Annotated in this window: 203 protein-coding genes (2 of these 203 running past the window's edge); 98 read left to right on the top strand and 105 right to left on the bottom strand. The window is 74.3% G+C overall.

The window, feature by feature from the left end; all coding sequences use genetic code 11:
* Together AAG589_RS20535 and AAG589_RS20530 are read right to left on the bottom strand one after the other, a co-directional pair.
* A protein-coding gene (locus tag AAG589_RS20535; RefSeq protein ID WP_079573476.1) for an HU family DNA-binding protein crosses the window boundary here: on the bottom strand, positions 1-49 show its 5' end (the start). It extends 233 nt beyond the left edge of the window; the window shows 49 of its 282 coding nt (coding positions 1-49); the start codon lies at positions 47-49; the stop codon falls past the left edge of the window.
* A gap of 239 nt (positions 50-288) precedes the next feature.
* A complete protein-coding gene (locus AAG589_RS20530) occupies positions 289-1,008 on the bottom strand; it encodes a copper resistance CopC family protein (RefSeq protein ID WP_430569151.1) in 720 nt (239 codons plus the stop codon).
* Between the two features lie 167 nt (positions 1,009-1,175).
* Here AAG589_RS20530 and AAG589_RS20525 point away from each other — a divergent pair, with 167 nt between their 5' ends.
* Entirely contained in the window at positions 1,176-3,224 is a 2,049-nt protein-coding gene (locus AAG589_RS20525; protein WP_430569150.1) for an NAD(+) synthase, read from the top strand.
* Positions 3,225-3,226: 2 nt separating this feature from the next.
* Here the strand turns inward: AAG589_RS20525 and AAG589_RS20520 are convergent, their stop codons facing one another.
* Positions 3,227-3,814 carry a histidine phosphatase family protein gene (locus AAG589_RS20520; RefSeq protein WP_430569149.1) on the bottom strand — a complete coding sequence of 196 codons (588 nt, stop codon included), beginning with the start codon at positions 3,812-3,814 and terminating at the stop codon, positions 3,227-3,229.
* Between the two features lie 120 nt (positions 3,815-3,934).
* Between AAG589_RS20520 and AAG589_RS20515 the strand changes: the two genes are divergently transcribed.
* Both AAG589_RS20515 and AAG589_RS20510 read left to right on the top strand, forming a co-directional pair.
* On the top strand, positions 3,935-5,299 hold the full coding sequence (locus tag AAG589_RS20515; protein WP_430569148.1) for an ATP-binding protein: 1,365 nt from the start codon (positions 3,935-3,937) through the stop codon (positions 5,297-5,299).
* 44 nt (positions 5,300-5,343) lie between these two features.
* Entirely contained in the window at positions 5,344-6,597 is a 1,254-nt protein-coding gene (locus AAG589_RS20510) for an amidohydrolase (RefSeq protein WP_430569147.1), read from the top strand.
* A 52-nt stretch (positions 6,598-6,649) separates the two neighbouring features.
* Here AAG589_RS20510 and AAG589_RS20505 read toward each other — a convergent pair whose 3' ends face one another.
* Entirely contained in the window at positions 6,650-8,056 is a 1,407-nt protein-coding gene (locus AAG589_RS20505) for a glutamate decarboxylase (RefSeq protein ID WP_430569146.1), read from the bottom strand.
* A gap of 186 nt (positions 8,057-8,242) precedes the next feature.
* On the opposite strand from AAG589_RS20505, the gene AAG589_RS20500 reads away from it, so the two are divergent.
* Entirely contained in the window at positions 8,243-8,860 is a 618-nt protein-coding gene (locus tag AAG589_RS20500) for a TetR/AcrR family transcriptional regulator (protein WP_430569145.1), read from the top strand.
* An 80-nt stretch (positions 8,861-8,940) separates the two neighbouring features.
* Positions 8,941-9,717, top strand: coding sequence for a glucose 1-dehydrogenase (locus tag AAG589_RS20495; RefSeq protein WP_430569144.1), 777 nt, complete (start codon positions 8,941-8,943; stop codon positions 9,715-9,717).
* A 39-nt stretch (positions 9,718-9,756) separates the two neighbouring features.
* Here the strand turns inward: AAG589_RS20495 and AAG589_RS20490 are convergent, their stop codons facing one another.
* The gene (locus tag AAG589_RS20490) at positions 9,757-11,787 is read right to left on the bottom strand and encodes a penicillin-binding transpeptidase domain-containing protein (protein ID WP_430569143.1); all 2,031 of its coding nucleotides are present in this window, start codon (positions 11,785-11,787) and stop codon (positions 9,757-9,759) included.
* Positions 11,788-11,825: 38 nt separating this feature from the next.
* Here AAG589_RS20490 and AAG589_RS20485 point away from each other — a divergent pair, with 38 nt between their 5' ends.
* Positions 11,826-12,578: a M15 family metallopeptidase gene (locus AAG589_RS20485; RefSeq protein ID WP_430569142.1), complete on the top strand. Its 753-nt coding sequence runs from the start codon at positions 11,826-11,828 to the stop codon at positions 12,576-12,578.
* A 141-nt stretch (positions 12,579-12,719) separates the two neighbouring features.
* On the opposite strand, the gene AAG589_RS20480 is transcribed toward AAG589_RS20485, so the two are convergent.
* Positions 12,720-13,928 carry a MalY/PatB family protein gene (locus AAG589_RS20480; RefSeq protein WP_430569141.1) on the bottom strand — a complete coding sequence of 403 codons (1,209 nt, stop codon included), beginning with the start codon at positions 13,926-13,928 and terminating at the stop codon, positions 12,720-12,722.
* Between the two features lie 72 nt (positions 13,929-14,000).
* The gene (locus tag AAG589_RS20475) at positions 14,001-14,708 is read right to left on the bottom strand and encodes a hypothetical protein (RefSeq protein ID WP_430569140.1); all 708 of its coding nucleotides are present in this window, start codon (positions 14,706-14,708) and stop codon (positions 14,001-14,003) included.
* A 307-nt stretch (positions 14,709-15,015) separates the two neighbouring features.
* Between AAG589_RS20475 and AAG589_RS20470 the strand changes: the two genes are divergently transcribed.
* The 12 genes from AAG589_RS20470 to AAG589_RS20415 all read left to right on the top strand — a co-directional run bounded on the left by AAG589_RS20470 (position 15,016) and on the right by AAG589_RS20415 (position 27,688).
* Complete coding sequence (locus AAG589_RS20470; RefSeq protein ID WP_430569139.1) at positions 15,016-15,348, top strand: hypothetical protein; 333 nt, start codon at positions 15,016-15,018, stop codon at positions 15,346-15,348.
* 119 nt (positions 15,349-15,467) lie between these two features.
* Positions 15,468-18,443, top strand: a complete 2,976-nt coding sequence (locus tag AAG589_RS20465; RefSeq protein ID WP_430569138.1) for a helix-turn-helix transcriptional regulator — start codon at positions 15,468-15,470, stop codon at positions 18,441-18,443.
* Positions 18,444-18,467: 24 nt separating this feature from the next.
* The gene (locus AAG589_RS20460; protein WP_430569137.1) at positions 18,468-20,867 is read left to right on the top strand and encodes a SpoIIE family protein phosphatase; all 2,400 of its coding nucleotides are present in this window, start codon (positions 18,468-18,470) and stop codon (positions 20,865-20,867) included.
* Between the two features lie 75 nt (positions 20,868-20,942).
* The gene (locus AAG589_RS20455; RefSeq protein ID WP_430569136.1) at positions 20,943-22,028 is read left to right on the top strand and encodes a sigma-70 family RNA polymerase sigma factor; all 1,086 of its coding nucleotides are present in this window, start codon (positions 20,943-20,945) and stop codon (positions 22,026-22,028) included.
* Positions 22,029-22,078: 50 nt separating this feature from the next.
* Positions 22,079-23,386 (top strand): AI-2E family transporter, encoded by a 1,308-nt coding sequence (locus tag AAG589_RS20450; protein WP_430569135.1) that lies wholly within the window; start codon positions 22,079-22,081, stop codon positions 23,384-23,386.
* A 3-nt stretch (positions 23,387-23,389) separates the two neighbouring features.
* Complete coding sequence (locus tag AAG589_RS20445) at positions 23,390-24,604, top strand: cation:proton antiporter (protein ID WP_430569134.1); 1,215 nt, start codon at positions 23,390-23,392, stop codon at positions 24,602-24,604.
* A 24-nt stretch (positions 24,605-24,628) separates the two neighbouring features.
* Positions 24,629-25,084: a universal stress protein gene (locus AAG589_RS20440; RefSeq protein WP_430569133.1), complete on the top strand. Its 456-nt coding sequence runs from the start codon at positions 24,629-24,631 to the stop codon at positions 25,082-25,084.
* Positions 25,081-25,521: a fluoride efflux transporter FluC gene (locus AAG589_RS20435; RefSeq protein WP_430569132.1), complete on the top strand. Its 441-nt coding sequence runs from the start codon at positions 25,081-25,083 to the stop codon at positions 25,519-25,521. Before AAG589_RS20440 ends, AAG589_RS20435 begins: the two co-directional genes overlap by 4 nt.
* Positions 25,518-25,922: a fluoride efflux transporter FluC gene (locus tag AAG589_RS20430; RefSeq protein WP_430569131.1), complete on the top strand. Its 405-nt coding sequence runs from the start codon at positions 25,518-25,520 to the stop codon at positions 25,920-25,922. Before AAG589_RS20435 ends, AAG589_RS20430 begins: the two co-directional genes overlap by 4 nt.
* 47 nt (positions 25,923-25,969) lie before the next feature.
* Positions 25,970-26,215, top strand: coding sequence for a hypothetical protein (locus tag AAG589_RS20425; protein WP_430569130.1), 246 nt, complete (start codon positions 25,970-25,972; stop codon positions 26,213-26,215).
* On the top strand, positions 26,208-26,663 hold the full coding sequence (locus AAG589_RS20420; RefSeq protein WP_430569129.1) for a TA system VapC family ribonuclease toxin: 456 nt from the start codon (positions 26,208-26,210) through the stop codon (positions 26,661-26,663). Before AAG589_RS20425 ends, AAG589_RS20420 begins: the two co-directional genes overlap by 8 nt.
* Positions 26,664-26,692: 29 nt before the next feature.
* On the top strand, positions 26,693-27,688 hold the full coding sequence (locus AAG589_RS20415) for a 5'-3' exonuclease (RefSeq protein WP_430569128.1): 996 nt from the start codon (positions 26,693-26,695) through the stop codon (positions 27,686-27,688).
* Between the two features lie 132 nt (positions 27,689-27,820).
* On the opposite strand, the gene AAG589_RS20410 is transcribed toward AAG589_RS20415, so the two are convergent.
* The 3 genes from AAG589_RS20410 to catA all read right to left on the bottom strand — a co-directional run bounded on the left by AAG589_RS20410 (position 27,821) and on the right by catA (position 32,064).
* The gene (locus AAG589_RS20410) at positions 27,821-28,522 is read right to left on the bottom strand and encodes a VOC family protein (RefSeq protein WP_430569127.1); all 702 of its coding nucleotides are present in this window, start codon (positions 28,520-28,522) and stop codon (positions 27,821-27,823) included.
* Between the two features lie 91 nt (positions 28,523-28,613).
* Positions 28,614-31,286, bottom strand: a complete 2,673-nt coding sequence (locus AAG589_RS20405; RefSeq protein WP_430569226.1) for a phosphoenolpyruvate carboxylase — start codon at positions 31,284-31,286, stop codon at positions 28,614-28,616.
* 127 nt (positions 31,287-31,413) lie between these two features.
* Positions 31,414-32,064 carry a type A chloramphenicol O-acetyltransferase gene (gene catA / locus AAG589_RS20400; protein WP_430569126.1) on the bottom strand — a complete coding sequence of 217 codons (651 nt, stop codon included), beginning with the start codon at positions 32,062-32,064 and terminating at the stop codon, positions 31,414-31,416.
* Positions 32,065-32,183: 119 nt separating this feature from the next.
* On the opposite strand from catA, the gene AAG589_RS20395 reads away from it, so the two are divergent.
* Positions 32,184-32,960: a metallophosphoesterase family protein gene (locus AAG589_RS20395; protein WP_430569125.1), complete on the top strand. Its 777-nt coding sequence runs from the start codon at positions 32,184-32,186 to the stop codon at positions 32,958-32,960.
* A gap of 7 nt (positions 32,961-32,967) precedes the next feature.
* On the opposite strand, the gene AAG589_RS20390 is transcribed toward AAG589_RS20395, so the two are convergent.
* From AAG589_RS20390 to AAG589_RS20375, 4 genes are read right to left on the bottom strand one after another with little or no spacing between them, the layout of a single operon-like run.
* Complete coding sequence (locus AAG589_RS20390; protein WP_430569124.1) at positions 32,968-33,975, bottom strand: NADP-dependent oxidoreductase; 1,008 nt, start codon at positions 33,973-33,975, stop codon at positions 32,968-32,970.
* 36 nt (positions 33,976-34,011) lie between these two features.
* On the bottom strand, positions 34,012-34,755 hold the full coding sequence (locus AAG589_RS20385; protein ID WP_430569123.1) for an anti-sigma factor family protein: 744 nt from the start codon (positions 34,753-34,755) through the stop codon (positions 34,012-34,014).
* A complete protein-coding gene (locus AAG589_RS20380) occupies positions 34,752-35,267 on the bottom strand; it encodes a sigma-70 family RNA polymerase sigma factor (RefSeq protein ID WP_430569122.1) in 516 nt (171 codons plus the stop codon). Before AAG589_RS20380 ends, AAG589_RS20385 begins: the two co-directional genes overlap by 4 nt.
* Positions 35,264-35,938, bottom strand: a complete 675-nt coding sequence (locus AAG589_RS20375; RefSeq protein WP_430569121.1) for a YceI family protein — start codon at positions 35,936-35,938, stop codon at positions 35,264-35,266. The genes AAG589_RS20380 and AAG589_RS20375 overlap by 4 nt, the downstream gene beginning before the upstream one ends.
* Positions 35,939-36,122: 184 nt before the next feature.
* Here AAG589_RS20375 and AAG589_RS20370 point away from each other — a divergent pair, with 184 nt between their 5' ends.
* On the top strand, positions 36,123-36,659 hold the full coding sequence (locus AAG589_RS20370; protein WP_430569120.1) for a COG4315 family predicted lipoprotein: 537 nt from the start codon (positions 36,123-36,125) through the stop codon (positions 36,657-36,659).
* A 30-nt stretch (positions 36,660-36,689) separates the two neighbouring features.
* Here AAG589_RS20370 and AAG589_RS20365 read toward each other — a convergent pair whose 3' ends face one another.
* Both AAG589_RS20365 and AAG589_RS20360 read right to left on the bottom strand, forming a co-directional pair.
* Complete coding sequence (locus tag AAG589_RS20365; protein WP_430569119.1) at positions 36,690-38,372, bottom strand: acyl-CoA dehydrogenase family protein; 1,683 nt, start codon at positions 38,370-38,372, stop codon at positions 36,690-36,692.
* A 21-nt stretch (positions 38,373-38,393) separates the two neighbouring features.
* Positions 38,394-39,218, bottom strand: a complete 825-nt coding sequence (locus AAG589_RS20360) for a hydroxymethylpyrimidine/phosphomethylpyrimidine kinase (protein WP_430569118.1) — start codon at positions 39,216-39,218, stop codon at positions 38,394-38,396.
* A gap of 87 nt (positions 39,219-39,305) precedes the next feature.
* Between AAG589_RS20360 and AAG589_RS20355 the strand changes: the two genes are divergently transcribed.
* Genes AAG589_RS20355 through AAG589_RS20345 form a run of 3 tightly spaced genes read left to right on the top strand, consistent with a single transcriptional unit; the run spans position 39,306 to position 41,543 of the window.
* The gene (locus AAG589_RS20355; protein WP_430569117.1) at positions 39,306-40,010 is read left to right on the top strand and encodes a GAF and ANTAR domain-containing protein; all 705 of its coding nucleotides are present in this window, start codon (positions 39,306-39,308) and stop codon (positions 40,008-40,010) included.
* Complete coding sequence (locus AAG589_RS20350) at positions 40,007-40,705, top strand: GAF and ANTAR domain-containing protein (protein WP_430569116.1); 699 nt, start codon at positions 40,007-40,009, stop codon at positions 40,703-40,705. The genes AAG589_RS20355 and AAG589_RS20350 overlap by 4 nt, the downstream gene beginning before the upstream one ends.
* Positions 40,706-40,742: 37 nt before the next feature.
* The gene (locus AAG589_RS20345; RefSeq protein ID WP_430569115.1) at positions 40,743-41,543 is read left to right on the top strand and encodes a deoxyribonuclease IV; all 801 of its coding nucleotides are present in this window, start codon (positions 40,743-40,745) and stop codon (positions 41,541-41,543) included.
* A gap of 96 nt (positions 41,544-41,639) precedes the next feature.
* On the opposite strand, the gene AAG589_RS20340 is transcribed toward AAG589_RS20345, so the two are convergent.
* Together AAG589_RS20340 and AAG589_RS20335 are read right to left on the bottom strand one after the other, a co-directional pair.
* Positions 41,640-42,302, bottom strand: a complete 663-nt coding sequence (locus AAG589_RS20340; RefSeq protein ID WP_430569114.1) for a response regulator transcription factor — start codon at positions 42,300-42,302, stop codon at positions 41,640-41,642.
* 38 nt (positions 42,303-42,340) lie between these two features.
* Entirely contained in the window at positions 42,341-43,561 is a 1,221-nt protein-coding gene (locus tag AAG589_RS20335) for a sensor histidine kinase (RefSeq protein ID WP_430569113.1), read from the bottom strand.
* Between the two features lie 130 nt (positions 43,562-43,691).
* On the opposite strand from AAG589_RS20335, the gene AAG589_RS20330 reads away from it, so the two are divergent.
* Both AAG589_RS20330 and AAG589_RS20325 read left to right on the top strand, forming a co-directional pair.
* On the top strand, positions 43,692-44,615 hold the full coding sequence (locus AAG589_RS20330) for an ABC transporter ATP-binding protein (RefSeq protein ID WP_430569112.1): 924 nt from the start codon (positions 43,692-43,694) through the stop codon (positions 44,613-44,615).
* Positions 44,612-45,424 carry an ABC transporter permease gene (locus tag AAG589_RS20325; RefSeq protein ID WP_430569111.1) on the top strand — a complete coding sequence of 271 codons (813 nt, stop codon included), beginning with the start codon at positions 44,612-44,614 and terminating at the stop codon, positions 45,422-45,424. The genes AAG589_RS20330 and AAG589_RS20325 overlap by 4 nt, the downstream gene beginning before the upstream one ends.
* An 83-nt stretch (positions 45,425-45,507) precedes the next feature.
* Here AAG589_RS20325 and AAG589_RS20320 read toward each other — a convergent pair whose 3' ends face one another.
* Positions 45,508-47,427, bottom strand: a complete 1,920-nt coding sequence (locus tag AAG589_RS20320; protein WP_430569110.1) for a cation:proton antiporter — start codon at positions 47,425-47,427, stop codon at positions 45,508-45,510.
* Between the two features lie 204 nt (positions 47,428-47,631).
* On the opposite strand from AAG589_RS20320, the gene AAG589_RS20315 reads away from it, so the two are divergent.
* Entirely contained in the window at positions 47,632-48,345 is a 714-nt protein-coding gene (locus AAG589_RS20315; protein WP_430569109.1) for a PadR family transcriptional regulator, read from the top strand.
* Here the strand turns inward: AAG589_RS20315 and AAG589_RS20310 are convergent.
* From AAG589_RS20310 to AAG589_RS20275, 8 genes are all read right to left on the bottom strand, one after another.
* A complete protein-coding gene (locus tag AAG589_RS20310; protein ID WP_430569108.1) occupies positions 48,316-50,067 on the bottom strand; it encodes an outer membrane protein assembly factor BamB family protein in 1,752 nt (583 codons plus the stop codon). The genes AAG589_RS20315 and AAG589_RS20310 overlap by 30 nt on opposite strands.
* Positions 50,068-50,122: 55 nt before the next feature.
* Positions 50,123-50,335: a hypothetical protein gene (locus tag AAG589_RS20305; RefSeq protein ID WP_430569107.1), complete on the bottom strand. Its 213-nt coding sequence runs from the start codon at positions 50,333-50,335 to the stop codon at positions 50,123-50,125.
* A gap of 91 nt (positions 50,336-50,426) precedes the next feature.
* A complete protein-coding gene (locus tag AAG589_RS20300; protein WP_430569106.1) occupies positions 50,427-51,413 on the bottom strand; it encodes a cytochrome d ubiquinol oxidase subunit II in 987 nt (328 codons plus the stop codon).
* Entirely contained in the window at positions 51,410-52,735 is a 1,326-nt protein-coding gene (locus tag AAG589_RS20295) for a cytochrome ubiquinol oxidase subunit I (RefSeq protein WP_430569105.1), read from the bottom strand. Before AAG589_RS20295 ends, AAG589_RS20300 begins: the two co-directional genes overlap by 4 nt.
* Before the next feature lie 209 nt (positions 52,736-52,944).
* Entirely contained in the window at positions 52,945-54,213 is a 1,269-nt protein-coding gene (locus tag AAG589_RS20290; RefSeq protein ID WP_430569104.1) for an ABC transporter permease, read from the bottom strand.
* Positions 54,210-55,103: an ABC transporter ATP-binding protein gene (locus AAG589_RS20285; RefSeq protein WP_430569103.1), complete on the bottom strand. Its 894-nt coding sequence runs from the start codon at positions 55,101-55,103 to the stop codon at positions 54,210-54,212. The genes AAG589_RS20290 and AAG589_RS20285 overlap by 4 nt, the downstream gene beginning before the upstream one ends.
* An 81-nt stretch (positions 55,104-55,184) precedes the next feature.
* Positions 55,185-56,201 (bottom strand): aldo/keto reductase, encoded by a 1,017-nt coding sequence (locus AAG589_RS20280; RefSeq protein ID WP_430569102.1) that lies wholly within the window; start codon positions 56,199-56,201, stop codon positions 55,185-55,187.
* Positions 56,198-56,668 carry a MerR family transcriptional regulator gene (locus tag AAG589_RS20275; RefSeq protein ID WP_430569101.1) on the bottom strand — a complete coding sequence of 157 codons (471 nt, stop codon included), beginning with the start codon at positions 56,666-56,668 and terminating at the stop codon, positions 56,198-56,200. Before AAG589_RS20275 ends, AAG589_RS20280 begins: the two co-directional genes overlap by 4 nt.
* Positions 56,669-56,846: 178 nt before the next feature.
* Here AAG589_RS20275 and AAG589_RS20270 point away from each other — a divergent pair, with 178 nt between their 5' ends.
* Positions 56,847-57,305: a nitroreductase/quinone reductase family protein gene (locus tag AAG589_RS20270; protein ID WP_430569100.1), complete on the top strand. Its 459-nt coding sequence runs from the start codon at positions 56,847-56,849 to the stop codon at positions 57,303-57,305.
* A 55-nt stretch (positions 57,306-57,360) separates the two neighbouring features.
* Here the strand turns inward: AAG589_RS20270 and AAG589_RS20265 are convergent, their stop codons facing one another.
* Both AAG589_RS20265 and AAG589_RS20260 read right to left on the bottom strand, forming a co-directional pair.
* The gene (locus AAG589_RS20265) at positions 57,361-57,993 is read right to left on the bottom strand and encodes a response regulator (protein ID WP_446719775.1); all 633 of its coding nucleotides are present in this window, start codon (positions 57,991-57,993) and stop codon (positions 57,361-57,363) included.
* A 68-nt stretch (positions 57,994-58,061) separates the two neighbouring features.
* Entirely contained in the window at positions 58,062-59,456 is a 1,395-nt protein-coding gene (locus tag AAG589_RS20260; RefSeq protein WP_430569098.1) for a sensor histidine kinase, read from the bottom strand.
* Between the two features lie 62 nt (positions 59,457-59,518).
* Here AAG589_RS20260 and AAG589_RS20255 point away from each other — a divergent pair, with 62 nt between their 5' ends.
* Entirely contained in the window at positions 59,519-60,379 is an 861-nt protein-coding gene (locus AAG589_RS20255; protein ID WP_430569097.1) for an MBL fold metallo-hydrolase, read from the top strand.
* Positions 60,380-60,397: 18 nt separating this feature from the next.
* A complete protein-coding gene (locus tag AAG589_RS20250; RefSeq protein WP_430569096.1) occupies positions 60,398-61,408 on the top strand; it encodes a DMT family transporter in 1,011 nt (336 codons plus the stop codon).
* A 91-nt stretch (positions 61,409-61,499) separates the two neighbouring features.
* On the opposite strand, the gene AAG589_RS20245 is transcribed toward AAG589_RS20250, so the two are convergent.
* Positions 61,500-62,900, bottom strand: coding sequence for an LVIVD repeat-containing protein (locus AAG589_RS20245; protein WP_430569095.1), 1,401 nt, complete (start codon positions 62,898-62,900; stop codon positions 61,500-61,502).
* Positions 62,901-63,042: 142 nt separating this feature from the next.
* On the opposite strand from AAG589_RS20245, the gene AAG589_RS20240 reads away from it, so the two are divergent.
* Complete coding sequence (locus tag AAG589_RS20240) at positions 63,043-63,765, top strand: DUF305 domain-containing protein (protein ID WP_430569094.1); 723 nt, start codon at positions 63,043-63,045, stop codon at positions 63,763-63,765.
* Between the two features lie 13 nt (positions 63,766-63,778).
* Here the strand turns inward: AAG589_RS20240 and AAG589_RS20235 are convergent, their stop codons facing one another.
* The gene (locus AAG589_RS20235; RefSeq protein ID WP_430569093.1) at positions 63,779-64,657 is read right to left on the bottom strand and encodes a LysR family transcriptional regulator; all 879 of its coding nucleotides are present in this window, start codon (positions 64,655-64,657) and stop codon (positions 63,779-63,781) included.
* Between the two features lie 172 nt (positions 64,658-64,829).
* On the opposite strand from AAG589_RS20235, the gene AAG589_RS20230 reads away from it, so the two are divergent.
* Complete coding sequence (locus AAG589_RS20230; RefSeq protein WP_430569092.1) at positions 64,830-65,090, top strand: hypothetical protein; 261 nt, start codon at positions 64,830-64,832, stop codon at positions 65,088-65,090.
* On the opposite strand, the gene AAG589_RS20225 is transcribed toward AAG589_RS20230, so the two are convergent.
* On the bottom strand, positions 65,077-65,913 hold the full coding sequence (locus AAG589_RS20225) for a CPBP family intramembrane glutamic endopeptidase (protein ID WP_430569091.1): 837 nt from the start codon (positions 65,911-65,913) through the stop codon (positions 65,077-65,079). The genes AAG589_RS20230 and AAG589_RS20225 overlap by 14 nt on opposite strands.
* Positions 65,914-65,958: 45 nt before the next feature.
* Here AAG589_RS20225 and AAG589_RS20220 point away from each other — a divergent pair, with 45 nt between their 5' ends.
* From AAG589_RS20220 to AAG589_RS20210, 3 genes are all read left to right on the top strand, one after another.
* Entirely contained in the window at positions 65,959-67,785 is a 1,827-nt protein-coding gene (locus AAG589_RS20220) for a SpoIIE family protein phosphatase (RefSeq protein ID WP_430569090.1), read from the top strand.
* Between the two features lie 171 nt (positions 67,786-67,956).
* Positions 67,957-68,580, top strand: a complete 624-nt coding sequence (locus tag AAG589_RS20215) for a DinB family protein (RefSeq protein WP_430569089.1) — start codon at positions 67,957-67,959, stop codon at positions 68,578-68,580.
* Complete coding sequence (locus AAG589_RS20210) at positions 68,577-68,990, top strand: VOC family protein (protein ID WP_430569088.1); 414 nt, start codon at positions 68,577-68,579, stop codon at positions 68,988-68,990. The genes AAG589_RS20215 and AAG589_RS20210 overlap by 4 nt, the downstream gene beginning before the upstream one ends.
* Before the next feature lie 4 nt (positions 68,991-68,994).
* Here AAG589_RS20210 and AAG589_RS20205 read toward each other — a convergent pair whose 3' ends face one another.
* From AAG589_RS20205 to AAG589_RS20190, 4 genes are all read right to left on the bottom strand, one after another.
* The gene (locus tag AAG589_RS20205) at positions 68,995-69,534 is read right to left on the bottom strand and encodes a hypothetical protein (protein ID WP_430569087.1); all 540 of its coding nucleotides are present in this window, start codon (positions 69,532-69,534) and stop codon (positions 68,995-68,997) included.
* Positions 69,535-69,629: 95 nt separating this feature from the next.
* Entirely contained in the window at positions 69,630-71,192 is a 1,563-nt protein-coding gene (locus tag AAG589_RS20200) for an MFS transporter (protein WP_430569086.1), read from the bottom strand.
* A complete protein-coding gene (locus tag AAG589_RS20195; protein WP_430569085.1) occupies positions 71,189-72,802 on the bottom strand; it encodes an amidohydrolase in 1,614 nt (537 codons plus the stop codon). Before AAG589_RS20195 ends, AAG589_RS20200 begins: the two co-directional genes overlap by 4 nt.
* Before the next feature lie 23 nt (positions 72,803-72,825).
* Positions 72,826-74,433 carry an MFS transporter gene (locus tag AAG589_RS20190; protein WP_430569084.1) on the bottom strand — a complete coding sequence of 536 codons (1,608 nt, stop codon included), beginning with the start codon at positions 74,431-74,433 and terminating at the stop codon, positions 72,826-72,828.
* A gap of 107 nt (positions 74,434-74,540) precedes the next feature.
* Between AAG589_RS20190 and rlmC the strand changes: the two genes are divergently transcribed.
* Together rlmC and AAG589_RS20180 are read left to right on the top strand one after the other, a co-directional pair.
* Positions 74,541-75,809 (top strand): 23S rRNA (uracil(747)-C(5))-methyltransferase RlmC, encoded by a 1,269-nt coding sequence (rlmC, locus tag AAG589_RS20185; protein ID WP_430569083.1) that lies wholly within the window; start codon positions 74,541-74,543, stop codon positions 75,807-75,809.
* 157 nt (positions 75,810-75,966) lie between these two features.
* The gene (locus tag AAG589_RS20180) at positions 75,967-77,568 is read left to right on the top strand and encodes a M20/M25/M40 family metallo-hydrolase (protein ID WP_430569082.1); all 1,602 of its coding nucleotides are present in this window, start codon (positions 75,967-75,969) and stop codon (positions 77,566-77,568) included.
* Between the two features lie 21 nt (positions 77,569-77,589).
* Here the strand turns inward: AAG589_RS20180 and AAG589_RS20175 are convergent, their stop codons facing one another.
* From AAG589_RS20175 to ddaH, 4 genes are all read right to left on the bottom strand, one after another.
* A complete protein-coding gene (locus tag AAG589_RS20175) occupies positions 77,590-79,149 on the bottom strand; it encodes a zf-HC2 domain-containing protein (protein ID WP_430569081.1) in 1,560 nt (519 codons plus the stop codon).
* Between the two features lie 167 nt (positions 79,150-79,316).
* On the bottom strand, positions 79,317-80,522 hold the full coding sequence (locus tag AAG589_RS20170; protein WP_430569080.1) for a hypothetical protein: 1,206 nt from the start codon (positions 80,520-80,522) through the stop codon (positions 79,317-79,319).
* Positions 80,523-80,658: 136 nt separating this feature from the next.
* A complete protein-coding gene (locus AAG589_RS20165) occupies positions 80,659-81,861 on the bottom strand; it encodes an ornithine cyclodeaminase (RefSeq protein WP_430569079.1) in 1,203 nt (400 codons plus the stop codon).
* The gene (gene ddaH / locus AAG589_RS20160) at positions 81,858-82,778 is read right to left on the bottom strand and encodes a dimethylargininase (RefSeq protein WP_430569078.1); all 921 of its coding nucleotides are present in this window, start codon (positions 82,776-82,778) and stop codon (positions 81,858-81,860) included. The genes AAG589_RS20165 and ddaH overlap by 4 nt, the downstream gene beginning before the upstream one ends.
* Before the next feature lie 135 nt (positions 82,779-82,913).
* Between ddaH and AAG589_RS20155 the strand changes: the two genes are divergently transcribed.
* Both AAG589_RS20155 and AAG589_RS20150 read left to right on the top strand, forming a co-directional pair.
* A complete protein-coding gene (locus AAG589_RS20155; RefSeq protein ID WP_430569077.1) occupies positions 82,914-83,372 on the top strand; it encodes an Lrp/AsnC family transcriptional regulator in 459 nt (152 codons plus the stop codon).
* Between the two features lies 1 nt (position 83,373).
* On the top strand, positions 83,374-84,324 hold the full coding sequence (locus AAG589_RS20150; protein ID WP_430569076.1) for a hypothetical protein: 951 nt from the start codon (positions 83,374-83,376) through the stop codon (positions 84,322-84,324).
* 3 nt (positions 84,325-84,327) lie between these two features.
* Here AAG589_RS20150 and AAG589_RS20145 read toward each other — a convergent pair whose 3' ends face one another.
* Positions 84,328-84,696, bottom strand: coding sequence for a DoxX family protein (locus tag AAG589_RS20145; protein WP_430569075.1), 369 nt, complete (start codon positions 84,694-84,696; stop codon positions 84,328-84,330).
* A 133-nt stretch (positions 84,697-84,829) separates the two neighbouring features.
* Between AAG589_RS20145 and AAG589_RS20140 the strand changes: the two genes are divergently transcribed.
* Complete coding sequence (locus tag AAG589_RS20140) at positions 84,830-85,201, top strand: winged helix-turn-helix transcriptional regulator (RefSeq protein ID WP_430569074.1); 372 nt, start codon at positions 84,830-84,832, stop codon at positions 85,199-85,201.
* A gap of 319 nt (positions 85,202-85,520) precedes the next feature.
* Here AAG589_RS20140 and AAG589_RS20135 read toward each other — a convergent pair whose 3' ends face one another.
* The 3 genes from AAG589_RS20135 to AAG589_RS20125 form a co-directional block, all read right to left on the bottom strand.
* Positions 85,521-86,738, bottom strand: coding sequence for an ATP-binding protein (locus AAG589_RS20135; protein ID WP_430569073.1), 1,218 nt, complete (start codon positions 86,736-86,738; stop codon positions 85,521-85,523).
* Between the two features lie 94 nt (positions 86,739-86,832).
* Entirely contained in the window at positions 86,833-89,160 is a 2,328-nt protein-coding gene (locus AAG589_RS20130) for a bifunctional metallophosphatase/5'-nucleotidase (protein ID WP_430569072.1), read from the bottom strand.
* Positions 89,161-89,342: 182 nt separating this feature from the next.
* Positions 89,343-89,726: a DUF3817 domain-containing protein gene (locus tag AAG589_RS20125; RefSeq protein ID WP_430569071.1), complete on the bottom strand. Its 384-nt coding sequence runs from the start codon at positions 89,724-89,726 to the stop codon at positions 89,343-89,345.
* Between the two features lie 142 nt (positions 89,727-89,868).
* On the opposite strand from AAG589_RS20125, the gene AAG589_RS20120 reads away from it, so the two are divergent.
* The 3 genes from AAG589_RS20120 to AAG589_RS20110 all read left to right on the top strand — a co-directional run bounded on the left by AAG589_RS20120 (position 89,869) and on the right by AAG589_RS20110 (position 92,398).
* Positions 89,869-90,708 carry an endonuclease/exonuclease/phosphatase family protein gene (locus tag AAG589_RS20120; RefSeq protein WP_430569070.1) on the top strand — a complete coding sequence of 280 codons (840 nt, stop codon included), beginning with the start codon at positions 89,869-89,871 and terminating at the stop codon, positions 90,706-90,708.
* Positions 90,709-90,811: 103 nt separating this feature from the next.
* Positions 90,812-91,714 (top strand): alpha/beta fold hydrolase, encoded by a 903-nt coding sequence (locus AAG589_RS20115; protein ID WP_430569069.1) that lies wholly within the window; start codon positions 90,812-90,814, stop codon positions 91,712-91,714.
* Between the two features lie 18 nt (positions 91,715-91,732).
* On the top strand, positions 91,733-92,398 hold the full coding sequence (locus tag AAG589_RS20110; RefSeq protein WP_430569068.1) for an MBL fold metallo-hydrolase: 666 nt from the start codon (positions 91,733-91,735) through the stop codon (positions 92,396-92,398).
* A 99-nt stretch (positions 92,399-92,497) separates the two neighbouring features.
* On the opposite strand, the gene AAG589_RS20105 is transcribed toward AAG589_RS20110, so the two are convergent.
* Positions 92,498-93,658, bottom strand: a complete 1,161-nt coding sequence (locus tag AAG589_RS20105; RefSeq protein ID WP_430569067.1) for a GNAT family N-acetyltransferase — start codon at positions 93,656-93,658, stop codon at positions 92,498-92,500.
* A gap of 94 nt (positions 93,659-93,752) precedes the next feature.
* On the opposite strand from AAG589_RS20105, the gene AAG589_RS20100 reads away from it, so the two are divergent.
* Together AAG589_RS20100 and AAG589_RS20095 are read left to right on the top strand one after the other, a co-directional pair.
* Positions 93,753-94,304 carry a GNAT family N-acetyltransferase gene (locus tag AAG589_RS20100; protein WP_430569066.1) on the top strand — a complete coding sequence of 184 codons (552 nt, stop codon included), beginning with the start codon at positions 93,753-93,755 and terminating at the stop codon, positions 94,302-94,304.
* 10 nt (positions 94,305-94,314) lie between these two features.
* The gene (locus AAG589_RS20095; protein WP_430569065.1) at positions 94,315-94,881 is read left to right on the top strand and encodes a GNAT family N-acetyltransferase; all 567 of its coding nucleotides are present in this window, start codon (positions 94,315-94,317) and stop codon (positions 94,879-94,881) included.
* A gap of 18 nt (positions 94,882-94,899) precedes the next feature.
* Here the strand turns inward: AAG589_RS20095 and AAG589_RS20090 are convergent, their stop codons facing one another.
* Positions 94,900-95,694, bottom strand: coding sequence for an SDR family oxidoreductase (locus AAG589_RS20090; RefSeq protein ID WP_430569064.1), 795 nt, complete (start codon positions 95,692-95,694; stop codon positions 94,900-94,902).
* A 108-nt stretch (positions 95,695-95,802) separates the two neighbouring features.
* On the opposite strand from AAG589_RS20090, the gene AAG589_RS20085 reads away from it, so the two are divergent.
* Entirely contained in the window at positions 95,803-96,111 is a 309-nt protein-coding gene (locus tag AAG589_RS20085; protein ID WP_430569063.1) for a hypothetical protein, read from the top strand.
* Between the two features lie 4 nt (positions 96,112-96,115).
* Here AAG589_RS20085 and AAG589_RS20080 read toward each other — a convergent pair whose 3' ends face one another.
* From AAG589_RS20080 to AAG589_RS20030, 11 genes are all read right to left on the bottom strand, one after another.
* Positions 96,116-96,883, bottom strand: a complete 768-nt coding sequence (locus AAG589_RS20080) for a YidC/Oxa1 family membrane protein insertase (protein WP_430569062.1) — start codon at positions 96,881-96,883, stop codon at positions 96,116-96,118.
* Positions 96,884-97,018: 135 nt separating this feature from the next.
* On the bottom strand, positions 97,019-97,303 hold the full coding sequence (locus AAG589_RS20075; protein WP_430569061.1) for a DUF6412 domain-containing protein: 285 nt from the start codon (positions 97,301-97,303) through the stop codon (positions 97,019-97,021).
* Between the two features lie 61 nt (positions 97,304-97,364).
* Positions 97,365-99,764, bottom strand: coding sequence for an excinuclease ABC subunit UvrA (locus AAG589_RS20070; protein WP_430569060.1), 2,400 nt, complete (start codon positions 99,762-99,764; stop codon positions 97,365-97,367).
* Between the two features lie 31 nt (positions 99,765-99,795).
* Entirely contained in the window at positions 99,796-100,377 is a 582-nt protein-coding gene (locus AAG589_RS20065) for an MOSC domain-containing protein (protein ID WP_430569059.1), read from the bottom strand.
* Between the two features lie 54 nt (positions 100,378-100,431).
* Positions 100,432-100,875 (bottom strand): YdeI/OmpD-associated family protein, encoded by a 444-nt coding sequence (locus tag AAG589_RS20060; protein ID WP_430569058.1) that lies wholly within the window; start codon positions 100,873-100,875, stop codon positions 100,432-100,434.
* Positions 100,876-100,936: 61 nt separating this feature from the next.
* On the bottom strand, positions 100,937-101,404 hold the full coding sequence (locus AAG589_RS20055; RefSeq protein ID WP_430569057.1) for a nitroreductase/quinone reductase family protein: 468 nt from the start codon (positions 101,402-101,404) through the stop codon (positions 100,937-100,939).
* Positions 101,405-101,409: 5 nt separating this feature from the next.
* A complete protein-coding gene (locus AAG589_RS20050) occupies positions 101,410-101,820 on the bottom strand; it encodes a VOC family protein (RefSeq protein ID WP_430569225.1) in 411 nt (136 codons plus the stop codon).
* Between the two features lie 26 nt (positions 101,821-101,846).
* Positions 101,847-102,293, bottom strand: a complete 447-nt coding sequence (locus tag AAG589_RS20045; RefSeq protein ID WP_430569056.1) for a helix-turn-helix transcriptional regulator — start codon at positions 102,291-102,293, stop codon at positions 101,847-101,849.
* Positions 102,294-102,398: 105 nt separating this feature from the next.
* Positions 102,399-102,974: a GNAT family N-acetyltransferase gene (locus AAG589_RS20040; RefSeq protein ID WP_430569055.1), complete on the bottom strand. Its 576-nt coding sequence runs from the start codon at positions 102,972-102,974 to the stop codon at positions 102,399-102,401.
* Positions 102,975-102,996: 22 nt separating this feature from the next.
* Positions 102,997-104,595, bottom strand: coding sequence for a multicopper oxidase family protein (locus AAG589_RS20035; protein ID WP_430569054.1), 1,599 nt, complete (start codon positions 104,593-104,595; stop codon positions 102,997-102,999).
* Positions 104,592-105,053, bottom strand: a complete 462-nt coding sequence (locus AAG589_RS20030) for a hypothetical protein (RefSeq protein ID WP_430569053.1) — start codon at positions 105,051-105,053, stop codon at positions 104,592-104,594. The genes AAG589_RS20035 and AAG589_RS20030 overlap by 4 nt, the downstream gene beginning before the upstream one ends.
* Before the next feature lie 241 nt (positions 105,054-105,294).
* Here AAG589_RS20030 and AAG589_RS20025 point away from each other — a divergent pair, with 241 nt between their 5' ends.
* The 4 genes from AAG589_RS20025 to AAG589_RS20010 all read left to right on the top strand — a co-directional run bounded on the left by AAG589_RS20025 (position 105,295) and on the right by AAG589_RS20010 (position 109,824).
* Entirely contained in the window at positions 105,295-107,292 is a 1,998-nt protein-coding gene (locus AAG589_RS20025; RefSeq protein WP_430569052.1) for a glycoside hydrolase family 3 protein, read from the top strand.
* Positions 107,293-107,341: 49 nt separating this feature from the next.
* Positions 107,342-108,508, top strand: coding sequence for a sensor histidine kinase (locus tag AAG589_RS20020; protein WP_430569051.1), 1,167 nt, complete (start codon positions 107,342-107,344; stop codon positions 108,506-108,508).
* Positions 108,505-109,161, top strand: coding sequence for a response regulator transcription factor (locus tag AAG589_RS20015; RefSeq protein ID WP_430569050.1), 657 nt, complete (start codon positions 108,505-108,507; stop codon positions 109,159-109,161). The genes AAG589_RS20020 and AAG589_RS20015 overlap by 4 nt, the downstream gene beginning before the upstream one ends.
* A gap of 81 nt (positions 109,162-109,242) precedes the next feature.
* Positions 109,243-109,824: a dihydrofolate reductase family protein gene (locus AAG589_RS20010; RefSeq protein WP_430569049.1), complete on the top strand. Its 582-nt coding sequence runs from the start codon at positions 109,243-109,245 to the stop codon at positions 109,822-109,824.
* A gap of 25 nt (positions 109,825-109,849) precedes the next feature.
* Here AAG589_RS20010 and AAG589_RS20005 read toward each other — a convergent pair whose 3' ends face one another.
* Positions 109,850-110,506: a DNA-binding response regulator gene (locus AAG589_RS20005; RefSeq protein WP_430569048.1), complete on the bottom strand. Its 657-nt coding sequence runs from the start codon at positions 110,504-110,506 to the stop codon at positions 109,850-109,852.
* A 96-nt stretch (positions 110,507-110,602) separates the two neighbouring features.
* On the opposite strand from AAG589_RS20005, the gene AAG589_RS20000 reads away from it, so the two are divergent.
* Positions 110,603-111,553: an oxidoreductase gene (locus AAG589_RS20000; protein ID WP_430569047.1), complete on the top strand. Its 951-nt coding sequence runs from the start codon at positions 110,603-110,605 to the stop codon at positions 111,551-111,553.
* 13 nt (positions 111,554-111,566) lie between these two features.
* Here AAG589_RS20000 and AAG589_RS19995 read toward each other — a convergent pair whose 3' ends face one another.
* The 5 genes from AAG589_RS19995 to AAG589_RS19975 are packed head-to-tail and all read right to left on the bottom strand — an operon-like array spanning position 111,567 to position 117,479.
* A complete protein-coding gene (locus AAG589_RS19995) occupies positions 111,567-112,511 on the bottom strand; it encodes a carbohydrate ABC transporter permease (RefSeq protein ID WP_430569046.1) in 945 nt (314 codons plus the stop codon).
* Complete coding sequence (locus AAG589_RS19990) at positions 112,501-113,397, bottom strand: carbohydrate ABC transporter permease (RefSeq protein WP_430569045.1); 897 nt, start codon at positions 113,395-113,397, stop codon at positions 112,501-112,503. The genes AAG589_RS19995 and AAG589_RS19990 overlap by 11 nt, the downstream gene beginning before the upstream one ends.
* A gap of 1 nt (position 113,398) precedes the next feature.
* Positions 113,399-114,715: an ABC transporter substrate-binding protein gene (locus tag AAG589_RS19985; protein WP_430569044.1), complete on the bottom strand. Its 1,317-nt coding sequence runs from the start codon at positions 114,713-114,715 to the stop codon at positions 113,399-113,401.
* 44 nt (positions 114,716-114,759) lie between these two features.
* Positions 114,760-116,385, bottom strand: coding sequence for an FAD-dependent oxidoreductase (locus AAG589_RS19980; RefSeq protein ID WP_430569043.1), 1,626 nt, complete (start codon positions 116,383-116,385; stop codon positions 114,760-114,762).
* On the bottom strand, positions 116,382-117,479 hold the full coding sequence (locus AAG589_RS19975; RefSeq protein ID WP_430569042.1) for a LacI family DNA-binding transcriptional regulator: 1,098 nt from the start codon (positions 117,477-117,479) through the stop codon (positions 116,382-116,384). The genes AAG589_RS19980 and AAG589_RS19975 overlap by 4 nt, the downstream gene beginning before the upstream one ends.
* Before the next feature lie 306 nt (positions 117,480-117,785).
* Here AAG589_RS19975 and AAG589_RS19970 point away from each other — a divergent pair, with 306 nt between their 5' ends.
* The 9 genes from AAG589_RS19970 (at position 117,786) to AAG589_RS19930 (ending at position 126,280) form a co-directional block, all read left to right on the top strand.
* The gene (locus AAG589_RS19970; RefSeq protein ID WP_430569041.1) at positions 117,786-119,186 is read left to right on the top strand and encodes a hypothetical protein; all 1,401 of its coding nucleotides are present in this window, start codon (positions 117,786-117,788) and stop codon (positions 119,184-119,186) included.
* A gap of 113 nt (positions 119,187-119,299) precedes the next feature.
* Entirely contained in the window at positions 119,300-119,671 is a 372-nt protein-coding gene (locus tag AAG589_RS19965; protein WP_430569040.1) for an ArsR/SmtB family transcription factor, read from the top strand.
* The gene (locus tag AAG589_RS19960; protein ID WP_430569039.1) at positions 119,668-120,585 is read left to right on the top strand and encodes a cation diffusion facilitator family transporter; all 918 of its coding nucleotides are present in this window, start codon (positions 119,668-119,670) and stop codon (positions 120,583-120,585) included. Before AAG589_RS19965 ends, AAG589_RS19960 begins: the two co-directional genes overlap by 4 nt.
* 76 nt (positions 120,586-120,661) lie before the next feature.
* Positions 120,662-121,396 carry a VIT1/CCC1 transporter family protein gene (locus AAG589_RS19955; RefSeq protein ID WP_430569038.1) on the top strand — a complete coding sequence of 245 codons (735 nt, stop codon included), beginning with the start codon at positions 120,662-120,664 and terminating at the stop codon, positions 121,394-121,396.
* A 29-nt stretch (positions 121,397-121,425) separates the two neighbouring features.
* The gene (locus AAG589_RS19950) at positions 121,426-123,042 is read left to right on the top strand and encodes an alpha-amylase family glycosyl hydrolase (protein WP_430569037.1); all 1,617 of its coding nucleotides are present in this window, start codon (positions 121,426-121,428) and stop codon (positions 123,040-123,042) included.
* Positions 123,043-123,089: 47 nt separating this feature from the next.
* Positions 123,090-123,380: a DUF1905 domain-containing protein gene (locus tag AAG589_RS19945; protein WP_430569036.1), complete on the top strand. Its 291-nt coding sequence runs from the start codon at positions 123,090-123,092 to the stop codon at positions 123,378-123,380.
* Positions 123,381-123,506: 126 nt separating this feature from the next.
* Entirely contained in the window at positions 123,507-124,370 is an 864-nt protein-coding gene (locus tag AAG589_RS19940) for a CPBP family intramembrane glutamic endopeptidase (protein WP_430569035.1), read from the top strand.
* A gap of 9 nt (positions 124,371-124,379) precedes the next feature.
* A complete protein-coding gene (locus AAG589_RS19935; protein ID WP_430569034.1) occupies positions 124,380-125,585 on the top strand; it encodes a sensor histidine kinase in 1,206 nt (401 codons plus the stop codon).
* Complete coding sequence (locus AAG589_RS19930) at positions 125,582-126,280, top strand: response regulator transcription factor (protein WP_430569033.1); 699 nt, start codon at positions 125,582-125,584, stop codon at positions 126,278-126,280. Before AAG589_RS19935 ends, AAG589_RS19930 begins: the two co-directional genes overlap by 4 nt.
* Positions 126,281-126,286: 6 nt before the next feature.
* Here the strand turns inward: AAG589_RS19930 and AAG589_RS19925 are convergent, their stop codons facing one another.
* Positions 126,287-127,246 carry an alpha/beta hydrolase gene (locus AAG589_RS19925; protein ID WP_430569032.1) on the bottom strand — a complete coding sequence of 320 codons (960 nt, stop codon included), beginning with the start codon at positions 127,244-127,246 and terminating at the stop codon, positions 126,287-126,289.
* A 75-nt stretch (positions 127,247-127,321) separates the two neighbouring features.
* Here AAG589_RS19925 and AAG589_RS19920 point away from each other — a divergent pair, with 75 nt between their 5' ends.
* The 4 genes from AAG589_RS19920 (at position 127,322) to AAG589_RS19905 (ending at position 133,364) form a co-directional block, all read left to right on the top strand.
* The gene (locus tag AAG589_RS19920; RefSeq protein WP_430569031.1) at positions 127,322-128,872 is read left to right on the top strand and encodes an alpha-N-arabinofuranosidase; all 1,551 of its coding nucleotides are present in this window, start codon (positions 127,322-127,324) and stop codon (positions 128,870-128,872) included.
* Between the two features lie 55 nt (positions 128,873-128,927).
* Complete coding sequence (locus AAG589_RS19915; protein WP_430569030.1) at positions 128,928-130,211, top strand: MFS transporter; 1,284 nt, start codon at positions 128,928-128,930, stop codon at positions 130,209-130,211.
* On the top strand, positions 130,208-130,618 hold the full coding sequence (locus tag AAG589_RS19910; RefSeq protein WP_430569029.1) for a RidA family protein: 411 nt from the start codon (positions 130,208-130,210) through the stop codon (positions 130,616-130,618). The genes AAG589_RS19915 and AAG589_RS19910 overlap by 4 nt, the downstream gene beginning before the upstream one ends.
* 127 nt (positions 130,619-130,745) lie before the next feature.
* Positions 130,746-133,364, top strand: a complete 2,619-nt coding sequence (locus tag AAG589_RS19905; RefSeq protein WP_430569028.1) for a polysaccharide lyase family protein — start codon at positions 130,746-130,748, stop codon at positions 133,362-133,364.
* A 67-nt stretch (positions 133,365-133,431) separates the two neighbouring features.
* Here AAG589_RS19905 and AAG589_RS19900 read toward each other — a convergent pair whose 3' ends face one another.
* Positions 133,432-135,633 carry a heavy metal translocating P-type ATPase gene (locus AAG589_RS19900; RefSeq protein WP_446719771.1) on the bottom strand — a complete coding sequence of 734 codons (2,202 nt, stop codon included), beginning with the start codon at positions 135,631-135,633 and terminating at the stop codon, positions 133,432-133,434.
* A gap of 197 nt (positions 135,634-135,830) precedes the next feature.
* Between AAG589_RS19900 and AAG589_RS19895 the strand changes: the two genes are divergently transcribed.
* The 3 genes from AAG589_RS19895 (at position 135,831) to galE (ending at position 140,360) form a co-directional block, all read left to right on the top strand.
* Positions 135,831-136,826 (top strand): arabinan endo-1,5-alpha-L-arabinosidase, encoded by a 996-nt coding sequence (locus AAG589_RS19895; RefSeq protein ID WP_430569027.1) that lies wholly within the window; start codon positions 135,831-135,833, stop codon positions 136,824-136,826.
* A gap of 173 nt (positions 136,827-136,999) precedes the next feature.
* Positions 137,000-139,165 (top strand): HelD family protein, encoded by a 2,166-nt coding sequence (locus tag AAG589_RS19890; RefSeq protein ID WP_430569026.1) that lies wholly within the window; start codon positions 137,000-137,002, stop codon positions 139,163-139,165.
* Positions 139,166-139,256: 91 nt separating this feature from the next.
* Entirely contained in the window at positions 139,257-140,360 is a 1,104-nt protein-coding gene (gene galE / locus AAG589_RS19885; RefSeq protein ID WP_430569025.1) for a UDP-glucose 4-epimerase GalE, read from the top strand.
* A gap of 15 nt (positions 140,361-140,375) precedes the next feature.
* Here galE and AAG589_RS19880 read toward each other — a convergent pair whose 3' ends face one another.
* From AAG589_RS19880 to AAG589_RS19855, 6 genes are all read right to left on the bottom strand, one after another.
* Complete coding sequence (locus tag AAG589_RS19880; protein WP_430569024.1) at positions 140,376-141,350, bottom strand: TAXI family TRAP transporter solute-binding subunit; 975 nt, start codon at positions 141,348-141,350, stop codon at positions 140,376-140,378.
* On the bottom strand, positions 141,347-142,747 hold the full coding sequence (locus AAG589_RS19875; protein WP_430569023.1) for a HAMP domain-containing sensor histidine kinase: 1,401 nt from the start codon (positions 142,745-142,747) through the stop codon (positions 141,347-141,349). Before AAG589_RS19875 ends, AAG589_RS19880 begins: the two co-directional genes overlap by 4 nt.
* A 6-nt stretch (positions 142,748-142,753) precedes the next feature.
* Positions 142,754-143,485, bottom strand: coding sequence for a response regulator transcription factor (locus AAG589_RS19870; protein WP_430569022.1), 732 nt, complete (start codon positions 143,483-143,485; stop codon positions 142,754-142,756).
* Between the two features lie 59 nt (positions 143,486-143,544).
* Positions 143,545-144,525 carry a CorA family divalent cation transporter gene (locus AAG589_RS19865; RefSeq protein ID WP_430569021.1) on the bottom strand — a complete coding sequence of 327 codons (981 nt, stop codon included), beginning with the start codon at positions 144,523-144,525 and terminating at the stop codon, positions 143,545-143,547.
* A 43-nt stretch (positions 144,526-144,568) separates the two neighbouring features.
* A complete protein-coding gene (locus tag AAG589_RS19860) occupies positions 144,569-145,198 on the bottom strand; it encodes a sugar O-acetyltransferase (RefSeq protein WP_430569020.1) in 630 nt (209 codons plus the stop codon).
* A 61-nt stretch (positions 145,199-145,259) separates the two neighbouring features.
* Positions 145,260-146,552 (bottom strand): MFS transporter, encoded by a 1,293-nt coding sequence (locus tag AAG589_RS19855; protein ID WP_430569019.1) that lies wholly within the window; start codon positions 146,550-146,552, stop codon positions 145,260-145,262.
* A 79-nt stretch (positions 146,553-146,631) separates the two neighbouring features.
* Between AAG589_RS19855 and AAG589_RS19850 the strand changes: the two genes are divergently transcribed.
* Entirely contained in the window at positions 146,632-147,594 is a 963-nt protein-coding gene (locus AAG589_RS19850) for an ArsR/SmtB family transcription factor (protein WP_430569223.1), read from the top strand.
* 17 nt (positions 147,595-147,611) lie between these two features.
* Here AAG589_RS19850 and AAG589_RS19845 read toward each other — a convergent pair whose 3' ends face one another.
* Positions 147,612-148,175 (bottom strand): TetR/AcrR family transcriptional regulator, encoded by a 564-nt coding sequence (locus AAG589_RS19845; RefSeq protein ID WP_430569018.1) that lies wholly within the window; start codon positions 148,173-148,175, stop codon positions 147,612-147,614.
* Between the two features lie 101 nt (positions 148,176-148,276).
* On the opposite strand from AAG589_RS19845, the gene AAG589_RS19840 reads away from it, so the two are divergent.
* Positions 148,277-148,591, top strand: coding sequence for a DMT family transporter (locus AAG589_RS19840; RefSeq protein WP_430569017.1), 315 nt, complete (start codon positions 148,277-148,279; stop codon positions 148,589-148,591).
* 1 nt (position 148,592) lies between these two features.
* Complete coding sequence (locus tag AAG589_RS19835; RefSeq protein WP_430569016.1) at positions 148,593-149,003, top strand: DMT family transporter; 411 nt, start codon at positions 148,593-148,595, stop codon at positions 149,001-149,003.
* Here AAG589_RS19835 and AAG589_RS19830 read toward each other — a convergent pair.
* A complete protein-coding gene (locus AAG589_RS19830; protein WP_430569015.1) occupies positions 148,957-149,706 on the bottom strand; it encodes an SDR family NAD(P)-dependent oxidoreductase in 750 nt (249 codons plus the stop codon). The two genes, AAG589_RS19835 and AAG589_RS19830, sit on opposite strands and share 47 nt — an antisense overlap.
* 102 nt (positions 149,707-149,808) lie before the next feature.
* Here AAG589_RS19830 and AAG589_RS19825 point away from each other — a divergent pair, with 102 nt between their 5' ends.
* Positions 149,809-150,201 carry a YunG family protein gene (locus AAG589_RS19825; RefSeq protein ID WP_430569014.1) on the top strand — a complete coding sequence of 131 codons (393 nt, stop codon included), beginning with the start codon at positions 149,809-149,811 and terminating at the stop codon, positions 150,199-150,201.
* Between the two features lie 36 nt (positions 150,202-150,237).
* Here AAG589_RS19825 and AAG589_RS19820 read toward each other — a convergent pair whose 3' ends face one another.
* Together AAG589_RS19820 and AAG589_RS19815 are read right to left on the bottom strand one after the other, a co-directional pair.
* Positions 150,238-150,891, bottom strand: a complete 654-nt coding sequence (locus AAG589_RS19820; protein ID WP_430569013.1) for a transcriptional regulator — start codon at positions 150,889-150,891, stop codon at positions 150,238-150,240.
* On the bottom strand, positions 150,888-151,295 hold the full coding sequence (locus tag AAG589_RS19815; protein ID WP_430569012.1) for a DNA-binding protein: 408 nt from the start codon (positions 151,293-151,295) through the stop codon (positions 150,888-150,890). The genes AAG589_RS19820 and AAG589_RS19815 overlap by 4 nt, the downstream gene beginning before the upstream one ends.
* Positions 151,296-151,351: 56 nt before the next feature.
* Here AAG589_RS19815 and AAG589_RS19810 point away from each other — a divergent pair, with 56 nt between their 5' ends.
* From AAG589_RS19810 to AAG589_RS19795, 4 genes are read left to right on the top strand one after another with little or no spacing between them, the layout of a single operon-like run.
* The gene (locus tag AAG589_RS19810) at positions 151,352-152,575 is read left to right on the top strand and encodes a PEP/pyruvate-binding domain-containing protein (RefSeq protein ID WP_430569011.1); all 1,224 of its coding nucleotides are present in this window, start codon (positions 151,352-151,354) and stop codon (positions 152,573-152,575) included.
* Positions 152,572-153,714: an RDD family protein gene (locus AAG589_RS19805; protein WP_430569010.1), complete on the top strand. Its 1,143-nt coding sequence runs from the start codon at positions 152,572-152,574 to the stop codon at positions 153,712-153,714. Before AAG589_RS19810 ends, AAG589_RS19805 begins: the two co-directional genes overlap by 4 nt.
* A complete protein-coding gene (locus AAG589_RS19800; protein WP_430569009.1) occupies positions 153,711-154,340 on the top strand; it encodes an SRPBCC family protein in 630 nt (209 codons plus the stop codon). Before AAG589_RS19805 ends, AAG589_RS19800 begins: the two co-directional genes overlap by 4 nt.
* Positions 154,337-155,017, top strand: coding sequence for a DUF4166 domain-containing protein (locus tag AAG589_RS19795; RefSeq protein WP_430569008.1), 681 nt, complete (start codon positions 154,337-154,339; stop codon positions 155,015-155,017). The genes AAG589_RS19800 and AAG589_RS19795 overlap by 4 nt, the downstream gene beginning before the upstream one ends.
* Positions 155,018-155,032: 15 nt before the next feature.
* Here AAG589_RS19795 and AAG589_RS19790 read toward each other — a convergent pair whose 3' ends face one another.
* Positions 155,033-155,527 (bottom strand): pyridoxamine 5'-phosphate oxidase family protein, encoded by a 495-nt coding sequence (locus AAG589_RS19790; RefSeq protein ID WP_430569007.1) that lies wholly within the window; start codon positions 155,525-155,527, stop codon positions 155,033-155,035.
* Positions 155,528-155,597: 70 nt separating this feature from the next.
* On the bottom strand, positions 155,598-156,263 hold the full coding sequence (locus AAG589_RS19785; protein ID WP_430569006.1) for a DUF4097 family beta strand repeat-containing protein: 666 nt from the start codon (positions 156,261-156,263) through the stop codon (positions 155,598-155,600).
* 244 nt (positions 156,264-156,507) lie between these two features.
* On the opposite strand from AAG589_RS19785, the gene AAG589_RS19780 reads away from it, so the two are divergent.
* On the top strand, positions 156,508-157,242 hold the full coding sequence (locus AAG589_RS19780; protein WP_430569005.1) for a MarR family transcriptional regulator: 735 nt from the start codon (positions 156,508-156,510) through the stop codon (positions 157,240-157,242).
* Between the two features lie 6 nt (positions 157,243-157,248).
* Here the strand turns inward: AAG589_RS19780 and AAG589_RS19775 are convergent, their stop codons facing one another.
* The 4 genes from AAG589_RS19775 to AAG589_RS19760 form a co-directional block, all read right to left on the bottom strand.
* Positions 157,249-159,402 (bottom strand): catalase, encoded by a 2,154-nt coding sequence (locus AAG589_RS19775; protein ID WP_430569004.1) that lies wholly within the window; start codon positions 159,400-159,402, stop codon positions 157,249-157,251.
* A 102-nt stretch (positions 159,403-159,504) separates the two neighbouring features.
* Positions 159,505-160,386, bottom strand: a complete 882-nt coding sequence (locus AAG589_RS19770) for a carbohydrate ABC transporter permease (protein ID WP_430569003.1) — start codon at positions 160,384-160,386, stop codon at positions 159,505-159,507.
* Positions 160,387-160,388: 2 nt separating this feature from the next.
* Entirely contained in the window at positions 160,389-161,342 is a 954-nt protein-coding gene (locus tag AAG589_RS19765; protein ID WP_430569002.1) for a carbohydrate ABC transporter permease, read from the bottom strand.
* The gene (locus tag AAG589_RS19760; RefSeq protein ID WP_430569001.1) at positions 161,339-162,736 is read right to left on the bottom strand and encodes an ABC transporter substrate-binding protein; all 1,398 of its coding nucleotides are present in this window, start codon (positions 162,734-162,736) and stop codon (positions 161,339-161,341) included. The genes AAG589_RS19765 and AAG589_RS19760 overlap by 4 nt, the downstream gene beginning before the upstream one ends.
* A 186-nt stretch (positions 162,737-162,922) precedes the next feature.
* Here AAG589_RS19760 and AAG589_RS19755 point away from each other — a divergent pair, with 186 nt between their 5' ends.
* Positions 162,923-163,876, top strand: coding sequence for a sugar-binding transcriptional regulator (locus AAG589_RS19755; RefSeq protein WP_430569000.1), 954 nt, complete (start codon positions 162,923-162,925; stop codon positions 163,874-163,876).
* A gap of 58 nt (positions 163,877-163,934) precedes the next feature.
* Positions 163,935-164,969, top strand: a complete 1,035-nt coding sequence (locus tag AAG589_RS19750) for a YihY/virulence factor BrkB family protein (RefSeq protein WP_430568999.1) — start codon at positions 163,935-163,937, stop codon at positions 164,967-164,969.
* 49 nt (positions 164,970-165,018) lie between these two features.
* On the opposite strand, the gene AAG589_RS19745 is transcribed toward AAG589_RS19750, so the two are convergent.
* From AAG589_RS19745 to AAG589_RS19720, 6 genes are all read right to left on the bottom strand, one after another.
* On the bottom strand, positions 165,019-166,503 hold the full coding sequence (locus tag AAG589_RS19745) for a mannitol dehydrogenase family protein (RefSeq protein ID WP_430568998.1): 1,485 nt from the start codon (positions 166,501-166,503) through the stop codon (positions 165,019-165,021).
* 87 nt (positions 166,504-166,590) lie between these two features.
* On the bottom strand, positions 166,591-167,001 hold the full coding sequence (locus tag AAG589_RS19740) for a nitroreductase/quinone reductase family protein (RefSeq protein WP_430568997.1): 411 nt from the start codon (positions 166,999-167,001) through the stop codon (positions 166,591-166,593).
* Between the two features lie 21 nt (positions 167,002-167,022).
* The gene (locus AAG589_RS19735; protein ID WP_430568996.1) at positions 167,023-168,180 is read right to left on the bottom strand and encodes a VanZ family protein; all 1,158 of its coding nucleotides are present in this window, start codon (positions 168,178-168,180) and stop codon (positions 167,023-167,025) included.
* A gap of 18 nt (positions 168,181-168,198) precedes the next feature.
* On the bottom strand, positions 168,199-168,957 hold the full coding sequence (locus AAG589_RS19730; RefSeq protein ID WP_430568995.1) for a GH25 family lysozyme: 759 nt from the start codon (positions 168,955-168,957) through the stop codon (positions 168,199-168,201).
* Between the two features lie 79 nt (positions 168,958-169,036).
* Entirely contained in the window at positions 169,037-169,807 is a 771-nt protein-coding gene (locus AAG589_RS19725) for a carbohydrate ABC transporter permease (RefSeq protein WP_446719774.1), read from the bottom strand.
* A 133-nt stretch (positions 169,808-169,940) separates the two neighbouring features.
* Positions 169,941-170,885, bottom strand: coding sequence for a carbohydrate ABC transporter permease (locus tag AAG589_RS19720; protein ID WP_430568993.1), 945 nt, complete (start codon positions 170,883-170,885; stop codon positions 169,941-169,943).
* A 231-nt stretch (positions 170,886-171,116) separates the two neighbouring features.
* On the opposite strand from AAG589_RS19720, the gene AAG589_RS19715 reads away from it, so the two are divergent.
* Genes AAG589_RS19715 through AAG589_RS19705 form a run of 3 tightly spaced genes read left to right on the top strand, consistent with a single transcriptional unit; the run spans position 171,117 to position 176,573 of the window.
* On the top strand, positions 171,117-172,412 hold the full coding sequence (locus AAG589_RS19715; RefSeq protein WP_430568992.1) for an ABC transporter substrate-binding protein: 1,296 nt from the start codon (positions 171,117-171,119) through the stop codon (positions 172,410-172,412).
* Positions 172,409-174,409 (top strand): DUF6807 family protein, encoded by a 2,001-nt coding sequence (locus AAG589_RS19710; RefSeq protein ID WP_430568991.1) that lies wholly within the window; start codon positions 172,409-172,411, stop codon positions 174,407-174,409. The genes AAG589_RS19715 and AAG589_RS19710 overlap by 4 nt, the downstream gene beginning before the upstream one ends.
* Positions 174,410-174,422: 13 nt before the next feature.
* Positions 174,423-176,573 (top strand): hypothetical protein, encoded by a 2,151-nt coding sequence (locus tag AAG589_RS19705; protein ID WP_430568990.1) that lies wholly within the window; start codon positions 174,423-174,425, stop codon positions 176,571-176,573.
* Position 176,574: 1 nt separating this feature from the next.
* Here the strand turns inward: AAG589_RS19705 and AAG589_RS19700 are convergent, their stop codons facing one another.
* A complete protein-coding gene (locus tag AAG589_RS19700; RefSeq protein ID WP_430568989.1) occupies positions 176,575-179,559 on the bottom strand; it encodes a fibronectin type III domain-containing protein in 2,985 nt (994 codons plus the stop codon).
* A 159-nt stretch (positions 179,560-179,718) separates the two neighbouring features.
* Complete coding sequence (locus AAG589_RS19695; RefSeq protein WP_430568988.1) at positions 179,719-180,696, bottom strand: LacI family DNA-binding transcriptional regulator; 978 nt, start codon at positions 180,694-180,696, stop codon at positions 179,719-179,721.
* Positions 180,697-180,906: 210 nt separating this feature from the next.
* Here AAG589_RS19695 and AAG589_RS19690 point away from each other — a divergent pair, with 210 nt between their 5' ends.
* Complete coding sequence (locus tag AAG589_RS19690; protein ID WP_430568987.1) at positions 180,907-181,326, top strand: transferase; 420 nt, start codon at positions 180,907-180,909, stop codon at positions 181,324-181,326.
* Positions 181,327-181,400: 74 nt separating this feature from the next.
* On the opposite strand, the gene AAG589_RS19685 is transcribed toward AAG589_RS19690, so the two are convergent.
* The gene (locus tag AAG589_RS19685; RefSeq protein ID WP_430568986.1) at positions 181,401-181,676 is read right to left on the bottom strand and encodes a GlsB/YeaQ/YmgE family stress response membrane protein; all 276 of its coding nucleotides are present in this window, start codon (positions 181,674-181,676) and stop codon (positions 181,401-181,403) included.
* Positions 181,677-181,840: 164 nt separating this feature from the next.
* Positions 181,841-190,147: a DUF5979 domain-containing protein gene (locus AAG589_RS19680; protein WP_430568985.1), complete on the bottom strand. Its 8,307-nt coding sequence runs from the start codon at positions 190,145-190,147 to the stop codon at positions 181,841-181,843.
* Between the two features lie 222 nt (positions 190,148-190,369).
* Here AAG589_RS19680 and AAG589_RS19675 point away from each other — a divergent pair, with 222 nt between their 5' ends.
* Positions 190,370-190,798 (top strand): hypothetical protein, encoded by a 429-nt coding sequence (locus AAG589_RS19675; RefSeq protein ID WP_430568984.1) that lies wholly within the window; start codon positions 190,370-190,372, stop codon positions 190,796-190,798.
* Between the two features lie 4 nt (positions 190,799-190,802).
* Here AAG589_RS19675 and AAG589_RS19670 read toward each other — a convergent pair whose 3' ends face one another.
* On the bottom strand, positions 190,803-195,959 hold the full coding sequence (locus tag AAG589_RS19670) for a CshA/CshB family fibrillar adhesin-related protein (protein ID WP_430568983.1): 5,157 nt from the start codon (positions 195,957-195,959) through the stop codon (positions 190,803-190,805).
* A 153-nt stretch (positions 195,960-196,112) separates the two neighbouring features.
* On the opposite strand from AAG589_RS19670, the gene AAG589_RS19665 reads away from it, so the two are divergent.
* The 3 genes from AAG589_RS19665 to AAG589_RS19655 are packed head-to-tail and all read left to right on the top strand — an operon-like array spanning position 196,113 to position 200,619.
* Positions 196,113-197,816, top strand: coding sequence for a SulP family inorganic anion transporter (locus tag AAG589_RS19665; RefSeq protein WP_430568982.1), 1,704 nt, complete (start codon positions 196,113-196,115; stop codon positions 197,814-197,816).
* Entirely contained in the window at positions 197,813-198,688 is an 876-nt protein-coding gene (locus tag AAG589_RS19660) for a hypothetical protein (RefSeq protein ID WP_430568981.1), read from the top strand. Before AAG589_RS19665 ends, AAG589_RS19660 begins: the two co-directional genes overlap by 4 nt.
* 44 nt (positions 198,689-198,732) lie before the next feature.
* Positions 198,733-200,619, top strand: coding sequence for an alkyl/aryl-sulfatase (locus AAG589_RS19655; RefSeq protein ID WP_430568980.1), 1,887 nt, complete (start codon positions 198,733-198,735; stop codon positions 200,617-200,619).
* Positions 200,620-200,675: 56 nt separating this feature from the next.
* Here the strand turns inward: AAG589_RS19655 and AAG589_RS19650 are convergent, their stop codons facing one another.
* Both AAG589_RS19650 and AAG589_RS19645 read right to left on the bottom strand, forming a co-directional pair.
* Positions 200,676-201,029, bottom strand: a complete 354-nt coding sequence (locus tag AAG589_RS19650) for a DUF202 domain-containing protein (protein ID WP_430568979.1) — start codon at positions 201,027-201,029, stop codon at positions 200,676-200,678.
* Positions 201,030-201,031: 2 nt separating this feature from the next.
* Positions 201,032-201,475, bottom strand: a complete 444-nt coding sequence (locus AAG589_RS19645) for a YidH family protein (protein WP_430568978.1) — start codon at positions 201,473-201,475, stop codon at positions 201,032-201,034.
* On the opposite strand from AAG589_RS19645, the gene AAG589_RS19640 reads away from it, so the two are divergent.
* The gene (locus AAG589_RS19640) at positions 201,474-202,259 is read left to right on the top strand and encodes an isocitrate lyase/PEP mutase family protein (protein WP_430568977.1); all 786 of its coding nucleotides are present in this window, start codon (positions 201,474-201,476) and stop codon (positions 202,257-202,259) included. The two genes, AAG589_RS19645 and AAG589_RS19640, sit on opposite strands and share 2 nt — an antisense overlap.
* A 20-nt stretch (positions 202,260-202,279) precedes the next feature.
* Here the strand turns inward: AAG589_RS19640 and AAG589_RS19635 are convergent, their stop codons facing one another.
* Entirely contained in the window at positions 202,280-203,317 is a 1,038-nt protein-coding gene (locus AAG589_RS19635) for a S66 family peptidase (RefSeq protein ID WP_430568976.1), read from the bottom strand.
* Positions 203,318-203,486: 169 nt separating this feature from the next.
* Between AAG589_RS19635 and AAG589_RS19630 the strand changes: the two genes are divergently transcribed.
* Positions 203,487-204,920 (top strand): HNH endonuclease signature motif containing protein, encoded by a 1,434-nt coding sequence (locus tag AAG589_RS19630; protein ID WP_430568975.1) that lies wholly within the window; start codon positions 203,487-203,489, stop codon positions 204,918-204,920.
* Between the two features lie 151 nt (positions 204,921-205,071).
* On the opposite strand, the gene AAG589_RS19625 is transcribed toward AAG589_RS19630, so the two are convergent.
* From AAG589_RS19625 to AAG589_RS19615, 3 genes are read right to left on the bottom strand one after another with little or no spacing between them, the layout of a single operon-like run.
* A complete protein-coding gene (locus AAG589_RS19625; protein WP_430568974.1) occupies positions 205,072-205,272 on the bottom strand; it encodes a MazG-like family protein in 201 nt (66 codons plus the stop codon).
* Positions 205,273-205,299: 27 nt separating this feature from the next.
* Positions 205,300-205,935 (bottom strand): response regulator transcription factor, encoded by a 636-nt coding sequence (locus AAG589_RS19620; RefSeq protein ID WP_430568973.1) that lies wholly within the window; start codon positions 205,933-205,935, stop codon positions 205,300-205,302.
* On the bottom strand, positions 205,932-207,143 hold the full coding sequence (locus AAG589_RS19615) for a sensor histidine kinase (protein ID WP_430568972.1): 1,212 nt from the start codon (positions 207,141-207,143) through the stop codon (positions 205,932-205,934). Before AAG589_RS19615 ends, AAG589_RS19620 begins: the two co-directional genes overlap by 4 nt.
* A gap of 164 nt (positions 207,144-207,307) precedes the next feature.
* Here AAG589_RS19615 and AAG589_RS19610 point away from each other — a divergent pair, with 164 nt between their 5' ends.
* Both AAG589_RS19610 and AAG589_RS19605 read left to right on the top strand, forming a co-directional pair.
* Positions 207,308-208,372, top strand: coding sequence for an ABC transporter permease (locus tag AAG589_RS19610; protein WP_430568971.1), 1,065 nt, complete (start codon positions 207,308-207,310; stop codon positions 208,370-208,372).
* Positions 208,373-208,382: 10 nt separating this feature from the next.
* Complete coding sequence (locus tag AAG589_RS19605) at positions 208,383-209,081, top strand: ABC transporter ATP-binding protein (RefSeq protein WP_430568970.1); 699 nt, start codon at positions 208,383-208,385, stop codon at positions 209,079-209,081.
* Here the strand turns inward: AAG589_RS19605 and AAG589_RS19600 are convergent.
* The 3 genes from AAG589_RS19600 to AAG589_RS19590 are packed head-to-tail and all read right to left on the bottom strand — an operon-like array spanning position 209,078 to position 212,355.
* Complete coding sequence (locus AAG589_RS19600) at positions 209,078-209,542, bottom strand: DUF2255 family protein (RefSeq protein ID WP_430568969.1); 465 nt, start codon at positions 209,540-209,542, stop codon at positions 209,078-209,080. The two genes, AAG589_RS19605 and AAG589_RS19600, sit on opposite strands and share 4 nt — an antisense overlap.
* Before the next feature lie 58 nt (positions 209,543-209,600).
* Positions 209,601-210,854, bottom strand: a complete 1,254-nt coding sequence (locus AAG589_RS19595; protein WP_430568968.1) for an arginine deiminase — start codon at positions 210,852-210,854, stop codon at positions 209,601-209,603.
* Between the two features lie 49 nt (positions 210,855-210,903).
* A complete protein-coding gene (locus AAG589_RS19590; RefSeq protein ID WP_430568967.1) occupies positions 210,904-212,355 on the bottom strand; it encodes a basic amino acid/polyamine antiporter in 1,452 nt (483 codons plus the stop codon).
* Positions 212,356-212,534: 179 nt separating this feature from the next.
* On the opposite strand from AAG589_RS19590, the gene AAG589_RS19585 reads away from it, so the two are divergent.
* From AAG589_RS19585 to AAG589_RS19575, 3 genes are all read left to right on the top strand, one after another.
* The gene (locus AAG589_RS19585) at positions 212,535-213,857 is read left to right on the top strand and encodes an MFS transporter (protein ID WP_430568966.1); all 1,323 of its coding nucleotides are present in this window, start codon (positions 212,535-212,537) and stop codon (positions 213,855-213,857) included.
* Entirely contained in the window at positions 213,854-216,490 is a 2,637-nt protein-coding gene (locus tag AAG589_RS19580; RefSeq protein ID WP_430568965.1) for a glycoside hydrolase family 78 protein, read from the top strand. Before AAG589_RS19585 ends, AAG589_RS19580 begins: the two co-directional genes overlap by 4 nt.
* Before the next feature lie 86 nt (positions 216,491-216,576).
* Positions 216,577-217,611 carry a pectinesterase family protein gene (locus tag AAG589_RS19575; RefSeq protein ID WP_430568964.1) on the top strand — a complete coding sequence of 345 codons (1,035 nt, stop codon included), beginning with the start codon at positions 216,577-216,579 and terminating at the stop codon, positions 217,609-217,611.
* Here the strand turns inward: AAG589_RS19575 and AAG589_RS19570 are convergent.
* Genes AAG589_RS19570 through AAG589_RS19560 form a run of 3 tightly spaced genes read right to left on the bottom strand, consistent with a single transcriptional unit; the run spans position 217,608 to position 222,514 of the window.
* Positions 217,608-220,298, bottom strand: coding sequence for a cation-translocating P-type ATPase (locus tag AAG589_RS19570; protein ID WP_430568963.1), 2,691 nt, complete (start codon positions 220,296-220,298; stop codon positions 217,608-217,610). The two genes, AAG589_RS19575 and AAG589_RS19570, sit on opposite strands and share 4 nt — an antisense overlap.
* Positions 220,299-220,340: 42 nt before the next feature.
* The gene (locus AAG589_RS19565; RefSeq protein WP_430568962.1) at positions 220,341-220,817 is read right to left on the bottom strand and encodes a nitroreductase family deazaflavin-dependent oxidoreductase; all 477 of its coding nucleotides are present in this window, start codon (positions 220,815-220,817) and stop codon (positions 220,341-220,343) included.
* Positions 220,814-222,514 (bottom strand): FAD-dependent oxidoreductase, encoded by a 1,701-nt coding sequence (locus AAG589_RS19560; protein ID WP_430568961.1) that lies wholly within the window; start codon positions 222,512-222,514, stop codon positions 220,814-220,816. Before AAG589_RS19560 ends, AAG589_RS19565 begins: the two co-directional genes overlap by 4 nt.
* Before the next feature lie 33 nt (positions 222,515-222,547).
* On the opposite strand from AAG589_RS19560, the gene AAG589_RS19555 reads away from it, so the two are divergent.
* From AAG589_RS19555 to AAG589_RS19535, 5 genes are all read left to right on the top strand, one after another.
* Entirely contained in the window at positions 222,548-222,835 is a 288-nt protein-coding gene (locus AAG589_RS19555) for a UBP-type zinc finger domain-containing protein (protein ID WP_446719770.1), read from the top strand.
* Between the two features lie 448 nt (positions 222,836-223,283).
* Positions 223,284-224,336, top strand: a complete 1,053-nt coding sequence (locus AAG589_RS19550; RefSeq protein WP_430568960.1) for an ABC transporter substrate-binding protein — start codon at positions 223,284-223,286, stop codon at positions 224,334-224,336.
* An 11-nt stretch (positions 224,337-224,347) separates the two neighbouring features.
* Positions 224,348-225,391, top strand: coding sequence for a FecCD family ABC transporter permease (locus AAG589_RS19545; RefSeq protein ID WP_430568959.1), 1,044 nt, complete (start codon positions 224,348-224,350; stop codon positions 225,389-225,391).
* Complete coding sequence (locus AAG589_RS19540) at positions 225,388-226,164, top strand: heme ABC transporter ATP-binding protein (protein ID WP_430568958.1); 777 nt, start codon at positions 225,388-225,390, stop codon at positions 226,162-226,164. The genes AAG589_RS19545 and AAG589_RS19540 overlap by 4 nt, the downstream gene beginning before the upstream one ends.
* Positions 226,161-227,309, top strand: coding sequence for an alpha/beta hydrolase (locus AAG589_RS19535; RefSeq protein ID WP_430568957.1), 1,149 nt, complete (start codon positions 226,161-226,163; stop codon positions 227,307-227,309). The genes AAG589_RS19540 and AAG589_RS19535 overlap by 4 nt, the downstream gene beginning before the upstream one ends.
* A gap of 16 nt (positions 227,310-227,325) precedes the next feature.
* On the opposite strand, the gene AAG589_RS19530 is transcribed toward AAG589_RS19535, so the two are convergent.
* Complete coding sequence (locus tag AAG589_RS19530) at positions 227,326-228,120, bottom strand: TSUP family transporter (protein WP_430568956.1); 795 nt, start codon at positions 228,118-228,120, stop codon at positions 227,326-227,328.
* 94 nt (positions 228,121-228,214) lie between these two features.
* On the opposite strand from AAG589_RS19530, the gene AAG589_RS19525 reads away from it, so the two are divergent.
* Positions 228,215-228,439: the 5' portion of an AraC family transcriptional regulator gene (locus tag AAG589_RS19525; protein ID WP_430568955.1), read on the top strand. The gene runs 531 nt beyond the window's last position; the window shows 225 of its 756 coding nt (coding positions 1-225); the start codon lies at positions 228,215-228,217; its stop codon lies beyond the right edge, outside the window.

Raw genomic sequence — 228,439 nt, 5'->3', positions numbered from 1 at the left:
CGGCCTTGCCGGCGATGGCCGAGACCAGCTCGGACTTGTTCAGCGACATGTGCATCCCTTCTCCGGTTCACGACGCACGCGACCCGCGCGTCGTCACGTTCGTGTGCCTGCCCGGCTCACGCCGGGCGGACGGGGAACACACTAGGGAACATCCGCGGATTCCTGCGACTTTTCCGCGCGTGGCGTGCCGGACACCCTGATTCGGGAACCTTTCGAGCACGCGATCTGTCCCGGTATCGGCCGTCATGGCGCGACAGATCGCATGCTCGAACGCGGCTCAGGGGGTCCTCAGGGGGTCGGTCGTCCGTCGTCGCGGGGAGTCTCGCCCGGTTCGTGCGGTTCGTCCGTCCCGTCCGTGCCGTCGTGCGCGTCGTCGGCGGCGCGGCGGCGGCGCTGCAGCAGGACCGCGGCCGCCACGCCCACCGCCGCGAGCACGGCCACGGGGAACAGCCACGCCGTGGCCCACCCCGCCTCGCCGTCGGCGTTCAGGTCCACGCCCGGCGTGCCGCCCCCGCCGTGCACGTGGCCGGACGACGTCGTGGCGTCCGGTGACGTCGTCGGGCTCGAGGAGGCGCTCGTCGTCGGGCTGGACGACGGGCTCGCGCTCGGCGACGGCGTCGCGGCGCCCGCCACCGTGAACGTCAGCTCGCCCTCGATGGGGTGCCCGTCGGAGGAGACGACGCGCCACGACACGTCCCAGTCGCCGCCGGGCAGGTCGTCGGGCAGCGCGGCGGTCACCTCGTCGCCGTCGACGGCGACCTCCGCTCCGGCCGTGCCGTCCGGCGTCGTGACCGCCACCTGGGCGCCCGCCTCCAGGACGTCCGCGCTGAAGACGAGGGCGATCTCCGCGGGGGCGTCGTCGAGCGAGGCGCCGTCCGCCGGGTCGGACGACAGGAGCCGGTCGTGCGCGGCGGCGGGCTGCGCGACGGCGACGCCGACCACCGGGGTCAGCACCGCCGCGAGCAGGGCGACGACGGCGCGACGGCGCCGGGCGAGGTTCGGGTGCACGGCCCGACCCTAGCGACCCCGCGAGCTGTCAGGACCAGAGCAAGGTATACGCGGCGCTGGCCCTGACAGCTCCGGAGCCCGACGAGTTGTCAGGGCGAGGGGAAGGTATACGTGGCGCTGGCCCTGACAAGTCTCGCGGGGTGCGGCGGCGTTCCTACACTCGGGGGGTGGACTTCACCTCGGCCTACGCCCACGGCTTCGCCCGCGTGGCGGCCTGCACCGTCCCCGTCACCGTCGCCGACCCGCGCGCGAACGCCGCCACGATCCTCGCCGAGGCGCGCGCGTGCCACGACGACGGCGTCGCGGTCGCCGTCTTCCCGGAGCTGTGCGTCTCGGGCTACGCGATCGACGACCTGCACCTCGCGGACACGCTGCTGGAGGCGACGTCGGACGCCCTCGCCGCGATCGTCGAGGCCAGCGCCGACCTGCGCCCCATGCTGGTCGTCGGCGCGCCGCTGGAGGTCGGCAACCGGCTGCTGAACTGCGCCGTCGTCGTGCAGGGCGGCCGGGTGCTCGGCGTCGCACCCAAGTCGTACCTGCCGAACTACCGCGAGTTCTACGAGAAGCGCTGGTTCGCCCCCGGCGACGACCGCCGCGGCGCCACGGTGACGCTGCCGTTCGCCGACGGCCCCGTGCCGTTCGGCCCCGACCTGCTGTTCGCCGCCGACGACGTCGCGGGCCTCGTCGTGCACGTCGAGGTGTGCGAGGACCTGTGGGTGCCGGTGCCGCCGTCGGCGGAGGCCGCGCTGGCGGGCGCGACCGTGCTGCTCAACCTGTCCGCCAGCCCCATCACGGTGGCGCGCGCGGAGGACCGGCGGCTCATGGTCCGCTCGGCGTCGCACCGCAACCTCGCCGCCTACGCGTACGCGGCGGCCCAGGGCGAGTCGAGCACGGACCTGTCGTGGGACGGCCAGACCATGGTCTACGAGGTGGGCGACCTGCTCGCCGAGACCGAGCGGTTCCCCGACGGGGCCCGCCGCTCCGTGGCCGACGTCGACCTCGACCGGCTGCGCCAGGAGCGGCTGCGGCAGGGCAGCTTCGACGACAACCGGCGCGCGCTCGGCGCTCGGGTCGAGGGCTTCCGCACCGTGACCTGGACCGTGGACCCGCCGGCCGGCGACGTCGGCCTGCGCCGCAAGGTGGACCGCTTCCCGTTCGTGCCCGACGACCCGGAGCGCCTGGCCCAGGACTGCTACGAGGCGTACTCGATCCAGGTGTCCGGGCTGGAGCAGCGGCTGCGGTCGATCGGGCAGCCGAAGATCGTCATCGGCGTCTCCGGCGGCCTGGACTCGACGCACGCGCTGATCGTCGCGGCCCGTGCGATGGACCGGCTCGGCCGCCCCCGCACGGACATCCACGCGGTCACGATGCCGGGCTTCGCGACGTCATCCGAGACGAAGGACCGCGCCACCCGGCTCGCGGAGTCGCTCGGCGTGCACTTCGAGGAGCTCGACATCCGGCCCGCCGCCGAGCAGATGCTGCGCGACCTGGGCCACCCGTTCGGCGCGGGCGAGAAGGTCTACGACGTCACGTTCGAGAACGTGCAGGCCGGCCTGCGCACCGACTACCTGTTCCGGCTCGCGAACCACCGCGGCGGCATCGTGCTCGGCACCGGCGACCTGTCGGAGCTGGCGCTGGGCTGGTGCACCTACGGCGTGGGCGACCAGATGTCGCACTACGCGGTGAACACCGGCGTGCCGAAGACGCTCATCCAGCACCTGATCCGCTGGGTCGCCGACAGCGGCCGGTTCGAGGCGGAGACCAACGACCTGCTGCGCGACATCCTCGCCCAGGAGATCTCGCCCGAGCTGGTGCCCGCCGGCGAGGGCGAGGCGCCGCAGTCCACCGAGGCCGCGATCGGCCCGTACGCGCTGCAGGACTTCACGCTGTACTGGACGCTGCGGCACGGGCTGCGGCCGTCCAAGATCGCGTTCCTCGCCTGGCACGCCTGGCGCGACGCCGAGTCCGGTGAGTGGCCGCCGAACTTCCCGCACGACGAGCGGTCCGCCTACGACCTGCCCACCATCCGGCAGTGGGAGCTCGTGTTCTTCCGGCGGTACTTCTCGTCGCAGTTCAAGCGCTCCGCCATCCCCAACGGGCCCAAGGTCGCCGCCGGCGGCTCGCTCTCCCCCCGTGGCGACTGGCGGATGCCGTCCGACGCGTCCGCCGCCGCCTGGCTCGCCGAGCTGGAGGAGAACGTCCCGACGACCGTGTGACGTCAGGGGCGCACGACGGGCCCGAACCCGGTCCAGCGCAGCTCGGGCGGCAGGTGGCCCATGTCGTTGTAGACGACGAGCGAGGCGCCGCGGTCGTCGCGGTACTCGATGGTGGTGAGGGCGGCGTTGCCGTACGGCAGGCCGAGCCAGCTCTCGGGCGGCGCGGCGAGCGCGTCGCGCACCAGCCAGGCGACCTGGAAGGCGTGCGTGACGAGCACCTCGTGCGTCTCGACGTCGGAGGGACGCGCGAACCGGGCGGTGAGCGCCGCGGCCAGCCGCTCGCCCTCGGCGGCCTCGGCGTGGTCCTCGCCGTCGAAGAACCCGGCCCACGCGGGCGGCATCGGGTCGGGGAGGTGCGGCACGTGGTCCACCAGCTCGGGGGCCTCGCGCACCGGGACGCCCGGGAGCTGCGCCCCCAGGGCCTGCGCGGAGCGCACGGCACGCGGCAGGGGCGAGTGCCAGACGGCGTCGACGGGCAGCGCCGCCAGCCGACGCCCGGCCAGCTCGGCCTGCCGCTCCCCCTGTGCGGTCAGCTCGCCGAACGGGTCCGCGGCGCCGTGTCGCAGCACGTGCAGGTGTCGGGTCGGCATCCGTCGACGGTACCGGCTCGACCTGTCGGCTCGATCGGCGACGACGCCGGCAGATAGGGTGCTTCGGGCCGTTCCGCCGGGGACGGCGGCAGGAGCACGCGGCAGGAGCACAGGAGCGACATGAGCGAGCGGCAGCCTTCGGGGACGACGACGGACGGCGTCGCGACGCCCGAGGAGCAGCACCGCAAGCTGCTGTGGCCGAAGCTCGGCCCGTACCCCACCGAGGTGCGCCAGACGATCCGCGTGCTCGCGGAGATCCTCGGCGCCCCGCGCCGTCCGAAGAAGAAGAAGCCCACGACGGCCTCCGGCTGGGCGGCGCACAAGCTGGGCGTGAAGAAGGCCCGGATGTCCGAGGTGAAGCGCGACCTCTCGGACGCGCAGCTGCTGCTGCACGGGCACGTCCTGGCCGGCTGGATGAAGGAGCACGAGGGCGCCGTCAAGATCCTCGGTCCCCACGGCAGCACGCCGGAGTGGCGGCCGCTGAGCCTCGGCGAGGACCACACCGTGTCGGTGCCCTTCCACCTGTCGGTGTTCTTCCCCGCGGGCACCCTGCGCGACGAGCCGATCGTGATCCACATCTGCGGCGGGCACCCGGCGGACGTCACGGTCTACACCGGCGAGGGGCGCCGCGACCTCGCGGAGGCCGTCCTCGACGACTTCCTCGCCGCCCTCAAGGGCGAGGGCAACCCGTACCGCGGCCGCATCCTCCAGGTGTCGGTGAGCAGCTACGGCAACCAGGTCGGGTTCGAGCCGGTGCCCGCGACCCACGAGACGCGCGCCGACCTCGTGCTCTCCGACGCCGTGTGGGCGGAGGTCGACCTGTTCCTGTCGTCGGGCACGACGCGCCGCGCGGACCTGCTCTCCCTCGGCCTGCCCACCACGCGCGGCCTGCTGCTCGCGGGCAAGCCGGGCGTCGGCAAGACCAAGCTCGGCCGGATCCTCGCGGCGGAGGTCGCGGGCGCGATGACCGTGATGATCGTGGAGCCGGACGTGCTGCGGCAGGCGTCGGAGAACCTCTACAAGGAGGTCGAGCGGCTCGGCCCCACCCTCGTGGTCATGGAGGACATCGACGGCGTCGCGAACGCGGAGATGCGCAGCTCGTCGGGCTTCTCGGAGTTCCTCAACGCGCTCGACGGCGCGCGGGTGCGCAACGACGTCCTCACCCTCGCGACCACCAACGACCCGGGCTCGCTCGACCCGGCGGTGAAGCGACCGGGGCGGTTCGACACGATCCTCGAGGTGCCGCTGCCCAGCCAGGAGGGCCGCGTCTCCATCCTCGAGATCTACCTGCCGCGGCAGGGCGAGGGCCTCGACCTCGGCGCGATCGCCGGCAGCCTCGACGGCGCGACGGGCGCCGAGATCCGCGAGGTCGCGCGCCGCGCCGTCCTCGAGCACGGCATCGACGGCATGACCACGCGCCGCATCCTCGACATCACCGCGACCGGCCGCTGGAAGCCCTCCCCCGCCGTCGGCCACTACCTGTAGTCCAACCCGCCGGAGACTGCCGAACAGGCGGCATGATGGCGGGCATGACCTCTCCGATCCGCACCGCCCGCTCGTCCGTCGCCATCACGAACGGCTACGTCGTCCCCGTGGACGGCCTGCCGGTCGACGGCGGCACCGTCCTGGTCACGGACGGCGTGATCACCGCCGTCGGGCCGGACGTCGAGGTGCCGGACGGCGTGCGCACGCTCGACGCGGGCGGCCGCTGGGTGCTGCCCGGGTTCGTGGAGTCGCACGGGCACGTGGGCGTGCACGAGGAGGCCGAGGGCTGGGCCGGCGACGACACCAACGAGAAGACCGGGCCCGACGGCGCGCACCTGCGCGCGCTGGACGCGATCAACGTGGAGGACGAGGGCTTCCGCGACGCGCTCGCGGGCGGCGTGACGTCCGTCGTCGTGAAGCCCGGCTCGGCCAACCCGATCGGCGGCCAGACGGTCGCGATCAAGACGTGGGGCGGGCGCACCGTCGACGAGCAGGTCATCAGCGACGTCGTGTCCGTGAAGTCGGCGCTCGGCGAGAACCCCAAGCGCGTGTACGGCGAGCAGAAGAAGCAGCCGTCCACCCGACTCGGCGTGGCCGCCGTCATCCGGCAGGCGTTCCTGGACGCGCAGCACTACGCCGCGCAGCGCGACGCCGCCGCGGCCAAGGGCGAGCCGTTCGCGCGCGACCTGGGCAAGGAGACGCTGGCGCGCGTGCTCGCGGGCGAGCTCGCCTGGGACCAGCACACCCACCGCGCCGACGACATCGCCACGGCCCTGCGCCTGGCCGACGAGTTCGGCTACCGGCTCGTGGTCAACCACGGCACCGACGGCGCCGCGATCGCGGACGTGCTCGCCGAGCGCGACGTGCCCGTCATCTACGGCCCGATGCTCACGTCCCGCTCCAAGGTGGAGCTGCGCGACCGCGACATCGCCAACCTCGCCCGCCTCGCCGACGCCGGCGTGCGCGTCGCCATCACGACCGACCACCCGGTGGTGCCGATCAACTTCCTCGTGCACCAGGCGTCCTTCGCGGTGAAGGAGGGCCTGGACCCGCAGGTCGCGCTCGAGGCGCTCACGGTGAACCCGGCGTCGTTCCTCGGCCTCGACGACCGCGTCGGGGCGCTCGCCCCGGGCCTCGACGGCGACGTCGTCGTCTGGTCCGGCGACCCGCTCGACGTCGCCTCGCGCGCCGAGCACGTCTTCGTGACCGGCACCGAGGTCTACACGTGGGACCGGGCCGCCGACGGCGGGCGCGGCGCCGGCCGCGTGCGCGAGCGGTCGGAGCGCTTCGCCGGCTGAGCCTGTCGACACCCACGCCCCGGGTCTCGACAGGCTCGACCAGCGGTGGCGGTCAGTGGGCGAAGCCCGACCGCACGCCCTCGGTCGGCATCGGCCCGGTGAGGGCGTCGAGGTAGGCGACCTCCTCCGCGAGGTCCGCGAGGAACGACGCCGCGAGGTCGTGCCCCAGCCCGTTGCGCACGACGACGCGCTGCACGGTGACGTCGGCGAGGTCGTCGGGCATGGGGTACGCGGGGACCAGCCAGCCGCGCGTGCGCAGGCGCTCGGACAGGTGGTAGAGGTTCCAGTTCTCCGTGTGCCCGGCCCGCAGCCGCCAGGCGAAGACCGGGATGTCGGAGCCGTCGTTCCACAGCTCGAAGGCGGGCATCTTCCCCACCCCGTCGGCGAGGAAGCGCGCCACGTCGTGCGACGCGCCCTGCACGGCGGCGAACCCCTCCCGCCCGAGCCGCAGGAACATGTAGTACTGCAGCAGCACCTGCGCCCCGGGGCGGGAGAAGTTCAGCGCGAGCGTCGGCATGTCGCCGCCCAGGTAGCTGACACGGAAGACGAGGCTCTCGGGGAGCGCCTCCTCGTCACGCCACACCACCCAGCCCAGGCCGGGGTAGACGAGCCCGTACTTGTGCCCGGAGGTGTTGATCGACGCGACCCGGTCCACCTGGAAGTCCCACACGAGGTCGGGCTGCACGAACGGGGCGATCATCGCCCCGGACGCGCCGTCGACGTGGATCTTCACGTCGAGCCCGGTCGCGGCCTGGATGCGGTCGAGGGCGGCGGCGATCTCGGTCACCGGCTCGTACATGCCGGTGTACGTGACGCCGAGGATCGCGACGACCCCGATGGTGTTCTCGTCGACGTAGTCCTCGAGGTCGTGCCCGTCGAGCACGCGGTGCTCCTCGCTGATGGGCACGTAGCGCGGCTCGACGTCGAAGTAGTTGCAGAACTTCTCCCAGCACACCTGGACGGCGCTGGACATCACGAGGTTGGGCGTGCCGGCGGGCTTCCCGGCGGCGCTGCGCGCGTGCTGCCAGCGGCGCTTGAGGGCGAGGCCGGCGAGCTGGCACGCCTCGGACGACCCGACCGTCGACGTGCCGATGGCGTGGTGCGGGTCCGGGGCGTGCCACAGGTCGGCGAGCATGCGCCAGCAGCGGTCCTCGACGGCCGCGGTGGCCGGGTACTCGTCCTTGTCGACCATGTTCTTGTCGGCGGCCTCGAGGTAGAGCCGGCTGGCGTGGTCGTCCATCCACGTGCCGACGAAGGTGGCGAGGTTGAGCCGCGCGTTGCCGTCGAGCATGGCCTCGTCGTGCACGATCTGGAACGCCGTCTCCGGCAGCGACTCGCCCTCGGGGAGGCGGTCGCGGGGCACGGACGTCGACTCCCCCGGCCGGACGAAGATCGGGTTGAGCTCGACGTCCCCGGCGCGGACGTGGCGCCGCCCGCTCCCTCGGGTCCTGCTGGCCATGGCGCTTCCCCTCGACGGCGTGGTGGTGCGGCTCGTTCGAGAGTAGGTCGGGCGCAGGCGCCTCACCCCGGGGGCCCCGGGTGAAGTCGAGTTAGGCGACACCTGTTGTCTAAATGGTTTCCCGAGCGTATCGTCGAGGACGTCGGGAGCGCCGGCTCCCCCAGAGAGCACCGGGAGGCGCGCGGCATGGACAAGCGGGTCGAGCGGACCGCGGAGGCCCTGCGCTCCGCCGTCCTCGAACTCGCCGCCCAGCAGGACGTCGCCGACCTCACCGCGTCCGCCGTCGCCGCCCGCGCCGGGATCAACCGCGCCACGTTCTACGACCACGCCGCCAGCCCCGCCGACCTGCTCGCCCGCGTGCTGCGCGCCGAGCTCGACCGCATCCGCGCGGAGTTCGACGCCGCCGTGCGCGGCGTCGTCGGGCACGCCACCCGCACCGACGCCGAGCAAGTCGTGGCGCGCTACACCGGGGCCCTCCAGGCCCACGTCGAGGCGCACCTGCCCGTGTACGAGCGGGCGCTGGAGGGCGGCCTCAGCGCCCCGCTGGCCCGGCTCCTCGCCGACCACGTGGCCGACACCCTCGCCGCCCACCTGCGCGCCCACCCCGGCCTCATGCCGCTGGACCCGGGCACCCCCGCCGACGAGGCCGACCGCTACGCCCTCGCGTTCGCGACGTACGTCGGGCTCGGCACCGTCGGCGCGCTCGAGGTCTGGCTCGCCGCTCCCCCGCCCCGCGACCCCGCGTTCTTCGCCCGGGTCGCCCACGACGCCCTGCCCGCCTGGTGGACCACCCCGTCCCCCTGACGGCGTCCCCTCCGCCCGGGACGGCCCGGTCCCAGGCGGGCAGGTGCACCCACTCACCAGAACCACGAAGGAGGGCCGACATGGCCACCACCACCCCCGTCAGCACAGGAAACCGCGTCCACAACAAGGTCGCGATCGTCACCGGGGGCACCGGGGGCATGGGCGTCACCCACGCCCGCGCGCTCGCCGCCGAGGGCGCCAAGGTGGTCGTCGCCGACCTCGACGACGCGAAGGGCGCGGCGCTGGCCGCCGAGCTCAACGGCGACCGCACCGACGTCGCGCGCTACGTGCACCTCGACGTCACCAGCGAGGACGACTGGGCGAAGGCCGTCGCCTTCACGCTCGAGGAGTTCGGCCGCGTCGACGTGCTCGTCAACAACGCCGGCATCGCCAACGGCGGGCCGATCACCGAGTTCGACACCGACGCCTGGCGCCGGATCATCGACATCAACCTCACGGGCGTGTTCCTGGGGATCCGTGCCGTCTCGCCGATCATGGCGAAGGCCGGCTCCGGGTCGATCATCAACATCTCGTCCGTCGAGGGCCTCCGCGGCAGCGCCGGCCTGCACGGCTACGTCGCGTCGAAGTTCGGCGTCCGCGGGCTGACGAAGTCCGTCGCGCTGGACCTCGGGCCGTACGGCGTGCGCGTCAACTCCGTGCACCCCGGCTTCATCTCCACGCCCATGACGGCGGCCCTCAACGCCGACGACCTGCTCATCCCGCTCGGTCGCCCCGCCGACCCCGCCGAGGTGTCGCAGATGATCGTCTTCCTCGCCAGCGACGAGTCGAGCTACTCCACCGGCTCCGAGTTCGTCGTCGACGGCGGCCTCGTCGCCGGCGTGCCCTCGAAGAAGTAGACCGGTGGTCGAGCCTGTCGAGACCAGGTCTCGACGGGCTCAACCACCGATGCCGTCGAGGAAGTCCTCCATCAGCGGGCCGGCTGTGTCGGACCCGCGGTGGCCGTCCTCGACGAAGACGGCCACCGCGAGGTCGTCGACGATCGCCAGCATCCACACGTGCTGCTTCGACCCGTCGCCGTACTGCGCGGTGCCGGTCTTGGCGCCGACGATGCCCGGCACGTCCTGCAGCATGTCCGCGCTGCCCTCGGTGACGACGCCGTGCATGAGGTCGCGCAGCACCTTCGCCTCGTCGTCCGAGACGCCCGGCGTGGTGGGCTTCTTCTCGTCCTTCTTCTTCTCGGTCGTGCCGTCGTCCTTGCCGTCGCCCTCGTCGTCGCGCACCAGCACGGGCTGCACGCGGTGCCCGGCGGCGACGCTCGCGGCGACCGTCGCCATCCCGAGCGGCGACGCCTGCACCTTGCCCTGGCCGATCATCGACGCCGCGTGCTCGGTGCCGCCCGCCTCGGCGGGGACGGCGCCGAGGAACGCCGGCACGCCCAGCACCGGCGTCGCCACCTCGTCGTCCACCAGGCCCAGGTCCGACGCCGCGGTCGCGAGGTCCGCCTGCGCCACCTTGTCGCGCTGCGCGATCATCGCCGTGTTGCACGAGTGCGCGAACGCGGTGCGCAACGGCACGTCCCCGATGGCCGACGACGGGTACCCGGGCACGTTGCCGAACGTGCGGCCGTCGACGGTGATGTCGTCCGTGCACGCCACCTTCGTGTCCGGGGTGATGCCGGCGCGCTGCATCGCCAGCGCGTCCACCACCTTGAACGTCGACCCCGGCGGGTACTGCCCGAGCGTCGCCGTGGACCACCCCTCGCTGCCGGGCCCGCTCGCCGCCGCGACCACCGCGCCGTCGGACGGCCGGATCGCGACGATCGCGCTGGCCGGGTCGACGTCCTCCAGCACGTTCTCCGCGTGCTTCTGCAGGTGCTGGTCGAGGGTGGTCGCCACCGGGGTGCCGTCCACGGCGTCCACGCGGTACAGCTCGCGGCCCTCGTCGTCGTCGTCGTCCGCGGGCTCGCCGTCCAGGCCGACGTCACCGTCCGCGCCGTTCGCCGGCAGCACGCTCACGAGCACGCCCGGCGAGCCGGTGAGCTGGTCGTCGTAGGCCCGCTCGACGCCGGACAGCCCGACCACGTCGCCGGCCTGCACGGCGCCGTCGGACTCGTCGACGATCTCCTTGGTCGCCTCGCCGACGGTCCCCACGATCGGCTCGGCGAAGTCGCTGGTCGGCCCCAGCTCCAGGGTGTCCTCGATCGCCCGGACGCCGATGATGTCCTCCGCGTCCTCGGCCGTGAAGTCGACGCCCGAGTTCTTCTGGCGGATCGTGATCGCCTCGACGAACGCCTTGTCCCCCGCCGCCTCGACGCGCGCGAAGAACTCGTTCGGCTCGAGCCCCACGAGCTGCGCGAGCTCCCGCGCCGCGGACTCCTGCCCGAGGCCCTCGACCGCCGTCTTGTCCACCCCGATGTGCCACACGCCCCGCTCCGTGACCATCGGCTCGCCGTCGCCGTCCAGCAGGTCGCCGCGGTCCGCGTCGAGGGTGGTGACCTTCAGCCGCTCCCCCGGGGCCAGGTCGGGCACCAGCACGTCGGGGCTCCACACCGCACGCCACGCGCCCTCGCCGCCGTCGTCCGGCGTCACGTAGGTGAGGTCGACGTCGGTGCTGTACTTCCAGGTGACGTCGCGCCCCACGGGCCACGACCAGTCCAGCGAGGCCACCGCGGTGGTCGTCCCGTCCTTCGTGACCGGTTTGCCGACGTCTGCCACCGTCACGGTGCGCTCCCGCTCCCCCGACGCGTCGACGAGCGGCTCGAGCACCTCGGTGAGCTGCGTCTGCACGTCGACGGAACCGGGGGCCTGCAGCGGCACGTCGCTCACGTCGCCCGCGCGGAGCCCGGTCGCGAGCGCGTCGACGGCGGCGTCGGCGGGCGGCACGTCGGAGCCGGTGCAGGCCACCAGGGGCACACCGACGACGGGGGCCAGGATCAGGGCGAGGGCGAGGCGGTGTCGACGGCGCACCTTGGCGAGATTATCGGCTTCCTGGCAGTCTGGACGGCATGTCCCCCCGTGTCTCGGTCACGGTCCTGCAAAGATTTCGCGGCGCTGCCGTGATCGGCGCCCTGGTGATCGCCGGGACGGTCGCGCCAGGGCCCGCCGCGCACGCCGGGATGCCCGACCCCCGCCCGGGCGGCGAGTCGATCCTGAGCCGCACGTGGGAGCCGACGCGCGACCCCGCGGACCCGACCGTACTGGTGAACAAGGCGCACCCCGTGACCCCGCGAGACTGGGCCCCGGGCGACCTCGTACGGCCCGACGTCACCGCGCTCGGCGAGCACGACCGCCTGCGCGCCGACGCCGCGCGAGCCCTCGAACGGCTCGCCGCCGCCGCGCAGCGCGCCACGGGTCACGAGCTCGTCCTCGCCTCCGGCTACCGGTCAGCCGACTACCAGCGGCGCCTGTACGCCCGGTACGTCGACGAGCACGGGCGGCGCGCCGCCGACACCTTCTCGGCCCGACCCGGCTTCTCCGAGCACCAGACCGGCCTCGCCGCCGACGTCGCCGAGGCCGACACCCCGTACACGCGGTTCGGCAGCACCGAGACCGGCCGCTGGGTGGCCGCCCAGGCCTGGCGCTACGGGTTCGTCGTGCGGTACCCGCGCGGCGAGCGGGCCGTGACCGGCTACTCCCCCGAGCCCTGGCACCTGCGCTACGTGGGCACCGAGCTGACGACCGGCATGCACCTCGCCGGCACCGCCACCCTGGAGGAGGCCTTCGGCGTCGCGCCCGCCCCCGACTACCCCGCGAGGTAGTTCAATCCGTGCCGAGGTAGTTCAATCCGTGCCGAGGTAGTTCAGCCCGCGGCGAGGTAGTTCAGACCGTGCCGAGGTAGTCCAGCCCGCGGCGAGGTAGTCCAGCCCGTGCCGAGGTAGTTCAGGCCGCGGCGAGGTAGTTCAGACCGTGCCGAGCGCCCGCCCCAGGCGTTGCACGGCCTCGGTGAGGACAGCCGACGACGTCGCGAGGTTGAGGCGCAGCCACCCGGCGCCGCCGGCACCGAAGCGCACGCCGTCCTCCAGGGCGAGGCGGCCGTGCTCCAGGACGAACGCCGCGGCGTCGGCCGCGGGGACGCCGCCGGGCAGGGCGGCGCGCAGGTCCAGCCAGGCGAGATAGGTGGCGTCGGCGGGCTGGACCCGCACCGCGGGCGCGTGCTCCGCCAGCAGGCGGCCGAGCAGCGCGCGGTTCGCGTGCACGCCGGCGAGGATGGCGTCGAGCCAGGGCCCGCCGTCGCGGTAGGCGGCGGCGTGCGCGAGCACGGCGAGGTGGTTGACGGCGTGGCCCGCCTCCTCGGGGACGCGCCGCAGGTCGTCGGCGGCGTCGGGCCCGCCCAGCGCGACGGCGGCGCGCAGCCCCGCGAGGTGGAAGGCCTTGGACGCCGACTGCACGGCGATCGCCCGTTCGGACCCCGCCACCGACAGCAGCGGGACGAACCCCGGCGCAGCGTCGTCGACGCGCCCGAACGTGAGGGGCGCGTGGATCTCGTCCGCCACGACGCGCACGCCGTAGCGGTCCGCGAGCGCCAGCACCGCCTCGAGCTCGGCGCGCGTGTGCACGGTGCCGGTGGGGTTGTGGGGGTTGCACAGCAGCAGGACGGCGCGCCGCCCGGAGCCTGGCCCGGTGCCGTGGGCGGCGGCGCCCGTGACGCGCGCGAAGGCGGCCTCCAGCGTGCCGAGGTCGAGGCGCAGGTCGGCGCCCAGCGGCGCCTCCACGACCTGTCGCCCCTCGTTGCCCGGGAAGCCGTAGAACGGCGGGTAGACCGGCGGCGTGACGACGACGGCGTCGCCCGGCGCGGTGAGCACGCGCAGCACCTCGACGATCGCGACCATGACGTCCGGCATCGTGCGGCTCGACGCGACGTCGGGCGCCCAGCCCCAGTGCTCCTGCGCGAAGGGCGCGAGCGCCTCGGCGTAGGTCGTGCCGAGGTCGTACCCGGTGTCGCCGAGCGCGAGCGCCCGCTGCACGGCGTCGACGACGGGCGGCGCGACGGGGGTGTCCATCTCCGCGACGAACAGCGGCAGCACGTCGGGCGGGTACGCCCGCCACTTCACGGACGTCCGGCGCCGCAGGTCGTCGAGATCGAGCAGCTCCAGCGGGTTCTCCGTCACGGCTCCGGTCTACCAGAACGTGGCCCCGCTGGTTGAGCCTGTCGAAACCTCGGTCACCGGAATTCGACGAGCTCAATCCACGGTGGCCGCCGGCCTCACGACGGGTGCCCACTCGTCCTTGACGAGCGCCGGGCGGTCCTCGTCCGTGTGGCCGGCCCAGCGCCGCGCGTCCTCGATGGTGGCGGCGAGCAGGCCGCGCAGCCGTGCGTCCGTGTCGGGGACGAACGCCTCGCTGATGCCCTGCACCGCCGTCGAGACGACGGACGGCGCGGCGTCGCGCACGAACCGCTTCGGCCGCACGCGCGTGCCCTCGCAGAACCGGTAGGCCCACTCGGCCGTCTTCGGCGACGCGGCGAGCGCGTCGGCGCTGGCGGGGTCGAGGGTGCCCTCGGGGCGCCCGTCCAGCACGTCGAGCATCCGCTCCGCGCCGATGATCGCCACCGCCAGCGTCTGCTGCCGGTCGGCGGGCGCCACGGGCAGCGCCGTCTGCGCGGCACGCAGCGCGATCCGCACGTCCCACCGCGGGTCGCCGCTGGTCAGCCCGATGACGGATGGGATGAGCGGCGCGAGCTGCGGGCGGTTGCCGTCGGAGGTCAGGTCGTTCACCGCCCGGGCGAGCATCGCGAGCAGCGGGTGCGTGCACTGCGGATGGTCGCTCCACCGTTCACCGGCCAGGAACGACGCCAGCTCCATGAAGCACGCGCCCTTCTTGGGGTTGCGGTGCTTGCCACGCCCGAGCATCGGCAGCGCGTCGAAGGCGCCTGCAACAGATCCAGCCACGAGTCCACCCCCGTATAGGTCCGGTCCTGACCAGTGTGCGACCGCTGTGACCCACGTCGCAACGGCTGGCCCGGGCGAACCGCCGCCCGCGCCGCTCCGGCGGCCCCCTCAGCGAGCGCCGGGGGTACCTCAGACGGCCGGTCGCCCTGGTCAGGGCCCCGTCTGAGGTACCCCCGGCGCCGAAGACGGGGCAGATGCCCGATCCCCGGGCGGGGGCCTCAGGACGAGCGTGGGCACCACGAGATCGAGGGAGCCGGCGGTGGCCGGCAGCAGGGCCGGGGACCCCGGCCGGTGAGGGGACGAGGACATGAACGAGATGACGTCGCGGGACCTGGCCGTCCTGGCCGAGCTGGACTACCGGCGCGAGCGGATGGCCGAGACCTACCAGCGCGGGACGCCGGCGTGGGTGCGCACCGTGGGCGGCGCGGTCGGCCGCGGGGTCCGGGGCCTGGTCCGCCGGGCGCGCTCGCGGGCCGCCGACCGCGAGGCCGTGCAGCGCCTCGGGGCGACGCTCGACGCCGTCGCGGCCCGGACCGACGCCCGCGCGTGGGACCTCCAGGTGACCCGCCGGGCCGACCAGATCTCCCACGGGCTGGACGCGCTGCGCCCGCAGGACGGCGCCGGGCGCCGGGCTGCCTGACCGTGGGCGGCGCAGGGCAGTCGTCGGTCGAGCCTGTCGTGACCCGGGTCTCGACAGGCTCGACCGACCGGGCCGGAAAACCTGGGGCGGGTGTGGGCGCCCGGTGGGACGATCACCTGGTGCGACGATCCAGCGAGGTGCCCCTGATCGCCCGCCAGGAGGAGGTCACCGCCTTCCGCGAGGCGCTGGAGCGTGCCGCGGACGGCGAGCCGGGCGTCCTCCTGCTCGGGGGCGACGCCGGCGTGGGCAAGACGCGCCTGGTCACGCACCTCGCGGACGTCGCCCGGGACGCCGGGGCGCGCGTCGTCGTCGCGCACTGCGTGGACCTCGGCGACGTCGGCATCCCGTACCTGCCGTTCACCGAGGCGCTGACCGAGCTGCGCGGCGTCCCCGCGGTGGCGGAGGTGGTCGCCGAGCGCCCGGCCCTCGCCCGCCTGCTCGACCCCGCCGGGCGCACCGACCAGGGCGCCGACAGCACGGAGCACGCCGAGCGGCTGCAGCTCCTCGACGGCGTGGCGGGCAGCCTCGCCGCGGCCGGCCGGGCGGGCTCTCCCCTGGTCCTGGTCGTCGAGGACGTGCACTGGGCGGACGAGTCCACGCGCGACGTGCTGCGGTTCGTCGTCGCGCGGCTGCGCTCGGAGCACCTGCTGCTCGTCGCGACCTACCGCAGCGACGACCTGCACCGCCGCCACCCCCTGCGCCCCGTCCTCGCGGAGCTGTACCGCCAGCGCCCCGTGGAGCACGTCGAGCTGTCCCCCTTCACGCCCGACGAGCTGCGCGAGTTCACCACCGCCACGCGGGGCGAGCCCCTCGACGAGGCGGAGTTCGACGCCGTCCGCTCCCGGTCGGACGGCAACGCCTTCTTCGCGGAGGAGCTGCTCGACGCGGGGCAGACCACCGCCGGCCTGCCGTGGTCGCTGGCCGACGTGCTCCACGCGCGCCTGCAGCGCCTCGACCCGGCGGTGCAGCAGCTGGTGCGCCTCGCCGCCGTCGCCGGCCGCCAGGTGGACGAGGCCCTGCTGCGCGCCACCGCGCCGCGCCTGCCCGGGCTGGACGCGCCCGGGGCCGCCGACGCCGCGCTGCGCGAGGCCGTGGCCCAGCAGGTGCTCGGCGTCGAGGGCCAGCACGTCGCCTTCCGGCACGCCCTCGTCGCCGAGGCGCTCGTGCTCGACCTGCTCCCCGGCGAGCGGACCTCGATGCACCGCGCGTACCTCGACGCGCTCACGACGGATCCCGCCCTCGGGAAGGCCGCGAAGCGCGCCCACCACGCCCTGGAGGGCCACGACCTGCCCGCCGCGCTCGTCGCCTCGCGCGACGCCGCCCGCAGCGCCGCGACGATGCTCGCCCCGGCGGAGGAGGCGCGGCACCTGGAGCAGGTGCTCTCCCTGTGGGAGTCGGTGCCGGACGCCGCAGAGCTGCTCGGCACCGACCGGATCGACCTCGTCCTCGAGACCGCCGCCGCCGCCAGCTCGGCCGGTCAGGCGTCGCGGGCGGAACAGCTCGCCCGGCGCGCCGTCGAGGGCCTCGACGGCGACCCCGAGCGGCAGGCCCGCCTGCGGCACGTGCTCGTGCGGTACGTCCTGGACCTCGAGGACCTGGACGACGCCCTCACCCAGAGCACCCGCGCGCTCGACGTGCTGCTGCCCGGCGCGACCGGCGACGACGGCCGCCCCGCGGCGGCCACCGGCACCGCGGTGCCCGCCGACGCGGCGACGTCGGACCTCGCGTGGACGCTCGCCGTGCACTCCCGCGTGCTGCTCAACAACGACCGTGACGAGGAGGCGGGCGCGTTCGCCCGGCAGGCGGTCGACGTCGCCCGCCGGGCCGACGCCCCCGACGCCGAGGCCGACGCCCTCACGACGCTCGCCATGCTGGAGGTCGGCACCCCGGACACCGCGGCCGACCTGCTCGACCGCGCCCGCGAGCGCGCCGTCGTCGCGGGCGACCTGCGCACCGAGATGCGCTGCTGGTACAACCTGGCCGCCACCCACTTCTACGCGGGGCACCTCGACCTGTCCGCCCAGGTGCTCGACGCCGGCATGGCGCGCGCCCGCTCGACCGGCGTCACGTGGGGCGCGTACGGCCTGGAGATGGTCGACCTCGCGCAGATCCGCGCGTACCTCACGGGCGACCTGTCCCCGTGGCCGCTGCCCGAGGGCGCCCCGGCGAGCGTGGTGCCGTACCTCGCCGCGGGCGGGCTGTACGCGCGGGTGGCGCGCGAGGGCGCGGACGCGATCGGCGCGGCGCAGGACATGCGCGCGCACTGGGGGAACGACGGCCAGATCGCGCTCATCGCCGGCGGCACGCTCGCGGACGCGCTCACGTGGGCCGGCCGGTTCGACGAGGCGGTCACGACGGCGGAGGAGGTCGCCACCCACCTGGGTGCCACGTGGTCCGAGTTCTTCCTCGGCCGGATCTGGCTGTCCGCGCTGGCCCTCGCCGCGCTCGCGGAGGACGCCCAGAGCGGCCCGCACCCCGCCGACGCCGCCCGCGAGCTGCTCGACCGCGGCGACACCCTCCTCGCCGTCGCGCGGGAGACGGCGCGGCGCGGGCGCCCGCGCGGCGGCCGCCTCGGGCCGGAGGGGCGCGCGTGGCTGAAGCGCGCCGAGGCGGAGCACTCCCGGCTGCGGGCGGCCCTCACGGACGAGCCCGCCGACCCGGGCCTGTGGGAGGCGACCGTCAAGGAGTTCGACTTCGGCTACCGCTACGAGGTGGCCCGGTCGCGGTTCCGCTGGGCGCAGGCGCTGCGGGCGGCCGGCGACGTCCCCGCGGCCGAGGTCGAGGCGGCCGAGGCGCTCGGCGAGGCGACCGACATGGGCGCGGCCCCGCTGGCCGACGCCGTCCACGCCTGGGGCCGGCGCGCCCGTGTGCCGCTGCCGGGCGGCCGCCGCACGTCGTCCGTCCTCACGGAGCGCGAGGAGGAGGTGCTGCTCCTCGTCGCCCAGGGGCTGAGCAACCGCCAGATCGGCGAGCGGCTGTACATCTCGACCAAGACGGTCAGCGTGCACGTGTCGAACCTGCTCGCCAAGCTCGGCGTGTCGGGCCGGGCGGAGGCCGTCGCCGTCGCGCACCGGCGCGGGCTGATCGGCGTCTGACCGGTCAAGGTCCATACTGGGCCCGTGCCGGAAGCCCAGGCTGTCGGCTCCCTGTCCGGCCCGTCGCCCGGCCCCGTGCCCGGTCCCGCGTCCGACCGCGTGCCCGGGCCGCCGCCCGGACCGGACACCAGTGAGCCCGTCGCAGACGAGGTGTTCGACCGCATCGCGCGGCTCGTGCACCGACAGCTCGGCGTGCCCGCCGCCGCCGTCGTCATGCTCACCGAGGACGGCGACATGAAGACCCTGCCGGGCGCCGTCGGGCTCCCGGACCCCGTGCAGCGCACCCGCCGCCTCGAGCTGCCCCAGCCCCTGACGACGACGGTCGCGCGCACGCGTACGCCGCTCGTCGTGCGCGACGCCGACGAGGACCCGCGCATGTCGGGCCGGCACACGATCGGCGGCCTGGTGCTCGCCGCGTACGCGGGCTACCCCATCGAGGACGCCCGCGGCCACGTCGTGGGCGCGCTGTGGGCCGTGTCGTCCGTGCCGCGCACCTGGACCGAGACCGACCTCGCCACCCTCGCCGACCTGTCCGCCGCGGCGTCGGGCGAGCTGCGGCTGCGCGCGGAGCGGGAGCGCGCCCGGCTGGCCGAGCAGGTGGCGTTCCGCGCGCACCGCCGGTCGCGGTTCCTGCTGGGGCTGTCGGAGCGGTTCGCGCGGGTCACCACGCTCGACGAGGTCGAGGACGCGATCGCGCACGTCATCGGCACCGGCACGGGCGCCCGCTGGGTGTCGCTGGCGCTGGTGGACGCCGACCGGCGGCACCTGTCGTTCTTCACCGTGGGCCACCACCACCCCGGCGAGCCGGCGCTGCGCAGCACCCGGCTCGACGCGCCCCGGCCCGACACGCACGTGGTGCGTAGCCGCACCGCGCTGCGGTTCCGCGACCACGCGGAGATGGTCGCGACGTACCCGGAGATGGGGCCGGTGGGGTCGGTCTCGGAGGGCGCCCGGTCGTTCCTGCCCGTGATGTCGAACGGCATGGTGGTGGGCGTCATCGCCTGCGTGTGGGACCAGGCGCGCGAGCACGACGCCGAGACGGCGGCGCTCGAGTCGACGATCAGCCGGTACGTGGCCCTCGCGCTGGAGCGGGTGGCGCTGCTGGAGGCGCGCCGGCGGGTGGCGACCACGCTGCAGGAGTCGATGCTCACCGCACCGCCCACGGTGGCGCACCTCGACATCGCGACCACCTACTCCCCCGCGGCACGGACCGACCAGGTGGGCGGCGACTGGTACGACGCGGTGGTGCGCGACGACGGCACCGCGATCGTCATGATCGGCGACGTCGCGGGCCACGACGTGCACGCCGCCGCGCAGATGGGCCAGCTGCGCTCCATGCTGCGGGCGCTGGCGTGGAGCCACGACGAGTCGCCGGCCGGCCTGCTGACCCGCCTGGACAAGGCGAACGCGCGCCTCGGCCCGCGGGCGATGGCGACCGCCGTCGTCGCACGCCTGGACCGCGACCCGGCGCCGTGCCCCGAGGAGGCCCTCGAGGGGGTCCCGCCGGCCGAGCGGCCCGAGCGCGCCTACACCCTCACCTGGTCGGTGGCCGGCCACCCGCCGCCGATGGTGCTGCGCCGCGACGGCCGCGTGGAGCGGCTGTCGGAGACCCCGGACCTGCTGCTGGGCGTGGTGCCCACGACGCCCCGCGTCGACCGCACCGCCCGCCTCCTGCCGGGCGACACCCTCGTGCTGTACACGGACGGGCTGGTGGAACGCCGGGGCGTGCCGAGCGACGAGCGCCTGTCCGACCTGGAGGGGGTGCTGCGCTCAGCGCACGGCGAGGCCACGTCCGCCGTCCCCCGCGCGCTGGTGCGCGGCCTCGTCGGCGACGCGCAGCGCGACGACGTCGCCGTGCTGGCGCTGCGGGTGCGCGTCCCGGCGCCGTCCGGGCCGCCGTCGTCGGCCGGGCCCGCGAAGGCGGAGCGGCGCGTGGCCGACGACGACCTCAGCGACCTCGGGCCGGCCCGCCGGTGGGTGGACGACGTGCTCGAGTCGTGCGACGTGTCCGACGAGCAGCGGCGCACGGCGATGCTGCTCACCAGCGAGGTGCTGACCAACGCGCTGGAGCACGGCGAGGGGCCGATCACCGCGACGGTCGAGGTGGACGGCCGCCGCCTGCGCGTCGGCGTCCGCGACGGCAGCACCGCCGAGCCGGAGCTGCAGTCGCCGCAGCCGCAGGACCTCTCGGGCCGCGGCGTGCTGTTCCTCGACCGGCTCGCGTCCCGGTGGGGCGTGCAGCGGCACGACGGCTCCGACGCGGTGGGGCGGCACTCCGGCGTGGTCGAGGGCAAGACCGTGTGGTTCGAGATCGACCGCGAGGCCCGGCCGCTCACCGGCACCGTGGCGCGCGTGCGGCCCCCGACCCCCGCGACCGGCGCCGTCCCCCTGGTCGAGCGCGTGGCGCGCGGCGACCGCGGCTGACCGCGCCCCTGGGCGGCTCCGTCGCCCCGGGCGACACCCTCACGGGTGTCGGCGGTACGTCGTACGGTGTGAGACGTGACACACACCGCCCCGCGCATCGTCGCGCCGCCCCGACCCCGGGCGACGACGACCGGCGCCGCCCCCGCGACCACGTCCGACGGCGAGGGCGAGGACGTCGGCGCCCTGCTCGAGCCGTTCCGCCGCGAGCTCACCGGCTACTGCTACCGGATGCTCGGCGGCGCTTTCGAGGCCGACGACGCGGTGCAGGAGACGATGCTGCGCGCCTGGCGGTCCTACGACCGGTTCGAGGGGCGCTCGTCGCTGCGGTCGTGGCTGTACCGCATCGCGACCAACGTCTGCTTCGACCACCTGGGGTCGTCCAAGCGGCGCGAGCGGCCGATGGGGCTCGGCGGGCCGCAGCCCGCGGAGGAGCAGTACTTCGGCGACGTGCTCGCCGAGGACCGGTGGCTCGAGCCCATGCCCGACGACGCCGTCCTGCCGCGCGAGGGCGACCCTGCCGACGTCGCGGTGGGGCGGGAGTCGATCCGCCTGGCGTTCGTGGCCGCGCTGCAGCACCTCCCGGCCCGGCAGCGCGCCGTGCTGGTGCTGCGCGAGGTGCTGCGCTGGTCGGCCGCCGAGGTCGCCGCCCTCCTCGACACCACCGTCGCGTCCGTGAACAGCGCGCTGCAGCGCGCCCGCGCCACCCTCGGCGCCAAGGGCCTGCGCCGGTCCGGCGGCGAGGACGGCGACGGCGCGGACGCCCCCGAGCCCCAGTGGTCCCAGATCGACCACGAGCTGCTCGAGCGGTACCTCGACGCCTTCGAGCGCTACGACATGGACGCCCTGGTGGCGCTGCTGCACGAGGACGCCGTGCTCAACATGCCGCCGTACACGATGTGGGTGCACGGCCGCTCCGAGGTGATCCGCTGGATGACCGGCCCCGGCGCCGGCTGCCGCGGGTCGCGGTGCGTGCCCGTGCAGGCCAACGGGTCGATGGCGTACGGCCAGTACCGGCGCGACCCGTCCGGCGGGTGGTCGCCGTGGGGGCTCGCCGTGCTGGAGGACGACGGCAGCGGCCGCATCACCGGCATCACGACGTTCCTCGACACCGCCACCTGGTTCCCCCGCTTCGGCCTGCCCGACCGGCTGCCCGCCCTCTGACCTGCGGCCTCGCCGCGCCTCGCAGGCCGCCCTGGGCTACGTTTTCCGGCATGACCACGGACGCCCCGCAGCCCGAGGGCGTGCCCCACGACGGGACGCCCCCGCCCGCGCCGGACGGCAGGACCGACGACGCGCTCGACGACGTCGACGACTCGGTCCGCCCCGTCCAGCACGACAGCCGCAACCCGCCGCGGTGGCTGCCGAAGGCGCTCGCCATGGTCGTGGTGGCCGTCTTCGTCGCCGGCTTCCTGTCGTACGCGTTCGGTCAGCTCGGCGGGCTCGCGGTCAACGTCCTGCTCTCGTTCTTCGTCGCCCTCGCGCTCGAGCCGATCGTGGTGTGGCTCGTGCGGCACGGCTGGCGGCGCGGCGCGGCCGCGGGCGTCTCGCTGGGCGGGGCGATCGTCGTCGTCCTGGGCGTGCTGGCCCTGTTCGGCAACCTGTTCGTGCAGCAGCTCATCCAGCTCGTCTCCACGCTGCCGCAGCTCTACACCAACGTCCAGACCAGCATCGAGGCCCGCTGGGACGTGACCGTCCCGGACTCGGACGACCTGGTGGCGCAGGCCCTCGACCAGTGGGGGCAGGACGTCGCCACGGGCGCGATCAGCGTCGGCGTGTCCGTCGTGGGGGTGCTCTTCGCGATCACCACGATCCTGCTCATCACGTACTACCTCATGGCGGCGGGCCCGAAGTTCCGCGCGGCGATCTGCGCCTGGCTGCGGCCCGACCGGCAGCAGGAGGTGCTGACGCTCTGGGAGATCACGCAGGTGAAGGTCTCCGACTTCATCAGCTCGCGCGTGGTGCTCGCCGCCCTGTCGAGCGTGTTCACGTTCGTCTTCCTCATCATCGTGCAGACCCCGTACGCGCTGCCGCTGGCGGTGTTCACGGGCGTGGTGTCGCAGTTCGTGCCCACCATCGGCACGTACATCGGCGGCGCCCTGCCGGTGGCCGTCGCGCTCGCCGCGCAGGGGCTGCCGCAGGCGATCGCCGTGCTGATCTTCATCGTCGCGTACCAGCAGGTGGAGAACCTGATCTTCTCCCCGCGGGTCAGCGCCCGGGCCCTGGAGATGAACCCCGCCGTGTCGTTCGTCGGCGTGCTCGGCTTCGGCGCCGTGTTCGGCGCGCTCGGCGCGTTCCTCGCCCTGCCGATCCTCGCGACCGTCCAGGCCCTGGGGAACACGTACCTGCAGCGGCACGAGCTCGTCGAGTCCCGGCTGCTGCACGACCCGGACACGCCGGCCGGCAGGGCGACCGGCCGCGGCGAGGGGTCGTGGTCGTCCCGACGACGCCGCAACCTCGAGGCCGGCGAGCGCGCCGCGCGCGAGGCCGAGGCCCGGCGTCGCGACGGCGCGGAGGAGTAGAGCATGGATCTCGTCGGTGGCATCGCCCTCGTCGTGGCGGTGGGCGTGGCCGGTCAGGTCGCGGCCCGGGCGCTGCGCGTGCCGTCCATCCTGCTGCTGCTCGTGCTGGGCATCCTCGTCGGCCCGGTCTTCGGCTGGCTCGACCCGGACGCGCTGTTCGGCGACGCGCTCTTCCCGCTCGTGTCCATGGCCGTCGGCCTGCTGCTCTTCGAGGAGTCGCTCAAGCTGGACTTCGGGCGCCTCCGCGGCGGCGCCCGACGGCCGGTGCTCGGCCTGGTCACCACCGGGGCCCTGGTCACCGGCCTCGGCGCCACCGCGATCGCGTACCTGTTCCTCGACGTGTCGTGGGGGCGGGCCGCCGTGATCGGCGCGATCCTCATCGTCTCCGGCCCCACGGTCGTCGGGCCGCTGCTCGCCATCATCCGCCCCCGCCAGCCCGTCGAGTCGGTGCTCGCCTTCGAGGGCATCTTCATCGACCCGATCGGCGCGACCGTGGCGCTCGCCGTGGCGAACGTCGTGCTGCACGCGGAGCCCGTCAGCCTGCTCGAGACGGGCGGCTGGGGCCTGCTCATCGGCGTCGTGGCCGCCGCGATGCTCGTGCTGCTCATCCGCTTCGGCAGGGTCCCCCGGGAGACCGAGGTGGTGCTCGCGTTCGCCTTCGCCCTCGGCGCCTACGCGCTCGCGGAGGGCTTGCACGACGAGGCGGGCCTGTTCGCCACGACGGCGCTCGGCGCGGTGCTGGCGAACCAGCGGGTGGCGCGCACCGAGCCGCTGCACGAGTTCGGCACGCACATCGGCCTGCTGCTCATCGGTTCGCTGTTCGTCGTCCTGTCCGCCCGCATCGACCTGGACGCGCTGGCGCGGTACGCCCTGCCCACCATCGGGATCGTCGCGCTCCTGGTGCTGGTGCTGCGCCCGGTGGTGGCCGCCCTGTCCACCCTCGGCACCGAGCTGCGCTGGTCGGACCGGGCGATGATCGGCTGGATGGCGCCGCGCGGCATCGTCGCGGCGTCCACGGCCTCCGTTTTCGCCCTGCGCTTCGAGGACGCCGGCGAGCCGTTCCCCCAGCTGGTGCCCGTGGTCTTCGGCGTCGTGCTGCTCACCGCGATCGTCTACGGATTCAGCGGCGCGCCGGCGGCGAAGCTGCTCGGCGTGCGCTCCGACGAGCGGGAGCGGCTCGACGACGACGGCCTCCCGGTGCTCGACCGGTCCGTCTGACCGCCCGCTGCCTACGATGGCCGCATGACCGGTCCGGTGCTGGTGGGCGTCCCGCGCGGCCACGACCCGAGCGTGACCCGCCGCGCCGCGGACCTGGCCGTGGCGCTCGGCGCCGAGCTGCTGTGCGTGGCGGTGGACGAGGCGTCGGTGCGCGAGCCGTCGGGCGCCGTCGTCCCCGTGGACCCCGACGCGGGGACCCCGGCGGCCGACGACCAGGCCCTGCGCGACGCCGTCGCCGCTGCGCTGGCCGGGAGCCCGGTGCCCTGGCGGCTCGAGCGCACCGCCGGCGACCCGGCCGCCGAGCTGGCCCGGCTCGCGGCCGCCCACGACGCCGTCCTCGTCGTCGTCGGGGCGCGACGCCCGGGCGTGCGCGGCTGGGCCACGCACCTCGTCGGCGGCACCGTCGCCGGGCGCCTGATCCACGACCAGCCCCGGCCGGTGGTCGTGCTGCCCGACGAGCGCGCGGGCGACGCCTCGTGACGGCGGGCAGCCCGCCCGCGCGCGTGCGCCCAGCCCATCGTCGGCCCGGGCTGGTCGCCCTGGTCGCGGCCGGCGGCGCGGTCGGCACCGCGGCCCGGTTCGGGCTGGCGCAGGCGTGGCCGGCCGTGGACGGGTGGCCCGTCGCGACGTTCGCCGCCAACGTGCTCGGCGCCTTCCTGCTCGGCTGGCTGCTGGAGGCGCTCGCCGCCCGCGGCCCGGAGACGCCCGCGGCGCAGCGGGTGCGCCTCGCCGTCGGCACCGGGGCGCTCGGCGGGTTCACCACGTTCTCGTCGCTCGCGCTGGAGACGGAGCGGCTGCTCGCGTCGGGGGCGGCGGGCCAGGCGCTGGCGTATGCGGGCGGCACCCTCGTGCTCGGCTTCCTCGCCTGCCTCGCGGGCGTGCTGCTCGGCGCGCGCCGACGCGGGAGCGCCCGTTGAGCGGCGCGACGACGCTGCTGCTCGTGGCCGTCGCGGGCGGCCTGGGCGCCGCCGCCCGGTTCGTCGTCGACGGCGCCGTGCGGGCGCGCACCCCCGGCGCGGCGTTCCCGTGGGCGACGGTCGTGGTGAACGTGTCCGGCTCGCTGCTGATCGGCCTGGTGACGGGCGCGCTGCTCGGCGCGGGCGCCCCCGCGGCGCTCGAGCCGTGGCGCGTCGGCGTCGCGACCGGCTTCTGCGGCGGCTACACCACCTTCTCGACGGCGATGGTGGAGACCGTGCGCCTCGCCCGGTCCGGGCGCCGGCGGCTGGCCGTCGCCAACGCCGTCGGCACCATGGCGCTCACGCTCGCCGCCGTCGTCGTGGGGATCGGCCTCGGCGTCCTCGCGGGCCGGCTGCTCTGACCACCAGGGTGTGTCACCTGACGAGCATTTGGGGATACACTTTCGTCATGCCCACCATCCACGACCGCATCCAGGTCACCCGGGACAAGCGGGTCGAGAAGATCCTCGCGCTCGGGCAGCGCCGGTTCCCCGGCGAGCGTCCCGGCCGCGTGCTGGTGGATCTCGCCGGTGAGCGGGCGGAGCAGCTCGCCCGTGAGGCCGCGTACCCGCTCGACACGATCCCCGTCTTCCGTTCCCCGGCACGCACCGTGACCCGCGAGATGGTCGCCGACGCGCTGGACGACGATGAGTGAACGGGTCGAGCTCGCCGACGCCAACGTCCTGCTCGCGCTCACCCTCGCGGACCACGTCGACCACGCGGCGGCACGCGCCTGGCTGACGCAGGTGTCGCGGTTCGCCACGACGCCGATGACGGAGACCGCCCTGGTGCGGCTGCTGCTCAACCCCGCCATCACCGTCGACGACGACGGGCGTGCCCTCACCGTCGACGTCGCCATCGACACCTTGCGCGCCGTCAAGGGCCTGCCGAACGCGGAGTTCGTGGCCGACGCGACCTCGATCGCGGACGCCCGGGCGCTCACCAGGCACGTCACCGGTCACCGACAGGTGACCGACACCCACCTGCTCAATCTCGCCATCGCCCACGGTGGCGTCCTGGCGACCTTCGACACCAGGATCCACGCCTCCCTCCGGCCACGCGACCGCCGGCACGTCCACGTGATCGGCCAGGGCGAGCGGTGACGGGCACGCCACCCCGCTAGTTTGGGCGCATGCTGCCGTCCGCCTCGAAGCTTCTTCTGCTCGATACCGCGAGCCTGTACTTCCGCGCCTTCTACGGCCTGCCCGACTCGCTGCGCTCCCCCGACGGCAGGCCCGTCAACGCGGTGCGCGGCCTGCTCGACATGATCGCGTTCCTCGTCACCGAGCACCGGCCGGACCGGCTCGTGGCGTGCTGGGACGAGGACTGGCGGCCGGCGTTCCGCGTCGAGGCGATCGGCTCGTACAAACAGCACCGGGTCGCCGCGGTCACGCCAGCCGGCGAGCCCGACGTCGAGGACGTGCCCGAGGCGCTGACGCCCCAGGTGCCGGTGATCGTGGACGTGCTGGCGGCGCTCGGCATCGCCCGCGTCGGGGCGCCCGGCTTCGAGGCGGACGACGTCATCGGCACCCTCGTCACGCGCGAGGTGGCGCGCAGCGCCGCGACCGCGCTGCCCGTAGCGGGGGCCGTCGGGATGGTGATGCCGGCGAGCGTCGACATCGTCACCGGCGACCGCGACCTGTTCCAGCTCGTCGACGACGCGGCCGGCGTGCGCGTGCTCTACCCGGCACGCGGCGTGCGCGACCCCGACGTCGTCGACGAGGCCCGCCTCGCGGAGAAGTACGGCGTGCCCAGCGGCCAGGCGTACGCCGACATGGCGACCCTGCGCGGCGATCCCTCCGACGGCCTGCCCGGCGTGCCCGGCATCGGCGAGAAGACGGCGGCCAAGCTGCTCGCCACGTTCGGCGACCTGGCCGGGCTGCGCGCCGCCGCGGAGTCGGGGGCGAAGGGCCTCACCCCGACGCAGCGGCAAAAGCTGCTCGACGCCGCCGCCTACCTCGACGTCGCGCCCACCGTGGTGCAGGTCGCCCACGACGCCCCCGTCGCCGAGGTCGACGACGCGCTGCCGCGCACCCCGAAGGACCCCGAGGCGCTGGATGCGCTCGCCGAGCGCTGGGGCATCCGCAGCAGCGTGGACCGCGTGCTCACGGCCCTCGCCGCCGGTTGAGCACCGCTGGCTGAGCATGTCGAAACCCGGCCTCGTTGGTGAGCCTGTCGAAACCCGGCCCCGCTGGTTGAGCCTGTCGAAACCCGGTTCCTTCGACGGTCACCGGGTTTCGACACGCTCAACCAACGAGGCTCAACCACCGAAGGGGAAGACGCAGAACTCGTTGCCCTCGGGGTCGGCCATGACGGTCCAGCCGATCTCGTCGTCCTGCGGGCGCAGCACCCGCGCACCGCGGGCGACGAGGTCGTCGAGGGTGACGCCGTCGTCCAGCGTGACGTCCCAGTGCCAGCGGTTCTTGACCGTCTTCGGCTCGGGCACGGGGACGAAGTCGAACGACTCGAACGGCACGCCCGCGCCGCGGTCCAGGTAGGCGTAGGCGCCGCCCTCGTGGTCGTCCCAGGTCAGGTCGCCGCCCAGCAGGCCGTGCCAGAACTCCGCGACCACCGGGTAGTCCGCGCAGTCGACGACGATGTCCTTGAGCCGGTACGCCGGCACCTCGTCGTCGGTGAACACGCAGAGCTGGCCGCCCTCGGGGTCGGCCAGCGTCGTGTAGTGGAACCGGCCCGGCTCGCTCAGGCGCGGACGGTCGGGGAAGTCGTCGAGCGACCGGGCGCGCACGTCCGGGTGCACGCGGTGCTTGACCGTCTTCGCCTCGGGCACGGTGTTCACCCAGATCGTCCGCTCCGGGACGGGATCGGGGCCCGGGTCGCGCAGCACGACGTCGCCGTCGTCCAGCGGCTCCACCCGCAACCCGAGCGTGCGGGCCCAGAACTCCCCCAGCACGGCCGCGTCCGTGGCGTCGACGCACAGGTCCTTGAACGTCACCAGGCTCATGACCGGCACCATAGTCGTGCTGCGAGCGGGCGTTTGGCCCTGTTCTCGGTCGAGAACAGGGCCAAACGCCCGCTCACACAGAACGTCAGGGTCAGCCGGTGTTCTGGAGGCCGGCGGAGACGCCGTTCACGGTGAGCAGCAGCAGGTGCTGCCAGCGGTCCTTGTAGCCGCCGTCCACCCACTCGCCGTCGTCCACGGTGAGGCCCTCGCTGGCGCCCTGGCTGCGCAGCGCGCGCAGGGCGCGCACCTGGAGCAGCGACAGCGCGTCGACGTACGGCGAGCGCAGCTGGACGGCGCGGCCGAGGACGCGGCGGTTGGCGAGCGGCCACTCGTTGCCGGTCACCTTCAGCACCCACTCGCGGGTCAGCCGCAGCTCACCGAGCACGAGCTGTGCGAGGTCGTCGCGGTCGCCGAGCGCCAGGTACTGCGCGGCGATGTCCTCCTGCGTCTTGGCGAGGCCCATCTCCACGGTGTCGAGCAGCGTGGTGAACAGGGGCCACTCGCGGTACGCGGCCTGCAGCTCCTCCAGCCCGCCCGGCCGCTCACCGGCCGAGCGCAGCGCCGTGCCGAGGCCGAACCAGCCCGCGAGGTTGATGCGCGCCTGCGACCAGGAGAACACCCACGGGATGGCGCGCAGGTCGTCGAGCGAGTTGACCGACAGGCCGCGCTTGGCGGGGCGGGAGCCGATCGGCAGCAGGCCGACCTCTTCCAGCGGCGTCACCTGCGCGAACCACTGCGGGAAGCCCTCGGACTTCACGAGGCCGTGGAAGGCGGCGCGCGACGTCTCGTCGAGCGCGGCGGCCAGCGGCGCGAACCGCTCCCGAGCCTCGGCGTTGCGCTTCTCCACCGTCGGCGCGGAGGCGAGCAGCGTCGCCGCGGCGACCTGCTCGATGTGCCGGGCGGCGATCGTCGGGTCGCCGTAGCGGGCGAGGATGACCTCGCCCTGCTCGGTGAGCTTGAACCGGCCGTCCACCGAGTGCGGCGGCTGGGCGAGCACCGCGCGGTTGGCGGGGCCGCCGCCGCGGCCGAGCGAGCCGCCGCGGCCGTGGAACTGGGTCAGCGTGATGTCGTGGCGCTGCGCCCACTCGGCGATCCGGGACTGCGCCTTGTGCAGGGCCAGGGTCGCGGCGACGGGGCCGACGTCCTTCGACGAGTCCGAGTAGCCGAGCATGACCTCGACGCGGCGACCGTTCTCCGCGAGGCGGCGCTGCACCTCGGGGAACTCCAGCATCGCCTCGAGGATGTCGACCGAGTTCTCCAGGTCGTCGAAGGTCTCGAACAGCGGGACCGCGTCGACGACGGGAGCGTCGTCGGAGCCCTCGAACGCGAGCGCGGCCAGCCGGTAGACCGCGGCCAGGTGCTCGGGGGCCTGCGTGAACGACACGATGTACCGGCGGGCGGCGCGGATGCCGAACCGCTTCTGCACGGCGCCGAGGGCGCGGTACGTGTCCAGCACCTCGACGGTGCGCTCGGAGAGGTCGCCGTGGATGCCCTTCTCGTCGATCTCGGCGAGGGCCGCGGCGTGCACCTGCGAGTGCTGGCGCACCTCCAGCTCGGCGAGATGGAAGCCGAAGGTCTGCACCTGCCACACGAGCCTCTGCAGGTCGCCGTAGGCGGCGCGGGGTGCGCCCGCCTCGACGAGGGAGCGCTGCACGACCTCGAGGTCGGCGACGAGCTCCTCCGGCTCCCGGTACCCGAGGTCGGCGTCGCGGCGGCGGGTCGCGGCGACCCGGCCCGCGACGGCGAGGACGGCGGCGCGGTGCGGCTCGTTCGGCGAGTCGGCGGACGCGCGGGTGACGAGGTCGTCGGAGAGCTGCCGCATCCGCTGCCACAGCGCCTTGAGCTCGGCCGAGGCGGGGGTGCCCTCCTCGTCGAGCGTGAGCTTGCGCCCCGTCTCGACGGCGGCCGTCTCGAGCGCGCTGAGCGCGTGCTCCGCGGCGAGGGTCGCGGCCTGGCGGGTGACCTCGGCGGTGACGTTCGGGTTGCCGTCGCGGTCTCCGCCGATCCAGGAACCGAGGTGGACGAACGGCCGCGCGACGGGCGGCACGCTGCCGGCGGCGCCGTCGAGCAGCCAGTCGTCGAGGCGGCGGTACACCTCGGGGAAGGTGGTGAACATGGTGGCGTCGAACACGCCCATCGCGGTCTTCACCTCGTCCAGCACGGACGGCTTGTGCGCGCGGATGGGCGACGTGCGCCACATGGTGTCGATCTCGGCGAGCAGGCGGCGCTCGTTCTCGGCGAGCGTGGTGCCGCCGGGACGCATCGTGTCGCGGTCCGCGACCAGCGCGGAGATGCGGCGCACGGCGCCGGAGACGGCGCGACGGCGGGCCTCGGTGGGGTGCGCGGTGAGGACCGGGCGGAACTCGATCTCGCCCAGGCGCCGCAGCGCCTCGTCGCGGCCGACCTCCTCCGCGAGCTGGGTGAACGCCTGCGGCAGGGAGTCCTCGATGACGACGCCCGACGCGGCGTCGGACTCGCGCGCCCGCAGCACGCGGACGCGGTGGTACTCCTCCGCGAGGTTCGCCAGGTGGAAGTAGCAGGTGAAGGCGCGCGCGACCTGCTCGGCGCGCTCCGGCGTGAAGCCGGCCACGACCTCGGCCGCCTCCGCCAGCGTCGCGCCGCCGTCGTCCGCCCCGTAGGCGCGGATGGTCAGGCCGCGGAGACGCTCGACGTCGTCGAGCAGGCTCTGCCCGCCCGCCTCCTTCAGCACGGTGCCGAGCAGCCCGCCCAGCAGGCGGATGTCGTCCCGCAGCGGGTCGGGCATCTCGTGGCGTGCCACCACGCGTTCGATCGAGCCGGTGGATCCCAGGTTCTCGCTCACGGGACTAGAGGGTAAGCCGTCCCGCCGCCCGGGCGTCGAGCCGTCCGGCAGGTGACCCCGGGACTGTGGCTCAGCCCACCCACGACGGGTCGTCGAGCAGCTCCTGGAGCTCGTTCACCAGGCGCGCCGTGTGGAAGCCGTCGGCGGCGGCGTGGTGCACCTGCACGGCGAGCGGCAGGAGCACGCGGCCGTCCCGCTCGACGTACCGGCCCAGGGTGACGATCGGCGCGAGGTGGCTCCAGGCGTCCCGGATGTTCAGGGTGAACCCCGTGAACGACGCCCACGGCAGGCTCGACACGTCGAACGCGTTCGGCGGCGGCGCGCCCTGCGGGAAGAACTCCGCCGAGTCCCCGTGCTCGGCCAGCACCGCCGACGCGGCGTCGTGGAACGCGCCGAAGTCCGGGTCGTAGGGCGCCCAGACGCACGAGAACGTCTCCCGTTCCCCGTGGAACACCGTGAACGCCGGGTGCACCACCGGCCAGACGGCGGGCGCGCCGTCCTCGGTGAGGACCATGCGGAACTCGTCGTGCCGGTTCACGACCGTCGCCAGCGCCCACACCTGCGCCACGTACGTGCGGCGCGACGACGCGCGCAGCGCCGCCGCGAAGGCCGTCGCGTCCAGCTCCACCGTCATCGCGTACGTGCACGGCGACGCCCGGTAGTGCTCGAAGTGCTGCCGGCGCGGCCAGGTGCCCAGGTCGATCGGGGTGGGGGTCTCCATGCGCCCAGCGTCCCAGCGCGCGCCCGCCCGGCGCAGCGAATTTCGACTCCGTCGCTCCTCGCTACCCTCGGGTGGCGGCCGACCGGCCCGCGACGACCGAGGGACGGGGCGACGAATCCATGACGAGGGTGTACGCGGTCAGCGACGTGCACGGGTACCGCGACGTCCTGGTCCGGGCCCTGGCCGACGAAGGGCTCACGGACGCCGACGGCCGGTGGGCCGGCGCCGACGCCCGGCTCTGGTTCCTCGGGGACTACCTGGACCGCGGGCCGGACGGCGTGGGCGTGATCGACCTCGTCCGAGGTCTGGTCGAGGAGTCCGGCGGCGCGGTGCGGGCGCTCCTGGGCAACCACGAGGTGCTGGCCCTCGGGATGCGGCTGTTCGGCGCGACGCCGATCCCGCTCCCGGGCGAGCCCGGGCGGAGCTTCGCCCGGTCGTGGCGCCGCAACGGCGGCCTCCGCAGCGACCAGGAGCGGCTCACCGACGCCCGCGCCGACTGGCTGCGCACCCTGCCGATGGCGGCGCACGACGCCGGCGCCCTCCTCGTGCACTCCGACACCCTCGCCTACCTCGAGTGGGGCCGCACCCTCGACGACCTCGTCGCCGCCGGCCGGGACCGGCTGGCGAGCGACGACGTCGCGGTGTGGTGGGAGACGTGGCGGCTCCTCACCTCGCGCGGGGCCTTCCGCGGGGACGACGGCCCGGCGGCCGCCCGCGAGCTGCTGGAGCACCTCGGCGGCGACCGGGTGGTGCACGGGCACAGCATCGTCGCGGAGATGCTCGGCCGGCCGTACCCGGACGTCACCGAGCCGCTGTCCTACGCCGACGGCCGTGCGCTCGCCGTCGACGGCGGCATCTACGAGGGCGGGCCCTGCCTCGTCGCGCGGCTCGCCTGACCGGACGTCAGGCCGGGAGCTCGACCACGACCTTGCCCTTCGCCCGGCCCTGCTCCAGGTACGCGAACGCACGGGGGATGTCCGCGAACGGGAAGGTCCGGTCCAGGACGGGGCGCAGGTGCCCGTCGTCGACGAGGCCGGCCAGGACGGCGAGGTCCGCACCACTGGGATGCATGAAGAGGTAGCGGTAGCGCACCCCCGCGCGCCGGGCCCGCCGGCGGATCGCGGTGCTGGCCGCCCACAGCAGGGCGGTCTTCAGCGGCCCGGCACCCAGGTCGACGCGTGCCGTCGTCGCGTCCGGCAGGCCGGCCACCGAGACGACGGTCCGGCCGGGCCTGAGGATCGTGAAGGCGTCGGTGAGATCCTGCCCGCCGGTGAGGTCGAACGCCCCGTCGTAGTCGTGCAGGACGTCGGCGAACCGCTCCGTCCGGTAGTCGACGACCTGCTGCGCACCGAGCGAGCGGACCAGCTCGGCACCGCGGACGGACGCCGTCGTCGTCACCTCCGCCCCGAGCCAGCGGGCGACCTGGATCGCGAGGGTGCCGACGCCGCCCGCGCCGCCGGAGACGAAGACCCGGTCCCCGGGCGTGACGCGCAGCTCGTCGCGCAGCGCCTGCAGCGCGGTGAGCCCGGCCAGCGGCAGCGAGGCCGCCTCGACGAACCCGAGCGACGCGGGCATCGCGGCGACGAGGTCCTGGTGGACGGCGGCGTGCTCGGCGAACGCGCCGAGCCGCTGCTTGTCGACCCGGGCGAAGACGCGGTCGCCCACCGCGAAGCGCGTCACGCCGGGACCGACCGCCTCCACCTCGCCGGCGAGCTCGCTGCCCGCGACCAGCGGCAGGCGGAGCCGGGTGATCACCCGCAGCCCGCCGTCGCGCGTCTTGTAGTCGATGGGGTTGAGGCCCGCCGCCCGCACGCGGACCAGCACCTCGCCGGGTCCCGCGGCCGGGCGCGGCACCTCCCGCAGGTCCAGCACGCCCGGGTGGCCGTACCGCGTCAGCACGTATCCCTGCACCGTCGGTCCTTCCGTCGCCGTGACCCGATTCTCGCGTCACAGCGGCGCGGCGGCGAGCGTCTCGCCTCCCTGGGCGATCTCGACGCGCGCGATGCGGTCCAGCGGCACGGACGACGCCGCGCCGAGTCCGGTGGAGGCGGTCCCCGACCCGGTCCACGTCGCGGCGACGGTGCGCCCGCCGTCGTGGTCGACGAGGACGAGCGCGTAGGTCGGCACGTCCGCGGGGTCGTACCCGGAGCGCGGCGGGTACGTGCAGCTCCACTCCAGGCTCGTGCCCCAGGGGCGGGGCGTCGCGGTGAGCGAGGCGCGCACGTCGACCGCGCCCACCGGCTCGAGGTCCACGGCCGTGGACTGCGCGACGGGGGCGGGCGACGACGGCGCCGGCGCCTGCCCTTCCCCCGCGCCGCCGAGCGCCAGCCCCGCGCCGACGCCGCCCACCAGCAGCCCCGACGCGGCCACCGCGACCAGGGACCGCCGGCGCCGCCGCGAGCGCCGGGCCGCGCCGGCCAGGGCGGCGAGGGGCACGACGTCCGCCAGGTCGCCGTCGTCGTCCCCGCCGGCGCCCCCGCCCGCGGCCGTGTCCCGCGGGTCCGACGCGAGGGCGTGCCCCGCGGGCACGGACGCGAGCAGGCCGGGCACGCCGGCGAGCTCCGCGACCGCCGCGCGGCACGCGTCGCAGCCGGCCAGGTGCTCCTCGAACTCGCGCCGCTCGGCCGGGCTCAGCGCCCCCAGGACGTACGCGGCGTCCCACTCGCGGTACGGGTCGGTCGTCGCGGTCATGGCGTCACTCCCTTCTCCTGCAGCGCGAGCCGCAGGGCGCGCAGGGCGTAGTGCATGCGGGACTTCACGGTCCCGGCGGGGACGTCGAGCTCGTCGGACAGCTCGGCGACGGACCGCCCGCGGTAGTAGGCACCCACGACGACGGCGCGGTGCTCCGCCGACAGGTCGGCGAGCGCGTCGGCGACCAGCCAGGCGTCCAGGACGGCCTGGGTCCGGTCGGGCTCGGGCTGCTCGGGCAGACGCCCCGTGGCGCGCTCGCGGGAGTGCCGGGCGCTGCGGAGCTCGTCGACCACGAGGTGGCGCGCCACCGTGAACAGCCAGGCGCGCACGGACTCCTCCGGGCGCTCCAGCACCTCGGGGTGGCGCCACAGCCGCAGCAGCGACTCCTGCACCACGTCCTGCGCGTCGGTGTCGTCCGGCACCAGCCGCGCGACGAACCGTCGCAGGTCGGGGGCGTGCGCGGCGTGGATGGCCTCGAGGAGCTCCTCGTCGGCGCGGGAGCGCGGCCTCACGACGAACGCTCCAGCCGCACGGAGAACTCGACGGCGCCGTGGTCGTCCACGGAGACGAACCCGAGCGACGGCGGGGTGACGTCGTAGTCGGCGAAGGACACCGGGACGCTGCCCACCACCTGCACGCCGTCGCCGTCGGCCGCGACCTGCGCCGGGACCTCGACGTCCCGGGTGACGCCGTGCACGGTCAGCCGGCCGGCGAGGTCCACCTCGGTGGTGCCCGCGGTCAGCCGCACCGGGTCGGTGACCGTGAAGTCCGCCGTCGGGAACGTGCCCACCTCCATCACGCTGCCACGGAAGTAGGCGTCTCGTGGGGGCTCGTCGGTGTGGATGCTCGCGACGTCGACCTCGACCTTCCCTGACGTCAGCGTCCCGTGCTCGACGACGAGCCGCCCGGTCACCTGGTCCGTGCGACCGGTGACGGTGGCGTCCTGCCCCCGCAGCACCTCGTGCACGCGGTAGCCGGCCACCGACCCGGTGCCCACCTGCCACGTGCCGTCGAGGGACGCCGGGTCGGCGAGCGGCGCGTCCGTCGCCGCCAGCGCGGGCACCTCGGCCGCCGCCCGGTTGACGTGGTCGGCGTACAGCCCCGGGCCGACGAGCACGACGGCGCCGCCGAGCACGACCAGCCCCGCGCCGACCCCGACCAGTACCTTCGTCCGCCTGCGCACGACCGGCCCCTTCCGCCGTGCCGCGCCTGCCACGCGGCCTCCACCCCTCACGACGAGGCAGGCGCCGTCGAGGTTCAGCCGGATCGGGGAGGCGCCTCGGATGAACCTCGCGCGCCGCGGCCTCGTCGTCCCCCATGAGTGCACGAGCCGTGCACCGGCGGCGTGACCCGACGAAGGAGACACCATGCGCACCACGAGCAGACGACTCGCGGCCCTGGCCGCGACGGCGGCGCTCGCCGGCGCCCTGGCCGCGTGCAGCGGCGGGGGCGGCGGCTACGGCGGCGGGGCGAGCACCCCGGCCGGCAGCTCGACGACGTCCGGCGGGGACGCCTCGTCGGGCGGCGGGATGCTGACCACGGCCGAGACGAGCCTCGGCACGGTCGTCGTCGACGGCCAGGGCATGACCGTCTACTACTACACCCCCGACAAGCCGGGGTCGGGCGAGAGCGCGTGCACGGGCGAGTGCCTGGCCGCGTGGCCACCGGTGCACGCCGGCAGCGGCACGCCGGAGGTGCAGGGCGTGACGGCGACGGTCGGCACGATCACCGGCAACGACGGGAAGCCGCAGGTGACGCTCGACGACCGCCCCGTCTACCTGTACGCGGGTGACGGCGCGCCTGGGGACGTCGCCGGCCAGGGCGTTCAGGACATCTGGTGGGTGGTGGCCCCGGACGGCTCCGAGGTCACGACCATGCCGTCCGGCTCCGGCGGTGGCTACTGACCGCGGTCGCGCTGCGGCTCGCGAGGCGAGTCACGGCCCGGCGTGCCGCACGAGGATCGCGGCGGCGTCGGTGCCGCGCGGCAGGACGCCGTAGCCGTGGCCGCGCCCGGCGCCCAGCCGGGCCGCGACGAACGCGTCGGCCGACCCGGTCGGCGCGTGCCGCACCATGAGCGACGCCTGCAGCCCGACGGCGAGGGCCTCGACGACGCGGCGCGCGGAGGCCTGCTGCTCGGCGGGGTCCGCGCCGGCGAGCCCGGCCAGCAGCGCGCGCGTGGCGGCGAGGTGCGCGTCGAGGTCCCGGTGGGCGCCGGCGGCGAGCGCGAGCTCGGCGTCCACAGCCGCCAGCGATTCCGGCTCCCGCGTCATGGCGCGCAGCACGTCGAGCGCGACGACGTTGCCCGAGCCCTCCCAGATCGCCATGACGGGCTGCTCGCGGTAGCGCCGGGCCAGCGGGAATGCCTCGGTGTACCCGTTGCCGCCGAGGCACTCCATCGCCTCGTAGGCATGCTGCGGGCCGCGCTTGCACACCCAGTACTTCGCGACGGCGGTGGCCAGGCGGCGGAACGCCCGCTCGCCCTCGTCGTCGCTGTCGTCGTGCCCGCCGTCGTACGCCGCCGCGAGCCGCATCGAGGTGAGCGTCGCGGCCTCCGACTCGAGCGCGAGGTCGGCGAGCACGGCCGTCATCGCCGGCTGGTCGACGAGGCGCGCGCCGAACGCCGTCCGGTGCCGCGCGTGCCACAGCGCCTCGGCGACGCCCTGGCGCATCCCGGCCGCGCTGCCGTGCACGCAGTCCAGGCGGGTGCGCTGCACCATCTCGATGATGGTGCGCACGCCGCGGCCGGGCTCGCCCACCAGGTGCCCGACCGTGCCGTCGAGCTCGACCTCGCCCGACGCGTTGGACCGGTTGCCGAGCTTGTCCTTGAGCCGCTGGATGCGGAACTCGTTGCGCGTGCCGTCCTCGAGGACGCGCGGCACGAGGTAGCAGGACTGACCGCCCGGCGCCTGGGCGAGCACGAGGAACGCGTCCGACATGGGGGCCGAGCAGAACCACTTGTGGCCGGTGAGCACGTGCGTGCCGTCGCCGGCCGGCACCGCGCGGGTCGTATTGGCCCGCACGTCGCTGCCGCCCTGCTTCTCGGTCATCGCCATGCCCACGAGGGCGCCCGGCTTGGACCCGGGCGCGGCCAGCGCGCCGTCGTACCCGGTGGCGAGGAGGCGCGGCTCCCAGAGCGCCGCCAGGTCGGGCGCGTGGCGCAGGCTGGGCACGGCCGCGTGCGTCATCGACACCGGGCAGGCGTGGCCGGGCTCCACCTGGCCGAACAGGGAGAAGAGGGCGCCGCGCACGACGTTCGCCCCCGGCCGTGGGTCGGCCCACGCGCTCGTGTGCGCGCCGCGCGCGACGGCCGCGGAGATCACCTCGTGGTACGCGGGGTGGTACTCGACCTCGTCGACGCGCCGGCCGCGGCGGTCGTGCGTGCGCAGCACGGGCTCGTGGACGTTCGCGAGCTCCGCGGCCCGCTGGAACCCCGCGCTCCCGACGTGCGCGCCCGCCTCGACGAGCCGCTCCTCGCCCCAGCCGCCGCCGAAGGCGTGCACGGCGGCGCGCAGCACCGGGAAGTCGAGGTACTCGTTGACGTCGACCCGCTCCGGCGGCTGGTTGGTGACCTCGTGCGTGCGGCGCCCGCCCGCGTGCACGTCCTCGTCGACGGTCACGGCGGCTCCTTCCTCAGGTCGTCAGGAGGCGTACGCGCCCTGCCACACGGTGTCGAACGGCGTGCGGGCCTCGACGCGCGCCTCGATGCCCTGCGTCACCATGTCCTTCGCGACGCGGACGGCGTCCGGCACGTCGGCGCCCTTCGCGAGCTCCGCGGTGATGGCCGCGGCGAACGTGCACCCCGCGCCGGAGACCCGCTCCTCGCCCACCTTGGGCGTGGCGAAGACGGTGACCTCGTCGCCGTCGAACAGGACGTCGACGGCGTCCGGCCCGGGCAGCTCGACGCCGCCCTTCGCGACGACGTACCGGCGGCCGTGGCCGTCGCCCAGCCGGGCGTGGATGCGGCGCGCCGCCTCGGTCAGCTCCTCGACCGAGGTGATGTCGTCCATGCCGGCGAGCGTCTTGGCCTCGAACAGGTTCGGCGTCACGACCGTGGCCAGCGGCAGCACGCGCTCGCGCAGCGCGGTGTCGGTGTCCAGGGCGGCGCCGGGCTCCTGCCCCTTGCAGATCAGCACCGGGTCGAGGACGACGTGCCGCCACGGCTGCGTCTCGAGCGAGCGGGCGACGACGTCGATCGTGGCGGGGGTGCCGAGCATCCCGATCTTCACGACGTCCAGGGCGTGGGTCGAGGTCGCGGCCTCGAACTGGTCGGCGATGACCTGCGGGTCGACGGGCACGAACCGGTGGCCCCAGTCGTGCTTCGGGTCGAACGAGACGATGCAGGTCAGCGTCCCCACCCCGTAGGTGCCGAGCTGCTGGAAGGTCTTGAGGTCGGCCTGGATGCCGGCCCCTCCGGTGGCCTCGGAACCGGCGATGACGTACGCGAGCGGCGGCGTGGTACTCATGGTGGGCCAGCCTACGACCGTTGCCTGGCCACGACCGAGACCCATCGGTGGAAGACTGGCCCGGAGGGGAAGGCAGGTGACAGACCGGTGGACGCGTCGAACCTGCTGGGCCTGCTCGCCGACACGCTGGCGAGGCTGGACGCCGACATGCCGCTGGCGTCGCGGCTCTGCCGGGCGTGCGTGGAGATCTTCGGGGCGCAGAGCGGCGCGCTCACGCTGTCGCCGTCCCCCGAGGAGCGGCTGGTCGTGAGCACCTCGGACGGGATGTCGGCGAGGATCGAGGACCTGCAGGAGGTGCTCGGCGAGGGGCCCGGGCAGCTGGCCCTCGAGCAGGACCGCCTGGTCGTGACGCGGGTGGACGGCACCACCGCCGGCACGTTCCCCATGTTCTCGCAGATGGTCCGCTCCATCGGCGGCCCCGTGACGGCGTACGCCGTGCCGATGCGGGTCCGCGGCCTGGTGGTGGGCGTGCTGAGCCTGTACACGACCGACGGGCGCCTCTCGCACGACCTGGTGGACGTCCAGTTCCTCGCCGACGCGGTCGGGACGTCGCTCCTGGACGACGTCGAACCGCTCGACTGGTCGGTCCAGGCCCGCGCCCACCAGGCTGCGGGCATGGTGACGGCCCAGCTGCGGATCCCGCCCGCCGACGCCCTCGCGGTGCTCCGGGCGCACGCCTTCGCCCGCTCGTCGACGTTGCAGGACGTCGTCGACGACGTCCTGGCCCACCGGCTCGACTTCGCGCACGACGACGCCTCGGACGACGAGACCGAGAGAACGGAGGAGCCATGACGCTGCACACGCCTGCCGAAGCGCTCGCCGACGCGGCCGCCGAGCTCCTCAAGGAGCACGACGCCGCCGACCTCCTGCTGCGGCTGACCCAGGACGCCGCCCGCTTCACCGGGGGCGACGCCGCCGGGCTCCTCGTGCGGACGGACGGCGGGCCGCTCGAGCTGCTCGCCGCGACCTCCCACCAGGCCATGCACCTGGAGCTCTTCCAGGCGCAGCGCGACGAGGGCCCGTGCGTCGACGTGGTCCGCAAGGGCGTGGGCGTCGTGGCGACCGGCCGCGACGAGATCCTCGCCCGGTGGCCCGTCGTCGGCCCCGCGATCGTCGACGCCGGCTTCTCGGCGGTGCACGCCTTCCCACTCGAGTGGCAGGGCGGGGTGCTGGGCGGCCTCAACATCTTCGGGCACGACGGCGCGGCGCTCGACGACGACTCCTCCCGCACGGCCCAGGCGCTGGCCGACATGGTCACCCTCGTCATCGTGCAGCCGGAGCACCTGCAGGCCGACGAGCTGGACCGCCGGGTGACGCGGGCGCTGGGCGGGCGCGTCGTCGTCGAGCAGGCCAAGGGCGCGCTCGCCTACCAGCTGGGCATCGACCCGGCCGACGCCTACGACGTGCTCCTGGAGCGTTCCGTGCGGCGGGGGCTCACCCTCACCCAGGCCGCGCGGGAGGTGCTGCGGGAGGCGCAGCGGCGCTGACGTCGTCCGCGTCGGACGGGGTCCGTAGGGTGGGCCCATGAGCGTGAAGATCGGGGCCCACGTCGACCTGTCCGACGCCGTCGCGCAGGCGAAGGAGATCGGGGCGGACGTGGTGCAGGTGTTCCTGTCCGACCCGCAGGCGTGGAAGGTGCCGCCGCTCGACGACTCCGTCCACCCCGGGGGCACCGAGGCCTTCCGCGAGGAGACGGCGGCCGCGGGCATCGACGTGTTCGTGCACGCGCCGTACGTGATCAACGTGGCCTCGACCAACAACCGGATCCGCATCCCCAGCCGCAAGCTGCTGCAGCAGATCATGACCGGCGCGGAGGCGATCGGAGCCCGGGGCGTGGTCGTGCACGGCGGGCACGTCACGGCCAAGGACGACCCCGACGTCGGCTTCGACAACTGGCGCAAGGCCATCGACGCGCTCGAGACGGACGTGCCGGTGCTCATCGAGAACACCGCGGGCGGCGACTTCTCCATGGCGCGCCGCCTGGACCGGCTGGAGCTGCTGTGGGCGGCGGTGATGCGGGCGAACGGGGCCGAGAACGTCGGCATCACCCTCGACACCTGCCACGCGTGGGCCGGCGGCATCGACCTCGCGACCGCCGTCCGCGACATCCGCGCGATCACCGGTCGCATCGACCTCGTGCACGCCAACGACTCCCGCGACACCGCCGGGTCGGGCGCCGACCGGCACGCGCACTTCGGCGACGGGAACATCCCGCCCGAGCTGCTCGTGGGCGTCGTCGCCGAGGCGGGCGCCCCCGTCGTCTGCGAGACCCACGGCGACATGGGCCCGGACATCGCCTGGCTGCGGGAGCGGCTGGCCGTCTGAGCCTGTCGAATTCCAGCCGCCCGGTGATTGAGCCTGTCGAAATCCAAGACTGGGTTTCGACAGGCTCAACCAGCGGCGGTCCGGGTTTCGACAGGCTCAACCAGCGGCGAGTCCCGCGTCGTGCACGGCGATGGCCGCCTGCACGCGGTTGGCGGCGTCCAGCTTGGTGAGGATGCGCGACACGTGCGTCTTCACGGTGGGGACGCTCATGTAGAGCTCCGCGGCGATGTCGGCGTTGGACAGGCCGCGCGCGACGGCGAGGGCGACGTCGCGCTCGCGGTCGGTCAGGGTCTCGAGCCGCGCGGCGGCGGCCCGGCGACCGTCGGGCGCGGAGCGGTCGGTGACCTGGGCGATGAGCTGCTCCGCCACACGCGGCGACAGGGTCGGCTCGCCGGACGCGGCGGCGCGGACCGCGGCGACCAGGCGGTCGGGCGGCGTGTCCTTGAGCAGGAACCCGGCGGCGCCGGCGCGGAGGGCCTCGACGATCATGTCGTCCGTGTCGAACGTGGTGAGCACGATGACGCGCGCGGCGGGCACGGACCGGAGCCGGCGCGTCGCCTCGATGCCGTCCAGGCGGGGCATGCGGATGTCCATGAGCACGACGTCTGGCCGCTCGCGCGCCACGACGTCGAGCGCCTCGATGCCGTCCGACGCCGTCGCGACGACCTCCAGGTCCGCGTCGCCGCCCAGGATGAGGCTCAGCCCGGACCGCACCAGCGGGTCGTCGTCGACCAGCACCACCCGCGTCTTCTCGCTCACGCCGTCCCCCTCATGCCGCCCACCTCATGCCGCCCATCTCATGCCGCCCACGGTAGCCACGCCTCCAGCCGGAACGCGGCACCGCGGTCCTCCGCGACCGTCCCGTACGTCAGGCGGCCGCCCACCAGCTCCGCCCGCTCCGTGAGCCCCACCAGCCCCAGGCCGGACGGCGGCGCGGCGGGGGCCTCGGGCACCGGCCCGACGCTCCGCACCGGGTTGCTCACCACGATCGTCAGCCCGTCGCCCGGGGCGCCCGCCACCGACACGGCCACCGGCGCCCACGGGGCGTGCTTGCGCGCGTTCGTCAGCCCCTCCTGCACGATGCGGTACGCGTGCCTGCTCACCGCCTCGCCGAGGCCGCCGGTCCGCTCCGCCAGGTCGTCGACCGGCCCGTCGACACGCACGTCGGCCCCGTTCGCACGGGCCTCGGCGAACAGCCCGGCGAGGTCGGCCAGCGAGGGCTGCGGCGGTTCCGGCGGCGCGTCCCCGGCGAGCGGGTCGCGCAGCACGCCCAGCACCTCCCGCAGCTCGGCCAGCGCGGCGTGCGCGTTGTCCCGGACCACGCCCGCGGTCTCCGCGACCTTCTCCGGCGGCAGGTCCGTGCGGTAGGCCAGCGCCCCCGCGTGCATCGCGACCAGCGAGATGCGGTGCGCCAGCACGTCGTGCATCTCCCGCGCGATGCGCGTGCGCTCCGCCGTCTGCGCCTGCGCCACGCGGCTCGCCTGCTCCCGCTCCGCGGTCTCCGCCCGCTCCCGCAGCGACGCCAGGTGCTCGCGGCGCAGCCCGATGTACGCGCCGATCCAGACGAACAGGGCGTACATCCCCACCCCGGCGGCGAGGTCCACCCAGGCGTCGTACGGCTCCGGCGTGATGTAGGGGTGCAGCTCCGCGTACGCGCGCCCGGCGACCACGAACACCACCCCCGCGGCCGCGATCCTCCACCACCGCCGCCCGGTGGCCAGGGAGATCACCGCGATCGTCTCGGCGCCCACCGCCAGCGTGGACACCGACGACGCAGCGCACAGCACCAGGGCGATCGTCAGCGGTGCCTTGCGTCGCAGCAGCAGCAGGCCCAGCGCGACCACGCCGACGAGGAAGTCCAGCGCCACCTCTCCGTCGGTCATGGCCCGCTCGCCGGTGTCCACCTCCCAGGCGACGAGGACCATCACCGTCAGGCCGGCCAGGAGCGCCACCAGCACGCGCCACGTCTCGCCCCACGCCCGGCGGGCTCGGGACGGACGGGCGGGGGCGGTCGGCACGACGTCGAGCCTAGGCAGCGGCGGGCCGCCGGGCATCCGCCGACGGTCTGCCCGACATCCTCCGGAAGGAGGACACGAACCATCCCCTCGCCGGACGCGGCGCCCGCCTGCGCCCGGGCAGGGTGGAGCCATGATCACCGTGGAGCACCTGACCAAGAGATACGGGCCGGCCGTGGCCGTGGACGACGTGTCGTTCACCGTCGAGCCCGGTCACGTGACGGGCTTCCTCGGCCCCAACGGCGCCGGCAAGTCCACGACGATGCGCATGATCTGCGGCCTCACCCCCGCGACGTCGGGCTCCGCCCGCGTGCTGGGCAAGCCGTTCACCGCGCTCGCCAACCCCGGCCGGCGCGTGGGCGTGCTGCTCGACGCGGCCGCCCAGCACTCCGGCCGCACCGGGCGCGAGGTCCTCACCCTCGCCGCCCTGATGACCGGCGTCGACCGCCGCCGCATCGACAGCACCCTCGACCTGGTGGGCCTCACCGACCGCGAGTCCGCCCGCCGCGTCGGCCAGTACTCGCTCGGCATGCGCCAGCGGCTCGGCATCGCGTCGGCCCTGCTCGGCGACCCCGAGGTGCTGATCCTCGACGAGCCGGCCAACGGCCTCGACCCGGCCGGCATCCGCTGGATGCGGGATCTCCTGGACGATTTCGCCTCCCGGGGCGGCACCGTGCTGCTCTCGTCGCACCTGCTGCGCGAGATGGAGGCGGTCGCCGACCGGATCGTCGTCATCGGCCGCGGCCGCGTCGTCGCCGAGGGGCACAAGGACGACCTGCTGCGGCAGGCCGGCGCGTTCGTGCGCTCCACCGACGACGCCGCGCTCGCCCGCGCCCTGCGCCAGGGCGGCGCCGGCGTGGAGGAGCTCGCCACCGGCGGGCTGTCCGTCGAGGCCGAGCCCATCGACGTCGGTCGCGCCGCCGCCGCGGCGGGCGTGGTGCTCGCCGAGCTGCGTGCCGCCGACTCCCGCGGCCTGGAGGACCTCTTCCTCGAGCTCACCGCCGACGACGCCCGCGAGCAGCCCGGCGCCCAGACCCGCATGGAGGTGTCCGCATGACCACCGCATCGTCGGTCGAGCCTGTCGAGACCAGGACCCGCCGCCCCCGTGCCACCCCCGACGTCCGGCCGCTCACCTTCGCGACCCTCACCCTCGTCGAGTGGCGCAAGCAGCTCGACACCCGCGCCGGCCGGTGGATGCTCGCCGTGATCGCGATCATCACCGCGGCGGTGCTCGCCGTGATGATGGCCGTGAGCGGCGGCAACCACTCGTTCAGCGCGTTCGTCGTGGGCACGACGACGCCCATGGCGATGCTGCTGCCCATCGTCGGCGTGCTCGCGGCCACCTCCGAGTGGTCCCAGCGCACCGCGCTGGTGACGTTCACGCTGGAGCCCCGCCGCACCCGCGTCGGGCTCGCCAAGGTGGTCGCGGCGATCGGCTCCGGCCTCGCACTCCTCGTGCTCACGATCGGGCTCGCCGCCCTCGCCCACCTGCTCGTCGTGGCCTTCCGCGACGCCGACCCGGCGTGGGACGTCAGCGTGCGCGCGGTGCTCTACCTGGCGCTGTCGGTCGTGCTCTTCATGGCGCAGGGCGTCGGCTTCGGCCTGCTCCTGCGCAGCACGCCTGCCGCGATCGTGACCCTGCTGCTGGCGCCGACGCTCTTCGGCCTGCTCGGCGGGCTCGTGCCGGGCATGGCCGACGTGCTGCCGTGGGTGGACCTCGGCACCGCGGGCGAGCCGCTGCTCTTCGGCAGCGCGCTCGACGGCGAGGGCTGGGCCCAGCTCGGCACCGCCACGCTCATCTGGGTGGTCGCGCCGCTGGTCGGCGGCCTGTGGCGGACGGCGCGCAGCGAGATCTCGTCGTCCTGACCACCCTCGCTGGTTGAGCCTGTCGAAACCCGTCGCCCCGCTGGTTGAGCCTGTCGAAACCTGGTGACTGGATTTCGACAGGCTCAATCAACGGCGCCATCGAGGTGCCCGCGCATCTCGACGGCGATCTGGTCGGCGTCGAGCTGGTCCAGGGCCCTGCTCAGCAGGTCCGAGTCGTACGTCCCCACGGCTCGGGCCTCGAGCAGGGCCTTGCGCTGCGCGGCGATGGTCGCGAGGCGCAGCTCGAAGAACTGCGCCGACAGCTCCTCGGGGGTGGCCTCCTCCTCGTCCTGGTCGGCCTGCTCGCGCACGACGACGGTCCGCACGCGCTCCACCACGTACGGCGCGTACGGGGTGCCGTCCTTGCGGCGCAGCCCCGGGTCGTCGAGCACGTCGCGGGCGGTGCCGTCGACGATCTCGCGCAGCCCCTGCGTGCCCTCGTCGAACCGCGAGGACGTCACCCCGGACAGCCCGAGCCGGCGCACCACCCACGGCAGCGTGCCGCCCTGCACCAGCAGGGTGCCGGCGGCGACGCCGAACGCGATGAGGATGAGCAGGGACCGCTGCGGGAAGCCCTGGGGCAGGGTCTGTGCCGCCGCGAGCGTCACGACGCCCCGCATCCCCGCCCACACGATGACGACGCCCTCCTTGGGCCCGAGCGGGGCGGCGAGCAGGTAGTCGACGTCGGCGATGCGGCGCGTGAACCGCCGCCGGAACTCCGCGATCCGGTCCACCCGCCGCTGCCGCATCCGCTCCCGCTGGTCGTCGGACAGCCGCCCGGACGCCGCGCGCCGCTTCGCCGCCTCGGCCTCGACCCGGCGCTGCACCCGCCGCACCTGGCGGCGTGGGTTCCCGGCCTCCCACACCCGCTGGTCGCCCTGGCTCCACACGGCCGAGAGGGCCTTCGCCGCCTCCGGGGTGATGATGCCGTTCGGGTCGGTGAACTGGTCGAGCTTGGCGGAGACGCGCTGCTCCATGCGGTCGAGCGTCTCGCGCACCTGCTCCGCGCGCCGCCGTCGGGCCGCGAGGTAGCGCAGCAGCGGCAGCACGAACATCGCCCGCAGCGCGACGACCCCCACCGCCGCGAGCGCGGCGACGCCGACCGCCGTCCACAGCGACCCGTGCGCCTTCTGCACGTCCTGGACGAGCCCGAACACCTCGAGCCCCATGGCGAGGAACAGCCCGCCCTCGAGCAGGGTCTCGATGGTGCGCCAGTTCATCCGCTCGGCCACGCGGTCCTGCGGGCTGAGGTGCCGGGCGGACAGCGTGCTGGTGACGAGGCCGGCCGCCACGGCCGCGACGATGCCGGACGCGTCCAGCTCCTCGGCGGGCAGGTAGGCCGCGAACGGCACGACGAACGACACGGCGGTGGACAGCGCGGCGTGCCGCAGGTGCTCGCGGATCCACAGGCCGAGCCGGCCGACGATCAGGCCGATGACGACGGCGATGAGCACGGCCTTGACGAAGCTGCCGACCACGCCCCACACGCTGACGCTCGTGGCCACCGCCGCGATGGCGGAGCGCAGCAGCACCAGCGACGTGGCGTCGTTGAGCAGACCCTCGCCCTCGAGCATCACGACCACCCGCTGCGGCGCCCCGAGCTTCTTGATGATCGAGGTCGCGACGGCGTCGGTCGGGCTGACGATGGCGCCGAGCGCGATGCCGGCGGCGAGGTTGATGCCGGGGATGACCCAGGAGAAGACGAGGCCGAGCAGCACGGCCGAGATGACGACGAGCAGGACGGCCATGCCGCCGATCGCCGTGAAGTCGCGGCGGAAGTCCATCGACGGGAACGACGCCGCCGACGCGTAGAGCAGCGCGGGCAGCACGCCGACGAGGATGACCTCGGGGTTGATCGGGATCGCCGGGACGATCGGCAGGAAGCTCACGGCGACGCCGATGACGACCAGGACCAGCGGGGCGGCGACCCCGGCCCGGGGCGCCAGCGCGGTGACGGCGATGACGACGACCGCCGCCAGCACCGCGAAGAGAAGGACTTCCATGCCGAACAACGTAGGCGCCCGCTCGCGCGATCTCCTGGGCCCGTCACCGAACCGTCGTCAGAGTGACCCAGGTCACATCTGACCGGGGTTGCCTAACGATATATCGAGACTTATCTTTGATGTGTCGCCGCTCGAGGTCGAGGCGCCGCCGGCGCTCCCCGGGCGACACCGACCAAGCACCCGAACCCCGTGAGGACACCTCCTATGCGTACCCCCCGAGACACCTCGTTCGACCCCCGCACCTTCGACCCCCGGTCCTTCGACCGGCACCCCTTCGACCGGCAGCCCGGCCCCCGCGGCGACCGCCGCCGGCGAGGCGACTTCCCCGGCCCCGAGGGCTTCGGCCCCGGGTTCGGCCCCGGCCCGGGCTTCGGCCCCGGCTTCGGCCCGCGCGGCCACCGGGGCGGCGGACGCCGCGCCGGCCGCGGCGAGATCCGCGCCGCCCTGCTCCTGCTGCTCGCCGAGCAGCCCATGCACGGCTACCAGGTGATCACCGAGCTGGCGGAGCGCACCGACGGCCGCTGGCGCCCCAGCCCTGGCGCCGTCTACCCGGCCATCTCCCAGCTCCAGGACGAGGGCCTCGTCACCGTGGCCGAGGACGGCGGACGCCGCCTCGCGTCGCTCACGGACACCGGCCGCACGTACGTCGAGGAGCACCGCGACGAGCTCGGCACCCCGTGGCAGAAGGTGGCCGAGGACCCGCGGCGTCAGGGCCACGAGCTGCACCACGCGATGCGCGCCCTCGGGGGCGCCGTCGAGCAGGTCGCGCGCGCCGGCACCCGGGCGCAGGCCGAGGCCGCGGCCGCGGTGCTCGACAAGGCGCGGCGCGAGATCTACCTCGTGCTCGCCGACGACACGACCGCCACCGACGACGTGACCGACGCCCCGTCAGCCGAGGCCGACGATCTCGGTCGGTGACCACCGCACGAGCCGGCCGGCGACCGCGAGCTGGACCCCCCAGCCGTCGCCGCCGAGCTCGACCTGCCACAGCTGACGACCCGAGGCGGCGTCGAGCGCTACCCAGTGCACGACGTCGCCTCGGGCGTAGTCCGGCACCACGAACGCGGCCAGCCGCCCGTCGGTGAACGCCGCGTCCACGAACCGCGGCCCGTACGCGCCCATCGCGTCCAGGCCGTCCACGAGGTCGGGCCGCGTCCACAGCACCTCGCCCGTGCCGAGGTCCAGCCCGTAGACGCGGCGCCCCTCGTCCACGACCACCGCCACCTGCGCGGTGCGCACCAGGACTGCCGTGCTGCGCACGTCCGTGCGCCACAGGTCGTCCCCGTCGTCGGACGTCCCCACGGTCACGGCGCCGCGCCGCTCGAGGTGCACGCCGTCCCCTCCGCCGTCCGTGCTCAGGGGCACGAGATAGCGTCCGCGCACCTCGCGGACCTCGGAGCCGTCGTCCCGCAGCAGCCGGTCGGCGTGCGCGGGCTCGTCGACGCCCAGGTCGGCCGCCTCCGTGCGGGCGACGTAGCCCCCGCCCGTGAGCGGCTCCACGGCGAACCCCTCGAAGGTCCCGGGGTCCCCCGGCCGGTCCAGGCGGACGCCGTCCGGCGTGTACCAGGCGTCGATGCCGCACCCGCCCAGCCACAGCACGCGGTCGGTGACCACGGTCTGCACGCCGCCGCGCAGGTCCACCCCCGACGTCGTGCCGTCGTCCGACCAGCGCACGCACAGCGACGGGTCCACCGTGCCGTCGAACCGCACCGTGTCCTGCCACCGCCGGTCGCCCGTCACCGCGTCCTCGACGCGGACCCGCACGTCGTACCCGTCCGGGATGGCGCCCGCGTCCGCGACGCCCGACACGACGTCGTCCGCCACCCTCGGGTCCACGGGCGACGCCTCGCCCACCCACGCCACGGACACGAGGGAGCCGTCCGCGCCCGGGAAGAGGTCCGCGGGCGAGCCCGCCACCTCCCGGGTGCCCTCCACCGTGCCGTCGGCGGCCACGACGGTCACCGTGCTGCGCCGCACCGTGCCGCCGTCGCCCGTGGGCCTCGCCGTCACGCACACGATGCGGTCCGCGGCCTCGGGCTGGAGGCCGCCCGACCACACCTGCATCCCCGGCCCGCAGGAGCTCGACGGCGCCGGCAGCCGCACCGTCCAGCGTCGCTCGCCGGTCTCGACGTCCAGCCCCAGCAGCGCGTCCTGGTGCTGCGCCACCACCAGCCCGCCGGTCACCGCCATGAGGCCGCCCGGCGCGCTGCCCTCCGCGGCGACGCGCCACTCCTCGCGCGGCTCGGCGCTGAGGTCCAGCACCCCGCCGGGGGCGGACCGCAGCGCGGCGGTGCGGCTGCGGTCGCCGACCGTGTCGACCACCACCGCGGTGAGCGCCGCCGCGACGACCACCACCGCGGCCACCAGCCGGCGGCCGCGCAGGGCGTCGCGCACGCGGTCCCGCGCGCGCCGCCACGTGAGCACGCCCTCGTCGTCCGGCCGGGCGCCGTCGTCACCGCCCTCGTCGTCGACGTCGTCGACCGGGTCCAGGTCGATGAGGAGCGGGCCGTGGGTGCCGGCGCGTCGCGTCGCCCGCACGACCGGCGCGGCAGCGCGTCCCTCGTCGCCGTCCGGCTCGTCGCCGTCGGGCTCGAGGTCGAACGTGTAGGCGTCCGAGCGGGCGCCGCGTCGCCGGGCCACCTCTCGAACCTAAGCCTGGCCCCCGCACCCGGCGACCCGTGCGCGGGGCCGCCGGTCAGATCACCCGGCGCCGCTCGAGGGAGCGGGCCACCGCCAGCTCCAGCAGCGCCGTGCGGGCGCGGCGGCGGCGGTCGTCGGGGTCCACCGTCATGCGGTCGCCGGGGTTCGCCCGGCGCTCGGGCGGGCGCGTTCCGGCGCCGGTGTGCGGCGACGGCAGGATCGGCCGGGTGGTGGTGGCGGGCATCGTGGCCGGGGTCGGGACTGGCATCGTGCGCCTCCTTCGCGCGGCCCGGGCGGCCGCTCGTCCCCATGCTGCGCGGCGCGGGTTTCCCCGGTGTTGCCCCGGCGTCACGACCGTGTCAGAGGAAGACGGCGGTGCGCGGCCCGAGCGGGCGCACGAGCACCCGCCAGCTGACGGCCTGCGCCACGAGCACGGCGACGAACGCGCCCAGCACCGGCCACGTCAGGCCGTGCAGCACCACGGCGGGGGCGGCGAGGGCGAGCGTCGCGGGCCCGACGACGGCCGCCGTCGCCGCCACCGGCACGACGGCGAGCAGCGGGCCGGCCGCCCGCACGACGCCCGTGCGGTGCACGCCGCGGTCGAAGTCGAACCGGGCCGCGAGCGCCACGCCGGCCACCGCGACCAGCAGCACGGCCGCCACCAGCGCCGACGCCGTGCCGAGGGCCGCGACCGCGAGGGCGCCCAGTGCCGCGAGGCCGGCCAGCGCCGCCGCCGGCACGAGGGCGCGGCGCACCCGGCGGCGCGCCTGGCTCGCCACCGCCCGCGGCGCCCGGGCCGCGACGACGAGCCCGCCGTGCACCCGCGCCGCCGCGACGGCGAGCCCCGCCGTGAGCACCGGCAGCCCGAGCGCGAGCGCCCGCGCCGCGCCGGAGCCGCCGTCGGCCTGCGCCCCGACCACCGACAGGTGGACCCACGCGACCCCGGCCAGCGCGCCGAACGCCGCCGGGAGCGCGAGGCTCGCGGCCTGCCCGGCGACGTCCCACCCCCGGCGCCAGCGCGGCGACGGCAGGCGGCTGCGCAGCCACAGCGCGGCGTCGCGCACCACCCAGGCCACGAGCAGCGCCACCACGACCGGGTACCCCGCCGCCCACAGGGTCGCCTCGACGTGCCCGAAGGCCGCGAGCAGCACGCCCGTCGCGGCGACGAGCCACACCTCCCCCAGCAGCAGGAACGGCGCGACCGTGGCCAGCACGGTGCGACGGAGGGCGTCGTCGCGGCCGCCGAGCGCGCGCACGAGCGGCACGCCGCCCTGCACGGCGCCGTCGAGCACGACCCAGCCGGCGAGCAGCGCGGCGAGCAGCAGGCCCCAGCCGAGGGCGTTCATCGGGTGCCTCCGAACGTCAGGAGCTCGTCGCCCTCGTCGCTGGTTGAGCCTGTCGAAACCGAGCCTGTCGACACCGAGCCTGTCGAGTCGCCGTCGCGCAGCACGTCGGCGGGCGGGGCGCCGAGGGCGAGGCGGGTTGTGCCGCGGCGGGCGAGCCTTGCCATCACGGACCAGTCGACGACGGCGAGGGTGACCATCACGCCGACGAGGACGACGAGGGACGTGATCACCGCGGCCGCGGACGCGCCGGACACGGCGTCCTCGGTGCGCAGCACGCCGGCGATCGCCCAGGGCTGGCGGCCGAGCTCGCGGGCGGCCCAGCCGAGCAGCGCCGTGAGGAACGGCACCGGCAGCAGCACCGTGAGCGTGCCGTACAGGCCGGCGCGCAGCGGCCGCCACAGGCGGAACAGCACGTTGCCGGGCAGCAGGAGCAGCAGCACGCACCCGACGACGAACGCCAGGCCCGCGACGCCCTGCATCACCGCGTAGGCGATGCCCACGACCGGCGGCTCGCCGCCCGGCGCGTGCTGGAGGTACGCGAACTGCGCGTACCCGAAGGCGGTCGCGACGAACGCGCCGACCGTGCCGGCCACGAGGCCGGTGCGCATCGAGCGCCGCCAGACGTCGTTCTCGGCCGACATGACGGCGCCCGGGAGGCCCGCCGCGACCACGCCGGGCAGCCGCGACGGCGCCCGGCGCAGGTGCCACGCGCTGACCCCCACCAGCCCGAACGCGCCCGCCATGAGGCACGCGCCCACCACGTGCAGCGCGGACAGCAGCGCCGCGGGGTTGGCGATCACGGCCGCCGCGTCGGTCACCCGGGCCACGCCGTCCACCATCTCGACCCCCACCGGGTTCCGCAGGAAGCCGTTCGCCACCATCACGGTGAACGCCGAGAGGTAGCCGGTGACCACCACCGCCCAGAACGCCGCGGTGTGCGCCCAGCGCGGCAGCACGTGCCACCCGAACACCCACAGCCCGAGGAACGTGGACTCCAGGAAGAAGGCCGCCATCGTCTCGATCACGAGCGGGGCGCCGAGCACGCCGCCGGCGACGTCGAGCAGGCCCGGGAAGTGCAGCCCGAGCTGGAGCTCCAGGACGATGCCGGCGGCGATGCCCAGCGCGTAGTTGACGAGGTAGAGCTGCCCCCAGAAGCGGGTGGCGGTCTCGAGCGTCGCCGCCCGGCCGGCGTCACGGGCGGCCGCCCACCGCGTCTGCAGGATCGCCACGACGGGCCCGAGCCCCAGCGTCACGAGGACGAAGAGGAAGTGGGTCCCCGCGAGCAGCGCGAACTGCAGGCGGGCGGCGTCGACGGCGGTCATGGGGCTGACGCTAGGGCTCCGGAACCCCGCGATCCCACGGTTTTCGGGACCTTCGGGGGACAACCCTGAGCGAATTCGGGGGACTCCCCTACCCCCCCTCCGGTGATTGAGCTTGTCGAAATCCAGGAACCGGGTTTCGACAGGCTCAACCAGCGGCGGGGACAGGTGTCGACAGGCTCAACCAGCGGCGAGGACAGGTGTCGACGAGCTCAACCCGCCGTGCGCAGCGCGCTCCTCCAGCCGATGCGCCCGCCCGTCTGCAGCAGCGCGCCGCGGTACGCACGCTCGCTCACGAGCAGCGCGACGACGGCGAACGCGGCGAGGATCAGGAGCGAGACGATCGGCTCCCACCAGGCGGCGTCGCCGGACAGCACCCGTACCGGCATGGAGACGACGTTCGCCACGGGGACGTACGACAGCACCGTCTCGAACGTGCCGCTGGCGGAGAACGTCAGGAAGTACACGCCCATGATGGCCATCGTCATCGGGGTGGTGGTGTGCTGCAGGTCCTCCGTGCGCGACGCGAGCGCGCCCGCCACGGCGTACAGGGCCGCGAGGCCGAGGAAGCCGACCGCGAAGAACAGCACGAACCAGACGAGCGACGTCGACAGCGACGGCAGGATCGACGCCGTCGGCGTGAACGACAGGGCCGCGAGCCCGACGGCGGCGAACACGACGTTCTGCGCCAGCGCCACCACCGAGCTGCCGAGGATCTTCCCCGCCAGCAGGTGCCGCAGCGGCACCGCGGTGGCCATGATCTCCACCAGCCTCGACTGCTTCTCCTCCACCACGCTGCCCGCGATCATCTGCCCGGAGCCGAGGGCCCCGATGAAGAACAGCAGCGCGAGCGCGAAGGACGCGAAGAACAGGGTCTGCGGGTCCACGGCGTCGCCGTCGACCCGGTCGGTGGACAGGGTGCCGCCGGCGGTGAGCTCGGCGGTCGTGGTGCCGGCGGCCTCGGCGTTGGCGTCGAGCGTCTGCTCCGCGACGCCGGCCGTGAGCAGGCGCGTGAGCGCGGAGTCGGGGTCGGCCTGACCGGTGAGCACCCAGCCGCCGGCGCCCGGGTGCAGCCAGCCGTCCGCGTCGCCGTCGGCGAGCGCGGCGCGAGCGGCCGCGTCGTCGGGCACCTCGAGCGCCGTGAGCTCGGCGCCGCCGCCCTGCTCCTCCGGGATCGCGGCGGCAGACTCGACCGCCGCCGTCGCGGCGGCGTCGCCGGCGGGCACGGCGACCGTGAAGCTGTCGGTCTTGCTGCCCTGCCAGGCCATGAACGCCGCCAGCGCGGCGATGATCGCCACCGAGACCAGCAGCCCCACGAGGAACGTCTTGTTGAGCGCGCGCACCACGATCTCGCGCTTCATCACGACGAGCCACGCGCCGCGCGTGCCCTCGTCGTCGCGCCCGCCCCCTCGCTGGTCGAGCCTGTCGAGACCTTCCCGCTGGTCGAGCCTGTCGAGACCTGGGTCCGTGTTCGTGGTCATGCCGTCACCTCGCGGTAGATCTGGGCCAGCGTGGGCCGGACGGGGGTGAGCTCGCGGACGCCGCCGCGCTCGAGGCCGGTGGCGAGCAGCCGCTGCAGGGCGGCGTCGTCGGCCACCTCGAGCAGCGCGACGGGACCGTCGACGTCGACGGCGTGCACGCCGGGGACGCCGCGCACCCAGCCGGCGTCGCCGCCCGCGACGAGGCGGTGGCGCAGCGCGCCGGTGCTCTGCAGGTCGGCGGGGGCACCGTCGGCCATGACGCGTCCGGACTTGAGGATGACGAGCCGCTCGCACAGCCGCTCGACGAGGTCGAGCTGGTGGGAGCTGAACAGCACCGGCACGCCGCGGGCGGTGTGCTCGGCGAGCAGGTCCACCATCCCGTCGACGGCGGCCGGGTCGAGGCCGCTGAACGGCTCGTCGAGCACCAGCAGCCGCGGCGTGCCCATCAGGGCGGCGACGATCTGCACGCGCTGCTGGTTGCCGAGCGACAGCTTCTCCACGTGCTCCTTGGACCGGCCGGCGAGGCCGAGCCGGTCGAGCATGTCGAGCACCTCGGCGCGCGCCCGCGGGGCGGCGATGCCGCGCAGCCGCGCCAGGTAGACGAGCTGGTCGAGCACCGGCTGCTTCGGGTAGAGGCCGCGCTCCTCCGGCATGTACCCGAACGCCCGGCGGTCCGCGCGGGTCACCGGGTCGCCGCCGAACCGCACCTCCCCGGCCGTCGGCGCGAGCACGCCCATGATCATGCGCATCGTCGTCGTCTTGCCCGCGCCGTTGCCGCCGACGAAGCCGGTGAGCAGGCCGGCCGGGGCGACGAACGAGACGTCGTCGACGGCCGTGAGGTCGCCGAACGTCCGGGTCAGGCCCCGGACCTCGAGGGAGTCGTTGTCCATGACCACGACGCTACGGACCGGGCGGCCCCGTGTGATCCGCCCGGCGGCGGAGATCCGCGCCTCCTCCGCCGGGCGGACGCGTCACTCCCGGGTGGCGGAGACCCAGTCCGGGTTCGACTGGTCCGAGCGGGCCCCGACCACCCGGTCGGCCAGCTCGCCGAGGGCTGCCAGGGCCTCGGCGTCGAGCGTCAGGCCGAGGGACGCGAGGTTCTCGTCCACGCGGGCCGCCCGGCGCGACCCGGGGATCGGCACCACGGGCAGCCCCAGCGCCTCCCCCTGGTGGCGGAGCCAGGCGAGCGCCACCTGGGCCGGCGTCGCGCCGCGCTCCCGCGCGATGCCGCGGACCACGGCGACGAGCGCCTGGTTCGCCTCGAACGCCGACCCGCGGAAGCGCTCGAGGTTGCTCCGCCAGTCGCCGGCCAGCGCGTCGGCGTCGGTGAGCGTGCCGGTGAGGAGGCCGCGGCTCAGCGGGGAGTAGGGCACGAAGCCCACCCCGAGCTCCGCCGCCGTCGGCACCACCGACCGCTCGACGTCGCGGCTCCACAGCGACCACTCGCTCTGCACCGCGGCGATCGGGTGCACGGCGCGGGCCGCCCGCAGCTCCGCCGCCGTGACCTCCGACAGGCCCAGGTGCCGCACCTTGCCCGCCCGCACCAGGTCCGCCATCGCGCCGACGACGTCCTCGATCGGCACCCGCGGGTCGCGGCGGTGCAGGTAGTACAGGTCGATGACATCGACCCCGAGCCGGCGCAGGCTGGCGTCGGCCGCCTCGGCGACGTACGCCGGGTCGTTGCGGGCCGCCATGCGGGTGTACGTGTCGTCCTCGGGCACGATGCCGAACTTGGTCGCGAGCGTGACCTCGTCCCGCCGGTCCGCGAGGAGCCGCCCCACGAGGCGCTCGTTCGAGCCCTGGCCGTACAGGTCGGCGGTGTCGATCAGGTCGATGCCGACGTCCACGACGTGGTGCAGCGTCGCGAGCGCGTCGTCCTCGTCGACGGCGCCGTACACCTGGGCGAGGCCCATGGCGCCGTACCCGAGCAGGGAGGTGTCGAGGCCGTCACCCAGGGTGATGCGGGGCGTACCGGTCGTCGTGGTCATGAGGCGTTCCTCTCGGTCTGCAGGGTGGGAAGGCACTGGAGCGCCGCGACGTCCGGGGTCACCGGGAGGCCCTCGCAGTCGAGGCCGGCGGCGATCAGCTCCCGGTAGTGCTCGATCTTGTGCCCGACGGCGGCCAGGTCGGCGGCGAGCTGGGCCTGCTGGCGCAGGATGCTCTCGCGTTGCCGCTCCAGCAGGGCCATGCGGCGCCCGTGCGACGCGGCGCCGTCGTCGGCCAGCGCCACGAACTCCCGCACGTCGGCCACCGGCATCCCGGTGCGGCGCAGCGCCACGACCAGCCGGACGAACCCGACCAGCCGCTCCGGGTAGCGCCGTCGCCCGTCCGGGCCACGGGGCGCCCGCGGCAGCAGCCCCTCGCGCTCGTACCAGCGCAGGGCGTCCACGCTCAGGCCGCTGTGCTCCGCGACCTCCCGGATGCCGACCGTCGTCGCGGTCTCCACCATCGTCATGGGTCGACCGTAGGAGCTGGAGCGCACTCCAGCGCAAGGGCTGTCCGAAAGGCGCCGACCCCCGACTTTCGTCGTGCCGCTCGCGACGGCGGTCGGTACCGGGTGACGCGGCGCCCTGGCAACGTCAGGCGCGGACGATCCACCGGCGAGCACCTGGCGCCTCGACGAAGGAGACACGATGACGTTCACGTACCCCCAGGGCACCCGCGGCTCCCGCCAGCCCCGCGGCCGGTTCCTGGCCTGGATCAACCGGCGGACGGCGCGCCGTGTCGGCGCCCGGGCCGGCACGGGGAGGCCCGGGGACCGGCTGGCTCTCACGACGATCGGGCGCAAGAGCGGCCAGGAGCGGTCGACGCCGGTGGCCGGGTTCCCCGCCGAGGGCGGCGGCTGGATCGTCGTGGCGTCCGCGGGCGGGGCGCCCGCGAACCCCGCCTGGTACCTCAACCTCGCGGCCCGTCCCGACCGCGTGACGGTCACGACCGGCGGCCGGACGGTCCCCGTCGTCGCCGAGGAGCTGCACGGGGCCGAGCGCGACGCCGCCTGGGCCACCGTCACGTCCGTGGCGCCGGGGTTCGCCGACTACGCGCGCAAGACCGACCGCGAGCTGCCCGTCATCCGACTGACCCCGCGCCGCTGACCGGGCTCGACGTAGCGATCGGCCATGGTTCCCGGGCGGGAAGCATGGCCGATCGCTACGCCGAGGGGCGGACGGACCGGTGGTAGAAGACGACCGCCTGGACGCGGTCGCGCAGGTGCAGCTTGGCGAGCACGTTGGAGACGTGCGTCTTGACCGTCGCCTCGCCGAGGAACAGCTCGCCCGCGATCTCGGCGTTCGACAGCCCCTTGCCGACGAGCACCAGCACCTCCTGCTCGCGGGGCGTCAGCCCGGCGGTCGAGCCTGTCGAGACCCGGGTCTCGACAGGCTCGACCAGCGGGGTGGTCGGCTCGGCCGACGACGCCTCCCCGGCCACCATCCGCTCGATGACCCGCCGCGTGACCTCCGGCGCGAGCAGCGCGTGCCCGGCGGCGACGGTGCGGACGGCGTCCACCAGCCGGTCCGCGTCGGAGTTCTTCAGCAGGAACCCGGACGCGCCGGCGCGCAGGGCGTCGTCCACGTAGGCGTCGTCGTCGAACGTGGTGAGCACGAGCACCCGGGCGAGGTCGTCGGCGACGATGCGCCGGGTGGCCTCGATGCCGTCCATCACCGGCATCTGCACGTCCATGAGCACGACGTCGGGGCGCAGCGCCCGCACCTGCTCCAGCGCCTGCGCGCCGTCCGCGGCCTCGCCCACCACCTCGATGTCGGGCTCGACCGACAGGATCATCGCGAACCCGGAGCGCACCAGCTTCTGGTCGTCGACCAGGAGCACCCGCACGGGCGCGTCGGGGCCGGTCACGGGCGGTCCTGGGACGTCGGCTGAGGCAGGGGCAGGCGCACCCGCACACGGTAGCCGCCGGTGGCGCGCGGACCGACGTCGGCGATGCCGCCGTGCGTCGCGACGCGCTCGCGCACGCCCACGAGGCCGAGGCCGGTGCCGGAGGACCCGGGCCGCGGGCGGCCGTCGTCGAGCACCTCGACCTCGGCGAAGCCGTGCGGGAACCGGTCCGCGGCCGGGTCGTCCCGCTGCGCCGAGCGGCGGTCCACCCGCACGACGACGCGCGCGGACCGGGCCGTGGAGTGCTTGCGCACGTTGCTCAGCGCCTCCTGCGCGGTGCGGTACAGGCTGAGGCCGACGGGCGCGGGCACGGCGTCCACCGCGCCGTCCTCCGCGACCACCCGCACCTCGACGTCGAGCCCGGCGTCGTCGGCGAGCGCCGGGACGTCGGCCAGCCCGGGCTCCGGCGCGCGCCCCGCGCCGCCCGGCCCGCCGCCGTCCTCGACGCCGCGCAGCGTGCCGAGCAGGCCGCGCATCTGCGCCACCGCCTCGCGCGACTCGCCCTCGATGGTGGCCAGCGGCGCGGCCGCGGCGGCCGGGTCGCCGGCGAGCATCCGCCGGGCGGCGGTCGCCTGGATGCCGATGACGGACACGTGGTGCGCGACGACGTCGTGCAGCTCGCGGGCGATGCGCAGCCGCTCGGTGACGACCGCCTGCCGCTGCAGCTCCGCCGTCTGGCGCTCGATGGTCGCGGCCTGGTCCTCGAGCTGCTCGCGCCGGCGGGCCCCGTGCCACATGAGCTGGCCGGCCACGACCGCCCCGTAGAAGTAGGCGAGGTTGATGAGCAGGTTGTAGGCGGTGAACGCCACGCCCGGGTCGACCAGGCCGGGCTGCTCGTCGGCCAGCCCCATCTGCTCGACGATCCCGTCGATGCCCGCCCCGACGGCGAACTGCCACGCCAGCCACCCGAACATCGCCAGCAGCGCGGCGCCCACGACGAGCACCATCGCCTGCCGGTCGCGCGCCCACGCGACCGCGCTGAACAGCGCGACGAAGTACACGACCTGCAGGGGCACGAGGATCGTGACCATGGGGACGGTCAGGCCCACCACGAGGAAGTGCAGGTACACCACGGACAGCACGACCAGGGGGAACCGCCGCCGCCACATGAGCGGCGCGGCGCCCACGGCCGCGAGCAGGTAGAGGAGCCAGACCGGGGCCGTCTCGTCCTCGAAGTACCCGATGCTGCGGGCGAGCTCGGCGCCCACGAGGGAGACGACGACGAACGCGGCGCCGAGCCAGAGGTCGTGGCGGTAGGCGCGCGCCGGGTCGGCGGGCACGCGCTCCCACCCGGAGTCGATCCCCCACCAGTCGGCGAGACGCGCGGTCCACGAGGCGCGGTGCTGGGGCATCCGGCCAGCCTAGAGAGGGGAATGCGGTGGGCGCCTCCGCCGCGAGGTGGAAGTCTGGGCCCATGACCCTCCCCGACACGGCGGACTTCTGGATCTGCCGCACCTGCGCCGTCGAGCACGCCACCCGGCCGGAGGTCTGCGCGATCTGCGCGGACGAGCGCCAGTGGGTGCCCGTGACCGGTCAGGAGTGGACCACCCTGGGCGAGCTCGCGGCCGACGGCCTCGCCGTCGAGGTCGCCGAGCTCGAGCCCGGCCTGCTCGCCCTGCACGCGACGCCGCGCGTCGGCATCGGGCAGCAGGCGAAGGTGGTGCGCACCGACGCGGGCGCCCTGCTGTGGGACCCGCTCGGGTTCGTCGACGACGCCGGCGTCGCCGCGGTCGTCGAGGCCGCCGGGGTCGGCGAGGTGCTGATCGCGGCCAGCCACCCGCACATGTTCGGCGTGCAGGTGGAGTGGAGCCGCCGCCTCGCGGCGGCCACCGGGCGCGACGTGCCCGTGCTGGTGAGCGAGGCCGACGCCGAGTGGGTCGCGCGCCCGGACGTCGTCATCGAGACGTGGTCCCCCGGCGCGGACGGCGAGCGCGAGGTGCTGCCCGGCGTCGTGCTCAGCCAGCCCGGCGGGCACTTCCCCGGCTCGGCGGTGGTGCACTGGACCGGCGCCGACGGCCGCGGCGTGCTGCTGTCGGGCGACACGATCTTCGCCAACCCCGACCGCACGGCGAGCTTCATGCGCAGCTACCCGAACCGCATCCCGCTGTCCGCCGCGGTCGTGACGCGCGTCGCCGAGCACGTCGCCCGCCGCCCGTTCGACCGGCTCTACAACAACTTCGACGGCGTGATCCCCGCCGACGCACGGGACGTCGTGCTGCGCTCCGCCGAGCGGCACGCCGCCTGGGTGCGGGGGGACTTCGACCACCTGACCTGAGCACCGATAATCGTGCCCATGGCAACCATCGTGACCGGGCGGCAGCGCGCCGTGGGCGTGGCGCTCGCGATCGTCGCGGGGTTCGCCGCCGCGCTGCAGAGCCGCGTCAACGGCACCCTCGCCACCGAGACGGGCACGGCGTTCGGCACCGCCGCCCTGTCGTTCGGCTCGGGCCTGGTGCTGCTCACGCTCGTGCTGCCGTTCTCCCGCGCCGGGCGCTCGGCGCTCGGCCAGGTGGCAGCGGGGCTGCGCCGCGGCGGGCTGCGCTGGTGGGAGTGCCTGGGCGGGCTCGGCGGCGCGTTCTACGTCATGTCGCAGGGGCTGACGGTCGACGCGCTCGGCGTGGCCGTGTTCACCATCGCGCTCGTGGCCGGGCAGTCCGTGAGCTCGCTCGTCATCGACCGGCTGGGGCTGGCGCCCGGCGGGGTGCGCCTGGTGACCGTGGGCCGCGCGCTGGGGCCGGTGCTCACCGTGGTCGCCGTCGTCGTGGTCTCCGGCGCGGGCGCGGCCACCGCGGCGCTCGGCCTGGCGCTGTTCCCCCTCGTGGCGGGCGTGCTGCAGTCGTTCCAGCAGGCGCTCAACGGCCGCGTGCGGGCGGCGGTGCGCCCGGCGCCGCCGGTCGAGCCTGTCGAGACCCCGGCACGGACGCGCGACGGTGGCGTGCTGGCCGCGACGTTCGTCAGCTTCCTCGTCGGGACGGCGGCGCTGCTCGTGGTGTTCGGGGTGTCCCTCGCGGTCGACGGCGCCCCCACGGGCTCGCTGCCCACCCAGCTGCCTACCGACCTGCTGCTCTACTCCGGCGGCCTGCTCGGCATCGTCTTCATCGCGCTGCAGGCGGCTGTGGTGCAGCGCATCGGCGTGCTGCTGCTCGGGCTCGGCATGATCGCCGGCCAGGTGGTCGGCGCGCTCGTGCTCGACGTCGTCTCCCCCGACGTCGCGCCGCCCGGCGCCGCGACCTACCTCGGTGCCGCGCTGACCCTCGTCGCCGTCGCCGTCCCTCTCGTCGAGGGCGCGCTGCGCCGCCGCTGACCCGCGTGGACGACGGCGGCCGGCCCACCCGCGAGGTGGACCAGCCGCCGTCGTGACGCTCTCCGGCCTGCTGCCGGCCGGGCTCAGCGAGTCAGAACTTCTCCTGCATCTGCGGGTTCAGCGACTTGAGGTTGGTCTTGGCCTTCCCGTCGATCGCGTCGTCGATCTCGAAGGTGTCGAAGCCGATCCCGAGGTCGTTCGAGTAGGCGTAGCCGTTGTACCAGTAGGTCGACCAGGTGCCGCCGCTGGAGACGCCGGCGCCGCGGTCGAACCAGGCGACCTCGGTCGGGTTCGACGAGTCGGTGAAGTCGAGCACGGAGACGCCGCCCTGGTACCAGGACTGGACCATGAGGTCCTTGCCCTTGACCGGGATCAGCGAGCCGTTGTGGGCCACGCAGTTCTCGGAGGCGTCGTTGATGCGCGGGATCTTGTAGTAGCTCTGGAACACGAGCTTCGTCTCGTGCTTGCCGCCCTTCTTCTTGCCCCGCTCGATGTCGTAGATGCCGTTGGCGCCCAGCTCCGGGGCGTACTCGCCGGTGCAGGTGGCCAGCCCGCCGCCGCCGAGCTCGTCGGTGAAGACGACCTTGGTCGCGTCGTTGTTGAACGTGGCCGAGTGCCAGAACGCGAAGTTCTCGGTGTCGCGGACCGTGCTGATCACCTTCGGGTGGGCGCGGTCCTTGATGTCCATGAGGATGCCGTCGCCCATGCACGCGCCCGCGGCGAGGTCGTACTTCGCGTACGTGGTGATGTCGTGGCAGCCGGACGTCGCCGAGGCGCTGCGGTCCGGGTCGCCCGCGTAGCCGCCCTCCGGGAAGAGGTTCGGCGTGCCGACGAGCCTGGCAGCCGCGGGGTTCTTCACCGGGACCTTCACGATCGAGATGATGTCGTGCGGCGGCTGGCAGTCCGGGTAGGACGAGCTCGGGCTGTACGACGAGACGTAGACGTACAGGTCCTTGCCGTTCTTGGACGGCGCCAGCGAGTGGGTGTGGGAGCCGCACGCCGTCTCGACGGACTTCACGTACTCCGGCGCGAGCGGGTCGGAGATGTCCCAGACCTTGATGCCCTCCCAGGCGTCCTTCTCGGTCGCCGGTCGGGTCGTCGAGGCGCACGAGTCGTCGCTGCGCGACGAGTCGGTGGAGAGCACCAGGACGTCGCCGTAGACGGAGACGTCGTTCTGCGAGCCGGGGCAGTACACCTGGAGCGCCTGGACGGGCGCCTCCGGGTCGGACAGGTCGTAGACGGTGAACCCGTCGTAGTTGCCCGCGAAGGCGTACTTGCCCTGGAACGCGATGTCCGAGCCGGTGCCCTGCAGGGCGCCGTTCTTCGGGTTGTTGCTGAGGTGCTCGATGTTCGACGACGCCACCTCACCCGGTGGGACGTCGGGCTCCAGCACGTCGGACGCGGACGCCGGGGCCGCGAGCCCCAGCACCCCTGCTGTCAGGGCCAGCGAGAGGGCGGCGCCGGCGACGCCCCTCGCCCGTGCACTTCTCATCCGTGATCTCGGGGTTGAACGACGCACAGGCGCCACACCTCCTTGGTAGGTCACACTGAGTGTTGCCTGGAAGCATGCTCCCAACCAGGTGGGCGGACATCTTTTTACGCGAAGGCAACATTCCCCAGGAGAGGATCGTCCGGTGACCACAGGCCCCCAGATCCGCCGCACCGGCGGCCGCCGCGCCGTCCTGACCGGCGCGGTCGCGCTCGCCGTGGGGCTCGCCGCCGCCGCGTGCACCGCCGACGAACCCGAGGCCGCCCCGACGCCGTCGTCGGCCGTGCTCGCGCCGGGGAAGCCGGGCGAGCCCGCCCGGACGATCGCTCCCGACGACTACGAGGGCATGGGAGACGCCGCCGTGGTCACCGACGCGGACGCCGACTTCATGACCCGGATGATCGGCCACCACGCCCAGGCCGTGGACATGGCGCGGCTGGTGCCCGACCGGTCGGCGTCGCAGCCGATCGCCAAGTTCGCCGAGCGCATCCGCCTGACCCAGGAGGGCGAGATCGACTACATGGGCCGCTGGCTGGCGGACCACGACCTGCCGGTGCCCGCGGTGGCCTCGCCGTCCGCGGCGCCGTCGGACGGGAGCGGGCCGCGCGCCCCGGAGGCCCACGACCACGACGCCATGCCCGGCATGCTGACCGACGCCGAGATGGCGGCCCTGGCGGACGCCGAGGGCACCGAGTTCGACCGGCTGTTCCTCGAGGGCATGATCAAGCACCACGCCGGCGCGCTGGAGATGGTCGAGGACGTCAGCTCCGCCGGGCGCGACGAGACGGTCCAGGAGTTCTCGGGGAACGTGGCGGCGGACCAGATCGCGGAGATCGACCGGATGTCACGGCTGCTCGACGAGCTGTGACGGCTCGACCCGTTCACACGCCGCGGCCCACCTCGGCCACGAAGGCCCGCAGCAGCGGGGTGACGCCGGACGAGCGCCACACGAGCGCCCAGCGCACCGCGGGCGCGCCGTCGAGCGGCACGTAGGTGACGCCCGGCCACGGGTAGTAGCGACGCCCCTCGTCGGGCACGGGGCAGACCACCGTCCCGGCGGCCACGAGGGCGAGGATCTCCGTGTAGGTGGCGGCGCCCGGCCCCCGCGGGATCTCCCGCCCGGAGGGCGTGCTCCAGGGCAGGACGCCGGCCAGCCAGGACGGCGGCGCGGAACCCCGGATCGCCGGCACGGCGTGGTCCGCCAGCGCCTCGACGTCCGCCCGCCCCGCCACGGCGAGCGGGTGGTCGGTCGCGACCATGAGCCGCAGCGGCTCGGACCGCAGCACCGGGCCGACCGTGAGGTCGGGCTCGCCGACGGGCAGCCAGGTGGTCAGGAGGTCGACCTCGCCGCGGCGCAGCGCGTCGAAGGGGTCGCTGAAGACGACCTCGTGGAGGCGCAGGTCGGCGTCGGGGTGCCGGGCCCGGAACCGGTCGAGGACGGGCTCCAGCTCGTGCGCCTGCGCGCCCATGAAGCCGAGCACCAGGGTGCCGGACAGGCGCCGCGCCGCGGCCGACGCGGCGGCGACGGCCGACCCGATGCCCTCGTAGGCGGGTCGGAGCCCGGCGCGCAGCACCTCCCCCACGGCGGTGAGCTCGACCTTCCGGCTGGTGCGCTCGAACAGCGGCGCCCCGACGGCGCGCTCCTGCTTGCGGATGGACTGGCTCACGCGGGACACGGACACGTGCAGCCGCTCCGCCGTCCGGCCGAAGTGCAGCTCCTCCGCGAGGGTCAGGAAGATCTCGATCTCGCGCAGCTCCACGCCCCGTCGCACCTCTCGCCGTCGTGCCCCGTCCTCAGCGCCGACGATCGTTGACCCGGCGGTGAACGAGCGTAACCGGAGCAGCCGTTGATCCGTGCCGGGGGCGCGGCGAGCCTGGGATCGCCCGCAAGGGTCGGATCGACCGCACCACACCCAGGAGGACCAGGACCCCATGCGCCCACCCTTCGTCGCCGAGCACGGTTCCTCACGCGCCCGGGTGGACGGCGGACCGGGCCGCCACGTGCGCCCGCTCCACCGCCCCGCCCCGGCGCGCCGCCTGCCGCCGGCGTCGGTCCGGCGGCGTCACCGCACCGCCGCAGCGCCCGCGCCGCGCCACGCCGAGACGACCGCGCACTCCGTCGTCCTCGCCGCCGTCGCCGAGGTGACCGGCGGCGAGGACCCCGACCCGGCCGACGAGGTCACGGCGCGGTGACGAAGACGTCGAAGAGCTCGGGGTGGTGGCCGTGCACCAGCACCGCGAAGACGACGAGGTCGAACAGCAGATGCACCGCCACCACGTAGGTGAGGCTCTTGTAGCGGCTGAAGATCCAGCCCTGCACCAGGGCGAACGGCACGGTGAGCAGCGGCCCCCACTCGCGGTAGCCGAGCTCCCACAGGAACGACACGAAGATCGCGGCCTGGAGCACGTTCGCCGTCCACAGCCCGAAGTGCCGGCGCAGCAGGGCGAACACGGTGCACACGAAGAACAGCTCGTCCCAGATGCCGACGGCGTTGACGCCGACGAACAGCCGCGCGACGTCCTGCCCGCCCTCCAGCGGGGGCCAGTTGAGGTAGGCGCCCGAGCCCAGGAAGTACCAGGGCAGGACGAGGTAACCCACCGCCACCACGACGACGAGGTAGACGTACTGCCCGCGCGACCAGCGCCGGCCGGTGGCGACGGGGAACCGCACCGCACCGGGTCCGCCGTCGGCGCCGACGTCGCGGAACCAGAACCGGGACGCCGCCCACGGCACCAGCACGGCGAGGGACAGCACGACGGCGAACCGCGCCATCCCGGCGTCGGACAGGTCGGCCTCGAGCGAGATCGTGGAGATGATGCCGAGCGCCAGGGCGATCAGCGCGAGGTCGCGGCCGAGCCGCCGGTCGACGGCCAGGCCGAGCGCGACGCCGGCCACGAGCGGCACGTAGGCGAGGGGCCGCACGTGCACCGCGAACAGCAGCACCGCCGACGCGGACACGAGGGCGGCGGCCAGGAGCCGCGGCAGCGCGGCGGGGACACGGCGGGTGACGTCCATCGTGTGGCGAGGATATCCGGCGGCCTGCGTGGGAGAATCCGGGGCATGGTCGCGGGTCGCGGAGCGCACAACCGTGACGGGGGTGCGCGCCCGACGACCTCACGGCCCGTCGACGGCTCGCCTCTCGCGCCGGCGGCGACGGCGGTGCAGGCGCTGGTCGCGGCCGGGCTCGCCCGGCCGGTCGCGGACGAGTCGTTCGACCGCTTCGCCCGGCTGGTGCAGCGCCAGCTCGACGTCCCCACCGCGCTCGTCACGCTCGTGCTCCCGGACGCGCAGGTGTACCCCGGCGCGCTCGGGCTGCCCGACCCGTACCAGGCCACGCGGCGCACCACGCTGTCCGAGCCGCTGTGCGGGGAGACGATCCGGTCCGGCGGGCCGCTGGTCGTCGAGGACCTGCGCGCCGACCCGCGGTTCGCGAGCCGGGAGACCGTCACCGAGCTGGGCATGGGGTCGTACGCGGGGTTCCCGATCTTCGACCGGCACGGCACGGCCGTCGGCACGGTGTGCGCCCTGGACACCCGGCCGCACGCGTGGAGCGCCAGCGACCTCGCCACCCTGTCGGACCTGGCCGCCGCCTGCACCGCCGAGCTGCGCCTGCGCCTGGAGCGGCAGCGCGCCCACCGCATCCAGCAGGTCGCGGTGCACGCCACCCGGCGCACCCGCATGCTGCTGGACCTCACCGACCGGTTCGCCGCCGCGACCACCCTCGACGAGATCGTGGACGCGCTGCGGGCGTCCGGCCCCGGGCTCGGCACCGTCTGGGCCGCGCTGGCGCTGGCCGAGCCCGGCGGGTCCGGCCTCACCCTCGTGGAGCGCGACGGCGCCTACCCGTACCTGCCGCGGCACTGGCGGTTCGACGACCCTGCGGTGGCGTCCGTCGCCCGCGCCCGCCGGCCGGCGTTCTACCGGGACGGCACGGCCGCCCTGCGCGACCAGCCCACCTGGGAGCCGTGGATCGACCCGTCCCTCGGCGGTCTCGCGCTGGTGCCGATGGTCGTGGACGACCGGCTGCTCGGCGTCGTGGTGCTGCTGTGGCGCGGCCCGCACGAGCACGACGACGAGAGCCGGCGCACGGCCGCCACCCTCGCGTCCTGCGTCGCCCAGGCCCTGGTACGGATCCGGGTGCTGGAGGACCGGCACCGCGTGGCGACCACCCTGCAGGCCGCGATGCTCACGGATCTGCCGCAGGTGCCGTACCTCGAGCTGGCGTCCACATACGCGTCGGCGACCCGCACCGACAAGGTGGGCGGCGACTGGTACGACGCGGTCGAGCTCGACGCGCGGTCGACCGTGCTGATGATCGGCGACGTCACCGGCCACGACATGCAGGCCGCCGCCCGCATGGGTCAGCTGCGGGCCATGCTCCGCACCCTCACCTGGTGCCAGGACGCGCCGCCCGCGCGCCTCCTGCGCGAGCTGGACCGCGCCAACCGCGGCCTCGGGCTGACCGCCAGCGGCACCGCCGTCGTCGCCCGCCTGGACCGCACGGGCCGCGGCGAGCCCGGCGCCGGCGACGACCGGTGCCGGCTGTGGTGGGCGAGCGCCGGCCACCCGCGGCCGGTCGTGCTGCGCGCCGACGGCGCCGTGCACGAGCTGGCCGGCCGACCGGACCTCATGCTCGGCGTCGACCCGTCCGTCCCGCGCCGCGACCATGCCGCCGAGCTCGGCCCGGGTGACACGCTGCTGCTGTACACGGACGGGCTCGTGGAGTCGCGCACCGCCTCGTTCGCCGCCCGCGCCGCCGACCTGCGCGGCGTGCTCGCGGACCTGCACGGGACGCCGACGGCGGACCTGCCGCAGCGCCTCGTCGACCGGATGGTGCACGGGCAGCAGCGCGACGACGTGGCCGTGCTCGCCGCCCGCGTGCGCTGAGCCCCGCCGTCCCGCGAGGTAGTTCAGGTCTCCGCGAGGTAGTTCACGATCCCGCGAGGTAGTTCAGGTCTCCGCGAGGTAGTTCACGATCCCGCGAGGTAGTTCAGGTCTCCGCGAGGTAGTTCAGGCCTGGGGGCGCGCGGTGTCGGAGGGCGCGGGCAGGCTGTGCCCATGACGACGACGCCTCCGGAGCCCAAGGCCGTGCTGCACCGCTACCTGCGCTCGGCGCGGGAGGCGCTGCTGTGGAAGGTGGAGGGCCTGTCGGAGCGGGAGGCGCGGATGCCCCGCACGCCGACCGGCACCAACCTGCTCGGGCTGGTCAAGCACGCGGCCACGGTGGAGATCGGCTACTTCGGCGACGTGTTCGGCCGCCCGTGGCCGCGCCCGCAGGACGCACCGTGGCTGGCAGCGGCCGACGACCCCGACGCGGACGCGGACGCCCTGCAGGCGGAGTTCTTCGCCACCGCCGACGAGTCGGTCGAGCAGATCGTCGGCCTGTACCGCCGGGTGTGGGAGTTCGCCGACGTGACCGTCGACGAGCTGCCGCTGGACGCGCCCGGGCACGTGTGGTGGTGGCGCGAGGGCCAGCAGGACGTCACGCTGCACCAGATCCTCGTGCACGTCACGACGGAGCTGCACCGGCACGCCGGGCACGCGGACATCCTGCGCGAGGAGGCCGACGGCGCCGTCGGCATGCGGCCCGGCAACGACAACCTCGCGGGTGGGTTCGACTACGCCGCCTACGCCGCGACGTTGCGCGGCATCGCGGAACATTTCCCCGAGGAGGCCCGATGAGCGTCCCGACGATCCGCCAGGTCGTGCTGGACACCACCGACGCGCGCGGCCTCGCGGAGTTCTACCGCGAGCTGTTCGGCCTCGCCTACCGCCCCGGCGATGAGCCGCCCGCCCCGGGGCACCCGGACAAGCGCGGCGCGGACTGGCTCGTGCTGCGCAACCCGGGCGGCGTCCCGCTCGCGTTCCAGCAGGTGCCGTCGCTGCCCCCGTCCACCTGGCCGGACGACGGCGTGCCGCAGCAGCTGCACCTCGACGCGACCGTGCCGGACGTCGCCGAGCTGGACCGCCAGCACCAGCGTGCCCTGGCCCTCGGCGCGCGGCTGCTGCACGACCGGTCCGACGACCCGGAGGAGCCGCTGCGGGTCTACGCCGACCCCGCCGGCCACCCGTTCTGCCTGTTCGTGGGCTGAGGGCTCAGCCCCAGGAGTCGCAGCCCCAGCCGTCGCCGTCGGCGTCGAGGCGGTGGTAGTCGTTGCTGCCGACCCACACCTTCTTGCGGACGTCGGAGCAGTCGAGGTCCTTGCCCGGGTAGTTCCACGGACCCTTGACGTAGGTGCGCACGTAGTCGGTGGCGCGGTCGGCCTTGAGGTTGTACTTCCCGGCGTACTTGACGATCCAGGTGCCCGACCGCGACTGCGAGTGCTTGTAGCTGTACGCGCCCTTGGTGTTCGTCTTCAGGGTCTTGATCTTGATCGGCTTCGCGTCGCCCGACGGGTCGAACCACACGACGATCGACTTGCCGGCCGACGGCGCCACCCAGCGGCCCGCCTTCTTGTACTTCAGCGTGCCGCCGAGGGTCACCGTGCCGCCGACCGCTACCGGCTCCGGCTTGGCGTTGAGGGTGAGGCTGGTCGGGTAGACCGTGGCGGCCTGTGCCGGGACGGTGGCGGCGCCGAGCGCCACGGTGGCGCCGAGGAGCACCGCGACGGAGCGGCGGATGGTGCGACGAAGCATGGAGTTTTCCGTTTCCTGAGGACGAGCGGCCGGATCGTACCCCCGTGACGCGGCCGCGTCACAACGTCCCTGGTCCCGGTCTCGTGGGCCTCGCGTCAGGCGGCCCGACGGCGCAGGAAGTGCCACGCCAGCCCGAGCAGCAGCGTGAACACGACGGCGAAGACCAGCATCGTGACCCGGTAGGCGTCCACGTAGGCGTCCTGGCCGGCCGCCACCACCTGGTCGAACAGGTCGGTGTCCCGCGCCCAGTCGGGCACGGCGCGGTCGGAGAACCAGCCGACGACGGTGCCCTGCTGGGTCGGCGTCAGGCCGAGCTCCGCGAGCCGGTCGGACAGCCCGCGGCCCAGCCCGCCGTACAGCAGCGTGGAGCTGAGCGCGGACCCGAGCGCGAACGACGCCTGCCCGATGGCGGGCTTGCTGGCGACGGTGGCACCCACGAGGTCCGGCGGCGGCACCTCGACGAAGAACTCCCCCGCGGCGGTCTCGGTGAGCATGCGGGAGAACCCACCCAGCACGAGCGAGACGCCGAACACCCAGTACGGGGTGGAGGCGCCGCCGAGCACGAACAGGTACATCGACAGCGCGACGCCGGCGAGGCCGAGCAGGACCAGCGTCTGCGGGCGCCGGCCGCGTGCGGCGAGCCGGCCGGCGGCGAACGCCCCGAGCACCATGGCGAGCGACGCCGGGAGCTGCCCCAGGGTGACGTCCAGCGGGCTGTAGGCGTACACGTACTGCCACAGCAGCGACAGCTGCAGCACCATGACGGCCTGCCACATGTTGAACGACACGTCCGCGGTGAGCGCGCCGGCCAGGTTGCGGTCCTTGAACAGGTGCACGGGCAGGGCGGGCTCGTCGTGGTGCTGCTCCCACCACAGGAACCCGGCCAGCGCGACGACGCCGACCACGACCGGCACGAGCACGCGCGCGGTCAGCCAGCCGTTCGCCGCGTCGCTGACACCCCAGATGATCCCCACGAGGGCGACCGCGACGAGCACCAGCCCGATCGGGTCCGACTTGCGCCGGTGCACCGCCTTCGAGCGCGGAACGAACAGCTTGTTGAGCACCAGCGCCACCGCGGCCACCACCGGCACCACGACGTACCCGAGGCGCCAGTCCACCCCGATGAGCCATCCGCCGAGGATCGTCAGCGGGAGCGTGAACCCGACCTGGCCCGTGAAGTACAACGACATGGCGCTGGGGATGTGGTCCGGCGCCACCGTGCGGATCAGCGCCATCGACAGCGCGAGGGTGCCCGCCAGCCCGACGCCGGTGATCACCCGCCCCGTGAGGTAGACGCCGAAGCCGGGCGCCGTCGCCGTCACCACGCCGCCGAGGACGAGGGCGACGGCGCACCACATGAGCGTGAGGCGCCGCCCGAACCGGTCGCCGACTGTCCCCACCGTGAGGATCGACGCCGCAAGGGCCAGGGTCGCCGCCGACGCGGCGACGGACCGCTGCGTGGCCGACATGCCGAACTCCGCCGCGGCCGAGGCCAGCGCGGTGTTGTGCAGGGAGACGTCGGCGGCCTGGGCGACGCCCGCCACCGTGAGGGCGAGGATCGCCAGGCCCGGGCGCCGCGCGACGCCGTCGGGCAGCTCGCCCGACGGCGCACCGCCCGCGGGGCTGCCGCTCGTCGCGGCGCCGGAAGGTCCGCTCACGACGCCTCGTGCACCGTGACGCCGCGCTTGATGGTGCGCAGCACCTGGATGTGCTGGATCGCGTCCACGTCGACGTCGAGGGGGTTGTCGCTCAGCACCACGAGGTCGCCGAGCTTGCCCACCTCGATCGATCCGCGGTCGCCCTCCGTGCGGTGCTCGTACGCGGCGTTGATGGTCAGCGCCCGCAGCCCCTCGAGCGGGGTGACCCGCTCCCCTTCGCCGAGCACGACCCCGCCGGTCGACGTCCGGGACACCGAGCTCCACAGCAGCAGCAACGGGTTGATGGGCGTGACCGGGTAGTCGGAGTGGTTGGAGGGGCGCAGACCCTTGTCGATCGCGGAGCGCATGGGCGAGATGCCGAACGCCCGCTCCTCGCCGAAGTTGGCGACGTGCGTGTCCCCGAACAGCAGGGTGTGCACGGTGAACATCGACGGCTCGAACCCCTCGGCCACGTAGTCGTCCAGCTGGTCGAGGCGCATCACCTGCGAGTGGATGGGGATCGTGCGCCCGGGAGGCGTGGCCCCGGCAGCCTTGGCCGCACGGTGCGCGGCCAGCAGCTGGTCCACGGCGCCGTCGCCGTTGCAGTGCGCGAACACCTGCACGCCGTGGCGGTACGCCGTCGTCACGATCGCGTCGGTGGTGTCCTGGTCGATGTTCGCGATGCCGTGCCAGTGCTCCTGACCGCCCGGACCGCCCGTGAGGTACTCCTGCGTGACGTTCGCCGTCTTGCCCTGCGGCGACCCGTCAAGGATGAGCTTGACCCCCTGCACCGTGTGCCCGCCGACCGTCGTGTCGACAAGGCCCGACGCCACCGCCTCGTCGAGCTCGTTGAAGATCACGAGGCTGCGCACGTCCACGGGCAGGTCGCCCTCGGCGGCGAAGCCCCGCACCTTCTCGACCTGCAGCCACGTGGCGGCGCCGTCCTGCACGGTCGTCATGCCCCAGCGCGCGTACTCGGCGAGCATCGCGTCGAACTCCCCGCGCCCGTAGTCGAGGAGCGAGAACGCGAGCGGCATCCACGCCCCCTCCCACAGCACGCCGTTCGGCCGGTCGGTGCCGGGGACGCGCACGATCGTGCCGCCGTCGGGGTCCGCGACGCCCGGCACGTAGCCGTGCTCCTCGAGCACGCGCGTGCTCACGACCCCGCCGTGGGCCGACACGTGCACGACGGCGACACGGTGGTCGGGGAACTCGCGGTCCAGGATCTCGGCGGTGAGCTCGCCGCCGTCGTCCATCGAGTCCGGGTAGTAGCCCCAGCCGATGACCCAGTCGCCCGGCGCGGGGCGGTTGCGGTCGGCGGCCTCGTGCAGCTTGCGGAGCACGTCGCCCACGGTCCGCGTGTCCCCGACGGGCGGGGGCGCCAGCGCGGCGTGCTTGACGAACGGCGCCCCCATCGAGACGTGGCTGTGCGCGTCCACGAAGCCGGGGACGACCGTCCGCCCCTCGAGGTCGAGCACCTCGGTGCCCGGCCCGGCGAGCGCGCCGACGTCCGTGGCCGTGCCGACGGCCGTGATCGTGCCGTTCGTGACGGCGACCGCCTCCGCGACGGTGTCCGCGTCGTCGACCGTGAGGACGGTGGCGTTCGTGAGGATGAGGTCCGGGGTGGTCATGCGATCTCCTGCGGCTCGGAGGGTCAGCCCGCCGACGGCGCGTCGCCGCCGGCGAGCGCGGCGGGGCGGCCGTCGAGGGTCAGCGGGCCGTCGACGAGCCGGCCGGCCTTGCGGTCACGGTTCGCCTTGGCGAAGAACAGCGTGGAGATGATCGCGAAGAACGCCAGGAAGCCCGCGATGATGAACATCGTCCCGTTGAAGGAGCTGAGGAAGACCTCGGACGCCTGGTCGATCACCTTCTGCACGAGGGCGGGGTCGTAGTCGGACAGGTCCCCGCCGGAGATGTACTGCTGGATCATGCCGGTGTACTGGCCCTGCTGCGCCGGTTCCACGTTGGCGTCGGCGAACGCCTCGGCGATGCCGCGGCCGTACTGCCCGAACAGGAACGTGGACGACAGGGCGGTGCCGAGCGCGAAGCTGGTCTGCCCGATGGCGGTCTTGGACGACGCCATCGCACCCGTCAGCGCGGGCGGCGGCTTGGCCACGAAGAACTGGCCCATCGTGGTCTCGTTGAGCATGCGAGCGAAGCCGCCCACGATCATCGGGATCGCGAAGAACACGTACGGCGACGTGGTCGTGGAGAACCCGAACAGCACCATCGTCCCGATGAGCAGCACGTGGCCGATGATCAGGTTGAGCGAGGCCGGGATGCCGCGCGACAGCAGCCGGCCCGCGATCACGGCCCCGACCACCATCGCGAGGCTCATGGGCAGCTGCCCGAGGCTCACCTGGAGCGGCGTGTACTGGTACACGTACTGCCACAGCATGGACAGCTGGATCATCACCACGGCCTGCCACATGTTGAACGAGAAGCCGACGGCGACGGAGCCCGCGAGCTCGGGGTCCTTGAACAGCTTGACCGGGAACGCCGGGGCCTCGACGCGGTTCTCCCACCAGATGAAGACCACCATGAACACGACGCCGACCAGCACCGGCACCAGCACCTGGGCCGAGCCCCAGCCGTAGCTCGCCGCGTTGGACAGGCCGTAGATGAGCCCGATGAGCGCGACCGCGACCGACCCGAGGCCGACGTAGTCGAACGCGCCGACCGTGTCCGCCTTCGCCTCCGGCAGGCCGCGCATGCACATGAGGAAGGCGACGACGGCGACGATCGGCATCGTCAGGTAGCCGAACCGCCACCCGAAGCCCGCCATCCAGCCCGCGACGACGCCCAGCACCAGCGCCGCGGCGGTCTGCCCCGCGAGCCAGAACGCGACGGCCTTGGGGATGGCGTCCGGCGCCACCTCCCGCAGCAGCGCGAAGCTCAGCCCGAACGACGCCGCGATGCCGATGCCCGTGATGCCGCGCCCCAGCATGAAGACCGCCGTGGTGGGGGCGATCGCCGTGATGATGCCGCCCGCGATGGCGGTCAGGAGGCCGAGCAGCATGATGCGCCGGCGCCCCAGCCGGTCGCCCAGGGCGCCGGTCGTGAGGATGAAGGCCGCGAGCGACAGCGTGCCGACGCTGGCCGCGAACGCGCGCGACGAGCTCGACATCCCCAGGTCGACGCTCGCGCCGACGATGGCGATGTTGTTCGCGGTCGGGTCGACCACCTGGAGGCAGGACGCCGCGGTGAGCGCCACTAGCGCCGCCGTCGTGCCCTTCATGTGCCCTACGACCTGCGTCGACATGCCTGGCCTCCCCGTCCGGTGGCCCGAAACCCGGCCCGAGCACAACGTACGGTCGGCCCGCGGGCGGCGCATCAGGAAGCGGACGGCGCCCGGGGGACAATGGACGCGTGCAGTGCCCCCACTTCGACGCCGGCCGCTGCCACTCGTGCACCCTCCTCGCGACGCCGTACCCCACGCAGGTGGACGAGAAGGTGGCGCACGTGCGGGCGCTGCTCGGCTCCGCCGTCCCCGAGGCCCGCATCGACTGGCTCCCCGCCGTCACCGGCCCGGAGTCCGCGTTCCGCAACAAGGCGAAGATGGTGGTCAGCGGCACGGTCGAGGAGCCGGTGCTCGGCATCCTCGGGTCGGCGGCCGGCCCGTTCGCGGGACAGGGCATCGACCTCACCGACTGCGGCCTGTACCCGCCCGCGCTGCAGGAGTCGTTCCCCGTCCTGGCCGAGCTGATCACGCGGGCGCGGCTGCAGCCCTACGACGCGACGTCGCCGTCGCGCGGGGCGCGGCGCCGCGAGACGCCGCGCGAGTCGGCGTGGCGGGGCGAGCTCAAGCACGTGCTGGTCACGCTGTCCGCGGACGGCGAGCTCATGGTGCGGTTCGTGCTGCGCAGCCAGGAGCCCGTCGCGCGCCTGCGCAAGCACCTGCCGTGGCTGCTCGAGGCGCTGCCGCAGGTCGCGGTGGTCAGCGTCAACGTGCAGCCCGCCCACGCCGCCGTGCTCGAGGGCGAGCAGGAGATCGTGCTCACCGACCGGCAGTCGCTGCCGATGCGGCTCGACGGCGTCACCCTCCACCTGCGGCCGCAGAGCTTCTTCCAGACCAACACCGCCGTCGCCACCGCCCTGTACGCGCAGGCCCGGGAGTGGGTGGACGAGGCGGCGCCCGCCTCCCTGTGGGACCTGTACTGCGGCGTCGGCGGCTTCGCCCTGCACTGCGCCGCCCCCGGCCGCGCCGTCACCGGCATCGAGATCTCCGCGGAGGCCATCGCCAGCGCCGGGGTGACCCGGGACGAGCTCGCCCACCTGCCCGCGGACGTTGTCGTCGGCGGCCGCGACGCCGCCTGGTGGGCCGACGCCGTGGCCGACGTCCGCTTCGCCGCCGGCGACGCGACCGAGTTCGTGCTCGGGTCCGCGCGCGACGGCGCCGCCCCCGAGCTGGTGATCGTCAACCCGCCGCGGCGCGGCATCGGCGCCGACCTGTCCCGGCTGCTCGAGGAGTCCGGAGCCCGGCACGTGCTCTACTCCAGCTGCAACGCCGTGACGCTCGCCGAGGACCTCGCCCGCATGCCGTCGCTGCGGCCGACCCGCGCCCGGCTGCTCGACATGTTCCCGCAGACCAGCCACTACGAGGTGCTGGTGCTGCTGGAGCGCACCCTCGCTGGTTGAGCTTGTCGAAACCCGCACAGCCGCTCAACCCACGGCGGCAGGGGTTTCCTGAACGTGCGCTGGGGCCTACGCTCGCGCCAACCGCACCCCGCAGCGTCGCGTGGTGCGTCGCGGGCCCTCCCGGGGCCCCGCCGAGTCACCCATCTGGAGGTCGACCGTGAGAGTTCGAAAGTTCCCCGCGGTCGTCGCGACCACAGCCCTCGCCGGGCTCGTCGTCGCGGCGTCCCTCACCCCCACGGCGACGGCGGCACCCGCCGTCGCCACCGGCCGGCACGGCACCCACGTGCCCGGCCCGGACCTGTCGAAGAAGGTCACCGGCGAGCGGGTGTTCCGCCACCTGGAGGCGTTCCAGGAGATCGCCGACGAGAACGGCGGCAACCGCGCCGCCGGCAGCCCTGGCTACGAGGCGTCGGCGCGGTACGTCGAGAGGACCTTGCGCCAGGCCGGCTACCAGCCGGAGCGGCAGTACTTCGAGGCCGACACGTTCGACGTGCTCGACCTGTCGGTCACCGTCCCCGGCGTCGACATCACCCCGGTGCCGATGACCTACTCCACCTCGACGCCCGACGACGGCGTCACCGCGGCCGCGGTGCAGCCCGCCGTCGCGGACGGCTGCCCGGCCAGCGACGACCCGGAGGCGCCGCACGACGACTCGTGGGCCGGCGTCGACGCGACCGGCAAGATCGCCGTCGTGCAGCGCGGGTCGTGCGCGTTCGGCGCGAAGGCGCTCGCCGCGGGCGAGGCCGGGGCGGCCGGGCTCATCATCTACAACAACGAGGCCGGCGCGCTCAACGGCACGCTCGGCGAGCGCAACGACGGCTACGCGCCCACCGTCGGCGTCACGCAGGCGGAGGGCGAGGCGATCGTCGCCGCGCTGGGGGCCGACCCCGCGCTGCAGGTGTCGTTCGACCTGCAGGCCGAGATCGGCACCGCCGAGACCTTCAACGTCGTCGCCGAGACGACGCGCGGGCGGCACGACAACGTCGTCATGCTGGGCGCGCACCTCGACAGCGTGCCGGAGGGCCCGGGCATCAACGACAACGGCACCGGCTCGGCCGCGATTCTGGAGACCGCCGTCCAGCTGAACAAGAAGAGCGCCAAGCTCAACAACGCCGTCCGGTTCGCGTGGTGGGGCGCCGAGGAGCTCGGGCTCGTCGGCTCCACGCACTACGTCGACGACCTCGTGGCGAACGACCCCGAGGCGCTGGACGACATCGCGACCTACCTCAACTTCGACATGGTGGGCTCGCCGAACTACACGATCGGCGTGTACGACGCGGACGAGTCGACGTTCCCCGCGCCCGTCACCGTGCCCGAGGGGTCCGTGGCCACGGAGGCCGTCTTCACCGACTACTTCGACGGCATCGAGCAGCCGTGGGTGGACTCGGAGTTCTCCGGCCGGTCCGACTACGACGCGTTCATCAGCAACGGCGTGCCGGCCTCCGGCCTGTTCACCGGCGCGGACGCGATCAAGACCGACGAGGAGGCCGCCGTCTTCGGCGGCGTCGCCGGGGAGACGCTCGACCAGAACTACCACTCCGCCGGCGACGACCTGTCGAACGTCAGCCTCGAGGCGCTGGACATCATGTCCCGGGCGATCGGGCACGCCGCGCAGCAGCTGGCGTGGAGCACCGAGGCCGTCAACGGCGTCGAGCCCGGGCGACCGGGCCACGGCGGCGGTCACGGTCACGGCGGCGGCCACGGCCACGGCGGCGGCCACGGCCACGGCAAGGGCGCGCACGGCTTCGACGCGCGCTGATCAGTGCTGGTCCCGACGGGCTCAACCGGCGGACGGGCTGGGCGACGCGCTCGGTGAGGCGCTCGGTGATGCGCTCGGTGCCGCCTCGTCGTCGGACTCCGACGACATCCGCTCGAGCGTCACCGTCGGCTCGACGTCCTCGGGGGCTTCGACGTCGACCTCGATGCTGTAGTACCTCGGATCGCCCCACCCGCGCCGGGGGACGCCGACCGTCCAGCCGTCCGTGCTGTTGCTGAGCACCAGGACGTGGTCGTCCTCGGCACGCACCTCGACGACGGTGGACGACGAGGGTGCGACGACGCGGTACCACCGGCGGTCGTGCCACCCGGCCTTGGCCGACACCGTCACGGTGGTGACCACGAGCTCCGGCTCGGGCTCCTCCGGGATCGACGGCTCGTCCGTCGGGGAGGGGTCGGGCGTCGAGGGCGGCGACGTCGGCGACGTCGACGGCGTCGACGGCGACGTGGAGGGTGACGGGCTCGGCGACGCGGGCGGCGTCGTCGGACGGGCGGAGCCGGACGGGTCGGGGGACGGCGTCCGCCCTGGCTCCGGGTCGTCTCCCGGCTCCGGCGACGACGGCGTCGTGCCCGGCGACCCGGTCGGTGATCCGGTCGGCGCGGTGGTCGGCGTCGTCCCCGGGTCGGGCGTCGCGCCGTCCGACGCAGGGGGCGGCGTGGTGTCCTGCGGCGTCGGAGCGGAGGACGTCGCGCTCGGCTCGGCCGGGGCGTCGGGCGCCGTCGCGTCGGTCGGGGCGGGGGCCGGGGCGACCGCCGACGACGTCGGCGCGGGCGCCGGGGGCGCGGCGGCCGGACCGCCGCCCCCGCCGCCGCTCATCGCCACGGCGACGGCCGCGACCGCGACCCCCGCGACCGTGCCCGCGCCGATCATCCCGGCCGTGCCGAGCTGCTGGCCGAGCTGGCCGACCCGCAGCGCGAGCGCCCGCACCCACTCCCAGGCGGCGAGCAGCACGGCCCCGACCGGCCCCGACCACGCGAGCGCGCCCGCGCCCGTCGTCCCCGCGCCGAGCGCGCCGACGACCACCGGCGCGCTCGCGGCGGCGCCGGCGGCCGTGCCCGCGAGCAGCAGCGGGCCGGCGTCGCGCACCGCCCAGCCGGCCTCGCGCACGTCGATGAAGGCGCGCATGCAGCCCTGGCAGCCGAAGAGGTGCGCCTCGAGCACGGTGCGGCGCGGCGGCGAGAGGCGGTGGCGCACGTAGGAGTGCAGCGACTGCCGCGTGTCGAGGCACCCGGGCGGGCAGGAGCGGGCGTGCGCGGCGGCGAACGCGGCGCCCAGCCGCTCCTCGGCGCGACGCAGGCGGTGCAGCACCGCGCGGGCGTGCATCCCCAGCTCGGCAGCGATCGCCGAGAGCTCGCGCCCCACGACGTGCCGGTCCCACAGCAGGCGCTGGTCGTCGTGGGGCAGCGTCGCGAGCACCGTGCGCAGCACCGCGGGGTCGGCCGTGCCGGCGGCCCCCGGGGCGTCGTCCCGCCCCTCCGCCGCGGCCGCCGCGCGCATCTTCCGGATGGCGTCGTCGACGGCGCCCCGGCGCGCGGGCGCGTCGCCGTCGTGGATCGCGGTCACGCGACGCCCCCGTCCTGCCGATGCTCGCCGGTGCCCGCCGTCGCGGGCCGATCACGGCGCGCGGCACGGGCACGCCGGGGGCCATGATCGCAGCGGTCCACGGGGCGATGGCAAATCCCCTGGCCCGGGGCCACGCGGCGGAGCGACGTCCCCGGTGGCGCCGAGCGCTACTCCGTGGGCGGCTCCGACCCGTCCGTGGGCTCCGGGTCGGAGGTCGGCGTCGCGGTCGGGCTCGGCGTCGACGACGGCGTCGCGCTGGGCTCCTCCGGAGACTCCGTCTCCCCCGCATCGGGGGTCTCGCCCGTCCCCGTGTCGGTGCCGCCGGTCGACGTGCCGGAGTCGTCGGTCGGCGTGTCCGTGTCGTCCGTCGACGGTCCGGGGTCCTCCGACGACGGCACCGACGCCGACGACCCCGGCGACCCGGACGACGGCGAGCTCGACGACGAGGTCGGCTCGTCGCGCCCGGGCGACGAGGTGGGCGATGTCGACGGGTCGGACGTCGCGGCTGCGTCGTCCGACGACGGGGTCGGCGAGGGCTCGCCCGACGGCGTCGCCGACGCGTCCCCGGACGGCGTCGGCGACGCGCTCGCGCCGCCGTCTCCCCGCGGCACGGACGAGGATGACGACGCGGGCGACGTGCCGCCGCCGGGCACCGTGCCCACGGTGGTCGCCGCCGGCGACGAGCCGGGGTCGGGCGCTGCCGGCGCGGGGTCTCCGCTGCCGAGCGCGACCGCCGTGGCCGCCACCGCGACGCACGCGACCGTGCCCGCGACGATCAGCCAGCTCTGCCGGCGCGCGGGCCGCGAGACGACGCCGGACGAGTCGCCCGGGCCCGCCGCGGCCGCGACCGCGGGCGGGTGCCACCCGCCCGCGAGCAGCCGCGGCCCGGCGTCGCGCAGCGCCCAGGCGGGCTCGCGCACGTCGACGAACGCGCGCAGGCAGGCGGCGCAGTCGAGCAGGTGGTCCTCGAACGCCTCCTGCCCGGCCGGGACCCGACGGTGGACGAGGTCGTCGAGCGCCCGCCGCGTGTCGGCGCAGCCCGGCGGGCAGCCGCGGGCGTGCGCGTCCGCGAGCGCCGCCGCGAGGGTCTGCTCGGCCTGCGGCAGGAGGCGGGCCGCCGCGCGGGGGTGCGTGCCCAGCGCGGCCGCGACGGCGGACGGCTCCTGCCGCTGCACGTGCGTGGCCCACAGCAGCCGCTGGTCGTCCGGCGGGAGCGTCGCGACGGCGGCGCGCAGCACCTCCGGGTCCGCGGTGCCGGCGGCGCCCGGTGCTCCCCCGCGTCCCGCCGCCGCGGCGGCGACCCGCATCCGGCGGATCGCGTCGTCGACGTACCCGGCGCGCGACGGCGCGTCGTCACCGCCGGTCTCCGTCACGGTGCCCCCGTCCCTGGGTGTCCGGAGCGCGCCGACGGCGCGCTCGCGGGGCTCATGATGGCAGCGCGCACCAGGGTTTCGGCAAGCCCCTGTTCAGCCCGGTCTCAGGTGGCGGGACGACGGAGGCGCGGGCGGGTCAGCGCCGCGCGGTCGCGAGCGCCTCGACGCGGCCGCGGCCGGCCAGGCCCATGAGCCGGTCGAGGGCCTGCCGGGCGTCGGCGCGCTGCTCCTGCTCGGCGGCGGCCACCAGGGAGTAGAGGTCCTTCGGGTCCTCCGGCTCGGCGACGAGGTCCAGGTGCTGCAGCAGGTCCGCGGGGACGTCGTCGCGCACGAGGCGCAGCGCGGTCCAGTCCTCGACGGCGAAGCCGACGGAGTCGAAGACGGTCACGGTCGTGTCGTCGGGCGTGCGCCGGTCCCCGGCGTGCCGGGCGAACGTGCCGCCCGGACCCGCGGTGGCGGGCGCGCCCCGACGCCCCTCGCGCCGGCCGGCCACGACCTCCCACAGCTCCGTGACGACGAGGTCCGGGGTCTGCTGGATCTCGCCCTCGATGCGGGTCTGCGGCTCGTACTCGACGAACACGTCGGCGGCTCGGAGGATCGCCGGGTCGAGCTCCGTCTTGCCGGGGCAGTCCCCGCCGATGGCGTTGACGTGCACGCCCGGGTGGGCCAGGCGCGTGACCATGTCGTGGGTGAGCACGGTCGCGTTCGCCTTGTCCGCCGTGCAGGTGGTGACGACGTCGGCGCCCGTGACGGCGTCCTCCCCGCTGGTCGCCTCGTGCACCTCGAACCCGAGGGCCCGCGCGTGCCGGGCGAGCTTGGCCTGCGCGCCCGGGTCGGTGTCCCAGACGCGCAGGTGCGTGATGCCGAGCGCGACCCGCATGCCCAGGGCCTGGAACTCCGACTGCGAGCCCGCGCCGATCAGCGCGAGGGTCCGCGAGCCGGCGCGTGCCAGGTAGCGGGCGGCCAGGGCCGACGTCGCCGCCGTCCGCAGCGCGGTGAGCAGCGTCATCTCGGCGAGGAACGTGGGGTAGCCGTTGCGCACGTCGGCGAGGACACCGAACGCGGTGACCGTCTGGTAGCCGCGCGCCGGGTTGCGGGGGTGGCCGTTGACGAACTTGAAGCCGTAGGTGACGTCGTCGGACGTCGGCATGAGCTCGATGACGCCGTCGCGGGAGTGCGACGCGATCCGCGGGCGCTTGTCCAGGTCGGGCCAGCGGGCGAAGTCGGCCTCCAGGGTGTCCACGAGGCGCCCGATGACGGCCTCCGGGCCGCGGTGCGCCACCCAGCGTGCCATGGACGCGACGTCGAGGAACGGGACCGTGCTCGGGTGCGTGCTCATGCGCGGGCCTCCTGGCTCACGGGGGTGATGGCTGGGCGCAGCTCGAGGGTGCAGCACTTCACGGAGCCGCCGCCCTTGAGCAGCTCGGACAGGTCGACCCCGACCGGCTCGAAGCCGCGCTCGCGCAGCCGGGCGTGCATCCCGGTGGCCCGGTCGGTGAGGAACACGTGGAGCCCGTCCGAGACGGCGTTGAGGCCGAGCACCGCGGCGTCCTCGGGCGTCGCGAGGACCGCGTCCGGGTAGCGCTCGGCGAGCACGGCCTGCGAGGCGGGGCTGAACGCCTCCGGCAGGTACGCGATGGTCGCGGGTGAGGTGCCGCCGTCGAGCACGGCCAGCGCCGTGTCGAGGTGGTAGTAGCGCGGGTCGACGAGCTCGAGCGTCACGACCTCGACGCCGAGCAGCGCGGCGACCTCGGCGTGCGCGGCGCGGGAGGTGCGGAAGCCGGTGCCGGCCAGCAGGACGTCGCCGGCCAGGAGCAGGTCGCCCTCGCCCTCGTTCTGCTCCGCGGCCTGGCCGAGGCTCGTGACGCCGTCGCCCGCGCCGGCGAACCACGACTCGTACGCGGCGCCCTCCGGCCGCCGCTCCGGGTAGGTGAACCGCGCGGCCAGGGCGCGCCCGCCGAGCACGACGCCGCCGTTCGCGGCGTACACCATGTCGGGCAGCCCCGGCACAGGGTCGATCAGCTCGACGCGGTGGCCGTGGGCCTCGTAGGTGGCGCGCAGGTGCTCCCACTGCGCGAGCGCCCGGCCGGCGTCGACCGGCACGCCGAGGTCCATCCACGGGTTGATCTCGTAGACCACGTCGAAGTAGGTGGGCGGGCACATGAGGAAGCGGCGCGGGGTCGCCGTCCGCTCCCGGGTGCTCTCGGGCTGAGGAACCGTGGCCGACGTCGTCGTCGGCGTGGTGAGGGCCGTCATGTCCGGGACGCTAGGGCCGCGGACGTTGCGCACGACGCGCGATCCGTTGCGCGTATCCGGGCTGGACCTGGCGGATCGTGCGCGGCGGCTGAAGAATTCGGGCATGAGACCGCATGGGGACGGCATGGTGACGACATGGACGCGCTGAACCGGCGGATCGTCGGGCACCTGCTGCGCGACGGGCGCGCGACCTACGCCGACATCGGCGCCGACGTCGGCCTGTCCGCGCCCGCGGTGAAACGGCGCATCGACGTCATGATCGCCCGCGGCGAGATCACCGGGTTCACGGTGCGGGTGTCGCCGGAGGAGCTGGGCTGGGGCGTCGAGGCGTACGTCGAGCTGTTCTGCCGCGGCAACGTCTCCCCCGCCACGCTGCGCCGCGACCTGGCGACCATCCCCGAGATCGTGCGCGTGGACACCGTCACGGGCGAGGCCGACGCGATGGTGCAGATCATGGCCGGGAACATGGCCGACGTGGAGCGCACGGTGGAGGCCATCCGCGGCAGCGCCCGCGTGGACAAGACCCGAACGTCGCTGGTCATGACGCGCGTCATCGACCGGCCCGCCCGCACGTCGTCGGCGGAGGAGGCGTGACGTGCGCGCCCGCCGCGCCGTCGTCGGGATCGCGGGCCTCGCGCTCGGGGTGGCGGCCGCGCTCGCGGCCTGCACCACGCCCGGGGACGACACCGAGCCCCTCCCGGCCGACGTCGCGCCGGCCCTGACCGCCGCGCTGCGACAGGACCGGACGCAGTACGCCGACCGCACGGCCGCGCTGCACGTGGTCAACGGGTCGGACCGCGCGGTGACGCTGCTCGGCGGCACCCTGGACGCCCCCGGCTTCGGGCCGAGCACCCCGGACGGCGACCCGCGCGCCCGCACGCTCGCGCCCGGTGCGGGACGAGACGTGCGGCTGCGGCTCGGGGAGGTCGACTGCGACGCCGACGCCCCGGAGCCGCTCACCGGCGCGGCCGCGCAGACGACGCCGGTGGCGACCGCGACCGTCCGCCTGGCGCCGGGCGAGCTGACCACCGATCCCCGGGACGCGGCCTCCGACGCCGACGGCGGGACCGCCGTCCAGGTGGACGTCACCGACCCGCTCGGCCGCCTCTCCGCCGTGCACGCGGAGGCGTGCGCCGAGCGCCTCGTCGCGTCCGGGGTCGCGCTCCGCGTCACCGGCGTCGAGTCCGCCACGGTCCGCACCGCGGACGGTGAGGCACCCGGCGGACGGCTGACCCTCGCCGTCGACCCCGTGCCCGGCGGCCCGCCGGTGCGCCTCGTCGAGATCACCGGCACCACCCTGCTCACCCCCGCCGCCGGCGACGCGTGGACGGGCGACGACCTCGCCGGCCAGGCCGACGGCCAGGTCGTGCTCGACCTCGTGCCCGCGCGCTGTGACCCGCACGTGGTGGCCGAGGACAAGCGCGGCACGTTCCTGCCCGTGCACGCCGAGGTCGACGGCGCCCCGCAGCCGGTCGTCCACGTCCCCATGACCGACGAGCAGCGCGCCGCGACCTACGACCTGGTGCGCGACGCCTGCGGCTGGTAGGTGTCAGCCGACCCAGACCGTGGCGAGCCAGACCGCGGCCGCGGCCAGCACCACCAGGACGAGGTTGAGCCCGACGACGTTCCTCTCGCCCCGGGAGAGGTGCAGCGCGGTGGCCCCGACCTGCAGCACGACGAACCCGGCCGCCGCGACGAGCGCGAGCCAGGGGGCGACGCCGGTGAGCGGGGGCAGCACGAGGCCGATCGCCCCGAGGATCTCGAGCGTCCCGATCACCCGGACGGCGGGCATCGGGATCGTGTCGACCCAGCCCATCATGGGCCGCAGCTGCTCCTTGGCCTGCAGCACCTTCTTGCCGCCCGCGTACCCGTAGAAGACGGCGAGCAGCGCGGCGACGATCCAGTAGGCGACGGTCATGGTGTTCTCCGACTCTCGGGCGCCGGACGATGGTGCGGCGCAATGGTGACGACTTGTGCGTAGCCGCATCATTCGTGACTATCGGAGGGCCTACAAAAGGCACACCGGTGTTCGTGACGCACAGGAGACGGTCATGTCGCACTACGAGGACACGTGCAGGATCCGCGGCGACCAGGGGCAGGCGATCCGCGGGATCCTCGACCGGGTGGCCGACAAGTGGACGCTCCTGGTCGTGACGACGCTCGACGACGAGCGCCTGCGCTTCACCGACCTCCAGCGGCGCATCCCCGGCATCTCCCAGCGCATGCTGACGCTGACCCTGCGGCACCTCGAGCGGGACGGTCTCGTGACACGGACCGCCTACGCCGAGGTGCCGCCGCGCGTCGAGTACGAGCTGACGGAGATCGGGGCGACGCTCATCGGCCCCGCGCTCGCCCTGGCCGACTGGGCCATCGCGAACAACCCCACGATCGAGGCGAACCGCGAGACCTTCGACGCCCGGTGAGCCGGCACGGCGTCACCCCCTCGCTGTCCCCGACGGGCTTCCGCCCCACAGTGCTTCCAGCGCGTCGGCGCAGGTCGTGTGGATGACCAGCGGATGCCCGGCCACCCACGACATGGGAGAGCCAGCGCCCTCGACGGATGACGACACAGGACGGTGACCGTTCGCGCCAGCGGACCTCAGGACGTGTCAGGCAGGCTTGGTCCGGGCTGACAGCCAGGACCCGGCGCACCCGCCCCAGAACTCGGGGGCCAGGCCGAGCCCTTCGACGCGGCGCTCGTGCCGACGGTCGAACAGGTGCGCCTCGAGCGCACGGTCGCGGTCATTCTCGCTTTCCCCGCTTGCGGATCGGCGGCACGCGCAGCTCGGGCATGGCACGAAGCATGAACTGATCGAAGTGCGGAACGGTGAAGGCCGCGTACCCGTGCTCCGGCGTGTAGAGCAGGCCCATGTTGATGAGCTCGGCGCGGGTGGGAGCCACCTGTGTCGAGTCGCGACCCATGACCTCCGCGACGGCCGCGGCCTTCTGAGCATCAGGTCCGAGCTCCGCCATGGCTCGCATGTAGACGCGCTGCAGCTCCGTCGCCCGATCGAATCGCACGCGGAAGAACGATGAGTCGAGCTTCGACGCGTAGACGGGCTCCGCGTCCCGCACGTCGTCGAGGGTGATCACCGGACCTCGAGCGCGAAGCCAGACCGCCGAACCCAGCTCCTGGATGAAGTAGGGGTAGCCACCCGAGATCTCCGCTGCCAGGCCCAGCGCCTCCTCGCTGAACTCGGCGCCCTCTTCGCTCGCTGGTTCGGCAAAGGCTCGCCTTGCGTCGTCCGTGCCGAGATATCCGATGGCAGGGAACTTGAAGAGTCGCTCCGAGTACGACTTTGCGTCGCCGGTCAGCTCGGCGATCTGGGGCAGACCGGCGCCCACGAGCGTCACCGGCAGCTTGCGTTGGACGCACTTGTGCAGCGCGGCGATGACTGCCTCGAGCTGTCGGGCGGACAAGAACTGGATCTCGTCGAAGAGCAGGACGAGTCCGCGGTCATGCTCGCGTGCGGCCTCACCCAGGGCCACGAAGACATCCGTGATGTCGAGCGCGAGGTCAGCATGATCCGCGAAGCCGGTGACGACGTCGACATCGAGCCCTGCCTGGAAGCTGCCGTCCTGATCGACTCGCACACTGAACGACTTGAGGATCCCCGCGGCCCGCCGCAGGCGGTCGCTCCAACGAGCGCGAGGAGCGATCTCGTACAGCGCCGTGCGCAGCTTGGCCGCCAGGAGCCGCCGGAACGCGTCGTCGGCGTGCTTGCTGCCCTCGAGCTCGACGACGACCCAGTCGGCATTGAGCGCCTTGAGGCGGAACTGTCCGAGCAGGACAGTCTTCCCGACGCCGCGCAGCCCGGTGATGATCATGGACTGCTCGGTTCGCCCCCGCACCAACCTGCCGAGCAGCAGGTCGAACGAGGCCAGCTGGTCGTCGCGTCCCACGACTGCTTGTGGCTCGGCCCCAGCGTTGGGTGTATAGGGGTTCGACACCGCGTCCATCGCTCGACCTTAGCGACCTTAGGTGGGTTTATCTAGATCGGATAAACCCACCTAAGGTCAGCAAGACACAGCTGCGAAAGGTCCGCCGCGTCGGTCAGAGGCTGCTGAAGATGACCTCCCACAGGCTCTTCACCCGCAGGGTGGTCGTCGTCGTGGCAGCCTCGGTGGCGTCGTCGCCGGAGTAGCGCAGCTCCACCTCCACGGTGCCGGGCTTGAACGGCCCCACCCACAGGCGGGCGTCGCCCTTCCGGTTCAGCGTGTCGGCGTCCACCTTCTTGCCCTTGATCGTGGCCGTGACCTTGCCGGTGGGCGTGCCGTCGGGCGTCTCGACCGACACGTCGAGGCGCGCCGGCTGGAGCCACGCGACCACGGTCTCCGGCGCGTCGACCGTGAGGGTCGGGGTGGCCTTGGCGGGCTCGGTCACCTCGATCGGCACGGTCACCTCGGTGCCGGTCGCCGCGCCCGACAGCGTGAGCGAGGCGGCGCCGGCGGGGGCGTCGGCCGGCAGCTCGACGGCGACCGACGCCGTGCCGGTCGTGTCGTACGGCTCGGCGCCGGCGGTGCTGTCGACGGCGGCGGTGCCGAGCTCCTGGTCGCCGAGGGTGACCGTGAGCTCCGGGTCGGTGACGTCGCCGGGGGCCGACATCGACCACGACGAGACGTCGAACGACACCGTGTCGCCGGGCGCGTACGCCTCCGGCGCGTCGGCCGGGAACGAGACGCCGACGGCGCGCTGGCTCGGGTCGACCGCGAGCGGCTCGTCCGCGGCGTGGCTCGCCATGTAGTCGACGAACGCGGCCAGGTCGGCCTTGCCGGTGTCGCGGGCGTTCGCGCCGTCCGCGAAGGCGCGGAAGTTGTCGCCCCCCGAGGCGAGGAACGAGTTGACCGTGACGGAGTACGACGCGGCGGGGTCGATCGCCTCGCCGTCCAGCCAGATGCCGGTGATGCGGTCGCCCTCCTCGCGGTTCGCGTCGAAGGTGTACGTGAACCCGTCGGAGACGCCGAGGCGCAGGAACGGCCGCGACGGCACGTTGCCGTCGGCGTCGCGCTGCCACTGCTGCTCGAGGACGGCCTTGAGCTGCTCGCCCGTGAGGTCCATGTTGACGAGCGTGTTGGCGAACGGCTGCACCGCCGCCGCCTGCTTGTAGGTGAGCGTGCGCGGGAAGGCGTCCGTGCCGGAGCCCACCATGTCGGCGCGCAGGCCGCCCGGGTTCATGAACGCGATCTGCGCCTCGCCGGACTCCGGCGCCTCGGTGGCCCACCGCTGCACCTCGGCCACCAGGTTGCCGAGCGTCGACTCGCCGCCGCGGTTCTCCGCGCCGGACGACAGCTTGGCGCGGTGGAACGCCCCGCCGATCTCGCCCAGCGGCTCGGCGCCCAGGACGTCGGCCTCCTTGACGGCGTCCGACACGATCGTCGTGACGTCCGGGTCGGCCGGGTAGTTGCCCGCGAGCGGCAGGACGCCGGTCTCGACGCCCACCGGCTCGCCGGTCGCGGCGTCCACGGAGTACGTGAGCTGGTTGAGGTTGTAGCCGTACTGGCCCGCCGAGACCACCGGCCGCTCGGTCACGGCCTCGCCGGCCCACTCGTCCACCGGGAACGCGCAGTCGTACGCGAGGTGCGTGTGCCCGGAGACGATGGCGTCCACCTCGGGGCTCACGTCGTTCACGATGCTCGCGAACGCGTTGTCCGCCGTCGGCATCGAGGCGCAGTCCGTGGACTCCGCACCCTCGTGCACCAGCATGACGACGAGGTCGGCTCCCTCGGCCTTGAGCGCGTCGGCCTCCTCGTTCACCGAGTCGACGATGCCGCGCACCTCGAGGTCCGCGATGCCCGCCGGGCTGACGAGGGCGGGCAGCTCCTCCGTCACCGCGCCGACGAACCCGACCTGCACGTCGCCGAAGTCCTTGATCCACGTGGCGGGGACGGCGTCGTCGCCCGTCGCCTTGACCTTGAGGTTGGCCGCCACGTACTGCCACTGCGCGCCGCCGTACGGGTTGGTGTCCGCGTCGTAGGGCGCCATCACGCGGCTGGTCAGGTCGTCGTAGCCCTGGTCGAGTTCGTGGTTGCCGACCGCCGACACGTCGAGGCCCGCGGCGTTGAGGGCGTCGATCGTGGGCTTGTCGTGCTGGATGAACGACTCGAAGGTCGAGGCGCCGATCAGGTCGCCGGCCGCCGCGAACACCGTGTTCGGGTTCTCGGCGCGCAGCTGCTGCACCGCGCCCGCCAGCACCGCGGCGCCGGCCTCGGTGCCGTTCGCCTGGATGCGGCCGTGGAAGTCGTTCGTGGCGAGGATCTGCACGTCGACGATCGGGTCGGCGCTGGCCGTCACGGCGCCGGCGGTCGTGACCCCCGCGAGGGCGAGGGTGACGCACGCGACGCCGGCGGTCCGCCGGCGGAGGTGGGGCCGAGCAGAGGACATGGGGTGCTCCCGGTGACAAGGACTGTGGTGGGCGTCACCGTAGCGGCGTCGTGCGACAGCGGCATGACGACCGTGAGAACCGGGAGAGAACGGGAGCTCGAACTACCTCGCGGGGGTTCGAACTACCTCGCGGGGGTTCGAACTACCTCACGGGGATCTGAACTACCTCGCGGGGTTTCGGACTACCTCGCGGAGACTCGAACTACCTCGGCGGGCTCGGCGGGCTCGGTGGGCGCGCTCAGGTGGCCCGTGCGGCGCAGCCACCACTCGGCGAGCAGCGTCGTCAGGGGCGGGACGGCGGCCGCGAGCGCCACCAGCGCGCGGAACCAGCCCCAGCGCAGCTTCACGGCGGCGACCAGCGCGACCACCACGTACGCGACGAACGCCGCGCCGTGCAGGCGCCCGAACAGCCAGACGCCCGCCTCCGTCGTCTCCGTGACGTACTTGAGAAACATGCCGACCAGCAGCCCCGCCCAGGTGAACGCCTCGATCACGGCGACGACGGCGAACACGCGGCCGACGACGGACAGCGGCGGGCGGGCGGGCGACGGGGACGCGGAAGACATGCGGGACCTCTCGGGCGGTGCGGGACGGCGGCGCGCCCAGTCTGCCCGACGTGCGTCGTCGTCCCGCCCGACGAGGTGACAGCCCGTCGGCACCGCCCGGGCGCACCCGGCGGCGGCCGGGGCCGCGGGTACGGTGGCGGCCGTGCCCGACGCCTTCCCCGGCCCCGCCGCCCCGCTGGTCGGCGCGCCCGACGACGACCTGCTGCACGTCATGAGCCTCAACGTCCGCGTCGCGATCGACGACACGACCTCCGGAAGCCCGGACCACTGGCCGGACCGCGCGCCGCTCGTCACGGAGCTGCTGGCCCGGGAGCGCCCGACGCTGCTCGGCGTGCAGGAGGCGCGCTTCGGCCAGCTCACGACCGTCGCCGGCGCGCTCGGCGACGGCTACCGGTGGGTGGGGCACGGCCGGGAGGGCGGGGCCGCCGGGGAGCACGCCGCGATCGTCTACGACGCGCGCCGGCTGACCCTGCTGTGGTGGGACCAGTACTGGCTGTCGGACACGCCCCGGCTGGCGGGCTCGACGTGGGACCACGTCTACCCGCGCGTGGTGACGTGGGCCCGGTTCCGCGACGAGCGCACCGGACGCGAGCTGCTGCACGTCAACTCCCACCTGGACCACGAGTCCGCCGACGCGCGGGAGCGCGGCGCCCGCGTGGTGCTCGGCGAGATCGCGAGCGCCGGGCTGCCCGCGGTGTTCACGGCCGACACGAACGCGCCGACGGAGGGCTCCGCCCCGTACGACGTGCTCGTCACCGACGGCGGCCTGCTCGACACGTGGCGCGCGGCGGCCGAGCGGCTGACGCCCGAGGTCGGCACGTTCCCCGACTACGGCGACCCCGTGCCCGGCGGGGAGCGCATCGACTGGATCCTCACCACCGCCGGCGCCGAGGTGCGCACGGCGGCGATCAACACCTGGCGGCGCGACGGCCGCTGGCCCAGCGACCACACGCCCGTGCAGGCGCTGCTGCGACTCTCCTGACCCGGCGCCTGCACACCCCGTGGGTCCGCGCCCCCGTCGCCGATGAGTTCGGCGGCCCGCCGGCGTCTGGCCCTCCATGACGTCAGGCACGGGGACAGCAGGCGTGGGTACAGCAGACGCGGGGACCGCGGGCATCGGGCCCGCCGACGGCGACGCGCTCGGCCCGGAGCGGTACGCCGAGGTCGACGGGGTGCGCCTGTGCTTCCAGGCCGTCGGCGACCCGGCCGATCCGACGATCCTGCTGCTCGGCGGCGTCGGGTCGCCGATGGACTGCTGGCCGGCGGACCTGTGCCTCGCGCTCGCCGGTCGGGGCCGGCACGTCGTGCGCTACGACCACCGTGACACCGGGCGCTCCACCACCTGCCCGCCCGGCGCGCCGGACTACACCGGCCGCGACCTCGCCGAGGACGCCCTGCGCGTGCTCGACGCCGTCGGCGCCGAGCACGCGCACCTGGTCGGCATGTCGGCGGGCGGCGTCATGGCACAGGAGCTCGCGCTCGAGCGCCCGGACCGCGTCGTGTCCCTCACGCTGGTGGCGACGACCCCCGTCGTCCGCGGCCCGGACGAGGACGAGCTGCCGCGGCCGGCACCCGAGCTCCGCGGCCTGTGGGACGGTCCGTACCCCGACCCCGCGGACACCGCCGCGCTCGTCGAGGCCGCCGTCGCCGAGGACCGCGCGCTCACCGGCCGGGGTTCGTTCGACGAGGGACGCGCCCGCGCGGTCGCGACCCGGGCCGTCGAGCGCTCGATCGACGCGACGGCCGGGACGAACCACTTCGCGGCCGAGCCAGGAGCGCCGTTCGCCGGCACGCTCGCCGACATCCGCGTGCCGACGCTCGTCGTGCACGGCACCGAGGACCCGCTGTTCCCGGGGCACGGCGCGGCGCTCGCGGCCGCGATCCCCGGCGCGCGGCTGCTGCTGCTCGAGCACGTGGGCCACCAGGTGCCGCCGCCGACGTCGTGGGACGTGCTGCTGCCGGAGCTCGTGGAGCACACCCGCGGGTAGCGGGTGGAGGATGACGCCATGCCATCTCTCACCCTGACCACCTGGGGCCACGCCGGTGTCCGGCTGGAGCGGGACGGGCGCGTCCTCGTCGTCGACCCCGGGACCTTCACCGACCCGCGCATGCTGGACGGCGCGGACGCCGTGCTCGTCACCCACGAGCACCCCGACCACGTCGACGTCCCGCGCGTCGCGGCCGCGCTCGCCGCCGACGCGGCACCGGAGCTGTGGGCGCCGGCGCCGGTCGTCGAGCAGCTCGCCGGCGCGGGCGCGCCGGCCGAGCGGCTGCACGCGGTGGACGACGGCGCGTCGTTCGATGCGGCCGGGTTCGCCGTGCAGGCCCTGGCCCACGAGCACGCGACGATCCATCCGGACGTGCCCCGGCCCGCGAACGTCGCGTTCCTCGTCGAGGGCACGGTGCTGCACCCGGGCGACTCGTTCGCCCCGGCGCCCCCGGGCACAAGCCTCCAGGTGCTGGCCGTGCCCGTCGCGGGGCCCTGGATGAAGCTCGCCGAGGCGGTCGACTACGTGCGGCAGGTGTCGCCCCGGGTCGCGGTCCCGATCCACGACGCGATCCTCAACGACGCCGGCCACGGGCTCGTGGACCGGCTCGTGGGCGGGCTCGGCGGCGCCGAGTACCGCCGTCTCGCGCCGGGCGAGCCGCTCGAGGTCCCGCTCGCCGGCTGAGCCTGTCGACACCCAGCACGACCGGTGATTGAGCCTGTCGAAATCCAGTCACCGGGTTTCGACAGGCTCAACCAGCGGTGGGGGCGGGTCTCGACAGGCTCAACCAGCGGTGGGGGCGGGTCTCGACAGGCTGGTCCAGCGGGACAACGGTGCCTGCAGCTCCGCCGACCCGCCGGCGGGCCGGAAGCCGAGCGCCACGTTGATCGCCAGCATCGGCGCGTTCGTCTCGTTGTTCCACGTGGAGATGCGGCGCGTGGCGGGGCGCAGGCGGGTGTGCTCGCGCAGGTTCGTCGCCTTGAGGAGCATGCCGAGACGGTGGCCGCGGTGCTCGGGCAGCACCACGGTGCTCTCCTGCTCGGTGAGCTCGGGGCGGTCGGCGTCCCACACGAGCAGCGTCATGCCCGCCAGCGTGCCGGTGGCGACGTGCTCGGCGGCGGTCACCAGGGCGCCCTGACTCCGCTCGGCGCGCTTGGCCTCCTCGCCGCGGATCCGCGGCCCGTCCCACCGCTCCGTCTCGAGCGCGAGGCCGCCGTTCGGCTCGTCCTCCGTCAGCCGCTGCTCCAGCGCGGCGAGCTGGTCGACCCACTCCTCGGGCACCGGGTCCTGCCAGGTGTGCAGGCGGTAGGCGTCGCCGGCGTGGGCCGCCGCGTCGGCGACGAACCGGTCGACGACGTCGTCGGGCAGCGGGACGTCGAGCACGGAGCGGCGCGCGACGATCTCCAGCCCCAGGCCCGCGCGCCGGGCGAGGCGCATCCCGGGCAGGTCGGCGGAGACGCGCCCCGGCCCCTCGGCGGGCGCGAGCGCGTCGGGGGCGTCCGCGGCCGGCTCGTCGGCGAGCTCGACCTCCGCGAACACCGTCGTGCGCCCCTCGGTGAGGGCGACCCGGCGGAGGCGGTCCGCGATCGCCGAGCCGATCCCCCGCCGCCGGTAGGAGGGGTGCACCGCGACCCGCACGACGGCCAGGTGCCGGTTGTCCGTGACGGGCAGCGTGAGGTCGCCGTGCCCGACGACGCGCGGCGACGCGGCGCCGTCGTCCACCACGGCGACGAGGCGGCACCGCCGCAGGTGCTCCTGGTGGAGGTCGTCGACCAGCAGGTCGACGGCGCGGGGCGCGAAGTCGTCGTGCCCCAGGTCGGTCAGCGCGACAGCCCGCTCGAGCGCCGCGACGCCGTGGTGCGCCCAGGCCTCGGGGACGTCGAGGCGGTCGGCGCGGGGTGGCTCGACCAGGCGCCACGTCGGTGTGGTCGCGGGGGTGCTCATGCGTCCCACGGTGCGCCGCGAGGGTGGTCCGCGTCACGGGCTTTTCGACGGGCGACGTCGCACGTCGGGGGCCCCGACGCGTAGGGTGCCTGCGATGACGACCGAGACCCCGCTGCCGGTGACCACGGGCCGCCTGGTCCTGCGCGCGCACCGCGCGGACGACCTCGGCCCCCTGCTCTCCTACTACGCCGACCCCGAGGTGGCGCGCTACCTGCTCGAGGACCCCTGGACCCCCGAGGTGGCCGAGGCCCAGCTCGCGAAGCGCCTCGCCCGCACCCGGATCGACGAGCCGGGGTCGGCGCTGGCCCTCGTCGTCGAGCACGAGGGCCAGGTCGTCGGCGACGTCGCACTGTGGACGACGGGCGACACCGTCTCCCGCGGCGAGATCGGCTGGGTCTTCCACCCCGACCACACCGGCCAGGGCTTCGCCACCGAGGCCGTCCGCGCCGTCCTCGGCCTCGCGTTCGACTTCTACCGCATGCACCGCGTCGTCGCGCAGCTCGACTCCCGCAACGAGGCGTCCGCCCGCTTGTGCGAGCGGGTTGGCATGCGCCGCGAGGGCCACCTGCGCCAGGACTGGTGGTCCAAGGGCGAGTGGACCGACACGCTGGTGTACGGCGTCCTCAAGGGCGACCGGGCTGCCTAGGCTCCCGAGCGTGGCCTCAGCGTCTCTCCCTCCGGCCGAGGACCGCACGGACCGGCTCGACCTGTACCGGCCGGTGCCGGCGGACGTCGACGAGCTCTTCGCGATCGGCAGCGACCCGCGCGTGTGGACGCACTACCCGAGCCTGCGCCAGACCGACCCTGCGCAGAGCGCGGCGGACGTCGCCCGGCGCACCGCGTGTTGGGAGGCGGACGGGCTGGGCCCGTGGACGGTCCGCCGCCGGGGGGAGCCCGGCATCGTCGGGTACGGGGGCTGCTCGGTGCTGCACGGCGCTTTCTGGAACCTCGGGTACCGGTTCGCCGTCGCGGCACAGGGGCAGGGGTACGCGACCGAGATGTCCCGGGCGGCGATCCGCCGCGCCGGCGAGGTCCGGCCCGACCTTCCGGTGATCGCCTACCTGCTGGAGCACAACCTCGCCTCGGCGGCCGTCGCCCGCAAGCTCGGCCTGACGCTCCAGCACCGCGGCCCCGACGCCGGCAACCCCGACCCCGGGGCCGTGCGCCTGGTCTTCGCCGACCGCCCGCTCGACGACGCGCAGCTCGCGGCCGTCATGCGCTGAGGCGGCGTCCGCCACGCCTCAGCGCCGCTCGACGTGCTCCGCCAGGAACTCCGCCCACGTCTGCTTGCCGACGGCGCGGTCGGGCGCGAGGTTGCCGCCCGCCGCGTACGCCCGCGACGCCGCGCCGGGCACGCGGACCGGCATCGTCGGGCGTCGCGACCCGACGGCGTCGAGATAGGACCGCACCATCCCGCGGAACGTGTGGATCTCCGGCCCGGCGAGGTCGGGCACGCGCCCCTGCGGGTCGCCGAGGGCCAGCTCCACCAGGCGGGCCGCGACCTCGTCGGCGGCGACCGGCTGTGCTCGCCAGCCGGACGGCGTGGGCACCACCGGCAGCTTCGCGAGCGCCCGGGCGGCGATGAGCACCAGCTCGTGGAACTGCGTGGCGCGCAGGTTGGTCCAGGCGATCCCGGACTCCTCCAGCACCCGCTCCTGGGCCAGCTTGCTCGCCATGTAGCCGAGGGCGCGGCGATCGAAGCCCGACCGCACCGGCACCTTCTCCGCCCCCACCACCGAGACGTTCACCAGGTGCGGCGCCGTGCCGGCGTCCCGGACCGCCCGCACCAGCGCCCGCGCCATCGGCTCGTTGTGGAGCTGGTCGCCCGCGAGGTGCACGATCACGTCAGCGTCGGCCACGGCCTGCGCCAGGCCCTCGCCGGTCGCCCAGTCCGCGACGACGTACCGCACGCCGTCGCCCTCCGCGTGCGGGCTGCGGCTGACCACCCGCACCTGCGCGCCCGTCCGGACCAGCCGCGGCACCACCAGCCGGCCCAGGTGCCCCGTGCCGCCCGTGACCAGGATGCGTGCGCTCATCGCTCCTCCTTCGTCGTCGCGCGACCACCGCGCGTCCTGCACCTCCGACGACGCCGGCCGTCCGGACGTGACGGCGGCACCGCCAGGGCGGCCGGTACGGTGCGGGACGTGAGCGACGAGGACGGGACCACGCACGACCGGCCGCGCGCGAACCTGGTCCGTGCCGGCACGGTGCCCGGGTCGTTCGGCGCGCTCGCCTGGTTGGCCGGCCTCGCCACGAGCGGCGCGGCCCTGCTGCAGGTCGGGCAGGCCTTCATGTCCGCCGGTATCGGCGCGCTCACGGCCGCCACGGCCCGGACGCTCTGGGAGCAGCGGCACGATCGCCTGCATCCGGTCGCCCAGGTCGCGGCGGGCGTCGCCGGGGCGGCCGTGATGTACGCCCTCCTCGGCGACGTCGCCGCGTTCACGGGCCTCTGAGCCGTCACCCTGCGGCGTCGGCGTCGAGCGGGAACCGGCGCCGCAGCAGGATCCGCTGGACCAGCGTCCACGCCACCGTCACCAGCAGGTACAGCCCCGCGGCGAGCGGGACGACGCACGCGACGACGGCGGTGACGAACTGCAGCGCGCCGAGCGCGCGCCGCATCCCCGGGGCCCCGGCGGGGGCGCCCGCCGCCGGCACCGCGAGAAGGCCGCCCGGCAGCGTGGCGCGCCGCGTCAGCTCGCCCACGAGGGCGACGGCGAGCACGAGCAGCCCGAGCACGGCCGCCGTCGCGACGTCGGGCACACCGGCCGAGAGCGCGCCGACGACGCTGGTGCCGAGCGGCACCCCGAACAGGGTGTGACCCAGCAGGGCGTTCGCCTGGCCGGCGATCTGGGCGTGGACGAACACCGCGTAGATGACGCCGACCACGGGGGCCTGCAGCAGCATCGGCAGGCACCCGGCCAGGGGCGTGGTGCCCTCGTCGGCGTAGAGCTGCATCGTGGCGCGCTGCAACGCCTCGGGGTCCTTGCGGTGGCGACGCTGCAGCTCGGCGATCCGGGGAGCGAGGCGCACCCGGGTGCGCTCGGCCCGCGCCTGCGAGACGCCGACCGGGATGAGTGCGGCCCGGACCGCGAGCGTCACGACGACGACGGCGGCCGCCGCGGCGCCGGCGCCGAGGGCCGGTTCGAGCAGGTGGGACAGGCCCATCAGGGCGTGGTAGGCGCCGCCGAGCACGGCGGCGACAGGGGGCAGGGCGAAGAGATCCATGGGGGTGCGTCCTCGGTCGAACGGAAGGGGGTTCGCGTTCGCCGAGCACCCGTAGGGCGCGCGGGGTCGCCGCTCGCGGCGCGCACGACGGCGCGCCGTCCGGGCGGGACGGTCAGGACAGGGCCCGACGGGAGCTCAGCCGGCGAGGACGCCGGGAGCGCGCGGCCGGGGGCGGCCGGGCGCGTGGGGATCGCTCTGCGTGACGAGCGGCGGGAGGTCGCCGTCGCGCCGCACGACGGGCGCGGTGACGGGCACGAGGCGCGGGCCGACCGCCGTCGCGCGGGCCACGAAGGTCAGCGCCATCGCGACCAGGCCGGCGGCGCCGACCAGGAGGAGCAGGGTCGTCAGCGTGGGCGTGCCGAGCAACACCGCGAGCGACGACGACACGTCGCGCGCCAGCACGAGCAGGGCGTCGCCCATGTCGTCCCCTCTCGTCGTCCCGCCACCTTCCGCCAGCCACGATAGCCCGTGGCGGACCGCGTCAGGGGGCGACGTAGTCCGCCAGGTGCTCGCCCGTCACGGTCGACCGGGCGGCGACCAGGTCGGCGGGCGTGCCCTCGAAGACGACCGTCCCGCCGTCGTGCCCGGCGCCCGGGCCGAGGTCGATGATCCAGTCGGCGTGCGCCATCACGGCCTGGTGGTGCTCGATGACGATGACCGTCTTGCCGGCGTCGACCAGCCGGTCGAGGAGACCCAGCAGGTTCGCGACGTCCGCCAGGTGCAGGCCGGTGGTGGGCTCGTCGAGGATGTACGTGCCGCCCTTCTCCCCCATGTGCATGGCGAGCTTGAGCCGCTGGCGCTCGCCGCCGGACAGTGTGTTGAGCGGCTGGCCGAGCTTCACGTAGCCGAGGCCGACGTCCTCCAGGTGGGCGAGGATCTTGTGCGCGGCGGGGATCTTCGCCTCCCCCTCGCGGAAGAACGCGTGCGCCTGGGCCACGGACAGGTCGAGGACGTCGGCGATGTTCTTCCCGCCGAGCGTGTACTCCAGCACCGACGCCATGAACCGCTTGCCGCCGCAGTCCTCGCACGGCGTCTCGACCGTCTCCATGAAGCCAAGCTCGGTGTAGATGCGGCCGTTGCCCTTGCAGGTGGGGCACGCGCCCTCGGAGTTCGCGCTGAACAGGGCCGGCTTGACCCCGTTGGCCTTGGCGAACGCCTTGCGGATCGGCTCCAGCAGCCCCGTGTACGTGGCGGGGTTGGAGCGACGCGAGCCCTTGATCGCGCCCTGGTCGACGACGACGACGCCGTCGCGCCCGGCGAGGTTGCCGTGGATGAGCGAGCTCTTGCCGGAGCCCGCGACGCCCGTGACGACGGTGAGGACGCCGGTCGGGACGTCGACGTCGACGTCACGCAGGTTGTTCTGCGCCGCGCCGCGGATCTCCAGCGCACCGGACGGCTCCCGCACCGACTCCTTGACGCTCACGCGGTCGTCGAGGTGCCGGCCAGTGAGCGTGCCGCTGGCGCGCAGCCCGTCGACCGTGCCCTCGAAGCAGATCGTGCCGCCGTCGGTGCCGGCCCGCGGGCCGAGGTCGATCACGTGGTCGGCGATCGCGATCGCCTCCGGCTTGTGCTCGACGACGAGCACCGTGTTGCCCTTGTCGCGCAGCTCGAGCAGCAGCCCGTTCATCCGCTCGATGTCGTGCGGGTGCAGGCCGATCGTCGGCTCGTCGAAGACGTACGTGACGTCGGTGAGCGCCGACCCGAGGTGCCGGATCATCTTGGTGCGCTGGGCCTCGCCGCCGGACAGCGTGCCGGCCGGCCGCTCCAGCGACAGGTAGCCCAGCCCGATCTCGACGAACTTGTCGAACAGGTGCAGCAGGCTCCCGACCAGCGGCGCGACGCCCGGGTCGTCGATCCCCCGCGCCCACGCGGCGGCGTCCGTGATCTGCATGCGGCACACGTCCGCGATGCCGGCGCCGTTGACCTTCGCCGACCGCGCGGACTCGTTGAGGCGCGTGCCGTCGCAGGCCGGGCACGGCACGAAGACCGCGGCCCGCTCGACGAACGCGCGGATGTGCGGCTGCAGCGACTCGGGCGCCTTGCTGAACATCGACTCGCGCAGCTTGGGGATGAGGCCCTGGTAGGTCATGTTCATCCCGAGCGCCTTCACCTTCCCCTTCTCCCGGTAGAGGAAGTCGTGGCGCTCGGCCTCCGTGTAGTCGCGCACGGGCTTGTCGCCGTCGACGAAGCCGGACTCGGAGAAGCCCCGCACCAGCCAGCCGTCGGCCTTGTAGCCGGGCACGAGGATCGCGCCGTCGTTGAGGGACAGCGACTCGTCGACGATGACGGACAGGTCGAGGTCGGAGACCGTGCCGCGCCCCTCGCACTCCGGGCACATGCCGCCCAGGTACACCTGGTTGCGCACGACCTTCTTCTCGACCCCGCCGCCCGCCTTGCCGGTGCTGAACACGCCGCTCGCGGTCGACGTCGGGATGTTGAACGAGAACGCCGTCGGCGGGCCCACGTACGGCTCGCCGACGCGGCTGAACAGGTTGCGCAGCATCGCGTTCGCGTCGGTGACCGTGCCGACGGTGGACCGCACGTTGGCGCCCATCCGCTCCTGGTCCACCAGGATCGCGGTGGTGATGCCCTCCAGCACGTCCACGTCCGGGCGCGGCAGCGACGGCATGAAGCCCTGCACGAACGTCGAGTACGTCTCGTCGATCAGCCGGCGCGACTCGGCGGCGATCGTCGCGAACACCAGCGAGCTCTTGCCCGACCCCGACACCCCCGTGAACACCGTGAGCCGGCGCTTGGGGATCTCGACGTCGACGTCGCGCAGGTTGTTCTCGCGCGCGCCCTGCACGCGGATGACGTCGTGCGCGTCGGCGGCGTGCGACGTCGTGCCGGCGGACTCGGCGCGGGACTGGGTGGCGGTCACCGAGGGTCTCCTTCGATCGTGGGGTGGCGGGTCACACGCGGGTGAGCGGGAGGTGCGGCGGGGCCGGCAGCGCGACGTCGATCGCGTCCCCGGGGCGGACCGTACCGCCGCGCGAGACGATCCCCATCACCCCGGCGAGCCGCTCGACCTCGCCGTCGTCCCCGCGGCGCAGCACCTGCTGGAGCAGGCCCGGCCGGAAGTCGTTGATCTGCTGGCACGGGTTGCGCAGGCCGGTGACGGTCACGACGGCGCCGCCGATCGTCAGCCGGGCGCCCACGGGCAGCCCGAGCAGGTCGATCCCGCGGGTGGTGACGTTCTCGCCCAGGTCACCGGGCGCGACGTCGTGGCCGACCTTGCGCAGCACGTCGAAGAGCTCGGCGTGGATGAGGTGCACCTGGCGCACGTTGGGCAGCGACGGGTCCCGCGCCACCCGGCTGCGGTGCTGCACGGTGACCCCGGCGTGCGCGTCGCCCGCGACCCCCACGCCCTCGACCAGCACCACCTCGTCGACCGCCGGCTTGCTGAAGCCGTGGACGGCGCTCGCGTGCACCGAGACGACGCTCGCCGTCGAGCCGGACGACGGGGCCGTGGACGAGGGGGCCGTGACGGTCACTGGGGTCCTCCTGGAGATCGCTGGTCGAGCCTGTCGAGACCTGGTTCCCCGGGCTCAACCCGCGGGTGCGCGCAGCTCGGCAAGAGCCTTGTCGATGCGGCGGGCGCGTGTCGAGGCCTGCTTGGCGCCGTCGACGTCGAGCACGAGGCGGCGCCGGCGGCCCGGCGGAAGGGCATCGTACGCCGTACGGGCGACGGGGTCGGCGTCGAGCGCCCGGGCGAGGTCGTCGGGCTCGGCGACGACGCGCGGCTCGGTGTCGAGCGCCAGCTCGACCTCGACCTCCGCGCCGACCTCGAGCCCCGCGGCCTCCCGGTTCGCCCGGCTGAGGCCGAGCAGGTGCCGGCCCCGCATGATCGCGACCCGGCTCCGCCAGGTGTGGTCGTTGACGGTGATGACGACCGGCGGCCGGGCACCGCCGCCGAGGGCCTCGACGACCTCCGGGGGCACCTCGAGCCCCCGCATCTTTTCCGCCGGCTCGACGACGGACCGGAACCGCATCACCGTTCCTCCGCTCTCGGTGGTGGTCCTGGTGAGGCGCGGGATCCCGGGGACGCACACGTCAGGCGCCCACGGGGACGAGGCGGACGACCGGGTACTGCCGGTCGCTCTTGCTCTGGTGCTTGTCGATCGTCGGGGCGGCCGCGGCGATCGCCGGCCACACCCGGGCGCGCTCGGCGTCGTCGAGCACGTGGGCAGTCACCGCGACGGTGCCGGTGTCGTGCAGCTCGACGGCGACCTGGTCCGGGTGCGCGACGAGGTTCGCGAACCAGCCGGGGTGGCGGCTGCCGCCGCCCGACGCGACCACGAGCCGGCCGCCCGCGCCGTCGTCGAACCAGGCCAGCGGGTTCTCCCGAGCCTCGCCGGTGCGGCGCCCCACGGTGTGCAGCACCAGCAGGTCCATGCCCATCATCTGCCCACCCTTGCGGCGGATCTTCTTCGCCGTGCTGGCGTTCGCCTGCCGCTGGATCCACAGGGAGAGCGGTCCGGGGGTGCCCTTCGGGCGCTTCGTGGTCGGCGTGGAGGTCATGGCGCTCAGCCGACCTGGTCGACGCGGACCATGTTGCCCGCGGGGTCGCGGAAGGCGCAGTCGCGCACGCCCCACGGCTGCTCGGTGGGCTCGGAGACCACCTCGGCGTCGGCGGCCTGGAGCTTGGCGAAGACGCCGTCGAGGTCCTTCGTGCCGAGGATGATCGACTGGTAGCTGCCCTTGGCCATGAGCTCGGTGATGGTGCGGCGCTCGTCCTCGGTGACGCCGGGGTCGGCGGCGGGCGGGGTCAGGACGAGACGGACCTCCGGCTGGGCCGGCGAGACGAAGGTCAGCCAGCGCATCGCGCCCTGGCCCACGTCCTGGACCAGCTCGAAGCCGAGCAGGTCGCGGTAGAAGCCCAGCGAGGCCTCGGGGTCGGTGTGCGGGAGGAAGGTCGTGTGGATCGTGATGTCGATGTCGTTCGTGGAGTCGCTCATGGAATTCACGCTAGGTGGACGTCCACGGCCGGCGCTTCTCGATTCCTGACCGGTCGGGTCGCCTGCTTCGTGACGCACGACGGCAGCTCCCCCGCCCCCGCCGTCCGGGCCCGCCGCGCGTACTCGCTGGGCGACATCCCCACCAGCTCCGTGAACCGCGTGCTGAACGTGCCGAGCGACGACGACCCCACCTCGAAGCACACCTCCGTGACGCTCAGGTCGCCTCGGCGCAGCAGCGTCATCGCCCGCTCGATCCGCCGCGTCATGAGGTAGCTGTACGGCGACTCGCCGAACGCAGCCTTGAACTGCCGGCTCAGGTGCCCGGCGGACATGTGCACGCCCCTGGCCAGCGCCTCCACGTCCAGCGGCTGCGCGAACTCCCGGTCCATCCGGTCGCGCACGCGCCGCAGCAGCGCGAGGTCGCGGAGCCGGTCGGCGTCGGTGCTGGTCACGGTGCGATGCTTCCACGGGCCGCCGGCGCCCGCCCGCCGGTGAGATCGGTCATCCGGTGCCAGATCGGTCATCATGCGGACCGATCTCGTCCCGGACGACCGATCTCACGCGTCGGCGACCAGGCCGTGCAGGTGCATGTCGTGCCAGCCGTCGAGGTGGCGCACCGACTCCCGCAGCACGCCCTCCGCGGCGAAGCCCGCCTTCTCGGCCACGCGGCACGACGACGCGTTGTCGGTGGAGTGCACCAGCTCCAGGCGGTGGAAGCCCGCCGCGAGCGCCCAGGTCGCGGCGACGTCCAGCGCGGCGGGGGCCACGCCACGGCCGCGCGCGGCCGGGGCCGTCCAGTACGCGACGGCGCCCACCCCGTGCGGGTCGAACGTCTTGACGGCCATGCGGCCCAGGACGACGGCGTCGTCCGCGGCGTCCGCGACCGCCCAGCTCGACTCGCGCCCGTCGGCCCAGCCGGCACGCCAGCCGTCGATCACCTCGCGCGCCTCGTCGTCCGACTCCAGGACGCGGACGTGCCAGCGCTGGATCGCCTCGTCGGCGTACACCGCGCGCACCGCCGCGGCGTCGTCCGGCCGCCACGGCCGCAGCCGCGCGCCCACCGCGGGCACGTCGAGCACCGGCTGCTCAGGGTCGGTGAAGGGCGCGAACGTCACGGGCAGCAGGGTGGGCATGCCCGTGATCCTGGCACGTCGGTCACCCGGCGTGGTCGTGACCGCCCGCAGCCTGCCGCGGGCCGTACCCGTCGCCGACCACGGGCCCGGAGGCGTCGTGCCCCGCGGCGTGCCCGCCGTCGTGCCCGACGTCGTGGCCCGACAGCGCCTCCGACGGCCCGGGCTGCGCGCCGGACCCGGGCTCCACGACGAGGAGCTGGCCCATCATCCCCTCGTCCTCGTGCAGCAGCATGTGGCAGTGGTACATGTACGGCAGCACGTCGTCCGTGTAGTCGTCGAACCGCATCAGCAGCCGGTAGGTGCGGCGCGGCTCCAGGTAGACGGTGTCCTTGGGGCCGGCGAGCTCCGGCGGCGGGGCCTCGCCGTCGACGGTCAGCACGCGGAACTGCACGTCGTGCACGTGGAAGCTGTGCGGCATGGGGATGGTGTTGCGCACCTCCCACACCTCCGTGCTGCCGACGGTCGCGACCTCGTCGATGCGCCCGGCGTCCATGCGCCGGCCGTTGATGGTCCGCTCGTCGAGGTCGAACGTGCGGGTCACGGTCGCCTCCTCCTCGTGCAGGGCGTCCGCGGCGGTGTGCCGCGACGGCCCCCACGAGGGCTCGGGCGACGGCGCCAGGCGGTCCGCCGCGCGCAGCTCCAGCACGTCGAACGCGTCGTTGCCGCCCATCGCGAACGGCGCGGCGACGCCGCCGAGGTCCGCCTCGAAGGAGCGCAGGCGAGTCGTCTCGCCGGGGTGCATCGCGACCACCACCTCGGCCCGCTCCCCCGGCGCGAGGCGGACGTGGTCGAGCCGCACGGGCGCGTCGAGGAGCCCGCCGTCGGTGGCGACGAGGTCCGTCTCGCGGTCCGCGAACCCGAGCGAGTAGGTACGGGCGGTCGACCCGTTGAGCAGCCGCAGCCGGATCCGCTCGGTCGTGACGCGCTGGTAGGCGCCGGCGACGCCGTTCGTCACGACCGTGCCGCCGAGCGTCCCGGGCTCGCCGCCGTCGTCCTTCAGCACGAGCCGCCCGTCGTCGTCGAGCACCTTGTCCTGCACGACGACGGGGATGTCGTCGACGCCGTACTCCTGCGGCAGGTCGGCGGCGCGCGACGCGTCGTCGTCGAGCAGGAACAGCCCCGCGAGGCCGCGGTACACCTGGTCCTCCGTCTCCCCGTGCGGGTGCGGGTGGTACCAGAGCGTGGCGGCGGGCTGGTCGATCGTCCAGGTGGGGCGCCACGTGGCGCCCGGCTCGACCGGCTGGTGCGGGCCCCCGTCCATCGCCGCGGGCAGGTGCATGCCGTGCCAGTGCACGCTGGTCGTCACGTCGAGGTGGTTCGTCACCTCGACGGCGACCTTCTCGCCCCGTTCGGCCCGCAGCGTCGGGCCGAGGTACGGGCCGTCGTAGCCCCAGGTCGGGGTTCGTGTGCCGGGCAGCAGCTCCGTGCTGCCCTCCTGCGCGGTGAGGCGGAAGGTGCGCACGCCGTCGGCCACGGTCGACTCCGCGAGCGGCGGGACCGGCAGCTCGCGCGCGAACTCCGGCTCGTCCACCGACGTCACCGAGCCGGGGATCCCGCCGCAGCCGGCGGCCAGCAGCGCGACGACGGCGGCGAGCGCCGCCGTCGTCGTCCGACGGCTCATCGCGGCCCACCGCCGCGGCCCTTCTGGACGCCGAGCGCGACGACGCCGGCCAGCGCGCCCCAGCCGGCGTCCATCGCGAGCGCGGGGATCGCCGTCCACGCGGCCGCGCCGTCTCCGCCCGGGCCGACGCCGCCCAGGCCCACGCCGCCGACCAGCGTCGAGACGAGCAGGGTGACGACGCCGGACGCGAGGCCGGTCATCGTCAGGGTGAGCACCGGCCTTGGCACGCGCCCGAGCCCGACGACGCCGATCCACACGACGGCGGTCAGCGCGACGATGCCCAGCGCGCGCGGCGCACCGGTGCCGCCGATGCCGGTCAGCCCGGTGAGCGGCCAGAGCAGCGCCATCGACGCCAGCCCGGCCACGAGCGGCCAGGAGAGGCCCGCACCGCCGGCCGGAGGCACCGGCGTCGGCTGCGGGGAGGGCTGGTTCGGGGGCGAGGGCTGGTTCGTGGTCATGCCTCGACGATCCCGGCGGACCGGGCCCAGCCACATCGGCCCGGGAGCGTCTCCTGCTGTCGCCCCGGGGCGACACGGACCCTCAGGCGACCCTGATGCCCGGAGGACGGACGCGCTCTTGCCCGTCGGGGACCGGGGTGGTTGGCTGCGACCAGAAACCTTCCGACAGGTAGGTATCTCGGGTCACGACGGCGTGGCCCGCCCCGGCCCTGCCGGGGACGAGCACCACGAAGGAGTTCGTATGACGACGACGTCAGCGCGCCTGCGGCGCATCGGCACGACCGGCCTCGCGTGCGCGACGGTCGCGGCCACCCTGGTCGCGACGGCCCCCGCGAGCTCGGCGGACGGCCGCGGCGCCGGTCAGGGACCGGGCCACGCGCGACAGGCCCAGCCGCACCTGGAGAGCCGGTCGGCCGACATCATCAGGGTCCACGGCCAGCGGTTCCGCGACCTGGACGGCAACGGCCGGCTCACCCCGTACGAGGACTGGCGCCTGGATCCCGAGGCCCGCGCCGCCGACCTCGTCTCCCGGCTCGACCTGGAGCAGAAGGCGGGCCAGCTCATCCACGGCAGCCTCTCCGGCCAGGGCGCCTACGACCGCGAGGCGTTCCGCGGCCTGCTCGACCAGCACGTCACCACCTACATCTCCCGACTGGGCGCCGACGCGGGCACGCTGGCGTCCGAGCACGACGCGCTGCAGGAGGCCGCGGAGGCCGAGGAGTTCGGCATCCCGCTGAAGATCAGCACCGACCCGCGGCACGGGTTCACGATCACCGAGGGGCAGACGGTCGCGAGCGGCGACTTCTCCCCGTTCCCCGACGCCATCGGGCTGGGCGCCGCCGACTCCGTCGCGCTGACGCGCGCGATGGGCGACGTGATCCGCGAGGAGTACCGCGCCGTCGGCATCGCGGAGGCGCTGTCGCCCCAGGCCGACATCGCCACCGAGCCGCGCTGGACCCGCATCAACGGCACCTTCGGGTCCACCGGCGAGCTCGCGAAGCGTCACGTCGGCGCGTACGTCGCGGGCCTGCAGGGCGGCGACGACGGCCTTGACGACGAGAGCGTGAGCACCGTCGTCAAGCACTGGGCCGGCTACGGCGCCCAGGTGAACGGCTACGACAGCCACTACTACTACGGGCGGTTCGCGGCGTTCCCCGGCGGCAACTTCGCCGAGCACCTCGAGCCGTACGAGGCGGCGTTCGACAACGGCGCCGGCGGCGTCATGCCGACCTACTCGATCCTCAAGGACCTCACCCTCGACGGGAAGCCCGTGGAGCAGGTGGGCGCCGGGCACAGCGAGGACATGCTCGGGCTGCTGCGCGACGGCTACGGCTTCGACGGCGTGATCACCAGCGACTGGGGCATCACCGGCGACTGCCCGCAGGCCTGCAAGGACAACCGCCCGCCGAGCTCGTTCATCGGGCCGTGGGGCGTCGGCATGTCGTGGGGCGTGGAGGACCTGACGCGGCCCGAGCGGTTCGCCAGCACGATCAACGCGGGTGTCGACATCGTGGGCGGCGACGACCACCCGGAGTACGTCGTCCAGGCGGTCCGGCAGGGCCTGCTGAGCGAGGCGCGCGTCGACGAGGCCGCCACCCGAGTGCTGGCGCAGAAGTTCGAGCTCGGCCTCTTCGAGGACCCGTACGTCGACCCCGACCGGGCCGACCGCGTGGTGGGCAACCGGGCGCACACCCGCCTCGGCGAGGTGGCGCAGGAGCGCTCCCTGACGCTGCTGGAGAACGAGCACCGGACCCTGCCGCTGACGACCGGCGCGCGCGGCGCGCGCACCGTGTACCTCCACGGCGTCGCCCCCGAGGCCGCGGAGCGGCTGGGCCTGCGCGTCGTCGACGACCCGGCGGACGCCGACGTCGCCGTCGTGCGCCTGTCCGATCCGAGGGCGGGCGACGACCTCACCGGGCTCGCCTGGACCGGCGCCGAGGAGGACTACCGCGCCCTGGTCGCGGCGCACGAGGCCGGCGCGACGACGATCGCGTCGCCGCAGCTGTCGCGGCCGCTGATCCTCACGGACGTGGTCGCGCACTCCGACGCCGTGCTCGCCAACTACGGCGTGAGCGACGACGTCCTGCTGCGCACCATCGTCGGCAGGGCGCGCCCGGGCGGGCACCTGCCGTTCGAGCTGCCGTCCAGCACGGCGGAGGTCGAGGCCCAGCTCGGCGACGTGCCGGACGACACCGCGCACCCGCTGTTCGAGGCGGGCTTCGGGCTCTCGTACCGCTGACCCGACCGCCGGCTCGGCGGCGCGGGGAGGGCCGCCCTAGCCTGGCGGCATGACCTCGTCCGCGGCCGCGCCGCCGAGCCCGTGGGTGACCGACGTCGTCCTGGCGCTGGCGTCGGCGCTGGTCGTCGCGCTGGTCATCGCCGCGGACCCGTCGGGGCAGGGCGCCGCCGGCCCGGCGGCGTACCTGTTCGCGGCGGGCTTCGGCGCGCTGGTGCTGCTGCGCCGGTTCGCGCCGCGCACGATGCTCGTCCTCACCTTCCTCGGCGTGTGCGCGTACTACGCCCTCGGCTTCGCGCCGATCGGCATGGTGCTGCCCGCCGTCGCGGCGCTGTACGCGGCATCAGAGCGCGGGCGCACGGGCTGGGCGGTGGGGACGGGGGCGGTGCTCATCGTCGTCGCCACGTACTTCCGCGTGACCGACGACGACGTCGACCCCACCGCCGCGCTCACGGCATACGACCTGGTCACGAACGTGGCGCTCACGGCGGCGGCGGTCGCGCTCGGCGTCGCGGTGCGGCTCGCCCGGGAGGCCCGGGAGCACGCCGCGCTGGTCCGCGAGCTCACGGCGGAGCAGGAGGCGCACGCGGCGCAGGAGCGGCTGCAGGCCGAGCGGCTGCGCATCGCCCGCGACCTGCACGACACCGTCGGGCACCACCTCTCCGTCGTCGCGCTGCACGCCGGCGTCGCGGACGAGGCCGTCGGGCGGGACGACGACGCGGCCCGCGGCGCGCTCGCCCGCGTCCGGGAGGCGGCGTCGGGCACTCTCGACGAGCTGCGGGCCACCGTGAAGGTGCTGCGCTCCCCCACCCCCGACGCCGAGCCGCGGGGCGCGCTCGGCATGACGGGCTTCGACGCGCTCGTCGCGCCCGTGCGCGCGGCCGGCGTCGAGGTCGAGGTGCACGACGACGTCGCGGCCGGCGTGCTGAGCGACGCGATCGGCGCCGCGGCGTACCGCATCGCCCAGGAGGCGCTCACGAACGTGCTGCGCCACGCGGACGCGCGGCACGTGGGGATCGAGGCCGTCGTCGACGCAGGGCGCCTGCACCTGGCGGTGACCGACGACGGACGCGGCGCCGGGCCCTCCCCCCGCGCCGGGGCCGGGCTGGCGGGGATGCGCGAGCGCGCCGGCCTGCTGGGCGGCACGCTCACCGCGGGCGACGCGCCGGACGGCGGGTTCGCCGTCGTCGCCGACCTCCCGGCCAGGCTGGGGCCATGATCCAGATCGTGCTGGTCGACGACCAGGAGCTGGTGCGCGCCGGGCTGCGGCCGCTGGCGGAGCGCGACGGCGACATCGCCGTCGTCGGCGAGGCGGCCGACGGCCGCGCGGGGCTGGCACGCGTGCGCGAGCTGCGCCCCGACGTGGTGCTCATGGACGTGCGGATGCCCGGGCCGGACGGCATCGAGGCGACGCGGGAGATCGTCGCCGACCCGGCGCTGCGCGGCGTCCGCGTCCTCGTGCTCACGACGTTCGACGAGGACGAGCACGTGGTCGAGGCGATCCGCGCGGGCGCGGCCGGCTATCTCCTCAAGGACGTCTCCCCCGGCGACCTGCGCGCCGCGATCCGCACCGTGGCCGCCGGGGACTCGCTGCTGGCCCCGGCCGTCACGGCCACGGCGATGCGGGCGGTCGCCGAGGCGCCGCCCCGGCTCGACGACTCCGCCGTCGCCGGCCTCACCGAGCGCGAGCGCGAGGTGCTGACGCTGGTGGGGCGCGGGCTGACCAACGACGAGATCGCCCGCGACCTGTACCTCAGCCCCGCCACCGCCCGCACGTACGTCAGCCGGCTGCTCACCCGGCTCGACGCCCGCGACCGCGCCGCCCTCGTCGTCCTCGCCTACGAGACGGGACTGGTGCGACCGGGCGGCTGACCCGGTTGTCGGTCCCGCCCATAACTCGTACTGTGGTGTTCAAGTAACGAGGGGGCGGCCCACCGACCGAGGGAGCTCATCGTGGCCACGACCTACACCTTCGACGTCTTCTCCAGCCTCGACGGGTTCGGCGCCGCGCACGGCGACTGGACCGGCTACTGGGGCAAGCAGGGCCCCGAGCTGCTCGAGCACCGGCTCCACCAGTACGACACCGAGCAGCGGATGGTCCTCGGCGCCACCACGTACCGAGCGTTCGTGCAGATGCTCGCCGCGAGCACCGAGGGGTCCGACGTGCGCGACCCGTGGGTCACCCGCATGGTCCACACCCCTGCGACCGTGGTGTCGAGCACCCTGCGCGAGCCCCTCGAGTGGCCGGGCGGCGCGACCGTCGCCGCCGCCGATGCGGTCGACGTCGTCGCCCGGCTCAAGCAGAGCTCCCCCGTGCCCCTGCGCTCGCACGGGAGCCTGTCGCTCAACCGGGCGCTGATGGCCGCGGGCCTCGTCGACGAGCTGCGCGTCACCCTGTTCCCGGTGATCACCGGGCAGACCGGCGTCGACCCGCTGTTCCGCGGCGCCGCCGACTTCGACCTCGAGCTCGTGGAGACGCGGACGCTCGACGGGCGCACCCAGGAGCTCGTCTACGTGCCGACCGGGCACGGCTGAACGCGGCTGCGCTGCCCTGACCGGCTCAGACCAGCCCGAGCTCCCGCGCCCGCACGCCCGCCTGGAACCGGGACTCGGCGCCGAGGGCGGCCATCAGCTCGGCGACCCGACGCCGGTAGGTGCGCACGCCCATCCCCATCGCCCGGGCCGCGGTCTCGTCCTTGACGCCCTGCCCGAGCAGGTCGAGCACCTGGGGCGCGATGGCGCGGATCTCGGCGATGCGGGCGTCGAAGACGTCGAGGTCGACGGCGGACCGCCACACGGCCTCGAACAGCGACGCGACGCCCTGCACCGCCTCGGGCTGGGTGATGACGCCGTAGCTGCGGCGTCCGGCCCGGACGTCGCCGGCGAGGATGGCCAGGCGGCGGTCGAAGAGGATCGTCTCGTTGACCTCCTCGGTGGTGATGCGGATGTGCGCGCCGTGCTCCTCGCGGGCGCGCGCCAGCCCGCGGGCCGCCACCGGGTCGAGGAGCACGCCGGGCCGGTAGACCTTGCGCAGGTGGACGTCGTCGCGCCGGGGCGGCACCATCGCGTCGCCGTCCTGCGGCACGTGCGTGACGACCCACGTGCCCAGGTCGTTCGCGGCGCACGAGATCTCCGTCGCGTGCGCGAACAGGTGCGCCGTGCGGGCGAGCAGCTCCTCGTCCCCCTGGACGACCGTGACGGCCTCTCCGGTCTGCATGCCCTCGATTCTGCTCCGCCCGGCAGGGAGCTGCCAGGGTCGGCAACAAGCTGCCAACCACGTGATCCTCTCCCCGGGCGCACCGAGGCTGGCGGCATGACCACCACGACCAGCACCCCGTCCACCACACCGCCCACCACCCCCGACGCCGCCGCTGCCGGCACCTGGCAGCTCGGTGACCGCACCGTGAACCGGCTCGGCCTCGGCGCCATGCGGCTCCCCGGCGTCCTCGGCGCCCCGACGCCCCGCCCTCGCGAGGACGCGATCGCCGTGCTGCGGCGCGCCGTCGAGCTCGGCGTGAACCACATCGACACCGCCGCGTTCTACTTCCTGCCCACCCGCTCGGCGAACGAGCTCATCAGCACGGCCCTGCAGCCATACGCCGACGACCTCGTCATCACCACGAAGATCGGCGCCTCGCGGTCGCGCGACGGCGACTTCGAGCCGTACGCGCGCCCCGACCAGCTCCGCGGCCACGTCGAGGAGAACATCCGGCAGCTCGGCCTCGACCAGCTGGACGTCGTGAACCTGCGCTGGGGCGCGGGCCTGACGACCGAGCCCGGGTCGGTCGCCGAGCACGTCGGAGCCCTCGCCGAGCTGCGCGACGCCGGGCTGGTCCGGAACATCGGCATCTCCAACGTGCTGCCGGAGCAGCTCGACGAGGCGCTGGAGATCGCGCCCGTCGTGTGCGTGCAGAACCGCTACGGCCTCACGGAGCGCGACGACGACGGGCTGCTCGCCCGCTGCGGCGAGCTCGGCGTCACCTTCGTGCCGTTCTTCTCCATGGGCGCCGCCGTGCCCGGAGCCGTCCCCGGCGGCACCCCCGACGACACCGGCAGCGACGTCGTCGCCGCCGTCGCCGCGGCCCACGACGCGACGCCCGCCCAGGTGCGGCTGGCCTGGACGCTGCACCGCGGGTCGCACGTGCTCGCCATCCCCGGCACCGGGAGCGTCGCGCACCTGGAGCAGAACGTCGCCGCCGGCGCCCTCCGCCTGACCGACGACGACCTCGCCGCCCTCGACGCGATCGCCTCGGCCGCCGCCTGAGCCGCCGGGGCGGTCAGCCCTTGAGCCCGGTGTGTGCGAGCCCCTGGACGAACTGCTTCTGCGCCACGAGGAAGACGGCGAGCACGGGCAGCACGGTCAGCGTCGTCGCGGCAAGCTGCACGTTCCACATGGGCCCGCCGTAGGCGTCGACGTACTGCGTCAGCGCCTGCGGCAGGGTGAAGTGGTCCTTGGAGGACAGGTAGACGATGGGCTCCAGATAGAGGTTCCACGACTTGAGGAACGTGAAGATCGCAACGGCCGCGAGCGCCGAACGGGACAGGGGCATCGCCACCCGCCAGAACAGGCCCCACCGGCCGAGCCCGTCCAGGCGGCCCGCCTCCTCGAGCTCGTGCGGCAGGCCCAGGAAGAACTGCCGCATGATGAACGTGGCGAGCACGCTCGGCGCGCCGAGCACGGGGATCACGATCAGGGGCCAGTGGGTGTCGATCAGCCCCGCGGAGTTCACCAGCCGGAACAGCGGCACGATCGTCACCTCGGACGGCACGAGCAGGCCGACCAGGACCAGCAGGAACAGCGCGTTCGCCCCGGGGAACCGGATGCGCGCGAACGCGTACCCGGCCATCGCGGACACCAGCATGGTGCCGCCGGTGACGAGGGCCGCGATGTACAGCGAGTTCCAGTACTGCTCGGCGAACGGTTGCAGAGAGAACACCCGGCCGTAGGCCTCGAAGGTCGGGTCCTGCGGCCACAGCGTCGGCACCGACCGCAGGATCTCGCTCATCGGCTTGAGGCTGGACGTCGCCATCCACCAGGTGGGGAACACGAACGGCAGGCTGAGCACGAGCAGCACCGCGACGAGCACCCATCGCCTCCAGCGGCGGCGCCGTCGGCCGGGGCGGGCGGGCCGGGACGACGCCCTCGAGCGCGTGGGGCCCGCACGCCCCGGCGTCGGCGGGCCGGCGGGCGCGGGACGGTCCGTGAGCACGTCAGACTTCATGGAAGACCCACTTCTTGCGCGACTGCCACTGCAGCAGGGTGAGGACGAGGACGATGGCGAAGAGCAGGACGGCGATCGCGCTGGCGTAACCGAAGTCGTTGAACTGGAACGCCTGCTGGTACAGGTAGTAGACGAGCACCGTCGTCGAGCTGCCGGGGCCGCCGCCGGTGAGCACGTCGATCTGGGCGAACACCTCGAGCGAGCCGACGATCGTGATGATCGAGACCAGCAGGATCGTCGGGCTGATGAGCGGCAGCGTGATCGACCGGAACCGGCGCCAGGCGCTCGCCCCGTCGAGGCGGGCCGCCTCCTGCAGCTCCTCCGGCACCCCCTGCAGGGCCGCGAGGAACAGGATCATGTTCAGGCCCACGTTCTTGAAGACCTGCACCACGATCACGGAGAGCATCGCGGTGGTCGGCTGCCGCAGCCAGTTCGGCCCTTCGATCCCGAGCAGCGACAAGAACCCGTTGATCCCGCCGTCGGCCTGCAGCAGGAAGCTCCACACGATGGTCCACGCGACCAGCGAGACGACCACGGGCGAGAAGAAGAACGTGCGGAACGTGGTGGTGCCCGGCAGCCGCTGGTCGAGCAGCACGGCCAGCAGCAGGGCCAGCACGATGTTGAGCACGACCAGCCCGATCGAGAACCAGAGCGTCGCCCACAGGGCGTCGTGCAGGCCCTGGTCCTCGACGAGCCGCTGGTAGTTCTCGGCGCCGCTGAACTGGAAGGTGTTCGCCAGCACGTTCCACTCGTGCAGCGAGTACCACACCACCATCCCGAGGGGGACGACGACGAACAGCAGGGCGCCGAGCACGACCGGGGAGACCATCGCGTACCCGACCCACCAGTCGCGGCGGGCGCGCGCCGAAGCCGTGGTGAGGGACACGTCAGTCCTCCAGCAGCGGCGTGATCGCGTCGCAGGTGTCGCCGAGCACGCCGGCGACGTCGGCGTCCGCCGTCCACATCGCGTCGAGCTGGGAGCGCACCGTCTCCTGGAGCTTGGCGAAGTTCTTGTGGGACGGCTTGGTGACAGCATCCGTGATGCCGTCGACGACGACGTCCTGGAGCTGGTCGGCGCTGAGCAGCGGGTTGGCGGCGGCCAGCGAGTCCGCGGTGAGGAGCGACTCGCGCGGCGGCGGGAAGTAGGCCGAGAGCTTCTCGGCGTTCTCCGGGTCGGTGAACCACGCGAGGAAGTCCGCGGCGACGTCGGGTGTCTTGCCGGCGGCGAAGACGCCGATCCCGGCCTGGCCGATGACGTTCTGCTTGCCCGACGGGCCCGCCGGGAGCGGCACGACGTCCCAGCCGAAGGAGTCGTCGAGCGACGACGCCCGGCTGATCTGCGTGATCGTCATGGCCGCGTCGCCGGCGAAGAAGTCCGCCGTCGTGCCGGGCCCGGGCATGGCCCCGTCGGCGAAGGTCGCGTCGTGGATCCAGGTCATGGCCTCCACCATCGCGGGGTCGGTGAAGGTGCACTGCGTGCCGTCCGCGCTCCAGGGCGCGGCGCCCCAGCCCGACCAGACCGTGGCGAGGTTCTCCCACGCCTGGTAGTCGAAGTCGCGCACCACGAGCCCCTGCTTGCCGGACTTCTCGGCCGCCGCCGCGGCCATGTCGCGCGCCGCGTCGAACGTCCAGTCCCCGGCCGCGACGAGGTCGGCCGGGTTCTTCTGGCCCGCGGCCTCGAGCTGGTCCGTGTTGACGAACACGCCGAACGGGCTGTTCGAGAACGGGTAGGCGTAGAGGCCGTCGCCGTCCTTCCAGAGCTCCAGGGCGCTGGGCTCGAGGTCGTCGTACTGGTACCCCTCGGCCTCGGAGAGCACCGGCGCCAGGTCCACGAGGGCGCCGCTGGAGACGAACTCCGGGGCGTTGCTCTCGAAGATCCACGCCAGGTCGGGCGCGTTCCCGCCGGCGAGCTGGGTGGTGAGCGCCGTCGTGTAGTCCTCGAACGGGATCGAGTCGAAGGAGACGCTCGACACGAGGTCGGGGTTCTCGGCGACGTAGGCGTCGGCGATCTCCTGGAACATCGCGAGCTGCTTCTCGTCGGCGGTCCACACGGTCATGCGCAGGTCGACGGGCTCGTCGGGCGTGTCCGGCTCGCCGGCGACGCCCTGGCCGTCGCCGCCGCAGGCGGTCAGGGCGAGCAGCGCCGCGGCGGCGGAGGCCGCGGCGAGGGCCGCGCGGGGGCGGTGTGCGGTACGGGGGTTCATCAGTGCTCCTTCGGACTGAGTGCTCGGACGGGGTCGGGCCGCGGTCAGTACGGGTGGACCTGGTCCGCGGGCCAGCGGAGCTCGACACCGGCCGAGACGAGCTCGGCCTGATAGTCGGCGAGGAGGTCCGGCTTGGCCTGGACCTCGTGGGGGGCGCGCCCCGTAGCGAGGCAGTGGGCGGCGAGATGACCGGCCGCCTCGCCGATGTTCCACTCGACGGGGTGCAGCCGGTAGCAGCCGTTGGTGATGTGCGTGGTGCCGATGTTCTTGTTCGCGGCCAGCAGGTTGGTGACGCGCTGCGGCAGCAGCGCGCCCAGCGGGATCTCGAACGGGGTGGACGGCACGTCGATGTACGTGTCGCCGCCCGTGGAGGGGTGCAGGTCGATCCGGTACATGCCGACGCCGACGGAGTCGTCGTAGCGGGTGGCGCCCGCGTCGCCGCGCACGGCGTACGACACGTCGTTCTCGGTGACGGTCGTGACGGCGCGGATGCGGCGCGACTCGCGGTGGTACACCGCCTGGGCGAGCCCGTCGGCGGAGCCCATGACGTCGGGCCGCAGCCGCAGCCCGGGGTAGCCGGTGCCGCCGTCGGGCCGCGGTGCCTCGGTCTGCATCCAGTACAGCATCGAGAGGCTGAGCTGCCGGGCGTCGGCGACCCGTGCCTCCTCGACGTCCCGCGGGACGTCGAGGACGGGCGCGAGGAAGTAGTCGATGCTGGGCCAGTTCACCAGGCACAGGTCGCTCGCGTAGTGGCCGGGGGCGAAAAGGTCGCGAGCGGCGATGCGGCGGAACGTCCACAGGTTGCCGTCGCCCGGGTTCTTCGACTGGTCCGCCGCGACCGCACGGGCGTCGTCTCCCGGGTTCGGGGTGAAGGTGCGCACGTCCATGGCGAGGGTGCGCGGGTTGGGCGCCTCCCACGACAGCATCCGGCGCCCGTTCCAGGCGTCGGGCCGGTAGGCGCTCCAGAAGTCGTAGCGCTCGGGCCGGTCGATCGTGTGGTCGCCGTCCACGTGCTCGACGGCGAAGCAGACGCTCAGCGCCTGGACGTTGTCCGGCTGCGCGGCGTCGGGGGCGCTGGGCTCGCCGGTCTCGCGGCTCGACTCGAACCCGGTCACGTACTCCGTGCCCGTGAGGGGCAGCAGCTCCCCCGTCTCCGTCGCGTCGACGACGAGCGCGGCGGTGACCGTGACGGGCTCGCCGCCCACGACCGACCGGAGCGTCACCGACGTCACGCGGTCGCCGTCGGTGGTGGCCGACGTCGGCCGCACACGCTCGACCAGCGTCAGCCGGCCGGACGACCGCCAGGGCGCCAGCATCTCCTCGAGCACCCCGACCGCCACCCGGGGCTCGTGGCACAGCTTCGACACCCAGCCGGCGCCGGGGTTGAGCGCGTCCCACGACCGGGCGGCGTCGGTGAGCGGGTACGAGCGCCGGTAGACGTCGCGGATGCCGTCGCGCAGGCGGCGGTAGCGCGCGGTGACGCCGAAGTCCTCCACCCAGGCGCTCTCGTCCGGGGGCACGCCCTGCGACGTGAGCTGGCCGCCGATCCACGGGTGCTCCTCGGTGAGGACCACCCGCGCGCCGCGGTCCGCCGCGGCGAGGGCGGCGGCGATGCCGCCGAGGCCGGCTCCGACGACGAGCACGTCGGTGTGCAGTTCCTGAGGGGTCACGCGGGTTCCGTTCTGTCGTGGGAGCCGGTCGGCTCGGGTGGGCACGGTGCGAGGGTCGCGCCGTCGACGTCGACGCACTCGAGCAGCTGCCGCAGCTCGTCGTCGGGGACCTGGGCTGCCGCGCGGCTGCCCGCCTGGCCGGCGTCCGCCGTCACGAGCCGCGACAGGAGGTACAGGGCCCGGGCACCCATCTCCTCGCGGGGGATGGAGAACCCGGACCACCGGCGTCCGCCGGGGCGCGGACGGTGCGGCTGACCGAGCAGCAGCACGGAGACGTCGACCGGTACGCGCAGGCCACGGTGCTCGAGCGCGTCGGCGAGCTCCTCCGGAGAGTTCTCCGGCGCCACGACGATGGCCGTGAACCGCTGGTCGCCGATCTCCGTCGCCGCCGCCGCGACGTCGTCCAGCTCCACGAACCGCGCGGTGAGGCCGCGCTGCTTCATCGTCAGGCGGTATCCCTCGACCCGGTCGAGCGTGGGCTGGTCGGTGCCGCGTGGGCCGACGTAGCCGATGCGCGTATGCCCCAGCGCCGCCAGACGCTCCACCTGCCGGCTCGTCGCCGTCGCGTAGTCCACGCCCACGTAGGGCAGCCGACCCCCGTCGCTGCCTCGCTTGCCGATGAAGACGAACGGGTAGTTCGTGTCGAGCAGGTGCTGCAGCTCGCCGCGGTCCTCCTGCTGCCCCAGGAGGAGGCACCCGTCGGCGACGCCGAGCCGCTGCCAGCCCTCGCGGGTCAGCCGGCGTCGGCCGTCCTCCACACGGGCGCTGGTGAAGAGCAGGATGTCGACGCCGAGCTTCTCGGCGGCGTGCTCGATGCCCACGAGGAAGGGCCCGTAGAAGTCCCGGCCGCCCTGGGGGAACGTCGCCTCGTAGGTGAAGACACCGAGGATCTGCGTGAGCCCGCCCGCCAGGCGCTGCGCGGCGGGGTTCGCGGAGTACCCGGTGATGCGGATCGCGTCGAGCACCCGCTGCCGGGTCTCCTCGCTGATCCGCACCCCGCTCGGGTTGCTGTCGTTGAGCACGAACGACACCGTGGCCTGGCTGACGCCCGCCATGGCGGCGACGTCGGCCTGCGTGATGCGACGACGGGGCAACACTCCTCCTCGAGCTCGGACGTCGGCGGTGACGTGCCAGGAGTCTCGGGGGTCCGCTGAACCGGGGTCAACAAGATGATGCGCATTATTAATGACGGTGAGATCACGCTGCCGACCCAGGAATGCCCTGACATCCCGGGCGTCCGGCCGTCGTGGGGATCAGGTGCGGCGCATTATCCGAACATCTGCTCATGGGTTCGATAAGGCTCCTTGACCGGCGCCCGCCCGGCGCCGAAGGCTGCAGCGGTGCGGTCGCCGACGACGGCGCCGCCGTACCGACAGCCCCGCCACGAAGGAGTGCGCGCCATGTCAGCCAGAACCGTCAGAGGGGCCCGGCTGGTCGCCGGCCTCGCCGTCACCGCCGTCATCGCTCTCGGCGCCGACGCCGCTCACGCTGTCCCGAACGCCGACGACGACACCGGTTCCGGCGACGTCGAGGTCACGACCGCCCCGGACGAGGCGTTCACCTTTCCGGAGTTCACCTACGTCGGTCCCGCTTTCGACAAGAGCGACCTGACCTACAACCCGACGAACGAGTTCATCTTCCCCAGCGTCATCCGTGCGGCCGACTACTTCGCCGAGCCCCTGGGGGCCTACTACATGTACTACGCCCCCCACGAACGGCCCGGCGGAATCGCCCTGGCCTACGCCGACTCGATCGACGGCCCGTGGACCGAGTACGACGGCAATCCCCTGATCAGCAACACCTGGTCGCCGCACTACGAGGCGGTCAGCCACATCTCGTCACCCCATGCCGTGTGGGTGGAGGGCGAGCAAAAGCTGTTCCTGTACTTCCACGGTGAGAACACGATCACCCGGTACGCCACCTCGGACGACGGCATCCACTTCGAGTACGGCGGGACCGCGGTCCAGCGAGACGAGTCCACGGGCCGGGAGACCTCGTACGCGCGAGTCTTCGAGCAGTCGGTGCCCGGGCAGGGGAACCGCTACCTGATGCTGTTCATGGACAACCCGGCGAACGCGCTGCCCGGCGAGACGGGGCCCGTCGCTCGGCGGATCCGCTGGGCCGTGTCCGACGACGCGCGCAGCTGGGAGGTCCAGCCCGAGCCCCTCGTGACACCGCGCGGGATCGAGGAACCGAACGCTTCAGGGCCGTTCTTCCTGCGCTGGGAGGGCCGAAACCTCGTCGTCTTCCACGCGAGCGACGGCAACATGCACGCGGTGGACGTGGGGAAGAACTTCGACCAGGAGATCCACCTCGGCGTGGTCCACGACTCGATGGCCGACGCCCCGGACCTCGGTCGGTCGGCGGCTCCGACGTTCTACTTCGACGGCCGCAGCGCCCACATGTACTACGAGTCCGGCGGTCGGTTGACCGCGACCATCGCTCATGCCGTCGCCACCCTGGACGAGCCCGTCCCGGCGAGGGAGCTCGATTGCACCGTCGACCGGCCCGTGCTCTGGCCGCCGAACCGCAAGCCTGTGGACGTGACCGTCGACGTCGACCTCCGGGACGGCGTCCTGGGGCCGCGAGCGTTCGAGCTCGTCGACGTCTCCGGGGGTGGCACGGGGGACGTGTCCGGATTCGTCACGGGGACGCCGTCGGTCTCCGGCCAGCTGCGCGCCGAGCGCGCGGGCGACGGTGGTGACCGCGTCTACACGCTGACGTACGCCGGGCACGACGAGCTCGGCCGCGCGGTGGGATGCAGCGTCGACGTCACCGTCCCGCACGACCGGGGGAACTGACCCGACGGCCGCCCCGGCGAACAGGCGGTTGTGCACCTTCTGAGGCGTCAGTAGGTGCACAACCGCCTGTTCGGCGGCGCCTTTAGTACAGGGCTCCATGTACGGTTGCCCTCATGGAGACCGTGACGCTCACGCACACCGCCGCGCTGGCGCGGCTCGGGCACGCGCTGTCGGACGGGACGCGCACGCGGATCTTGCTCGCGCTGCGCGACGCGCCCGCCTACCCGTCCGACCTGGCGGCGGCGCTGGGCGTCTCCAAGCAGGTCATGAGCAACCAGCTCGCCTGCCTGCGCGGCTGCGGCCTGGTCGTGGGCCGCCAGGACGGGCGGCGCACCGAGTACCGGCTGTCCGACCCGCACCTCGCGCACGCGCTCGGCGACATGCTGCGGCTCGCCCTCGTCGTCGACCCGGACTGCTGCGGGCCGGACTGCACGTGCGCGACGCCCGCCGCCCACGGGCCGACCGACGCCGAGGACGCCGCGTGAGCCACGACCACGACCACGCGCAGGTCGTCGCCGACCACCGCGGTCGCCTCGCGGTCGCGTTCGGCATCACTGCGGCCATCCTCGTGGCGCAGGCGGTCGGGGCGCTGCTCACCGGCAGCCTCGCGCTGCTGGTCGACACCGCGCACATGCTCACGGACGCCGGGGGCCTCGCCCTGGCGCTGTTCGCCGCGCACCTCTCCCTGCGGCCGGCGTCGCCCCAGCGCACCTGGGGCTACCGGCGCGCCGAGGTGCTGGCGGCGCTGGCGCAGGCGGCCGTGCTGCTGGTCGTCGGCGTGTACGTGCTGGTGGAGGCGGTGCTGCGGCTCGCGCACCCGCCGGAGATCCCGTCCACGCAGCTCGTGGTCTTCGGCGTCATCGGGCTGGTCGGCAACCTCGCGTCAATGGCCGTGCTCGCGGGGCGCCGGGACGCGAACCTCAACCTGCGGGCTGCGTTCCTCGAGGTGGTCAACGACGCGCTCGGTTCGGTGGGTGTCATCGTCGCCGCGATCGTCATCGCGACCACCGGCTGGCAGCGCGCGGACTCGGTCGCCGCCCTGCTCATCGGGGCGCTCATCCTGCCGCGCGCGGTGAAGCTGCTGCGGGCCGCCGGGTCCGTGCTCCTGGAGTCCACCCCGCCCGGTCTGGACCTCGACGAGGTGCGCGCCCACCTGCTGGAGGTGGAGCACGTGCGCGACGTGCACGACGTGCACGCCTCCCTCATCGCCACCGGCCTGCCGATCCTGTCGGCGCACGTCGTCGTCGACTCGGGGTGCTTCACCGACGGTCACGCCGGCCGCATCCTCGACGAGCTGCAGGAGTGCGTGGCCACCCACTTCGACGTCGCCGTCGAGCACTCCACGTTCCAGGTCGAGCCGGAGACCCATCCGGAGCACGAGCACCCCACGCACGCCTGATCCGCCGGCTGAGCCTGCCGGCACCGTGGCGAGGTTTCGACAGGCTCAACCATCGAGGGGATGCTGTGCTGGGCCCATGTCCTCCCGCACCGACGCCGACCTCACCGGCCACCCCGACGAGCCGCACGCCGGCGGCCTGGCCCAGCGGCTGAACTGGCTGCGGGCGGGCGTGCTCGGCGCCAACGACGGCATCGTCTCCGTGGCGGCCGTCGTCGTGGGCGTCGCGGGCGCGACGCCGGAGCGGGCGCCGGTGCTCACGGCCGGCCTCGCGGCCCTCGTCGGCGGCGCGATCTCGATGGCCCTGGGCGAGTACGTCTCCGTGTCGAGCCAGTCGGACAGCGAGAAGGCGCTCATCGCGAAGGAACAGCACGAGCTCGCCACCATGCCGGACGAGGAGTTCGACGAGCTCGTCGGCCTCTACCGCGAGCGGGGCCTCAGCGAGGGTACCGCCCGTCAGGTCGCCACCGAGCTCACCCACCACGACGCCCTCGGCGCGCACCTGTCCGCCGAGCTCAACATCGACCCCGACGACGTCGTCAGCCCCTGGCACGCCGCCTGGGCGTCGCTGCTCGCGTTCCTGTGCGGCGGCGTGCTGCCGATGCTGGCCGTGCTGTTCATCCCCGAGCCGTGGAAGGTCGCCGGCACGTTCGTCGTCGTGCTCGCCGCCCTCGCCGCGGCCGGCTCGATCGCCGCCTGGATCGGGGGGTCGTCGCGCACGCGGTCCGTCGCCCGGGTCGTCGTCGGCGGCGCGCTGGCGCTGGGCGTCACGTTCGCCCTCGGCTCGCTGCTCGGCACCACCGGCGTCGTCTGACCCGTCCACCCACCCGAAGGAGCTGTCCCTTGCCGACGTCCCCGCACGCCGCCACCGACCTCGCCCCGCGCCTCGGGCGCACCGTCCTGTACCAGCTGTACCCGCAGAGCTTCGCCGACTCCGGACGACCTGGGACCGGCGACGGGATCGGCGACCTGCCGGGCATCACCGCCCGGCTCGACTACCTGCAGTGGCTGGGCGTCGGCGCCGTGTGGCTCGACCCGTGCTTCGTGTCCCCGTTCGCCGACGCCGGCTACGACGTCGCGGACTTCCTCACGATCGCGCCGCGCTACGGCACCAACGACGACCTGGCGGAGCTCACCGAGGAGGCCGGCCGGCGCGGCATCTCCGTGCTGCTGGACCTCGTCGCGGGGCACACGTCCGACCAGCACCCGTGGTTCACGGCGTCGGCGGACGACCCCGACGACGACCGGTACGTGTGGAGCGACGTCCCCGTCGACGGTTTCGAGCCCGGCCCGGGCCGCCGCGGCGGGTTCTACCGGCCCAACTTCTTCCCCGTGCAGCCCGCGCTCAACTTCGGGTACGCCCGGCAGCACCCCGACGAGCCGTGGCGCAGCCCCGTCGACGCCGCGGGCCCGCGCGCCAACCGCGCCGCCCTGCGCGAGATCATGGCCCACTGGTTCGACCTGGGCGTCGCGGGGTTCCGCGTCGACATGGCCGCGTCGCTCGTCAAGGACGACCCGGGCCTCGTGGAGACGGGCCGGCTGTGGCGCGAGACGCGCGACTGGCTCGACGCCACCTACCCCGGCCGGGTGCTGATCAGCGAGTGGGGCGACCCGCGCGTCTCCGTGCCCTCGGGGTTCCACGCCGACTTCTTCCTGCAGTTCGGGGGCGACGACGACGGCCTGCCGCTGCGCTCGCTGTGGAACAACGGCGCGGGCACGGTCAACCCGTCGTGGGGCGACGTGCCGAGCTGGGCCGACGCCGAGGCGCGGGGCGACGCGGGCACGTTCGTCCACGCCTGGGAGGAGGCCACCGGCGCGATCGCCGCGGCCGGGCGGGGCGGGCTCACCGGCCTGCCGACGTCGAACCACGACTTCACGCGGCTGGTCGCCGGGGCGCGCGACGCCGGCCAGGCCCGTGCGGCGCTCGTCCTCACGCTCACCTGGCCGTCCATGCCGTCGGTCTACTACGGCGACGAGATCGGGATGCGGTTCGTGCCGGGCACGCCCACGCTCGAGGGCTCCCGGCTCAACCCGACCTACGACCGGGCGGGGTCGCGCACCCCGATGCAGTGGGGCGACGTGGCGCCCGGCCGGCTCGGCCCGGACGTGGCGGAGTCTCGCTACCTGCCGCAGGACCCGGACCCCGACCGTCCCACCGTGGCCGCCCAGCTCGACGACGAGGGCTCGCTGCTGCACCTGGTGCGCCGGCTCGCGCACCTGCGCACGACGGACCCGCGGCTCGATGCCACCGCCGACGTCGAGGTGCTCGCCACCGGCTACCCCTTCGCCTACCTGCGCGGCGGCACGCTGGCCGTCGTCCTCAACCCGGGCCGCGCGGCCGTGTCGATCGCGGTGCCCGGGGCGGCCGGAGCCCGCGAGGTCGAGACCCGCGGCCACCGCACCGACGGCGACGTCGTGCACCTCGACGGGCACGGCTACGCCGTCCTCGACCTCGCCTGACCTCGCCCGGCCTCGCCCGTGTCGGCACACCGCGACACCCTGGGCGCATGGAGCTCGAGGTGCGCGGCGAGGTGTTCCAGTGGCGCGGCCCCGCGCCGTACTACTACGTGGCGGTGCCCGACGCCGAGGCGGAGCGGATCGCCGCCGTCGCGCCGCTGGTCACCTACGGCTGGGGCGTCGTCCCCGTGACCGGCCGCCTCGGCGCCACGACGTTCACCACGTCGCTGTTCCCCCGCGACGGCGGCTACCTCGTGCCGCTCAAGGACGCCGTCCGGCGGGCCGAGGGCGTGGACGACGGCGACGGGGTGGTCGTGCACCTCACGCTCGACGGGGTCTGACCCGCCGGGGCATCCCCCGCGAGAGCTACCCGGGCTGCTCCCCTGGGGGCGATTCGCGCGAGCACGTGCGCTCGTAGCGTCGTCGCAGGTCGTGCAACGGCGCGGCCCTCAGCCACGGAGGCCCTCATGAGCACGACAGCCACGACGCCCCGCCAGCAGCCCCTCCGCGAACCGGGCGGCCGCCTCGCCCGCGTCCTCCGGTTCCCCCTCACCTGGATGCTGATCGGCCTGCTCGGCGTCGGCGTCGTCGCGGGACTGACCGCCCAGGGCCCCGGCGTGGTGCCGGTGCTCGGCGCGGCGGTCGCCCTCGTCGTCTACCGCGTGGTCATGCGGGTCGTCGCCGGGCGCCGCACCCCCGAGCTCGCACGCCGAGGCGCGGTGAGCGAGGCGCTGTCCGGGGCCGCCGTCGGCCTCGGGTTCGTCGCGGTCGCCGCGGCCGTCGTCGCCGCCCTCGGCGGCTACTCCTTCAGCCCTGCCGACGACGTCGACCTCCTCGCCGTCGTGGGCCCGGTGCTCGCCGTCGCCGTGGGCGGGGCCGTCACCGAGGAGCTCACGTTCCGCGGCTTCGCCCTGCAGGCCCTCGAACGCCTCCTCGGCAGCTGGGTCGCGCTCGCCCTCACGGCGCTGATGTTCGGCCTGTCCCACCTGCTCAACCCGGGTGCCACCGTGTGGAGCACCCTCGCCATCGCGATCGAGGCCGGCGGCCTGCTCGGCGCCGCGTTCCTCTGGCGCCGCAACCTCTGGTTCGCCATCGCGCTGCACGTCGCCTGGAACGGCGCCGTCGCGCTGCTCGGCATCCCCGTCTCCGGGCACGTCGCGCCGGGGCTGCTGGTCGCCGACGTCGCCGGCCCGAGCCTGCTGACGGGCGGGGCCTTCGGCATCGAGGGGTCGGTCGTGACGGTGGCGCTCAGCGTGCTCCTCACCGTCCCCATGCTCCTGCTCGCCCGGCGGCGCGGGACGCTCGTCCCGGCGCGCGGCCCCCGACCGTAGGCTCGGGCCGTGCCCGCCACGTCCGCCCCCGCCCGGGGCCAGCGCCTCCGCGCGGCGCTCGGGCGCTGGCGCACGCTCCAACCGACCGCCCGGGACGGCCTCCTGGCGGCGGCGCTCGCGGCGCTCGCGCTGGTCCCGACGCTCTCGGCCATCGGCGTGGAGCTCGGCGACCTGCCCTCCCGTCCCCCGGACGTGCTCGCCGTCGTGCTCGTCCTCGGGCAGTGCCTCCCCCTCGCGGCCCGGCGCCGCCGGCCCGCGGCCTGCCTGGCGGTCGTCGGCGCCGCCTTCGCTCTGCACGAGGCCCTGTCCTACCCGCCGACCTTCGCGAGCGTCGGCCTCTACGTCGCGGTGTACTCCGCGGCGGCGCACCTGGCGCGGTCGCGCGGGCGCGTCGCCGCCCTGGCGACCGTCGCCTACGCCGGCCTGGCCGTCGCGCTGGCCGCCCTGGGGTCGCCCAACCGGCTGCCGGCCTTCCTCGCCTTCTACCTGGTCCTGGCCGTGGTCTGGGCCGGAGGGGCGGGAGTCCGACGCTGGCGGGCCGAGGAGGTCGAGCACCGGCGCCTCGCCGCCGCCGCGGCGACGGCCCAGGAGCGCGCCCGCATCGCCCGGGAGCTGCACGACGTCGTGACCCACCACGTGACGGCGATGGTGGTGCAGGCCGACGCGACGCAGTACCTCCTGCCGGCGCGCCCGGACCGGGCCGGCGAGGGGCTCGAGGCCATCAGCGACACCGGCCGGCGGGCGCTCACCGAGCTGCGGTACCTGCTGGGCGCGCTCGAGGCGACGGGCGAGCCGGAGACGGCCGAGCGAGCACCGGCGCCGGGGCGGGTGAGCCATCTCGTCGAGCAGGCCCGACGGTCCGGCCAGCCCGTGGAGTGGACCGAGGACGGCGACGCGCGGCCGCGGCCCGACGCCGTCGAGCTGGCCGCGTACCGGGTGGTGCAGGAGTCGCTCACCAACGCGCTCAAGCACGCCGCGGGGCGGCCGACCGCCGTGCGCGTGCGGCACTTCGACGACCGCCTCGAGGTCGAGGTGACCACGCAGGGGCCCGGCGTCCCGGGCGCGCCGGCGGTGCCGTCCGGCGGGCGCGGCCTGGCCGGCCTCCGGGAACGCGTCCGGGTGCTCGACGGCGACCTCGACGCCGGGCCCACCCCCGACGGCGGGTTCGCCGTGCGCGCCCTGATCCCCACCGACCCCACCCGGAGCCGCCCATGACCACGCCGCCGACGTCCCCTCCCCCGATCCGCGTGCTGGTCTGCGACGACCAGGAGCTGGTCCGGGTCGGCTACGCCACGATCTTCGCCGCCCAGCCGGACATGGAGGTGGTCGGCGAGGCCGAGGACGGGCGCGCGGCCGTCGACGCCGCGCTCCGGCTGCACCCCGACGTGGTGGTCATGGACGTGCGGATGCCGGGGATGGACGGGATCGAGGCGACCCGCCGGATCGCGGGGCCCGACGCGGAGACGCCCGCCAAGGTCCTCGTGGTCACGACGTTCAACGTCGACGAGTACGTCTACGAGGCGCTCCGGGCGGGGGCCAGCGGGTTCCTCCTCAAGGACTCTCCCCCGGCCGAGCTGCTCCACGGCATCCGGACCGTCGCCCGGGGCGAGTCCCTGCTGGCCCCGACCGTCACCCGCGCCCTCATCGGCCGGTTCGCCGGCCGCGTGCGGCCGGCCGACACGTCGCCCGCCCGGGACGAGGTCGTCCGCAGCCTCACCGCGCGGGAGCTCGAGGTGCTCCGCCAGCTCGCCGCCGGGCTGTCCAACGCCGAGATCGCCGGCGAGCTGGTCATCACCACCGAGACGGTCAAGACCTACGTGTCCCGGATCCTGGCCAAGCTCGGCCTGCGCGACCGCGTGCAGGCCGTGGTGCTCGCCTACCGCGTGGGGCTCGTCCCGCCGGCGGGTTGACCGCCGCTACCGGGCGGACGAACGCCCGTCGACGAACGCCACGGCCGCGGCGGAGATCTGCGCGCGGGCGTCGTCGTGGCTGATCGTCGGCGTGCCGTCGCCGGGCTGCGGGCCGTAGTCGCCGAAGTACGCGTGCACGGCGCCCTCGACGACGGTGAACGCGGCGTCGGCGGGCAGGTCAGCGCGCGACGCGTCGATCTTCGCGGGCGTCGCGAGGCCGTCCTCGCTGCCCGAGACGGACGCGACGGCGGCGGTCAGCGTGCCGCTCATGTCGCCGGCCGGGTACGACGCGAGCAGGAGCAGCCCCGTGGCCGGGGCGGCGGCGTCTGCCGCGTCGTCGGAGGCGTCCGCCTCCATCGCCGCGACGGTGCCGCCGAGCGAGTGGCCGCCCACCACCCACCGGTCCACGTCCACCGCCGCGCGGGCGTCGTCGAACGCCCCGACCGCGAGGAACGCGATCCCGAGCGGCTGCTTCGCGACGACGACGGTGTGCCCCGCCTCGGCGAGCGGCCGCAGCACCGCCGCGTACGCGCGCGCGTCCACCCGCGCGCCGGGCTGGAAGAACACGGCGGTGCCGTCGTCGCCCCCGGCCGGCGCGAGCACGTACCGCGTGGCGCCCTCGGTCACCGTCACGGCGTCGTCCGAGCGCATCGCCGCGAGCGCCGGCTCCACGGCGACGAACGGCCGCAGCCACCCGACCACCACGACCCACCCGACCCCGAGCACCAGCAGCGCCACCCGCCCCGCACGCCGCCACCCCGGCCGCGCGGGCGGACGACGCAGCGCCCGCACCCCGGCGACCACCGCGCCCGCGACCGTCAGCACGAGCAGCACCGCGTACGCCGGGTGCCCGTGCACGACGACGCCCCACGCCGTCGCGCACACCCACGCGACGACGAGGACGGCGGCCGCCGCGACGACGAGGGTGGTCGCGCGGAGCCAGGTGGGCGCGGGGGTGTTCGGCACGCGAGGAGTCTGGCATCCCGGGGGCGGTCCGCGGGTAGGGTCTGACCGCCACCTGCAACGTTGGAGGATTCCCCCGTGACCGACCTGCCCACGACCGCGCCCGAGAACGGCCTCGCCCTCGACGCCGTCGTCGACCTCGACGTCCCCGGCCCCACGATCAGCCGCCACCTGTACGGGCACTTCGCCGAGCACCTCGGCCGGTGCATCTACGAGGGCTTCTGGGTGGGCGAGGACTCCGACATCCCGAACGTCGGCGGCATCCGCACCGACGTGGTGGAGGCGCTCCGCGAGCTGGCCATCCCCAACCTGCGCTGGCCGGGCGGCTGCTTCGCGGACACGTACCACTGGCGCGACGGCGTGGGCCCGGCGTCGGAGCGCCCGCGCATCGTCAACACGCACTGGGGCGACGTCGTCGAGGACAACGCGTTCGGCACGCACGAGTTCATGGCGCTGTGCGACCTGCTCGGCACCGCCCCGTACATCTCGGGCAACGTCGGCTCCGGCACCGTGCAGGAGACCGCGGACTGGGTGGAGTACCTGACGCGCGGCGACGACTCGCCGATGGCGCGCCTGCGCCGCGAGCACGGCCGCGACGAGCCGTGGGGCGTGTCGTTCTTCGGCATCGGCAACGAGCCGTGGGGCTGCGGCGGCAACCTGCGCGCCGACCAGTTCGCGTCGCTGGCCCGCCAGCACGCGACGTACGCGCGCGATCACGGCGGCAACCGCCTGGTGCGGGTCGCGGCGGGCGCGTCGGACGACGACTACGCGTGGACCGAGACGCTCATGCAGCAGGTGGCGAAGCTCGGCGACGCCGAGCCGCGCGACCTGTGGCAGATGGTGTCGTTCCACTTCTACACGTTCGCCGGGACGTGGGGCGACAAGGGCGCGGCCACCGAGTTCACGCGCGACGAGTACTGGGCCACGATGCGCAAGGCGCTCGACGTGCGCCGCATCATCGCCGGCCACTCGGCCGTCATGGACGCCTACGACCCGCAGGCGAAGATCGGGCTGGCGCTCGACGAGTGGGGCACCTGGTGGAACGTGGAGCGCGGCACCAACCCGGGCTTCCTGTACCAGCAGAACGCGATGCGCGACGCCCTCGTCGCGTCCGTGCACTTCGACGCCTTCCACGACCACGCGCGCCGGCTGCGCCTCGCGAACATCGCCCAGACGGTGAACGTGCTGCAGTCCATGCTGCTCACCGACGGCGCGAAGATGATCAAGACGCCCACGTTCCACGCCTTCGCGATGAGCGCCGGCCACCACGACGCCGCGAGCCTGCCGGTCCGCGAGCGGTCGCCGCGGGCCACGCACGACGTCGACGGCACGGCCGTGGGGACCGTGTCGGCGTCGGCGTCCACGAAGGACGGCGCGGTGCTGGTGTCGCTGACCAACCTCGACCCGGACGCCCCGGCCACCGTGCGCATCGACCTGCGCGGGCAGTCGGTGAGCGACCCCGTCGCGACCGTGCTCGCCGCCGACGACCCGGCCGCGCACAACACCTTCGACGCGCCCGACGCCGTCGCGCCGCGCCCGCTCGACGGCGTGCGCCTGGAGGACGGCGTCCTCACGGCCGAGCTGCCGCCGGCGGCGTTCGCCACGGTGCGCCTCACCGTGAACCCGTAGCCACGATACGAGACAGATGGTCCCACTCAGCGGACGTCGGGTGTAGACCTGGGGCATGACCACCCCTGACGTCGAGGACCCGTCCGTCGCCGACCCCGAGCAGCGGTTCTGGCGGCGCAACCTCGCCGTCGGCACGGCCGGCTCGTTCACCACGCTCGTCGCGATGACGCTGCTGGTGCCGTTCCTGCCGGAGTACGTGCGACAGCTCGGGGTGGACGGCCCCGGCGCCGTCGTGCGCTGGTCGGGGATCGCGTACGGGGCCACGTTCCTCACGGCGGCGCTCACCGCGCCGCTGTGGGGGGCGCTCGGCGACCGGTTCGGCCGCAAGTCCATGCTGGTGCGCGCCAGCCTGGGCATGGCGGTCGCGATGACGCTGCTCGGGTTCGTGCAGAGCGTGGAGCAGCTCGTCGCCGTGCGCCTGCTGGTGGGCCTGCTCGGCGGCTACTCGTCGGGCGCCACCATCCTCGTCGCCGCGCAGACGCCGAAGGACCGCAGCGCGTGGGCGCTCGGCGTGCTGTCGTCGGGCATCCTGGCGGGCAACGTCGTCGGACCGCTGGTGGGCGGGTTCGTGCCCGCGTGGGTGGGCATCCGTCCGACCTTCGTCGTCTGCGGCGCGGTGATCTTCCTGGCGTTCCTCGCGACGACGTTCCTGCTGCGCGAGCCGCCTCGCGCTGCCAGGCGGGCCCGGCCGCGCGACGCCGGGCGGCGCGCGAGCGTGTGGTCGCAGGTCCAGCGACCGGGCGCCGTCGTCGTGCTGCTGGCGACGTCCAGCCTGCTGCTGTTCTCGACGATGTCGATCGAGCCGATCGTCACCGTGTACGTGGAGGACCTCGGTCAGCTCTCGCACGCTGCTGGCGTCGCGGGGATCCTCGTCGCGCTGACCGCCGTGGGCAGCGTGGTCGCGGCGCCGCGGGTCGGCCGGCTCGCGGACCGGGTCGGCCACGCCCGCGTGGTGGTGGCGTGCCTCGCGGCGGCGGGGGTGCTGGCACTGGCGCAGGCGGCCGTGACGAACGTCTGGCAGCTGGGCGTGCTGCGCGTCCTGCTCGGCCTGAGCCTCGGGGGCCTGCTGCCGTCGATCACGGCGGCCGTGCGGCACCTCGCGCCGCCCGACGCCGTCGGCCGCGTGCTCGGCCTCGGCGTCTCGGCGCAGTACGTCGGCCAGGTCACCGGCCCCGTGCTCGGCGGCCTCGTCGCCGCCCAGGCCGGCCTGCGCGCCGTCTTCGTCGCGACCGCCGTCGTCCTCCTCGCCGCGGCGGCGATGAACTTCGTGGTGCTGCGCCGCGGCGGCGCGCGAAATCCGTCGACCGAGTCGCCGGAGCCCGTGACACTCGGGCCATGACGATCACGCGCCTCGACCCCGACGGCCTCCACGCCACCCCGGGCTACCACCACGTCACCGTCGTCGAGGCGGGGCGGACGGCGTACCTGGCGGGCCAGTGCCCGCTCGACGCGGACGGCCGGCTGGTGGGGCCCGGCGACCTCGCGGCCCAGGTCGACCAGGTCGTCACCAACGCGCTCCTCGCGCTCGACGGCGCGTCCGCCGCGGCGGACGACGTCGTGCGGTCCGTCGTCTACGTCCGCAGCGACGACCGGGCTGACCTCGCGACGGCGTGGCGGCGGCTGCTCGACTCGCCCCTGGCCCCCGCGTTCACCAGCGCCAGCACGCTGCTCGGCGTGGCCCAGCTCGGCTTCCCGGGCCAGCTCGTCGAGGTGGACCTGACCGCCGCGCTCCCGCGCACCGGCTGAGGTCGGTCATCTGGCGCGAGATCGGTCGACTTCCTGACCGATCTCGCACCAGATGACCGATCCCGCCACGCCAGTCGTCGGATGAATCCTTCCAATCGCCGATTGAATCGTGCTAATTTCCCGTGGCATGACCACATCGGCCGCAATGACGCGGCGCACGTTCGGGAAGCTCGCCGGAATCACCGCGACCGCGCTGCTGCCGTGGGCGCAGGCCCCACGCGCCGCCGCGTCGGGCCCGCCTGAGGTCCTCGAGACCGACACCCAGGTCGTGGTGGACAACGGCCTGGTCCGCCTCACCGTCGACAAGTCGAATGGTCGGACCACCTCGCTCGTCTACGACGGCGTGAACCTGGTGGGCCGCGGCAACTACGACATGAACACGGTCCGCGAGGGCGCAGGGCTGCCGCTGCCGCCGGCGGACGACCACCTGACCGTCCGGCGCGAGCAGGACTTCGTCGACATCGCCTACCACCACAGCCCCACCGGCGACATGCCGTGTCGGCTCGTCCGCCACCACATCGTGCGGTCGGGCGAGGCCGGGATCCACCTCGCCTACAGCTACGACCACCCCGCCGCGCTGCACGGCTTCCGCACCGACCAGCACCGGTACGTCTTCTACACCGCGGGCGGCGTCTTCACCCACGCCTCCGTGGAGGACGACGCCGACGCGGTCGCCTGGCGCGAGGAGGCGGCCCGGATGCCCACGGGCGCCGAGATCTCGAGCGCCGAGATGGTCATGGACGCGACCTACGACCTGGAGGGCACCGGCTCCGCCTACCCCCGCCGCTACTACACGAAGTACGACTGGGCCGTGTCGATGAAGGACCACAGCCTGCACGGGCTGTACGGCAGCGGCTACGGCATGTGGGCCGCGCTGCCGAACCTCGAGGCGTTCACCGGCGGCCCGGTGCGCCAGGACCTGATCCTGCACCAGACGGGCAGCACGCCGGTGCTGCTGGTCGAGCCGCAGGCCACGCACTACGGCGCCCCGCCGGTGCGCGTCGCGGCCGGCCAGGCCTGGCAGAAGACGTACGGCCCGTACTTCGTCTACCTCAACAAGGGCGACGACCCGAAGGCCCTGCGGCGCGACGCCGCCCGCCAGGCCCGGTTCGAGGCGCACGCGGAGTTCTACGACCGGCTCGCGATCGAGGGCTGGACGCCCACCGCGCAGCGGTCCCGCGTGCGCGGCACGGTCCGGGTCCCCGGCGTGCCGAACCTCGACGGCGCCGTCGTCGTGCTCTCCGACAACGGCACGCCCATGCAGGACACGGTGCTGGGCCACAACTACTGGGCCGACCTGCAGGAGGGCGGCCGGTTCACCCTCGACCACGTGCGACCCGGCACCTACCGCCTCACCGTCTACGGCGGCGGCCTCTGGGGCGAGTACGTGATCGACGACGTCAAGGTCGGCGCCGGCCAGGAGGTCACCCTCGGCCGCATGCTCTGGGAGCCGACCACCCACGGCCGCACGGTGTTCCAGCTCGGCACGCCCACCCGCACCTCCGGGGAGTTCCGCCACGGCCGGGAGTTCCGGCGCTACGGGCTGTTCGCGTCGTTCCACGACGACTTCCCCGACGGCGTCACGTACACCGTCGGGAAGAGCTCGCCGCAGGACTGGAACTACATCCAGTACCAGCGGTCGTACCCGGTGCAGGCGCCCGAGGGCACCGTGCTCCCCGAGGACGCCGACGGCGTCTGGCTGTTCGACCTCGGCACGGCGTCCAGCCCGGTGGCCGCCGGGTACCAGCGGGTCGCCCAGAACACCCTCTACGCGGCGGGCGGCGGCTTCGGCCTCGACCGCGCCGTCGACTCCCGCGACCGCGAGTCGGACGGCGACCTGCGGCGGGACTTCCTCGTCGGCTCCGGCTACACGTTCTCGGTGGACCTGCCCGACGGCGAGTACGAGGTCACCGTGCTCTCCGGCGACGACATCGCGGCGAACAACACCCAGGTCTCCTTCGCCGGGGACGCGCCCGTGGCCCTCGTCTCGGGCCGGGGCGAGTACGCCGTCCACACCGCCACGGTCACCGTCTCCGGGGGTCGCCTGGACCTCGTGGCGAGCGGCGACGGACGGATCAACGCCGTCGAGATCCTGGCCGCGGACGCCGCGCTCCCGGTGCTCGAGAACCTCTCGGTCGACGGTGCGGACCTGGTGCCGGGCTTCAGCACCTTCCGCTCCGACTTCGCCGCCGACCTCCCCTGGGACCAGGAGTCGGTCACCGTCCGGGCGACAGGGCGGGGCGGCGCGCAGGTCACGATCGAGGGCGACGTCGTCCCCGCGGAGGGGCTCGCCGTACCGCTGACCGAGCAGCGCACCGTCGTCGAGATCGTCGTGACCGACGACGGCGGGTCGCCGACCACCTACCGCCTGCACGTCACCCGGCAGGAGAGCCCGTGGCGCATCCTGTTCGACCTCGACCGCGCCCCCGCGGCCGGCGAGCGCGCCACGCTGACGATCGCGCTGGCGGCGTGGGCCATGGGGTCGGCGCTGCCGGTGCCGCCGGAGAACAGCAACCTCACGGTCCGGGTGAACGGCGAGCCGTTCGTGTGGACCTTCGGCCCGGAGGACGCGAAGGGCGCCACGTACCGCAGCGGGCGCGGCGGGCGGAACTACACCCGCGAGATCACCTTCGACGCCGGCCTGCTGAGGCCGGAGGGCAACGAGATCACGCTGCAGATCAACGACGGCGCCGAGCACCTGTGGAACGAGGCCGCGTACGACGCCGTCCGGCTCGAGATCGCCTGAGCCGAGATCGGTCAACCGGTACGAGGTCGGTCGACATCCCGACCGATCTCGTACCGGACGACCGAAGTCACCGGACGACGTCGGGCCGCAGGTCCAACCGCCGCAGCAGCTGCGCGTTGAGCGCCACCACCACGGTGGACAGCGACATGAGCAGCGCGCCCACCGACATCGGCAGCACGAACCCGACCGGTGCGAGCACGCCCGCCGCCAGCGGCACGGACAGCAGGTTGTAGCCCGCCGCCCACCACAGGTTCTGCTTCATCTTGCGGTAGCTCGCCCGCGACAGCTCGATCACCGACAGCACCGACCGCGGGTCGTCGCTGGCGAGGATGACGCCCGCCGAGGCGATCGCGACGTCGGTGCCCGCCCCGATGGCGATGCCGACGTCGGCCTGCGCCAGCGCCGGGGCGTCGTTGACACCGTCGCCGACCATCGCGACCTTGCGGCCCTCGGCCTGCAGCTCCGCGACGCGGGCCGACTTGTCCTCCGGCCGCACGCCGGCGAAGTACCGGTCGATGCCGAGCTCCTCCGCCACGGACCGCGCGACGGCCTCCGCGTCCCCGGTGATCATCACGACCTGCACGCCGCGCCGGTGCAGCGCCTCGACCGCCTGCGCCGACTCCGGCCGCACCTCGTCCGCGAGCTTCAGCCCGCCGACGACGACGCCGTCGCGCAGCACGTGCAGGATGATCGATCCATCCTGCTGGTCGAGCTTGTCGAGACCCTCGGTGGTTTCGACAGGCTCGACCGACATCGTCTCCAGCAGCCGCGGGCCGCCCACGCGGACCTCGTGACCGTCGACGGTCGCGACCACGCCGACCGCGGGCGACGACGAGAAGTCCGTCGCGCGCGGGACGACGAGCCCGCGCTCCTGCGCCGCGCGGACGATCGCCCGCGCCAGCGGATGCTCGCTGTCCGCCTCGGCCGCCGCCGCGAGCGCCAGCACGGCGTCGCCGTCGAGGTCCGCGCTCGCGCCGGTCGCCGTCGCGACGTCCGCGACCGTCGGCTCGCCCTTGGTGAGGGTGCCGGTCTTGTCGAACAGGACGGCGTCCACGGTGCGCATGCTCTCCAGCGCCAGGCGGTCCTTGACGAGCACGCCGCCGCGGGCGGCCCGCTCGGTGGCGATGGACACGACCAGCGGGATCGCCAGCCCGAGGGCGTGGGGGCAGGCGATGACGAGCACGGTGACGGTGCGGACCACGGCGTCGTCCGGGAGCCCGACGGCCGTCCACACGATCGCGGTGACGACGGCGGCCCCCAGGGCGAACCAGAACAGCCAGCCCGCCGCGCGGTCGGCGAGGCGCTGGGCCCGCGACGACGACGCCTGCGCCTCGGTGACGAGCCGCTGGATGCCCGCGAGGGCGGTGTCGTCGCCCGTCGCGGTGGCCTCGACGCGCAGGCCGGAGTCGGTCGCGACCGTGCCGGCGGTGACGTCGTCGCCGACGGTGCGGGCCACCGTGCGCGACTCGCCGGTGACCATCGACTCGTCCATCTCGGCCCGGCCGTCGACCACGCGCCCGTCCGCGGGCACGCTGCCGCCCGGGCGGACGAGGACGACGTCGCCCACGCGCAGGTCGGTGGGCGCCACCGGGACGACGTCGTCGCCCTCGACCCGCTCCGCCTCGTCCGGCAGCAGCGCCGCCAGCGAGTCCAGCGCCGACGTGGTCTGCGCCAGCGAGCGCATCTCGACCCAGTGGCCGAGCAGCATGATCACGACCAGGAGGGCGAGCTCCCACCAGAAGTCGAGCTGGTGGTCCAGCAGACCCGCGCTGGCGCCGAGCGACGCGACGAACGCGACCGTGATCGCCAGGCCGATGAGCAGCATCATCCCGGGCTGGCGTGCACGGAGCTCCGACACCGCCCCCGTGAGGAACGGCCGCCCGCCCCACACGTAGATCACCGTGCCGAGCACCGGCGAGACCCAGGAGACCCATGCCGCGTCGGGGAGCTCGTAGCCGAGCACCGTCGCGAACATCGGCGACAGCGCGACGGTCGGCACCGCCAGCGCCAGCATGATCCAGAACAGGCGGCGGAACTGGGCCACGTGATCGCCATGGCCGCCGTGACCGCTCATGTCGTGGCCCGCGTGCATGTCGTGGCCCGCAGGCATGTCGTGGCCGGCGTGCTGGTCGTGCGTGGTCATGTCGTGGTGCTCGTGGTGCTCGTGGTGCTCGTGCTCCAGGACGCGCGCGTCGTGGGGGCGCCCGTGCCCGGTGTGCTGGTCGGGAGAGGAGTGGTCCACAGCTCGATCCTTGCCTCGGACGGTCATGTTCGCGATCTCGTCGATACCCCCCTGGGGTATCTGCGTCTCCGCCAACCATATACCCCGGGCCCGTATTCCGCGACCCGGGCCGACGTCACCCTCCCGGCGAATCGCCGCAGCACCCTTGCGCCATCTCTACAACGATGGAAACATCGCCCGGGCACGCGAACGCTCACTGCGAGACCTCGACGAAGAGGAGCACCATGAACGCCCGCACCGCCTGGACCAGGCTCGTCGCCACCGGGATCGCCACCGTCACCGCCGCCGCGCTGTCCGCCGGCACCGCCGTCGTGGCGGCGGCGCCGGCCGGGGCCGCCGACTATCCCGGCCCCGGCGTCGTCACCGGCGACACCGGGGTGCACGACCCCGACGTCGTGAAGAAGCCCGACGGCACCTACCTCGTCGCGAGCACCGGCGAGGGCGTCCGCCTCAAGACGTCCACCGACCGCACGCACTGGACCGAGGTCGGCGCCGCGTTCCCGGACGGCACGCCCTGGGCCGACGCGTACACCGGGGGCAGCACGCACCTCTGGGCGCCGGAGATCCACTACGCGAACGGCCAGTACTACCTCTGGTACTCGGCGTCGTCGTTCGGCGTGAACACGTCCGCGATCTTCCTGGCCACCAGCCCCACCGGCGACCCGGGCACCTGGACGCACCGGGGCGCCGTCGTCGAGTCGTCCCCGTCCGACGACTTCAACGCCATCGACCCGGCGCTGGTCGTCGACGACGAGGGCCGGTGGTGGCTGAGCTTCGGCTCGTTCTGGTCGGGCATCAAGCTGATCCGCCTCGACCCGCAGACCGGCCTGCGCTCGGGCAGCGACCTCCACGCCATCGCCGGGCGCGGCGGCGGCGCGATCGAGGCGCCCACCATCCAGCGCCACGGCGGCTACTACTACCTGTACGTCTCGTTCGACGCCTGCTGCCAGGGCGCCGACTCGACCTACCGGGTGATGGTCGGGCGCTCGACGTCGGTCACCGGCCCCTACGTCGACCGCGCCGGAGTGCCCATGACCGAGGGCGGCGGCACGCAGGTGCTCGCCGGCCACGGGTCCGTCCACGGGCCGGGGCACCAGACCGTCTTCTCCGACGTCGACGCGGACGTGCTGATGTACCACTACTACGCCGACTCGGGGGCGTCGTTCCTCGGCATCAACCTGCTCGGCTACGACGACGCGGGCTGGCCCTTCGTCTACTGACGCCGCCGCCCACTGCTGCCGAACGGGCGGTTGACACCGTTATCGGGCCTCCCGCCGGCCCATCAAGGTGTCAACCGCCTGTTCGGCACACGGGGTGGGATCGTCGGCGGGAACAATCTCGCAGGGGCCCACGTTGGCGCAGGGTCTCCGTACGCCGTACGAATCGAGGTCCTGTGCCCCAGCCCACCCCCACCAGCACGTCCACCGTCCTCACCGACGCCGTCGAGGAGGAGCAGGCCGCCCTCGACGCCGCCTGGTCACGACGCGCCACGGTGCTCGACGACCTCGAGGCCACGCTCGCCGCCGCCCGCCCCGAGGACGCCGCCGCCCGCGCGCGGATCGTGCGGCTGCGGCACCGGCGCGCGGAGCTGCGGCAGGCCGACCACGGCCTGGTGTTCGGCCGGCTCGACGGCGACGACGGGTCGGCGCGCCGGCTCGGCCGGGTCGGGCTGCCCGGCGCGACGGAGGACGACGAGCCGCTGGTCGTGGACTGGCGCGCCGCCGCCGCCCGGCCGTTCTACACGGCGACGCCGCTGGACCCGCAGGGCGTGCGTCGCCGGCGGCACGTGCGGACCCGCGGGCCCGAGGTGGTCGGCGTCGACGACGAGCCGCTCGACGGCGGGCTCGACGACTCCGGCCTCGTCGGCGAGGGAGCGCTGCTGGCGGCGCTCGACGAGCGGCGCACCGGCCGCATGGGCACCGCCGTCGCGACCCTGCAGCGCGAGCAGGACGACGTGGTGCGCGCCGACGCCCGCACGCCGCTGGTGGTGCAGGGCGGCCCGGGCACGGGCAAGACGGTGGTGGCGCTGCACCGCGTCGCCTACCTGCTGTTCGCGCAGCCGCACCTGGCCGAGCGCGGCGTCCTGGTGCTCGGCCCCTCGACGCACTTCCTCGACTACATCGCCCAGGTGCTGCCCGCGCTCGGGGAGACGGCCGTCGTCTCCGCCACCTGCGACACGCTGGTGCCGGGCGTGCGGCCCACGCGCGCCGAGGAGCGCGACGTCGCCGAGCTCAAGGGGCGCGCGTCGTGGCTCCCCGCCCTGCGGAGCTTCGTGGCGTCGCTCGAGCCGGACGACGGCCCGCTCGCCCTGGCGCTCGACGGCGAGGAGTACGTGCTGCCCGCGGCCCAGGTGGCCGCCGCCCGCCGCGCCGCGACGGGCGCGGGCTCCTACCACCGGGCCCGCGACCGCGTGACCGACCGGGTGCACGACCTGCTCGTCGACGCCGTCGCCGACCGCCAGGCGGAGCTGCTGGCCCGCGCCGAGGAGGGCTTCGAGGACGTGCTGGGCCAGCTCGACGCCCGGCTCGCCGCCTCCGACGACCGGGCCCTGCCCACCGGCGCGACGGGATCCGACGTCGACGGCGTGCTGTCGGACGCGGACCTCGAGGCGCTGCGCGAGCGCGTCGCAGCCGACCGGACCGTCGCCGCGGCGCTGGACGCCTGGTGGCCGCGCCGGGACTCCGCCGCCGAGCTCGCGCGGCTGCTGCACGACGCGGACCTGCTCGCCGCGCACTCCCCCGCCCTCACCCCCGCGGAGGTCGCCCGCGTCGTCGCCGAGCCGGCGGGCGGACCCGGCGGCTGGGCGAGCAGCGACGTCCCGCTCCTCGACGCGCTCGCCGACCTCCTCGGCGACACTGGCGACGACGAGGCCGCCGGCGCCGATCAGGACGACGACGGCGTCTTCGTCGCCGCGCGCGCCGCCGCCCGCCGGGACTGGACGTACGGGCACGTGGTGGTGGACGAGGCGCAGGAGCTGTCCGGCATGCAGTGGCACATGGTGGTGCGCCGCTGCCCCACCCGGTCGGTCACCGCCGTCGGCGACATCGACCAGGCGTCCTCGGCGCACCGGCAGACCGACTGGGACGAGGCCGTCGGCGACGCCCTCGGCGACCGCTGGCGCCGGGCCGACCTCACCATCTGCTACCGCACCCCGCGCGAGGTCATGGAGCTCACCGCCCCGGTGCTGCGCCGGGCGGGCAGCCGCAACGATCCGCCCCGCGCGGTCCGGTCCGCCGCGGTCGCGCCCTGGCGGGTCGACGCCGACGGCGACACGTGGCCGGACGTCGTCGCCGACGCGGTCGCGGGGATGGCCGGTCGCTACGACGGCGGCACCGTCGGCGTCGTCGCGCCCGCGGCCCGGCTCGCCGCGCTCCGCGACGCCCTGCCGGACGGGGTGCCCGCGATGTCCGCGACGGACGCCAAGGGCCTCGAGTGGGACGCCGCCGTCGTCGTCGACCCGGACGGCATCGCCGCCGAGCCGCGCGGCTGGAACGGGCTCTACGTCGCCCTCACCCGCTGCACGCAGGAGCTGGCCCAGGTGGTGGTGGGCTCCCTCTGACCTTCCTCAAATCGCCTGCGAGCGACCCGGCCCGGCCACCAAGATGACGGGGCGACATCAACTGCCGTGAGCTGCGAAGCGAGGAACTCCCATGCGCGTCCTGGTGACCGGAGGCGCCGGGTACGTCGGGTCTCACACCGTGCTCCGGCTGCTCGGGGCCGGGCACGACGTCGTCGTGGTGGACGACTTCTCCCGGGGTGCCCCCGCGGCGCTGGAGCGGGTCGAGACCCTGGCCGGCCGGCCCGTGCCGGTGCACGTCTTCGACGGGGCGGACATCGACGCCCTCGAGCGCCTCTTCGACGCCGAGGGCTTCGACGCCGTGCTGCACCTGGCGGGCATCAAGAGCCCGAGCGCCCGCGGCGTGCGGCCGCTGGACAGCTACGAGACCAACCTCGGCACCACGTTCACGCTGCTGCGCTGCATGGCCTGGTACGGCGTCGACCGGCTCGTCGTGTCGTCGTCGGCCGCCGTGTACGGCGAGGGCCGCGACCTGCCGCACGCCGAGGACGCGCCGCTCGCCCCCACGGGACCGGTGGGCCGCAGCCACGCGATGAACGAGCAGATCCTGCGGGACGTCGTGGCGGACGCCGGCCCTGCGCTGCGGGTGGGCGTCGTGCGGCACTTCTCCGCTGCCGGCGCGCACCCCTCCGGCAGCCTCGGCCCGGACCGCACCGGCGCGTCCGCGAGCCTGCTCACCGCCGTCGCCGAGACCGCGGCGGGGCTGCGCGACGCCCTCGAGGTGCGCGGCGCCGACCACCCCACGCCGGACGGCACCGCGATGCGCGACTACGTGCACGTGGACGACCTCGCCGCCGGGCACGTCGCCGCCCTCGCGGCGCTCGGGGAGGCGGACCAGCAGCTGTCCACCTGGAACCTGGGCAGCGGGCGGCCCACCAGCGTGCTGGAGCTGGTCCGCGCGTTCGAGGCCGCGACCGGCCGCACGGTGCCGTACCGCGTCACGGAGCGCCGGGAGGGCGACGTCGCCGTGTCGTACGCGGACCCCGCCCGCGCAGAGGCCGAGCTCGGCTGGCACGCCGCCCGCGGCATCGAGGACATCTGCCTCGACCTGTGGCGCTGGCACCGGTTCCACCCCCACGGGTACCCGACGTCGCTCGCGCCGTCCGCCCCCTGGCGGGGCGGCGTCGGACACCGCCTGCGGCTCGTCTCCTCCGTGCCGGCCGCCTCGGCCTGGTAGGCAGAGCGGGTCGACCTAGTCCTTCGTGTCGCGGTAGTACTGCAGCGCGCCGGGGTGCAGCTCCACCGGGTCGGTGAAGATCGCCCGCACGCGGTCGAGGTTCGCCGCCGAGGGCACCTGCGTCGCGATCTGGCCCCGCGCGTCGAACAGCGTGGACACCAGGGTGCGCGCCTCGGCGTCGGGCATGTCGGCGCGCACCATGAGGAAGTTCGGCACGGCGAGGGTCTCGACCACCTTCGACGACCCGTACATCCCCTCGGGCACGATGCCGTGCCGGTACCCGCTGCCGTACCGGGACCGCACCTCCTCGACCAGGTCGCCCAGGGGCACGAGCCGCACGGGCTGGTCGTCGGCGAGCGCGGTCAGGCCCGGGGTGCGCAGGCCGCCGGACCAGAAGAACGCGTCGACGTCCCCCGCCCGCAGGGCGTCGATCGAGTCGTCCAGGCCGAGGCGGGCGTCGGTGAGGTCGCCGGCGGGCACGTCGGCCGCCGCGAGCAGCCGGTGCGCGATGAGGGCCGTGCCGGACTGCGGCGCGCCGAGGGAGACGCGCTTGCCGCGCAGGTCGTCGATGCTGCGGATGTCGGAGCCGGCGGGCACCACGAGGTGCAGGAAGTCGTCGTACACGCGGGCCAGGGCGCGCACGTCGAGCGGCTCGGTGAACTCACCCTCGCCCGCGACGGCGTCCCGGGCCGCGTCGGCGGCGCTGAACGCCACCTGAGCCGTGCCCGCGTCGAGGCTCTCGAGGTTCTCCACCGACCCGCCGGACTGGTCGACCTCGACCGGCAGGTCGTAACGCTCCTCGAGCACGTGCGCCAGGGCGGTGCCGTACGCGTGGTAGATGCCGGTCGAGCCGCCGGTCGCGAGGGTGAGCGCGTCCGGGCGCTGCCCGTCCCAGGGGTCGCCGGCGGCGTCGTCGCCCACGCAGCCGGCGAGCACCGGCAGCGCCAGCAGCGTCGCGGCCAGGGCCGCCAGGACGCGCGCCGCCCTCACGACGCCACCTCCGCCGGGCCGACGGTCGCACCGTCCGCCGTCGCGAGCGCGGGCACCCGCAGCCGCACCTCGAGCCCGCCGCCGTCGGGCAGGCCCAGGCGCAGCGAGCCGCCGCCCGTGGCGAGCAGCTCGGACGCGATCGCGAGCCCCAGTCCGGAGCCGCGCACGGTGCTGTGGCCGGGCGAGCGCCAGAACCGCTCCGCGAGCCGGTCCAGCTCCTCGGGCGGGACCCCGGCCCCGTGGTCGCGCACGACGACCTCGACGGCGCCGCCGCCCGCCCCGGCGACCGTGACGTCGATCCGGCCGCCGTCGGGCGAGAACTTCACGGCGTTGTCGAGGACGGCGTCGAACGCGCACTCGAGCACGATCGGGTTCAGCTCGGCCCAGGCGCCGCCACCCGGGTCGGCGAAGGTCAGCTCCCGCCCGACGGCGATCAACCGCCAGCTCTCGACGCGCCGCGCGACCAGCTCGGCGACGTCCAGCGCATGGGCGCCCGCGGCCAGGTTCGCGTCGTCGGCCAGGAGCAGCAGGGCGTCGAGGATGTGCGCCATGCGCACCGCCTCGGCGCGCACGTGCGCCACCTCGGTGGTGTGCTCCGGCGGGGTGGACAGTGCGAGGTCCTCGACCCGCAGCATCAGCGCGTTGAGGGGGTTGCGCAGCTCGTGCGACGCGTTGGAGACGAACTCCTGCTGCCGGTGCATGGAGTGCTCCACCTGGGCGGCCATCGCGTTGAACCGGGTGATGACCTCCCGCAGCTCGGGCGGGCCGGTGGACGGCGGGATGCGGGCGTCGAGCCGGCCGCGCCCGATCTCGCCCATCGCGGTGTCGACGGCGCGCACGGGCCGCAGCACCCAGCCGGCGGTGCGGTGCGCGATGACGACCGCCAGCACGCACATCGCCAGGCCGGCCGCGACGAGGATGCCCCAGCTCGACCAGATGCTGCGCGAGACCTCCTCCGCGTCGGAGACGGTGACGACGGCACCCACGAGGTCGCCGCCGTCGTACACGGGCTCGGCGACGACCACCCGGTCGGCCTTCCACGGGAGCGAGCTCAGGTCGGCGGCCTCGCCGCGCCGGCCCGCGAGCGCCGCCTGCCGCTCGTCCACCCCCTGCGGGTCGAGACCGTTCGTCGCCCAGGTAGCGCCCGACTGGTCGACGACGGCGGCCGCCACCCCGTACACCTCGCGGTAGCGGTCCAGGTCGCCCTCGACGATCGCCGGGTCGTCCGCGGTCAGCGACTGCCGCGCCGTGATGACCAGGTAGCCCGCGTCGGCGAGCCGGTCGAGGTAGACCTCCTGCTGGTTGGCGCGCGCGACGTTGCCCGCGTACGCGGTGCCGAGCAGCCCCAGCACCAGCACGCAGGGCACGAACAGGATGATCGCCAGGCGGGTCCGCATCGACGTCTAGGCCCCCGCGCCGTCGCCGCCGTCGGGTACGGCCACCCGGTAGCCCACGCCGCGCACCGTCTCCACGACGTCGGGCTCGCCGAGCTTGCGGCGCAGCGACGCGACGTGCACCTCGAGGGTGCGGCCCAGGCCCTTCCAGCTGGAGCCCCACACGTCACGCAGGATCCGCTCGCGGGTGAGGACCGAGCCCTGCTGGCGCACGAGCAGCGCGAGCAGGTCGAACTCCTTGCGGGTCAGCTCGACGACGGCGCCGGCGGCGTCCGCGACGGCGCCCGTGGTGCGGCGCACCTCGCGCCGCGCCAGGTCCACGACCAGGCCGCGCACCCGGACGCGCGCGTCGGCGGCCTCCGCGCGGGCGCCGTCCCACTCGCGACCGCGGCCGCGGCGCATGACGGCGTCGATGCGGGCGAGCACCTCGCGCACGTCGTACGGCTTGGTCACGTAGTCGTCCGCGCCCAGCTCGAGGCCGCGGATGCGCGCGTCCAGGCGCGTGCGCGCGGTGACCATGATGATCGGGGTGTCCGAGACGCGGCGGATGCGGCGGCACACCTCGAACCCGTCGATGTCGGGCAGCGACAGGTCGAGCAGCACCATGTCGGTGCGCGGGCTCAGCTCGCGCAGGGCGGACGCGCCGTCGCGCGCGCGGACCACCTCGTACCCGTGCCGGCCGAGCACGGACACGAGCGCGCCGGCGACATGGTCGTCGTCCTCGACCACGAGCAGCTGCACGGGACCGTCCCTCCGTCGGGCTCCTGGAGCGCACAGGGTAGCGGAGCGTCGCACCTCGGTCAGAGCCAGCCCACGCGGCGGAAGACGCGGTAGAGCACCACGCAGCCCACCGCCATGAGGACCAGCGCGAACGGGTAGCCGAGCAGCCAGTGCAGCTCCGGCATGTGGCGGAAGTTCATGCCGTAGACGCCGGCCACCACCGTGGGATACACGAGGATCGCCGCCCACGCCGAGATCTTGCGCATGTCCTCGTTCTGCCGCACGGACACCTGGGACAGGTGCACCTGCAGCATGTCGGAGAGCAGGTCGTCGTGGGCGTCGAGGTGCCGGTCGATGCGCTCGACCGTCGACGCCACCCGCTCCAGCGTGCGCCGGTCGGCGACGGCGCGGCGCTCGTCGCTGCTCTCCGTGAGCTCGGGCAGCTCCGCCGCCACCGGCAGCAGCGCTCGCCGGGCCTCCGTGATCTCCCGCTTGAGGTCGTACAGGCGCTGGACGGGGTCGGCCATCGTGCGGTCGAAGACGACGCGCTCCGTGTCGGCCACGGCGTCCCCGAGCGCCAGCTCCACCTCGGACGCGACGCCCACCAGGCCGAGCACCACCGCGAGCGTCACCCGTTGCGCCCCCGACCCGTGCGCGGGGCCCGGGCCGCGCAGGCGGTCCAGCGCGTGGTCGTGCACGCCCGCCCGGCCCGCCTCGAACGTCAGCACCGCGTCCGGCCCGGCGAGCATCCCCAGCTCCCCCGTGTGCACCTGCCGGTCGTCCTCGGTGAACCACACGGTCGGGGTGAGCACCATCACCCAGTCGTCGTCGAGCCAGCGCACCGCGGCCGCCGGCCGCCTCGGCACGTCCCGCGCGACGCCGTGCACCTGCGCGAGCCGCTCCCGCAGCGCCGGGTCGATCTCCTGCGCCGCGGCGAGGAACGCCTCCTTGTCCGTGACGTGCAGCCAGCGCGCCGGGTGGTCGTCGTCCGCCGACCGCGCCGGCGCGCCGTGCGTCCCGACGAACCACTCCGTGCCCGCCGGCCTCTCCTCGTCCGTCACACCCGCATTCTCGGACGAACCGGGCCGAACGGCGCGGTGGACGTCACCGCGTCCGGGCGGCCCCCGGCGCGCGGTAGCGGAACTCGAGGTCGGCGTCGGTGATCTCGCGCAGCACGCGCGCGGGCGCCCCCGCGACGACGACGCCGGGCGGCACGTCGGAGCTGACGACGGAGCCGGCACCGACCACGGACCCGGCGCCGACGGTCACGCCGGGGAGCAGCACCGCGTGCGCGCCGATCCAGACGTCGTCCTCGATCACCACGGGCGCGGAGAACTGGCCCCCGTCCTTGCGCAGGTCCGGGTGCACCGGGTGACCGGTCGTGGTGACCGTGACGTGCGGGGCGAACATCACCCGGTCCCCGACGCGCACCTCGACGTCGTCGACGAGCGTGAGCCCGACGTTGACGAAGACGTCGTCGCCCAGGTGGACGGTGTTCCCGTACGACACGTGCAGCGGCGGCTCGACCCACACCCGCTCCCCCACGCTGCCGAACAGCTCGCGCACGAGCTCCTCCCGGCGGGCGAGGTCGCGCGGGGAGCCGATGTTGATCGCGTGCTCCAGCTCCTTGGCGCGCGCCCGTTCGGCCGCCAGGCCCTCGAGCCCGGGTGCGCCGTCGGTGTAGAGCTCGTGCGCCGCCATCCGGCGCCGCACCTCCTGCTCGCGGGGGTCCATCGTTCTCCTTCGCCGGTCGTGACGGGCGTTGCCGCCCGGGGCAGTCTCCCCCACGGGCCGGTCAGGACGTCGCGACCGTCGCCTCCGTGGACCGGCCGGCGTCCGAGGACGACGCGGCGTCGGCGCGGTCGGCGGCCCGCCGCGCGACGGCCGCCGCGCCCGCGCCGGCGACGACGAAGATCCCGCCCAGCGCGAGCCAGCCGGGCGTGCCGAACCGGATGGGCAGGGCGGTGACGACGACGGGCGCAGCCATGCCCGCGAGCGCGTAGCCGGTCTGCGACAGGCCCTGGTAGGCGCCCGCGCGGCGCGGGTCGGCGAGCTCGAACGCCATGCCCCAGCCGCCGGCCTCCGACAGCACCTCGCCGAGCGAGTGCGCGACGGCCGCGAGCACCAGCAGCGCCGTCGCCGCGACGAGGCTGCCGTGCCCGGCCGCCGCGTACAGCACGCAGGCGCCAGCCAGCAGCACGGCGCCTCGGCGCACGGCGCGGCCGGCTCCGCGCACGTCGTGCGTGCCGCGCGACGCCCGCACCTGCAGCAGCGCCACCACCGCCGTGTTGACCACCAGCAGGGCGGAGACGACGGCGGTGGGCGCTTCGGTGCTCGCGACCCACAGCGGCACGCCCACCGTCATGACGCCGAACTGCATGGCGACGACGGCGTTGAGCGCGACGCTCGCCACGTACGTGCGGTCGCGCAGGGGGTGCGGGGCGTCCGGGGGCGCGTCGGTGCCCGCCGACGACGACGGCGCGTCCTCGAGCATCCGCGCGGGCAACTCGGGCACGCGGCGCGGCAGCAGCAGGAGCGGCACGACGGCGCCCAGCAGCAGCACCGCCGTCGCGACCATCGCGGTGCGGTACGCGGCCGCGGTGTCGACCAGCAGCGCGACGGCGGCGGCGAGGGTGCCCAGCCCGATGAGGACGTTCGTCACGACGCGCAGCCGCGCCCGCACGTCCACCCGCTCGGGCCCGGTGAACCATCGGGCGAGCAGCGCCTGCCGCGCGGTGGACTGCACGCCGCGGCCCGCGCTGACGACGACCGCCACGAGGGTGAAGCTCACGGCGTCGGCCGTGAACGAGTACGCGGCCAGCGCCACCGCCTGCGCGAGCAGGCCCCACACCTGGACGCGGTGCGCGCCGCGCCGGTCCGACCAGCGCCCGGCCAGGAACGACCCGAGCACGCCCGCGCCGCCGGCGATCCCGAGGCCGAGCCCGACCGTGGCCGCGGACAGCCCGACCACCCGCGTGAAGTACAGCACCGAGACGGTGTAGAAGATCCCGGTCGACGCGGCGAAGGCCATGGTCGAGAAGGTGAGCGCGCGCGCCACGGGGTCCCGCGGCAGGAAGGTCTGGATCACGGCACCAGTAGGCGGCATGCGCCGCGAGGGACGAATAGATGTAGCGATCTCCTACATCTATGCTCGCTCCGTGGGATGGATGCGCTACGAGCTCGCGGGCATGGACCTCGCCGACGTCCGGTTCGCCGTCTCCCCGCTGAACGAGCTGGTGCTGTCGCTGCGCACCTGGCGCGACCCGGGTCGGTACCCGCTTCACCTGCCGTGGCTGCGCCGCACCCAGGAGGCCCGCTCGCGTCTCGATGGCGACGTTCTCCTCGCGCTGACCAACGAGGTGCTGTGGACGCCGGACTACCTCACCCCGCGCCCGCGCAGCCCGCTCACCCGGATCGACGACGAGCTGGCCGTCGTCGCCGCGACCGGGGACGACGTCGTCGCTCGCGAGCTCGCCGCCCTGCACCCGGGCGGCCGCCCCGCTCCGCTCCGCGGCCCGCTCCCTCGCGTGCGGCGACGGGTGCTCGACGCGCTGACCACCTACTGGGACACCTGCTTCGCGCCGTACTGGCCGCGGATGCGCGCCGTGCTCCAGGCGGACGTCGTGCACCGCGGAGCGGTGATCTCCGCGCGCGGCGCAGGCGCGATGTTCGCCGACCTCTCCGACCGGGTGTCCTTCGCCGACGGTGTGGTGAGCGTGCAGCTCGGGAGCTCGACGAGGGACCTGCGACGGGCCACGACCGGTGAGGGCCTGACGCTGGTGCCGACGCTGTTCACCCGCGCCGCGTCCGCCCCCATCTCCGCCGACGAGCCGCCGATGATCATGTACGGCGCCCGCGGCACGGGCACGCTGTGGGAGGCGGAGCGGCACGTGGCGGACGACGCGCTCGTGGCCGTGCTCGGCCGCGCGCGGGCCGGGCTGCTCACCGCGCTGGACCGGCCGACGTCGTCCACCGAGCTGGCCCGCCGCCTCGACGTCACCACCAGCGCCGTCAACCAGCACCTGCGCGTGCTGCGCGACGCGGGCCTGCTCACCTCCGCCCGTGCCGGCCGGTCCGTGCTGTACCTGCGCTCGGAGGTGGGCGACGCCCTGGTCGGCCGGGCCCGCTGAGGCCGGACGACGAGGGGTCAGCGGCCGAGGCGGGCCAGGTGCGCGTCGAGCACGGCCAGCGCCCAGCCGGCGTCGGCGCCGGGCTCCTGCCGCACGACGTGCAGCGCCAGCCCGTCGACGAGGGCGTGCAGCTCGCGCACCTCGACGTCGGACGGCGCGCGGCCGGCGAGGGCGGCCAGCGCCCGCGCGCACACGTCACGGATGGCCTGCTGGGAGGCGCGGTGCCCGTCGCGCAGGCCGGGGTCGGTCATGGCCGCGGTGCCGAGCGCGAGGTACGCCTCCATCTCCGTGCGCCGCTCGGCGTCGAGCGGGAGGAGCTGTGCGAGCACGGCGCGCGACCAGCCCGCGCCGTCGGGGACGGCATCGACCCGCTCCAGGAGACGTTCCAGGACGAGGGCGACGGCGCGCTCGCGCACGCTGGCCACCGTGGGGAAGGTGTAGCGCAGGGAGCTCTGCGGCAGGCCGGCCTCGGCGGCGACGTTGCGCACGGACAGAGCCTCGAGGCCGTCGCGGACGAGGACGCGCCACGCGGCCTCGGACACCTGGCGGCGGCGTTCGTCACGGTCGAGCTTCTGGGGCACCCGGCCATGTTCGCACAGTCGTGCGAACTGTGCTAGAACTGTCTTCGCACGATCGTGCGAAGACCTTTCCGAGAGATCCCGACCGAGGGGAAGTGAGAGCCGTGGACTGGCTGATCCTCATCGCCGCCGGCGTGATGGAGGCCGTGTGGGCGACCGCGCTGGCCGCGTCGCGCGGCTTCAAGCGACCAGGGCCGACCGTGCTGTTCGTCGTCGGCCTGGCCCTGAGCATGTGGGGGCTGGCGCACGCCATGCTCACCATCCCGGTCGGCACCGCCTACGCCGTGTGGGTGGGCATCGGCGCGGTGCTCACCGTGCTCGTCGCGATCGTGCGCGGCGACGAGCGGCTGACCGTCGCGCGGGCGCTGCTGCTGGTCGGCCTCGTGGGGTCGGTCGTCGGACTCAAGGTGGTGAGCTGACATGACGAAGAGCTCGAACACCCTCGCCTGGGTGGTGCTGCTGGCCAGCGCGGTGCTGGAGGCCGTCTGGGCCACCGCCCTCGACGCGAGCCACGGCTTCACGGTGCTCGGCGACACGATCGTGTTCGTCGTCGCCCTGTCGGCGAGCATGCTCGGCCTGGGCTACGCCGCGAAGCACATCCCGATCGGCACGGCCTACGCCATCTGGACCGGCATCGGCGCCGCCCTGACCGTCGCGTGGGCGATGATCACCGGCACCGAGTCGGCGTCGCTGCTCAAGGCCCTGTTCCTCGTCGGCATCATCGGCTGCGCCATCGGGCTCAAGCTGGTCGGCCACGACGACGAGGACGCGGGACCGCGCGAGGTCAGCGCCGGTGGACCACCTGAGCCGCGGCCTGGTCGCGAGGCATGAGCAGCACCTGGTCGACGTTGACGTGCGCCGGGCGGGTGGCGATCCACGCCACCGTCTCGGCGACGTCCTCGGCCGTGAGCGGCTCGACCCCGGCGTAGACGGCGTCGGCCTTCTCCTGGTCGCCCTTGAAGCGGACGAGGGAGAAGTCGGTGTGCACCATGCCGGGGTCGATCTCGCTGACCCGCACCGGCTGGCCGAGCAGCTCCAGGCGCAGCACCCGGGTGAGCGCGGCTTCGGCGTGCTTGGCCGCGTTGTAGCCGGCGCCGCCCTTGTAGGGCTCGCGGCCCGCGATGGAGCCGATGGTGATGACCTGGCCGTCGCCGCTGGCGACGAGCCTCGGCAGCAGCGCCTTGGTGACCCGCACGGTGCCGAGCACGTTGATGTCGTACATCCGCTGCCAGTCGGCGAGGTCGGCGTCGGCCACCGACTCCGTCCCCAGCGCGCCGCCCGCGTTGTTGACGAGCAGGTCGCAGCGGCCCAGCCGCTCCTCGACCGCCGCCGCGAAGGCCTCGACCGACGCGTCGTCCGTGACGTCGAGCGGGAGCGCGGTGCCGCCCGTCTCGGCGGCCACCTGCTCGAGCCGGTCCATCCGCCGGGCGCCGAGGACGACGTGGAAGCCCGCCGCCGCCAGGGCGCGGGCGCTCGCCGCCCCGATCCCGCTGCTGGCTCCGGTGACGACGGCGACGCGGGCGCTGCTCGGCATGAGTCCTCCTCGAGACGGTCGGGATGCCGTCACAGCCTAGGCGCCGCCCGCCCGCGGACGCCGCGTGCGGGACGTGTCGGTGCCCGATGCCACGCTCCGGGGATGCCGATCACCGTCGATGAGCTGCGCGACCACTTCCTCGCCGCCTGGGGACCCGACACCTGCTATCCCCACATGAGCGACGAGTGGACCCCCGAGAACCCGTCGCGCGACCAGTGCGGCATGACCGCCCTGGTCGTCCAGGACGTCCTGGGCGGCGACCTGGTCCTCGCCGAGGTGCACGTCGACGGGGTGCAGATCGGCCACCACTACTGGAACCGGCTGCCGGACGGCTCGGACGTCGACCTCACCGCGGACCAGTTCCGACCCGACGAGACGGTCGTCGGCGGCCAGGTGGTCGTCCGTCCGCCCGACGCGCCCCGCTACCACCGCGAGCAGTACGAGCTCCTCCGCGACCGCGTCCTCACCGCGCTGGCCGCCGCCTCCGACGCCTGAGGCGCCTGAGGCGCCGGCACGGCGGAGCGCCACGACTCAGGGGCGCGGGTCGACCTCGCCGCGCCGGATCCCCGCCGTGGCCAGGAGGTCCTCGTGCAGCTCCATCCACACCCCGTGGACGGACGCCGCGCCGACGCCGGCCACGCGCGCGCCGTCCCCGGCCCGTGCCGCGGCGAGCGCGTCGTCGAGCCGCCGGTCGTAGCCCGCGAACCGGTCGAGCTCCGCCGTGAGCAGGGCGAGCACCGGGCGCACCCCGTCGACGACGGCGCCCAGCTCGTCGAGGACCCGGGCGTCCCAGGCCGCGTCCGCGTGGTCGTTGACATCGAGCCGCCCGCCGCCGCCGGGCCGCAGCTGCCAGTCGGTGCACGCGCGCAGCAGCCGGGCGTTCAGCGGGTGGAACGCGGCGATCGCCTCGCGCACGACGGCGGCGGCACGGCCGCTCGGGTCGGTGGCCAGCTCCACGGCGAGGCGGCGCTCGCCCTCCGCCCGGCCCCGCTCCGTGAGGGACCAGCCGCCCGCCCCGGCGAACTCCGCCCAGGTCACGTGCCCGAACGCCTCGAGGTCGAGCAGCAGCTCGTGCGCGACGTCGCGGCCCAGCCCTGCGCGGTCGGCCACGGCCGCGTCGTCGGCCGTGCCTTGCACCCGCACGGCGTGCAGCACCCGCAGCCCGGGCTCGGACTCCCGCGTCACGACCGCTCCCCCGCGCCAACCGACCGCGCGACGAGCCGGTCGAGCCGCTGCTGCACCGCCTGCGGGGAGCCGAGTCCCAGCGCGCCCGCCATCCGCCCCCACGTATGCCCGGCGGCGCGGGCGGAGAACAGCGCGGCGGTCTCCAGCTGCTCCGCCTCGGCGCGCACCGCGGGCACGAGCCCGAGGGCCGCGAGCGCCCCGGCGGCGTCATGCTCGGGGGTGAGCTCGCCCCGCGCCGAGCGCCACAGGTAGTGGCGCACGAGGTCCGTCGCCGACGGCGGCACGGACGCCGGCTGCCAGGGCCGCGGCGCGAGGTCGTCGGCGCCCAGGTCGAGGAGCACGCGACGGGCGCGGGTCTCGTCGTCGGCGGCGCCCTGGTCGGCGTCGTGGGGCTTGCTTTCCATGCAGCGACCGTCCACCATCAACAGATGGTTGTCAACATTTCGTTGAAAAGCGCGACGTGATCGTCCCGCTCGACGACGCCGTCCCGGCTCACGGCGCCAAGGCCGCCGCCCTGGGGTCGCTACGACGCGCCGGGCTGCCCGTCCCCGACGGGTTCGTCGTGCCCGCCGCCGTCCCGGACCACGACCTGCCGGCCGCCGTCGACGCCGGGGCCCGCGACCTCGCGCAGCGCTCCGGCACCGCCGTCGGCTCCCCCGTGGCGGTGCGCTCGTCGGCCACGGACGAGGACGGCATCCGAGCATCGGCGGCCGGGCAGTACGACACGGTGCTCGGCGCGGTCGGCACGGACCGGGTCGTCGAGGCAGTCGCAGCCTGTCGCGCGTCGGCGGCCGGACCACGGGCCACGGCCTACCGGGCGGCGACGTCCGGCACCCCCGCCCCCGCCGACGTCGCGGTCGTCGTGCAGCGGCTGATCGACGCGCGCGCGGCGGGCGTGCTGTTCACGGGCGACGGTCGCACGGTCGTCGAGGCTTCGTGGGGGCTGGGCGAGAGCGTGGTGCGGGGCGCCGTCGACCCCGACCGCTGGACCGTCGCCGGCGGACGCGTCGTCGAGCGCCGCACCGGCGTCAAGCGCACCCGCGTGGACCGCTCCCCCGGCGGCACGACCGTCCGCGCCGTCCCGCCCGAGGACGCCGGCCGTCCGTGCCTCGACGACGACACGGTGCTGCGGCTCGCCGCGCTCGGACGCCGGGTCGCCGAGCTGTGCGGCGGGCCGCAGGACGTCGAGTGGGCGGTGGACGACGCCGGCACGACCTGGCTCCTCCAGGCCCGCCCGGTCACCGCCGCCCTCCCCACCGACCGCTGTGAGCGGGCGTTTGGCCCCGATTCGAGGGCAGAACAGGGCCAAACGACCGCTCACAGCGATGGCGAGGTGCTGTGGGGCACGGGGGCGAGCGGCGGGCGGGCGAGCGGTCCGGCGCGGGTGGTGCGCGGCCCGGACGACTTCGGCGACGTCCGGCCCGGCGACGTGCTGGTGTGCCGGGAGACCGACCCGGCGTGGACGCCGCTGTTCGGCGTCGTCGCCGCCGTCGTCACGGAGACAGGCGGCCTGCTGTCGCACGCCGCGATCGTCGCTCGCGAGCTGCGCCTGCCCGCGGTGCTCGGCGTGGCCGCCGCGACGGACGTCCTGCGCGACGCCGGGACGGTCGTCGTCGACGGCGACGCGGGCACCGTGGACACCCCGTGGACGCCCGATCCCGGCCGTGGAACGATCCGGCCATGACGACGACGGCGCCGCCGCTCCCGCCCGCGGGATCCGCCGGGGGACGACGACGCGTCCAGCACTCCCTCGGGCCGTTCACGGCGAAGCGGCCACCGGCCGCGTGGGGGCTGCGCGTGCTCGCCACGCTGCTCGACTCCGCGCTCGTGGCCTCCGTGGTCTTCCTCGCGACGGGGGCGTCGCCGAGCCTCGCCGCGCTCCCCGGCCTCGGCAAGCCCGGCGGGACCGGCGGCGCGGGCTGGACGGCCGGCACCCTGCTCGCGCTGGCCGTACTCCAGGCGTACACCGGCATGACGCCCGGCAAGCGGGTGGCGCAGGTCGCGGTGGTCGACGACCGCACCGGTCGCCCGATCGGGCTGCCGGGCACGGTGCTGCGCTGGTTCGCGCACCTCCTCGACGCCCTCCTGCTGATCGGCTACCTCCGGTCCGCGTTCCGGCGCGACGGCCGCACGTTCGCCGACTCCCTGCTCGGCACGGTCGCGGTGCGCACGACGTCGCCCGAGGCGCACCCCGTCGTCCGCCGGCTGCGCGCCGTCCGCGACGCGCGAGCGCCCTGGCTGCGCGTCCCGCGCCGCGTGACCGGCGCCCTCGCGCTCGTCCTGTGCGCCGCGTCGGCGGCGGCGAGCCTCACCGCCGGTACCGGCGGCAGCCAGCAGATGTCCGAGGACGGGACGTCCTGCGTCAGCACCGGAGACGTCGCCGCGTCCGCCCTCTTCGGCACCTCGCGCAGCTTCGAGCACGCGTCGCGCCTCGGCATCACCCGCGTGAGCGACACGCGCTGGGAGGTGGGGGTGGGGTGGTCCTCCGCGTTCGGCGTCGACTCCGCCCGCAGCCCCGTCGTCGGAGCCGTGACCGCCGCCCTCGCGGTGACCGGTCCCGACGGGACCACCTTCACCAGCCCGGACTCTTCGTTCGACGGGATCGTCGTCGGGGAGGACGCCTCCCCCGAGGGCGACGGCGACCTGGACGAGAACGACCTGTGGTGGACGGTTCCGGAGCCGATCGCCTCGACGACGATCACGACGGACCAGGACGTCACAGGATGGACGGCCCGCGCAGCCCTCGTCGACGACGACGGCACGGTGCTCGCCGAGTGCTCGGCCCCCGTACCGACCATCGACGCCGGACCGGTGAGCCCGTGACCGGGCGCGGCATCTACGTCGAGACGACGATCGCGGCGCCGCTCGAGACGGTCTGGGCACTGACGCAGGACCCGGCGCAGCACGTGCGGTGGGACGTGCGGTTCTCGCGGATCACCCCGACGACCCCGGCACCCGGCGGCGGGACCCGCTTCACCTACTCCCGGCGCACGCCGGTCGGGACGGTCGTCGGGGACGGGGTGAGCCTCGGCGAGCGCGACCGTCCGGACGGTACGCGCACGTCGGCGCTGCGGTTCGCCACCGCGGACCGACGCTCCCCCATCCGCGCCGGCCGCGGCTACTGGCGGTACGCGCCCGACGGCGACGGCGTCCGCTTCGTCACCGGCTACGACTACGTGCCCGGCTGGGGGCGGCTGCTGGACCGGGTCGCCCGCCCGCTGCTGGGCTGGGCGACCGCGTGGAGCTTCGACCGGCTGCGCCTGTGGGCCGAGCAGGGCGTCGAACCCGAGCGGTGGCCGCTGCGCAGCGTGCTCTACGTCTGGCGCGGCGACCGGCCGCGTGCCGCCCGGTGCCGACGCGCGCCCGCCCGCGGCCACCGGCACGGCGATCACCTGCGCGACGCGCCGACCGCCCTCGCCGAGCTGCCCGACCCCGAGGAGCACCCGTGACCGCGACCGCGCCGTCGATCTTCCGCCGCACCATGGGCGCGGAGTTCGACCGCCTGCACCCGATGCTGCGGCGACGGTTCGACGTCGGGCTGGGCACGGCGGAGGCGTGCGTGGGCACCGGCGTCATGACGGAGATCCGCCGCGGCCCCTGGTGGACGGTGCCGTTCCTGCAGGTGGGGCGGCTGCGGAACATCCTCGTCCCCGACGTCGGCACCGACGTGCCGTTCACGATCGAGAACTACCCGTACCGCGACCCGCTGGGCCGCGAGACCATCACGTTCGTCCGGTCGTACGACATCCGCGGCCACCGCCGACGGTTCGACGCCACGATGATCGACGTCGGCGGGCGGGTGGTGGACTACCTGGGCACGCACCAGCACCTCGCCGTCGACCTGGAGCTGCACGCCGACGCCGACGGCGGCCTGGTGCTCCGCTCCGACGCGCAGCGGTTCTACGCCGGCCCGGTCGGCTTCCCCTTCCCGATGCTCTTCAGCGGGCGGGCCCTGCTGCGCGAGCGGTACGACGACGCGGCGCACCGGTTCGAGGTCGACCTGCGCGTCACGAACGAACGCTTCGGCTTCCTGTTCGGCTACCGCGGCTGGTTCACGTGCGAGTGGCTTCCGGCCACGGACGCGCCGGACCGGCTCAAGCCCGTCCGGCACGAACGCCGCACCTGAGGTCGGGCGCGCCCTTCAGAACCGGAACGACGTCTGCCCGTGCGGCGACTTGGCGAACGCGAGGACCTTGTCGGTGACGACGCGGTAGACGAGCGCGCGCTGGCCGTGCGGGTCGAAGGACTCGTCGTCGTTCTCGAAGTCCCAGGCGTCGCCGTACTTGGCACGGAATCCGTCGGCGAGCCGACGCAGCTCCGGCCCTCCGGTGGCGCGGACGACGACGCCCTCCACGACGACGTCGAGCCCGGTGTCCCACTCCGGGGACCCGATCGTCACGGCGACGTGCGGGCTGTGCGCGAGGTTGTGGGCCTTCTGCTCGCCGGGGCCGGTGCAGAAGACGAACCCGTCGTCGGTCCACAGCCCGACGAGGGGCGTGACGTGCGGGCGGCCGTCCGCGCGCACGGTGACGAGCCGGTAGAGGGTCGCGGCCGTCAGCGCGGCCTCGACCTCCGGCCAGGGGGTGGGCGCGGTCGCCTCGCTGAAGCGGGCATCGAGGGTGCCGGTGGGGGTCATGACAGGACAGACCCGCCGGGCCGACGGAACTCGTCGGCCCGGCGGGTCCGGGAACCTGCGGCGGGTCGGCTCAGCGCGTGTGCGCCGACACGTCGCCCAGCGTCGTGGTGGCGCGGATCTGCACCGCCACGTCACCGCCGCTGTTGGCGATGGCGTTGCTGATGCGGCCGAGCGTCGTGCCGGAGTCGAGCGACGCCGAGACGCCCGAGGCGACGCCCACCGTGATGTCGCCGGCCTGGGTGCGCAGGTCGAGCGCGCCCTGCACGGCCTCCTCGACGCGGAGGTCGCCCTTCGCGGTGCTCAGCGTGCCAGGGCCGGTGAGGCGGCCCACCGTGATGTCGCCGGCCTGGGTGGCGAGGCGTGCGCTCGCGGCCTCGTCGATCTTGACGTCGCCGTGCGCGGTGTCCACGACGACGGCGCCGAGGCGGCCGACGCCGCGCAGCGGGGCGCTCGCGGCCTGGACCTCGACGGCGGACCCGGCGGGGAGCTGCACGGTGACCTCGACGTACCCGGAGGGGCCGAAGGCGCGACGGCCGTCGGGGGCCGTGACGCGCAGCACGCCGTCGGCGTACGCGACGGCGGTCTGCTCGGCGGCCTCGACGTCGCGGCGCTTCGAGGCGTCGGCGGGCCGCACCTCGACCGTGGTGTCGGACCGGTCGGCGGCGACGAAGGTGAGGCGCCCGGCCGGGACCTCGACGACGGCGGAGACGGGGGCGGGGGTGGCGAAGTTCTGCATCGTTCTCAGCTCCAGCGGTGGTCGGTGCGATGACTTTCTGACATGCGAAACGCTACGTTGCGTTCGCACGGTCGGCAAGAGCAATGTTGCATCTGAAACACGTCATCGCAGGTCATCGACCACATATCATTGCATCAAGCGTGAACATCAACGCAAGCTTCGGTCACCGCCTCGTTGCATCAGCCTGGCGGTGAACGTAACGTGGGCGCGGCCCCACCCCGGGCCCCGACCCCAGGAGGACGCCATGCCGGGAGGCCGGCTCACCGCCCAGGAGCGCCAGCAGATCGCGCTGGGCCTCGCGGACGACCTCGCGTACGCCGAGATCGCCCGCCGGCTCGACCGCCCGACGTCGACGATCACACGCGAGGTGATGCGCAACGGCGGCCCGGGCGGCTACCGCGCCGACCTCGCGCAGCGCGCCACCCAGCAGCGCGCGCACCGTCGTCGTCCCGCCACGCCGCGCACGTCCTCCGCCACCGCGGCCGCAGCCGACGACGCGGCCCTGCGGGAGTACGAGGAGACCTTCACGACACTGCTCATGCAGTCGGGCCTCCCCCGCATGGCCGCGGCCGTGCTCACGCGGCTGTACGTGGCCGACTCGGGCAGCCTCACCGCGGCAGAGCTGGTCGAGCGGCTGCAGGTGAGCCCGGCGTCGGTGTCCAAGGCGGTCGCGCTCCTGGAGAACCTGGGGCTGGTGCGCCGCGAGCGCGGGGACGGCCGCCGCGAGCGCTACGCCGCCGACGGCGACGCCTGGTACCAGTCGATGATCGCGGCCGCGCGCTCCAACGCCGCCCTCGCCGCGACCGCCCGCCAGGGGGTCGACGTCCTGGGCCGTGACTCGGCCGCCGGCGCCCGCCTGGAGAACATGGCGCGCTTCATCGACTTCGTCGCCGACAGCATCACCCGCGCCGCCGAGCAGGCGCGCGACCTGCTCCACACGAGCCCCCCGCGCGACGCCGAGGGGTCGACGTCGCGCTGACCGGACTCACGCGAGAGCCGCGAGCCGGTCCCAGGCCCGGTGCAGCCCGAGCGCCTCGCGCAGCGTCGGCGCCACCTCCGCCCCGGCGTCGGAGAGCGTGACCCCTGGCGCACCCTCCGGCATCCCCGCGGCCACCAGCACCTCGCGTCCGGTCCCGAGCGCCGCGATCGCCTTGCCGTGGCGGAACGCCTCCTGCAGCAGGACGACGGTCCGCGGGTCGGTCCCGGCGGGCGTACCCGCCGTCCCGTCGGCCACCACCACCGCGTCGTACTCGATCGACCGGGTCGTCAGCAGGGTCCGCTCCACGGTCTCCCGCTCCGCCCCCGAGACCACCTCGCCGCCGTGCGCGGCGACCACCCGGACGACGACACCCTCCGCACCGAGAGCCGACCGCAGTGCGCCGACCACCCCGAGGTCGCCGCCGTCGGCCACGACCACGCCGACCACCCTGCCGTCGACGCGGCCGGGCTCGCTCGGCACCTGCGAGAGGGCGGGTGACGGCTCGACACCCTCGGGCGGCTCGGCCGCCGGCGCCTCGAGCCCGAGGCCCGCCGCCACGCGGGAGGCCAGGTCGCCGTCGACCCGGGCGAGGCTGCCCAGCATGCGCTCGCGGACCTCGTCGGAGGCGCACTTGCCGAGCTCGAACGTGTACGCCTCGACCTCGTGCGCCTGCTCGACGGGCGTGAGCGACAGCCAGAACAGGCGTGCCTGGGTGAAGTGGTCGGTGAACGACACCGGGTTCTCCCGGACCTTCACGCCCTCGACGGGCGTGGGGACGGTGACGAAGCCGTCCTCGGGCGACGCCACGGGCCGGTCGTCGTCGATCGCGTTCGGCTTGTAGGCGACGACGCCGGAGTGCACGGCCGTCTGGTGCATGCCGTCGCGGAGCATGTCGTTCACCGGGGCGTGCGGCCGGTTGATCGGCAGCTGCGCGAAGTTGGGCCCGCCGAGCCGGGTCAGCTGGGTGTCCAGGTAGGAGAAGAGACGCCCCTGCATCAGCGGGTCGTTGGTGACGTGGATGCCCGGCACCAGGTGGTCCACGTGGAACGCCACCTGCTCGGTCTCGGCGAAGTAGTTCGTGGGGTTGGCGTGCAGCGTCATGACGCCGACGCGCTGCACGGGGCACAGCTCCTCCGGAACGATCTTCGTGGGGTCCAAGAGGTCGATCCCCTCGAACGTCTCGTCGGGGGTGTCGGGCATGACCTGGAACCCCAGCTCCCACTGCGGGAACGCCCCGGCGTCGATCGCGTCCGCCAGGTCGCGGCGGTGGAAGTCCGGGTCGGCCCCCTGGGCGATCTGGGCCTCCTCCCACACCAGCGAGTGCACGCCCAGCAGGGGCTTCCAGTGGAACTTCACCAGCGACGTCGTGCCGTCGGCGGCCTGGAGGCGGAACGTGTGGACGCCGAAGCCCTCCATCGTGCGGTAGCTGCGCGGGATCGCCCGGTCGGACATCGCCCACATCGCCATGTGGGTCGACTCGGTGTGCGACGAGATGAAGTCCCAGAAGGTGTCGTGCGCACTCTGCGCCTGCGGGATCTCGCGGTCCGGGTGCGGCTTGCCGGCATGGATGATGTCGGGGAACTTCACGGCGTCCTGGATGAAGAAGACGGGGAAGTTGTTGCCCACCAGGTCGAAGACGCCCTCCGCGGTGTAGAACTTCGTCGCGAAGCCGCGCACGTCACGGACGGTGTCGGCCGACCCACGGGACCCGAGCACGGTCGAGAAGCGGACGAAGACGTCGGTCTCCCGGTCCGCCTCCGCGAGGAACGCCGCCCGGGTGATGCTCGCCGCGTTGCCGTAGGCGCGGAACGTCCCGTGCGCGCCGGCTCCCCGGGCGTGCACCACCCGCTCCGGGATCCGCTCGTGGTCGAAGTGCGTGATCTTCTCGCGGAAGTGATGGTCCTCCATCAGCAGCGGGCCCCGCGGGCCTGCCGTGAGCGAGTGGTCGGTGTCGTCGACGCGCAGGCCCTGCGCCGTCGTCAGCCGGTCCCCCGACTGCGCGCGAGGGTCGGGGCCGTCGTCGGGCTCGGCACCCGGGTGGAACGGGCAGCCGGTCGGTCCCCGCCGGGCGGGCCCGGCGGTACGGGGTGCAGGCGCACCCGGCACCACTCCGCCGGGGACGGGCTGGTCCGCATCGTTCGAGGGGCGGGTCGCGGTCATCGGGGGTCTCCTCCGCAGGTCGGAAGCACGGTCGCGCCCGTGACGGGCCGGCGCTCCCCACCCTCCGGCAGGCCTCCGTTGCTCGCAGCAGCGGTGCCGCCCCTACTTGATGGCGCCCATCGACAGGCCGCGCACGAGCTGCTTCTGCGCGATCCACCCGGCGAGGATCACCGGCAGCGACGCGAGCAGGGCCGCAGCGCACAGCCGGGCGAGGAACAGGCCCTCGCTCGTCATCGTCGAGACGATGAAGATCGGCACGGTGGCGGCGCGCGACGCCGTGAGGTTGAGCGCGAAGAAGAACTCGTTCCACGCGAAGATCACGCAGATCAGCGCCGTCGCCGCGATGCCCGGCGCCACCATGGGGATGAGGACGGAGCGCAGCGTCTTCATCAGCCCCGCGCCGTCGACGGCCGCGGCCTCGAGCACCTCGACCGGGATCTCCTGGAAGAACGACCGCATCATCCACACCGCGATCGGCAGGTTCATCGCCGTGTAGAGCACGACGAGCGTCCAGATGTTGTCGAGCACCTTGAGCTGACCGGCGATGACGTAGATCGGCACGATGACGGCCACGACCGGCAGCATCTTGGTGGAGATGAAGAAGAACAGCACGTCGCTGACCTTCTCCACCGGCCGGATCGACAGCGCGTACGCCGCGGGGATGCCGAGCAGCAGCACGAGGACGGTCGAGACGCCGGTGGCGATCGCCGAGTTCGCGACGTACGACCCGGACTCCCCGATCACGGCCCGGAACTGGTCGAGCGTCGGGCTGAAGAACCAGGTGGGCGGGTCGGACGACGCCTGGTTCTCCTGCTTGAAGGCCGTCATCGCCATCCACGCCACGGGGAAGAAGAACCCGAGCGCGAGGATCCAGGTCAGGGTGGTGAGCAGCCCCCCGCCGACGCCGCCGCGCCGCGCCCGGCGCGCGGGCGGGGGCGACGACGGCGCGGCGGGCGTGCGCGGGGCCGTGGTGGTGGCGGTCATGCTCACTCCTTGACGTCGAAGCTGCGGAAGATGAGCCGCAGCGCGGCGGAGGCGACGATGATCGTGGCGATGACGACGACGACGCCCATCGCGGCGGCCTGCCCGACGTCGAAGCCGAGGAAGGCGCGCTGGTAGATGTAGAACGGCAGGTTGGCGCTCGCCGTACCGGGGCCGCCGGCGGTCATGAGGTAGATCTGGTCGAACGTGTTGACCACGTAGATGATCCCGAGCAGCACGCCCAGCTCGATGTACCGGCGCAGCTGCGGCATCGTGATCGAGCCGAAGGTGCGCCACCAGCCGGCGCCGTCCATGGCGGCGGCCTCGAGCACGTCCTTCGGCTGGGCCTGCAGGCCGGCGAGCACCAGCAGCATCATGAACGGCGTCCACTGCCACACCAGGGCCATGAGGATCGCGACGATCGGGTACGTCGAGGTCCAGTCGACGGGGTCGATCCCCACCAGCCCGAGGGTCCAGTTGAACAGCCCGTAGGTGGGGTTGAGCATCGCCATCGACCACAGCACGGAGCTGGCCACCGGCATGATGAGGAACGGCGTGATGAGCAGCGTGCGGGCCACCCCCCGGCCGCGGAACGGCCGGTCGAGCAGGATGGCGAGCACGATGCCCAGCACCATCGCGACCAGCACGCACCCGAGCGTGATGATCACCGAGTTGAGCGCCGTCTGGCGGAACACCGAGTCGCGGGCGATGTCGCCGTAGTTGGCCAGCCCCACGAACAGGTCGGAGTCCGGGTTCAGCAGGTTCCGCGAGTGCAGCGAGTACCAGATCGTCACGAGGAACGGGATCTGCGTGACGACGATCGTGAAGATCAGCGCGGGCAGCAGCGGCCCGCGGCGGCGCCACCGCTCGGCCCGCGGGTACTGGTGCTTGTCCGCGCGTTCCGCGCGCTGGGCCTGGGCGCGCCGGAGGCTGCCGGCCTGCGCGGTGACGGTGGTCATGGCTTGCCTCCGGCGGTCGTGTCGGGTGCCGCGTCCTGCTCCTTGCGGTAGGTCTGGGCGACGGTGTCGGCGTACCGCTGCGACTGCTCGAGCGCGTCGTCCACGGACTTCTGGCCGGCGATCGCCGCGGACATCTGCTGCCCCACGCGGGTGCCCAGGTCCTGGAACTCCGGGATGCCCACGAACTGGATGCCGGGGTACGGCACGGGGGCCGTCATCGTCTCGTCCTGCGTCGCCTCGCCCATCGCCGTGAGGGTGGCGTCGGCGTACGCCTCGGAGACCTCCGCGTACTGCGGGATCTCGTAGGTGGAGAGCCGGCTCCCCGGCGGCACCCGCTCCCAGGACAGCTTCTCGCCGACCAGCTTGATGTAGTCCTTGTCCGTCATCCAGGAGACGAAGTCCCACGCGGCGTCCTTGTGCTCGCTGGTGGACGGGATCGCCAGCGACCAGGAGTAGAGCCACCCGGCCGCGTCGGTCTCGCTCACCGGCGCCGGCACGTAGCCGGTCTTGCCCGCGACGGTGGACGACGCCGGGTCCTCGATCGACGACACCATCGACGTCGCGTCGTACCACATGGCCGCCTGGCCCTGCGCGAACCGCGTGAGGCAGTCGCCGAAGCCGGACGTCGCGGCGCCGGGCTGGCCGTACTGCTGCACGGTGTCGACGTACGTCTCGACGGCCTCGCGCACCTCGGGCGAGTCGAGGCGGGCGTTCCAGTCCTCGTCGAACCACTGCCCGCCGAACGTGTTCATCACGGTGGTCATCGGGGCCATGACCTCGCCCCAGCCCGCCAGGCCGCGCAGGCAGATGCCCGCGAAGTCCTCGGCCGGGTCGTTGAGCTCCGCCGCCAGCTCCCGAACGTCGTCCCACGTGGGGCGGTCGGGCATCGTGAGGCCGGCCTGCTCGAAGAGGTCCTTGCGGTACGCGAGGAACGAGGACTCCCCGTAGAACGGCACCGAGTAGAGGTCGCCGTCCACCGACAGCGCCTCGCGCACGCTGGGCACGAAGTCGTCCGGGTCGTAGCCCTCGGTGGCGTCGGCGTAGGGCTGCAGGTCCTCGATCCAGCCGTTCTCGGCCCACATCGGCGTCTCGTAGTTGGAGATCATCACGACGTCGAACTCCCCGCCGCCCGTGGCGACGGACGCGGTGATCTTGGCGCGCGCCTCGTTCTCGGGCAGCGACACGAACCGCACGTCGATGCCGGGGTGCTCCTTGCGGAACTCGTCCTGCAGGGAGATCGCGTCCTGCATCTGCGGGTTGGAGACGATCGCGACGACGATCTGCTCGCCGTCTCCCCCGCCCACCGCGCCCGCCCCGGCGCAGGCGGCCAGGGAGAGGGCGAGGGCGGCGGCGCCGCCCGCGGCGGCGAGCCTCCGGGCTCGTGGTCGGAACATCGCTGTCCTCACGTCGCTGGTCGGTCGTGGTGCCTCGACGAGCGCCGGCCGCGCACAGATGAGATGCGGCGCTGCGCTCATCTGTCTGGACAGTAGTTGGTTATGCTCAGGTGAGCAAGACCCGGATGCTCACCCGATGGCCGCCGGACGGTTTCGACAGGCTCAACCAGCGATGGGGATGATTCCGTGACCGACGCCGATCACGCCCGGCTCCTCGTGGAGGTGAGCCGCGACTACTACCTCGACAACCGCTCGAAGGTGGACATCGCGCAGCACCGCGGCATCTCCAGATTCCAGGTGGCCCGGATGCTCGCCGAGGCGCGGGAGAGCGGCGTCGTGCGGATCGAGATCTCGCCACCCGCCCACCTCGACACCGACCGGGCCCAGCGCCTGGCCGACCGCCTCGGCGCGCGCGAGGTCGTGATCGCCGGCTCGGGGGGCTCGCCAGGCGCGACCCGCGAGTCGGTCGCGCGCGCCCTCGCCGGCGTCGTCGCCGGCCACGTGCGCGAGGGCACCACCCTGGGCGTCTCCTGGTCACGCACCATCGAGCTGGCCGTGCGGCACCTCGAGCCGCTGCCGGCGTGCGACGTCGTGCAGCTCGTCGGCGCGCTGCCCGTGGACGGCTCGGGCGACTCGCTCGACATGATCCAGGCGTTCCGTCGGATGCCCGGCGTGCACACGTGGCCGGTCTGGTCGCCGCTGCTCGTGGCCGACCCCGGCACCGCCGCGGGCATGCGCCGCCAGCCCGAGATCGCCGCCGCGCTCGACCGGGCCGACGGGCTCGACCTCGCCGTCGTCGCCGTCGGCGCCTGGACGCCCGCCGCGTCCACGGTGTTCCCCCAGGTCACCGGCGACGAACGGCGGGCGGCGTCCGCCGCCGGCACCGTGGCCGAGTGCTCCGGCCGCCTCTTCGACGCCGACGGCCGCCGCGTCGTCACGTCGCTCGACGCCCGGGTGGTCGGCGTGACCTTCGACCAGCTCGTGCGCACCCCCGAGGTCGTCACCGCCGGCTACGGCCGCGAGGCCGCCCCGGGCCTGCGCGCCGCCGTCGCGGGCGGCATCGCCACGACCGTCGTGTGCGACGACGACGCCGCGAGCGCCCTCGAGGACCTGCTGGGCGCCACCGCCGACGCCGACTGACGTCCGTTTGCGGGCATGACCTGCGGCGTCGAGCCTGGGGGTGACCGAGGAGGCCACCATGACCGAGACCGCTGTCCCCGAGACCCCACGCGCCCCGTCCGACGCACCGAAGCCGTCCTGGGGCCGTGCGCTCAAGGCCACGGTCCGCGAGTTCGGCGCCGACCAGTGCACCGACCTCGCCGCCGGGCTCACCTACTACGCCGTGCTGGCCTCCGCGCCCGCCCTGCTGGCACTGGTGTCGCTCCTCGGGTTCGTGGGCGACCCGAACAAGGCGCTCGACTCCGTGATGAACACGGTCTCGGAGTTCCTCCCGGAGGACATGATCAAGATCGTCGAGCCGCTCGTCGACAACGCCGTGCGCAACACCGGCGCGGGGATCGCCCTCGTCGTCGGGCTCGTGCTGGCGCTCTGGTCGGCGTCCGGCTACGTGGGGGCGTTCGGCCGCGCGATGAACCGGATCTACGACGTCGAGGAGGGGCGCCCGGTCTGGAAGCTGCGCCCCGCGATGTTCGCGGTGACGCTGGTCGTGCTGATCATCGCGGCCGTCGTCGTCGCGAGCCTGGTGCTCTCCGGCCCGATCGCCAGGTCCGTGGGCGAGGCGATCGGCCTGGGCGACGTCGCGCTCACCGTGTGGGGCATCGCGAAGTGGCCGGTCGCGCTGCTGCTCGTGATCGTGGCCGTGGCGATGCTGTACCACTTCACGCCCAACGTGAAGCGGCCGCGCTTCCGCTGGCTGAGCGTCGGCGCCGTGGTCGCCATCGTGGTGACCGCCGTCGCCTCCGCCGCCTTCGGCTGGTACGTCGGCAGCAGCTTCTCCAACTACGGCTCGTACGGCATCCTCGCCACGTTCATCGTGCTGCTCCTGTGGCTGTGGATCGTCAACCTCGTGCTCCTGTTCGGGGCGGAGCTCGACGCCGAGGTGGAGCGCAGCCGCGAGCTCAACGACGGCCTGCCCGCCGAGGAGCGGATCCAGCTGCCGCCGCGGGACACCAAGGCCAGCGACAAGAAGGCCGGCAAGCGGCGCGACGCCGTCGCCGACGCGCGCGCCGTCCGCGCGGCCGCGGCCCGCGACGCCACCACCTCGGACGGTTGAGCCTGTCGGGTTTCGACAGGCTCAACCACCGGACCGGGTGCCGACAGGCTCAGCCGGCGACGAGGTGCTCCACCGTCGCCCGCGCGCCGAGCGTGTGCAGCGAGTCCAGCGCGGCGGTGTACGCCTCCACGAACCGCGGCTCGGTGGCCAGGTCGCCGAAGAGCTCCTCGTCGCGCACGAAGACGAGCGCGTCCTCGCGGTTGCGGGCGGCGGCGGCCTTCAGCCGGTCGGCGAGGCGGTCGACGATCGCGATGGGCTCGCCCTGCTCGTCGACGGCCTCGTCGTACCGCGCCCACGCGGCGACGACGGCGGCCGAGCGGTGCACCTCCCCGCCCGACGCGAGGTTCGCGCGGATCACCGGCACGAGCCACTTCGGGATGCGGTCGGAGGACTCGGCGCACAGCCGGGCGAGGGTGTCGCGCACGTGCGGGTTCGCGAACCGCTCGATCAGCGTGGCCTGGTACTCCTCGAGGTCCACGCCCGGCACCGGCAGCAGCGTCGGGGCGCCTTCGCGCGCCATGTAGTCGCGCAGGAACCGCACGAACGTCTCGTCCGCGCAGACCTCGTGCGCGTACCGGTACCCCGCGAGGTAGCCGAGGTAGCACAGCGCCTGGTGGCTGGCGTTGAGCAGCCGCAGCTTCATGAGCTCGTACGGCTCGACGTCGTCCACCAGCTGTGCGCCGACCTTCTCGTACGGCGGCCGGCCGTCCGCGAAGCGGTCCTCCACCACCCACTGCGTGAACGGCTCCGCCACGACCGGCCACGCGTCGTCGACCCCGAACCGCTCGGCCACCATGGCGCGGTCATCGTCCGTGGTGACCGGCGTGATGCGGTCCACCATCGAGTTGGGGAACGGCACGTGCTCCTCGATCCACGCCGCGAGCTCCGGGTCCTTGAGCCGGGCGAAGGCGGTGAACATCCGGTGCGCGACGTCGCCGTTGCCCTGGATGTTGTCGCAGCTCTGCACGGTGAACGGCGGCACGCCCCGGTCCCGACGGCGGCGCAGCGCCTCGGTGACCAGGCCGAACGTGGTGGCGGGCACGGCACCGGGCTCGAGGTCGGCGCGCACGGCCGGGTCGTCGGCGTCGAACTCCCCCGTGACCGGGTTGACGTTGTAGCCGCCCTCCGTGACGGTCAGCGACACGATGCGGATCTCGGGCGAGGCCATCCTCTCGAGCACGGCCTCGGGGTCGTCCGGGGCCAGCAGGAACTCCAGGATCGAGCCGATCACGCGGCCCTCGAGCGTGCCGTCCGGGTGCTTGAGCACCAGGGTGTACAGGCCGTCCTGCGACGTGAGCGCGTCGCGCATCCGGGCGTCGTGGGGCAGCACGCCGACGCCGCAGATCGCCCAGTCGAGCGCCTCGCCGGCGTTCATCAGCCGGTCCAGGTACATCGCCTGGTGCGCGCGGTGGAAGCCGCCCACGCCCAGGTGCACGATGCCGGCGCGCAGCCGGCTGCGGTCGTACTGCGGGACGGCGAGCGGCAGGTCGCCACCGGTCAGGGATGCCACGGTCTCGGCGGTGAGTGCGGTCATGGTGCGTCCTTGCTCGGTCGGGTGCGGGAACCACCAACGTAGCAAACGAGCACCGTGACCGTCACAGATGAGCGGGACGCCGAGCGCTCAGCGTCGGGTCAGCCGGAACACCGGGATGACGCGCGACGCCTTGCGCTCGTACTCGGCGAACCCGGCGGACATCGCCTTGAACCGGTCCCACACCTCGTCGCGGTCGTCATCCAGCAGCTCCTCCGCCCGGACGTCGACGGTGCCGTCGTCGGGCGTCTCGATGCTGACGTCCGGGTGCGCCAGGAGGTTGTGGTACCACGCCGGGTGCGCCGGGCTCCCGCCCGCGGACGCTGCGATCAGCCACGACTTCTCGTCGTCCCGGATCGCGCCGAGCGGGGTCACCCGTTCCGCGCCCGTCCGCGCGCCCCGGTGGTGCAGGAGCACCAGCCCCCGCCCGAACCCCATGGTGGTGACGGTCCCGTCGTTCGCGCGGAACTCGTCGATGATCTGCTGGTTCCAGTCGGCCATGCGGGCAGTATGCCCCGGCGGTCAGCCCCGGCCGGAGGTCGCGCCGCCGGGGCGCTCCCGCGCGTCGACCATCCGCGCCCCGGTGAGCACGCACGCCAGGCCACGCCGGTCGCGGGTCGCGACGACGCCGACCAGCGCGGCGAGCGCGACCGTGTTCTGCAGCGTCCCGGCCCACGCGTTCGACGCGTCGCCGGGCGGCACCGCCTCGACGATCCCCAGCGCCCCGTACAGGCCGAGCAGCACGTACCCGCGGGCGAGGCGCCGGGCGAGCGACCCCCGCCGCAGCCCTCCGCCGCCGTCGGGCCAGCGCGGTTCCAGCCACACCGCGCGCTGCCCCAGCGACGCGCCCGACCCGAGCCACGGCGGCACCCCGAACACGAGGACGGCGGGCACCACGGTGCCGAGCAGCACGTCCGCCCAGGTCGTGGCCGCGGGGAGGTCCCGCCCGGTCGCCAGCATCGCCACCCGGTAGGCGAGCTGCAGCGCGCTGCCCAGCACGAACGCGGCGAGCAGGTCGGTGACCATGCCCAGGAACCGGCGCCAGAACGTCACCGGCCGCGGCTCCAGCCGGGCGGCCGCGAGCTCGCGCGACTGCGGCATCCAGCGCAGCACGACCGGCGCCACCAGCGCGCCGAGGAGGCCGCCGAGCGTGTTGGTGAGGACGTCGTCGACGTCGGCCACGCGGTAGGAGCACGGGATCAGGCCGAGGATGCCGGTGTACTGCACCGTCTCGACCGCCACCGACGCGACGAGCGCGCTCGCGGTGGACGCCAGGACGCCCCACCCGAGGTAGCGCCGGGCCAGCACGCCCCACGGCACGAAGAGCAGCACGTTGAACGCCACCTGCAGGACGGCGGCGCTGCGCAGCGTGGCGACGAGCCCGAGCCCGGCCGTGTCCCGGCGGATGTCGTCCAGCGAGTGCAGCGGCACCAGCTCCGCGCCCGCGACGCCGTGCGCGGCGCACCACTGCGTCAGCTCCCCCGACGGCAGCGGTAGCAGCGTGTACGCGAGCAGCGTCACGACGTACACCGCGAGCGCCGCCGCGCCGAGCACCCGCCGCGCGTCGAGCCGGCCGTACCGCCGCTGCTGCACCAGCAGCACGGGGATCAGCACCCCGAGGAAGACCAGCACCCCGAAGCCGACGCCGACCGCGGCCGGCCATGTCCATCGATCGATCACGCGGCCGACCGTAACGGCCTAGCGCTGGGTCAGCGCGCGCAGGTCCTCCGACGTGCCGTCGAACACGTTCATGTCGATGTGCTGCTCCTCGCCCTCGTAGCCGGGGAGGGTGTCGCGGTCGGAGTACTGCCAGAACTCCCAGTCCCGGCGGGGCAGGTCGGGGCGCGACGTGACGGACCGGATCCACAGGGGGTACCGGTCGTAGTCGTCGCCCAGGTAGTCGGCGCGGATCTGCTGCGTCGTGTAGAGGATGGGCGGCACGCCGTAGTGCTCCTCGAGCGCGTCGAGCATCGGGTCGAGGATCCCGCGCAGCTCGTCGACGCTCGGCGGGTCGGCGGCGAACTCGCCGTAGTACTCGACGTCGACGACGGGCGGCAGGGTGCCGGGCTCGGCCGGCACGACGTCGATCATGTGCGCCGCCTGGTCCGCGCCGGGGCTCTCGAAGCTGAGGAAGTGGTACGCCCCGACGACCAGGTCCGTGTCGCGGGCCGCCGCCCAGCTGGCCGCGAACCGCTCGTCCACGTGCTCGGACCCCTCGGTGGCCTTGACGAACGCGAAGTCCAGGTCCTGGTCGGCCAGCACGGGCCAGTCGATCTCGCCCTGGTAGGCGGAGACGTCGACGCCGCGCACCGCGTACCCGTCGGCGGCCAGGCGGTTGGGCCAGAGCACGCCGTTCCACACCAGCAGCGCCAGCACGCCGAGCAGCACCACGACGGCCCCGGCGACGATCCCGAGGACCCGCCAGGACCGACGGCGTCCCGGCCGGCTGTCGCTCACGCCCCGATCCTGCCCTACCGCCCTCGGCCGGGGCCAACCGCCGCGGGAAGGGGGCACCCGGCGGCGGTCGGCCCGGCGGTCACTTGATCCCGGTGGTGGCGATGCCGCGCACCAGGAAGCGCTGGCCGAAGAGGAAGACGAGGAACACGGGCAGCAGCGACACGATCGACATCGCGAACATGGAGCCCCAGTTGCTCTCGCCCTGCGAGTCGACGAACAGCCGCAGCGCCACCGGGACGGTCATCATGTCCGTGTCGGTGAGGTAGATGAGGGCGCTGAAGAACTGGTTCCAGGTGCCGATGAACGTGAAGATCGCCGTCGTCGCCAGGGCCGGCGTCATCAGCGGCAGGATGATCCGCAGGAAGATCCGGGCGTGGCCCGCGCCGTCGATCCGCGCCGCCTCGTCCAGCTCCTTCGGAAGCCCGCGGATGAACTGGACCATGAGGAAGATGAAGAAGGAGTCGGTCGCCAGCATGTTCGGGCCGACCAGCGGCCAGAACGTGTTGACCATGCCGAGCTGGGAGAACAGCACGTACTGCGGCACCAGCGTGACGTGCCCCGGCACCATGATCGTGATGAGCATGATCGCGAAGAGCAGCGTCTTGGCGCTGAACCGCATGCGCGCGAACGCGTACGCCGCCATCGAGCACGACACGAGCGTGCCGAGCACCGACCCGAGCACCACGACCGCCGAGTTGAGCAGGTAGCGGCCGAAGGGGTGGCTGAGGGCGTTCCAGCCGTCGGGGTAGTGCGACAGGTCGACGTCGCTGAGCCACAGGCCCGGCTGGCTGAAGATGAGGTCGTCCGGCCGCAGCGACGAGACGACCATCCACAGCAGCGGGTAGATCATCACGGCGCCCGTGACGATCAGCACGACGTGCTTGAGCAGGCTCTTCACGGGGTGGGACGGGCGCCGCCGTCGCGGGGCGGCCGGGGTGAGCTGCTGCGCGACCGGGGTCGCGTCGACGTCCCGCTGGATGGTGTCAGTCATCGTAGTAGACCCAATACTTCGAGGCGATGAAGTTGACGGCGGTGAGGGCGCCCACGATGACGACCAGCAGCCACGCCATCGCCGACGCGTAGCCCATCTCGAAGTCCTTGAACCCCGTGTTGTAGAGGTACATCGTGTAGAAGAGCGTCGAGTCCGACGGGCCGCCGATCCCGCCGGAGATGATGAACGCCTGGGTGAAGGACTGGAACGCGCCGATCGTCTGCAGCACGATGTTGAAGAAGATGATCGGCGTGAGCATCGGCATCGTGATGCGCCAGAACTGCTTGGCCTTGGTGGCCCCGTCGACGGCGGCCGCCTCGTAGTACATCGTCGGGATCTGGCGCAGCCCGGCGAGGAAGATGATCATCGGCGACCCGAACGTCCACACGTGCAGCAGGATGATCGTGCCGAGCGCCGTGTCGGGGCTGGAGATCCAGCCCATCCCCTCGATCCCGAAGAGCCCGAGCACCTGGTTGACCAGGCCCGTGGTCCCGAAGATCTGGCGCCACAGGATGGCGATCGCCACCGACCCGCCCAGCAGCGACGGCAGGTAGAAGACCGAGCGGTAGAACGACAGCCCGCGCATGCCCCGGTTGAGCGCCACCGCGATGAACAGCGCCACCGCGAGCTGGAGCGGCACGCCCACGACGACGTAGGTGAGGGTGACGCGCAGCGACTGGTGCAGGCGCTCGTCGGTGAGCATGTGGAGGTAGTTCTCGAGGCCCACCCAGTTCGGGTCCTCCAGCAGGTTGTAGTCCGTGAAGGACAGGTAGAACGACGCGACCATCGGGCCGGCGGTGATGATCACCAGGCCGAGGAGCCACGGCAGCAGGAAGACGAGCGCGGCCTTGTTGTCGCGGCGCGCGGCCTTCCGCTCCCGCGGGTCCTTGGGGCGCCGGCCCCTCTTCAGCGTCGACAGCTCGGCGATCGCACTCATCGGCGCGACACCCTCGCGGGGAGGACGAATGCCCAGGTCAGGGCTTTGGAACGATTCATCACGCGGGCCTCCTCGACCACGGACCCGTCACGCCACATCGCGCAACTTTTGGGGTAACCGTTGACCACAGTATCGAACTCTCCGTAGTCTGGGAAGCGCCTTCCCGCTCCCGACACCGACCGTCGCGAGCCTTCCAGGGGACGGGCTGCTCGTACAGGGAGGTACGACCCCATGCACAGACTCAACTCCAGGACGACCGCCGCGATCGCCTCGGCCGGCCTCGTGCTGACGGCCGCCGCAGGCTGCGCCGTCGACCAGCCGGGTACCGACGCCGCACCCTACGACCCCGACGAGAAGGTGACGATCACCTTCGCCTGGTGGGGCGGCGAAGAGCGCAACCAGATCACCAAGCAGGCGATCGAGGGCTTCGAGAAGGACCACCCGAACATCACCGTCGAGACGCAGAGCAGCGACTTCGGCAGCTACTGGGACATGCTCGCCACGCAGGTCGCCGGCGGCGACGCCCCCGACCTCATCACGATGGGCGGCTCCTACCCGAGCGAGTACGCCGGCCGCGGCGCGCTGCTCGACCTGGCCACCGTGTCCGACTACCTCGACACCTCCAAGGTGCCGGCGGACACGCTGAAGATCGGCCAGATCGAGGGCAAGCAGTACACGGTCCCGTCGGGCGTCAACGCGCTGGCGGCCTTCCTCAACCCGGCCGTCTTCGAGGCCGCGGGCGTCGAGCTCCCGGACACGTCGACGTGGACGTGGGACGACTTCGCGAAGGTCACGCAGCAGCTGTCCGACAAGAGCCCGAAGGGCACGTACGGCACGGTGCCGTTCGCCAACTCCTCGCTGCTGGACGCCTGGGCCCACCAGCACGGCGAGTCGATCTTCGCCGAGGACAGCACGGTGGGCGTGAGCCCCGAGACCGTCTCCGCCTGGTTCCAGCTCTGGCTGGACGCCCAGAAGGACGGCGCGACGCCGAAGGCCAGCATCTTCGTCGAGGACTCCACCGCCGTCCCCGAGCAGTCCCTGTTCGGCACCGGCAAGTCCGGGATCACCTTCGCCTGGAGCAACTTCAAGGCCGACGCGCTCGGCGACTCGGTCGTCGAGGCGAACCTCCCCGGCGAGGCCGAGGCCCGCGGCAACCGCGTCGGTTCCACGATGGAGTACGCCATCACCTCCAAGACGGCGCACCCCGAGGCCGCGGCGATGCTGCTCGACTACCTCATCAACGACCCGCGGGTGGTCGACGCGGTCGGCACGGACCGCGGGGTCCCCGCGAACGAGGAGGTGCGCGACCACCTGCGCGACAGCCTCACCACCGTGCAGCAGAAGGAGGTCGACCTCATCGACGAGATCACCGCGTCCGACGCCGGCGCCCGGCTGCCCGCCCCCGAGGGCGCCAGCAGCACCGGCGACATCTTCACGCGGCTGATGCAGGACGTGCTGTTCGAGCGGACCACCCCGGACGACGCCGCCGAGCAGTTCATCTCCGAGGTCGAAGGCTCGCTGAAGTGACCGCCCCCGGCGTCGCCCTCGTCGGCGGCCACGGCTTCGCCACCCGCCACCTGGAGCACCTGCGGGGCGCGGAGCGCTCGGGCCGTGCCCGGCTGCTGGGCGTCGCGGACCCGCGACCCCCGGAGGGCGACGCCGGCGGCGTCCCCTGGTTCGACTCGCTCGACGACCTGCTGGACGCCGGCGTCGAGCCCGACGTGGTGGTGATCTCGACGCCGCCGCACACCCACGCGCCCCTCGCGCTGCGGGCCATCGCGGCCGGGGCGGACGTCTACGTCGAGAAGCCGCCGGTCGCGTCCTGGGCTCAGTACGTCGAGCTCGAGCGGGCCGCGCGCGACGCCGGCCGGGTGGTGCAGGTCGGGTTCCAGAGCCTCGGCTCCGAGGCCCTCGACATCATCGACGACTGCCTCCGCGCCGGCGAGATCGGCGACGTGCTGGCCGTGGGCGCCGTCGGCACCTGGTCGCGCACCGTCGGCTACTTCTCCCGGTCCCCGTGGGCGGGCAAGCGGGTGCTCGACGGGGTCGACGTGGTGGACGGCGTGGCGACCAACCCGCTCGCGCACGCCGTCGTCACGGCGCTGCGCCTGGCCGGGGCACGCCGCGCCGAGGACGTGCTCGACGTCGACGCCGACCTCTACCACGCGCACGCGATCGACAGCGACGACACCTCCGTCGTCCGCGTCCGCACGACGAGCGGCGTCGCGGTGACCCTGGGCCTCACGCTGTGCGCGGCCGAGCAGACCGCGCCGGTGATCCGGGTGCGCGGCACGCGCGGCACGATCGAGCTGAGCTACACCACCGACGAGATCACGGTGGACGGCGTCGACGGGCGCCGGACCCGGACCGCGGGCCGCGCGCACCTGCTCGACGACCTCCTGGCCCACCGCGCCACCGGCGCGGAGCTGCTCAGCCCCCTGGCCGACTCCGGCGCGTTCATGCGCGTGCTCGAGGCCGTACGCGTGGCCGACCCGCCCCGGCAGATCCCGCCCGAGGCCGTGACCTGGACCGGCACGGGCCCCGACCGCCGACCCGTGGTGCACGACGTCGACGCGATCCTGGCGCGGGCGGTCACCGCGCAGGCGACGCTCGCCGAGCTGGGCGTGCCGTGGGCACGGCGGCATCCCGCGCTCGACGTGCTCGACGTCGGCGGAGTGCCCGTGGCCGAGCTGAGCGAGGGCTCCGACGTGGCGCCGACGCTGTCCCCGCGCCCCTACCTGCACCCGGTCTCCACCCTCGACGGCGTGATCGTGACCGACCACCTGCCCGCCGACCACGCCTGGCACCTCGGCGCCGGGATGGCGATCCAGGACGTGGACGGCACCAACCTCTGGGGCGGGCGCACCTTCACCGCAGCGGACGGCGAGTACGTCTGGCGGGACGACCACGGGCGCGTGCGGCTCGACCACCACGCGCGGGAGGCCGGCGTCGTCGAGCAGGCCCTCACCTGGTGCGACCCGGCGGGCGCCCCGCTCCTGGCGGAGCGGCGCCGCTGGGAGGCGGCGCCCGCGCCCGACGGCTGGTGGCTGGACCTGCGGACCGAGCTCCGGAGCGCCACCGGCTCCCCCGTCCTGCTGGGCGGCCCGGGCAGCAACGGGCGGCCCGGCGGCGGCTACGGCGGCTTCTTCTGGCGCATCGCCCCGTGCTCGGACGTCCACGTCCGGACGGCGGACGCCGACGGCGAGCAGGCCGTGCACGGCAGCACGTCCCCGTGGCTGGCCTGGACCGCCGAGTTCGCCGCGGGCCCCGCCACGCTCGTGTTCGTCGCCCCGCACGACGACGACGCGGACCCGTGGTTCGTCCGCGCCGCCGGGTATCCCGGCGTCGGGCTCGCGCTCGCCTGGGACCGCACCACCACCGCGCCCGTGGACGAGCCGCGACGACGCCGCGTCCGGGTGCTCGTCGCCGACGGCGTCCTCGACGACGCCCGCGTCGCGCGGCTCGCCGCCGACGCCCTGGCGCAGGACCTCGCGCCCGCACCGCTCGCCGCCCGACCCGCCTGAAGGGGCCCCACCCGTGCACTCCCAGCCCATCGACCGGCGCGCGCTCGTGCGCCGGCACGACGTCGAGCAGACCGCCCTGGACCCGCGCAGCCCCGTATCGGTCGGGAACGGCGAGCTCGCGTTCACCGTCGACCTCACCGGCCTCCAGTCGATGCCCGGCGAGTACCCCGTGCAGCGGCGCGGCCACGAGCCTGACCGGGACGCGCCCGGGACGCTCCTGGGGACGCAGTCGCAGTGGGCCTGGCACTCGATCCCCGGCGACCGCGAGTACGAGCTGGAGGAGACCACCCGGCGGTACGAGGTCGACGGCCGCCTGGTCCCGTACCTGGAGGAGAGCCGCCGGGGCACCCCGGGGTACGACGCCAACCGGTGGTTCCGGGCCAACCCGCACCGCCTGGACCTCGGCCGCATCGGCTTCGTCGCCGTGCAGGACGACGGCTGCGACGGCGACGGCGACGGCGACGGCCTCGTGGCGCTGCGCCCGGGAGACCTCGCGGACACCCGCCAGGTGCTGGACCTCTGGTCGGGGACGGTGGACAGCGCGTTCTCCCACCGCGACGTGCCGGTGCGGGTGCGGACCGCCGTCCACCCGGACCGGGACCGGATCGGCGTCACGGTCCGCTCCGCCCGCGCCGCGGGGCTCGCGATCGCCGTCGACTTCCCGTACGGCTCGTCGGACTGGCACAACGCCGCCGACTGGGGCTCCCCCGACGCCCACTCGACGAGCGTCCGGACCGTGCCGGGCGGCTGGGTCGTGGAGCGCCGTCTCGACGACTCGGCGTACCGCGTGCACGTCGCCGCGACCGGTGCGGAGCTGACGCACGTCGCCCCGCACCGCGTCGTGCTGCGCCCCACGGCCGACGACGTGAGCGTGACCGTCGAGCTCACCACCGACGGGCAGGGCGACATGGTGCTGCTGCCCACGCGGGCCGGGCACGAGGACACCGCGGAGACCGCCGGCGACGCGCAGGAGGTCTTCCGGGCAGCGGCCGCGCACTGGCAGCGCTTCTGGGAGTCCGGCGCGGCCCTCGAGCTCGCGGCGTCCGACGACCCGCGCGCCCGGGAGCTCGAGCGGCGCGTGGTGCTCTCGCAGTACGTCACCGCCGTGAGCTGCGCCGGGTCCCTCCCGCCGCAGGAGACCGGGCTGGTGTGCAGCTCGTGGCGCGGCAAGTTCCACCTGGAGATGCACTGGTGGCACGCCGCGCACTTCCCGATGTGGGGGCGCCCGGAGCTGCTGCGCCCGAGCCTCGGGTGGTACCGGCACGCCCTGCCGCTCGCCCGGGACACCGCGCACGCCCAGGGCTACGCCGGGGCCCGCTGGCCCAAGCAGCTCGGCTCCGTGCTGCGCGAGACGCCCAGCTCGATCGGTGTGCACCTCGTGTGGCAGCAGCCGCACGTCGTCTACCTCTCCGAGCTGCTGTACCGCGTGACGGGCGACGACGCGTTCCTGCGCGAGCAGGCCGACGTCGTCTTCGCGTCGGCGGAGTTCATGGCCTCCTTCGCGCGGAAGGGGCCGGACGGCTTCACGCTCGGACCGCCGCTCGTGCCCGCGCAGGAGAGCTACGCGGGCGAGCGGGCCCGCCTGTCCAACCCGCCGTTCGAGCTCGCGTACTGGCGCTGGGCGCTGCGCACCGCCAACGCGTGGCGCGAGCGGCTCGGCCTGCCCGCCGAGGAGCACTGGGCCGAGGTCGCCGAGGGCATGGTGGCGCCGCACGTGCGCGACGGCGTCTACACCGGCGTCGACGTCGAGCCCTACACGATCCGCACCGACCATCCGTCGATGCTCGGGGCGCTGGGCATCGTGCCGGACGTCGGCCTGATCGACGCCGACGTCATGCGCGCCACGTACCTGGACGTGCTGCGCGACTGGGACTGGACGACCACCTGGGGCTGGGACTACCCCATGATGGCGATGACGGCGACGCGCCTCGGCGAGCCCGGGTGGGCGGTCGACGCCCTCATGAACCCCGCGGGCAAGAACGTGGTGCTGCCGAACGGCCACAACCACCAGACGGAGTCCCTGCCGCTGTACCTGCCGGGCAACGGCGGCCTGCTCGCCGCCGTCGCGCTCATGGCGCGCGCCCGCATGGACGACCCCGCCGGCGGGGCGGGGTTCCCCTCGGACTGGGACGTCCGGGCCGAGGGGTTCCCCGCCACCGTCTGAGCTACCGCGACGCGGGCGGGGTCGTGACGTCGAGCGCGGCCGACGGCTCCGACGTGCCCGCCGCGTTCACGGCCACCACCCGGTAGGTGTACGCCGTGCCGGGCTCGAGGCCCCGGTCGTAGGTGGTGTGCACCTTCGCGACGCCGACCTCCTCGGGCTCGCCGCCGGCCGCGGACCGCAGCACGCGGTACTCCGTCGCGCCCCCGCCCGCCGTCCAGACCAGCCCGGTGTACGTGGCCCCCTGCAGGCCCACGCGCAGGTCGGTGGGCGGCGCGGGCACCGGCAGCGGCACGGTGACGGTCGCGCTCCGCTCCGACTCGCCGAGCTCGTTCACCGCCGCGACGGCGTAGTCGTACGAGGCCACGGAGGCGCTGATCGTGTCGTCGGTGAACCCGGGCTCGGTGGTCGTGCCCACCGGGGCGAACGCGCCCCCGCCGTCCCGCCGGTACACCTGGTACGTCTCGGCGCCGTCCACCGGCTCCCAGTCGAGGGTGAACGCCGCGGCCGTCACGTCCGTGGCGCGCACCTGCCCCGGGGCCACGACCGGGTCCAGCGGGCCCGACGTCGCGGCGGAGACGTCGGCGGACGGCTCCGACTCGCCGCCCGGCGAGACCGTCGTGACGGCGTAGCGGTAGGCCGTCGACGGCTCCGCGGTGTCGTCGGTGTACCCCGGGTCGGCCACGTGGCCGAGCAGCTCGAGGTCGCCGCCGTCGGCCGGCGCGCGATACACGCCGTAGGCCGTGGCGCCCTCGACCGCGGACCACCCCAGGTCGACGGAATAGCTGCGCTGGGCGGTGACGTCGAGGTCTCCCGGCGCGGGCGCCGTCGTCGACCCCGAGGTCACGAGCGCGCTCGCGGCGTCCGACGCCGCGGAGGCGCCGCCCGGCCCGACCGCCGTCACCCGGTACCGGTAGGGGACCCCGGGCTCGACGTCGGCGTCGCGGAAGGTGGTGTCCGCGGTGCTGGCGACGACCCGCATCGCGGGCTCGGACGACGACGCCCGCTCCACGAGGTACGCGGTCGCGCCGTCGGAGCCCGTCCAGCCGACGTCGATCGCCGAGTCCTCCGAGGCCTCCGCGCGGACGTCGGCGGGCGCGGTGGCCACCGGCTCGTCGTCGCCCGCCGACGGGTCAACGGCCACGAAGTAGTTCAGCACCGTGCCGCCCCCGTTGGCCCCGGTCACCACGCGCGACCCGGCGGGGAGGTGCGCCGTGAACACGTCCCACTCGCCGCCGTGGTCGTCGGTGACGGTGTCGCCGGTGGGCTCGTAGACGTCGGTGAGCCACGCGGGGCGCGGCGAGATGCGGGTGTCGTGCGCGACGTACACGTCCGCGTCCACGGGCAGGTAGAAGGAGAGCAGGTCGTCGTTCGTGGCGCCGCGCGACTCGACGGCCGACCGGACCCACTCGAGCCCCTGGAGCCGGTCCGGCACCGCCGTGAACCGGTACGCCTTGCTGCCGGTCGTCCGGTCGCCGGCGACGTAGTCCCCCACCTGCAGGTTCTGCTGGATCGACCACAGCGCGGCGTTGGCGGCGCCGTTGCTGCTCGAGTCCGTGACGACGGCGCTGCGGATCGCGTCGCCGTTCAGGGATGCTGCCGGGGCCGCCTCCGGGGCCTCGGGCGCCGGTGGCTCGAACGCCTCGCCGGACCAGTCCACCGGCGTCATGGGATACCCCTTCGGGAAGCCCGGCGCCGCGAGCTCGTTGAGGTACTCCTCGAGGTTCGTGTACCGGTCGCCGTCGTCGTCGCCGTTGCGGTCCTCGGCATCGGTCGGGTCCAGTCCGCGCGCACGCTCCCAGCCGTCGGCCATGCCGTCGCGGTCGGCGTCGGGCGCCGGCGTGCCCTCGTCGAGCTCGGGGTAGCCGCCGACGTCCGACTCGTCGCCGATGATCGCGCCGGACTGCTCGCGGACGCTGTCCACCACCCGCTCGTCGACGGCGTCGCGCACGACGGACGCGCCGGCGTGGTCGAGCGTCAGGCCGAGCGCGCGGCGGGGGCTCTGGGTGTGCACCGGCGGATACTCGAAGCGCTCGGGCACCCGGACGGCCGGGCGGGCGGCCTCGATCATCCCCGAGCCGGTGTCCTTGCCGTTCAGCACCCCGTCCCGGTCGCTGTCGATCCGGTTGTCGTCGAGGAAGACCTGGTAGTTCTCGTTGCCGCGCACCACCGCGGCGGTGGGGTTCGCGGAGTTCACGCCGGCGACGAAGTAGTTGCCCACCACGTTGCCGTACCCCTTGGTCCCGGACTCCCCGCCGGCCACGTAGGGGAAGTCGCCCCAGTTGTAGACGACGTTGTTCACGAAGTCCATGACGCCCTTGGTCTTCGGGTTCCGGTCGTTGTTGTGGGCGTAGAGGTTGTGGTGCATCGAGATGGTGTTCATCTCGACGAGCCCGCCCATGGAGTGGGTCAGCCGGCCCTCGGACATGATCGACCACTGCACCGTGATGTTCTTGGACTTCGGGTTCTCGTAGTCCTTGCTCTTGATCGAGAGGACCTCGTCCCCCGCCCACGAGAACGACGAGTGGTCGATGACGACGTCCTGGCAGTCCTCGAGGTACATCGCGTCGTCGGTGGACCCGGAGCCCAGCCGGAACCGCATGTTGCGGATGACGACGTCGCTGCTGTCGACGAAGCGCACCGTGTTGCCCTTGATCGTCACGCCGTCGCCGGGCGCCGTCTGGCCGGCGATGGTGATCCCGTGCTTGTCGCGCACGACGATCTGCGGGATCTCGACGTCGCCCGCGATCTCGAACACGACCGTGCGCGGGGTGTCGCCCGCCGTGGTGAGCGCGTCGTGGAACGTGCCCGGGCCCGTCAGCTCCTTGCTGGTGACGTGGTAGACCTCGCCGCCGCGGCCCCCCGTCGCGGCGTAGCCGAAGCCCTCCGCCCCGGGGAACGCCGGGAGGGCGTCGTACCCCGCCGACGCCGGTGCCGCGGGGACCGCGACAGCCGCGAGCGCGGCCGCCGTCCCGGCGGCGATCGCCACTGCGGATCGTGCTGCTGACCGTCGTGCCCTCATCGTCCGTACCTCTCTGTACGTGCGCAACATTGTGGGAATGCGGTTTCCTGAACGTAGCCCCCACGTCCGCGCACGTCAACAGGGACGAACGACGGTGGACAGGCCGACGGCGGGGTCGGAGAGCGTTCAGAGACCGCGCGTCGTCGAGCCGCGCGGCACCAGCTCGCACGGCATCGCGACGACCCCCGGTTCGAGGCCACCGCCCGCGAGCGCACCGTGCAGCAGCCGCGCCGCCTCGCGCCCCATCTCCTCGAGCAGCATGTCGACGCTCGTGATCGCCGGGTCGGAGTTCCAGACCAGCGGGCCGAAGTTCTCGTACCCCACGACGGCCACGTCCTCGGGCACGCGCACCGACTCCCGCCGCAGCCGGTCGATGACGCCGAGCGCGATGGCGTCGGAGTCGCACACGACGGCGTCGACGGCGTCGCGGCCGTGGCTCTCGAGGATCCGGAGCATCGCCGAGCGGCCCCACAGCGCGGTCCGCGGACCGTCGGCGAGCTCCGCGACGAGCTGCACCCCCAGGGTCTCCGCCGCCTCGGCGAGACCGACCTTGCGGTCGGCGGCCACCCGGTACTGCGGCCGCCCGCTGATGTGCGCGACCCGGGTGCGCCCCAGCGCCGCGAGGTGCTCGATCTGGAGGCGGCCGCCCTGCGCGTCGTCGACCACCAGCGAGGTGTCGCGCGGGTCCCGGGACCGGCTGTGCACGTAGACGACCGGCACGGGCAGGTCCTCGCCCACCGGGTCGCGCTCCTCGGTGCGCCCGCCCACCACGATCAGCCCGTCCACCCGGCGGTCGAGCAGCGCGTTGAGCTGGTGGCGCTCGCGCAGCCGGTCGCCGCGGGCGTTGCAGAGGTGCACGAACGAGGACGAGGAGCTCAGCCCGTCCTCGAGCCCGTCGAGGATGGGCAGCGAGAACCGGGACTCCAGGTCGGCGGCGAGCACCCCCACGGAGGTGACGGGCTGCCGGCCCGGCCCGCTGCTGGCGACGAACCCGAGCTCGCGCGCGCTGTCGAGGATGCGCCGTCGGGTGGCGGCGCTGATCCGTCCCCGACCGTTGATGGCCTTCGACGCGGTCGACATCGACACGCCCGCGGCCTCGGCCACGTCAGCCAGCCTCGCACGGTGTCTGCGCACGCCAGCGCTCCCTTTCGTCGACGCGCCACCAGGTGGCGTCCCCGCTGAGGACCCGACCGTACTGCACACGGGAACGGGCAGCCGCCCGATCCGCCCCGGGTTCCCGGCGCCACCCCCGGGAACACCAGAGGGCGCTTGCGCGTTATGTCACAAGATTCACCCGCACCATGAGGAGCACTCTTGCGACGCATCCCCCGTAAGGTCGAGGTCGAGCACGAGCCGGGGAAGTTCACCCGATACCTCCGGCACGACAACGGCGAGGGCTTCGTCTCGCCCCACGCCAGCGTCCACCCCGACGCCACCATCAGGCCCGGCGCGTACGTCGAGGCCGGCGCCCGCGTGGGCGCGCACGCCAAGGTGGGCCGGTTCAGCTGGGTCGACGTCGACGCCGTCGTCGGGCGCGGCGCCCGCGTGGACGAGAACGTGCACGTCGGCGTGCGAGGCGTCGTCGGCGACGACGCCCGCGTCGGCTCCGGCACCCGCCTCGGCACCGACAGCCGCGTGCCCGCCGGCGTCGTCGTGCCGCCCGACGCGATCGTCCCCGACGGCGAGACGGCGCACGGCGACCGCCGCCGGAAGGACTTCGGCACCGCCGCCTGACGCGCCGCGTCAGCACGGGTCCACGCACGGTCGGGCCGGCCATCGTCTGGCGATGGCCGGCCCGACCCGTGTCGTCAGGGCGTCGTCTGCTTGCGTCCGCCCATCCCGGCGACGATGGACACACCGATCGCGGCCAGCACGATCTGGAAGATCAGCTCGAGCCAGTCGAACCCGCCCGTGTCGTTCACGTCGAACAGGCTCGCGATCCACGTGCCCAGCAGGGCCGCGACGATCCCGATGATGATCGTCACGATGATCGAGATGTTCTGCTTCCCGCGGACGACCAGGCGCCCGAGGGCCCCGATGATCGCGCCGATGATGATCGCGGTGATGATGCCGGTGACGGTCACGGTGCTGCTCCCTCCTCGACGACGGCGCAGGTCGCGCCGCATCGAACCTACGACGGGTGCCCGGTGCCCGCCGGTCGAACCGATCGAGCCCGCGCTGGTTGAGCCTGCCGAGCCCTCGCTGGTTGAGCCTGTCGAAACCCGACAGGCTCAACCAGCGAGCGGGGTCACTGCTGGTGGCGCCTCCGGATCCCGACGAGCACGATCCCGCCGGCGACCAGCAGGACGGCGAGGCCGACCCACAGGGCGATGTCGGCACCGGTGGTCGGCAGCCAGCCGCCCCCGTTGTCACCCGTGCCGTTGTCGCCGCCACCGTTGTCGCCGGTGCCACCGCCGCTCGGGGGCGGCGGGACGGCGTCGAACGTGTTCGTCACCGTGACCGACGCCGCGTCCGCAGCGATCGTCACCGCGCCCGGGTCGCCGGACTCCCCTGAGCCTGTCGAAGGGTCGCCCACGGTCGAGACCGTGGACGACGCCGCGCCCCCGTCGTCCGTCTCCGTCACGACGCACTCCGCGCCGATCGGCAGCCCCGCGTAGGTGACGGTGTCGCCCGCCGCGATCTCCCGCGCCGCGCCGCCCGGGACCGTGATGTCCTCGCCCTGGAACGTGCAGGCGAGGGTCACCTCGAACGGCCCGACGTCGTAGGAGTCGCCCTCGAAGTCGACCTTCTTGGTCACCGCGACCGACCCCACGTCGAACGTGTTGGTCACCGTGATCGTCGCCGGGTCGGCGTCCGCGGCCGGCACCACGACCTGGCCCGGGTCGCCGTCCTCGACCGCCGTCGAGACGGTGGACGACGTCGCCCCGCCTGCGTCCGTCTCGGTGACGACGCAGTCCGCTCCCACCGGCAGCCCGTCGTAGACGACCATCCCGTCGGGCGAGAGCTCGCGCGTGGCGCCGCCGGGCACGTCGATCGGCTCGCCCTGGAACGTGCACTCCAGGCTCACCTCGAACGGCCCGGTGCCGAACGCGGCCCCGTCACCGTCCACGGCCTTGTACACCGAGACCTCGCCGACGTCGAACGTGTTGGTCACCGTGATCGTCGCCGGGTCGTCGTCCGCGCCGGGCACCACGACCTGGCCCGGGTCGCCGCCGTCCACGGTCGTGCTGACGGTTGTCGACGCCGCGCCCGCCGCGTCCGTCTCGGTGACGACGCACTCGGCGCCCACGGGCAGCCCGTCGTAGGTGGCCGGCTCGTCCGGGGTCACCGTGCGGGTGGCCCCGCCCGGCACCTCGATCTCCTGCCCCTCGAAGGTGCAGGCCAGCGACACCTCGAACGGTGCCGTGACGAACTCCGCGGCCGGCCCGTCCAGCACCTTCTCGACCTCGATCGACCCGGTGTCGTAGGTGTTGGTCGCCGTCACCGTGAGCGGGTCGGCCGGAAGGTCCGTCTCCTCGATCTCGATCGGGTTCGGCTCGAGCGTCACGGAGGTGGCGCCGCCGTCCTCGGTCTCGGTCACGGTGCACACCGCGCCGTCCGGGAGACCGAAGTACACACCCGGAAGGCCGGGCCCGAACGGGCGTGTCGCACCGCCGGGAATCTGGATCTGCGCACCCTGGAAGGTGCACTCCAGGGACGCCTGGTACGGGACGTTCTCGAGCGGGAACTGCGCGTAGTAGTCCTCCAGCTGCGCGATCAGCTCGTCGAGCTCGTCCTGCGAGACCGGGTCCTCCGGCAGGTCCGGGAGCGGCGGGATCTCGGGCATCGTGGGCGCGAAGTTCGCACCGTCGCCATCCACCACCTTCTGCACCAGGAGCGGGCTGGTGAGGAACGTGTTCGTCACCGTGACGGTCACGGCGGTCGCCGCGCCGTCGTCCGCGGGCGGCACGACGACGTCCGCCGTGTTCCCGTCGACCGGGTCGCCGCCGTCGACGCTCACCGAGGTCTCGGTGGCGCCGAAGTCGTCCGTCTCGGTCACCGTGCACTCCGCGCCGACGGGCAGCCCCTCGTACGTCGCAGGCTGGCCCGGGACGAACGTCCGCACCGCGCCGCCCGGGATGGCGATGGTCACCGGGTCGCCGTCGGCGTCCTCCCCGTAGGTGCACTCGAGCGTGACCTCGAACGGCCCCGGGCCGTAGAGCGCGCCCAGGCCGTCGAGCTCCTTGTCCACCTCGACCGTGCCGACGTCGAACGTGTTGGTGATGACCACCTGGGCGACCTCGTCGGCGTCCACCGTCACGGTGTCCGGCACGACGACGGACCCGGTGGCCCCGCCGTCGTCGGTCTCCGTCACCTGGCAGTCCGCGCCGACGGGAAGGTTCGAGACCTGCGCCTCGAGGGGCCCGGCGCCGCCGAGCACCACCTCGCCGTCGTAGACCGTGCCCGCCTCGCCCGGACCGTCGCCGTCGGCGTCATACGTGCAGACCACCTGCATGTGGAACGGTCCGGTGCCGTAGGCGTCCCCGCCTTCGCCCTCGACCACCTTCTGCAGATTGATCGCACCGACGTCGAACGTGTTGGCGATGCCGATCTGGGTGCCCGCCGTGCCCTCGTCGTCCGGCACGATCGTCACGTCGGCCGACGTGCCGTCCGTCTCCACGGGGTCCTCGCCCGGCTGCGTCACCGTGATCGTGGTGGACGCCGCGTTCGCGGTGTCCGACTCGGTGACGGTGCAGTCGGCGTTGACGGGCAGGCCCGAGAGGGTCACGGGCGTGCCGTCGCCGGCCAGCTCCACGACCATCGGGTCGTCTGCGGAGTAGCCGTCCGCGTACACGTCCTCGCCGAGGAACGTGCACTCCACGGTCGCCTCGAACGGGCCGTACGCGATCGCGTTGCCGTCCTGGTCGACGGCGTCGCTCACGACGTCCTTCGACAGCTCGAGCGAACCGAGCTCGTACCAGTTCACGGCCGTGATACCCACCGTGTCCGGCTCCTCGCCGATGGTCACCGTCCCGACGAACAGCTCCGTCTCGCCGTTCACGCCGTCGTCCTCGGTGATGGTGCACTCGGCACCGTACGGCAGGTCGTCGACGGTCACCGCGCCGCCGTTCGGCACGGTAATAGGTATCGGGTCGAGTTCCCGTTCGACCCATGTCCCCACGGCGGACGTGCACTGCACGTTGAGCTGGAACTCGTCCGGGGCGTACTCCTCGCCAGGGCCCCCGGCGAACTTCACCACGTTGAGCGAGCCGGTCGCCGTCGCGACGCCGACCTTCTGCCCCTCGGTCGGCAGGAGGTTGCGCATGGACCCGTCGGCGCGTTCGTACGCCGCCGCCGCGGCCGCCGAGTTGTACGCGATCGACCGGTCCCCCGCCGCAGGGGCGGTCGGGGGCGTGGTCGTCGTCTTGTCCACCGTGACGAAGTCGCCGGGCATCATCGGGCGGTCGTCCGGGAACGTCGCGACGATCTTGATCGCGCGGATCGCGGCGTACTCGTCGTCCGTGAGGCCCGGAGTCAGCCGGACCCATCCGGTCTCCGGGTCGTCGGTCGGGCAGATCGGCTCGTTCAGCGGGTCCTCGATGTCATCCATGCAGTAGTCGGCCGACGTGGAGTAGTAGAGGCGCCCCTCGACACCCGGCGGCAGGTCCCGGAAGGCCGGGAGCCGCTCGGCCGACAGGTACGGCCGCCACGCCGAGCCGCGCGGGTCCGTGTCGTACGACCCCGTGTCGCCAGGGGCCGGGATCCGGTCGTACGTCACGAGCTTGGTGATCGGGTCGTTGCCCACGTTGTCGATCCGGATGCGCCACGTCTCGTCGTGGCCGGGCGGCACGACAGGTGTACACGGGTATCCGTAGAAGCCGTCCTCGTCGGGGGTGCAGGTCGTGCCCGGGTCGGCGGCCGGGTCGACGAAGACCTCCAGCTCGTCGTTCTCCGTCGCCTTGACCCGCTTCGACTGCGAGAGGGCCGCCGACTCCGAGGGACGGACGTCGGCGGTCGCCTCGCACGCGCCCGACTCCTCGTCCAGCGTCGGCGAGCACTCGTCCCAGGGCCTGTCGCCCGTGACGCCCGCGGTGTTCGACACCACCGTGTCTGGCGGGAGACCCACCCGGAACATCACCATCACGGTGACCGTGTACGTCTGGTTCGGTTCCAGCACCGAGCCCTCGGGGAAGGTGAACCGCAGTCCCTCGAGGTCGCCCGTCTGGTCCACCGTCACGTCGCCCGCGTCGGTCGGCAGGTTCGGCGTGTCGGTGTCCGGGTCGTCGCCGGCCAGCGCGTAGGAGAACGGCTCGTCGACGTCGGCCAGCCGCAGCTGCGCGCCGTCGTCGTCCGTCGGCATGGGGTCGTCGAGGATCACCGGATCGGTGATCGGTCGGTCACCCGCGTTGGTCACCTCGATGTTCATCGGGAACACGGCGTTGGGCGCCTTGATGCCCCCGGACACCTTGCCGTCGAAGTCCTTGGCGATCTCGACGCCGTTGGTCGCGTGCTGGTACAGCATCGACGCGTCGGCCGAGTCGTCGTCGGAGACGGGGACCAGCTCGCCCGTGTCCGGGTCGACGACAAGGTCGGCTCCCGTCGTGGTGCCGGTGACGGTGTTGCTCGCGACGCCCGGGTCGGTCTCCCCCGGTGCCGGGGCGTTCGCCTCGAGGTCCGGCAGCACCGGGCCGCCGGTGCGCAACTCGTCGCGGCGCAGGATCTGGATCGGCACCTCCTGGGTGGGGGTGGCGGGGTTCTCCCAGATCGAGCCGTCCTCGCGGCTGAAAGTGAAGCGGAGGCCCTGCACGTCTCCCGGCTCCACGCCGTCCGGCAGCGTGAAGGTGCTGGACGGCGTGCCGGTCTTCCATTCGCCCCCCGTCACGGTGACACCGTCGTCGTCGCCGGTGAACGTGCCGCCGGTGTAGGCGTCCACCTGAACCAGCTGGATCGGCGCCGTCAGGGCGGCGCCCTCGAAGCCGACGAAGTCGTACTGGTTCCAGAACTGCGGCTCGTCGTCGGTGAGCACCATCTCGACGCTGCGCGACGGCCCCTGCGGCGTGCCGCTGATCGTCATGGTGACGGGCGTGTCGTCGGCGTCCGCGCCGTGGTTCGGCTCGACGACCGTGTCCGGGCTGAACGACTTCGTCACGTCGAGAGAGATGTCCGCCGTCTGCAGCTGCATGTCCGCGTCGTCGTTGGCGAGTCGCGTGTCGCCTTCGACGCCGCCGGGGTCGGCGATGGTGGCCGCGGCGCCGTTCGGCACCGGGTTCTCGTCGACGACGATCTCGCCGTCGCCGCCGTCGATCGGTTCTCCGGTGTACCGGTCCGCCGCCCGGAGCTGGAGCGTGAGCTCCATCGACCCGGACGCGCCCGCCTCCACGAGGCCGTCGTAGGACGTCTCGATCCCGACCACCGTGGCCAGGTCGGCAGCCGTCAGCGCCTCGGCCTGCTCCTCGGTGAACGTCGCCGTGTCGCCGCCCTCGTAGGTGAGGGTCACCGTGGTCGACGTCGCGCCCGCGGGCGGCGTGAGGGCGATCTCCGTGAGCGTGAACGTGTCGAACGGGTGGGTGCCCTCGGCGGTCTGCACGTCGCCGGAGCCCTGGTCCGCGGGGTCGACGAGGCGCAGCTGATCCACCTTGGCGGCCGACTCGTTGGTCCCCGTGACGGTCACGGTGGTGGACGGGTAGAACTGCGGTTCCGTCCCGTCCGGCGGCACGGAGATCGCCCCGCCGCTCCACTCCTTCGTGACGCCGACGTTCAGCGGCTGGTCGATGATCAGCACGTCGTCGAAGTCGGAGTCGGTGAACTCTCCGCCGTCGTACGTCGCCGTCCCCTCGGCCGTGTTGCGCACCATGCCCGGGTCGTCCGGCAGGTTGTAGATGGTGCCCTTCGTCGACCCCAGCGCGGGCGAGCCGTCGCTGCGCTTGTAGTCGCGCACCTGGAACGTCAGGTCGAGGTGGCGCCCGTCGTCCTGCGTCGAGCGCGCGACCCCGTCACCGGCGGCCGGCGCGGTCGGGTCGGAGGGCGTGGCAGTGCGGTTCGGGTTCTCGGTGTACGTCAGCCGCACCGACGTTGCCGACTCCTGCTCGTCCTCCGTCAGTGTGTAGCCGGGGAACGACCCCGCGCAGGGGGCGGCCTCGGTGCAGGGGGTGTTCGTCGCGTCGACCCACGCGCCATCGATGAACAGCTCGACACCGGTCACGGCGTCGTACTGGATGAGCGGGTCCACCGAGCTGTCGATCGCCTCGACGCGGATCAGGTCGAACGCGTCGTAGAACGAGTCCGCGATGTCCGTCGTCTCCGGGTTCTGGATGTCGGAGATGACCATGGGGTTCACGCCCGAGAACCCGCCTGTGGACCACGTGATCTGGCCGGTCACCTGGCCGTCGGACCGCGCCAGCACGCTGGGCGGGTCGCCCTCGAGGAAGGTCTTGTCGATGAAGTCGCCCGGCCCGTCGCCGTCCACGGGGTAGGGGTCGACGGTGTCGCAGCCCTCGGCGGGCTCTGTCGGATCGACCGTGCCGGACGACGCGCTGGAGGCGCCGCAATTCGTCAGCTCGGCGTCCCAGTCCTCCGGCCCGGTGAAGTCCGCGGTGAAGTTCGGCTGGAACTGCGTGCCGGGCGGGAACCCGTCGCCGGTCGAGTCGTAGACGAACTGCACGCCCTCGGCGCCCGCCGGAAGGTCGCAGCTCACCGTCGCAGGCCCGGTGTACGGGCCGCAACCGGGCGCCGGCTCCCATGAGTTGCCGTCCCAGTAGTTCACCGTCAGGGTCGAGTTCGCCGGGACGTCGGTGGAGCGCACGCCGGTCGCGGCGAAGTGGTCCCAGAAGTCGTCGGCGGCGTTCGGGTCCGTCGGGTCGGAGATGACCACCTGGTCCGCGTTGGTCGTGGAACCGTCCTGGCCGAAGCCTGCGAGCTGGCTCGGGAGCTGCACGATCACGCCCTGTCCCGGCACCGCGGGGATCGTGGACGGCGAGATGTTCTTCGTCGTCGCCGTCGCGAGCCGGTCGTTCAGGGTGACGAGCTGGTCGTTCGCCGTCGCGGCGTCGGCGTTGGGCACGTCCGCCTCGACGGTGTTGTCGTGCGTGACGTCGTCCTCGGTCTGGTCCGGGTCGGTGTCGGCCGTGAACGGGATCGACGCCTCGGCACCGGTGGGCAGGTTACCGGTGAACGTCACGGTGAAGCCCTCGACCACGCAGTCCGCCGGTGGGTTGGGCAGGGTGTTCGGCGTCGTGGCCTCGAGCGTCGGAGTGGAGCCGTCAGCGCACGTGAACGTCACGCTCGCCCCGCTCGCGCCGTTGGGCCACTGCACTCCCGTGCCGTCGCTGTCCGGCCCGAACCCGGTGAACGTGATGGCGTCGGGGCCGGTGAACGGGCTGTCGGTGCCCGGAGCCGGCTCGACGATCGTCATCGAGTCCACCGCCGTCCCCGTGTTGGTGCCACCCAGCGTGACGGTCGTCGGGTCGCCCGCGCTGACCGTGTCGGGGTCGAAGCTCTTGGACGCCGTGACGCTGTTGTTCGGCGGGGTGATGACGTAGGTGTCGCTGTCGGTCGTCGGTGCGGACTCCTCGTCCCCGTGGGTCACGTGCGATGCGACCTCGTTGGTGACGGTGGCGGTGTCGTCGAGGCCCTCGACGGCCTCCGTCTGCTCCACCGAGAACGGGATGTCCGCGGACGCGCCCTGCTCGATGTCGCCGGTAAAGGTGACCGTGAACCCCTCCACCACGCAGTCCTCGGGCGGGTTGGGCAACGTGTCGGGCGTCGTGGACGACGCCGTGGGCGTCGAGCCGTCGGCGCAGGTGAAGGCCACGTCCGCGCCGGTGGCCCCCGCCGGCCAGCTCACGCCGCTGCCGTCGCCGTCGGGGCCGAACCCGGTGAAGCCGAGGTACGTGAACGGGTTGGGATCCGCGGCCGGGTCGGACGGCTCGGTGAGGACGAGGGAGTCGACCGTGTCGTTCGAGGTGTTCGTGCCGCCGATCGTCACCGTCGCCGCGGTGCCGGGCGCGGCGAGCGCGCCCTCCGGGTCGATGGTCTTCGTGGTCTCCGAGTCGAGGGCGAGCTCGACCTCGGGGGTGATCGACGCGTCGGCGGTGTCTTCGGCCGCGTTGTCCGCCACGACCTCCGCGGTGTTGACGATCGGCACGCCGTCGGCGCTGAACGGCAGGTCGGGGTCGATCTGCACCGTGATCTCGATCGTGGCCTGCTGGCCGTTGGTGAACGACGGCCACCTCGCGGAGACGACGTCCCCGTCCGTGTCCTCCGTGAGCTCTCCGTTCGTCCCCGACGGCTGGCTGACGATCTCCGCGTCGATCAGCTCGAGCCCGTCCGGCAGCTCGTCGGTGAACACCGTGCCTTGGCAGGGGGTCGACGCGTCCGAGCAGGAGATCTGCACCTCGTAGGTCACCCGCTGGCCGGGCGTGTACGGCCCTGGGGTCTCGACCGTCTTGGTGATGCCCCACGTCGCCGCGGACGCCGACGTCGCCGGGATGATGACCCCCACGAACGCGAGCGCGAGCGCGCCCAGCACGGAGGCGCCGCGGCGCACGCGCCGTCGTGCCCGCAGCCGCGCCCGCTGACGCTGCCGTTCCCCCGCAGTCTTCCGACCGTCCACCATCAGTGCCCCTCCACACATCGGTGCAATCCGCCCGCGCGCGACGCTGTGCGCGAGCACCGTCTCCGAACGTGCCAGACATCGGGGGACTTGGCTCGGCGAACGACGGTTCCTCCCGAACATGTGGAACGCCCGGATCGTCCCCATGCGTCGGAACGGTCGCGAGCGGCGCGCGGGACGACGACAGTCGAGGTGAGGGCGTCAGTCACGACGAAGGAGCCGGCGATGGACCACCCGAGGGCGGGACGAAGGATCGCGCTGCTGGGCGCGACGGCGCTGCTGCTGGCGGGCTGCGGCGAGGAGAGCACGGACGCCATGGGCGACGACACCGCGCAGGTGTGCGCGGACGCCGCCGCCTACACGGACGCCCTGCGCGGCCTCGCGGACACGCTGGGACCCGACGCCACCGTCGCGGAGGTGCAGGACGCCCGCGACCAGGCCACCGCCGCGCAGCGCACCCTGCGCGAGAGCATCGCCAACGTGAGTGACGACCGCACCGACGACGTCGAGCGCGACTGGGACGCCCTGGTGACGGCGTTCGGCCAGGTCGACGACGACGCCACGCTCCAGGAGGCCGCGACCTCTCTCCACGACGAGGCCGAGGCCGTGGCCGCCGACGTCCGGAGCATCGTGCACGACCTCGACTGCGGCTGACCGCCTACCCCTCGCGCCCCGGCCGGAACCGGTAGAGCAGGCCGCCGGCCAGCGTGAGCAGCGCGCCGAGCGCGAGCAGCGTGCCCACCCATCCCGCGCCGGTCTGCGGCAGGTACCCGGGCGGGGTCGACCCGCCCGCGTCCGGGCCGGGGCCCGGGGGCTGCGGCGACGGCGTCGGGCTCGGAGTCGGGCTCGGTCCGGGCGGCGTCACCGTCGTCGTGGTGGTGCACTCGCCGTCGCCGGCGCAGGTCCCTCCCGAGCCGTCGGGCGTCACGACGTTGGTCAGGACGCCGTCGCCCTCGTCGGGGTCGTCGATCCGCAGCGCGTACGTCACCGTCACGGTGCCGTCGACGTCGAGCGGGCCGCGCCACTGCAGGATCGGCGCGGTGAACCCGAGCTCACCGGCGCTGGCGGTCGGCTCGCCCTCGGGCGTCGCGTCGTCGAGCACCTCCGACAGGTCGTCGGTGAAGCCCGCGGGCTCGTCGTCCGTGTACGGGGCGGCGCCGGTGGACGTCACCGTGACGGTGTACGTCACGACGTCGCCCGGGTCGGCCTCGGTGACGTCCACGGTCTTCGACACCTCGAACGCCCGCACCGGCGTGATCACCTGGCAGCCGTCCGGCATCTCGGGGATCGCCGTCGAGACCCCAGACGCGGCCATCCCGCCGCCGGTCGGCATGACGACCGGGCAGTTCGACTCCTGCGGCCCGAGCACCGCGTTGGCCAGCGTGCCGTCGCCCGACAGGGGGTCGTTCACCGTGACGGAGTAGGTGACGGTGGCCGTCTCCCCCACCGGCAGCGGTCCGCTCCACGACAGCTCCGGCTCGGCGTACGACACCGCGCCCGTGTCCGCCGCCGCGTCGTCGTTGTACGCCGCGTCGTCCAGCACGTTCGTCAGGTCGTCGGTGAACGACGCCGGGTCCTCGGCCGTGTAGTCGGCGCTGCCGGTGTTCGTCACCTCGACCGTGTACGTCACGGTGTCGCCCACGTCCACCGGCCCCTCCGGGTCGGCGGTCTTGAGGATCTCCAGGTCCTTGACCGGGTCCGGCTCCACGCAGTCCGGGTCCTGCGAGTCCGGGTCGGTGCAGTTCGACTCCTCCGGGCCGACGACGACGTTGAACAGCTCGCCGTCCCCGGTGGCCGGGTCGTTCACCGTCACCGAGTAGGTGATCGTCGCCGTCTCGCCCGGCTCCAGCGCACCCGACCAGGACAGCGTCGGCTCGGCGAAGGACACGTCCCCGGAGGAGGCCGTCGCGTCGTCGTTCCACGCCGCGTCGTCCAGCACCTCGGTGAGGTCGTCGTCGAACGTCGCCGGGTCGTCCTCGGTGTACGCCACCTGGCCCGTGTTCGTCGCCGTGATCGTGTACGTCACCGTGTCGCCGGGCCGCGCCCCGGCCGCGCCGTCCGACGTCTTCTCCAGGTGCAGGGCCCTGACCGGCACCTCGGTGGAGCAGTCGGGGTCGTCCGAGCCCGGCGGGCACGTCGACTCCTCCGGCCCGACGACGGCGTTGGTCAGCGTGCCGTCCCCGCTCACCGGGTCGTTCACCGTCACCGAGTACGTGATCGTCGCCGTGTCGCCGGCCGCGAGCGCGCCGCTCCACGACAGCTCCGGCTCGGCGTACGAGACCGCGCCCGCGGACGGCGACGCGTCGTCGTTGTACGTCGCGTCGTCCAGCACCTCGCTGAGGTCGTCCGTGAACGTCGCCGGGTCGTCGGTCGTGTAGTCCGCGCCGCCCGTGTTCTCCACCGTCACCGTGTAGGTCACCGTGTCGCCCGGGAGCACCTCGCCCGACGGGTCCGCCGTCTTGGCGATCTCCAGCGCGCGCACCGGCGTGACGGTGCCGCAACCGTCCTCGGTGCCCTCGTCACAGTTCGACTCGTCCGGGCCGACGACGGCGTTGGTCAGCGTGCCGTCGCCGGACACCGGGTCGTTGACCGTCACCGAGTAGGTGATGGTCGCGGTCTGTCCGGCCGCGAGCGGCCCCTGCCACGACAGGGTCGGCTCCTCGTATGACACCTCTCCGACGTCGGCCGCCTCGTCGCCGTTGTACACCGCGTCGTCCAGCACCTCGGTGAGGTCGTCGTCGAACGTCGCCAGATCCTCAGCCGTGTAGTCCGCGCCACCGGTGTTCTCCACCGTCACGGTGTAGGCGACGGTGTCGCCGGGAGCGACGTTGCCGTCGGGCTCCGCCGTCTTGGTGATCTGCAGCGCGCGGACGGGCGTGACGGTGCCGCAGTCTGGGTTCGCCGGGTCGGCGCCCTCGTCGCAGTTCGACTCGTCCGGCCCGACGACGGCGTTCGTCAGCGTCCCGTCACCGGTGAGCGGGTCGTTCACCGTCACCGAGTACGTGATGGTCGCCGTCTCGCCGGGCTCCAGCGCGCCGGACCACGACAGCTCCGGCTCGGCGTACGAGACCGTGCCGGACGACGCCGTCGCGTCGTCGTTCCAGGTCGCGTCGTCCACGACCTCGCTGAGGTCGTCGGTGAAGGTCGCCGGATCGGTGGCCGTGTAGGTCGCGCCGCCGGTGTTGGTCACCTCGACCGTGTAGGTCACGGTGTCGCCCGGCAGCACCGGGCCGTCCGCGTCGGACGTCTTGGCGATCTGCAGCGCCTTGACCGGGTCGGGCTCCACGCAGTCCGGGTCGGTGGACTCCGGGTCGGTGCAGTTCGACTCGTCCGGCCCGACGACGACGTTGAACAGCTCGCCGTCGCCGGAGACCGGGTCGTTCACCGTCACCGAGTACGTGATCGTGGCGGTCTCGCCCGGCTCCAGCGGGCCCGACCAGGACAGCGTCGGCTCCTCGTACGACGTCGTGCCGATGTCCGCGCTCGCGTCGTCGTGGTAAGTGGCGTCGTCCAGCACCTCCGTGAGGTCGTCGTCGAACGTCGCCGGGTCGTCGGCCGTGTACGGCACCGACCCCGTGTTCTCCACCGTGATCGTGTAGGTCACCGTGTCGCCCGGCTGGGCGCCCGCCGCGCCGTCCGACGTCTTCTCGAGGTGCAGCGCGCGCACCGGCACGTCGGTCGAGCAGTCGGGGTCGTCGGACCCCTCGGCGCAGTTCGACTCCGGCGGCCCGACGACGGCGTTGGTCAACGTGCCGTCAGCGTCCGTGGCCGCCGGGTCGAGCACCGTCACCGAGTAGGTGATGGTCGCCGTCTCGCCCGCCGCGAGCGCGCCGGACCATGACAGCTGCGGCTCGGCGTACGTCACCTCGCCGGCGTTGGCCGCGGCGTCGGCGTTGTACGTCGCGTCGTCCAGCACGCCCGAGAGGTCGTCGGTGAATGTCGCCGGGTCGTCGGCCGTGTAGTCCCCGCCGCCCGGGTTGGTGACGGTCACGGTGTACGTCACCGTGTCGCCCGGGCTCACCTCGCCCGACGGGTCCGCGGTCTTCTCGATGACGAGGTCGCGGATCGGGACGACGGCGGTGCAGTCCGCGTCGTCCGACCCGTCGGCGCAGTTGGACTCCTCGGGCCCGACGACGGTGTTGGTCATGGTCCCGTCGCCGGAGACGGGGTCGTTCGCCGTCACCGTGTACGTGATCGTCGCCGTGTCGCCGACCGCGAGCGGCCCCTCCCACGACAGCACAGGTTCGTCGTAGGTCACCTCGCCGACGTCGGCCGCCGCGTCCTCGTTGTACGTCGCGTCGTCGATCACGTCGGACAGGTCGTCCGTGAACGTCGCCGGCTCCTCGGCCGTGTAGTCCACCTCGCCGGTGTTCTCCACCGTCACCGTGTACGTGACGTCCGTCCCGGGCGCGACCGGGCCGGCCGGGTCCGCCGTCTTGGTGAGGGTCAGTCCGGGGTTCGGGACGTCCACCTCGACCGTGTAGTCCTCGACCTCGCCGTCCGCCGCGAGGCCGGTCGGGCTCCCGGCCTCCGTCTGGGACGAGGCCGTGCGCAGCCGCAGGAAGGTCGCGTCGTCGCCGAGGGAGTCGACGGCGTCGTCCGGCACGGTCCACGTCAGCGTGGCCGTCCCGTCCGCGCAGGGCACGACGTCGGACCGCTCGCCGTCGTCGAACGTGCCGTTCGCGTTCCAGTCGATCCAGCCGGACACGAACCCGCCGCCGGAGCAGCGCACGTCCTGCGTGTGCGTCTCCCCCCAGGTGGTGTCGATGGTGCCGGGCGGGTCGATGCCGTCCTCGTCGGCCTCGCTCGTCTCGTCGTCGGCGAGCGCGTCGTCGCTGGGCTGGTAGTCGCCCTCGGAGTCGATGAGGTCGCCCAGGCGCAGGACGGGCTCCTGGGGCGTGCCCAGCGTGAAGGAGTCGTCCGAGACGTTGGTCTGCGATCCCTGCGTGTTGGGGGTGATCTCCCCGCCCTGCCACGACGGCTGGTTCAGCGCGCCCGCGGAGCCGTAGCTCTCGGGCGCGTCGCCGAAGTCGGTCTGCAGCATCACGCCGACGGCGACGGCGCTCGTGCCGCCGCCCTTGAGCTCCACACGCGCGCCGGTGGCGCCCTCCATGAAGCCGACGGCCATCGGCCCCTCGCCCAGCTCGTCGACCGGCTGCACGTCGGAGCACTGGTCGGCGTCCGGGCCGAGCTGGAGGCGGTCGTTCTCGAGCCAGGCCAGGACGGACGTGTCGCACGTGCGGTACCGGTCGATGACGCGCCAGGTCACGTCCTCGTCGGTCGTGGCGGCGACGAACTCGCCCTGCCGGAGGTTCGAGCTCTCCGCGTCGGCGAAGACCAGTCCGCCGACCGGCACCGGCTCCCCGTCCAGGGTGACGTCGCAGTCGAAGTCGAAGGCGACGGTCGCGGCGTTGTTGGTGTTCGCGATGCCGTTGACCAGGGTGTTCGCGTTGTCCGGCCCGCCCACGTTGTACAGGTCGTCGAGGCCGTCGCCGCGCCACGTGCCCGGGCGGTACGTCTGGATCTCGCCGTCGAGGTCCGAGAGCGTGCAGGTCGTGACCAGCTCCTGGTCGCCGATGGTGCGGGTCGTCGTGTCGGTCTCTCCCTCGACGATCTGCCTGCCAGCCGTGTCGAAGTCGAACCAGTCGATCGCGCCCTTGTAGAGGCCGTCGCCGCCGGTGGCGAACGTCGCCGCGGCGGGTGGCGCCGTCGCCACCTCCGCGACCGTCGCCGTCACCACGACGGACGGCGCGGCCACCAGGGCCAGCGCGACCCCCGCCGCCGTCCGGCGCCGCGGCGCACCTCGCTCCCGCATCGGTCTCCCCCTCCGTGCCGGGACATCTCGGTCCGCTCGCCAAGGTAGGGGCGACGGCCCGGGGTCGCCACCGCGAACGGCGCCCCGGTCGCGGCGTCACGACTGGTGGGGCAGGGTGCTGGTGCAGTCACGGCCACAGCGGGAGGGGTACCGGTGAGCGACGCGCGGGCGAAGCGACGCCTCCCGAGACCCACCCCGCGCGACGTCGTCTCCGGCTTCGTGACCGGCCTGTTCTCCATCCCCGAGGGCATGGCGTACGCGACGGTCGGCGGGTTCTCGGCGCCGATGGGCCTGTGGTCGGGCGCCGTGCCGACGGTGATCGGCTCGGTCTTCTCCCGCACGGTCCTCATGGTCACCACGCTGACCAGCGCCATCGCGCTGTCGGCGAAGAGCGTGCTCACCGACGCCGGCCTGGACCCGTCGGACCTGGGCTCGGTCGCGGCGCTCACGCTGATGGTGGGCCTGTGGATGGCGCTGCTGGGCGTGCTGCGGCTCGGGTCGGTGATGTCGTTCGTCTCGACGGCGGTCATGACGGGCTTCACCGCCGGCATCGCGGTGCAGATCGTGGCCGGCGTGGTGAAGGACGCGACCGGCTACGTGCCGCAGTCGCACAACACGGTCGGCAAGCTCGTCGAGGCCCTGGCGCACGTGGGCGACTGGGACGGCCCGACGGTCGCCGTCGCCCTCGCGACGGTCGCCGCGTGGGCGGCCCTGAGCCTGGTGCCGCGGCTGCGCAAGACGGCGACGCTGCTGGCGCTCGTCGTGGTCACCGTCGTCGTGACGCTCCTGGGCAGCGACGTCGAGCTGGTCTCCGACATCGCCGCCATCCCCCGGTCCCTGCCGCCGTTCACGCTGCCGGACGTCGGCGCGCTGCCGGACCTCGTGTCCGGCGGCTTCGCCATCGCGCTCATCGCGCTCGCGCAGGCCGCGGGCATCGGCGCCGCCGTGCCGAACCCGGACGGGTCGCGCACGAACGTCTCGAAGGACTTCACCGCCCAGGGCCTCGCGAACGTGGCGGGCGGGTTCTTCGGCGCCCTCCCCACCGGCGGGTCGCTGTCGCGCACCGGCGTCGCGACGAGCGGCGGCGCGCAGACCCGCTGGGCCGGCATCTTCTCCGGCGTGTGGCTGATCGTCATCGTGCTGGCCGTGGGCCCGCTGGCCGGCGCCATCCCGATGGCGGTGATCGGCGGCCTGCTGCTCGTCATCGGCGGCGAGCTGGTCGCGGGCCGGTGGGCCGACATCGTGCTCGTGTTCCGCACGTCGTGGCTGTCCGCCGCGGCCCTGGTCGTGACGTTCCTCGCGACGACGCAGCTGCCGCTGCAGCAGGCCATCTTCCTCGGCGCGGCGCTGTCCATCGTGCTGTTCGCCGTGCAGGCGGCCAAGCGCGGCAGGCTGATCCAGCTCGTCCCGACGGGCGACGGCGACTTCGGCGTCGAGGACGCCCCCTCCGACCTGCCGAGCGGCCGCACCACCGTGCTGCACTACGTCGGCACGGGGTTCTTCGCCGAGGTGAACCGCCTCGAGGAGGAGTGGCCGCACACGGCGCACACCCGCGACGCCGCGCTCGTGATCTCGCTGCGCGGGTCCGCCGGCATCCCGTCGACCACGTTCCTCAAGTCCCTCGACCGCCTGCTCGCGCGCTGGCAGGACCACGGCGTCGAGGTCGTCGTCTGCGGGGTGCCCGAGGAGCTGGCGCGCCGCTTCGCCGTGAGCGGCGTCGCCGAGCGTCTCCGGGACGCCGTCGTGCCGCAGACCGACGTGCTCCTCGGGTCCGTGCGCGAGGCCTACGACCTGGCCGAGCGCCGTCGCACCGCCCGGGCCTCCGGCACGTCCTCCAGCAAGGAGCACCCGTCATGACCGACGTCCTCACCGGCATCGCGCAGGTCGCGATCCTCGTCTTCGTGCTGACCTCGATGGTGGCGCTCGGGCTGTCGCTCACCGTGGCGCAGATCCTCACGCCGCTGAAGAACGCGCGGCTGGTGGTGCTCGGGCTCGTGCTGAGCTTCGTCGTCGCGCCCGCCGCCGCCTGGGGCGTCGCGGCGCTGTTCGGCCTGGGCGACGACCAGACGCTGGGCCTCCTGCTGCTCGGCGTCGCCGCGGGCGCGCCGTTCCTGCCCAAGCTGGCGCAGCTCGCGAAGGGCGCCGTCCCCTACTCCGTCGGCCTCATGGTGCTGCTCATGGTGGTCACGGTCGCCTACGTGCCGCTGGTGCTGCCGCTGCTGGTCGACGGCGTCACGGTGAGCGCGTGGGACATCGCCCGGCCCCTGCTGCTGCTCATGCTGCTGCCGCTGGCCGTCGCTCTCGCGGTGCGGGCCCGCTACCCCGACTCCGCGCACCTCGCGCCGGTCCTCAACCGCATCTCGTCCGCGGCGCTGGCCCTGGGCATCGGCGCGGGCGTCCTCGTCGGGCTGCCCGCGATCTGGGACCAGGTCGGCACCGGGCTCCTGCTGGCGACGCTCCTCCTCGTCGTCGTGCTGCTGGTGCTCGGCTGGCTGCTCGGCGGGTCGACCCGCGAGCAGCGGGCCGTGACCTCGCTCGGCACCGCCCAGCGCAACCTGTCCGCGGCCCTGCTCATCGCCGGCACGAGCTTCGTCGACACCCCCGTCGTGCTCGTGACCGTCATGGTCGCGAGCCTGCTGCTCACCGCCGCGCTGCTGCTCACCGCCGCCGAGCTCGGCAAGCGCGCCGGCGCCCGCGGCGCCGAGCCGGCCGCCTCCGCGGAGGGCTGAGCGCTCACCGCGCGGAACCCGACGAACGGTGCCAACCTGGCGCCATGCCTACGACGCCCAAGCCTGCATCCGCCACCGTCGTCAGCCAGCAGCAGGCCCTGCTGAACAGCCTGCCTTTCTCCGACACCCAGGACTTCGAGGACGCGACACGCGGCCTCGTCGGCCGCCGCCAGCCCAACGCGGTCACCGACGCCGACGGGGCGGTCGTGTGGGACAACGACACCTATGCCTTCCTCGAGGGCGACGCCCCGGACACGGTGAACCCGAGCCTGTGGCGCCAGTCGAAGCTCAACACGGCCGAGGGCCTGTTCGAGGTGGTCCCGGGCATCTACCAGGTGCGCGGCATGGACCTGTCGAACACGTCGTTCGTCGAGGGCGACGAGGGCGTCATCGTCATCGACACCCTGCTGACCAACGAGACCGGCGCCGCCGCCCTCGCCCTCTACCGCGAGCACCGCGGGGACCGGCCGGTCAAGGCGATCGTCTACACCCACTCGCACGCCGACCACTACGGCGGCACCAAGGGCTTCATCTCCACCGAGGACGTCGAGTCCGGCGCGGTGAAGATCTTCGCGCCCGAGGGCTTCGTGGAGCACTCCATCGTGGAGAACGTCTACGCGGGCACGGCGATGAACCGGCGTGCGGCGTACATGTTCGGCGCGGCGCTGGCCCGCGGCCCGCAGGGGGCGGTCGGGGCGGGCCTCGGCCAGACGCTCTCGACCGGCGAGGTCTCCTTCGTCCCGCCCACCGACATCATCTCCACCACCGGCCAGGAGGTGACCGTCGACGGCGTCCGGATGGTCTTCCAGATGGCGCCCGGCACGGAGGCGCCGTCCGAGCTGCTGCTGTACCTGCCCGACTTCAAGGCGCTCTGCGCGGCGGAGGACGCGACCCACACGCTGCACAACACGCTGACGCTGCGCGGCGCCGTCGTGCGCGACCCCCACGCGTGGGCGAAGTACCTCACCGAGACCATCGACCTGTGGGGCGGCGACGTCGAGGTCGTCTTCGCGTCGCACCACTGGCCGACGTGGGGCAAGGAGCGCGTCGTGAAGTTCCTGCAGGACCAGCGCGACATCTACGCGTACCTGCACGACCAGACCCTGCGCATGCTCAACAAGGGCCTCACCGGGCCCGAGATCGCCGAGGAGATCACGCTCCCGCCGGCGCTGGAGAACGCGTGGAACGCCCGCGGCTACTACGGCTCGGTGAGCCACAACGTCAAGGCGATCTACCAGCGCTACCTCGGCTGGTTCGACGGCAACCCGGCGCACCTGTGGGAGCACGTGCCCGTCGAGCGCGCCAAGCGGTACGCGAAGCTCGCCGGCGGCGTCGACGCCCTGGTCGCGAACGCGCGCGAGGCCTTCGACGCGGGCGACTTCCGCTGGGCCGCGGAGGTCGCCAACCACGCGGTCTTCGCGCAGCCCGACCACGCCGAGGCGCGCGAGGTGCTCGCCGACACGTACGAGCAGCTCGGCTACGGCGCGGAGAACGGCACCTGGCGCGACTTCTACCTGGCCGGGGCGATGGAGCTGCGGGACGGCCAGTTCGGCACCCCGACCGAGACGAACGCGCCCGACGTCATCGCGAACCTCACCCCCGAGATGCTCTTCGACGCCATCGCCATCCAGGTGAACGGCCCGAGGGCGTGGGACGAGAAGCTGTCGATCGACGTCGTGCTCACCGACTCGGACGACCGCTACCGGCTCCGCCTCGCCAACGGCGTGCTCACGTACAGCGCGGCGCCCCAGCAGGGCGACGCCGACGCGACCATCACGTCGGCGCGGGCCGCGCTGCCAGCGCTCGCCGCGGGGAACCCGGCGGCGCTGGCCGCCGCCGGCATCGAGGTGTCGGGCGACGCCTCCGTCCTCGGCCGCCTGACCGCCGTCCTCGACCCCGGCGACAAGAACTTCGCCATCGTCACGCCCTGAGGCCGTCTCCCGGCCCGCTCAGCGCACGAGCGGGCGGGCCGGGCGCTCAGCCACGGTCAGAAGACGACGACCGCCACCAGGCCGGCGACGCCGAGCAGGGCCGTGCCGCCGCACATGAGCGCGATGCGGCGGCCGTGCCGCAGCCGCGGCTGGTCGGCGCCGAGATGCCGCTGCGTGTGCCGTGCGTGCCGCTTGGCGAACCACCACAGCGGCGGCGTGAGCACCAGACCGACCGCCGCGGCCAGGAGGAACGACGTCGGGCCGTCCACGCCCGGCAGGGTCTGCCACGCCACCGCGCACGCCGCCGTGAACGACAGCAGGGTGCGCCGCCAGGCCAGCGCGGTGCGCTCGACCTGGAGGCCGCGGTCGCGCTCGGGCCCGACCAGCGGGGGGCTCGGCCGGTCCGTCATCGTCAGCCCTGGTGGAGCAGGAGGGCGAGCAGCACGAGGATGCCCACCACGGTGATGGTCACGACCAGCACGAACCCGGTGATCGCGCCCGGCAGCGGCCCGTGCTCGCGCATCGCCCGCTCGGAGCGGGCCCACTCGACGGCCGCCGCGACGGGCACGGCGGCGCCCGCCACGAGCAGCACGATCGCGGACGCGAGGCGCAGGTGCGGCTCCATGGGCAGGTCCAGGGCCTCGAGCGCGGTGCCGCCGGCGATGAGCCCCAGGGCCGTGCGCAGCCACGCGAGGATGGTGCGCTCGTTGGCCAGCGAGAACCGCGGGTCGGGCTCCGTGCCCCTCTCGTAGACCCAGCGGGGGAAGCGTTCGCGGCTCACGAGGCCCGAGCCTAGCCAGCGCCGGCCGCGCGGGCGCGGGCGGGCGTCGGACGCGGTGGCTAGCGTCGGCGTCATGTCCGCCCCCTTCCGCGCCCTCCACCGCCCCGGCGACCCGCTCCTGCTCCCGAACGCGTGGGACGCCGGCTCCGCGCGGATCCTCGCCGCCCTCGGCTTCGCCGCGGTCGCGACGACGAGCAGCGGGTTCGCCGCGACGCTCGGCCGGCGCGACGGCGCCGTCACGCGCGACGAGGCGCTCGCGCACGCCGCCGCGCTCGTGGCCGCCGTCGACGTCCCCGTGAGCGCGGACCTGGAGAACGGCTTCGCGGACTCCCCCGCCGACGTCGCGCGCACGGTCGCGGACGCCGTCGCGGCCGGGCTGGCCGGCTGCTCGATCGAGGACGCCACGGGCCGCGACGACCACCCCGTCTACGACCGCGCCCTCGCCGTCGAGCGCGTCGCCGCCGCGGCCGAGGCCTCCGGCGACCTGGTGCTCACGGCCCGCTGCGAGAACCACCTGTTCGGCCGCGACGACCTCGCCGACACCATCTCGCGCCTGCAGGCCTACCAGGAGGCCGGGGCGGACGTGCTCTACGCGCCGGGGCTGCGCGACGTCGCCGCGGTCGCGACCGTCTGCCGCGAGGTCGACCGGCCCGTCAACGCGCTGCTCCTCGCGGGCGGGCCCACGCCCGCCGAGCTCGCCGACGCCGGGGTGGCGCGGATCTCCGTCGGCGGCACGTTCGCGTGGAACGCCCTGTCCGCGCTGGTCGACGCCGCCCGCGAGCTCCAGGCCGGCGGGGTCGGGTTCCTCGAGCGCACCGGCCCCGCCCGCGACGTCATGCCGCGGGCGTTCCGGGGCTGACGGACCGGGCCGGCAGGCGGCTACGGCGCCAGCCGCTGGGTGATCACCGACTCCTCCGGCCCGTGCTGCACGCGCGCGAGCGCGCCGTTGACCAGCGCGAGGTACGGCGGCACGTGGCCGCACTCGACGTCCGCAAGCACCGGAACCCCGAGGCCGCCCAGCGCGTCGCGGACGGCGTCGTGCTGGGTGAAGCCCTCGACGTCCGGCGCGTGCGTGCGGCTCACCAGCACCGCGTTCGCGGCGTCGAACCAGCCCGCGTGCCGCATCGCCCACAGGGCCCGTGCGACGTCGGTCGCGCCCCACTCGCACACGTCCAGGGAGACGACCAGCCCCTCGGGGCCGTGCTCGGCGGCGAACCGCGGCACGTCGCCGTACGGCGTGCCGGCGAGGAACGACACGGTCTCCACGCAGCCGCCGAACAGCCTGCCGGTGACGTCGACCGGCGCGTCGGGGTGCGTGCAGTCGAGCCGCCGCCACGAGCCCTCGGTGTCGAGGGTCCACGTCGAGACCTCGGGCTCGTTCTCGTAGTCGTCCCAGCCGGACGACCGGTACCGGCGCGGGGAGCGCTGCACCACCTCCGCCCCCACCGGCGCGGCGGCGACGTCCCACCAGCCCAGCAGACCGTCCGGCACGTCGTACGGCGTGTCCATGAGGTTCTGCCCGTGCAGCGTCGCGACGCCGGTGCGCAGCGTGAGCGGCAGCTGGACGGTCGAGACGTCCGAGAAGCCCACCAGCCACGTCGGGTCGGCCGCCAGCGCGTCCCAGTCGAGCCGGGCCAGCAGGTCGATCGCGAGCTCCCCGCCCCACGGCGGCACGACGGCGCGCACCGCCGGGTCGGTGAGCATCGCGGTGAGCTCGGCCGCGCGCACGGCCGCGGGGCCGGCGACGACCCCGTCGGTCGTGGCCGTCTCGCCGACGCGCACCTCGAAGCCCTTCGCGCGCACGACGTCCGCGGCGTGGCGCAGCCGGCCCTGGAGACGGGGCGCGACGCCAGCGGACGGCGCGGTCACGCCGACGGCGTCGCCGGGGCGCAGAGGGCGGGGGTAGCGGATCGTCATGGCCGGACTGTGCCCGAACGCGACCGTCGCGGGCAACGGGATTCGGGGGCCTCCCGCGGTTGTCCACAGGCGGCCGTCGGGCCTGGTGCGGGGGCTCGGTCTTCGCTAGGGTCGAACACATGTTCGAGCACCTGCTCGAGCCGCGACCTGGACGAGGGGGTGACGACGGATGTCCGCTGCGGTGCTCGAGAGCGCGCTCGACGAACTGCCCGTCGTCACCACGCCGTGGGACGACGTGCTCTCCCCGGCCGGCCCGACGACGGTGCACGACGTCTCGGCGGCGCTCGACGACGCGGAACGGATCCAGGAGCGCATCAACGCCCTGGAGGGCGAGAAGCTCCTCGCCGTGGAGCGCGCACGTCGCGCGGCCGTGCGCTGCGAGCCCGACCTGCTGGCGGGCGAACAGCTCCGCGTGCTGCGCGCCGGTACCGACCGGCGGCACGAGCTGGCGCGCCGGGCGTTCGTGGCGGACGTCGCGACCACGCTGCACGTGAGCGAGCAGCAGGCGGACCACGTCGTCGAGACCGCGCGCACCCTCACCTCCTCCGGGGCCGCCACCCTCGCCGAGCTCCGCCGCGGCCGGATCGGCGCCCGGCACGCGACGGCGATGGCCGACGTCCTCGCCGACCTCCCCGACGCCCAGGCCCGGGCCGCCGTGCAGGCCGAGGCCCTCCCGCGCGCGGCCACGTCGACGCTGGCCCAGTTCCGCACCTGCCTGCGCCGCGCCCGCGACCGCGCGCACCCCGAGCCCTTCACCCTGCGCCACGCCAAGGCCGCGGCCAAGCGCGCCGTGTTCGTCGACCCGGCGGCCGACGGCATGGCGTGGCTCAGCGCCCTGCTGCCCGCCACCACCGCCCACGCCGCGCTCGACCGCCTGACCATCGCCGGGCGCACCGCGCGCGAGGCCGGGGATCCGCGCACCCTGTCCCAGCTCCGCGCCGACGCGTGCGCCGCCCTCCTGCTCGCCGGTGCCGAGGGTCGGCCGGCCGAGCCCCTCGAGGGCGAGGCCACCGAGACGACGCCCGCCGTGCCCGACCTCGCCGACCACGCCCGACGGATCACCCCGCGCGTGCAGGTCACGGTGCCGGTGCTGGCGCTCCTGGGCCGCACCGACGAGCCGGCCGAGCTGGCGGGGCACGGCCCGATCGACCCGGCCGTCGCCGCCTTCCTGACCGCCGAGGCGCCGTCCCTGCGGCGGTTGCTCGTGGACCCGATGACGGGCGAGGTCCTGGGCGCCGATCCCGGCACCTACACCGTCCCGACGGCCCTGCGGGCGTACCTGCGCGCCCGCGACGACGGCTGCCGCTTTCCTGGCTGCACCCGCCCGGCCGAGCGGTGCGACATCGACCACACCGTCGCGTGGGCCGACGGCGGACGCACCGTCGCGGACAACCTGGCTCACCTCTGCCGCCGCCACCACACGGTCAAGCACGAGACGCGCTGGCAGGCACGGCAGGACCCCGACGGCACGCTCGTCTGGACCTCACCGACGGGACGCGTCTCGCGCGACCCCGTCGCCGATCCCGTCGACCTCACCGGCCGCGAGCTGGTCCCCCCGGCCCATGCAGACACCGGGCCCGACGACGGCGACCCGCCGTTCTGAACCGCTCAGCGCACTGATCACCCGTCCGAGAGAGACCGCCCTCGGCCCGGAGCAAGTGGCCACGTTCGCGCGGCATTGCTCCATGTCTTCGTGGCCGCCGCTTCCGTCAGATCGACGCCTGTGGTGTTCGCGAGGGCGCAGAGGTTCCAGATCATTCGAAGATCTCCATCCCGAGCGCAGCCCTCGCGGTCTCGACGTCACCTTCCTCGGCGGACTGCAGCGCCCGCACGGCGTCGGCCACCTCCCCGACTTCGGACATGACGTGCAGCATCCGTGCCGCGGGATCGCTCTGGTCCCATCCGTGGGTGGTGCTGAGCTGGCGGGCGTTCTCGCAGATCTCGTCGAGCGTCATGTCACGGGACGCTAGCCCCGCCCACCCTCAGAGCATCCCGCGCTCGCGGGCGACGGCGGCGGCCTCGGTGCGCGACTGGGTGCCCAGCTTGGTGTTGATGTGCGCCAGGTGGGACTTCACGGTCGCGACGGACACGAACAGCTCGCGCGCGATGGCGTCGTTCGACCGGCCCGCGGCGACGAGGCGCAGCACCTCGAGCTCGCGGGCGCTGAGGTTCTCGCCCGGCGACCGCATGCGCCCGAGCAGGCGGCGCTGCACGTCGGCGCCGAGGATGACCTCGCCGGCGGCGGCGGAGCGGATGGCACGGGCCAGCTCCTCGGTGGGCGCGTCCTTGAGCAGGTAGCCGGTGGCCCCGGCCTCGACGGCGGCGAGGATGTCGGCGTCGGTGCCGTACGTGGTGACGACGAGCACGGGCGTCGCGTGCCGGTGGACCACGGTGCCGGTGGCCTCGGCGCCGCCGAGCCTCGACCGGCCCGGCCCGGCGTCGCCGAACCGCAGGTCGAGCAGGACGACATCGGCCCGCCCGCCGCCGCCGAGCCAGGCGAGCAGGTCCTCGGCGGTGCCGGTCTCGTGCACGACGCGCATGTCGGGCTGGCCGTCGACCACGGCCCGCAGCCCGGCGCGAACGACGGGGTGGTCGTCGGCGAGCACGACGTCGATCACGGCGCCCCCTCGACGGGCGCGAGGGGCAGCGTGACCGCGAGGGCGGTACCCGCGCCGGGCGAGGTCTCGAGCGCGACGGTGCCGCCCAGCTCGCGCGCCCGCGCACGGACGGAGGGCAGCCCGAAGCCGCGCCCGGACGTCCCCGCGGCGCCCGCGACCGCCGGGTCGAACCCGCGCCCGTCGTCCACGACGTCGAGGGTGACGGTGTCCCGCTCGTAGGTGAGCGTGAGCCGGGCGCGGCGCGCGTCGGCGTGCTGCACCACGTTGGCCAGGGCGGACTGGGCGATGCGCAGCAGCGCCGTCTCGACGGGCACGGGCAGGGGCCGCACGTCGCCAGCGGTGTGTACGGCCACGTCGAGCGGTTGGCGTTCGGCCACCCGGCGCAGCGCCGCGACGAGGGTGGTGCGGTCGAGGTCGGGCGGCGTGAGGTCCTGCACGACGCGGCGCGCCTCGGCGAGGCTGTCCCGCGCGGCGCCGCGCGCCTGGCCCACGAGGTCGCGGGCCCTGGCGTCGTCCGTGCCGACGGCGTCGTCGGCGGCCCGCAGGAGCAGCTCGATGGCGGACAGCGACTGGGCCAGGGTGTCGTGGATGTCGCGGGCCAGACGGGCCCGCTCGTCGGTGACGGCCCGCTCCCGCTCCGCCTGCGCGAGGTGCTGGCGCACCTGGGTCAGCTCGTCGACCGTCCGCTGCCGCGTCTGGGACTCGCGGACGAACGCCTCGATCCCCAGCACCACGCCGACGGCCACGGCCGCGCCGAGCACGGGCCCCAGCACGAACCCGGTCCACGGGTCGTCGGCGCCAGCCTGCACCAGCAGCCCCTCGGCGACGGCGAGCGCCGTCGTCACGACGACGGCGACGACTCCGCGGCGCGGCCCGAGCACGTGCATCTCCAGCAGCATGAGCGGGAACGCGAGCCAGAGAGCCGCGGGCGAGAGCCACAGCAGCACCACCCACGGGATCACGAGGGCGACGACCCACGCGGTGTCCGGCCACCAGGCGCCGCGGCGGGTGTCGACGGGCCGGTCGTGCACCCGCACCGCCCGCCGCCCCGTCACGTAGACGGCGACGAGCACGGCCGCGACGGCCGCCGACGGCCACGTCCGCCCCGGCGGCGCCTGCACCACGGCGACGACGGCGAGCACCGCGAGCAGGACGTCGAGCCCCAGGATCAGGGCGCGCGTCGCCGACGGCCGGGGGCGGTGGATCACCCCGTCCACGGTAGCCGCGCCCGCCGGCGCCGCATCGTCCGAAAGGTGGAAAGGCCGGGCCACCCTTCAGCCCCGCAGGATCCCCCCGGATCCCGATGATCGCGGGCCCCCGGCCGCGGAGGCTGGACGCAGTCCCGTCCCCGTCGACCCGTGGAGGTCTTCTCGTGTTCGTCGCCCTGCGCGACCTGCGGCACGCTCGCGGCCGCTTCGTCCTCATGTCCGTGGTGATCGTGCTGATCACGTTCCTCGTCACGTTCCTCGCGTCCCTCACCGCAGGCCTGGCCCGCGAGTCGACGTCGGCGATCACGGACCTGCCCGCCGACCACCTCGCGTTCTCCATGCCCGCCGGCGGCGACGCCCCGGAGTTCACGGCCTCGCGCGTGACGAGCGACCAGTGGGAGGCCTGGGCTCGGGTGCCGGGCGTGGAGTCCGCCGAGCCGCTGGGCCTGGCCACCACGCGCGCCGGGTCGGACAGCACGACGGCGTCCGTCACCGCGCTCGGCGTGCCCGACGGCGTCGAGGCCGGCACCGTCGTGCTCACCCCCGCCGCCGCGGACGCGCTCGGGGCGCGGACCGGCGACACCGTCACCCTGGGCGGCACCGAGCTCACGGTCGCGGCGACGGCCGACGCCGACGAGTCGTTCTCGCACACCCCGGTCGTGTGGACCACGCTCGACGACTGGCAGGACGTCGGCGCCCGCGGCGCGGGGACCGACGACGTCGCGACCGTCGTCGCGCTCACCACCTCCGCCGACGCGGATGCCGCCGCGCTGGCCGACGCCGACGCGGCCCTGGGCACGACGACCGTGACGACGTCGGACGCGCGCTCCGCGGTGCCGTCGTTCGCCGGCGAGAACACGTCGCTGACGACGATGCAGGCGTTCCTGCTCGTCATCTCGGCGCTGGTGGTGGGCGCGTTCTTCACCGTGTGGACCATCGGGCGCTCCGGCGACGTCGCGGTCCTCAAGGCCCTGGGCGCGTCCACCCGCTACCTGCTGCGCGACGCGCTCGGGCAGGCCGCGGTGCTGCTGGTCGGCGGGGTCGCCCTCGGCACCGCGCTCACCGCCGCGGGTGCGGCCCTGCTGCCCGACGCCGTCCCGGTCCTCGTCACGGCGACGACGACGCTCGTGCCCGCCGCCGGCCTCGTGCTGCTCGGCCTGGTGGGCGCCGCCGTCTCGATCGCCCGCATCACCCGCATCGACCCGCACGCCGCGCTCGCGGCGCGCTGAAGGAGCTCCGATGGACCTGCACCTCGACCACGTCACCCTCGTCTACCCCGACGGCGACGGCACGCTCACCGCCGTCGACGACGTCGACCTCGCCGTCCCGGCAGGTACGACGACGGCGCTGCTCGGCCCGTCCGGGGCGGGCAAGTCCAGCCTGCTCGCCGTGGCCGCCGGGCTGACGAACCCGACCCGCGGCGCGGTCCGCGTCGGCGACGACGTCGTCTTCACGCCCACGACGACGGTCGCGGCCGCGACCCGCGCACGCCTCGACCGCATCGGCATGGTGTTCCAGTCGCCGCAGCTGCTGGGCTCCCTCACGGCGCTGGAGCAGCTGGAGCTGCACGCGCACCTGCGCGGCCGCCGACCGGCGAGCGTCCGGGAGCGGGCCCTGGAGCTGCTCGACGCCGTCGGGGTGGCCGACCACGCGGGCAAGCGGCCCGCGCAGCTGTCCGGCGGGCAGCGGCAGCGCGTCGCGATCGCACGCGCGCTGGTCGGGCGGCCCGAGGTGCTGCTGGTCGACGAACCGACGTCGGCCCTCGACCACGAGCGCGGCACCCGGGTCGTCGAGCTGATCACCGGCCTGGCCCGCGAGACCGGCGCGGCCACGCTGCTGGTGTCGCACGACGCGTCCACGCTCGCGTCCGTCGACGCGACGGTGCGGATGCTGGACGCGCGCCTCGAGCGGGTCGAGGCGGCGGCCGGCCGCGGCTAGCAGGTCGGGCAGGGCCGCTCGGCAGGCTGCCGGCGCATGGCGCCCCGGACGGCGTCGACGGCGTCCTCGACGCGCTCGGCCCAGGTCGCCCGGCGGGGGCGCACGCGGAACGTGCTCGCGGCGGCCACGTCGGAGGTGACGGCGGCCGCCTTCTCCGGGGAGCAGCGCCCGTACTTCGCCAGGTACGCGTCGTCGAGCAGCGTGTGCAGCTCGGGCGCCACCTCGGCCAGCACCACCGGCCGCCGGGACCCGTCGACCTGCAGGTGGGCGCGACCGCCGGCGACCCCGGTCGAGCCGGGCGCGGACCGCACGTACAGGTCGCGACCCAGGCGCACGACCCAGCTGCGCGACGGTGCCCCGGGTTCCGCCGCGGGCACGATCCGCACGGCGGCGGCCGTCGCGAGGTCGCCGAGGAGGTCCAGGTCGTGCGCGGGCGGGGCGGTGCGGGTCAGCAGGGTCACGCCAGGTCGAACCGTGACCCGCGCCACTTCTATTCCGGACGCCGGCGGCGCCGGCCCGTCAGTCCAGCGGGTCGCGCGAGATCGGGCAGGTCATGCAGTGCCCGCCGCCACGCCCGCGGCCGAGCTCGGCCCCGACGATGGTGATGACCTCGACGCCGGCGCGACGGAGCGCGGCGTTGGTCAGGGTGTTGCGGTCGTAGGTGAAGACGACGCCCGGCTCGAGGGCCACGGCGTTGTTGCCGGAGTCCCACTGCTGGCGCTCCGAGGCGTAGGCGTCGCCCGCGGTCTCGACGACGCGCAGGGCCGGCAGCCCGAGCGACCGGGCGACGACGTCGACGAACGGGGTGTCGCCCTCGTCGGTCACCTCCACGCCCGGGGCCTTGTCCGAGGGGCGCAGCGTGAAGGCGTGGATGCCGTCGACGATCGTCGGGTGCACGGTGACGAGGTCGCGGTCCGCGAACGTGAACACGGTGTCCAGGTGCATCGCCGCGCGCAGCCGCGGCATCCCGGCCACGACGACCTGCTCGACCTCACCGCCGTCGAACAGCGCCTTGGCGAACTGGGTGATGCCCTGCCGCGACGTGCGCTCGCTCATGCCGACCAGCACGGTGCCGTTCCCGACGGGCATGACGTCGCCGCCCTCGATCGTGGCCTGCGCCCAGTCCTGCTCCGGGTCACCCCACCACACCCGCGAGCCGACGTAGTCCGGGTGGAAGGAGTAGATCGCCTTCATCAGCAGCGTCTCGTCCTTGCGCGCCGGCCAGTACAGCGGGTTGAGCGTGAGCCCGCCGTAGATCCAGCAGGTCGTGTCGCGCGTGTACAGGGTGTTGGGCAGCGGCGGGAGCAGGTACTCGGGCGTGCCGGTGGACTCGCGGGCCAGGTTCACGTAGTCGCTGCGGAAGTCGGCGGGCAGGTCGTGCGTGGACAGGCCGCCGACGAGGAAGCGCGCCAGCTCGCGGTCGGTCAGCGAGTCCAGGTACGCGCGGGTGCCCTCGACGAGTCCCAGGCCCACCTGGTTCGGCACCACCTTGCGGTCCAGCAGCCAGTCGCGCGCCTGCGGGATGGCCATCGTCTGCGCCAGCAGGTCGTGCAGCTCGACCACCTCGACGCCCCGGTTGGTGAGCTTGTTGACGAAGTCGAGGTGGTCGCGCTGGGCGGACTCCACCCACATGACGTCGTCGAACAGCAGGTCGTCCGAGTTGGTCGGGGTGAGCCGCTCGTGCGCGAGCCCGGGCGAGCACACCAGCACCTTGCGCAGCCGCCCGACCTCCGAGTGGACGCCGTGGGCCGGGGCGGAGGGGGCGGTGGTCATGGGGAGGTCCTTTCGGTCGGACGACGGACGATGAGGCGGTGGTGGCGGGTCAGATCGAGATCCAGCCGGCGGCGAGGCCGACGACCGCGAGCACGGCGATCGCCAGCACCACGACGAACAGCACCAGCTCGGCGGGGGTGAAGACCCTGCGCCCCTGCTCGCGCCGGGTCATGACGAACAGGATCGTCGCGGGGGCGTAGAAGAGGAACGAGACCAGGACGAGGCTCAGCCCGGCCGCGAACACGAGGAAGGCCGTGTAGGCGGTCGCCAGGACGGTGATCACCAGGTCGCCGCGCAGGGTCGACGGCGGCGCGCCGTCGTAGGTCTCCCGGGTCGCGCGCAGCTTCACCGCGTAGAGCGCGGCGAGCAGGAACGGGATGAGCGTCATGACCGCGGTCATGTCGAGCGCGAAGTCGAACGCGTCCTCGGAGAAGTAGGTGAGGATCAGCACGACCTGCGACAGGGACGTGCTCAGCAGCAGCGCGTTGACCGGCACGTCCTGGTCCGTCTGCCGGGACAGGAACCGCGGCATGTCGCGGTCCTTGGCGGCGACGAACAGCACCTCGGCGGCCATGAGGGTCCACGCCAGGTACGCGCCGAGCACGGAGATGATCAGCCCGACGCCGACGAAGACGCTGCCCCACTCGCCGACGGCCGCCTCGAGCACCCCCGCCATCGAGGGCTGGCGCAGCTCGGCGATCTCGGCCATCGGCATGACGCCGTAGGACACGATCGTCACCGACGCGAAGATGGCGAAGACGCTCACGAAGCCGAGGATCGTGGCCCGGCCGACGTCCTCGCGGCGCTTCGCGTGCCGGGAGTAGACGCTCGCGCCCTCGACGCCGAGGAACACGAAGACGGTGACCAGCATGGTGCCGCGCACCTGCTCGAACAGGTTCCCGGCGTAGTCGGCGCCGCCCCAGTTCTCCGCGAACGCGCTGGGGTCGAAGACGAACAGCGCCAGCAGGACGAAGACGATGATGGGGATGATCTTGGCGACGGTGACGATCCGGTTGATCGCCGTCGCCTCCTTGATCCCGCGCCGCACCAGCAGGAAGAAGAGCCACAGGCCGACGGTGGACAGCGCGAGCGCGAGCACCGTGTCCCCGGCGCCGAGCGCGGGGATCCACTGCCCGAGCGTCGACATGATGAGCACCCAGTAGGTGACGTTCCCGACGCACGCGCTGGCCCAGTAGCCCGCGGCGGCGAAGAAGCCGGTGTACTCGCCGAAGCCGGCCTTCGCGTACGCGTAGACGCCGGCGTCGAGGTCGGGCTTGCGCATCGCGAGCCGCTGGAACACGAACGCCAGCATCAGCATGCCCGCGCCCGCCACGACCCAGGCGATGAGGGCGCCCATGACGCCCGTCTCCTGCGCGAACCGGCGGGGCAGCGAGAACACCCCCGCGCCGACCATGGAGCCGACGACCATCGCCGTGAGTGTCAGGAGCGACACCTTGGTGGTCGTGCCGCCGGACGGGGTCGCTGTGTCCTGGTGCGCCATGCGTCGCGCCTCCCGCGCTGGACATTTCCGGGTGCTGCGGCCGATCGTCGCACCGTCCGCCCAGGTCCGCGCGTCGAGCGGCCGATCGGCGCATCCTGAAGGTTGACAGCCCGACGTCGTCCGGGCATCCTCGTGAAACGACTCAATTTGAAGCGCTTCAAAGTAGAAGTGGGAGAACGATGACGACCTCGACAGCGCCGGGAAAGATCCCGGGCAGGACCTGGTACCGCACGACGGTGGCGGGCATGGCGTCGTACCTCGACGCCGGTGCCATCATCACCACCGGCACGGCGCTGGTGCTGTACAAGGAGCCGCTGGGCATCAGCGACGCGCAGTTCGGCCAGTACTCGGCCCTGCTGACGTTCATGATCGCGGCGGGCGCGCTCGTCGGCGGCCGCCTGGCCGACCTGTTCGGCCGCAAGCGCGTCTTCCTCGCCACGATGGCGGTCTACGCCGCCGGCGCCGCGATCCTCGTCGCCGCGCCGGGCACCGGCGCCCTCTACGCCGGCGTCGTGCTGCTCGGCCTCGCGGTCGGCGCGGACCTGCCGGCGTCGCTCGCGATGATCGCCGAGGAGGCGCCGCCCGAGCACCGCGGCAAGCTCGTCTCGTTCTCGCACATCCTGTGGCTGGTGGGCATCATCGCCGCGCAGCTGTTCGGCATCGTCGTCGGCGGCCTGGGCATGACCGGCGGCCGCATCATGTACGGGCAGCTCCTGGTGCTCTCCCTCGTGGTGCTGGTGCTGCGGGCCGGGATGCCGGAGTCCTCGCGCTGGCGGGCGGCGCACGCCGGCACCGCCGCCGCGGGCGCGACGGAGTCCGTCGACCTGGGCACCCTCAAGCGCCTGCTGCGCGGGCCGTACCTCATGCCGATGATCGCCGTCGCGCTCTTCTACGCGCTGGTCAACGTGGGCGCCAACACCGGCGGCCAGTTCTCCACCCTGATGTACACGGAGATGGCCGGCACCACGGTGCAGTTCGCGTCCACGGTCGGCTTCGTGACCTTCGCGATCGCGTTCGCCGCGACCTACTTCCTCATGCGCATCGTCGACGGCGCCCACCGGATGCGCTGGTTCGCCGTCATGGCCGTGTTCTACACGCTCGGCTACCTGATCCCGGTCGCGTTCGGCGTCGAGGTGTGGACGCTCGTGACCATGGGCGTCGTCGGGTCGATCGCCGGTGCCGTCGCGGGCGAGCCGATGTTCAAGGTCTGGGCGCAGGAGCTCATCCCCACCACCTACCGCAGCACCGCGCAGGGCGTCATGATCGCGTTCACCCGCGTGGTCGCCGCCGTCGTCGCCCTGTGGACCCCCACCCTCCTCGCGGCCAGCCCGGACGTGCTGTTCGTGTTCGTGGCGGCGTGCATCGCCGTGGGCGGCGTGATCGGGTACTTCTGGATCACCCGGTACCCGCGCGTCGCCGACGACGAGCCCGCCGCGCCGACCCTCCCCACCAGCACCGCCAGCAGCACCGCCACGAGCACCGCCGACGAAGGAGCCCGATGACCCCCTCCGCCCCCGTCCTGCGCGTCGAGCACCACCCCCAGCCCGCCCTGGGCGTCGGGGAGGACCGGCCCCGGCTGTCCTGGCACCTCGAGGACGCGCCCGCGGCCTACCGGCAGGGCGCGTACGAGGTCGCGTGGCGCACGACGGCGCCGGACGGCGCCGTCCTCGAGGACACGGCCGCGGTCGTCGACGGCGCCGCGCAGGTCCTCGTGCCCTGGCCCGGCGCGCCGCTCGGGCCCCGGGCGCGGGCCGAGGTGCGCGTGCGGACCCGGGACGGCGGGGCGGACGACGCGGGCTGGGGCCCGTGGAGCGAGCCGGCCGTCGTCGAGCGCGGGCTGACCGCGGCCGACTGGACGGCCGAGCTGGTCGGCCCCGGGTACGACGAGGGCCCTGTCGAGACCCGGCGCGCGCCGCTGCTGCGCCGAGGCTTCGACGTCCCCGGCCGCGAGGTGCGCTCGGCGCGCCTGCACCTCACCGCGCACGGGCTGGTCGAGGCGGAGCTCAACGGGCAGCGGGTGGGCCGCGACGAGCTCGTGCCCGGCTGGACGCCCTACGACGACCGCCTGCGCGTGTACGCGTACGACGTCACCGACCTGGTCCGCACCGGCGAGAACGCCCTCGGCACCTGGCTCGCCGACGGCTGGTTCCGCGGCCGGTACGGCTTCGAGGGCGGCACGCGGGACCTCTACGGCACGCACGTCGGCGTGCTCGCCCAGCTCGAGGTGGTCACCGACGCGGGCACGGTCGTGGTGGGCGGCGACGCGTCGTGGCGCAGCGCCCCCGGCCCGCTCACCCGCGCGTCCCTGTACGACGGCGAGACCTACGACGCGCGCCTGCTCCCGGCCGGCTGGTCCGAGCCCGGGTTCGACGACGCGGGCTGGTCGCCCGTCGCCGTCCTCCCCCTGGACCGGTCCGTGCTCGCCGCGCCCGACGGCCCGCCCGTGCGCTGCACGGGCGAGCTCGCGCCGGTGAGCGTGACCCGGGCGCCCGGCCCGGACGGCGAGGACGGCTGGCTGGTCGACTTCGGGCAGAACCACTCGGGCCGCCCGCGCCTGACCGTGCCGGCGGCCCCCGCCGGCACCACCGTGCGGGTGCGGCACGCCGAGGTGCTGCAGGGCGGCACGCTGTACACCCGCACGCTGCGCGAGGCCGCCGCCACCGACGAGGTCGTGACGGACGGCGCCGCGATCACCTGGGAGCCGCGGTTCACCGTGCACGGCTACCGGTACGCGCACGTCTCGGGCTGGCCGGGCGAGGACGCCCCCGAGATCGTCTCCCGCGTGCTGCACAGCGACATGGCCCGCACGGGCTGGTTCGCCAGCAGCGACCCCGACCTGGACCGGCTGCACGAGAACGTGGTGTGGAGCCTGCGCTCCAACTTCGTCGACATCCCCACGGACTGCCCGCAGCGCGACGAGCGCCTCGGCTGGACCGGCGACATCCAGGCCTTCGCGCCCACCGCGGCGTTCCTCTACGACGTGCACGGCATGCTCGGCGACTGGCTCCGGACCCTGTCGGCGGAGCAGCGGCGCTTCGGCGGCACCGTGCCCGTGTACGTGCCGTGGATCCCAGGCGGCCGGTTCTGGGACCCCGCGCAGGACGTCGCGGGCTGGGGCGACGCCGCCACGCTGGTGCCGGAGGCGCTGCACCGCGACTCCGCGGACGTCGCGCTGCTCGAGCGGCAGTACGCGAGCGCCGTCGGCTGGGTGGACAAGGTGGCGGGCCTCGCCGGGCCCGACCGGCTCTGGGACACCGGGATGCAGCTCGGCGACTGGCTCGACCCGACCGCCCCGCCCGAGGACCCGCTGCGGGCGCAGACCGACCCGCACCTCGTGGCCACCGCCTACCTCGCCCGCTCCGCGCGGTCCGTGGCGGAGATGGCCCGCACGCTGGGCCGCGACGACGACGCGGCCCGCTACGGCACGCTCGCCGACGAGGTCGCCGCCGCGTACCGCAAGCGCTACGTCGACAGCGGCGACCCGATGCACGACACCCAGACCGCGCACGCGCTGTCGATCGTCTTCGACCTGCTGGACGGCGACGACGCGCGCCTCCGCGCGGGCGAGCGGCTCGCCGCGCTGGTGCGGGACGGCGGCTGGACGGTCGGCACCGGGTTCGCCGGCACGCCGCTGGTCGCCGACGCGCTGAGCAGCACCGGGCAGCTCGACGCCGCGTACGCGCTGCTGCTCAGCCACGCGTCGCCGTCGTGGCTGGCCATGGTGGACCTGGGTGCCACGACCATCTGGGAGCGCTGGGACAGCATGCTCACGGACGGCACGGTGAACCCGGGCGAGATGACGTCGTTCAACCACTACGCCCTGGGGTCCGTGGCCGACTGGCTGCACCGCGTGGTCGCCGGCCTCGCGCCCCTCGAGCCCGGGTACCGCACCTTCCGCGTGGCCCCGCGGCCCGGCGGAGGGCTGATCCGCGCCCAGGCGCGGCACGTCACGCCGTACGGCACGGCGGAGGTCGCGTGGCGGATCGAGGACGGCGAGCTGGTGGTCCGGTGCGTCGTGCCCGTGGGGACGACGGCCGAGCTGGACGTGCCGGGCCTCGAACCGGCCGTCCTGGGCCACGGCCGGCACGAGGTGCGGGCACCCGCGGCCCGTCCGGAGTCGCCTCTACATCGTTGACACGGGCACCGGACGTCCCTACCGTCGAGCACGTTCATCGACCGGAAAGCGCTCACAGCGACGTGACGACGAAGGGATCGATCCACATGACACGCACCACCCGACGCGGGGCGCGGCGGCGACGCCTCGGCGCGACCGTCGCTGCCGCCCTCACGGTGGTCGCCACCGGCGCCGCCGGCGCGACCGGCGCCACCGCCGCGGCCGAGAGCACGGTCGCGGCGGACGGCACCGGCGACTTCACCACGATCCAGGAGGCCGTGGACGCCGTCCCCGCCGACAACGCCAGCGAGCACGTCATCACGATCGAGCCCGGCACGTACCGCGAGCGGGTGCTGGTCGACAAGCCGAACGTCGCCCTGGTCGGTGCCGGCAGCGCCGAGGACGTCGTGATCGTCGAGGGCGTGAGCGCCGGCGAGGGCGGCAGCCACCGGGACAGCGCCACGGTGCACGTCACCGGCGAGGGCTTCCGCGCCGACAACGTGACCTTCGAGAACGACCACGACGAGTCGGCGAGCGAGGAGGGCAACCAGGCGCTCGCGCTGTACCTGGAGGCCGACCGCGCCGTCATCGACGACTCCCGCGTGATCGGCGACCAGGACACGTTCATGATCGACGACCCCACCCGCGCCTACGTCAGCGACTCGTACATCGAGGGCACCGTCGACTTCATCTACGGCGAGGGCACCGCCGTCTTCCACCGGTGCGACATCTACGAGAAGCGCCAGCAGGGCGGGCCGATCACCGCGGCCCGGACGGCCGCGGGCACGAAGTACGGCCTGCTCTTCTACCGGTCGCACGTCACCGGGGCCACCGACGGCACCACGCAGCTCGGCCGACCTTGGGGCCCGGACGGCCAGGTGCTCTTCCGCGAGTCGGAGCTGTCCGCGACGATCGACACCGACCAGCCGTGGATCGACATGTCGGGCAACGACTGGCGCGAGGCGCGGTTCCTCGAGTACCGCAACACCGGCGCGGGCGCGACGGTCAACGGCAACCGCGCGCAGCTGCCCGACGACCAGGCGGACGAGTACACCCCCGAGAAGTACCTGGCCGGGTCGGACGGCTGGGACCCCGTCGACCGCTCCGGCGAGTCCGCGGGCGGGACGACGGCGGCCGGCTAGCGGCGTCGCCCCACGGCCTTGACCGCCTCGACCAGCAGGAAGACCACCAGCGCGAGCCCCGCCGTCTTGCCCCACTCCGCCCAGCCGATCGCGGCGGAGTCGAACCAGTCGTGCATGAACGGGGTGTAGACGAACACGCACTGCAGGGCGACGAGCGCGACGGCCGAGAGCCAGACGACGCGGTTGCCGCGCAGCACGTCGACCGTGAGGCTCGAGCGGTCCAGGAACCGGCAGTTGAACAGGTACGCCAGCTGGCCCAGGGCCAGCATCGTCACCGCCGTGGTCTGCGCCTCGGCGAGCGGTGCGCCCTGGGCCCGCTCGGCGTAGAAGACGAACAGCGTGGCGCCGCCGATGAGCAGGGACACGACGAGGATGCGGCGCACGAACGCGGCGTCGAGGATCGACGCCTTCGGGTCGCGCGGCGGCCGGGACATGACGCCCGGCTCCGCCCTCTCGTACGCGAGGCCGAGGGACAGCGTGACCGCCGTGATCATGTTGATCCACAGCACCTGCACGGGCGCGAGCGGCAGCACCAGGCCGAACAGCACCGCCACGAGGATCACCAGCGACTGCGCGCCGTTGGTGGGCAGCAGGAAGAGCACGGACTTGCGGATGTTGTCGTAGATCCGCCGCCCCTCCTCCACGGCCCGCTCGATGGTGGCGAAGTTGTCGTCGGCGAGCACCACCTCGGCCGCGTCCTTCGTGGCCTCGGTGCCCTTGATGCCCATCGCGACGCCGACGTCGGCCTGCGTGAGCGCGGGGGCGTCGTTGACGCCGTCCCCCGTCATCGCGACCACCTCGCCGTGCGCCTGCAGCGCGGAGACGATGCGGATCTTGTGCTCCGGGCTGGTGCGGGCGTAGACGTGCACGTCCTGCACGACGGCGCGCAGCTGCTCGGTGGTCATCGCCTCCAGCTCCGCACCGGTGAGCACGGCCGGGCCCTCGCCCGCGCCGTCGTCGTGGACGATCCCCATCTCGCGGCCGATCGCCACCGCGGTGCCCGCGTGGTCGCCGGTGATCATCGTGACGGCGATGCCCGCGTCGCGGCACTGGGCGATGGCGTCGATCGCCTCGGGGCGCGGCGGGTCGACGATGCCGACCAGGCCGCACAGCTCCAGGCCGTCGTCGACGTCCGACGCCTCCAGCGCGCTGGTGCCCGCCGACGCGCGGGTCCTCGCCGCCGCCAGCACGCGCAGGCCCCGGCCGCCGATCTCGTCGATCTGCGCCTCCCAGAAGGCGCGGTCCAGCGGCTGCGCGGTGCCGTCCGGCGCCGTCTGCGTGGTGCAGCGGTCCAGCACGCGGTCGGGCGCGCCCTTGACGTGCACGACGACCCGCCCGTCCGCGGCACGGTCCAGGGTGGCCATGTACTTGGTCTCGGACTCGAACGGCACCAGGTCCAGCCGCGACCAGCCCGAGGTGTCGAAGCCCGCCTTCATGCCGAGGCTGCGCAGCGCGCCCTCCGTCGGCTCGCCGACCAGCCGCCAGTCGTCGTCCTCGCCGGGCACCACCCGGGCGTCGTTGCACAGCATCATCGCGGCGACGACGGCGGCGGCGTCCGGGCGGTCGAGCAGCTCCGGACGCGCCGGCAGGGGCGCGTACCCGGCGCCCGCGACCTCCAGCTCGCCGCCGGCGGTGCGCACCAGCCGCGCGGTCATCTCGTTCTTCGTGAGCGTGCCGGTCTTGTCCGAGCAGATCGTCGTGACGGAGCCCAGGGTCTCGACGGCGGGCAGCTTGCGCGTGATGGCGCGGCGGCGGGCCATCTGCTGCACGCCGAGCGCCAGGGTGATCGTCACCAGGGCGGGCAGGCCCTCCGGCACGGCCGCGACGGCGAAGCCGATCGACGCGGACACCAGCTCCGGCACGGAGAAGTCGTGCACCACCCGGCCGATGACGACCATCACCACGGCCATGCCCAGGATGAGCACCGCGAGCAGCTTGCCGAACCGGTCGAGCTGCCTGGTCAGCGGCGTCTCCAGGCTGGTGACCTCGGAGATCATCGTCTGGATGCGGCCGATCTCGGTGCGCTCGCCGGTGGCCGTGACCACGCCGACGCCCTGGCCCGCGGCCACGAGCGTGCCGGAGAACAGCATGCTGGTGCGGTCGCCCACCCCGGCGGCGGCGTCTACGGCGTCGACCCGCTTGCTCGCCGCGACCGACTCGCCCGTGAGCGCCGACTCCTCGACGCGCAGGTTGGTGGCCCGCAGCAGCCGTACGTCGGCGGGCACCCGGTCGCCGGAACGCACGCGCACGACGTCCCCCGGCACGACGTCGTCGGCGTCGACCTTGGCCCACGCCCCGTCGCGGCGGGCCTCGGCGTGCACCGAGAGCATCTGCCGGATGCCGTTCAGCGCGCTCTCGGCGCGCCCCTCCTGGATGAAGCCGATCGCCGCGTTCACCACCGCGACCAGCAGGATCACGGTGAAGTCGACCCAGTCGCCGAGGATCGCCTTCAGCACCGCCGAGACCAGCAGGATGTAGATGAGGACGTCGTCGAAGTGCACCAGGATCCGCTTCCACAGCGGGTCCTTCTCCGGCGGCGGCAGCCGGTTCGGGCCGACCTCCGCGAGCCGCGCCGCGGCGTCGGCGGCGGACAGCCCGCCGTCGTCCGTCCGGAGCGCGGCGAGCACCTCGGCGGGCGGCCGTGACCAGGGGGCCGGGTCCGTGGCGACGTCCTGCGTGGGTCCCATGCGGCCCATTCGACCCCGGTTCGACCCGTGGCGCGCGGCGGGTCAGCGACCTGTGTCGTACGGCACCAGCTCGAACACGGGGTGCCGGTCCGCCTCGGCGACGAACTCCTCCACCGGCGAGTCGAGCGTCGCCGCGAAGTACGGCCGCGTGGGCCGGGACTGGCGCAGGTACTGCCGCAGCACGGGCCCCGCCTCCGCCGGCGACGCCGCGCGCACGACGCACACCTGCCGCGAGAACCCCCGGCGCAGCAGCACGCGCGGGTCGGCCCGGACGTTGTGCACCCAGGAGACGACGCCGTACGGGGCCACCAGCCAGCGCCGCCCGTCGAGGCTGACGAGGGTCGCGGGGTGGGTGCGCGGCAGCCCGGAGCGCCGGCCCCGGGTGGTCAGCAGGAAGGTGCCTGGGACCAGCCCGAGGCGGGCGAACACGCTGGTCACCGCGTCGCCCACGTCCCGGGCACGGCTGCGGCGGAACGTGCGCGGGGCCTGCGGGCCGCCCTCCTGAGGACCGTCGGTCATGGCGGGCTCCCTCCCCCGAACTCCTGCGCCCGGAGCCGGGCGAGGTGGTCGTGCACCAGCGGCAGCACCGACGCGCCCTCGCCGCTGGCGGACGCGACGCGCTTCATCGAGCCCGCGCGCACGTCGCCGACGGCGAAGACGCCGCGCAGCGTCGTCTCCAGGCTGGCCGGCGGGCGGCCGTCCACCCAGCGGTCCTGGGGCACGTCGCGGCCGGTCAGGACGAACCCGTGGTCGTCGCGCGCGACGCCGTCGGGCAGCCAGCCGCAGTCGGGCTCCGCCCCGAGCAGGCAGAACAGGCCGTCGGCGTGGGTCTTCGACCGCTCGCCCGTGTCGAGGTCCTCGGTGATCAGCCACTGCAGCCGGCCGTCGCCCCCGCCGTCGACCACCGCGGTGCGCGGCCGTACCGTGACCGTCGGCGTCGCGGCGATCTCGCGGACGAGGTAGTCGGACATCGTCTCGGCGAGGCTTCCCCGCCGCACCAGGATCGTCACCGAGCCGGCGAACTTCGCCAGGTGCACGGCGGCCTGGCCGGCGGAGTTGCCGCCGCCCACCACGACGACGTCGCGGTCCGTCATCTCGCGCGCCATCGAGCTCGCGGCGCCGTAGTGCACGCCCGCGCCGACCAGCTCGTCGACCCGCGGCACGCCGAGCCGGCGGTAGGAGACGCCGGTCGCGAGCACGACCGTGCGGGCGCACAGCTGCGCGCCGTCGACGTGCACGTGGTGGTGCTCCGGCTCGTCGGCCGGGCCGGGCTCGATCCGCGCCACCGGGCGCCCCGTGTAGAAGCGGGCGCCGAACCGCCCGGCCTGCACGCGCGAGCGCTGCGCGAGCCGCATGCCGGAGATGCCGCGCGGGAAGCCGAGGTAGTTGCGGATCATCGAGCTCGACCCGGCCTGGCCGCCGATCGCGTCGCGCTCCAGCACCACGGTCGACAGACCCTCCGACGCCGCGTACACCGCGGCGGCCAGCCCTGCGGGTCCCGCGCCGACCACCGCCACGTCTGCGATCTCGCCCGGCGGGATGGAGTCGAAGCCGCCGTACATCGCCTCCGCCACGGCCGACGGCGTCGCGCCCGTCAGCACGCGCCCGGCGAACGTGCGCACCACGGGCAGGGCGGCGCCGGGGCCCGCCGCGTCGAGGATCGCGCGCGCCTGGGCGTCGTCGGGGGCGAGCACGCGGTTCGGGATGCCGAGCCGCTCCAGCAGGTCGCGGACGGCGGCCGCCCCGCGGTCGCCCGGCTCCGCGACGACCTCGGTGGACGTCACCGTGGGCCGGGCCACCGACCAGCCCCACTCCGACAGCAGCTCGACGAGCGCGGTGTGGAACTCCTCGTCGCGGGCGCCGCGCGGGATGCCGACGAACGTGTCCATGTCGCGGCGCAGCAGCGCGGCCCGCATCTCGTCCAGGGCGTCGGCGTACTCGTCGCCCGAGATCAGCGCCACCCGCCGCGCGGTGGACACGACGGCGGGCACCTGGTGCAGCAGGTCGACGCCGGTGGAGTCGGGCAGCCGGCGCTCCGCGGCGATCATCGCGACCGGCTCCCGTGCCGCCACCAGGTCGCGCAGCCGATCGAGCGCGGCGTCCGCCGTGCGCACCACCTCGACCCGGTAGTCGCGGTCGTAGCGGGCGCGGAACTCCGCCTCCACCTGCGAGGCGTGGGCGTCGGCGACGAGCAGGATCACGGGACGCTCCGGCATGCGGTCAGCGTAGGCGGGCGCGAGGCTCGGGGCATGACCACGACGTGCGAGCACCTGTCCCGGATCACGCCCGTCCCGCCGGAGACCACCGGCGAGTGCCCCGAGTGCGTGGCGTCCGGGGGGACGTGGGTGCACCTGCGGGCCTGCCTGGAGTGCGGGCACGTCGGGTGCTGCGACTCCTCCCCCGCCCGGCACGCGACGGCGCACTTCCACGCCACGGGGCACCCCGTGATGCGGTCGCTCGAGCCGGGCGAGTTCTGGGGCTACTGCTTCCCGGAGGAGCTGCTCATCTCCGGCCGGGACATGCCGGGGGCGCCCTGAGGCATCGCGCTTGCCCGGAGTAACAGACAATTAACAGAACACCCGTTGACGATCCCATTCCCACCTCGCCACGATGTAGTCACCGCATTCCCGTGCGGCATTTCCTGTTCCGATACGAGGGGGATTCTTCATGCTTTCTGGCCCGCTGAGCGAGCTCCTGGCGTCCGTCGGAGGCCTGGTCACCGACCTGCTCCACCTGCTCGGACTCTGACGGCCTGACCCGACGTCGCGCCGCACCAGAAATGGTGCGGCGCGACTTTTTCATGCCCGACAGAGTCATGTCGTGCGGACATTTCCCGAGCCATTCCTCTCGCCGTACGGAAGCCGAGATGACACCGGAGTGTGAACCACCTCACGCCGGCGACCGGCCGTCGCGACCCGCGCAACTGGTTAGGGTTGCCTTGCCTTAGTCACCGCCGGCGTGCCCGGCCCGTCCACCAGGAGCCCCGTGCGCACCCGGTCCCGCCTCGTCCCGTCCCTCGCCGTCGCCGCGCTGGCGCTCGGCCTCGCCGCCTGCTCGTCCGCCGACGCCGACACGTCCGACGGCGAGCCCGCCGCGGACAGCGCGTCGAGCGGGGCCCCGGGCGCCGCGGCGCCGGAGAACCTGCCCGACGGCTGGACGTTCGCCGCCGGCTCGGACGTGCCGTCGGTCGAGGCCGAGCCCGCGCTGCCCGTCGACGTGGTCGACGGCACCGGCACGGAGGTCACCGTGACCGACGCGAGCAAGATCATCGTGGGTGGCGACGACGTCGCGGAGATCCTCGGCGGCCTCGGGCTGGCCGACCTGGTCTACGCGGCCCCGACCAACAGCGCGTCCGAGGTCTCCCTCGCGGCCCCGGAGCAGTACGAGTTCAGTCAGGAGACCGGCACCGAGGGCCTGCTCTCCCTCGACGGCACCCTGTTCATCGGCAACAACACCGCCCGTCACGGCGACGTCGCGGAGCAGTTCCGCAAGGCCGGGGTGGACGCCGTCGTCGTCGACGACCAGCAGAGCACCGGCGACAAGATCCGTGCCGTCGCGTCGTACCTCGGCGTCGACGAGGCGGGCGAGGAGCTCGCCGCCGACGTCGACGCCCAGCTCGCCGAGGCGTCCCAGACCGCGTCCGGCCTGGGCGACCTGCGGGTGCTCCAGGTGACGTCGTCCGGCGCCGGCGGCGCGAACGCCGTCGTCGGCACGGGCACCGCGGGGGCCGACGTCGCCGAGGCGCTCGGCGTCACCAGCGTGGGCGTCGAGGCGAAGCTGCGCGGGTTCTCGCGCGACTACAGCGACGAGGGCCTGCTGGGCACCGAGCCCGACGTGCTGCTGATGGGCACCGCCGACCTGGAGGAGTGGGGCGGCATCGAGGGCTTCGCGGCCGCCTTCCCGACCCTGCTCGAGACGCCCGCCGGCCAGGCGAACCGCGTCGTCGTCATGCCCGACGACCAGATCAAGGTGAGCGGCCCGGCCTCCGGCGCCGGCGCCCTCGCGCTGGCGCAGGCCCTCGCCGAGACCGCGGAGTGAGGTCCGGGTCCGTGCGCACGGGCTCGGTCCGCCGGGCGCCGCTCCTCGCCGGCGTCACCGTGGGGGGCGTCCTCCTGCTGGCCGCCGTCGTGCTGTCCATCGGCATCGGCCCGATCGGGCTCGCGCCCCGCGAGGTCGTCGCCGTCGTCGCGCACGAGCTGTTCGGCGCGGGCGACGGCGGCGAGCGCCTCGCCACCACGGTCGTGATGGACCTGCGCATGCCGCGCGTGCTGTTCGGGGCCCTCGCGGGGGCGGCGCTGGCCGCGTCGGGCGCCGCCCTCCAGAGCCTGTTCAACAACCCGCTCGCCGACCCGGGCGTCATCGGCGTGAGCGGCGGGGCGTCCGCCGGGGCCGTGCTGGCGATCGTCGCGCTGCCGGCCGCGGGCGCGTCCGCGTGGGCCGTCCCGGCGGCGGCGTTCGCCGGCGGCCTGCTGGCCACCGGCCTCATCTACGCGCTCGCCCGGCCCGGCCGCGGCACCGGCACGTCCCGGCTGCTGCTGGTCGGCATCGCGGTGGGCGCCGCGTGCGCGTCGATCACCGGGTTCTGCACCTTCATGGCCGACGACGACCAGCTCCGCGACATCGTCTTCTGGCAGATGGGCTCCCTCGCCTCCGTGGACTGGACGGAGCTCGCGATCGGGGCCGTCGTCGTGGTGGCCGGCGTCGCCGTGCTGGTCGGGATGCACCGCCGCCTGGACATGCTGACGCTCGGCGAGCGGCAGGCCCGGCACCTCGGGCTCGACGTGACGCGGGCGCGCGCGGTGCTGGTCGTCGTGACCGCGCTGCTCACCGCCGTCACCGTGGCGTTCGCGGGCATCATCGGCTTCGTCGGGCTCGTCGTGCCGCACATCGTGCGGATGGCGTTCGGGCCCGCGCACCGCGCGCTGATCCCGATGTCCGCGCTGGTGGGCGGGCTGCTCATCGTGCTCGCCGACACCGCCGCGCGCACCGTCGCGCCGCCGTCGGAGGTCCCCATCGGGCTGTTCACCTCCGCGCTCGGCGCGCCGTTCTTCCTGTGGCTCGTGCTGCGCGAGCGGCCGGGGGCCGGAGCATGAGCGCCCCGGTCGAGCAGGCCCCGGTCGTGCAAGCGCAGGGCGTGGGCTTCCGCGTCGGCGAGCACGCGCTGCTCGACGACGTGTCCCTGGAGCTGCACGGCGGGAGCGTCGTCGCCCTTGTCGGGCCCAACGGGGCCGGCAAGTCCACGATGCTCGGGCTCGTCTCCGGCGACCGGACACCGACGTCGGGCCGGCTGCTCGTCGCCGGGCGGGCGCCCGCCGCATGGAAGGCCGCCGACCTCGCGCGGCAGCGGTCGGTGATGGTGCAGCAGCACGACGTGCGGTTCGCGTTCAGCGTCCGCGAGATCGTCGCGATGGGGCGCATCCCGCACCCGGCGTCGGACCGCGACGAGTCCGTCGTCGACGCCGCCCTGGCCGACGCCGACCTGGACGCCCTGGCAGGGCGCGACGCCACCACCCTGTCGGGCGGCGAGCTCGCGCGCACCGTCTTCGCGCGCGTGCTGGCGCAGGAGACGCCGCTGGTGCTGCTCGACGAGCCCACCGCCGCGCTCGACCTGCGCCACCAGGAGGCGGTGATGCGCACGTCGCGGCGCCTCGCCGACGCCGGCGCGTGCGTCGTCGTCGTGCTGCACGACCTGACGCTCGCCGCCCGGTACGCGGACCGCGTCGCCGTGTTCCACGGCGGCCGACTCGTCGCCGACGGCGACCCGCGCGCCGTGATCACCGAGGAGCGCGTCGCCGAGGTGTACGGGCAGAAGGTGTGCGTGCTCGACCATCCAGTGTCCGGGCTGCCGCTGGTGGTGCCGGTATGACGGGCTGGGACGACTGGCGGCCCCTGGAGCGGCCCGCCGGGCGACCGGCGGTCGAGGTGCTCCGCGCCCCCGAGCCGATGCTGACCGGCGGTAGCCCGGACGTCGCGCTTCGACCGGGCGGGCGCGCGCACGTGACGTTCCGGCTGCACGCGCCGGAGGCCCGCGCGGTGGCGCTGGCCGCGAGCGGGTGGTGGCAGCCGCAGCGGCCCGACGTGTGCGACCTCGCGCCGCGGCCCGACGGCTGGTGGCAGGGCACGTTCGACGTCCCGGACGACTGGGAGGCGAGCTACCGGTTCCTGGTGCACCAGGGGGCCGGCGAGCCGGGCTGGTGGGCCCACGGCCTGCGCGACCCGGGCAGCCCCGGCCGGCGGGACCCGCTCAACCCGCGCGGCCACGCCGCCGGTCGCGGCATGGCGAGCTCGGCGCTCTGGCTGCCCGGCGCGGGCGAGCGGCCCTGGCTGGCCGGCTTCGGCGACACCGACGCCGTCCCGCCGCGCCTCACCAGCCATGGCCCTTCGACCCGCGACGGCGAGCCCCGCGCCTGGTGGTGGGCGCCCGAGACGGACGACCGGCTGCCGCTGCTCGTGCTGCTCGACGGCGAGGCGCACGCCGAGCGCCTCGGCACCGCGCGGGTGCTCGCGGACGCCGTCGCCGCCGGGGCTCTGCCCCCGGTCGCCGTGGTCATGGTGGCGTCCGGGCCGGACCGTGCGGCGGTGCTGGGGGTGCCCGGCGGCGTGGCGCGCTGGGTGGGCGAGGACCTGGTGCCGCGGCTGCGGCGCGACGGGGTGGGTGGCCGTCGCGTCGACGACGACCCGCGCCGCACCGTCGTCGCCGGGTCGAGCTTCGGCGGGCTGTCCGCGCTGTTCGTCGCGGCACGGTTCCCCGACGCCGTGGGCTCCGCCGTCGCGCAGTCGCCGTCGCTGTGGCGCTACCCGCCCGGCGCGCTCGTGGAGCCGCTGGCCCGCGCCGCGCCGCGGCTCCGGCTGCAGGCGGGCCGGTACGAGGGCGCGGCCGCGTCCGAGGAGCTGGCTCGCGCGCTCGTGCTGCGCGGGGTGGACGTGTCGTCCCAGGTCGTGACCGGCGGCCACGACTGGGCGTGGTGGGTGCCACGCACGGTCGAAGCGACGGCGGACCTGCTGGCGTGAGGTCCGCCGGGCGCCGTCACCCGACCGCGGCGACCGTGCCGGCCGCGGCGGCGAGCAGCGCGAGGTAGGTCCAGGCGTGCAGCCGGTCGGGGATGCGGGGCGGGCGGCGGCGCAGGAGCACCACGACGGGGATCGCCCCGACCAGCAGCGCCGCCGCCGATCCGACGTCGACGCCGCCCACCAGGCCCGGCGCGGGCGCCACGCCACCCCGCACGAGCAGGGAGACCGCGAGCGCCGGCGCAGCGATCGCGAGGGTCAGCGGGTTCGCCAGGGCGGTCGCGGCCGCCATGGTGGCGCCGCCGCGCCGCATCATCGGGACGGTCATCACGCTGCCGCCCACGCCGAGGAACGCGGCGACCGCCCCGACCGGCGCGCCCACCCAGCCGGCCAGGGCGCCGCGCGCCGACCCGCCGGGGCGGGCGGACGACGGCGGCCGGAGGAATCCGGGGCGCACCAGCAGGTCGACGATCGTGACGCCCACGTAGGCGACGAAGCCCCAGCGCAGCAGCGGGTCCGGGGCGAACCGGCCGGCGAAGGCGCCGAGCGCCCCGCCGGCGGCGAGCAGGACGAGCAGGACGCCGCCGCCGCGGAGCCCGCGCAGCACCTCGGGGCGGGTGGCGGCGGTGGCCACGGCGGCGTTGACGAGCATGACGAGGGCCGACGTCGCGACGGCGACCCGGACGGCGTCGCCGCCGAGACCGACGTCGACCACCGTGATCACGGGCACGGTCACGAAGCCGCCGCCGAAGCCGAAGAGCACGGTCGTCACACCGACGGCGAGGCCGACCAGGACGAGCAGGAGGAAGGACACGCCCTCCATGACACGCCCCCGCCCGCGGGGCGGACTACCGACGGACCGTCGATTTCCTTCGAGACTTCGCCACCGGCGCCCGTACGGTGGAGGAGTGCGCAACGTGCCCGTCGCCGACTACGACCACCTCCCGGTCGACGTCCTGCCGATCGGGACGGACTACCCGCCCGGCTACCTGCTGCCGCGTCACGAGCACCGCCGGGCGCAGCTGCTCTACGGCGCCAGCGGGGTGATGCTCGTCGAGACGGACGAGGGGTCCTGGACCGTGCCGACCGACCGTGCCGTCATGATCCCGCCGCGCGTGCCGCACGAGGTCCGC

This window comes from Isoptericola sp. F-RaC21, assembly GCF_038593535.1.
Classification (GTDB): Bacteria; Actinomycetota; Actinomycetes; order Actinomycetales; family Cellulomonadaceae; genus Isoptericola.
The sequence above is the reverse complement of the archived record's forward strand: the minus strand, read 5'-3'. Positions and strand labels throughout refer to the sequence as shown.

Excerpts from the sequence above, each read along its gene's own strand:
- AAG589_RS20520 (WP_430569149.1), bottom strand. The coding sequence starts at position 3,814 with ATGCCGACCCGACACCTGCACGTGCTGCGACACGGCGCCGCGGACCCG.
- AAG589_RS20515 (WP_430569148.1), top strand. The coding sequence starts at position 3,935 with ATGAGCGAGCGGCAGCCTTCGGGGACGACGACGGACGGCGTCGCGACG.
- AAG589_RS20510 (WP_430569147.1), top strand. The coding sequence starts at position 5,344 with ATGACCTCTCCGATCCGCACCGCCCGCTCGTCCGTCGCCATCACGAAC.
- AAG589_RS20505 (WP_430569146.1), bottom strand. The coding sequence starts at position 8,056 with ATGGCCAGCAGGACCCGAGGGAGCGGGCGGCGCCACGTCCGCGCCGGG.
- AAG589_RS20500 (WP_430569145.1), top strand. The coding sequence starts at position 8,243 with ATGGACAAGCGGGTCGAGCGGACCGCGGAGGCCCTGCGCTCCGCCGTC.
- AAG589_RS20495 (WP_430569144.1), top strand. The coding sequence starts at position 8,941 with ATGGCCACCACCACCCCCGTCAGCACAGGAAACCGCGTCCACAACAAG.
- AAG589_RS20485 (WP_430569142.1), top strand. The coding sequence starts at position 11,826 with ATGTCCCCCCGTGTCTCGGTCACGGTCCTGCAAAGATTTCGCGGCGCT.
- AAG589_RS20470 (WP_430569139.1), top strand. The coding sequence starts at position 15,016 with ATGAACGAGATGACGTCGCGGGACCTGGCCGTCCTGGCCGAGCTGGAC.
- AAG589_RS20450 (WP_430569135.1), top strand. The coding sequence starts at position 22,079 with ATGACCACGGACGCCCCGCAGCCCGAGGGCGTGCCCCACGACGGGACG.
- AAG589_RS20445 (WP_430569134.1), top strand. The coding sequence starts at position 23,390 with ATGGATCTCGTCGGTGGCATCGCCCTCGTCGTGGCGGTGGGCGTGGCC.
- AAG589_RS20440 (WP_430569133.1), top strand. The coding sequence starts at position 24,629 with ATGACCGGTCCGGTGCTGGTGGGCGTCCCGCGCGGCCACGACCCGAGC.
- AAG589_RS20425 (WP_430569130.1), top strand. The coding sequence starts at position 25,970 with ATGCCCACCATCCACGACCGCATCCAGGTCACCCGGGACAAGCGGGTC.
- AAG589_RS20420 (WP_430569129.1), top strand. The coding sequence starts at position 26,208 with ATGAGTGAACGGGTCGAGCTCGCCGACGCCAACGTCCTGCTCGCGCTC.
- AAG589_RS20415 (WP_430569128.1), top strand. The coding sequence starts at position 26,693 with ATGCTGCCGTCCGCCTCGAAGCTTCTTCTGCTCGATACCGCGAGCCTG.
- AAG589_RS20410 (WP_430569127.1), bottom strand. The coding sequence starts at position 28,522 with ATGAGCCTGGTGACGTTCAAGGACCTGTGCGTCGACGCCACGGACGCG.
- AAG589_RS20405 (WP_430569226.1), bottom strand. The coding sequence starts at position 31,286 with ATGCCCGACCCGCTGCGGGACGACATCCGCCTGCTGGGCGGGCTGCTC.
- catA (WP_430569126.1), bottom strand. The coding sequence starts at position 32,064 with ATGGAGACCCCCACCCCGATCGACCTGGGCACCTGGCCGCGCCGGCAG.
- AAG589_RS20395 (WP_430569125.1), top strand. The coding sequence starts at position 32,184 with ATGACGAGGGTGTACGCGGTCAGCGACGTGCACGGGTACCGCGACGTC.
- AAG589_RS20385 (WP_430569123.1), bottom strand. The coding sequence starts at position 34,755 with ATGACCGCGACGACCGACCCGTACCGCGAGTGGGACGCCGCGTACGTC.
- AAG589_RS20370 (WP_430569120.1), top strand. The coding sequence starts at position 36,123 with ATGCGCACCACGAGCAGACGACTCGCGGCCCTGGCCGCGACGGCGGCG.
- AAG589_RS20360 (WP_430569118.1), bottom strand. The coding sequence starts at position 39,218 with ATGAGTACCACGCCGCCGCTCGCGTACGTCATCGCCGGTTCCGAGGCC.
- AAG589_RS20350 (WP_430569116.1), top strand. The coding sequence starts at position 40,007 with ATGACGCTGCACACGCCTGCCGAAGCGCTCGCCGACGCGGCCGCCGAG.
- AAG589_RS20345 (WP_430569115.1), top strand. The coding sequence starts at position 40,743 with ATGAGCGTGAAGATCGGGGCCCACGTCGACCTGTCCGACGCCGTCGCG.
- AAG589_RS20330 (WP_430569112.1), top strand. The coding sequence starts at position 43,692 with ATGATCACCGTGGAGCACCTGACCAAGAGATACGGGCCGGCCGTGGCC.
- AAG589_RS20325 (WP_430569111.1), top strand. The coding sequence starts at position 44,612 with ATGACCACCGCATCGTCGGTCGAGCCTGTCGAGACCAGGACCCGCCGC.
- AAG589_RS20320 (WP_430569110.1), bottom strand. The coding sequence starts at position 47,427 with ATGGAAGTCCTTCTCTTCGCGGTGCTGGCGGCGGTCGTCGTCATCGCC.
- AAG589_RS20315 (WP_430569109.1), top strand. The coding sequence starts at position 47,632 with ATGCGTACCCCCCGAGACACCTCGTTCGACCCCCGCACCTTCGACCCC.
- AAG589_RS20305 (WP_430569107.1), bottom strand. The coding sequence starts at position 50,335 with ATGCCAGTCCCGACCCCGGCCACGATGCCCGCCACCACCACCCGGCCG.
- AAG589_RS20300 (WP_430569106.1), bottom strand. The coding sequence starts at position 51,413 with ATGAACGCCCTCGGCTGGGGCCTGCTGCTCGCCGCGCTGCTCGCCGGC.
- AAG589_RS20295 (WP_430569105.1), bottom strand. The coding sequence starts at position 52,735 with ATGACCGCCGTCGACGCCGCCCGCCTGCAGTTCGCGCTGCTCGCGGGG.
- AAG589_RS20290 (WP_430569104.1), bottom strand. The coding sequence starts at position 54,213 with ATGACCACGAACACGGACCCAGGTCTCGACAGGCTCGACCAGCGGGAA.
- AAG589_RS20285 (WP_430569103.1), bottom strand. The coding sequence starts at position 55,103 with ATGGACAACGACTCCCTCGAGGTCCGGGGCCTGACCCGGACGTTCGGC.
- AAG589_RS20280 (WP_430569102.1), bottom strand. The coding sequence starts at position 56,201 with ATGACCACGACGACCGGTACGCCCCGCATCACCCTGGGTGACGGCCTC.
- AAG589_RS20275 (WP_430569101.1), bottom strand. The coding sequence starts at position 56,668 with ATGACGATGGTGGAGACCGCGACGACGGTCGGCATCCGGGAGGTCGCG.
- AAG589_RS20270 (WP_430569100.1), top strand. The coding sequence starts at position 56,847 with ATGACGTTCACGTACCCCCAGGGCACCCGCGGCTCCCGCCAGCCCCGC.
- AAG589_RS20265 (WP_446719775.1), bottom strand. The coding sequence starts at position 57,993 with ATGATCCTGTCGGTCGAGCCCGACATCGAGGTGGTGGGCGAGGCCGCG.
- AAG589_RS20260 (WP_430569098.1), bottom strand. The coding sequence starts at position 59,456 with ATGCCCCAGCACCGCGCCTCGTGGACCGCGCGTCTCGCCGACTGGTGG.
- AAG589_RS20255 (WP_430569097.1), top strand. The coding sequence starts at position 59,519 with ATGACCCTCCCCGACACGGCGGACTTCTGGATCTGCCGCACCTGCGCC.
- AAG589_RS20250 (WP_430569096.1), top strand. The coding sequence starts at position 60,398 with ATGGCAACCATCGTGACCGGGCGGCAGCGCGCCGTGGGCGTGGCGCTC.
- AAG589_RS20245 (WP_430569095.1), bottom strand. The coding sequence starts at position 62,900 with ATGAGAAGTGCACGGGCGAGGGGCGTCGCCGGCGCCGCCCTCTCGCTG.
- AAG589_RS20230 (WP_430569092.1), top strand. The coding sequence starts at position 64,830 with ATGCGCCCACCCTTCGTCGCCGAGCACGGTTCCTCACGCGCCCGGGTG.
- AAG589_RS20225 (WP_430569091.1), bottom strand. The coding sequence starts at position 65,913 with ATGGACGTCACCCGCCGTGTCCCCGCCGCGCTGCCGCGGCTCCTGGCC.
- AAG589_RS20220 (WP_430569090.1), top strand. The coding sequence starts at position 65,959 with ATGGTCGCGGGTCGCGGAGCGCACAACCGTGACGGGGGTGCGCGCCCG.
- AAG589_RS20215 (WP_430569089.1), top strand. The coding sequence starts at position 67,957 with ATGACGACGACGCCTCCGGAGCCCAAGGCCGTGCTGCACCGCTACCTG.
- AAG589_RS20210 (WP_430569088.1), top strand. The coding sequence starts at position 68,577 with ATGAGCGTCCCGACGATCCGCCAGGTCGTGCTGGACACCACCGACGCG.
- AAG589_RS20205 (WP_430569087.1), bottom strand. The coding sequence starts at position 69,534 with ATGCTTCGTCGCACCATCCGCCGCTCCGTCGCGGTGCTCCTCGGCGCC.
- AAG589_RS20195 (WP_430569085.1), bottom strand. The coding sequence starts at position 72,802 with ATGACCACCCCGGACCTCATCCTCACGAACGCCACCGTCCTCACGGTC.
- AAG589_RS20190 (WP_430569084.1), bottom strand. The coding sequence starts at position 74,433 with ATGTCGACGCAGGTCGTAGGGCACATGAAGGGCACGACGGCGGCGCTA.
- AAG589_RS20165 (WP_430569079.1), bottom strand. The coding sequence starts at position 81,861 with ATGAGCACGCACCCGAGCACGGTCCCGTTCCTCGACGTCGCGTCCATG.
- ddaH (WP_430569078.1), bottom strand. The coding sequence starts at position 82,778 with ATGACGGCCCTCACCACGCCGACGACGACGTCGGCCACGGTTCCTCAG.
- AAG589_RS20155 (WP_430569077.1), top strand. The coding sequence starts at position 82,914 with ATGGACGCGCTGAACCGGCGGATCGTCGGGCACCTGCTGCGCGACGGG.
- AAG589_RS20145 (WP_430569075.1), bottom strand. The coding sequence starts at position 84,696 with ATGACCGTCGCCTACTGGATCGTCGCCGCGCTGCTCGCCGTCTTCTAC.
- AAG589_RS20140 (WP_430569074.1), top strand. The coding sequence starts at position 84,830 with ATGTCGCACTACGAGGACACGTGCAGGATCCGCGGCGACCAGGGGCAG.
- AAG589_RS20135 (WP_430569073.1), bottom strand. The coding sequence starts at position 86,738 with ATGGACGCGGTGTCGAACCCCTATACACCCAACGCTGGGGCCGAGCCA.
- AAG589_RS20130 (WP_430569072.1), bottom strand. The coding sequence starts at position 89,160 with ATGTCCTCTGCTCGGCCCCACCTCCGCCGGCGGACCGCCGGCGTCGCG.
- AAG589_RS20125 (WP_430569071.1), bottom strand. The coding sequence starts at position 89,726 with ATGTCTTCCGCGTCCCCGTCGCCCGCCCGCCCGCCGCTGTCCGTCGTC.
- AAG589_RS20110 (WP_430569068.1), top strand. The coding sequence starts at position 91,733 with ATGCCATCTCTCACCCTGACCACCTGGGGCCACGCCGGTGTCCGGCTG.
- AAG589_RS20105 (WP_430569067.1), bottom strand. The coding sequence starts at position 93,658 with ATGAGCACCCCCGCGACCACACCGACGTGGCGCCTGGTCGAGCCACCC.
- AAG589_RS20100 (WP_430569066.1), top strand. The coding sequence starts at position 93,753 with ATGACGACCGAGACCCCGCTGCCGGTGACCACGGGCCGCCTGGTCCTG.
- AAG589_RS20090 (WP_430569064.1), bottom strand. The coding sequence starts at position 95,694 with ATGAGCGCACGCATCCTGGTCACGGGCGGCACGGGGCACCTGGGCCGG.
- AAG589_RS20080 (WP_430569062.1), bottom strand. The coding sequence starts at position 96,883 with ATGGATCTCTTCGCCCTGCCCCCTGTCGCCGCCGTGCTCGGCGGCGCC.
- AAG589_RS20075 (WP_430569061.1), bottom strand. The coding sequence starts at position 97,303 with ATGGGCGACGCCCTGCTCGTGCTGGCGCGCGACGTGTCGTCGTCGCTC.
- AAG589_RS20060 (WP_430569058.1), bottom strand. The coding sequence starts at position 100,875 with ATGCGGTTCCGGTCCGTCGTCGAGCCGGCGGAAAAGATGCGGGGGCTC.
- AAG589_RS20055 (WP_430569057.1), bottom strand. The coding sequence starts at position 101,404 with ATGACCTCCACGCCGACCACGAAGCGCCCGAAGGGCACCCCCGGACCG.
- AAG589_RS20040 (WP_430569055.1), bottom strand. The coding sequence starts at position 102,974 with ATGCCCACCCTGCTGCCCGTGACGTTCGCGCCCTTCACCGACCCTGAG.
- AAG589_RS20035 (WP_430569054.1), bottom strand. The coding sequence starts at position 104,595 with ATGAGCCGTCGGACGACGACGGCGGCGCTCGCCGCCGTCGTCGCGCTG.
- AAG589_RS20030 (WP_430569053.1), bottom strand. The coding sequence starts at position 105,053 with ATGACCACGAACCAGCCCTCGCCCCCGAACCAGCCCTCCCCGCAGCCG.
- AAG589_RS20025 (WP_430569052.1), top strand. The coding sequence starts at position 105,295 with ATGACGACGACGTCAGCGCGCCTGCGGCGCATCGGCACGACCGGCCTC.
- AAG589_RS20020 (WP_430569051.1), top strand. The coding sequence starts at position 107,342 with ATGACCTCGTCCGCGGCCGCGCCGCCGAGCCCGTGGGTGACCGACGTC.
- AAG589_RS20015 (WP_430569050.1), top strand. The coding sequence starts at position 108,505 with ATGATCCAGATCGTGCTGGTCGACGACCAGGAGCTGGTGCGCGCCGGG.
- AAG589_RS20005 (WP_430569048.1), bottom strand. The coding sequence starts at position 110,506 with ATGCAGACCGGAGAGGCCGTCACGGTCGTCCAGGGGGACGAGGAGCTG.
- AAG589_RS20000 (WP_430569047.1), top strand. The coding sequence starts at position 110,603 with ATGACCACCACGACCAGCACCCCGTCCACCACACCGCCCACCACCCCC.
- AAG589_RS19995 (WP_430569046.1), bottom strand. The coding sequence starts at position 112,511 with ATGAAGTCTGACGTGCTCACGGACCGTCCCGCGCCCGCCGGCCCGCCG.
- AAG589_RS19985 (WP_430569044.1), bottom strand. The coding sequence starts at position 114,715 with ATGAACCCCCGTACCGCACACCGCCCCCGCGCGGCCCTCGCCGCGGCC.
- AAG589_RS19970 (WP_430569041.1), top strand. The coding sequence starts at position 117,786 with ATGTCAGCCAGAACCGTCAGAGGGGCCCGGCTGGTCGCCGGCCTCGCC.
- AAG589_RS19965 (WP_430569040.1), top strand. The coding sequence starts at position 119,300 with ATGGAGACCGTGACGCTCACGCACACCGCCGCGCTGGCGCGGCTCGGG.
- AAG589_RS19955 (WP_430569038.1), top strand. The coding sequence starts at position 120,662 with ATGTCCTCCCGCACCGACGCCGACCTCACCGGCCACCCCGACGAGCCG.
- AAG589_RS19945 (WP_430569036.1), top strand. The coding sequence starts at position 123,090 with ATGGAGCTCGAGGTGCGCGGCGAGGTGTTCCAGTGGCGCGGCCCCGCG.
- AAG589_RS19940 (WP_430569035.1), top strand. The coding sequence starts at position 123,507 with ATGAGCACGACAGCCACGACGCCCCGCCAGCAGCCCCTCCGCGAACCG.
- AAG589_RS19930 (WP_430569033.1), top strand. The coding sequence starts at position 125,582 with ATGACCACGCCGCCGACGTCCCCTCCCCCGATCCGCGTGCTGGTCTGC.
- AAG589_RS19915 (WP_430569030.1), top strand. The coding sequence starts at position 128,928 with ATGACCACCCCTGACGTCGAGGACCCGTCCGTCGCCGACCCCGAGCAG.
- AAG589_RS19910 (WP_430569029.1), top strand. The coding sequence starts at position 130,208 with ATGACGATCACGCGCCTCGACCCCGACGGCCTCCACGCCACCCCGGGC.
- AAG589_RS19905 (WP_430569028.1), top strand. The coding sequence starts at position 130,746 with ATGACCACATCGGCCGCAATGACGCGGCGCACGTTCGGGAAGCTCGCC.
- AAG589_RS19900 (WP_446719771.1), bottom strand. The coding sequence starts at position 135,633 with ATGACCGTCCGAGGCAAGGATCGAGCTGTGGACCACTCCTCTCCCGAC.
- AAG589_RS19895 (WP_430569027.1), top strand. The coding sequence starts at position 135,831 with ATGAACGCCCGCACCGCCTGGACCAGGCTCGTCGCCACCGGGATCGCC.
- galE (WP_430569025.1), top strand. The coding sequence starts at position 139,257 with ATGCGCGTCCTGGTGACCGGAGGCGCCGGGTACGTCGGGTCTCACACC.
- AAG589_RS19875 (WP_430569023.1), bottom strand. The coding sequence starts at position 142,747 with ATGCGGACCCGCCTGGCGATCATCCTGTTCGTGCCCTGCGTGCTGGTG.
- AAG589_RS19860 (WP_430569020.1), bottom strand. The coding sequence starts at position 145,198 with ATGGACCCCCGCGAGCAGGAGGTGCGGCGCCGGATGGCGGCGCACGAG.
- AAG589_RS19850 (WP_430569223.1), top strand. The coding sequence starts at position 146,632 with ATGCGCTACGAGCTCGCGGGCATGGACCTCGCCGACGTCCGGTTCGCC.
- AAG589_RS19835 (WP_430569016.1), top strand. The coding sequence starts at position 148,593 with ATGACGAAGAGCTCGAACACCCTCGCCTGGGTGGTGCTGCTGGCCAGC.
- AAG589_RS19830 (WP_430569015.1), bottom strand. The coding sequence starts at position 149,706 with ATGCCGAGCAGCGCCCGCGTCGCCGTCGTCACCGGAGCCAGCAGCGGG.
- AAG589_RS19825 (WP_430569014.1), top strand. The coding sequence starts at position 149,809 with ATGCCGATCACCGTCGATGAGCTGCGCGACCACTTCCTCGCCGCCTGG.
- AAG589_RS19815 (WP_430569012.1), bottom strand. The coding sequence starts at position 151,295 with ATGGAAAGCAAGCCCCACGACGCCGACCAGGGCGCCGCCGACGACGAG.
- AAG589_RS19805 (WP_430569010.1), top strand. The coding sequence starts at position 152,572 with ATGACGACGACGGCGCCGCCGCTCCCGCCCGCGGGATCCGCCGGGGGA.
- AAG589_RS19790 (WP_430569007.1), bottom strand. The coding sequence starts at position 155,527 with ATGACCCCCACCGGCACCCTCGATGCCCGCTTCAGCGAGGCGACCGCG.
- AAG589_RS19785 (WP_430569006.1), bottom strand. The coding sequence starts at position 156,263 with ATGCAGAACTTCGCCACCCCCGCCCCCGTCTCCGCCGTCGTCGAGGTC.
- AAG589_RS19780 (WP_430569005.1), top strand. The coding sequence starts at position 156,508 with ATGCCGGGAGGCCGGCTCACCGCCCAGGAGCGCCAGCAGATCGCGCTG.
- AAG589_RS19775 (WP_430569004.1), bottom strand. The coding sequence starts at position 159,402 with ATGACCGCGACCCGCCCCTCGAACGATGCGGACCAGCCCGTCCCCGGC.
- AAG589_RS19770 (WP_430569003.1), bottom strand. The coding sequence starts at position 160,386 with ATGACCGCCACCACCACGGCCCCGCGCACGCCCGCCGCGCCGTCGTCG.
- AAG589_RS19765 (WP_430569002.1), bottom strand. The coding sequence starts at position 161,342 with ATGACCACCGTCACCGCGCAGGCCGGCAGCCTCCGGCGCGCCCAGGCC.
- AAG589_RS19760 (WP_430569001.1), bottom strand. The coding sequence starts at position 162,736 with ATGTTCCGACCACGAGCCCGGAGGCTCGCCGCCGCGGGCGGCGCCGCC.
- AAG589_RS19750 (WP_430568999.1), top strand. The coding sequence starts at position 163,935 with ATGACCGAGACCGCTGTCCCCGAGACCCCACGCGCCCCGTCCGACGCA.
- AAG589_RS19745 (WP_430568998.1), bottom strand. The coding sequence starts at position 166,503 with ATGACCGCACTCACCGCCGAGACCGTGGCATCCCTGACCGGTGGCGAC.
- AAG589_RS19740 (WP_430568997.1), bottom strand. The coding sequence starts at position 167,001 with ATGGCCGACTGGAACCAGCAGATCATCGACGAGTTCCGCGCGAACGAC.
- AAG589_RS19725 (WP_446719774.1), bottom strand. The coding sequence starts at position 169,807 with ATGATCTACCCGCTGCTGTGGATGGTCGTCTCGTCGCTGCGGCCGGAC.
- AAG589_RS19720 (WP_430568993.1), bottom strand. The coding sequence starts at position 170,885 with ATGAGTGCGATCGCCGAGCTGTCGACGCTGAAGAGGGGCCGGCGCCCC.
- AAG589_RS19715 (WP_430568992.1), top strand. The coding sequence starts at position 171,117 with ATGCACAGACTCAACTCCAGGACGACCGCCGCGATCGCCTCGGCCGGC.
- AAG589_RS19680 (WP_430568985.1), bottom strand. The coding sequence starts at position 190,147 with ATGGTGGACGGTCGGAAGACTGCGGGGGAACGGCAGCGTCAGCGGGCG.
- AAG589_RS19675 (WP_430568984.1), top strand. The coding sequence starts at position 190,370 with ATGGACCACCCGAGGGCGGGACGAAGGATCGCGCTGCTGGGCGCGACG.
- AAG589_RS19670 (WP_430568983.1), bottom strand. The coding sequence starts at position 195,959 with ATGCGGGAGCGAGGTGCGCCGCGGCGCCGGACGGCGGCGGGGGTCGCG.
- AAG589_RS19660 (WP_430568981.1), top strand. The coding sequence starts at position 197,813 with ATGACCGACGTCCTCACCGGCATCGCGCAGGTCGCGATCCTCGTCTTC.
- AAG589_RS19655 (WP_430568980.1), top strand. The coding sequence starts at position 198,733 with ATGCCTACGACGCCCAAGCCTGCATCCGCCACCGTCGTCAGCCAGCAG.
- AAG589_RS19650 (WP_430568979.1), bottom strand. The coding sequence starts at position 201,029 with ATGACGGACCGGCCGAGCCCCCCGCTGGTCGGGCCCGAGCGCGACCGC.
- AAG589_RS19640 (WP_430568977.1), top strand. The coding sequence starts at position 201,474 with ATGTCCGCCCCCTTCCGCGCCCTCCACCGCCCCGGCGACCCGCTCCTG.
- AAG589_RS19645 (WP_430568978.1), bottom strand. The coding sequence starts at position 201,475 with ATGACGCCGACGCTAGCCACCGCGTCCGACGCCCGCCCGCGCCCGCGC.
- AAG589_RS19635 (WP_430568976.1), bottom strand. The coding sequence starts at position 203,317 with ATGACGATCCGCTACCCCCGCCCTCTGCGCCCCGGCGACGCCGTCGGC.
- AAG589_RS19630 (WP_430568975.1), top strand. The coding sequence starts at position 203,487 with ATGTCCGCTGCGGTGCTCGAGAGCGCGCTCGACGAACTGCCCGTCGTC.
- AAG589_RS19625 (WP_430568974.1), bottom strand. The coding sequence starts at position 205,272 with ATGACGCTCGACGAGATCTGCGAGAACGCCCGCCAGCTCAGCACCACC.
- AAG589_RS19605 (WP_430568970.1), top strand. The coding sequence starts at position 208,383 with ATGGACCTGCACCTCGACCACGTCACCCTCGTCTACCCCGACGGCGAC.
- AAG589_RS19595 (WP_430568968.1), bottom strand. The coding sequence starts at position 210,854 with ATGACCACCGCCCCCTCCGCCCCGGCCCACGGCGTCCACTCGGAGGTC.
- AAG589_RS19590 (WP_430568967.1), bottom strand. The coding sequence starts at position 212,355 with ATGGCGCACCAGGACACAGCGACCCCGTCCGGCGGCACGACCACCAAG.
- AAG589_RS19585 (WP_430568966.1), top strand. The coding sequence starts at position 212,535 with ATGACGACCTCGACAGCGCCGGGAAAGATCCCGGGCAGGACCTGGTAC.
- AAG589_RS19580 (WP_430568965.1), top strand. The coding sequence starts at position 213,854 with ATGACCCCCTCCGCCCCCGTCCTGCGCGTCGAGCACCACCCCCAGCCC.
- AAG589_RS19575 (WP_430568964.1), top strand. The coding sequence starts at position 216,577 with ATGACACGCACCACCCGACGCGGGGCGCGGCGGCGACGCCTCGGCGCG.
- AAG589_RS19570 (WP_430568963.1), bottom strand. The coding sequence starts at position 220,298 with ATGGGACCCACGCAGGACGTCGCCACGGACCCGGCCCCCTGGTCACGG.
- AAG589_RS19565 (WP_430568962.1), bottom strand. The coding sequence starts at position 220,817 with ATGACCGACGGTCCTCAGGAGGGCGGCCCGCAGGCCCCGCGCACGTTC.
- AAG589_RS19560 (WP_430568961.1), bottom strand. The coding sequence starts at position 222,514 with ATGCCGGAGCGTCCCGTGATCCTGCTCGTCGCCGACGCCCACGCCTCG.
- AAG589_RS19555 (WP_446719770.1), top strand. The coding sequence starts at position 222,548 with ATGACCACGACGTGCGAGCACCTGTCCCGGATCACGCCCGTCCCGCCG.
- AAG589_RS19540 (WP_430568958.1), top strand. The coding sequence starts at position 225,388 with ATGAGCGCCCCGGTCGAGCAGGCCCCGGTCGTGCAAGCGCAGGGCGTG.
- AAG589_RS19535 (WP_430568957.1), top strand. The coding sequence starts at position 226,161 with ATGACGGGCTGGGACGACTGGCGGCCCCTGGAGCGGCCCGCCGGGCGA.